Below are 230,686 nucleotides of genomic sequence, written 5' to 3'. Positions count from 1 at the left end.
CCGGCCACCAAGCCCGAGACCTTCGGCGACGCCGTCGCGTCGGGAGTCGATGCCGTCATCCTCGACATCGAGGACGCAGTCGCTCCGGCCAAGAAGCCGGCCGCGCGCGAGGCCGTCGTGCAGTGGCTCGGCGAGGGAAACTCTGCGTGGGTGCGCATCAACGATGCAACGACCCCGTATTGGGCCGATGACCTCGCCGCGTTGTCCGGTCTGCCCGGACTGGTCGGCGTCATGCTCGCGAAGACCGAGAGTGGCGGTCAGGTCGAGGCCACAGCTGCTCGCCTGGCACCAGGCACTCCGATCCTGGCACTGGTCGAGTCCGCGATGGGCCTCGAAGCCGCGACGGAGATCGCCCGTGCGGAGTCGACCTTCCGTCTCGCTTTCGGCAGTGGCGACTTCCGCCGCGACACGGGTATGAGTGACGACCCGCTGGCTATGGCGTACCCCCGTTCGCGCCTCGTCGTCTCCTCACGCGCAGCGCGCATTCCGGGACCGATCGACGGACCGACGCTGACCGCCAACGACAGCATCCTCGGGCGCGACGCAGCTCTGACCCTGTCGATGGGCATGACGGGCAAGTTGTGCATGCACTCGGAGCAGGCTGCCATCGTCAACCGCGAGCTCGCCCCGTCACCGACGGATGTGTCGTGGGCCCGTGACGTCATCGATGCCCTCGGTGCCGACGGAGCGCACGTCAAGGACGGAAGCGACCTGCCTCGCCTGGCGAAGGCGCTCAAGATCAACGAGCTGGCCGAGATCTTCGGGATTTCCGCCGCCTCCTGAAACCACCTGCGGTCGAGGTGCGTTCGGCGAAAGGCCCATCGGCTCGCTAACGCAGCTCGATTCCGGTCGGTTTGTACCGGACGTGGACTCGATACCGCACGTCGAACGAGACACCGTCCACCGACTTCACGGCATCACGTGCGACGCGTGGGCCGAACTCGATTCCCAGCACATCGCGCAGCATGCGTCGATTCGGAAACGACCATCTCGTGTCCACGCGGGTGAGTGCGAAACCCTGTGCCTCGAAGAACGCCTCGACTGTTGCCGGGTCGTAATACGGTAGATCGGCCCGCATCCAATCCCCGTACGGCGACGCGGTCGCGTCCAGATCCACGACGACCAACGCCCCTCCCGGCCCGAGCACGCGCATGGCGTCGACGATTCCCGGCCCGCAGCCCGGTCCGAAGAAGTACGCGGTGCGCGCATGGACGATGTCCACGGTGCCGTCGTCGATCGGGAGGGAATCCGCCTGCGCGGTCTTCACCTCGACATTCGGTAGGTTCGCGACTCGCAGTCTCGCCGCAGCAGCGAGTGGTTCGTGCGGCTCGACGCCTATCACCCGGTCCGCGTCGGCCGCGAACACCGGAAGATGAAAGCCGCTTCCGCAACCGACGTCGACGACCGTCTTGGCCGTCCAGTCCGCCACCGAACGGATCGCGTCGAACAGAGCACCGTCGACGTCCTGAGCACGGTTCTCCGCCTCGTACAGGTGTGGCCAGTTCCAGATGTTGGGGCTGGGAATCACCCCGGTGACTTCGCTGCGCACGCCCGAGAGCAGTCTGCTCAGAGGAGAACGGTGAAGACGAGCCATGCCACGAAAGCCGAGGGCAGCAGCGAGTCGAGCCTGTCCATGATGCCGCCGTGGCCGGGCAGCAGGGTGCCCATGTCCTTGATGCGGAGATCACGCTTGACCTGCGACTCGATCAGATCGCCCAACGTGCCGGTCACCACCAGCACCACGCCGAGAAGGATGCCGATCATCGAGTTGGCCTCGAGGATGAGTGTGACCGTCAGCAGACATCCGATGATGCAGAAGATGAGTGACCCGGCGAGCCCCTCCCAGGACTTCTTCGGGCTGATGGCAGGTGCCATCGGGTGCTTTCCGAACAACACACCCGCGATGTAGCCGCCGATGTCCGAGCACACGACGCCGATGACGAACACGAGGATCCGGCCTGCGCCGTTGTCCTGCAGCACCATCAGGACGGTGAACGAGGCCAGCAGCGGCAACCAACATGCCACGAGGACGGTGACGGAAAGTTCTTCGAGGTAGTTCTTCGGAGCGGTGCCGAATCCCTGCCGCAGCAGCAGCCACACCATGCACACCAGGACGGTGCCCACGGCAGCGCTGAGCACACCGACCGCCCCGAACGGCCAGCCGAGCCAGATCATCGCCTGACCGCCGAGGATCAGGGGGATGCGGGGCACGAGGACCCCACCCTCGCGCAGGCGCTTGGACACCTCGTAGGTGGCAACGGCCAGCGCGACGGCCACCACCCCGATCCACACCAGCGGCACGAAGACGAGGACGAGAATCAGGCCGATGCCCAACGAGCCGCCGACTCCGATCGCGGCGGGCAGATTACGGCCTGCCTTGCCCGTCGACTTCGCTGCGGCGACCCCGGACGAGGCAGCGGGCGTACCGCTGCCCTCCTGCCGATCCGGTCCCACCACTGTCGTCATCTCCTCGAATTTCATCGTCGTCCGTCGTGAAAAGCAGCTGTCGAGGTCGGGTCAGACCTCCATCAGCTCGCCCTCTTTGCGCTTGACGAGTTCGTCGACGGAGGCGGTGTACTTGGCAGTGGTCTTGTCGAGATCGTTCTCGGCGCGGACGACCTCGTCCTCGCCTGCTTCGCCGTCCTTCTGGATTCGCTTGAGCTCTTCCATCGTCTTGCGGCGGACGTTGCGAATCGACACCTTCGCGTCCTCGCCCTTGCCCTTGGCCTGCTTGACGAATTCGCGGCGCCGTTCCTCGGTGAGCTGCGGAACTCCGATTCGAATGAGGTTGCCGTCGTTGGTGGGATTGACACCGAGATCGGAGTTGCGAATGGCGGTTTCGATCGGTCCGAGCTGATTGGACTCGTACGGCTTGATGACCACGAGGCGCGCTTCGGGGACGCTGATACTGGCGAGCTGGGTGATCGGTGTCGGGGCACCGTAGTACTCGATGACGATGCGGGAGAACATTCCGGGGTTGGCACGTCCGGTGCGAATCGAGGACAGATCGTCACGTGCAACCGATACGGCCTTTTCCATCTTCTCTTCGGCATCGAAGAGAGCTTCGTCAATCACGATCTGTCCTCCATCGTCTTCGTCTTCGATTCGCTCACGTCACTGTCGGCGACGATCACGACGTGACCAGCGTGCCGATGTTCTCACCGGAAACGGCGCGAGCGATATTTCCCTGAATCAGCAAATTGAACACCAGCATCGGCATCTGATTGTCCATGCACAGGCTGAAGGCCGTCGCGTCGGCAACCTTGAGTCCCTGTTCGATGGCTTCGCGGTGCGTGATGGTGTCGAACATCGTGGCATCGGGGTCGAGGCGCGGATCGGCCGAGTACACGCCGTCGACTGCCTTCGCCATCAACAACACCTCGGCACCGATTTCCAGCGCGCGCTGCGCAGCCGTGGTGTCGGTGGAGAAGTACGGCATGCCCATGCCGGCTCCGAAGATGACGACGCGCCCCTTCTCCAGGTGCCGTCGCGCACGCAGCGGGAGGTACGGCTCTGCGACCTGACCCATCGTGATCGCGGTCTGCACCCTGGTGGCAACGCCTTGCTTCTCCAGAAAGTCTTGCAGCGCAAGACAGTTCATCACGGTACCGAGCATGCCCATGTAGTCCGAGCGAGACCTGTCCATGCCGCGCTGCTGCAGTTCGGCACCACGGAAGAAATTGCCACCGCCGATCACCACCGCGACCTGAACCCCGGTGGCCACCACCTCGGCGATCTGTTCGGCAACGTTGTTCACGACGTCCGGATCGAGACCGACCTGGCCGCCTCCGAACATCTCCCCACCCAGTTTGAGCATCACGCGTCGGAACCCGGGACGGTCAGGGGCCGGATCGGTCATAGCTCTCCTCGGTACTCGTCGAACACTACGGTTTCTTCTTGGATCATCCTGCCCTATCGATGCCCGGGTGGTGGACAGGGCTCCGTCCTGCACACCCACCTGCCCCGCGCACGAGCGATGCCGCCCACTCGATGGAATCGAATGAACGGCATCGCCTCGACCGAACCGGTGCGCAGACTAGCTGGCGCCGACCTCGAACCGTGAGAAGCGGGTGATGGTGACGCCGGCCTCGTCGAGAATGGCCTTGACGGTCTTGTTGCCGTCCTGCACCGACTTCTGTTCGGTGAGAACGACGTCCTTGAAGAATCCGTTGACGCGACCTTCGACGATCTTCGGCAGTGCCTGTTCCGGCTTGCCTTCTTCGCGAGCGGTCTCCTCGGCGATGCGACGCTCGGCGGCCACGAGGTCCTCGGGGACCTCGTCGCGCGTGACGTACTTGGCCTTGAGGGCTGCGATCTGCATCGCAGCTGCGCGTGCGGCATCTCCTGCGGCGTCGCCGTCACCGGTGTACTCGACCAGCACGCCGACGGCAGGCGGCAGGTCCGCGCTGCGCTTGTGCAGGTACGTGGCGGTGTTGCCGTCGTAGGACACGACGCGACGCAGTTCGAGCTTCTCGCCGATCTTCGCCGACAGCTCGTTCAGAGCCGTTTCGACCGTCTTGCCGTTCAGGTCGAGCGCCTTGAGGGCATCGACGTCGGCCGGCTTGCCTGCTGCAGCCGTCGCCGCGACGGACGCGGCGAACGTCTGGAACTCGTCGTTCTTGGCCACGAAGTCGGTTTCGGAGTTGATCTCCACGAGCACTCCACCCTCGGCGACGACGAGGCCTTCGGCGGTGTTGCGCTCGGCGCGCTTGCCGACGTCCTTGGCACCCTTGATACGCAGGTACTCGACGGCCTTGTCGTAGTCTCCGTCGTTCTCGGCGAGCGCGTTCTTGCAGTCCATCATTCCGGAGCCGGTGAGCTCACGGAGCCGCTTGACGTCGGCGGCAGTGTAGTTCGCCATCGTGGGCGAGCCTCCTCAAAAGTCTGGGTACGGGCGTTGACGAAAAATGCTGTTCACAGGGCGGGATCGACGGGCTCACTGCGGAGCCGTTACGACCACAACCCTGACATACCGAAGCGGCCCCGGCCCACCCCTGAGGGTGAACCGGGACCGAATTCGATCAAGCCTGAGCGGCCGGTGCTTCTTCTGCTGCCGGAGCGTCCGCCGCGGGGGCCTCTGCTGCCGGAGCGTCCGCCGCGGGGGCCTCTGCTGCGGGAGCCTCTGCTGCCGGTGAAGCCTGAGCGAGCTGCTCGAGCTCCCACTCGGCGAGGGGCTCGCCTGCGCCGACCTCGGGCTTGGCGTCGGATGCAGTGTTCTGACCTGCTCGCGCCTGCACGCCCTCGGCGACTGCGGATGCGACGACCTTGGTCAGCAGCGCAGCGGAACGGATCGCGTCGTCGTTACCCGGGATCGGGTAGTCGACCACGTCGGGATCGCAGTTGGTGTCGAGGATCGCGATGACCGGGATGTTCAGCTTGCGAGCCTCGGCAACCGCGAGGTGCTCCTTGTTGGTGTCGACGATCCAGATGGCCGACGGAACCTTGGACATGTCCCGGATGCCACCGAGGGTGCGGTCGAGCTTGGTCATCTCACGCGTGAGCATGAGGATTTCCTTCTTGGTGCGTCCCTCGAAGCCACCGGTCTGCTCCATGGCCTCGAGCTCCTTGAGGCGGAGCAGACGCTTGTGCACCGTCTGGAAGTTGGTGAGCATGCCACCGAGCCAGCGCTGGTTCACGTAGGGCATGCCCACGCGGGTTGCCTCAGCGGCGATGGACTCCTGCGCCTGCTTCTTGGTGCCGACGAACAGAACCGTGCCATTGTGGGCAACGGTCTCCTTGACGAACTCGTAGGCCCTGTCGATGAAGGTCAGAGTCTGCTGCAAGTCGATGATGTAGATGCCGTTGCGGTCGGTGAAGATGAATCGCTTCATCTTCGGGTTCCAGCGACGGGTCTGGTGTCCGAAGTGTGTGCCGCTGTCGAGCAGCTGCTTCATTGTTACTACAGCCATGGCTGAAGAACTCTCTTTCGATGGTGCGGTTGACGCAGAGTGTCGGTGACCTCTGCCCTGGCGCCCGCTGAAGTTGCCGGACCTGACATCACGAAGATCTCAGGACCGCCGACAACCGGTTCTCGTATCGGTGATTCTGCTCGAAGCAGACGATGCGATGACGCGGACGCGCGAAGTCGACCCGTGCACGCACAGGCCGCAAGTGACGAGTGTAGACCTGCCACCGCCCCCGTCATAACCAGGCCCGACTGTCAAGAGATTCCGGGGCCTGTGGACAAAGAAATCACTTGTCCACAAATCACCCTCGGGTCCGTTCGATCGCTCCGATCCAGGAGATGGTCGACGGGTGAACACCTCTCCCATGCGCCGCACACTCGCCGTGTGCCTCGCGATGGCGGTAGCTCTCTCGACGCCGGTCGCATCGGCGCAGCCAGGCACGTTCGTCTGGCCGCTGCAGCCGCGGCCGCCGGTCGTCACCCCGTTCGACCGTCCCGAGCAGAACTGGCTGCCCGGCCACCGTGGTGTGGACCTCGCCGCACAGGAGGGCCAGTCGGTTCTGGCCGTCGCCGACGGCACCGTGGTGTTCGCCGGGTCGGTCGCGGGAAAGCCCGTCGTATCGGTGGATCATCCGGGCGGACTGAGATCGACGTACGAACCGGTGCTGGCTTCGGTTGCCGCCGGCGCGCGAGTTCGTCGAGGGACCGTGCTGGGTTCGTTGACCTCGGGGCACGAGAGCTGCACGTCAACGTGCCTGCACTGGGGCATCAGACGTGGCCGCGACTATCTCGATCCCACGGCGTCGGTGCGCGCGACTCCGATCAGGTTGAAACCCCTCGACGAAGACGGCAGATGATCGTCAGCGCTGTGGGCCGGAGTGTCTGCCGGACGCCGCGGGAAAATCGTCGGCGACCATCGCCGCGAGTTCGACGAACGCACTTCGAGTCTGGGGACGCAACAGGTCGAGATCGACCACGGCACCCTCGGCGAGGTGCTCGTCGAACGGAACCACCAGCACGGCGCGACAGCGCTCGAGGAAGTGCTGTTGCAGCAAGTTCATGTCCACCGCCGACGAACCCGGGCGAACCGAACTGATCACCACGACGGTCCGCTCCACCAGGTGTCCGTAGCCGTGCAGTTCCAGCCAGTCCAGCGTCGCCGCAGCACTGCGCGCACCGTCGACTGCCGGCGAGCTGACCAGAACCAGTGCGTTCGCCAGTTGCAGCACCCCGTTCATCGCCGAGTGCATGATCCCGGTGCCGCAGTCGGTCAGGATCAGGTTGTAGTACACCTGCAGCATGTCGATGACGGCGCGGTAGTCCTCTTCGCCGAACATCTCCGACGCGGCGGGGTCGCGCTCGCCGGCCAACACTTCGAGTCGACTCGGTGCCTGCGAGGTGTGCTCGCGGATGTCGGAGTAGCGACGAATGTTGGGTGCGGCGGCCAGCAGATCGCGCACGGTCGACGCCGTCTGACGCGGAACTCGCTCCCCCAGGGTGCCGAAGTCGGGATTTGCGTCCACCGCGATGACGCAATCTCCGCGCAGCGATGCGAAAGTCGAACCGAGGCCCAGCGTGGTCGTCGTCTTACCGACGCCACCCTTGAGCGACAGGAAGGCGATCCGGTAGTCGCCGAGCACCGGCTGCCGAATGCGTTCGACCTGGTTTCGGTACCGCTCTTCGGCCGTCGATTCGCCTGGGTTGATGACGCCGCCGGTGAGCCGGTGCACGCCTCGCCGCCAGCCCGAGTTCGACGCTCGCTTGGGACGCTTGAGCAGCGAGTCCGCGCCCAGATCCTGACTGTTGGGTCGATAGGCGTTGGGTGCCCCCGACCAGGGTTGTGGCGACCATCGATCGGGGTGCGTCCGAGAATCCTCGGTGTGCGGCGGCACCGGCAGGTATCGGTCCGGCTGGTATCGGTCCGGCTGCACGGCCGGAGGCCCGGGCTCGACCGGCACCGGCGGGTTGTACCGCGGCGGCATCGGCTGTCGGTCGCCCGAGTCGGGTGTCTGCCAGGGTGGCGGCTGGCGAGGCGTCGAGCGGGGAGTGGACATCGAATTCGACGATACGGGCCCACTGCCGTTGTCGCGTGCGCTGTCCGACCGACCAGGGGGATTCCGATGATCGGCGGCGGAGCCGTTACGGACATGCATGGACCACGTCTCCGAAGTACCTTGCGGTCGGTCGCGGTCCACGGTCCCCCGTATTCGGTGTTGTCAGTCGGTACACGACGCTACCAAACGTTGTGCTGCCGACGCTCGGCTCACGCTCGGGGATGAGCCTGATCGTGCACGGCACGCAGCCGTTCCACCGACACGTGTGTGTAGATCTGGGTGGTCGCCAGAGAGGCGTGGCCGAGCAACTCCTGCACCACCCTCAGATCGGCTCCACCTTCGAGCAAGTGAGTTGCCGCTGTGTGGCGCAGGCCGTGTGGGCCGAGGCTGGGACCACCGGGGACGGTGTCGAGTACGGCGTGTACCGCCGTTCTGGCCTGCCGTTGGTCGAGCCGTCCACCTCGACGTCCCAGCAGCAATGCGGCACCGGATCGATCCGAGGCCAGTTCGGGTCTGCCGCTGACCAGCCAGTTCTCGACCGCATGCGCTGCCGGCGCACCGTACGGAGCCGAGCGTTCCTTGTTGCCCTTGCCGATGACGCGGACCAGGCGGCGCTCGGTGTCCACGTCGTCGATGTCGAGTCCACACAACTCCCCCACGCGCACCCCGGTCGCGTACAGCAACTCGACGATGAGCCTGTCCCGCAGCGCGATGGGGTCGAGCTCGGCGGCACCCGATTCGGCAGCGGCCAACGCCTGTGCCGCCTGGCTGTGGCGAAGAACACCGGGCAGCGTGCGGTGGCCGGCCGGACCGGCCAGGCGTTCTGCCGGTGCCGCCGTCACTGCTCCCACCCGCTCGAGCCACTTCCCGAACGTCCTCGCCGACGAGGTTCGCCTCGCCATCGACGTTCTGGCCGATCCGGCGGCCGAGTGCGTGGCCAACCACGAACGCACTGCCCGGAGGTCGAGGTCGGCGATGGTCGCATCCGGCGAGGACTCGGCGAAGTGCGCGAGCAGCGAACGAGCGTCGGAGACGTAGGCCCGGATGGTGTGCTCGGATCGCTCTCGACCGAGTCGAAGATGTTCGGCGAACTCCTCGACGTGAATGCCGAGGTGAGGCGGCAGCGAATCGGTCATCGGCTCAGCTTGAGCTTTGGCCGGCCGTGCGACAACCGGACACGCCGTCCGAGCTGGGTTGTCGCGGGATCAGGCGTCGACTCCGGATTCGGCCTGTGCGAGTTCGCGCTTCCACACGCGGAACGTCTCCTCGGTTCGGCCGCGACGCCAGTAGCCCGAGATCGAGGCCCACTCGGCACCGACCCCGCGCTCCTTGCGGATGTAGGGCCGGATGTTGTGCATGACGGCCTGCGCTTCTCCGTGCACGAAGACCTGCGCTTGCCCCGGCAGCCATTCGGTTCCCTTCACCGCTGCGATCAACGGCGCGTTGTCTCCCGCCCGGTCGTCTCCCACCTCGTTCGAGGACGCGCCCCGGTGAATCCAGGTCACATCGACGACGGCGAGCGTCTCCATGTAGATCTCGTCGTGCCGGTCGGCGACTTCGATGAAGACCTTGGCGATGGCATCTTCCGGGAGCGCCTCGACGGCAGCCGAGATCGCCGGAATCGCCGATTCGTCGCCGGCGAACAGGTGCCAGTCGGCGTCGGGGCGCGGGGCGTACCCACCGGAGGGGCCGAAGAACGACATCTCGTCTCCCGGCTTCGCGCGGGTGGCCCACGGCCCGGCTACTCCCTCGTCTCCGTGCACCACGAAGTCGATGGCTATCTCCCGAGCGCGAGTGTCGACCGAGCGAACGGTGTACGTGCGCATGATCGGTTCGTCCTCGGTACCGAGGAACAACTTGACGTAGGCGTCGGTCTCGTCGATCGCATCGAAGTCGTCGAAGTTGGCCCCACCCAGGTAGACCCGGTGCATGTGCGGGGTGAGCGCTTCGGTGCGCAGGACGGACAGGGTGGTTTTCTTGCGTGGCACTTCGGACCCCTCTTCGAGCGAACGACGCCGATACCCGATGCATCGACTAAGCATTACCTAACACCCTACCGTTCGGGCTCTCGAATCGTGGTGCGCTCAGCCGCGCACGACGCGGAACCATCCGGTTTCGTCGCTGGCGACGAATCCGTCCATCTCCATTACCGGCAGGGATGCGCGCACCTTGTTCAGCGGAACACCGGAGTGCTCGGACAGCTCTCTACTCGACACCGAACCGGTTGCCGGCAACGCGTCGTAGATCAACAGGGCGGTGTCCGACAGCGCATCGGTCTCCCGAAAGAGGTCGGGTCGAGGCTCCTCCGGGGACCCGAGTGCACCCGCCTCGGCGACGACATCGTGAGAGTTCGACACCAGCACGGCCTCGCCGTCCCGGATCATGCGGTGGCAGCCCGTGGACGTCGGCGAGGTGACCGGCCCAGGGACCGCGAGCACGGGCCGACCCAGTTTCGCTGCCCACGCCGCTGTGTTGCGAGCACCACTGCGCCACCCGGCCTCGACGACCACCACAGCCGATCCGAGTGCCGCGACGAGCCTGTTGCGAGCGAGGAAACGATGCTTCGCCGGTGTCGTGCCCGGCGCGTATTCACTGAGAACCAGCCCGTGAGCAGCGATCTGCCGCAGTAACCGCGAATGGCCCGCTGGATATGCGCGATCGACGCCACAGGCGAGTACCGCCATCGTCGTACCCTCGACTCCGAGGGCCGCCCGGTGCGCCGCGGCGTCGATGCCGAAAGCCGCTCCCGAGATGATGGTCCAGCCGTCGAGGGCCAGATCGGCGGATATCTCCGCCGTCACATGATCACCGTAGGGACTCGATGCGCGTGTCCCGACGATGGACACCGATCGCTCGGTGATCGTTGCCACCGGCCGAGTTCCCAGCGCCCACAACGCAATCGGCGGACAGGTGTCCACCCCTGCGGTCATTCCCGGTCCGTCGAATCCGAGGAAGCGCCACGCCGGCCATTCGTCGTCGTCCGGCGTGATCAACCGGCCACCGAGCGCAGCGATATGATCGAGATCTGCTGCCGCGGTGTCGATGTGGGCGCGGACCGCGAGCCTCTCCCCCAATCTGCCCGCCCGCACGGCTTGTGCCGTCGATTCGGGACCGTGAGCTGCAGCATGATCGACCACCGGACGATGCGGACCCTGCGCCACGCGAGAGAGATACGCCCAGGCGAGTCGGCGCGCGTCGTGCGTCATGCCACTCCCCTGTCACGGAAATCGAGCGCCGCTCCGACCTCGTCGGCACCGGGGACCGAACCACCGGCGAGATCGTTCAGCGTCCACGCCACCCGAATGGCTCGGTCTGCGCCGCGCGCGGTCAGCGATCCGTTGCGCAACGCGCGCTCGACCGGAGCGAGCGTCGAGCGCGCCAATCGAAATCGTTGGCGCAGTGCGGGTCCGGGAACCTCCGCATTGGTCCTCCAGCCGAACTCTCGCCACCGCTGCGCGGCGGCGTCCCTGGCCCCGGTCACACGTGCGCGAATTTCGCTCGTACCCTCCCCCACCTCGTCGACCAGTGCACCTGTCGCGACACCCATCATCTGAATGCGCAGATCGACGCGGTCCAGCAACGGCCCGGACAGCTTGCCGAGATATTTGCGTCGCGCTGTGGGCGGGCAGACGCAGTCGACCTGCCGCGCGGGTGCACACGGGCACGGATTGGCTGCGAGAACCAACTGAAATCTGGCCGGATACCTGGCCACTCCGTCACGACGGGCAATGCGAATCTCGCCGTCCTCCAACGGAGTACGCAACGCCTCGAGTACCCGAACGCTCATCTCGGCGCACTCGTCCAGAAACAGGACTCCTCGATGTGCGCGGCTGACCGCTCCCGGTTTGGCCATTCCGGTTCCGCCCCCGACCAAGGCACTCACCGAGGTCGAGTGATGTGGAGCGATGAACGGCGGTGACGTGATGAGCGGCCGCGCGGTGGTCAACAGGCCCGCCACCGAGTGGATGGCTGTCACTTCGAGCGCTTCGGATTCGGTCAGCGGGGGCAGAATTCCCGGAAGGCGTTGCGCGAGCATCGTTTTTCCGATGCCCGGTGGCCCGGTCAGCATGATGTGATGTGCGCCTGCGGCGGCGACCTCCAGTGCCCATCGCGCATCCGCCTGTCCGGCGACATCACTGAGGTCCGGGTAGATCTCCTCGTGCCATTCGGTCGGGATGGGTGATTCGAGGGCCTGCTCACCGCGAAGCCAGGCCACCACGTCCCCGAGCGAACCCGCACCCAGCACCTCGATCCCGTCCACCAGACCTGCCTCGGGCAAACACTGCAGCGGAACGACCACTCGCTGCCAGCCCGCACTCTTGACCGCGAGCACCCCGGGCAGGACCCCACGGACTGCGCGCAGCCTCCCATCGAGTGCCAATTCACCCAGAAACACGGTGTCGGACAGGCATCCGCGCGGAATGGCCTTCGCGGCATCGAGAACCGACAAAGCGAGTGCAAGGTCGTACACAGATCCGCCCTTCGGCAACGTCGCGGGCGACAGAGCGAGAATCACCCGACTGTCCGGCCAGGTACCGCCCGAGTTCTTCACCGCGGCTTTGACCCGGTCACGCGATTCGTTCAGCGCAGTATCGGGAAGACCGACAAGATGCGTACCGGGTAGGCCCTGCCCGATATCGGCTTCGATTTCCACCAGCACACCGTCGACCCCGTTGACCGCAACCGAATGCGCTCTCCCGAGTGGCATCAGAACGCGGCCCGAACGTGCGTGATGACCGGTTCCTCGTTGCGACCGACCACGATCGCGATCACGTCGAATCTGATCTGCACCCACGGTCCCTGCTGCAGCGAAAGCCATCGCAGCGCCAGCCCTCTGATTCGAGTCTGTTTCGTGTACGTCACCGCTTCGGCGGGTGTTCCGTATCCGATTCCCGATCGAGTCTTCACTTCGACGAACACCACCGTCTCGCCCTCGCGCGCAATGATGTCGAGTTCTCCGGAACGATGCCGCCAGTTCCGCTCGATCACCTCGAGACCGATGTCCTCGAGATGGCGCACCGCGAGTTCCTCACCGCGCGCACCGAGTTCCTGGTTGGTTGCCATGTCCGCCATTCCTCCACTCTCCGACCGTGCATTGCGGCCGATTCGGTCGTCTCGACGGTGGCACGATCCGAAGGAGGAGAAGCGAAGAAAGTGCAGGTGGGAAATTGCCCTGTGGACAACTGCTCGACTGTGGACGAACGGTCCGATTGTCGGCGGCGATCAGTCCACTGTGTCGGACCGCCGTGCTACGGCTCGTAGCGTGTCCGAGCCGCCGGGTGAAAGCGGACTCGATACGCAAAAAGCTCCGTCCTGATTCAGAGAATCGGACGGAGCTGATGCGGTGTGTCGATACCGGCATCGAAAGTGCCGATACGCAAAACGTGCTGCCGAGACACCGAGCCTCGGTTCGCGAAGGACGGTCAGTGAGCAGCCTCGTAGGCCGCCTGGACATCCTGACTTATACGGCCGCGGGCACTGACCTCGTGGCCGTTCTCGCGGGCCCATGCTCGAATGTCCTGCAGATCCACCTTGCCGCGAGCCGGTGCAGATGCAGCGCCGCCCTTACGGGTGCGGCGTCCGGAAATCTTCTCGGCGTGCTCGATCCAGAATGCCAACTGTTCGTGCAATTCGTTGGCATGTTTGAGGTTCAAATCGATGCGGTACTGGTTTCCACCGATGCCGAATTCGATGGATTCACCTTGGCCGTCTTTGATGACCGATCCGTCTACATCGTCGATCATCTGCACAAGCGTCTTGCGTGCCATCTCGTACCTCTTACACGTCTGGGGGATGTGATATTCAAGTTCTACCACCCATTCTCGTATCCACGCAAAGAACTGCAGGCGTTTCGTGACGTGTCGAATCGACGAATATCGGTGCAGAAATTGTTCAGCATTTCGAGCGACTAATCGACCAATTCGAATAGCTTTGTTGCGCAATCGATTTCACACGGGAAACCCGATCTCTACCGCCGTGCACCATTGGACGGGGAACAACTTTCCGTGACACCGAACACGGAAACAGGACATGCGGACCGATTTGGCCGGGCGTCCAATTTTTCGGGTGGCAAAACGATCGGTACAGCACGACCGCACCGCATCGGGTGGTTCGCAGCACGGTGCTCCGACATCCGACGCTCAGGGCGACTCCGTCACGCTCCAGCGTCGGACGAGGAGCTATTCCGGCAGACGCAGATCTGGTTTGTCCAGCTCTTCGATGTTGACGTCCTTGAAGGTGATCACCCGGACATGCTTGACGAAACGGGCGGGGCGATACATGTCCCACACCCACGAGTCGGACATTCGCAATTCGAAGTAGATTTCACCGTCGGCGTTGTGCGGAATGAGTTCGACGGAGTTCGCCAGATAGAACCGCCGCTCGGTTTCGACGACGTAGTTGAACTGACCCACGATGTCCCGATACTCGCGATACAGCGAGAGCTCCATCTCGGTTTCGTACTTTTCGAGATCTTCGGCACTCATCGGTCTCTTTCATCCTCCAGTCGGGCGTGAACAGCAATCATCGCGTACCGGCGTCGCGGCAGTCCATTCGCCCCAGGGCGTCGACGGCGTCCGGAGAGAGCCCCGCGGCGGCCGCTGCGACATTCGCGTAGGACATTCGATGCTCGCGGCTGGGCCCGAGAGCGGTCATGGCGGCCGAGTGAGCACGGGTGCTGTACCCCTTGTGCACGGCGAATCCGTAGCCGGGAATCGTGTCGTCCAACTGCACCATCAATCGGTCCCGGGAGACCTTCGCGAGCACGCTCGCCGCGGCGATGCACGCTGCGGTGGCGTCACCGCCGATCACCGGTAGCGACGGAACCGGAAGGCCGGGTACTCGAAAGCCGTCGGTGAGTACGTAGCCCGGCGTCATGCCGAGCCCGGCAACCGCGCGTCGCATTCCTTCGATGTTCGCCACGTGGACCCCGATGCGGTCGACCTCGGCCGCATCGATCGACACCACGCTCCATGCCAGTGCCAGCCTCTGGATCTTGGGAAAGAGCTCTTCGCGTCGTCGCTCGGTCAACTTCTTCGAGTCGTCCAGATCCGCCAGGGCGGCATGTGCTCGCGCCCCGAGAACACACGCCGCGACCGTCAACGGACCGGCACAGGCCCCTCTTCCCGCTTCGTCGACTCCTGCGACCGGACCCAGTCCGCCCCGCTCCAACGCCGACTCCATCGTCCGCAATCCGGCCGCCCGTCGGATGATCGGACGCGGCGGCCACGACGAGCGAGTCAGAGTTGCGCGCGCACGCGGCGCACGTCGGGGGGTTGCCGTCATCGACCCTGGATGTCGGGAGAATCCAGGATGCCGGTTCGTGACGGCGGCAGCGCGATGAACACGGCCTTCCCGATCACGTTGTCGAGGGGAACGGTTCCGGTGAACTCGTCGGTGACGTGATACCGGGAATCTCGCGAGTTGCTCCGGTTGTCACCCATGACCCAGACGTTGCCCTCCGGCACGGTGACGGGGTCGAAGCATCGTCCGGACTCAAGTTCGGTGTCGCACGTCATCGTTCCCGGGGTGAACGGGAAATCCATCTGAATGTACGGCTCGTCCAACGGCTGTCCGTCGACGAGCACCCGCCCCTGGTCGTCACAGCATTCGACGGTCTGACCACCGGTGGCGATGACGCGCTTGACCAGATCGTTTTCGTCGGGCGCGACGACGCCGATCAACGAGCCGACTTCCTGTGCGCCACGAATCACCGAGTTGTCGGACCGCTGTGACACGAATTCGTCGTTCCACGAATCCGGGCCACGGAAGACGACGATGTCGCCGGGCTTCGGGTCGCCGAACCGGTATCCGATCTTCTCCACCACGATGCGGTCACCGGTGCAGCCGGTGCAGCCGTGCAAGGTCGGCTCCATCGATTCGGACGGGATCAGATACACCCGTGCGACGAATGTCTGGAGCAGAAAACTCAGTACCAGCGCTACCAGAACCAGAATGGGGAGCTCACGCCAGAACGATCGGGGCTTGCGTTCCCGACGCTTCTTCCGTGAAGACTCGTCGTCGGGCTCGTCGGTTGGATCCTGTGGGGACTGCGTCACGTGATCAGGTTAGCCGGAACCGTCGCCCGCACGGCCGGACGGTCTGCGCATGGGCGGTTCGCGGCTCTCGATCCGCCCGTCGGCAGGGTGGAACGCGGGTCGATCACGGGCAGAACGCACCATGCCGCGTCGCCCTGACGGGCAACGCGGCATGGTGTGAACTGATGTGTCCGGGCGGAACCGGTCAGCGCTTTTCCTTGATCTTGGCGGCCTTGCCACGCAGATCGCGGAGGTAGTAGAGCTTGGCGCGACGGACGTCACCGCGGGTGAGGACCTCGAACTGCGCGATGTTGGGGCTGTGCACCGGGAAGGTGCGCTCGACGCCGACGCCGAACGAGACCTTGCGGACCGTGAACGTTTCGCGAACGCCACCGCCCTGGCGTCGGATGACGACGCCCTTGAAGATCTGAATGCGCTCCTTCGAGCCTTCGATGACCTTGACGTGCACGTTCAGCGTGTCGCCGGGGCGGAAATCGGGGATGTCGCTTCGCAGCGACTGATTGTCGAGAAAGTCCAGAGTGTTCATCGGTTGTGCCATCCTTGCGTTCTGCGCATGAGTAGAGGAACCGAGCGGCTCGCTGACACAGCGGCTCGACTGGTTCGTACTCCGAGTGAGGTCCGTGCCTGCTAGAGGCAACCCGACCATTGTGCCAGACCGTCAGGCGTTCGACGAAATCGGCGCTTCTCGGCTCGCGGCCGTCCCGCTCGGCATCGGCGCAGGCAATACCGTCCGCGCCAGTTCTTGCTCGGTGGCCTCACGTGCATGCACGATGCTCGGTTTGCCTGCGATCGCGTCCTGAAGATAGATCTTGGCCCGGATGATCGGCCGTCGCCACCGCTTCTCCCGGCGCAGTGCGCGTTCCATTTTCTTCGGCCTGGTGGTGTAGCGCCACCTCGCCCACGGGGCACTCGGCCTGCTCAACCGCACCGCGGCCAGAACGAGGATCGGCAGGACGAACAGCCCGAGCAGTCCGGTCCAGATCTTTCCTTTGAGAAGTACCACGACACCAAGCGCGAGATTGGCCAGGGCCAACACCGCCAGGGTGCCGCGCACCCACGGGTCGGGATCGGCCCGGAAGCCGGCCGGGCTGAGCAGCTCCAGAGGGTGCAAGCCGAGCAGCAGCAGGCCGGTGAATCCCACTGCCGCGAACACGGCGTCCACCGATGTGCGCCCTTGTTCGGACCAGTAGACATCGCGGAGATAGAAGATCAACGCGAACTCGTCGAGGACGAGAGCAGCCCCGATACCGAAGACCGCTGCCAGCACCGCCCCCACCGACTCGGAACCGTCGACGTACACCGCGATCAAGCCGATCCCCGCGAGCAGCATCAGCACGATCCCGAATACGACATGGTGGATGTGCTGACCGCCGGGCGTGATGTTTCCCGGCCACCACTTCACATCTGCGCGAATCATCCTGACGCTGAGTCGGATCAGCAGAAACCCCACCAACAGCCCCAGTAGGAAACACAGCAGCGGCAGGCGGCCGTGATCGATGACCCCGTGTTGCAACCACCTCACGTGTGGCTCACGTCCTTCCTGCCGAACGGCCGAACGACCGGTGAATCACCTTTCACACTATTCGTGTTCGGGACCGCCCAGGGCAGCATCGACCCGAGGATCCGCCCGCTATTTTCCGAATCCCGCCTTCCGTAGCGCATCGGCCATGGAGCCGGCCGCCGGTGCTGCCGACTGGCCGCCGCCGCGCTGTGGGCGCGCGTCTCGACTGCGGTTGCTCTGGCCGCTGCCCGCAGCTCGGCCCTGGCCTCGGGGCCGGTCAGGCTGCTGTCCGCGAGAGGCGTCCTTGCCGCCACCGGCACCGGGCTCGTCGTCCAACCGCAGACTCAGGCCGATGCGCTGCCGCGGGAGGTCGACCTCCATGACCTTGACGCGCACCACGTCACCGGACTTGACGACCTCGCGGGGGTCCTTGACGAAGTTGTGCGACATCGCCGAGACGTGCACCAGCCCGTCCTGGTGCACACCGACGTCGACGAACGCGCCGAACGCTGCCACGTTGGTCACGACACCTTCGAGCGTCATACCCGGCTTCAGATCGGCGACCTTCTCGATACCGGCGGCGAAGGTGGCGGTCTTGAACTCGGGGCGAGGGTCGCGTCCCGGCTTCTCGAGTTCGGAAATGATGTCGGTGACGGTGGGCAGACCGAATCGCTCGTCCACGAATTCGGCAGGGTCGAGACCTCTCAGCAGAGCCGTGTTACCGACTACCTCGCGCACACCCAGGCCTGCCTTGCCGACGATGCGCCGCACGACGGGATATGCCTCCGGGTGAACACTCGACCGGTCCAGGGGATCCGCTCCCCCGGAGATACGAAGGAATCCGGCGCACTGCTCGAAAGCCTTGGGGCCCAAACGCGGTACATCTTTGAGCGTGCTGCGGCTGGAGAACGGACCGTTCTGGTCGCGGTGCGCCACGATGCTCTCGGCGAGAGAGCCGGCGATACCGGAGACCCGCGAGAGCAACGGAACCGAAGCGGTGTTGACGTCGACGCCGACGGCGTTCACCGCGTCCTCGACTACGGCCCCGAGGGAACGGGCCAGCAGGGTTTCGGAGATGTCGTGCTGGTACTGCCCGACGCCGATGGACTTGGGATCGATCTTGACCAACTCGGCCAGCGGATCCTGCAACCTGCGGGCGATCGAGACGGCACCGCGGATCGATACGTCGAGTTCGGGCAGCTCGCTCGAGGCGTACGCGGAAGCGGAGTACACCGACGCTCCGGCCTCGGACACCACCACCTTGGTCAGGTTGGCGGCGGGGAACTTGGCGATCAATTCTGCTGCCAGCGAGTCGGTTTCACGCGATGCGGTGCCGTTGCCGATGGCGATCAGTTCGACCTTGTGTTTGGCGGCCAGGCCGGCGAGGGTGGCCACCGCCTGATCCCACTTGCCCTGCGGCTTGTGCGGGTAGATGGTGTCGTGGTCGACGACCTTGCCGGTGGCGTCGACGATGGCGACCTTGGTGCCGGTACGGAAGCCCGGGTCCAGGCCCATGGTGGTGCGGTTGCCGGCCGGTGCGGCGAGCAGCAGATCCTTGAGGTTGCTCGCGAAGACGTCGACGGCGTCCTTCTCGGCCGACTGACGCAGTCGCATACGAGTGTCGAGGGAGACGGTCACCAGCATCTTGGTGCGCCACGCCCATCGGACGGTATCGAGCAGCCACTTGTCGGCAGGCCGTCCTCGATTCTCGATCCCGAACTTGGTCGCGATCCGACCTTCGTAGACGCTCGGCACCCCGGGGGTCGGTTCGTCGCGCTCGGGCTCGAAACCGAGGGAAAGTATTTCTTCCTTCTCGCCTCTGAGCGTGGCGAGGATTCGGTGCGAGGGCAGGCTCGTGAACGGTTCCGAGAACTCGAAGTAATCGGAGAACTTGGCACCCTCCTCCTCCTTGCCCTTGCGAACCGACGCGACGAGCTTGCCGGATGTCCACATCAGTTCGCGCAGCTCGCCCACCAGGTCCGCGTCCTCGGCGAAGCGCTCGACGAGAATCGCCCGTGCGCCGTCGAGTTGCTCCTGATCGAACTGGGCCGGGTCGGTGGTGGGGTCGGAGAACAGAGCGTCGGCGACGGGCTCGTGCCCGGCCTCACGTGCGATCTGCGCCTTGGTTCGACGCTTTGGCTTGAACGGCAGATAGATGTCCTCGACGCGCGCCTTGGTATCGGCCAGCATCAGCGACTGCTCCAGCGCGTCGTCGAGCTTGCCCTGCGAGCGGATGGACTCGATCACGGCGTCTCTGCGCTCGTCGAGCTCGCGCAGATACCGAAGTCGCTCATCGAGCTGACGCAGTTGCGTGTCGTCGAGGGTGCCGGTGACTTCCTTGCGGTAGCGCGCGATGAACGGGACCGTCGACCCGCCGTCGAGCAGTTCCACGGCGGCACGAACCTGTTCTTCACGAACGTCGAGTTCTTCGGCTATGCGCTTGTTCACAGATTTCAGAGCAGTGGTCACGGCGATGGACCCTACCGCTACTGTGGGACAAGTCGGTCAGCGGTTCAACGTGTGGGAGAGATACGCGGATGGTCAGGGGGTCTCGGTTCCTGGCTGCAGCCTGCGCCTCCCTGATACTGGCCGGATGCTCGGCTCCTCCCGACGACCAGGTCGGTGACTCCGCCTCGAAGGACACCGCCGAGACGTCGGCGTCGCCCTTTCCCGATATGAAAAAGGTCGACGGCGTAGCCCTCGAAGCTCGTATCCCGATGGCGATCGCGTCGGCCCAGGCCCGCGGTGCCGATGTCGATTTCGCACTGTTGGATCGTCAGACGGGCTCCTACTACAGCAGCAATGCCGATATCCAGGTCGAAACCGCGTCGGTATCCAAGCTCTTCATCGCCGACGAGGTGTTGTTCCGAGCGCAATCGGAGAACCGTCCGGTCTCTGCCGACGACCTGACCACCATGACCAGCATGCTCGAGTTGTCCGACGACAACGCCGCGTACACGCTCTGGTATCGCTACGGCTCGTCGGAGATCGTGCGCACGGTTGCGGCTCGCTACGGCTTGACGAGCACCACTCCGCCCGGGGACGACGAGTGGTACAACACCGAGACCACGCCCAGCGACCTGGTCGGTTACTACGCGGGGTTGCTCAACGGCAGCGGCGGTCTGACCACGGCATCCACGGACATCGTGATCGGAATGCTGCGCCGTTCGGCACCGATCGCCGCGGACGGCTACAAGCAGCATTTCGGGATCGTCGACGGTTTGCCCGGCGAGAGTGTGCACGCTGTGAAACAGGGCTGGATGTGCTGCGTGTCCGATCGGTGGGTACACCTGTCGACGGGCACCATCGGTGTCGACAACCGCTACGTTCTGGCTCTGTCGTCACGCGAGGACATCTTCTACGCCGACGACATGGAAAGTTACCCGGACACCGCGGTGGTCGACGTCAGTGACGACGCCAGCGCGCTGCATGCCAGGGACACTCTCACCGGATTCGTCTCGATGCTCTTCCCCGACGGCACCGTCAGCTGAATTCGTCAGTCCTGCAACAGGTCCGGACGACGCTCGGCGGTCCTGTCCAGTGACTGCTGTCGGCGCCACGCAGCGATCTTGGCGTGATCACCCGAGAGCAGTACCTGCGGAACGTCGAGATCACGCCACTGTGCGGGACGCGTGTAACTCGGCCCCTCGAGCAGACCGTCGGAGAACGAATCCTCCTGGTGCGACTGCTGATTGCCGAGAACCCCCGGCATCAGTCGCACCACGGCCTCGGCCATGACGAGAACAGCCGCTTCGCCGCCGATGAGCACGTAGTCGCCGATGCTGACTTCCTCGACACGGACCCGACGTGCGGCGTCGTCGAACACTCGTTGATCGATGCCTTCGTATCGGCCGCAGGCGAATACGAGATGCTGCTCGGCGGACCATCGCTCGGCTGTCCGCTGGGTGAACGGCACACCGGCAGGCGTCGGGACGACGAGGAGAGAATCGTCGGTCAGCACGTCGTCGAGTGCGTCTCCCCAGACGGTCGGCTTCATGACCATTCCCGGTCCGCCGCCGTAGGGCGAATCGTCGACGGCCTTGTGCACGTCATGAGTCCACGACCGCAGATCGTGGACCTCGACCGAGACGAGGCCGCGGTCGATTGCTTTGCCCAGCAACGCGGTTCGGAGCGGCGTGAGGTACTCGGGAAAGATGGTCACGACATCGAGGCGCACGATCTACTCCGGATCCAGCAGACCCTCGGGCGGATCGATCTCGATCGTCTTGTCTGCCAACGACACCGTAGTCACGATGGCCGCTACGAACGGCACGAGGATTTCGGCACGTGCTGCTTCGCCGGAACTCGGATCCGGCGTGATGGAGAGCAGCTCCCCCGCTGCGGAGTGGAGAACTTCGCGGACCGTTCCCACGACGGTGCTGTCGGTGAGGATCACCGTGAGGCCTTCGAGTTCGTGGTCGTAGAACTCGTCCGGGTCGTCGGACGGCGGAAGATCGGTGGATTCGACGACGAACAGAATGCCCCTGAGTTGGTCGGCGGCCGTCTTGTCGTCGATACCGTTCAGACGCAGCAGAAGCCGCCCGGAGTGTTCCCGGACGGCGTCCACTGTGTACGAGGCTGGCTCGGCGTTCGATCGAGGCTTGCGGCCCGAGAGAACGGTTCCTTCGGCGAAGCGGTCGTCGGGGTTGTCGGTGCGAACCTCGACGACGACTTCGCCTTTGATGCCGTGCGACTTCGCGACACGGCCGATGACCAGCTCCATGATGGGTACGTGACCTACTGGTCCGTGTCGACCACGTCGACGCGGATGCCGCGACCACCGATTCCCGAGACGAGAGTGCGCAGTGCTGTAGCGGTACGACCGCCACGGCCGATGACCTTGCCCAGATCGTCGGGGTGCACGTGGACCTCCACGGTGCGGCCACGACGGCCGGTGATCATCTCGACGCGAACGTCATCGGGATTGGCGACGATGCCGCGAACGAGGTGTTCGACGGCATCGGCGACAACGGCACTCACTTCTCAGCAGCCTCGGCGGCCGGCGCGTCTGCCGTCTCGGTTGCTGCAGCGTCGGTGGTCTCCGCAGCGGCGTCGTCGGCCTTGGGAGCCTTCTTCTTCTTGGCGGTGGTGGCCTCGCCCTGGGGCTCGGAGTCGGCCTGCGCCAGTGCGGCGTTGAACAGGTCGAGCTTGGACGGCTTGGGCTCGGCGAGGCGGAGGGTTCCCTCGGCACCGGGGAGGCCCTTGAACTTCTGCCAGTCGCCGGTGATCTTGAGCAGAGCCTCGACAGGCTCGGTCGGCTGTGCGCCCACGCTCAGCCAGTACTGCGCCCGCTCGGAGTTGATCTCGATGATGCTGGGGTCCTGCTTGGGCTCGTACGTGCCGATGGTCTCGATCGCACGGCCGTTACGACGGGTGCGGGCATCGGAGATGACGACGCGGTAGTGCGGGGTGCGGATCTTGCCGATACGCATGAGCTTGATCTTGACAGCCATGTTCTGGTGGAGCCTTTCGAAAGTTGGTCACGGCGCAATTCAGCGGTCCGCACGGCATGCGAACCCGGTTTTGCGTTGAAGGGTGTTGTGACCGCCGCTCGGTACGTAACCGGATGACGGGCGAACAGCTGTTCATTGTGCCAGACGGGTCGCACTATCGGTGAATCGGGCCCGCAGAACCACTCCCGTCAGGCGAGCAGGACCACCAGGGCAGGAAGGGTGTTGTTCAACGAGTGTGCCGTGATCGACGCGACGATCGAACCGGAACGCATTCGAGCGATTCCGATTGCGAATCCTCCCCACAGCAGCACCACCAGGCGCCACCACTCTCGGTGCCACACCGCGAACAACACCGCGGTGATCGCCAGGACCACCCATCGGTTGCCCAACCAGGCCATCGGCATCGGGCGGGTGCGTTTCTCGAGCGCTCCCCACAGCATGCCGCGGAACATCGTTTCCTCACAGATCGGTGCACCGAGCCAAATCCACAGGGCCAGAACGATTTTCAAGCCGACTGCCGTATCCGTGACAGTGCCGAGGGGCGTCGGGTCGCCGACTTCGATACGGGACAACAGAATCAGAGCCAGCACTATGCCGCCGACCACGGCGACGCCACCCCACGCCAACCCGGATCGGAGGTGCCCGAGAAATTCGGGGATGGATCTGGGGAGGCCGAAGTCGACGACGGGGCCGTTGCCCCGCGACTTCGAGATGGCCACCGCCACTCCCGTGGCGAGCAGGCTCGGGATCATGATGCCCACCACGAAGACGGCCGAGGCGTCCGACGTCACGACGAGGCCGAGCACCAGGAATCCGGCCAGATTGAGCCCCAGCACCAGCGCCGCGGCCGGCAGTCCCCACCGTTGGCCGCGTCTGCGTTCGAGCGCGGCCTGCTCGGCGCGCCAGTAGGTTTCGGACAGTCCCGATCCTTGCTGATGAACGTGATTCATCGGAGCCAGACCGGCCCAGCTGGTGCGGTCGGGATCGGCTCGTCCTGCGCCGTCACCCGGGTCGGTCACCCCGGGACCGTCGATGCACTCGTCGTGCGGCCGCGCCGGTCGGTCACTCGTCCGCGAAGGATCACCAGATCCGGGTTGGACAGCACATCCGGTCCTCCGCGCGGATCTTCGGAGTAGACGACGAGATCGGCGGGCGCGCCATGTTCGAGGCCCCGTCGACCCAGCCACGACCGGGCGTCCCAGCAGGCGGCACCGAGTGCGTCGGTCGGTGAGAGTCCGACGGCCGCGAGTGCGGCGACCTCGTCGGCGATACGACCGTGCGCGATCGAACCGCCTGCGTCGGTGCCTGCGTAGATCGGAATGCCTGCGTCGTGAGCTCGTCCGACGGTATCGGCGACGCGTTCGTGCAGCGCCCGCATGTGCCGGGCGTAGACGGGATACCGGGTAGCGGAGTCGGCGATGCCGGGGAACGTCTCGATGTTGATCAGCGTCGGTACCAGTGCGGTGCCGTGATCGACCATCATCTCGACGGTCTCGTCGGTCAGGCCGGTGCCGTGTTCTATGCAATCGATTCCCGCCGCGATCAATCCGGGCAGGGCATCTTCACCGAAGACGTGTGCGGTCACCCGCGCGCCCTCGGCGTGGGCAGCGGCGATGGCGTCGACGAGGATCGAGTCGTTCCACAGCGGTCGGAGATCTCCCACCGAACGATCGATCCAGTCGCCGACGAGCTTGACCCAGCCATCGCCGAATCGTGCCTGTTGGGCCACCGCCTCGGGCAGCTGCGATTCGTCCTCGATGTCGATTGCCAGACCCGGGATGTAGCGCTTGGGTGATGCGATGTGACGGCCCGCTCGGATGATGCGGGGAAGGTCCTCGTGTTCGTCCAGCTCGCGCGTGTCGACCGGAGACCCGGCGTCGCGCAACAGCAGAGCGCCGACGCCTCGCTCGGTCTCGGCCTGGCGGATCGACCCGATCAGGTCGGTGTGTCCCCCGCCGTACTCGATTCCCACATGGCAGTGGGCGTCCACCAGACCGGGCAGAATCCAGCCGCCGTCGTGAACGAGATCGGCATCCGCGATCGGCTCCGTGGACAGGACGCCACCCTCGATCCACAGATCGATCTCGGACCCGTCCGGCAGTCCGCGGCCCCGCACCCGCATCGCCGACACGTGCGCGCTTACTTCTTGGGTAGTTTCAGCTGCGACAGATCGATGCCTTCGAGCCCCGGTGGCAACTGGTCGAGGCCCTTGGGCATGGACGACAGGTCGGGCATTCCGGCAGGCATTCCGCCCGGCATGCCCGGGAATCCACCGCGGATCTTCGGCTGCGTCGGGCCGCGTGCACCCTTCTTGCCCTTCTTGCCCTTCTTGTTGTTCCGCACCTGCTTGCGCGCGCCCGGCATTCCCATCCGACCGGCCATCGCAGACATCATCTTGCGCGCCTCGAAGAATCGGTCGACCAGCTGATTGACGTCGGAGACCTTCACGCCCGAGCCGTTCGCGATACGGAGTCGACGCGACGCGTTGATGATCTTCGGGTCGTTCCGCTCCTGTGGCGTCATGCCGCGGATGATCGCTTGCACGCGGTCGAGTTGTTTCTCGTCGACGTTGGCGAGCTCTTTCATCTGCCCGGCACCGGGCAGCATGCCCAGCAGGTTTCCGATGGGTCCCATCTTGCGGACGGCCATCATCTGCTCGAGGAAGTCGTCGAGCGTGAGTTGCCCCGAGCCGATCTTGTTGGCCGTCGCCTCGGCCTGCTCGGCATCGAAGTGCTGCTCGGCCTGCTCGATGAGGCTCAGCACGTCGCCCATGCCGAGGATGCGGCTGGCCATGCGATCGGGGTGGAAGACGTCGAAGTCCTCGAGCTTCTCACCGGTCGACGCGAACATGATCGGCTGGCCGGTGACCTCGCGGACACTCAGCGCGGCACCGCCGCGAGCATCGCCGTCGAGCTTGGTGAGAACGACACCGGTGAACCCGACGCCGTCACGGAACGCCTCGGCGGTACTGACGGCATCCTGGCCGACCATCGCGTCGAGAACGAACAGAGTCTCGTGCGGCTGGACCGCGTCACGAATTCCCGCGGCCTGACTCATCAGCTCGGTGTCGATGCCGAGGCGACCAGCGGTGTCGACGATGACCACGTCGTACTGCTTGCTTCGAGCCTCGGCGATGCCGGCCCGGGCGACCTCGACGGGATCCGCGGCCGAGACTCCGAGTGCATTGTCGCCGCCACCGATGGACGTGCCCGGATGCGGCGCGAAGACGGCGGCACCGGCGCGCTCGCCCACGATCTGCAGCTGGCTCACGGCACCGGGACGCTGGAGGTCGCACGCGACGAGCAGTGGCGTGTGGCCCTGGCCCTTGAGCCATTTCGCGAGCTTGCCCGCCAGCGTCGTCTTACCCGAACCCTGCAGACCGGCGAGCATGATCACCGTTGGCGGGTTCTTGGCGAACACGAGCCTGCGAGTCTCGCCGCCGAGGATGCCGACCAGTTCCTCGTTGACGACCTTGACTACCTGCTGGGCGGGGTTGAGCGCGCCCGAGACCTCGGCACCCTTGGCCCGGGCCTTGATGCGGCTGATGAACTCACGTACGACGGGCAGTGCCACGTCCGCTTCGAGCAGGGCAAGACGGATCTCACGGGCGGTGGCGTCGATATCCGCGTCGGACAGTCGACCTTTGCCACGCAGGTCCTTGAGAGTCCCGGTCAACCTGTCGGAAAGGGATTCGAACACCGATTGCACTCCTGAGCTAGCCGATCACCGAAAACGAGCCGAATCCGGCACGGTCACCACACTAGCGGCAGCACGCCGCGTCGTCTCTTGGGCGTTCGACTGTCGTGTCGAACGTGGCGATGTCGAGTCAGGCCAGGCGCGCGGAATCGTTCCACGTCACTGCAACTCCCCGCGTCGCGAGCCACTGCGCGGGGTCGACCTTGACGCCGGAGGGATCGTGGACCTCGAAGTGCAGATGCGGGCCCGTCGACTGGCCGCGGTTGCCCACGGTTGCGATCTGCTCACCGGCCGCCACGCGCTGGCCGGGCTGAACCGAGAAGTCGTTGACGTGTCCGTAGACCGTCTCGGTGCCGTCGTCGTGCCGCACCTTGACCCAGAGACCGAAGCCGGATGCAGGTCCTGCGTCGGACACGGTGCCGTCAGCGGCGGCGTAGATGGGCGTTCCGATGGGTGCCGCGATGTCGAGGCCACTGTGCTGGGTTCCCCACCGCGAGCCGAAGTTGGACGTCAACACTCCTGCCACGGGCTGCACTGTGCCCTTCTTCAGCGAGCGCAGGCTGTCGAGAGGAGACTCCGTACCCAACTGCCCCAGGCCGACGTCGTCGAGCCATTGCTGGGCGGCGGCACCGGGATCGGCGACTCCGAACGAAGCCAGGGGGTCCGCGGTCGGAGCCGGTTCCGCAGCAGGCGCGGGTGCGGCAGGCGCGGCCTCGGGCGGTGCCGGCTGCGACGGTGCGGGCGGTGGCGCGAACTGTGGGGGAAGGAACTGCGGGAGTTCGAACTGGGGCAGCTCGAATCCCGCGGGCAGCAGACCCTCCGGTACGGCGAACGGCAGTCCTGCTGCGGGTGGCTCGGGGATCGGCGCGGCACCTGCGGTACCGGCACCCATCGTCGTGGCGCCGACGACGATCGCGCCCGTCGCGGCGACGATGGTTGCCGCCCGTCGCCCGAGGTCGGGTGTGTCCTGTACGGCGCGGTGTCTGCCGCTCGTCGGACGTGCCGCGATGTCGGTCGGTGTGTGGACGGTCGACCGTCGGTGGGATCCCACAGTTGGTGCCTCTCGAAAGATCAGGAGTGGAGCCTGCAGGAACGACGCGGTTCGAGCAGTGTGGAGCCTGCAGGAACGACGTGGTTCGAGCAGTGTGGAGCCTGCAGGAACGACGTGGTTCGAGCAGTGTGGAGGTCGCTCGAACGGTCGAGAGTGTCGTTTCTGCGTCTGGGACGAATGTAACAAATCGGCATCGGCGGCAGGCCCGGTGGCCGGAAGTTCGTGAATAGTCACCAGCGCGAGTCGGTCTGCTCTCGCATTCCGACCCGCGGTCAGGTGCCTTCGGGCTTTTCCGGGGGCTTGGGTGGTTCCGGGGCAGGTACCACCGCGAGGATCGCGCGCTCGAGGTCCTCGCGAACCGCCCTGCTGTCGGCTCCCGCAAGGTCGATGCAGAAGGAGTCGACCACCGAGCTACCCAGGGTCGAGACGCGGGCCCACCGGATGTCCGATCCTTGCTGTTCGATCGCACTGGCCAGTCGGCAGAGCAGACCGAGCCGGTCCTCTGCTCGTAGCTCGAGCACCACCTGACCCGGTTCGTTGTCGTCGAACCACAGCACCCGAGGCGGGGCTTGGGCGTAGAGAACCGGGACTGCAGAATCCTCGGAATCGTCGTCGACGGTTTCGGCTCTGGCGTCGCGTTCCTTGGCGTCGAGCACGGCGACGAGGTCGAGTTCGCCGGCCTGGGCTCGGATGATTTCCTGCCGCAGCAGACCGGCCTGTGGCGGGGATCCGAAGAGCGGCGCGACGTCGAACGAGTTGATCGCCGATCCCTCGTGACTTCCGAGGGAGGCCGAAAGAACGCGAAGCGAATGCAGTGCGAGAACTCCCGCGGCGTCGGAGAGCAGCCCGGGCGTGTCGGGGGCGATGACGGTGACGACGAAGGTGTGCAGCCCGTCGGTCGGCGCGATGTCGACATGGACGCCTCCCCGCGCTGCGAGTTCGACGTGCGCAGGGTCGAGTGGATCCGGAGAGGGCAGACTCTCCCCCGCCATCACCAATCGGCAACGGCGCACGAGCTCGCGGATGAGCGAGGCCTTCCAATCGCCCCACACCCCCGGTCCGGTGGCGAGCGAATCCGCCTCGGCCAGTGCGTGGAGCAGCTCGAGCAGGATGGTGTCGGCACCGAGTGCGTCGACGACGGCTTGCACGGTTGCGGGGTCGTCGAGGTCGCGTCTGGTGGCGGTCTCCGGCAGCAGCAGGTGGTATCTCACCATCGACGTCAGCAGTGCCACGTCGGACGGCCACAGTCCGAGCCTGTTGCCTATCTGGATGGCCAGATCGGCTCCGACGACGCTGTGGTCGCCGCCGCGTCCCTTGCCGATGTCGTGGATCAGCGCGCCGAGCACCAACAGGTCCGGACGCGCAACTCGGGTGGTCAATGCGCTTGCGTAGGCGGCAGTTTCGACCAGGTGCCGGTCGACTGTCCACGTGTGCACGGCATCTCGCGGTGGCAGATCGCGTACCGCGCCCCACTCCGGAATGAGTCTGCCCCACAGTCCGGTTCGATCGAGAGCTTCGATGGCCGCGATGGCTTTGCGACCCGATCCGAGCAACACGAGCAGATCGTTGAGGGCTTCCTTCGGCCAGGGTTCGCGGAGCTCGGGAGCACTGTCGGACAGTCGGTTCAGGGTCGAGGCCGACATCGGCATTCCGGTCTGCGCCGAGGCGGCGGCGACGCGCATGATCAGGCCGGGGTCCTTGTTGGGTCGAGCGTCGCGGGCGAGAACGACTTCGCCGGCATGTTCGACGACCCCCTCGTCGAGCGGCCGCCGGACCGGAACTCGACGGAGGCGTGAAAGACCCTTTCGAGGAAGCGAATTGCCGGCAGTGCGCAGTCCGACGTCGACCGAGTAGCTGATGGTGCGGGCCGAATCGCTCAGTACGCGAGCGAGATCGAAGCGGTCACCGATCCGCAGTGCGGCACCGATCTCGTCGGCATCCTGGGCGCGCAGTTGATCCCGTGCCCGACCGGCGACGCGGTGCAGTTCGGTGCGCACGTCCAACAGGCGTCCGTGTGCGAAAGCCAAACCGCCACCGGGCGATTCGGGTCCGAGACCGGGCATGCCGTCGGTCAATTGTGCGATGGAGAGGGCGTCGAGCAACTGAACATCACGCAGCCCTCCGCGGCCGCTCTTGAGATCGGGTTCGGCGCGGTGTGCAATCTCACCGCTGCGCGACCACCGCCCGCGGGTCTGCTCGATCAGCTCGTCGAAGCGCCCTCGAATACCGTTGCGCCACTGGCGACGTACGCCGCCGATGAGGAGGTTGCTCAATTCGACGTCGCCGGCGATGTGCCGCGCCTCGAGCATTCCGAGAGATGCCGTCATGTCGGCTGCGGCGACCTGCAGCGCCTGTGGCACCGTTCGCACGCTGTGGTCGAGCTTGATGTGTGCGTCCCACAACGGGTACCAGAGCTTGTCGGCGACATCGGAGACGATGCGTGGTTCGAGATCGTCGTGCAGCAGTATCAGGTCCAGATCCGAATACGGCAGCAGTTCGCGTCGAGCAAGACCGCCCACGGCGACGATCGCGAAACCGGAGTCCGGTTTGATCCCGAGCTCTGCACCTTTGGTGGTCAGCCAGAACTCGTGGAGATCGACCAGAGCCTGCCGAAGCGAGGGTGCATCGAGTCGACGATTGCGTGTTCCGCCGTCGAGCAATTGTTTTCTGGCCCGAGCGAGATCTGCTGCAGCATCGCTCGTGCCCTTCGATGCGGAGCCCATGGAGACCGAAGGCCCCGATCCTGACGCTTTCGCGCCAGAACCGGGGCCCACGGCCCGAGACCCTTTGGGGTCAGAGTGCATCAGCGCCACGTTCTCCGGTGCGGACTCGGATGACCGAGTCGACCGGGGAAACCCAGACCTTGCCGTCACCGATCTTGCCGGTGCGTGCAGCCTCGACGATGACCTCGACGACCTTCTCCACAGCGGCGTCGTCGACGACTACCTCGACACGGACCTTCGGGACGAAGTCGACGGAGTACTCCGCACCTCGGTACACCTCGGTGTGGCCCTTCTGGCGGCCGTATCCCTGAACTTCACTGACTGTCATTCCGAGTACGCCGGCCTGCTCCAGCCCCGTCTTGACGTCCTCCAGGGTGAACGGTTTGACGATTGCCGTGATCAGCTTCATTTTTGCTTCCCTTCACAAGACCTCGAGTGCCCGTTGTCGTACGGTGCAGCGTTCACGTCTATCTCTACCTTGTCAGGCGAAATCATATGCAGTCTCAGCGTGCTCGGCTTCGTCGATGCCGTTCGCCTCCTCTTCGTCGGAGACGCGCCAGCCGAGGGGCTTGAGCGCGAACGCGATGACGGCGGTGACGATGGCGGTGAAGACCAGCGCGAACAGTGCGATGACGATCTGCACGACGAGCTGCTTGTAGTCGCCGCCGTAGAACAGGCCGGTCTCGGATGCGAGGAAGCCGATTCCGATCGTTCCCCAGAGTCCTGCGACGAGGTGAACGCCCACGACGTCGAGCGAGTCGTCGTAGCCGAATTTGAACTTCAGTCCGACAGCGAGTGCGGAGAGCACACCGGCGATGACACCGAGGATCATGGCACCGACCGGCGTCAGTGCGCCTGCGGCCGGGGTGATGGCGACCAGACCGGCGACGATGCCCGAGGCAGCGCCGAGGCTGGTGGCATGGCCGTCGCGGATACGCTCGGTGATGAGCCAGCCCACGATCGCCGCTGCCGTGGCGGCGGTGGTGTTGACCCAGGCCACGCCGGCGATGCCGTCGGCGGCGAAGGCGGATCCTGCGTTGAATCCGAACCAGCCGAACCACAGCAGTGCTGCGCCGAGCATGACGAACGGAAGGTTGTGCGGGCGGTAGGCGACCTTGCCGAAGCCTGCGCGTTTGCCGATGATGATCGCCAGAATCAGGCCGGCGATACCGGCGTTGATGTGCACGACCGTGCCACCGGCGAAGTCGATCGGAGCGACGTTGGCGACGAGCCCGCCCTCACCGTCGTCGGTGGTTCCGAAGATCATCGCCGCCAGACCGTTCTCGGATCCGGAGAGCAGTCCGCCGCCCCAGACCATGTGGGCCAGCGGGAAGTACGCGAGGGTGACCCAGATGCCGGCGAAGGCGAGCCAGGTGCCGTACTTGACGCGACCGGCGATCGAGCCGCTGATCAGTGCGACCGTGATGATGGCGAAGGTGACCTGGAATGCCACGTCGATGACGTTGGCGTAGCCCCATGCGCCGGCGATGTAGTTACCGTCGGCATCGGTGATCGAATCCTTGAGTCCGAAGAACTCGAACGGGTTGGCGAAGACACCGCCGATGTCCTGGGTTCCGTAGGACATCGACCATCCCCACAGGAAGTAGATGATCGAGACGACGGCCATTGCTCCGAACGACATCATCATCATGTTCAACACGGACTTCGACTGCGACATACCGCCGTAGAAGAACGCCAAGCCCGGCGTCATCAGCAGTACCAGCGATGCTGCCATCAGCATCCACGCGGCGTTGCCGGAGTTGGCCAACATATCCTCGGGACTCACGTACACCCTCCATTCTCCTGCACACCGGTTGGCGCGCCGTTACGCAAGAAGAGTGGTTTCACGAAGTTTCATCCGTGACACTCGGGTGTTTCGGGCATGTGAACGCATGACCGAATTCTGTTGCAAAAAGGTTTCGTGCTGGCGTTTGTGCTTTTGCCCCGGTTCGGGAACTACCCCCGAGTCGAGATCAGCCCAGCAACGCGTCGACGAAGGCACCCGGCTCGAACGGTGCCAGATCGTCGGCACCCTCGCCGAGACCGACGAGCTTGACGGGCACTCCGAGTTCACGCTGCACTTGAAAAACGATGCCACCCTTCGCGGTTCCGTCGAGCTTGGTCAGCACGACTCCCGTGATGTTCACGATTTCGGCGAAGACACGGGCCTGCGTCAGTCCGTTCTGGCCCACGGTTGCGTCGAGAACGAGCAGAACGTCGTCCACGTGGGCCCGCTTCTCGACGACTCGCTTGACCTTGCTCAGTTCGTCCATCAGACCCGATTTGGTGTGCAATCGTCCCGCGGTGTCGATCAGAACCACATCGACGCCGTTCTCGATCCCCTTGCTCACCGCGTCGAACGCGACAGCGGCCGGATCCGCGGCCTCCTTGCCGCGAACCACCTCTGCACCCACTCGCTCGGCCCAGGTCTGCAGCTGATCGGCCGCAGCTGCGCGGAACGTGTCGGCGGCACCGAGCAACACCCGCCGCCCGTCCGCGACCAGCACGCGAGCCAGTTTGCCGGTGGTCGTGGTCTTGCCGGTTCCGTTGACCCCCACCACCAGCAACACCGCGGGCGCGCCGTCGTGCGGCAGCGCGCGAATCGAACGATCGAACTCGGGGTGCAGCTGCGCAACGAGGATCTCGCGCAGCAGAGCCCTGGCGTCGGCTTCGGTGCGAATACTGCGCGCCGCCATCTGCTCACGCAGCGTCCGCATGAGCTCCGCGGTGGTGGCAGAACCTATATCGGCGATCAGGAGGGTGTCCTCGACCTCTTCCCACGAGTCCTCGTCCAGATCGCCGCCGCCGAGAAGGCCGAGCAGGCTCTTGCCCACAGCCGACTGAGATCGTGCCAGCCGGCCACGGAGACGGTCGAGTCGTCCCTCGGTCGGTTCGATGGTGTCCAAGCGGCGAGGCGCGGGAGCAACGGTGTCGGCCACCGAGGGCTCGGGCGCTACGGGATCTTCGACGGTGGCATCGGTTGCCGGGGCCTCCGGCTCGGACACCTCCGGTTCGATCCAGACGGTCTCCGATTCGACCGGTTCAGGCGTCGGTACCACCGGCGGCCGCTCGACCGGCGTGGACTCGACGGGGATGTTCTCGACCGGCTTCGGCTCGGCAGGCTTCGGCACGACCGGCTTCGGCTCGGGCTCGGGGGCCTTCGGGGCAACAGGCTCGGCTGTCGCCGTTCCCTGACTGAACGAGAAGCCGCTGCCCGCGGTGTACCCACCGGATTTGTCCTTGGTGGCCGCGCCCTCGATTCGCGCTGCCTCGTCCGACTTGAGGGACACTCTCCGGCGACGGGAGAGAACCAGCCCGACGACGAGGACGACGAGCAGGACGGCAGCGATCGCCGCGACGATGATCCACGCTTGGTTACTCACGTGGAACATCCTCTCAGGCGATCGCGTTCGTTCGTCACCGGTGGTGCACCGACCGTGAAAATGCGCTTCCCGCCCGCAAGTCCGTGTCGATAGCATTCACGGTCATGGAGTGGACCACGGTGCGCGACGCCGCCGAACTGACCGAGATGTTCGGAGAGCCGAGCTTCCGAGCCGCCAACAAGGACCGGCGCACGCTGCACCCTCTGGACGTGCAGTGGCTCGCTGCCTCACCGTTCTGCCTCATCGGGACCTCGGACGCGAGCGGGCGATGCGACGTTTCGCCCAAGGGTGATCCGCCCGGCAGCCTGGTGCACGTCCTCGACGACGCCACGATCGCTCTCGCCGAACGGCCGGGCAACCGCCGGATGGACGGCTATCGCAACATCGTCGAGAACCCGTTCGTCGGGCTGAACTTCTTCGTCCCCGGTCGCGGTGACACCCTCCGCGTCAACGGTCGCGCTTCCCTGGTCACCGACGCCCCGTTCTTCGACGAACTGCAGGTCAAGGGCCACCGCCCGATCATGTGTCTGGTCGTCGACATCGAGCAGGTGTTCCATCACTGCGCGAAGGCGTTCATGCGGTCAAAGCTGTGGCAGCCCGAGACCTGGGATGCCGACGCCATCCCCGACGTCGCGACGCTGACGAAAGCGTTGATTCCTCAGGCTCCCGAAACGGTGGAGGAACTGCGGGAGTACTACGGTCCGTCCTACGCCGAACAGCTCTACCCGAAGCAGTAGCCACGGAGGACGCTGCTCAGGAGACGGTGTCGGATTCAGCGACCGCATCCGGCTCGGTGGGGTCCGGCTGTACTGCGTCCACTGCGACGCGTTCTCGGTTCAACCGCTGCGAGATGACCGTGGTGATTCCGTCGCCGCGCATGCTGACGCCGTACAGCGCGTCGGCCACTTCCATCGTCGGTTTCTGGTGCGTGATGACGATCAACTGCGACTTCTCGCGGAGCTGCTCGAACAGTCCGATCAGTCGACGCAGGTTGGTGTCGTCCAGTGCTGCCTCGACCTCGTCCATGACGTAGAACGGTGACGGTCGGGCGCGGAAGATGGCCACCAGCATGGCCACCGCGGTCAGTGATTTCTCGCCACCGGAGAGCAGCGAGAGCCGCTTGACCTTCTTGCCGGGTGGGCGGGCCTCGACCTCGATTCCGGTGGTGAGCATGTCCGACGGGTCGGTCAGGATCAGTCGTCCTTCGCCGCCGGGGAAAAGCTTGGCGAACACCCCGGTGAATTCTCGTTCGACGTCGAGCCAGGCCTCCGTGAAGACCTGCAGAATCCGTTCGTCGACGTCGGCGACCACGCCGAGCAGGTCCTTGCGCGCGGACTTGACGTCTTCGAGCTGGGTGGACAGGAAGTTGTAGCGTTCCTCGAGGGCGGCGAACTCCTCGAGAGCGAGCGGGTTCACCTTGCCGAGTGTCGCGAGGTCACGCTCGGCGCGTTTGGCGCGCTGCTCCTGAGTGGCGCGGTCGAACGGCATCGGGGCAGGTGCCACCACCTGCTCGCCCCGCTCCTTGGCTGCCTCGTACTCGGCCATCTCGAGTTCGGTGGGTGGCAGGGCCACGTCGGGCCCGTACTCGGCCACCAGATCGTCGAGGCCGATGCCGTGTTGCTCGAGAATCGTCGTCTCGAGTTGTTCGATCCGCAGCGCGGCCTGGGCGCGGGCCACCTCGTCCCGGTGCACGGCGTCGGTGATCGACGCCAGCTGCCCCTGCAGGGCTCGAACCTGCTCCTTCACCTTGTCGAGTTCGATTGTGCGCGTTGCACGTTCGGCTGAGAGCTCGTCTCGCCTCCGTGCAGCGGCTGCCACGACCGTGGCCAACCGCGCGGCGACTTCCTCGCCGGATTCTCCGACCGCCGCCGCCACTGCGGCCGCATGCCGACGCGCCGCGCTCTCACGCTCGGCTCGCGCCCTGGCCTCACGCTCGGCTCGCGCCGCCCGTCGAAGCGAATCCGCCTTGCCGCGCACGGACTGTGCGCGCTCTTCGGCGGTCCGCACGTTCAACCGAGCTTCGACCTCGACGGCACGCACTTCGGTCAGTGCCGCTGCCGCCATCTCCCGTTCCATCGTGGTGGCTGCGTCACTGCTCTCGCCGTCTCCCGCGAAACCCGACTGTTCGTCCTCGGCCGTCCGCAGACTTTCCTCGAGCTCGGCCAGCCGCGCAATCGCTTCTTCTCGGCTGGCCTCGGCAGAGCTACGCTGCGTCGTCAATCGCGCCGACTCGGCATGCGCCGAACGCGCCAGTTGACCCAATCGGCCCAACTGCTCGTACACCGCTGCCATGGCAGCATCGGATTCGTTGAGCGCCGCGAGCGCTTGCTCGGCCGATTCGCGCCGGTCCCGTTGTTCGTCCAACGCTCCCGACAGCGCTGCGTCGAGTTCCTCCGCGCGGCGGACTGCCGCCGCCAACTCCACGGTGGACGTGTCGATGGCCGACTGCACCTCGAGGGTGCTCGGACGACGATCCGAGCCGCCGGTGACCCAGCCGGGTTCGACGACGTCGCCGTCCTTGGTGACCGCACGCAGATCACCGGAATCGGAGACGAGACTGTGTGCAGCGTCGAGCGATTCGACGGCGACCACACCGTCGAGCAGGGCCGCCATGGCTCCGGCCAACCGGTCCGGATACTCGATCAGGTCCAGCACCCATCGAGCGCCGTCCGGCAGTTCCGGACGTGAAAACGACTGCGCTGCAGCGACACTGCCGTGCACGATGGACGCGCGCCCGCCGTCGGCCGCACGCAGCGCCAGCACGGCATCCCGCGCGGCGTCGAACGATTCGGCGTGTGCGGCATCGGCGGCCGGACCCATGGCCACTGCCACCGCGACCTCGTATCCAGGCTCGACCGTGAGATGGCCGGCGAGCAGGCCGGACAGGCCGTCCTGCTGGTTCTCCACCAGCCACCCGGCACCGTCCTTGCGTTCGAGGCCCATCGTGAGCGCCTCGATCCTGGCCTCGAACGACGCGACCCTCTTGCCCGCGATGCGTTCTTCTGCCTGCAGCTCCGTCACTCGGGCGTCGGCATGTCGCAGCGCGGCAACGGCGCGTTCGTAATGGGTGTCGAGGCTCAGTTCACTCGCGTCGAGCGTGCCGATCTGATCCTGCACGCTCTCGAACTCACGCTGAGCCGATTCGCCGCGCTCTCGGGCCTCGTCGATGGCCACCGACAAGCGCGCCACCTCCGAGTCGATCGACTCGACCTTGGTTCGGAAGGTGTCGACTCGGCCGGACAGGCGAGCGAACCCTTCGCGCCGGTCGGCCACCGCGCGTACAGCGGCGAGGTGGGCGCGCTCGGCGGCCGCAGCGGCAGCTTCGCGCTCGGCCAGCTGCTCGCGTGCCGCCTCGAGGGTTTCACGTGCCATCTCGACTGCTTCGACGAGTTCCATCTCTTCTTCGGCGACCCGCTCGGCCTGCGCTTCGAGCTCGTCCGGGTCCTGCCCTCGACCGGTGGATCGAACGGCGTCGAGATGCCGAGCCCGTTCGTGTGCGATGCGCACCGTCGCGTTGACGCGCTCGGCCAGGGCCGACAGGCGGAACCACGTCTGCCCGGCCGCTTCGGCACTGGGGGTCAGCCGGGCGACGGCCTGCTCGTGTTCGCCGAGTGCCACCGAGCCGGCTTCGAGGGCGTCCTGCACCATCGCGTACTGCTCGCGTGCCGCTTCCTCGTCTTGGGTCTGGTTCGCGAATTCCTCGCGCCTGGCCACCAGATCGTCGGCCACCAGTCGCAATCGGGCATCGCGTAGGTCGGCCTGGACGGTCTGCGCGCGGCGCGCAACCTCGGCCTGCCTGCCGAGAGGCTTGAGTTGGCGGCGCAATTCGGTCGTCAGGTCGGTCAACCGCGCCAGGTTGGCCTGCATCGCGTCGAGCTTGCGGACGGCCTTTTCCTTGCGCTTGCGGTGCTTGAGTACCCCGGCTGCTTCTTCGATGAAGGCTCGCCGGTCCTCGGGCCGCGATTCCAGGATCGCTGCGAGCCGACCCTGCCCCACGATCACGTGCATCTCGCGGCCGATACCGGAGTCGCTGAGCAGTTCCTGGACGTCCATCAAACGGCACGAACTGCCGTTGATCTCGTACTCGCCCGCGCCGTCGCGGAACATACGCCGAGTGATGGAGACCTCGGAGTAATCGATCGGAAGTGCGCCATCGGAATTGTCGATCGTCAGAGTGACCTCTGCGCGGCCCAGCGGGGCCCGCCCCGAGGTGCCCGCGAAGATGACATCTTCCATCTTCCCGCCGCGCAACGCCTTGGCACCCTGTTCACCCATCACCCAGGTCAGGGCATCCACGACATTGGATTTACCCGAGCCGTTGGGGCCGACGACACAGGTGATTCCCGGCTCGAAACGCAGAGTCGTCGCCGAAGCAAAGGACTTGAAGCCCTTCAGCGTCAGACTCTTGAGATACATAGCGTCCGTACTTTACCGGTAGTACGCAGCGATGTGCGCCGAGCCGTCCGCAACGGGCGATCAGCGTTCGACGAAGCCCGTCAGATCTCCGCGGGCGGTGTCCCAACTCTCCACGACGAGCGTGACCGTGCCCGGCGTCCGATCGCCTCGGAGCAAGGCCAGCAGTGCCTCGAGACGCTCACGTGGGCCCTCCGCTATCACCAGGACCCGTCCGTCCGCGTGGTTGGTCGCGTGACCGACCAGTCCGAGTTCGAGGGCGCGCGAGCGCGTCCACCACCGGAACCCGACGCCCTGAACGAGCCCGTGCACCCACGCCGTCAGCCGTTCTTCGCTCACGAGCGAGCCAACTTTCGGACGGTTCCGTCGAAACTGGTGGCGTACAAAGCCGTCTCGTCGAATCCGACCCCGCCGAAGGCTACCGACGAGGTCAGCGGAACACCGGTGGCTATCACGCAGGACGCTCCGGATTCGGGATCGATACGAACTACCCTGCCGGCGAGATTCTGTGCGAGATAGACCGTTCCGTCGTCGCCGACGGTCAGGTCGTCCGACATCGTGAGCGGTCCGACGCCGTCGATGCGAATGCGCTCGGAGGGTCCGGACGGATTGTTCTCGTCGAGCACGGTGAGCGTCGTCTCGAGATCGAACGTGTTGGCCACGTACATCTTTCCGCCGCCGATGCCGACTCCGTTGGCCGTTCCCACGTCCGTACGTACCGTCGACACGGTGCGATCGGTCGCGATCCGGGTCAGTCCTGCAGCGGCACCCAGGTTCCGGGTGGTGAACAGATCGCCGGCCTCCGATCGCGTCAGCCCGTTGGGCATCGCCAGACCCGACGCGTACGTCGACCGAACCCCGGTACCGAGATCGATCGTGTCGACGGTGCCGGTTCGCATATCGAAAAGTCCTGCGGCAGCGCTGTTTCCGGTCGTGAAGTACAGCGTGTCACCGTCGGCGCTTAGTCCGCCCGGCGAATCGACGTCGGCAACGAGTGTGCCCCGGTCACCGTTCGGAGCCACGGTACGCAGAGCGCCGGGTCCGATGGGAGAGGTCTCGGAGACGATCATCGAACCGCGGCCGTCGAACTCCAGATTCTCTAGCATCCCGAATCCCGACGCCACCGTGCTCACCGACCACGGACTGCAGGTGCTCGACGCCTCCGAGGTGGGAGCCAGGGCGGTCGCCGCGCCGAGGAGCAGACCCGTGACGACCACGGCTGCTCTGGCTTTCATCAGGCGTCCACGTCGATGTCCAGGGTGACAGTCGTGCCGGCCTTCAGGGTCCGGCCTACCGTGCACACCTTGTCGATGGCGCGCTGGACGACCGTGAGCAGACGCTCCTGTGCCTCGGGGTCCATTTCGCTGAGGTCGACCCGAAGAATTTCGTTCAGTTCCGGGTACAGCTCGTTCTCCCGATCTGCGGCACCCGACACCTCGACGGTGGCGGAGTAGTCGTCTCCCAGTCGACGCGAGAGCGGTAGGTCCGAGCTCATCCCGGTGCACGCTGCGAGGGCGATCTTGAGCAGCTCGCCGGGGGTGAAGACGCCCTCGACCGACTCGGACCCGATGAGCACTTCGGCTCCTCGCGAGCTGCGGCCGGTGTAACGACGTGTGCCTGTGCGCTCGACCCAGAGGTTGGTCGGCGTGCTCTGTTCTGCCATGACCGAAATACTAGGCGGGCCGCTCAGGAGTGGAGCCTGCGGAATGACCTATTCGGACAGGAGTGGAGCCTGCGGAATGACCTATTCGGACAGGAGTGGAGCCCGCGGAATGACCTGCGTCCGGTCAGCCGCGCACGTGTCGGGGTCGCGGCTGGCACGTGGGGCAGCTGAACGACGAGCGGTTCATGAACTTCTCGCGTCTGATCGGGGCTCCGCATCGCGAGCAGGGCAGGCCCTCCTGCCCGTAGGCGTCGAGGGATCGATCGAAGTAGCCGGATTGACCGTTGACGTTCACGTACAGCGCGTCGAACGAGGTTCCGCCCTGTGCCAAGGCCTCGCCCATCACCGCGTGCACCGCTGTGAGAAGGCGCCGCAGCGCCGGCCGTGTCAGAGTCTCCGCGATTCGATTGCCGTGGATCTTCGCACGCCACAGCGCCTCGTCGGCATAGATGTTGCCAACGCCCGACAGCACGGTCTGATCGAGGAGTGCCCGCTTGATCTCGGTGTGCTTGCCGCGCAACACGTTCACCACCGATTCGGCGTCGAACAGTGGATCGATCGGGTCGCGGGCAATGTGTGCGACCGGTTCGGGTACCTCTGTGCCGTCCACGGTGACGATCGGGGCGAGTGCCCAGCCGCCGAACGTGCGCTGATCCACGAAGCGCAGATCGGTGCCGTCGTCGAGTCGAGCACGAATCCGCAGGTGCTTCTCGTCCGGGGCGGACGGCGGCTGCACCAGCATCTGGCCGCTCATACCCAGATGCACGACGGTCGCGAAATCGCCGGGTTCCATCACCAGCCAGAGGTATTTTCCGCGCCGTCGAGCGGAGGAGATGCGTTGACCGCGCAACTGGCCGATCAGATCGAGACCACCGAGATCGTGACGCCGCACGGCGCGGGGGTGCAATACCTCCACCGACCGCATCGTTCTGCCGACGACATGAGATTCCAGACCGAGTCTGACGACCTCGACCTCGGGTAGTTCCGGCATCAGGAAGGGTCTGGGGCCGACTCGGCCGGAATCGCAGTGTCGTTGTCCGACAACGCATTCCACGCCAGACTGGCAGCCTTCTGTTCGGCTTCCTTCTTCGATCGGCCGATACCGACGCCGCGGGGGAATCCACCGACCAGCACGGTCGCGGTGAATTCCTTGTCGTGATCGGGCCCTGTGGACGAGATTTCGTACGCGGGAACGCCGAGTGCACGTTCGGCGGTCAATTCCTGCAGGCTCGTCTTCCAGTCCAGTCCTGCACCGAGCTTGGGAGCCCGGTCGAGGAGGCCTGCGAACAACGTCAGAACGACGGTGCGCGCAACGTCGATGCCGTGCTGCAGGTGGATTGCACCGAGCAACGATTCCATGCCGTCGGCAAGGATGCTCGGCTTGTCGCGTCCACCGGTCTGCTCCTCACCTTTGCCCAACAGCAGGTGGCGACCCAGCCCGCCGTCGCCGAGTCCACGCGCGACCTCGGCCAGGGCATGCATGTTGACCACGCTCGCCCTGATCTTGGCCAGTTGACCTTCGGACTTCGCGGGGTGCACCGCGTAGAGATGCTCGGTCACAGCAAGACCGAGGACGGAGTCCCCCAGGAACTCGAGACGCTCGTTGGTGGGCAGACCACCGTGCTCGTACGCGAACGATCGGTGCGTCAGAGCCAAAGTCAACAACGGTTCCGACAGAGAGACACCGATAGCGGCGAGGAGCGACTCTCGGTCGTCCCCGCCGCTGGCGGCAGTGGAGCTATTCTTCTGTGAACCGCTGTTGTGCCGATCCACTACTTCGTGTGTCACGTAAGCGGAGATCAGACCGCTGCGACGACCTGGCGGCCCTTGTAGGTGCCGCACGAGGGGCACGCGATGTGGGGCAGAGTCTTCTCGCCACAACCGCGGTTGGGGCACGTCACGAGGGTGGGCGCAGTGGTTTTCCACTGTGCACGACGCGACCTCGTGTTGGAACGCGACATTTTGCGCTTCGGGACAGCCACTTACTTCTCCTCGGCTTCGTTGTTCACAAGTTCTGTGCTCGGTTCTGGATCCACGCCAAATTTGGCTGCAAGACCAGCCCAGCGAGGATCAATTGTATCGTGAGAGTGGCCGGATTCAGCAATCGCCAGGCGAACGCCGCATTCTGGGCACAATCCCTCGCACTCGTCACTGCAGACGGGGTGGAGTGGAAGCTCCAGACCGACCGCGTCGACGATGACGGGTTCGAGGTCTATCAGGTCGTCGGCGATGCGGTGAATCTCGTCCGCATCGGTGGTCTCCTCGGTGATGCTGTTCGGGTAAGCGAACAACTCGGTCAGGTAGACGTCGACGTTGCCACTGACCGGGTCGAGGCACCGTGTGCACTCTCCGGCCGTGGCTGCTCGTACGGAGCCGGTGACGAGAACGCCCTCCGAGACCGCCTGCAACTGCAGATCGAGCGAGACCGGTACACCGGCTTCGATGGCAATGGCATCGAGGCCGATTCGGGAAGGAGCCGGAACCGTCCGCTCGATGGCCTTCGTCGACCCGGGTCGACGACCGAGGTTGAGAATGTCCAGAACGAATCCGTCGTCCAATTCCGGACGGGTCGTTCTCTTGGGCGGGGGCACGGCTGATCTTCCTTACTGTCGGTATGCCTACTGTCGGTAAGCAACCTCACAACGATACGCATACACGCATACGAGGGCAAATTGCTGCCGTTCAGTGGCGGCTGCGACGCCCCTGCTCCGGGCTTCCGTACGCCGATTCGCCGTACGGCTCGCTGCCGTATTCCGGTACACCCGAGCCGGTTCGCAGTTGCTGACGCCCACGGCCGACCGAACGGATGGTGCCGCTGAGGAACTCCTCGAACTCTGCCAGTTTGGTGTCGACGTAGACGTCGCACTCGCTGCGCATCCGATCGGATTCGGCGTGCGCGCTGTCGATCACCCGAGCCGACTCGGCGTGGGCCGCCTGAACGACCTCGGTTTCCGACACGAGACGGTTCTGTTCGGCGGTGCCGTCTGCGACCGACCGCTCGTACGACGCCGTACCGGACTCGATCATCCGATCGGCTTCGGTGCGGGCGCGAACGGTCAGTGCCTCGTACTCACGCTGGCCTTCCAGCACCGTGCGCTCTGCTTCTGCCTCGGCATCGGCCACGAGCTGGTCGGCGTGCGCCGACGCCTCGGACACCATGCGATCCGCCTGAGCCTTGGCGTCGGCGAGAATGCGATCGGCCGAATCCCTGGCGTTCTCGACGGTGTCCTGGGCCTCGGCATTGGCGGTGCTCACCGTCTTCTCTGCAGTGGCCCTGGCATCGCCGACGAGCTTGTCGCGATGATCCAGTACGTCCTGGGCGTCGTCCAGCTCGCCGGGGATGGCGTCTCGGACGTCGTCGAGCAGTTCCAGGACGTCGCCGCGAGGGACGACACACCCGGCAGTCATCGGAACGCCGCGCGCCTCCTCGACAATGGCGACGAGCTCGTCGAGCGCCTCGAATACGCGGTACACCGGTTACCCCAATCGTCGAATCTGCCACTGCGCGGTCTTCACTCGCAGTGCTGCGCTACCCAGTCTGCCCGCCGACGCGCGCGTCTGCGCTATACCGGCCCGGTGTGTCGCTCTTGGAACTAGTCTGCCGCCCGCTCGGCGATACGGGCCAGCAGTCGGTCCTGAACGAACGGCGGCAGCATGCCGGTGACGTCTCCCCCGAAGGTCGCGACCTCCTTGATCAACGAACTCGACAGGAAGCTGTGCGCAGGATTCGCCGGAAGAAACAGCGTGTCCACACCGGTCAACGTTCTGTTCATCTGCGCCATCTGCAATTCGTAATCGAAGTCGTTGGCACTGCGCAGACCTTTGACGATCGCCGAAAAGCCTTCTTGCCGAGCATAATCGACCAACAAGCCGTACCACGAACCGATTCTGACGTTGGGCAGATGCTCCGTGGCGACCTCGAGCATCTCGATCCGCTCGTCGATGCTGAACATGCCCTTCTTGCTCTTGTTCACCATCACCGTGACCACCACCTCGTCGAAGGCGGCCGCTGCGCGCTCGAAGATGTCGAGGTGACCGTTGGTCACCGGGTCGAAGGATCCAGGGCAGAGTGCGCCAGTCATGCCCGCGAACCTATCAGCCGATCCCGGGCTCACCCGTCACGCGCGTGCCGCGATCTCGATTCGACTCTCGCCGTACTTCTTCGACTTCTCCGGAACGAGTCCGGTCGGCCATCGGGTCTCCGGCGACCGCGACGAGCGCTCGAGGACGACGACCGCGTCGGGGGTGAGCCATCCCCCGGTGACGAGCCTGTCCAACAGACCGGCGACGGCAGTGTCGGTGACCGCATACGGCGGGTCGGCCAACACCAGGTCGTACGCCGCGTCCGCTGTCCCGGCCAGTACCGAGGCCACCGGGGCACACCGGACCGACGCACCGGGCAGACCCACGGATTCGATGTTCTTTCGCACCACCGCTGCCGCTCGGGCGTCCGACTCGACCAACACCGCCGACGACGCGCCGCGCGAGAGTGCCTCGAGCCCCAGTGCCCCCGATCCCGCGAACAGATCCAGCACCGCGGCACCACCCAGTTCCATCCGACTCTCCAGGGAGCTGAACAGCGCCTCGCGCACTCGCTCGGAGGTGGGACGGGTGCCCTGGCCGGGTACCGACAGACGTCGACCGCCCGCGACACCCGCCACGATCCGCGTCATTCGCTGCCGGCCTCTTCGCCCGTCGACCCCCCACCGATGACGACGAGCAGATCGCCGCCCTCCACCTGCTGCACGCCCGAGATCGCCAGACGGGTCACGGTGCCGCCGCGAGGTGCGGTGATCGCGGCCTCCATCTTCATGGCCTCGATCGTGGCGACGGTGTCACCGGCCGAGATCTTCTGTCCCTCTTCGACGGAGAGCGTCACGACACCGGCGAACGGTGCCGGGATATGACCGGAATTCGACCGGTCCGCCTTCTCGACAGTGGGTGCCTCACTCGAAATGGACCGGTCACGCACCGAGACAGGACGCAACTGTCCGTTGAGAATGCACATCACGGTACGCATCCCGCGCTCGTCGGGGTCGGAGATCGCCTCGAGCCCGATGAGCAGTTCGACGCCCTTCTCCAGTGCCACCCGATGCTCCTCGCCCTGCCGCAGGCCGTAGAAGAACTGATTGGCCGACAGCCGCGTCGTATCGCCGTACTTCTCGCGATGAGCAGCGAGTTCGGCTGTGGGACCGGGGAACAGCAGACGGTTGAGAGTCTCGCGGCGCTGAGCCGACGTTCCGTCGAGGCTCTTCTCGTCCTCCTCGGTGAGTGGTGTCACCGGCTTGCCCTCACCGCGCCCCTCCAGCGCCTTCGTCCGCAACGGTTCCGGCCATCCGCCCGCGGGCGTACCCAGATCACCGCGCAGGAAGCCGATCACCGAATCGGGGATGTCGTAACGACCGGGGTTCTCGGCGAACTCCTCGGCGGACGCGCCTGCACCGACCAGAGCCAGAGCCAGGTCGCCGACGACCTTCGAGCTCGGGGTCACCTTGGTCAGGCGGCCCAACATACGGTCGGCTGCAGCGTAATTGGCCTCGACGGTCTCGAACCGATCACCGAGCCCGAGCGAAATCGCCTGCTGCCGTAGATTCGAGAGCTGTCCACCGGGAATCTCGTGGGTGTAGACGCGACCCGTCGGTGCAGGCAGCCCGGACTCGAACGGCGCGTACACCTTTCGCACGGCTTCCCAGTACGGCTCCAGGTCGCAGACGGCCTGCAGATTCAGACCGGTGTCGCGCTCGGTGTGTGCCGCCGCCGCAACGATCGCGGACAACGCGGGCTGACTGGTGGTGCCTGCCATCGCCGCACTGGCACCGTCGACGGCGTCCGCCCCGGCCTCCCAGGCCGCCAGGTATGTCGCGAGCTGCCCACCGGGGGTGTCGTGCGTGTGGACGTGCACGGGTAGATCGAAATTCGAGCGCAGCGCCGTCACCAGGGTCTTGGCTGCAGGTGCGCGAAGCAGTCCTGCCATGTCCTTGATCGCGAGCACGTGCGCGCCCGCGTCGACGATCTGCTCGGCCAACTTCAGGTAGTAGTCGAGGGTGTAGAGGTTCTCGTTCGGGTTCGACAGATCACCGGTGTAGCTCAGTGCCACCTCGGCGAGCGCCGTGCCGGTCTCGCGCACGGCATCGATGGCCGGACGCATCTGATCGACATTGTTGAGCGCGTCGAAGATTCGGAAGATGTCGATGCCGGTGTCGGTGGCCTCGGCAACGAAGCTGCGGGTCACCTTCTCCGGATACGGGGTGTAGCCGACGGTGTTCCTGCCGCGCAGCAACATCTGAATTGCGATGTTGGGCACGGCCTCTCGCAGGCTCGCCAGTCGCTCCCACGGATCCTCGTGCAGGAATCGCAGTGCCACGTCGTAGGTGGCACCGCCCCACGCCTCGATCGAGAGCAACTGCGGCGTCGTGCGCGCCACGTACGGGGCGACGCCGAGCAGTCCGCTCGTCCGCACTCGCGTCGCCAGCAACGACTGATGTGCGTCACGGAACGTGGTGTCGGTGACGCCGAGAGCCTTCTGGTTCCGCAGATCGCGAGCGAAGCCCTCGGGTCCGAGCGCCAGCAGACGCTGCCTCGAACCATCGGGAATCGGAGCCTCGAAATCGACCGCGGGGAGCTTGTCGTGCGGGTACACCGGAGACGGACGCTCACCGTGCGGCTTGTTGACCGTCACATCGGCGAGGTAGGCGAGGATCTTCGTGCCGCGGTCGCCCGAGGATCGCGAGGTGAGCAGTTCGGGGCGCTCCTCGATGAACGAGGTGGTGACGCGACCGGCCGTGAAGTCGGGATCGACCAGAACCGCTTGCAGGAACGGAATGTTCGTGGCCACACCGCGAATCCTGAACTCCGCCAACGCTCGTCGAGCACGGGCCACAGCGGTGTCGAAATCACGGCCACGGCAGGTGAGCTTGACGAGCATGGAGTCGAAATAGGCCCCGACCTCGGCACCCAACGTGGTTCCGCCGTCGAGACGTACTCCGGCACCGCCGGGCGTGCGGTATGCCGTGATGCGTCCGACGTCCGGGCGGAATCCGTTCGCCGGATCCTCGGTGGTGATGCGGCACTGCAGCGCCGCACCGCGCAACACGATGTTCTCCTGCTGCAGACCCAGATCCGCGAGCGTCTCTCCCGAGGCGATCCGCAGCTGGGACTGCACCAGATCCACATCGGTCACCTCTTCGGTGACGGTGTGCTCCACCTGGATTCGAGGGTTCATCTCGATGAAGACGTGATTGCCGCGGGTGTCGAGCAGGAACTCGACGGTACCGGCACACGAGTACTCGATCTGCTTCGCGAACGCCACGGCATCGGCGCAGATCTTCTCTCGCAATCCTTCGGGCAGATTGGGAGCCGGAGCGAGCTCGATGACCTTCTGATGCCGACGCTGCACACTGCAGTCGCGCTCGAACAGGTGCACCACGTTGCCCTGGCCGTCGGCGAGGATCTGAACCTCGATGTGCCGAGGATCGATCACGGCCTGCTCGAGGAACACCGTCGCATCACCGAAGGCCGATTCCGCCTCGCGCGCAGCAGCTTCGATGGATTCGCGTAGCTGCTCGGGCTCGGCCACCCGGCGCATCCCGCGACCACCGCCACCGGCGACCGCCTTGACGAACAACGGGAACGTCATGGTCTCGGACGCCGCGACCAGCTCGTCCACGTCGGACGACGGTTCCGACGACGCCAGCACCGGCAGTCCTGCGGCCTTGGCTGCCGCGATGGCCCGCGCCTTGTTGCCGGTCAGTTCGAGCACGTCGGCGGACGGGCCGACGAAGGTGATGCCGGCCTCGGCGCACGCTGCGGCCAGATCCGGGTTCTCGGAAAGGAATCCGTACCCGGGGTAGACCGCGTCCGCACCGCTGCGCTTGGCAGCGGCGACGATCTCGTCGACCGAGAGATACGCGCGAACGGGATGACCCTTCTCCCCGATCTGATACGCCTCGTCGGCCTTCGTCCGGTGCACCGAGTTCCGGTCCTCGAACGGGAACACCGCAACGGTCGAGGCCCCGAGTTCGTAGGAGGCGCGGAAGGCGCGGATGGCGATTTCGCCGCGGTTGGCAACCAAAACTTTGGAGAACATTGGCTCAACTTACCCGGCAGAGTGAGCCACCGAGGTGTACTGATCTCACCATTCGAGACGAATTGCTCGAATCGGCCGACTGAAACGGTGCAGTGCATCCCGACGGCCGTTCCTGATCGTTCCCGGTCGTTCCTGCAGGCTCCACTCCTGACTTCCCCTGTCGTTCCTGCAGGCTCCACTCCCGCCTTCCCCTGTCGTTCCTGCAGGCTCCACTCCTGCCTTCCCTGGTCGTTGCTGCGGGCTCCACTCCTGCCCCGTCAGGACTTCTGCAGGTAGTCGACTCGATCCGATCTCCAGGCCGACCGCATCATCGACGCGATGCCGGGATCGTTCGCCAGCGACGGGTCCCGCGCGAACAGCGATCGTGCGCAGTCCTGCGCGTCGGCGATGATGTCCTCGTCGTCGATGAACGAGAGCAGTCGCAACCCGCTGACCGTGCCCGACTGTGCGGCACCGAGAACGTCGCCCTCGCGACGAGTGGCCAGATCCAGCTTGGCCAACTCGAAGCCGTCGTTGGTCGCTGCCACCGCCTCGAGCCGGGCGAAGGAGCCGCCCGCGGGGCTGAGATAGCTGATCATGATGCACAGGCCCTGGTGCCCGCCTCGGCCGATTCGGCCTCGCAACTGATGCAGTTGGCTCACGCCGAATCGGTCCGCGTCCATGATGACCATGACCGTGGCATTGGGAACGTCCACTCCCACTTCGACCACCGTGGTGCAGACCAGGACGTCGATCTCGCCGGAGTTGAACTCGGACATGGTGATGTCCTTGTCGTCCCCCGACAATCGTCCGTGCAGCAGCCCCACGCGCAGATCGTGCATCGGTCCGGTGGAGAGGGTCTCGTACAGGTCCACCGCTGCAGTCGTCTCGGGGCCGTCATCCGCGCTCGCGCTCTTCTTCTTCGCAGCGCTCTTCTTCCCGGTCTCGGTGTCCTCGTCGTCGCCGATGCGGGAGCACACCACGTACGCCTGCCGACCTGCTGCCACTTCCTCGCGAATACGCTGCCACGCTCGATCGACCCAGCCCGGTTTGCTCCTGGCGGGCACCACGTTGCTGACGATGGGCGATCTGCCGCGGGGCAGTTCGGTGAGCACCGACGTCTCGAGGTCGCCGAGGGTCGACATCGCGATGGTGCGCGGGATGGGGGTGGCGGTCATCACCAGCAAGTGCGGACTGGTGTTGTCGCGAGCCTTCGCGCGCAACGCATCTCGTTGCTCGACGCCGAACCTGTGCTGCTCGTCGACGACGACCATCGCGAGATCGAGGAACTCCACTCGGTCCTCGATCAGGGCGTGGGTACCGATCACGATGCCTGCATCACCGGTGACCGCATCGAGCAACGCGGACCGCTTGGCCGCAGTGGACATCGAGCCGGTCAACAAGGCGACCTTGGTCGCCAGCTCGTGCGATCCGAGTTCCCCACCGGCTGCGAGGCTTCCGAGCATCGAGCGAATCGAGCGCGCATGTTGGGAGGCGAGAACCTCCGTCGGTGCCAGCAACGCGCACTGGTGTCCGGCGTCGATGACCTGCAGCATCGCCCGCAACGCGACGATCGTCTTACCCGAGCCGACCTCACCCTGCAGCAGCCGCGACATCGGGTGCGGTGCCGACAGATCGTGGGCGATCTCGGCCGCGACCTGGTGCTGACCGGCCGTCAACTCGAACGGCAGACGCCGATCGAACTCCGCCGCGATACCGTCGGTGATCGGTGGGCATCGCGCTGCCACCCGGGTGGATGCGTCGCGTCGGCGGTCGGCGAGAACGAGTTGAACGGCGAGCGCCTCGTCGAACTTGAGCCGCTCGCGCGCGGAGTCCTTGTCCTGTGCGGTGTCCGGGAAATGGATCGACCGCAGTGCGGTGTCGATGTCGACGAGACCGCGCTGCGCACGTACCGACTCGGGCAGCGGATCGACCACTGCGTCGAGTTGGTCGAGTACCTGCCGCACGCAGCGCATGAACGTCCAGCTCTCGACGTCCTTCGCGGCCGGGTAGATGGGCACGAATGCTCGATCGAACACCGACATGTCGACCGCTCCGGAGGAATCGACCGAGCCACGAGCGAGTCCGGCCAGGGTGCCGCCGCCGACGATTCGACCTGCGGGCACGACGGCACCGTCGTTGTCGTCGCCACCGAGAATCACGTAGCTGGGGTGCGTGAGATTCCACCGCTTGCCGAAGTACTTGACCTTGCCGGAGAACATCCCGCGTCGACCCGGCACCACCACATGCTTGAGCTTGTGCGGACTGAAGAAGGTGGCTTCGATGCGCTGTCCGTCGGCGGCGAGTGTCACCGCGAGGAACTGGCCGTTGCGGTTCTTCATCGACCGCAGAGTCGCGGACTCGACCGTCGCGACGATGGTGATGTGCTCGCCCTCGGGCGGCTCCTTCTCCCCCAGCTCCGAACCGTGCGTCATGTAGCGGTGCGGATAGTGCCGAAGCAGATCCTCGACAGTGTGAATACCGAAGACGTCGGCCAGCGGCGTCGCCGCCGCGGCTCCGAGAACGTGATTGAGCCGGTCCACCAACGTTGCCATTGTCCGAGATTCCCTATTCCACTCCGAATTGCACGAGATCCCCCGGCTGCCCACCTGTATAGACCACCACGTCGACTCCGGGGTGTGCGCCCGCCACATACTCGGCCAACTGATCGCCGAAATCCTCCGACGCCTCGGCACCGACGAGCACTGTCACCATCTCCCCGCCCGTCGCCAGGAGCTGATCGATCAACCGACACCCCGCATCGAGCGGACGGGCGGCGACGATCACCACTTCCTGCCCCGCGAGCCCGATGCAGTCGCCCGGCTCACACGTGCCGACCCACGTCAGCGATCGCTCCCGCGCGATACGCAGAGATCCCCATCTCGTGCCCGCCGCCGCCTCGGACATCGTGAATGCATCGTCGACCGCAGCCCTGGCTGCATCGTGCACCGCGAGCGCGGCCAAACCCTGCACCATGGCCGAGCACGGCAACATCACCACGTCTTTGCCGTCCGCTCGGGCAGCTGCGCCGACGGCAACCAGTTCCTGCGCGGACAACGCGCCGTTCGGCAACACCAACACCTCGCGGTGCTTCATCCCGACGATCGCACGATGCAGCACCGAGGAGTCGATCGCCTCGTCGCACCGCACCACCGTCGCGCCTTCCTGAACGTAGAGATCCGCGGCACCCTCACCGGCCACCAGCGCCAAAATATCGCGACCCACCGACAACGCTGCTCCGTCGTGCGCTCGGGGGCTCACCGCCCCGTCGAACTCGGCGAATCCGAAACACGAGATGCGCACTCCGCGAACGTCTCCGGCTGCAATACCGAGATCGACGGCACTGCCGGGGTCGGTGGTGTGCACATGCGCGGACCATGCCCCGGAACCGTCACCGGCGACCACGACGGAATCTCCGATGTCGGCCAGATCCCGTCGAAGTTCCGCCGCCCTCGCGTCGTTCGGGCCGTGCACGACGTAGACCACCTCGTACCCGAGAGGGCGACTCGACCCGTGCCCCGACACACTCTCGGGTGCACCGCCGCACTCCGACGAAACGTTCGACGCACCGCTCACCGCCCGGCGTTCGTGCTCGTGTGGGCGACGGTAACGCCGGCGCGGCGGGGTGCGGCCGATCACCACCTCCACGAGGGCATCCATGATCACCGAGAGACCGAGAGCGCCTGCGTCCACCACTCCCGCCTCGCGGAGTTCGGCGAGTTGATCGGTCGTGCTGTCGACAGCCCGAGCGGTGGCCTCGGCGATGTCGACCACCAGCGTCGAGAGGCCGACGTTGGCTTCGTGGGCGGAGGCCTCCCGATCGGCGGCGTCCAGAACGGTGAGCATCGTGCCCTCGACGGGAACGCTCACTGCCGCTGCGACCAGGACTTTCGCGCGTCGCAACATCGCCTGGATCGACACCGTGTCGAGCGGGCCGTCCGCTGAGGCCTCGGCAACAGCGCGCAACAACTGCGACACGATCACTCCCGAGTTGCCCCGCGCGCCCGCGACCGCCCCCACGGCCAGTGCCCGCCCGATGGCGCGGGCGTCCGCAGTGGGCCCGGCTGCGCGCATCGACTCCACCGCGGCACGGAAGGTGAACATGAGATTGGTGCCGGTGTCCGAGTCTGGAATGGGGAAGACGTTGAGTGCATCGATCTCGTCGCACCGCGCGGTCAGAGAATCGACACAGCGGTAGGCCCACCGTCGGAGGGCCGCCGCATCGATCGATTCGAGAACGTCGACCACGTCGAGCAGCCTCCCCCCGCGTCACATCCGCTACCTGGTCCGAACTCCCTCGCGGACAGTGCCCGAAGCTTAGTCGGGCATGATCGGTGGCGCGCCGTCCGTGAGCCCTCACGCAGCGTCTGCCGTGGCGGTTTGGTGATTGCGGGCCGCGCCGCTATTCTTGCAGGGTTGCCTCGAGGCGATCTTCACGCATTGCAATCCTTGCATCTGCTCGTAGTTCGTTTCGATGTCTTCGACCACATGTATCGATCAACATCTATCAAGGAGTTCGCGACTATGGCTGCCGTCTGCGACGTATGCGCCAAGGGGCCCGGCTTCGGTAAGTCGGTCTCGCACTCGCACCGACGGACCAACCGTCGTTGGAACCCGAATATCCAGACCGTTCACGCTCAGGTTGCGCCTGGTAACTCCAAGCGCATGAACGTGTGCACCTCCTGCTTGAAGGCAGGCAAGGTGGTCCGGGGCTGATTTCGGCCTCGCTCTTCGATTTCCTCCACGGCCTCGACTGCGTGCGAGCACTGTGCCCCGCCCCCGATTTTCGGAGGCGGGGCACAGTCGTTCGTGCATCCGTTCCGTTCCGTTCTGTTACACAGCCGATGAGGACCGTGCCGACCGAGTTCAGCGTCCGGCTACCCCGCCTTCGACCCGGGTAGCGGTCCCGGAAGCGGGATCGTGCATCCGTACCGAGGCACCGCGGCCCCACGACGGAATCACGACGTCGGTTAGAGTCCGGAACGTGACTTATTCGGACGCCGACATTTCCAGCAAGGTCCGCATCGAGGACGGTGTACTTCGCATCGTCGTCGCCACCGACGCCGGCGGTGCGTCGCTCGATCTGGAGGGTATCGCCGACGGCACCGCGGCTCTGCGCTCCGCCAACGACGGCAGCACCGCGATCGGAAGCGTCCTGCTCATCGGTCGAGGGCCGAATTTCTGCGCAGGTGGCAATGTTCGCGACTTCGCCGGTGCGGCCGATCGCGGTGCCTTCGTGGGTTCTGTCGCCGACACGTTCCACGCCTTCGTTCGTGAATTGGCCGCCGTCACCGTCCCGGTCGTGGCCGGTGTGCACGGTTGGGCTGCCGGTGCAGGAATGAGCCTGGTCTGCCTCACCGACATCGCCATCGGCGGGCCGTCGACCAAGCTTCGCCCCGCGTATCCCTCGATCGGTTTCACTCCGGACGGTGGCATGTCGTGGACACTCCCCCGAATAGTCGGTTCGGGCCGCGCGATGGACATTCTCCTGAACGACTCGATCATCAATGGAGAGGAGGCCGTTCGTCTCGGGATTCTCAGCCGACTGGTGGGCGACGACATCGTCGACAGCGAGGCCGAGCGCCTGGCGCGAACCCTTGCCGTCGGGCCGACATCGGCGTACCAGGGAATCAAGACTCTGCTGCGGGCCGCCGAATCGGTCACGCTGACACAGCAGTTGGACGCCGAAGCCTCCTCGATCTCCGCAGCCGCGTCGTCACCTGCCGGACGTGAAGGCGTCGACGCGTTCGTCGAGAAGCGTCGGCCCGACTTCTCCTGATTCGATCACGGCAGCGTCCAGTCGATCGGTTCGTCTCCCCCCTCGACCAACAATTCGTTGACACGGCTGAAAGGCTTGGATCCGAAGAATCCGCGTGACGCGGACAACGGAGACGGGTGCGCGGATTCGATGTAGGGCACCGATCCGAGCATCGGCTTCAGGCCAGCCGCGTCGCGTCCCCACAGAACGGCGACCAGTCCGGGCGCGTCGGGATTCTCGGCCCGGGCGACGAGTGCACGAATTGCTTGCTCGGTCACCGCTTCCCACCCCTTCTTCCGGTGCGACGCAGCCTGACCCGGCTCTACGGTGAGCACCCTGTTGAGCAACATCACCCCGCGGTCCGCCCAGGGTGTCAGATCACCGTTGCTGGGCGTGGGCAACCCCAGATCGTCCGAGTACTCCTTGAAGATGTTGCTCAGACTGCGCGGCACGGGTCGCACATCCGGGGCAACGGAAAAGCTCAGCCCCACTGCGTGTCCCGGCGTCGGATACGGATCCTGACCGACGATGAGAACGCGAACTCCATCGAAGGGGTGGCGAAAAGCGCGCAGTACGTTCTCGCCGGCGGGGAGGTAATGACGTCCTGCGGCGAGTTCTGCCCGTAGGAAGTCGCCCATGGCAGCAACATTCGACTCGACCGGCGCGAGGGCTGCCGCCCACCCCGATTCGACGCTCTCGGCGAGCGGACGCGGCGTCACCGATCGATCCGGCGCAGCGCGTCGCGGTAGTACGCGGCGTTGGCCGAGTACATCTGCACGTTGATGTCGACATGCCCTTCGGGAACCTGGTACCCCTCGCGAATTTTCGCCGGAACCCCCAGTGCCATGGAGCGTTCGGGAACGACGAACTTGAACGGCACCACTGCGCCTGCTCCCACGATCGAGCCGGCACCGATCTTCGAACCGTTCAGTACCACCGAGCCCGAGGCGATGAGACAGTTGTTCCCGATGGTCGCACCCTCGACGTGCGCGTTGTGGCCCAGTACGCACCCGGAACCGATGACCGTTGCGTCGATCGGGGTGCAGTGCACCACGGTCCCGTCCTGCACGTTGGTGCCCTCGCCGATCGAAATGGTGCCGTAATCGGCCCGCAGAACGGCAGTGGGCCACACCGACGATCCGGCCGCCAGAGTCACCGCTCCGATGACGACGGCGTCGGGATGGACGTAGGCGTCTGGGTGGATGTCGGGTTCGCGATCACCGAGTGCGTAGATAGCCATCTCTGCAACTTAGCCGACCCGATGGACCCGACCGCGTTCACTCGCCCTCGAAACTCGACCATCCCGATCTACCCGAATGGGGGCGTCCGCCGACCGTCACTCGCGGGCCCTGTTCGTCACCGCCGTGCTGGACACGTCCGATCACCGTCCATCCCCGGGGAACGCCTGCGGTATCGGGGAAGGTGCCGACGAGAGCGTGATCCTCGCCTCCGGTGAGCACCCAGTCCAGCGGATCGTGACCCATCAGAGTTGCGGCCGAACGCACTTCGACCGGGATGTCCAGCAGGTCGGGATCGACGTCCAGCCGAACGCCCGATGCGTCGGCGATGTGGCCGAGATCGGCCAACAAGCCGTCGGAAACGTCGGTGAGAGAGGTCGCTCCCGCCTCTGCCGCGTCGATCCCGGCGCGATACGGAGGGACGGGCACTCGGTGCGCGTCCACCACGGCGTCGTGGCCGGTTCTGTCCCTGTTGCCGAGCAGGAGGGCGAGTCCAGCCGCCGACCAGCCGAGCCGTCCCGCGTACGCGATCACGTCACCGGCACGCGCCCCCGATCGAAGAACCGGGGCCCGGCCCTGAAGGTCGCCGAGCGCGGTGATCGAGATCACCAGCTCCGGCGACTGCACCACATCGCCGCCGACGATGGCCGATCCAGCCGCGACCGCCTCGAGCCACATGCCCTCGTTGAGGCCGTCGGTCACGCTCACCGGCGTGTCGGCCGGGCACCCGAGCGAGACGAGAAAACCCGAGCACTGCGCGCCCATTGCGGCAATGTCCGCGCCGTTCTGCGCGATCGACTTGCGGCCGATCTGTATCGGACTCGACCAGTCGAGCCGAAAGTGCCTGCCGTGCACCAACATATCGGTGGACGCAGCGATCCGCCCGTCGGAGGCGGCGACGACGGCTGCGTCGTCACCCGGCCCGACGATGGTCGACGGTGGCTGCACACGGTCTGCCACGGCGCGGGCGATCACGTCGAATTCACCGACCTGCGCGACGGTGCGCTCGCTGCCGGTGGACGAGTCGGTGACGGTGTCGTCGATGATGTTCCTCCCTGAGAACGCGGTGCGTGCGCGACGGTCTCACGCGGAGCGCGCGCCGAGCCTGCGGTACCTTTTAGCGGCGGTCGGGACAGTACCGATGCAGCAGGTTACGTGCGAAGAGAACGTAGTCGAACCAACCTACAGTCGAGAAGTCCGGCAGGGGAAAGGGACCACCGATGGTGCAAGCATTCGTTCTCGTTCAGACCGAGGTGGGCCGTGCGACGGCCGTCGCACAGCAGATCGAGGCCGTCGACGGTGTCGTGTCGGCGGAGGCCGTCGTCGGGCCCTACGACGTGATCGCGCGCGCCGACGGTGCCTCCGACGCCGAGATCGCCGAGATCGTCTCCCGCATCCAGAAGGTCGATGCCATCACTCGCACCCTCACCTGCCCCGTGGCCCCGCAGTCGACGACGTCCGTCGGATAGCTCGTGAATTCACCCGACACCGGCAACGACGCCGGCACCGAAGACAGCCCGGCCGAGACCGAGAGCACTCGCGAGCAGCGCCATCCCGCAGTCATCGCCACCGCGATCGCGTTGCCGGTCGCGCTGGTCGTCGGGGTTTTGGTTGCCGCCATCGCGGTCAACCGCTCACCCGTCCGCGATCCGGTCGCACTGGGCCCGGTCGACTCCCCCGATGCCGCGAGCGCGCAGTGCACGTCCCTGCTCGACGCCTTGCCCGAGAACCTCGGCGACTACACCGGAGCCGAGTTGGCCGACCCGGCCCCGGTCGGAGTCCGTGCGTGGGCCTCGGACCAGGAGAACGCCGAGCCGGTCGTGTTGCGGTGCGGCCTGCCCCGGCCCATCGGGTTCGATGTGGCCGCACCGCTGCAGGTGATCAACGGCGTTCAGTGGTTCGAGGTGTCCGGGGAAGACGACGGGATCGATGCCAGCACATGGTTCGTCGTCGATCGCGGCGTCTATGTTGCCCTGACGATTCCAGGAGACTCGGGCCCCACCCCGTTGCAGGACGCGTCCTCGGCCGTGTCGGACGCGCTGCCCCAGCAACCTCTCGACCCGGCTCCGTTGCAGTAGCGCTGGGCCGCAACGGCTCTAGCGCAAACCGGTGCCGCGGGCGAGGGCGGTGTCGATCAGAGTCGCGATGAGCGTCGGGTAGTCGACGCCCGATTCCGCCCACATCTTGGGGTACATCGAGATCGACGTGAACCCGGGCATCGTGTTGATCTCGTTGATGACCGGACCGTTCTCGGTGACGAAGAAATCCACCCGCGCCAGGCCCTGGCAGTCCAACGCTCGGAAGGCCGCGACGGCGAGTTCACGTATGCGGTCGCTCGTGGCGTCGTCGAGTGCCGCCGGGATGTCGAACTCACTGACATCGTCGAGGTACTTGGTGTCGAAGTCGTAGAAAGCATGATCGTCGATGTCCGCGTCGGGAATTCGGATCTCGGCGACGGCGCTCGCGCGCACGGTGCCGTCGGGAAATTCCAGCACCCCGCACTCGACCTCGCGGCCGTGGATCATGCCCTCGACGATCACCTTGGGGTCGTGTTCGCGTGCGATGGCGATCGCGGTGGGTAGTTGGTCCCACGCGGTGATGCGCGAGATTCCGATGGACGATCCACCTCGGGCCGGTTTGACGAATGCGGGCAGGCCGATTCGGTCACGCTCGGCAGCCGTCAGGTCGTCGACCGCGCGTCGGAGTACGACCTGGCGACCGATCGGCAGTCCTTCGGCACCGAGCAGCTTCTTGGTGAATTCCTTGTCCATGCCCGCAGCGCTGGCCAGCACGCCCGGCCCGACGTACGGAACGCCTGCCAGTTCGAGCAGACCCTGCAGCGTGCCGTCCTCGCCGTACGGTCCGTGCAGAACGGGGAACACGACGTCGACGGATGCAAGCACCGTCCCGCCTTCCCCCTCGCCGAGCGCGAGCAGAGCACCGGCGTGGCCGGGGTCGGTACTGAGAGCAAGCGCGGCTCCCGTCTTGTCGACGGTCGGCAGCACCCTGTCGTGAATCGCCAGCGCATCGATGTCGGAGGAGCCGAGTACCCAGGCACCGTCCGCGGTGATCCCCACCGGGACAACCTCGTACTTGGCCGGATCGAGGTTCTGCAGCACGCTACCTGCCGATACACAGGACACGGCATGCTCGCTGCTGCGGCCACCGAAGACGACGGCAACTTTGATGCGGGGAGTACTCACGATGAGAAACCGTACCGTCGCGGCTCATCGAACGCGGATTCGCCCTGTTCGTCGCGAGACCGCGATCACTGCCTCACTCGGGCTTGATACGACGTCCCAGCAGGTGCCCGACCGCATCCGGAACGGACATGCCGCCGTGACACACCCGATGCACCGCGTCGGTCAGTGGCATCTCGACGTCGTAACTCTCGGCGAGCGCTCGCACCGAGGTGCAGGATTTGACGCCCTCGGCCACCTGCCCGTGCGCTGCCTCCTGCGCACTCTCGAGGGAGCCACCCGAACCCAGTCGCTCTCCGAACGTGCGATTGCGCGAGAGAGGCGACGAGCAGGTGGCGACCAGGTCGCCCACGCCGGCCAGGCCCGACAGCGTCGACGGCTTGGCACCGAGCGCCACTCCGAGTCGGATGATCTCGGCCAGACCCCTGGTCATGATCGACGCGAGGGTGTTCTCGCCGTATCCGACGCCTGCGGCCATCCCGCAGGCGAGGGCGATGACGTTCTTGCAGGCACCACCGATCTCGGCACCGATTACGTCACTGTTGGTGTAAGGCCTGAAATATCCGGTCGCGCAGGACTTCTGAATCTCGAGGGCTCGCTGGGAGTCGGAGCAGGCGATGACGGTGGCTGCGGGCTGCCCCTCGGCGATCGGGCGCGCAAGATTCGGCCCGGACAGGCACGCCACCCGGCTGGGATCGGCACCGGTGACCTGAGAGATCACCTGACTCATCCGCATGAGCGTTCCGGTCTCGATTCCCTTCGCCAGGGAGAGCAGCGTTGCCTGCGGCGGGATCGAGTCGGTCCACGCCCCCAGATTGGCCCGCAGACTCTGCGATGGCACGGCGAGAACCACGATGTCGGCTCCGTCGAGGGCACGCACCGGATCACTCGTCGCGCGGATGGACGACGGTAGCTCGATTCCCGGAAGGTAGTCCTTGTTCTCGTGGTCGTCGGTGATGGATGCAGCGAGTTCCTCGCGGCGGGCCCACATGGTGACGTCCGTTCCGGCATCGGCCAACACCTTGGCGAATGCGGTCCCCCACGAACCTGACCCCAATACCGCTGCTCTGCTCATTCCGCCAACCCCTCGCCTACTTCGCCGATGCCCTGTCCACGCGCGCATCACCCTAACTCGCAGACCTGCTCGGGCGGTCGGAGTCGGCACAGATCGGTGACGCTGGCAGGATCGAGCACCATGGGTGCATCACGAGACGACGACGGCGACCGTGTCGTCAGGGTTCTCATCGCGGTGAAAGATCTCACCGCAGCGAAGTCGCGCTTGGCGGCGGAGTTCTCGGCACCCGATCGGACTCGATTGGTGCTCGCGATGCTCAGCGACACCGTTGCGGCCGCCGACGCCGTCTCGGTGGTCGATTCGGTCACGGTGGTCACCCCCGATCCTCTCGTCGCAGAGACGGCCCGAAGGATCGGTGCACTGGTGTTCGACGAACCGGTCCGCGATCCTGCGCTGCAACCGGACCAACGCCTGAACCACGCGTTCGCGGCCGCAGCGCACGTACTGCGTCACTGTGAAGTCGGTGTGGACGACCGTGGGGACGTCCGTGGGGGCGAGGCCGTCGCGCGCCGCGTCGACATCATCGCGTTGCAAGCAGACCTGCCTGCGATGCGTTCGGCAGAACTCGCGCAGGCCTACGCCAGTGCCCGCCGGGGAGGCAGATCGCTCGTGATCGACCATCACGGCACGGGGACCGCCGCCCTGATCCTCAAGGACTCCCCCGACGAGTTGGCACCACTGTTCGGACGGGACTCCGCGCGTCGCCACACCGTCTCGGGCGCACTGGAACTCGACGGCACCTGGCCGGGTCTTCGACTGGACGTGGACACCGCCGACGACGTCCGCGGAGCGCACCGTCTGGGAGTCGGACCGGCGACGGCGGCCGTCCTACACTCGCTCGGGTGGAGTGACGAAGCATCGGCGACGACTGCCTGACGGCGCGTACCGCCGTGGGAGTCGAGTGAACGGAGACTCGAGTTCTGCCATCGGAGTTTCACCGACGCCCGGTATGGGGGATGATCGTGCGGTGAGCAAAGACGACGCGCAGTCAGCGAACCAGGATCCTCCGATCGATACCGGAAAGGCCACCGGTTCGGACCCGGCATGGAGCGCCCCGATCGCGGCGACGATGCCGAGTATTCCCTCCGCGCTTCCGGCCGCCACACCGGAATCCGTCGACGCTGCCACCGTGCTCCCCGAAAATCGCTATCTCAACCGGGAATTGAGCTGGCTCGATTTCAACTCGCGCGTTCTCGCGCTCGCGGAGGACTCGTCGCTCCCCTTGCTCGAACGGGCGAAGTTCCTCGCGATCTACGCGTCGAATCTCGACGAGTTCTACATGGTTCGGGTTGCGGGCCTCAAGCGCCGTGACGAAACCGGACTGTCGGTCCGCTCCGCCGACGGCATGACCCCACGCGAGCAGCTCGCGGTGATCGGTCAACGCACCCAGGAGCTCGCGCTCAAACATGCGCGAGTGCTGCTGGATTCGATTCTGCCCGAGCTCACCGCCGAGGGCATCGCGATCATCCGGTGGTCCGACCTGGACAGCGACGAGCGCTCCCGGCTGTCGGAGTACTTCACCGAGCAGGTCTTCCCGGTTCTCACACCGCTGGCCGTCGACCCGGCCCACCCCTTCCCGTACATCAGCGGGCTGAGCCTGAATCTCGCTGTGACAGTGAAGGATTACTCCACCACCGGTGAGCACTTCGCCCGCGTGAAGGTGCCCGACAACGTCGATCGCTTCGTGCGGGTCAAGCGCGGCGAGGGCAACCACCGCATCGACGCCTTCCTGTCGATGGAGGAGTTGATCTCGGCTCATCTGGACGTGCTCTTCCCCGGGATGGAGGTCGTCGAGTCTCACGCGTTCCGGATCACGCGCAACGCCGATTTCGAGGTCGAGGAAGACCGCGACGAGGATCTCCTCCAGGCACTGGAGCGAGAGCTTGCCCGTAGGCGTTTCGGCTCTCCGGTCCGCCTCGAGATCGCCGACGACATGACCGAGCACATGCTCGAATTGTTGCTTCGCGAACTCGATGTCGATCCAGGCGATGTCATCCAGGTTCCCGGACTGCTCGACCTGTCGTGCCTGTGGCAGGTCTACAGCGTCGACCGCCCCAACCTCAAGGACGCACCCTTCGTTCCGGCCACCCACCCGGCGTTCGGTGAGCGCGAGACCCCCAAGAGTGTCTTCTCCACCCTGCGCGACGGCGATGTCCTGGTCCATCATCCGTACGATTCCTTCTCCACCAGCGTTCAACGCTTCATCGAGCAGGCCGCGGCCGACCCGCAGGTGCTCGCCATCAAGCAGACGCTCTATCGGACCTCCGGAGATTCCCCGATCGTCAACGCGCTCGTCGATGCCGCAGGCGCGGGCAAGCAGGTGGTTGCGCTGGTCGAGATCAAGGCGCGTTTCGACGAACAGGCGAACATCGAGTGGGCACGCAAGCTCGAAAAGGCGGGCGTACACGTGGTGTACGGCCTCGTCGGGCTCAAGACGCACTGCAAGACGTGCCTCGTGGTGCGCCGAGAGGGATCCGTCATTCGCCGGTACTGCCACATCGGTACCGGCAACTACAACCCCAAGACAGCGCGAATCTACGAGGACGTGGGCCTGCTGACGTCGTCGCCCGAAATCGGGGCCGACCTCACCGATCTGTTCAACTCGCTGACCGGATACTCGCGAAAGTCCAAGTACCGCAACCTTCTCGTCGCACCGTACGGAGTTCGGCGCGGCATCGTCGAGCGCATCGAGGCGGAGGTCGAGCACCTCAAGGAGGGCCGCAGCGCCGGAATTCGCCTCAAGGCCAACGCCTTGGTGGACGAGCAGGTCATCGACGCGCTCTACCGAGCATCGATGGCAGGAGTGCCGGTGAAGGTGGTGGTGCGCGGAATCTGTGCACTCAAGCCAGGCGTTCCCGGTCTGTCGGAGAACATCGAAGTGCGTTCCATCCTCGGCCGATTCCTCGAACACTCGCGTGTTCTGCACTTCCAGGGTGCGGACGAATTCTGGATCGGCAGCGCAGACATGATGCACCGCAACCTCGATCGCCGAGTCGAGGTGATGGCTCAGGTCAAGGATCCTCGGTTGGCGAACCAGCTCAGCGACATCTTCGATTCTGCACTCGACCCCACCACTCGATGCTGGGAGCTGGGACCTGACGGCGGCTGGGTCGCGTCACCGGCTCGGGGTGAGAAAGTTCGTGAGCATCAGGTGGACCTGATGCGCAGTCGGAGGAATCAGGGCTCCTGATGGGCACTTCCGACGGCTCCCCCCGCGCCAACATCTTCGCGGCGGGCTCGATCCTGTGGCGACGCTCACCGAGCGGCGGCTCGGGCGTCGAGGTCGCCTTGGTGCACAGGCCGAAATACGACGACTGGTCGTTCCCCAAGGGAAAGCTCGATCCCGGTGAAACAGCTGTCGACGCAGCAGTCCGAGAGGTAAAGGAGGAGACCGGATTCGACTCGAGACTCGGACGGTCTCTGTCCTACGTCACGTACCCGATTCCGGGGCACCGTCGGGTCAAGAAAGTTCTGTACTGGGCAGCGGAGGTCACCGGGGGCGAGTTCGTCCCCAACGTCGAGGTGGACGAACTGCGCTGGGTAGCGCCCGAGGACGTCGGCCGCGAACTCTCTTATCCCATGGACCACAAGATCCTTCGCCGGTTCGTGGCCAAGCCTGCCGACACCTCCACAGTGCTGTTGGTTCGGCACGGCAGTGCCGGGTCGCGCTCACGGTTCAAGGGTAACGACGTCGACCGTCCACTCGACAGGATCGGACGCCGACAGGCCGAATCCTTGGTGTCGTTGCTTCGGGCCTTCGGCGGCGATGCCGTATACGCAGCCGACCGTGCTCGATGTGTGCAGACCGTTGCTCCGTTCGCGGAATCGTTGGGGGTGGACATCACTCCCGAGCACCTCTTGTCCGAGGAAGGGTATGCCGACGACCCGCGCAAGGGCCGCCATCGCGCTCGCGACATCGCCGAACTTCCCGGCACCCCCGTTGTCTGCAGCCAGGGAAAAGTGATCCCGGACTTGATGCGTTGGTGGGCCGAGAAGGACGGAATCACGTTGCCGGCCAACAGAAATCGCAAGGGCAGCGTATGGGTGCTCTCACGCCGCGACGGCAGGCTCATCTCGGCCGATCACATCGCCAGTCCGTTGCCCACCCTCGCCGCCGACGGCTGAGCGGCCACACGAAAAACAGAAGGCCCCCGACTCGATCTTCGAGTCGGGGGCCTTCTGCCGTCCACAGTCTGTCTCACTCACGCTGCCGCTTCAGCGGCTGCGCCTGACGAGTGAAAACCTGCAGGCTCTACTTCTTCGCTGCGCGCTTCGCGGGTGCCTTCTTGGCCGGAGCCTTCTTGGCCGGGGCCTTCTTGGCCGGGGCCTTCTTGGCGACGGTCTTCTTGGCCGCTGTCTTGGCCGGAGCCTTCTTGGCAGGAGCCGTCGTGGTCGCGGCCTTGCGTGCGGTCGTCTTGGCCGGAGCCTTCTTGGCAGCAGCCGTCGTGGTCTTGCGCGCGGTGGTCTTCGCGGGAGCTGCCTTCTTGGCGGCCGTCTTTGCGGGAGCTGCCTTCTTGGCGGCGGTCTTTGCCGGAGCTGCCTTCTTGGCTGCCGCGGTGGTGGCCTTGCGGGCGGTCGTCTTCACCGCTGTCTTCTTGGCGGCCGTCTTCTTCGCTGCCGCAGTCTTCTTGGCCGGAGCTGCAGCCGAACCGCGCTTGACGGCAGGTCCGGTTGCGGGCAACTTCTGTCCACCGGCGATGACGGCCTTGAACTGCGCGCCCGGACGGAATGCCGGAACGTTGGTCGGCTTCACGCGAACGGTCTCACCGGTGCGGGGGTTGCGGGCGACACGCGCTGCGCGACGACGCTGCTCGAACACGCCGAAGCCCGTGATCGTGACACTCTCGCCGCGGTGGACCGCGCGCACGATGGTGTCGACGATGTTCTCGACAGCCTCTGTGGCGCTCCGCCTATCAGACCCCAACTTCTCGGTCAGGGCGTCAATCAGCTCTGCCTTGTTCATGGATTTCCTCCGCTATATGGTGGTCCATCGTCGGACCGACTACTACAACGGTAAACCCCAAGTCGTCAAGAGTCTATGCGCCACGCCAATTTTCATTCCGGTGTCGCGGAATGGTTCACGGCCCCAAAGCGTGTCGGACCGGTGCCAGGTCAGCTTTCGGAGGGTGTCTCGATCCGCGCCGGGAGGGTCAGGGGTTTGTATGAAGGCCTTGACTTTTCGTACTCCGTAATGGCCTCTACCTGGCGTAACGTCAATCCGATGTCGTCGAGACCCTCCAGCAGACGCCACCGCGTGTAGTCGTCAATCGCGAAGCGCACCACCAACGTTCCAGCCGTTACGGTCTTGTCGACGAGGTCGACAATTAATTCCAGACCGGGCTGTTCTTCTAAGGCTTTCCACAGCAATTCGACGTCCGACTGATCGACTTCGGCGGCCAACAGCCCGGCTTTGCCCGAGTTTCCGCGAAAGATGTCGGCGAAGCGAGAGGCGATCACAACCCGAAATCCGAAGTCCGAGAGTGCCCAGACGGCATGTTCGCGTGATGATCCCGTACCGAAATCGGGCCCGGCAACGAGCACCGAACCTCGGTTGTAGGGCTCGAGATTCAAGATGAAGTTCGGGTCCGAGCGCCAGGCCGCGAACAACCCGTCCTCGAATCCGGTGCGCGTGACGCGCTTGAGGTAGACCGCGGGGATTATCTGGTCGGTGTCGACGTTGGACCGCCGTAGCGGAACTCCGATACCGGTGTGTCGAGTGAAAGCTTCCATCGAATGTGCTCCTATGCGTTCGATCGATCCGAGCGAGGACGCGCGTTACGCGAGATCCGCCGGAGAGGACAGGGTTCCGCGGATTGCGGTAGCGGCGGCAACCAGAGGCGACACGAGATGAGTGCGACCGCCCTTGCCCTGCCTACCCTCGAAATTCCGGTTGGACGTCGACGCCGATCGCTCGCCCGCCGCCAGCTGATCCGGATTCATTCCCAGGCACATCGAGCAACCGGCCTGACGCCACTCCGCTCCTGCGGCCGTGAAGATCTCACCCAGGCCTTCCTCCTCCGCCTGCGCTCGCACCCGCATGGACCCGGGTACCACCAGCATTCGCACTCCGTCGGCAACCCGATGCCCTTCGAGAACGGACGCGACGGCCCGCAGATCCTCGATTCGACCGTTGGTGCACGAGCCCACGAACACGGTGTCGACAGCGATCTCGCGGATGGGTGTACCCGCTTCCAGGCCCATGTACTGCAAAGCCTTCTGGGCTGCCGCCCGCTCGCTCTCGTCGACCATCGCCTCCGGATCGGGCACCGTATCGCCCAGTGGCGCACCCTGACCCGGATTCGTTCCCCAGGTGACGAACGGCGTCAACGTGCTGGCATCGATGTGGACCTCGTTGTCGAACACTGCATCCGGATCGGTCGCCAGTTCGTCCCACGCCGCCACCGCCGCGTCCCAGTCGGCTCCTCGAGGAGCGTGCGGGCGTCCCTTCAGGTACTCGTACGTGATCTCGTCGGGTGCGATCATGCCTGCCCGTGCACCGGCCTCGATCGACATGTTGCAGATGGTCATTCGCGCTTCCATCGACAGCTTGCGAATGGCCTCACCGCGGTACTCGAGGACGTAGCCCTGGCCACCGCCGGTGCCGATCTGTGCGATGACGGCAAGGATCAGGTCCTTGCTCGTCACACCGGGGGCGAGCTCACCGTCGACGTTGATCGCCATCGTCTTGAAAGGACGCAGCGACAGAGTCTGCGTCGCCATGACGTGCTCGACCTCGCTGGTACCGATGCCCATTGCGATCGAGCCGAAGGCACCGTGCGTCGAGGTGTGGCTGTCTCCGCACACCACGGTCATGCCGGGCTGGGTCAGACCCAACTGCGGCCCGATGATGTGCACGATGCCCTGATCGAGATCGCCCATCGGGTAGAGCCGAACACCGAATTCCTCGCAGTTGCGGCGAAGAGTGTCGACCTGTGTGCGCGAGACCAGATCTGCGATGGGCGCGAAGATGTCGGCCGTCGGGACGTTGTGGTCCTCGGTCGCGATCGTCAGATCCGGACGTCGGAGTCCGCGGCCGGCCAGCCGAAGGCCGTCGAACGCCTGCGGGCTGGTGACCTCGTGCACCAGATGGAGATCGATGTAGATCAGATCCGGCTCACGCGCTCCGCCTTCTCCGCCGCCTCGGACCACCACGTGCTGGTCCCATACCTTCTCCGCCAAAGTCTTCGGTGTTTCGGACATCGCTGTCGCGGACCTCGTCTTCCCTGTCGTCGTCGCGCCGATGAACGGGCTGGTCCACCTCGCGTGATCGTCTCGACATCATGCCCCCGGCACGCACTGAAGATCTCGTAGTTGTGCAATCTCAGCATTCGGGAGGCTAATATCGTTCTATGAGACAGCATAGCCCCAATGGCCTCGTCGACAAATCGAGCGGTATCGGTGTCCTCGACAAGGCGATGACGGTGCTGCACGCGGTGGCGGAGACGCCCTGCAATCTCAACGACCTGTGCGCTCGAACGAGCCTGCCCCGGGCAACGGCCCACCGCCTCGCGGTAGGACTGGAGACCCACCGCCTTCTCGTACGGGATGCCGACGGCCTGTGGCGGACCGGCCCGGGATTGGGAGAGCTTGCGGCGAGCGCATCGGACACCCTGCTCGACGCTGCTGCCTCGGTCCTCCCACGCCTGCGCGAAATCACCGGTGAGAGTGTGCAGATCTATCGGCGCGAAGGGACAGTGCGGGTGTGCGTGGCATCCATGGAGCCGCCGACCGGACTTCGAGACACCGTACTCGTCGGCGCACGTCTGCCGATGACGGCTGGATCGGGTGCCAAAGTCCTTCTCGCATGGGCAGATTCGCAGACCCAACGAACAGTTCTGCCGGATGCAGAATTCAGCGAGCGTGTTCTGCTCGAAGTTCGGCGGCGCGGATGGGCACAGAGTGCCGGCGAGCGCGAACCGGGCGTCGCGAGCGTCGCCGCGCCCGTGCGAGACGGCAACGACACTGTGGTGGCGGCGATCTCGGTATCCGGACCGATCGATCGAATCGGACGCAAGCCCGGAGCGCGGTGGGCCGCGGATCTTCTTGCCGCCGCGGACGCTCTGCACAAGCGACTCTGAGTTAAACCGCAGCCCCGTCGGCCCGAGTAAAACGAGCTGATCGAGCTGCGAGAGTGGGGTACCTTCGTCTCGAGCGGCCTACCCGGTCGGTCGACGACTGCGAGGAGTCACCCCATGCCCGAATCCGGCAGTGAAGAACTGAAGAAGAAGTTCCGCGAGGTTCTGGAACAGAAGAACAGCAAGTCCCACAATTCCGTCGAACACAAGGACGGTGGACCGAAGGTCAACAACGTCCACGGTCCGGCCGACCATCAGAAGATGTTCCGCCGCAAGAGCGTCTGAGACGCACGCACCGAAACGACAACACCCTCCCAATCCGCGGATCGAGAGGGTGTTGTCAGTTGTAGCCCCGACGGGATTCGAACCCGCGCTACCGCCTTGAGAGGGCGGCGTCCTAGGCCGCTAGACGACGGGGCCAGGAACTTCACCTGCATTGTGTTCGAGCTTGTACGTGCTGAGCCAGCTTAACTGCCTCGGCCTCGGCGACAAAATCGCCTTCACCTGCTCGCTGGGGTACCAGGACTCGAACCTAGAATGGCGGTACCAGAAACCGCTGTGTTGCCAATTACACCATACCCCAATGGACTTGAATCGAATTGCTCATCACGATCGATGTGCACTGCGTTTCGAGCCGGGATAGAGACTATCAAAGGTGACTACCCATTCTCCAAATCGGCTGCTCAGAGCCACCGAAACCGCGCCGTGGACGCGTCGGGGGCGGCCGAGGCACCGTCGAGTGGAGACCGGAAGAGCCCCCTACACACCTCGGCCGACGAGTGGAGCAGACTTGTTCTCCGTGACCGATCGCAGACCCGGCCGAGTCCGATGAAGGTTCTGCTCGTCCCTCAGGGCGAGCAGGCCGTGCTGACCCACCTCGCCGACGACGGCTCGATGCTGAGCGATCCCACCGTGGCCGAGGATCTCATCGCGGCCGTAGCCGAGCTCGAGCGCGACGAACGGCCGAGGTGGGTGTGGGAAGACACGAGCCGGATCTACCCTCGGCTGCTCGAACGAGGAGTGCGCGTACGCCGCTGTCACGATCTCGCACTGGTCGGTGCCATTCTGTCGATGCGGGCCGGCTCGGCGACTGTCCCGTCGGCTCCCGCCGACCTGAGGCCGGGTCTGTTCGACGCGAACCCGAACTCCGATCCGGCGGCGGTTCTCGCCGAGTATCGGCGTCAGCTCCGCGGCGTCGGTGACGATCGCGCACTGCACCTGCTGGCAGCGGCCGAGTCGGCCGGAGGACTGGCCGCAGCGGAGATGACCTTCGACGGGTTGCCGTTCTCGGCGTCGGCGCATCGCCGTCATCTCGAGACGATGCTCGGTACCCGGCCGCTCGATGGATCCCCTCCCCCGGCCCTCGTAGAGCTCGAGAATCAAATCTCCTCGGCGTTCGGCCGACGCGTCAATCCTGCCTCGCCCGTGGAGTTGGTCGCCGCGTTCGCGCGCGTCGGTATCGAACTGACATCGACTCGCGCGCATACCATCCGCGACATCGACCACCCGGCGGTTCCGCTACTGCTGCGGCACCGTGACCTCTCGAAGCTGCATGCCGCGAACGGGTGGGCGTGGCTCGACGCGTGGGTCCGCGACGATCGTTTCCGGCCTGTCTACGTTCCCGGCGCTGTCGTGTCGGGTCGGTGGGCCAGTCGCGGCGGGGGCGGCCTTCAGATCCCGAAACCCCTGCGCGCCAGTGTGATCGCCGATCCCGGCCACACCTTTGTGGCCGCCGACGCCGGCCAGCTCGAACCACGCATCCTCGCGGCGATGTCCGGCGATCCCCGTATGGTCGCCGCGGCAGGCACCGCGGATCTGTACGCACCGGTGGCCGCAGAATCGTTCGACGGCGATCGCAGCCACGCCAAGGTCGCCGTTCTCGGGGTGCTGTACGGCGCAACCTCGGGTGACGCGCGCGCTCTGCTGACGCGACTACGGGCCAAGTTCCCCGGTGCCGTTGCACTGGTGGAGGAGGCCGCCCGCGCCGGTGAACGGGGCGAGGTCGTTCGTTCCTGGCTGGGACGGGCCTGCCCACCGCCCTCGGCGCAGTGGTGGTCCACCGGTGACGCCCATGCGCGTGGCCGGTTCACTCGCAATTTCGTCGTGCAGGCCACCGCCGCCGAGTGGGCGTTGTGTTTGTTGGCCGATCTGCGTGGTCGGTTGGCCGGGAGCGGAGCCCGCAGGAGCGACCAGAATTCCGGAAGCGGCAGCGAGTTGGTGTTCTTTCAGCACGACGAAGTGGTGGTGCATTGTGCGATCGCCGAGTCGGGTCGTGTCGCCGAAGCGATTGCAGGATCGGCGTTGTCGGCCACTCGGCTGGTGTTCGGTGACACGGCCGTCCGGTTTCCGATGGAGACCAGAGTCGACCGCTTCTACGGTGCCTCGGCTGCCGGTTCCGAGCTGGATTCGGACTGAGCTCGCGGCGGGTCGACGAACGTCACGTCGATGTCCTCGAACGGCTTGCTGCGTTGCGCTTCTGCCTGTCCGGTGTACGTGAGCTTGTCGCCCTGGGTCAGTTCGACGTCGTCGGTGAACGGGGCCAGCAGCGCGCGCGGGAAGAGCCGATCGACGCGAACCACGTTGATCTCGATGCACATCACGATCGACACCGACGTCACGTACAGAAACGCCAGCAGTCCCAGAACGACAGCGAACACACCGTTGGTGACGGTCGCGTTGCTGACGACATACTTCACGTACACACTGCCGAAGGTCTGCAGCAGCTGCCAGATCAGACCGGCAACGACGGCCCCGGGAAGAACCTGTGGGATCGACACCGACCTCGCGGTGGCGAGCCTGAACGCCACGACGAACACACCGACGTAGAAGAACGTGCCGACCACGAACACGACGAGGCCCGATTCCGGACCGAAATATCCTGCGGCACTGAGCACATTGAGTGCTGTGATGGCCAGGACGGCCAGACCCACCGTGCTCAGCAGACCCAAGCCGCGCACCCGGGCGCGGATGGGATCGGGCCGTAGGTTCTTCGGCACCGTCCACGCAGTGTTCATCGCGTTCTGGAGCGCCACGGCCACCCCGAGCCCGCCGTACAGGGAACCCAGGACACCCACCACCAGACCCACGGTGCCTCCACCGATGCGGTCGGGCCTGCCCAGTTCGTCCCCGATCACCGGGATCTGACCGAGTGCCGAGTTCAGGATCTGTTGCTGCAGTTCCGGACTACCGGCCAATACGATTCCCAGCACCGTCGAGAACAGCAACAGTGCGGGAAACAGCGAGACGAAGGCGTAGTAGGTGATCAGGGCAGCGAGGTAGCCACCCTGATCGTCGACGAACTTGTACACCACCGCAATGGGGTATCCGAGAACCGGCCGCCTGCGCTGGAGTCGATCCAGTCGATCGGAAAAACTCATTCGAGGCTCTCCCCGAGGACCGGGGTGCGCCGGCGGCCGTGCGCCCTCACGCCACCTGGGCGCGTGCCGCAGCCAGGCGCGCCAAGGTCTTCTCGCGTCCGAGCAATTCCATGGACTCGTACAGCGGTGGGCTGATGTGCGACCCGGTCACTCCCACCCGGATCGGGGCGAAAGCCTTGCGCGGCTTGAGCTCCAGCTTCTCGATCAACACGTCCTTGAGAGTCGCCTCCAGGTCGGCCGTGGTCCAGGTCTGCAACGCCGTCAGTGCCTCGACAGTGGCGTCGAGAACGGGTGCGGCATCGGCACCGAGGTTCTTGGCCGCGGCTGCGGGGTCGATCTCGAAGTCCGCCTCGTCGACGAACAGGAACTTCAACAGTCCCCATGCGTCCGACAGGACGACGATGCGGGTCTGCACCAGATCGGCCGCGACAGCGAAGACCTTCTCGTCGACCGGCTCGGTGAGATGGCCCTGTGCGACGAGGTATTCGCGCAAACGCGCCGCGAAATCCTCCGCTGCCAGCATCCTGATGTGCTCGGCGTTGATCGCGTCGGCTTTCTTCTGATCGAAGCGCGCCGGATTGGAATTGACGGACGAGATCTCGAACGCCGCCACCATCTCGTCGAGCGTGAACACGTCGTGATCGTCCGAGATACCCCATCCGAGAAGCGCGAGGTAGTTCAGCAATCCCTCCGGCACGAAACCACGATCACGGTGGATGAAAAGGTTGGACTCGGGGTCACGCTTGGACAGCTTCTTGTTGCCCTGGCCCATGACGAACGGCAGGTGCCCGAACTCGGGGGTGCGTTCTGCGACACCGATCCGGATCAATGCCTCGTAGAGAGCGAGCTGACGAGGCGTCGACGACAGCAGATCCTCGCCGCGCAGGACGTGGGTGATCTTCATCAGTGCGTCGTCGACCGGATTGACCAACGTGTACAACGGAACTCCGTTACCGCGGGTCAAAGCGAAGTCCGGCACCGTCCCCGCCTTGAACGTGGTCTCCCCGCGCACGAGGTCGTTCCATGTCAGATCATGATCGGGCATCCGCAGTCGCACGACGGCGCCGCGCCCCTCGTCGAGAAATCCCTGTCGCTGCTCCGGCGTCAGATCGCGGTCGAAGTTGTCGTAGCCGAGTTTGGGGTCGCGTCCGGCTGCCTTGTGTCGGGCTTCCACTTCCTCCGGCGTGGAGAAGGACTCGTAGGCCTCCCCGGCGTCGAGCAACTGCTGCACGACGGCGAGGTGCTGGTCGCGACGCAACGACTGACGGTACGGCTCGTACGGGCCACCCACTTCGGGACCCTCGTCCCATTCGAGGCCGAGCCAGCGCAACGCGTCGAGCAGGGCGGCGTAGGACTCCTCGGAGTCGCGTGCGGCGTCGGTGTCCTCGATGCGAAAGACGAAGGTGCCGCCGTGATGCCTGGCGAACGCCCAGTTGAACAGTGCGGTGCGGACCAGGCCGACGTGCGGGGTACCGGTGGGCGACGGGCAGAACCGAACGCGGACATCTGTTGGTGTGGTCATGTTCGCCCTACTTCTTCGCTGCGACGGGGTTGGTGAGGGTACCGATTCCCTCGACGGTGATCGACACGCTGTCTCCGTCGGTGATGGGTCCGACTCCCTCGGGGGTTCCGGTGAGGATGACATCTCCGGGGAGCAGCGTCATCACCGCGGACACCCACTCGATGATCTTCGGAATGTCATGCAGCAGAAGCGAAGTGCGGCTCCGTTGTTTGACCACGCCGTCGACCTCGGTCTTGATCTCGAGATCGGTCGGGTCGAGCGAGGTCTCGATCCACGGCCCGAGCGGACAGAAGGTGTCGTGTCCCTTGGCGCGCGTCCACTGCCCGTCGTGCTTCTGGTGATCGCGGGCCGAGACGTCGTTGGCGACGGTGTATCCCAGCACCACCTCGTACGCCTTGGCGGCGGGGACGTCCTTGCACGGACGGCCGATGACGATCGCCAGTTCTCCTTCGAAGTGCACTTCGTTCGAGGACGGCGGCAACACGATGGACGCACCGGGGCCGACGATGGAGGTGTTCGGCTTGATGAAGATCACGGGGTCCTTCGGTGCTTCACCGCCCATCTCGGCCACGTGCGCGGCGTAGTTCTTACCGATGGCGATGACCTTGCTGGCGAGGATGGGCGCGAGCAGTCGCACGTCGGCCAGTGGCCACGACCGACCCGTGAACGTGGGTGTGCCGAAAGGATGTTCGGCGATTTCCTTCGCAGTCTGCGAGTCACCCTCACCTTCGATACTCACGAATGCCACACCATCAGGACTTGCAATTCGACCGAGACGCATGTCGGAAGTCTATCGACAAGCGTGGTGTGCACTCCGCCACCGTCCGTTCAGCGCGGTTCGGGCCGATGTAGGGTCGAACTTTGGTTCCATATTGCAAGAAGCCACGTCCATATATTGAGATGGAGAATCGATGGACGCCACCGCGCAGCTGTCCGACATCGGCGAGTTCAGGCGATGGTTCATGCTTGCCCTCGGCATGCTCGCGCAGACCGCAGGCGCGGTGTTCATCAACGGCGCAGCGTTTCTCATTCCCGCCCTGCACGACGACCGCGGCCTGAGCCTGCCCGCCGCCGGACTCGTCGTCGCCATGCCCACCGTCGGCATCATGTTCACCCTGATCGCCTGGGGTGTGTTGGTCGATCGGATAGGCGAAAGACTGGTTCTCGCAGTCGGGCTCGGCCTGACGGCGCTCGCCGCTGTAGCCGCCGTGTTCACCACGTCCGTTGCTCTGCTGGCAATCCTGCTCCTGCTCGGCGGGATGGCAGCGGCGAGTGCGAACAGCGCCAGCGGACGTGTGGTGGTGGGCTGGTTTCCGCCGCAGCGTCGTGGATTGGCCATGGGAATCAGACAGATGTCGGTCCCTCTGGGCGTCGCCATCGCAGCCCTGACCATCCCACCCATCGCCCGGGACCACGGCGTCGGAGCGGCACTGCTCGTACCCGCGGCCGTGTGCGCAACAGCCGCAGTGATGTGTCTGGCGGTCGTCGACCCTCCGCGTCCCAATCGCATCGATGCCGCGGAGCAGGGTCTGCTCGACAATCCGTACCGGGGCAGCAGGCAGCTGTGGCGCATTCACGCCACCTCGATCCTGTTGGTGGTGCCGCAGTACGTGGTCTGGACGTATGCGCTCGTATGGCTGATGACCGACCGAGGATGGACGGCAGCGGCGGCGGGCGTCCTCGTCACGGTGACGCAGATTCTCGGCGCACTGGGCCGGATGAGCGTCGGCGCGTTGTCCGATCGGGTCGGCAGCCGCATGCGGCCCCTCCGGTGGGTCGCGGTGACCGCCGCCGTCAGCATGCTCGGACTCGGAGTGGCCGACTGGTTCGACTCCCCCGTCGCGATCGTCATGCTCGTCGTCGCGTCGGTCGCCACGGTTGCCCCGAACGGTCTTGCCTTCACCGCTGTTGCCGAGATATCAGGACCGTATTGGAGCGGACGCGCCCTCGGCGTGCAGAACACGAGTCAATACGTGTTCGCGTCGGCCGTGCCGCCGGTGTTCGGGGCCCTCGCGGCGGTCAGCTTTCCCGTCGCATTCCTGGTGTCGGCGGTCTTCCCCGCACTCTCCGTGCCGATCGTCCCCGACGATCCACGTCCCGAGAGTCCCGACGAGAAGGCCGACAGTCCCGAAAAGAATTCCGACCGCGCCGGCTGATCCAGCACGGTGGGGATGTCCGGAAACACGAAATGCCACGGTGGCCGGTCGGCCTACCGTGGCATTCGTGTCGGGCCTACCGTGGCATTCGTGTCGGTTCGGCTAGAGGCGAGCGGCGATTCGTGCGCCGATCTCTTTCGTCGACGCAGTCGTGGTTCCACGCTGCGCGAGGTCCGCTGCGACAGCGGCTTCCACTCGCGCCGCTCCCGCCGCATCGCCGAGATGATCGAGTAGCAACGACACCGACAGGATGGCCGCCGTCGGATCGGCCTTCTGCTGCCCTGCGATGTCGGGAGCGCTGCCGTGCACGGGCTCGAACATGCTCGGATTGGTACCGGTCGCATCGATGTTTCCGCTTGCGGCCAAACCGATTCCACCGGTCACCGCTGCCGAGAGGTCGGTCACGATGTCGCCGAACAGATTGTCGGTGACGATGACATCGAACCGGCCCGGGTCGGTCACGAGGTGAATCATCGCGGCATCGATGTGCTGGTACGCGACCTCGACGTCCGGGAACTCCGTCGCGACCTCGTTCACAGTCCGAGCCCAGAGGCTGCCGGCGAACGTGAGCACGTTGGTCTTGTGCAGCAGCGTCAGGTGCTTGCGCCGTGTCAGAGCCCGCTCGAACCCGTTGCGCACCACCCGCTCGACGCCGTAGCGGGTGTTGACACTGACCTCGGTGGCCACCTCGTGCGGCGTGCCGACGCGAAGCGCTCCACCGTTTCCGGTGTACGGACCTTCGGTGCCCTCACGCACGACCACGACGTCGATCTGCTTGTCACCGGCCAAAGGCCCGACCACACCGGGGTACAGCTTGGCCGGGCGCAGATTGATGTGGTGATCGAGCTCGAACCGAGCTCGCAACAACAGTCCACGCTCGAGCACGCCGCTGGGCACCGACGGATCTCCGATGGCTCCCAACAGAATTGCGTCGTGCTCACGTAGTTCCGCCAACACCGAGTCCGGCAGCAGTTCTCCGGTGGCGTTGTAGCGACGAGCACCGAGGTCGTACTCGGTCTTCTCGGCACCGGGCGCAACCACGTCGAGCACGGCGAGCGCCTCGGTGACGACCTCGGGTCCGATTCCGTCCCCGGCGATGACGGCCAGCTTCATCTCACTCCTCGTGATTGTTCGACTTCGTTCGATCGACTGCGAGCGATGCTCAGGACAGGTCGACCAGCTCGATGGTGGACGCGCCGACCGCCGATGCGATGCTCGCGCTCAGCTCCTCCGGAACGTCCTTGTCGACGCGCAGCAGAATCGTTGCACCGTCGCCCTCGGAGTCCTGGCTCAGGGCGGCGGCCTGGATGTCGATGCCGGCGTCGCCGAGCAGGGTGCCGATCCGGCCGAGGCTGCCGGGCTGATCCGCGTAGTTGACGATGAGGTTCTTGCCCTCGGCACGGAGGTCGAAGTTGCGACCGTTGATGTTGACGATCTTCTCGACCTGCGTGGTACCGGTCAGCGTGCCCGCGACGTTGAGCACCGAACCGTCACCGTAGACGGCGCGGATGTCGACGACACTGCGGTGGTTCTCGCTCTCGGAGGCTGTGGTGACCTCGGCGGTGACGCCACGCTCCTCGGCCAGCGAGGGGGCGTTGACGAACGTGACCGCGTCCTCGATGACGGCGGAGAAGAGTCCGCGCAGCGCCGAGAGCTTGAGGATCTCGACGTCCTCGGTGGCGAGTTCGCCGCGAACGTCGACCGACAGCGAGGTGGGAAGTTCGGTGGACAGAGCGCCGAGCAGCACACCCTGCTTGCGCACGATCTCGAGCCACGGGGAGACCTCCTCGCCCACGGCACCACCCTTGACGTTGACGGCGTCGGGCACGAATTCGCCTGCGAGAGCAAGCAATACGGACTTGGCGACGTCGGTGCCCGCGCGGTCCTGGGCCTCGGTCGTCGACGCGCCGAGGTGCGGGGTGACGACGACCTGAGGCAGCTCGAACAGCGGGCTGTCGGTGCACGGCTCGGAGGCGTACACGTCGATTCCCGCGGCGAAGACGTGGCCACTGGTGATGGCGTCGGCCAGGGCCTGCTCGTCGACCAGTCCACCGCGAGCGGCGTTGACGACGATGACACCGGGCTTGGTCTTGGCGAGGGCTTCCTTGCCGATGATTCCCTTGGTCTCCGGGGTCTTCGGCAGGTGAACCGAGAACATGTCGGCGCGCTCGAGCAGCTCGTCCAGGCTCACCAGTTCGATGCCGAGCTGGGCGGCACGCGCGGCCGAGACGTAGGGGTCGTAGGCGATGATGTGGGTCTCGAATGCGGCGAGACGCTGCGCGAACAGCTGACCGATGCGGCCGAGTCCGACGACGCCGACGGTCTTACCGAAGATCTCGACACCGTTGAACTTGCTGCGCTTCCACTCGTGCTGACGCAGGGTGGCGTCGGCAGCGGGAATCTGGCGCGCGGCCGACAGCAACAGCGTCACCGCATGCTCGGCAGCGGTGTGGATGTTGGAGGTCGGGGCGTTGACGACGAGGACACCGCGCTCGGTGGCTGCAGGTACGTCGACGTTGTCCAGGCCGACACCGGCGCGGGCGACGATCTTGAGCTTGGTTCCGGCGGCCAGAACCTCGGCGTCGACCGTGGTCGCGGAACGCACCAGGATCGCGTCGGCCTCGGGAACCGCGGCGAGCAGCGCGGGGCGATCCGGGCCGTCGACCCAACGGACCTCGACGCCGTCGCCCAATGCCTCGACGGTGGACGGCGCAAGTTTGTCGGCGATCAGAACGACAGGACGGCCTGGCTGGCTCACGTGAAAAACTCCCTATGTCGGTTCGAGACTGTTGTCGGTGAAATTCGGAGCTGGTGCAGCAGAAACAGTTTAGAGGCCGGAGACGTCGAGCTGCGACGCCACCTGGTGCACGCACCGAAGGGCACCCCTACCGATGCAGGGGTGCCCTTCGATCAGCATGCGTGCGAACGTGATTCGATGAGAATCAAGCCGTTTCGGTGATCGGGCGATCGACCCAGCTCATCAGGTCGCGCAGCTTCTTGCCGGTGACCTCGATGGGGTGCTCGGCGTTGGCCTTGCGCAGGCCTTCGAGCTCGGTGTTGCCGTTCTCGACGTTGGCGACCAGGCGACGGGTGAACTCACCCGACTGGATGTCGGCCAGGATGGCCTTCATGCGCTCCTTGGTGCCTGCGTCGATCACGCGCGGGCCCGAGAGGTAGCCACCGAACTCCGCGGTGTCGGACACCGAGTAGTTCATCCGAGCGATGCCGCCCTCGTACATGAGGTCGACGATGAGCTTGAGCTCGTGCAGCACCTCGAAGTACGCCATCTCGGGCGCGTAGCCGGCCTCGACCATGACCTCGAAGCCCGTCTTGACGAGCTCCTCGGTGCCACCGCACAGCACGGCCTGCTCGCCGAAGAGGTCGGTCTCGGTCTCTTCCTTGAACGTGGTCTTGATGACGCCTGCGCGCGTTCCACCGATGCCCTTGGCCCAGGACAGGGCCAGTGCCTGACCTTCGCCCTTGGGGTCCTGGTCGATGGCGATGAGCGCGGGAACACCCTTGCCGTCGACGAACTGGCGACGCACGAGGTGGCCGGGGCCCTTGGGTGCGACCATGCCGACGGTGACGAACTCCGGAGCCTTGATCAGGTCGAAGTGGATGTTGAGACCGTGGCCGAAGAACAGCGCGTCGCCGTCCTTCAGGTTGGGCTCGATCTCCTCGGAGAAGATCTTGGCCTGTGCGGTGTCCGGTGCGAGCACCATGATCACGTCGGCCCATTCGGACACCTCGGCGGGAGTGCCGACCTCGAGGCCCTGCTCCTCCGCCTTGGCGCGGGACTTCGAGCCCGCTGCCAGGCCGATGCGCACATCGACACCGGAGTCGCGCAGGCTCAGCGAGTGCGCGTGGCCCTGGCTTCCGTAACCGATCACAGCGACCTTGCGGCCCTGGATGATCGACAGATCAGCATCGTCGTCGTAGAACATCTCGACTGCCACTGTTTGTAACCTTTCCTCTTCGATTTCGCTGAAAATCACGTCCGCCGCTCAGCGCGACGCTGTGATCGATTTCGGTCCACGTCCGACGGCAACGACTCCCGACTGAACTATTTCTCGAATTCCATAGGGGTCCAACATCTTCAACAACGCATCGAGCTTCGAGCGGGTGCCCGTCGCCTCGACCGTCACGGCCTCGGGAGACACGTCGATCACCTTGGCGCGGAACAGGTTCACCGTTTCGATGACCTCACTGCGCACACTGGCGTCGGCGCGGACCTTGATCAGCACCAACTCGCGAGCCACCGAGGAGTCGTCGTCCTGCTCGACGATCTTGATGACGTTGATGAGCTTGTTGAGCTGCTTGGTCACCTGTTCGAGCGGGAATTCGTCGACGGTCACCACGATCGTCATTCGCGAGATCTCGGGAATCTCGGTGCCGCCGACGGCAAGCGAGGAGATGTTGAATCCACGGCGCGAGAACAGCGCGGCGACGCGGGCCAGCACACCTGGCTTGTCCTCGACGAGGACGCTGAGGGTATGGCTCGTGCTCACTTGTCGGTGCCTTTCACGTCGTCGATCTGCGGGTGCGGGGCCTGCTCGCGCTCCATGGCCTCGTCGAGGCCGGGCTCGCTGCCCACGGTCTCGTCCTCGTCGAACAGCGGACGGATTCCGCGGGCGGCCATGATCTCGTCGTTGCCCGTTCCGGCAGCGACCATCGGCCACACCTGCGCGTCGGCTCCGACGATGAAGTCGATGACGACCGGACGATCGTTGATCGCTCGTGCCTGCGCGATCACCGCATCGACGTCCTCTTCCCGCTCGCACCGCAGCCCGACGCAACCGAGCGCCTCGGCGAGCTTCACGAAATCGGGGATGCGGACGGCACCGTGGGTACCGAGGTTGGTGTTGGAGTAGCGCTCCTCGTAGAACAGGGTCTGCCACTGGCGGACCATGCCGAGGTTGCCGTTGTTGATGAGGGCGACCTTGATCGGGATGCCCTCGACCGCACAGGTCGCGAGTTCCTGGTTGGTCATCTGGAAGCATCCGTCACCGTCGATGGCCCACACCTCGGCGTCGGGGAGGCCCCTCTTGGCACCCATTGCGGCCGGGACCGCGTACCCCATCGTTCCGAGGCCACCCGAGTTGAGCCACGTGCGCGGCTTCTCGTAGTTGATGAACTGCGCGGCCCACATCTGGTGCTGACCGACGCCGGCGCAGTAGATCGCGTCGGGTCCGGCGAACTTGCCGACCGAGCTGATGACGAACTCCGGGGACATCGATCCGTCGGCAGGGCGGTCGTAGCTCAGCGGGTAGGTCTTGCGGATGCCGTTCAGGTAGACCCACCACTGCTCGAGGTCGAGCGTGGTTCCGGTCGCGCGGTCCGCCCGCAGCGCCTCGATGAGCTCGGTGATGACCTCACGGCAGTCGCCGACGATCGGCACGTCCGCGTAGCGGTTCTTGCCGATCTCGGCCGGGTCGATGTCGGCGTGAATGACCTTGGCATCGGGGGCGAAGGACGAGAGCTGACCGGTGACGCGGTCGTCGAACCGGGCACCGAGCGTGATCAGCAGATCGCTCCGCTGCAACGCGGCCACCGCGGCGACGGTCCCGTGCATACCCGGCATTCCCAGGTTCTGATTGTGCGAGTCGGGGAACGCGCCGCGAGCCATCAGAGTGGTCACGACCGGAATTCCGGTCAGCTCGGCGAGCTCGAGCAGTTCCGCCGAGGCGTCGGCCTTGATGACGCCGCCGCCCACGTACAGCACCGGCTGCTTGGCGTCGGCGATGTAGCGGGCTGCTTCGCGGACCTGCTTGCCGTGCGGCTTGGTGACCGGACGGTATCCGGGCAGACGCATCTCCGGCGGCCACGAGAACGTGGTCTGCGCCTGCAGCACGTCCTTGGGGATGTCGACGAGCACGGCACCGGGACGGCCGGAGGAGGCGATGTAGAACGCCTCGGCCATGATGCGCGGGATGTCGGCACCGTCGGTGATGAGGAAGTTGTGCTTGGTGACCGGCATCGTGATACCCGAGATGTCGGCTTCCTGGAAGCCGTCCGTCCCGATCAGACTGCGGGCGACCTGACCGGTGATCGCGACGACCGGAACCGAATCCATCTGAGCGTCGGCCAATGGGGTCACGAGGTTGGTCGCGCCGGGACCGGACGTCGCCATGCAGACGCCGACCTTGCCGGTCGCCTGGGCGTAGCCCGTCGCGGCGTGGCCCGCACCCTGCTCGTGGCGCACCAGAATGTGGCGCACCTTCACGGAGTCGAAGAGCGGGTCGTAGACCGGGAGAACCGCGCCACCGGGAATGCCGAATACGGTGTCGACGTCGAGTTCTTCGAGGGCCCGGACGACCGACTGTGCGCCGGTGACCTTCTCCGGTGCGACGTGGCGTCGCGAACCGTTGGTCGCCGCTTCTGCGGACGGGCTGGTCGACGGGCTGGAGGCTGTCCCCGACTTACGGGTCGTAGGCCCTGGGCGTGCGGTTGGTGCGCTCACTGATTGCTTCCTCAGGAATGTGAAATTGCTGGGCGATCTCTGGGCAAGAAAAAACCCCCGTCAGCGTGAGCTGTACGAGGGTGGCGCGTCGATGCGAGTTTGAACAACCGGCTCAGGCGTTGACGCGCCGGCCGATTACGAGTATCCAATTCCGCTTCACGCGCTCGACGGTAGGCGCGCGCACAGGGAAGAGTCAAACTCGTCACGACGCAATCCCATTATGTGAGATCGCGTAGATGCAATGCGAAGATGAATGGGTGTCGTCTTCGCAGCAGTCCGAACCACCTCGGCCATCATCCCACACCGCACCCGAGTCACCGAACGGTGCCGAGGGAGCGCAACCATCGAGAACCCAGGTCATTCGAGTCCCGCGCCTCGCGCTCCTCGGCGTCGGCCTGCTGTTGTTCGGCACCGGACTGACTGCCGCCAGCTGGCCCGCGGCCATGGGTTGGCTGCTGATCCTGCCGATCGTCGCGGGCATCTGGGTGTTTCGAGTGCGTACGGTCATCTCTCCCGAGGCGATCACGGCTCGACGGTTCGTGGGTTCGGATGTGATCGCGTGGGAATCGGTGGCGGGTCTGCACTTCCCGGATCGCCGCTGGGCGCGGGTGGTCCTGACCGACAAGAGCGAGAAGTCGTTGCCGCTGGTGCGATTCGATCTGCTCCCCCAACTCGCCGTGGCCAGCGGCGGCCGGATCACCGACCCCTATGCCGCTGCAGCAGCCGCGGCCGAAGCCGAAGCCGAGGCCGAAGCCGAAGCCGAGGCCGAGGCTCGAGACCTCAAGGACGGCGAGGACGGCGACGAACAGGCAGCGAAGGAGCAGTAGTCGGCGGCGAGTAACCTCGTCGCTGCGAGAAACCGCCGCAACGAACGAGGACAACGCACTATGCCGCCGCTACGCTCACGGGTCACCACTGTCGGACGCAATGCCGCGGGCGCGCGCTCGCTGTGGCGCGCCACCGGAATGACCGATTCGGATTTCGGAAAGCCCATCGTCGCCATCGCGAACTCGTACACTCAGTTCGTCCCCGGCCACGTGCACCTGAAGAACGTCGGCGAGATCGTCGCCGACGCCGTCCGAGCGGCAGGCGGAGTTCCCCGGGAGTTCCACACCATCGCCGTCGACGACGGGATCGCCATGGGCCACGGCGGCATGCTGTACTCGCTGCCCAGCCGCGAGATCATCGCCGACTCCGTCGAGTACATGGCCAATGCGCACACCGCCGACGCGCTCGTCTGCATATCCAACTGCGACAAGATCACTCCCGGAATGCTCAATGCGGCGATGCGCCTGAACATCCCGGCCGTGTTCGTCTCCGGTGGACCGATGGAGGCGGGCAAGGCCGTGGTCGTCGACGGCGTCGCTCAGGCACCGACCGACCTGATCACCGCGATCTCCGCCAGTGCCAACGACGCCGTGTCCGAGGCAGGGCTCGACGAGGTCGAGCGCAGCGCGTGCCCCACGTGCGGCTCGTGCTCGGGCATGTTCACGGCGAACTCGATGAACTGCCTCACCGAGGCGCTAGGCCTGGCACTGCCCGGCAACGGCTCCACCCTGGCCACTCACCAGGCCCGTCGAGCACTGTTCACGCGTGCCGGCACCACCATCGTCGAGGCCGCTCTGAAGTACTACCGCGACGAGGACGAATCCGTACTCCCTCGCAACATCGCCACTCCGGCCGCGTTCCGCAACGCGATGGCTCTCGACGTGGCGATGGGAGGGTCAACCAACACGGTGCTGCACACCCTCGCCGCCGCACAGGAGGGCGAGGTCGACTTCGACCTGGACACCATCGACGCCATCAGCCGCAAGGTTCCGTGCCTGTCGAAGGTCTCCCCCAACTCCGATTACCACATGGAAGACGTGCACCGCGCAGGCGGAATCCCGGCTCTCCTCGGTGAACTGCGGCGCGCGAACCTCCTCGAAACCGACGTCTCGACCGTGCACACGAAGAGCTTCGACGAATGGCTCGACACGTGGGACATTCGATCCGGCAAGGCGTCCGCCGAGGCCGTCGAGTTGTTCCACGCCGCCCCGGGCGGTGTCCGCACCGTCGAACCGTTCTCCACGGGAAACCGCTGGTCCTCGCTCGACACCGACGCCGCAGGCGGCTGCATCCGCGATCTCGAACATGCCTACACGGTCGAGGGTGGCCTGGTGGTACTCCGCGGCAACATCGCCGTCGACGGTGCGATCCTCAAGACCGCAGGCATCGACGAGGACCTGTTCTCCTTCCAGGGTCCGGCACTGGTCGTCGAGTCGCAGGAAGAAGCCGTCTCGGCCATCCTGCAGAAGAAGATTCAGCCCGGTGACGTGCTGGTCGTTCGCTACGAGGGACCCAAGGGCGGTCCGGGCATGCAGGAGATGCTGCACCCGACGGCCTTCCTCAAGGGTGCCGGTCTGGGCAAGGTCTGCGCACTGATCACCGATGGCCGCTTCTCCGGCGGAACGTCGGGACTGTCCATCGGACACATTTCCCCCGAGGCCGCTGCCGGCGGTGTGATCGGACTCGTGGAGAACGGCGACCAGGTCCGGATCGACGTCGCGACCCGCACCCTCGAGATCCTCGTCGACGAGGAGACCCTCGAGACGCGACGCGCGAAGATGAACGCGTCCGAGCGACCGTGGCAGCCGGTCGACCGTCAGCGCACGGTGACCACCGCTCTGCGCGCCTACGCCGCGTTGGCGACATCGGCGGACAAGGGTGCAGTTCGCTACGTCCCCTGAGGGTGAAACGCACGTGAGCGGAACGTCGTAGCAGGCTACGAGGTTCCGCTCACGTGGTCTGGACGGTATCCGGAGTCAGCGGACGACGGGGTTGGCCCCGTTGAGGAAGATCCAGATGCACACGCCCGCGGCGATACCGACGACGAGTGCGAGGAACGAACCGATCCGCGGACGGGTGGCCCATCCGCGTCGGCCGTCGAATGCGATCTTGCCCGGGCCCGTGAGAATGATCGCGGCAGCGGCGAAGCCGAGAACCGTCTCGTACTCCACGCCGCCGGTGCCCGAGAACTGCAGTCCGGGCTCGACGGCTTGCTTGAAGCACCAGGCGTTGATGATCGTGGCGAGCACAGCGGCACCTGCCAGTGGTGTTGCCAGACCCAGGATCAGCAGCGCGCCGCCGAGGGTTTCGCCTGCCGCGGCCGCGATCGCGAGGATCTCCGAGTAGCGGAATCCGGAAGTCTCCAGCAGGTTCTGAAATCCGTCGAGGCCGGGGCCGTTCCACAGTCCCACGAGCTTCTGCAGTCCGTGACCGAGAAACACCGCGCCGATGGTGACGCGAAGGATGAACAGGCCCAGGTCGGTGCTGCCGCGGCGCGCGGGAACCTCGACGGTCTCCGTACGAATCTCCGGCTCGGACGCGACTGCTGCTGCCGGAGCCGCGGCAGCGGTGGTGCCCAGATACTCGGTGGAGCGATCGGAATAGGCACTCGACGACGTGTTGTCGGAGGCCGACGGACGGTCGGTCGACGAATCGGCGAAGGCGGACGGGCGATATGCCTGCATCTTCTCCGTCGGCTGTGCGTCGGCCGAGCGTGCATCGGACGAGGACGAGTGCGGAAAGTCGAGTTCGTCGTCGGTACGCGGCAGTCGGTCCGAACGCTGAGCGCCGAACGCCGTGGTCGGCGCAGCCGAGGTGTCGGTGCGGTCGGACGCCGGCGTCTCGGAGGTGGAACGCGAGGGTGGAATCTTCTCCGTGGGGTTGTCGTACGGGCTCTCGGCCGGTTCGTACGGCCGGTTGGGGTCGCGCGGTGTATCGGTCACCTCTCCACACTAGAGCCGATGAGTGCTCGTCACCGACGTTGACGCTCACGGCCGCGTGGCGAGTCTTCCCCGGCGTTCCGTACCGTTCGAAGTATGAAGCCGGTCGGAGCGTCGCCACGAACTGCAACCGCTGCCGTCGTCGCCCTGTCGATGACCGCTGCCCTGCTCGCCGGGTGCGCCCGATTCGACGACTCGAATGCGTCGCCGTTCACTCCTGCGCCGGAGGTGGGCGCGGCCGAACTGGAGCCGACGACCCCCAGCGAGACGACGCCGCCGTCCGATCCCGATGCACCGCCACCGCCGTCCGGTCCGTGTGTCGACCCCGATCCGGCGGTCATCGCGACGTGCCTGGACACCACGGGCGGGCTGGTAGCGCTCCCCGACGGGCAGTCGGCGCTGGTTGCCGAGCGTCGCACCGGCCGCATCATGGAGGTCGCCGCCGGCCGGACGCCGGTCGAGGTGGCTCGAATCGATGTCGACGGCACCGGCGACGGCGGCCTTCTCGACATCGCGTTGTCTCCGACGTACATCGAGGACGGGTTGCTCTACGCCCTCATCACCACATCCGCGGACACCAGGGTGGTCCGCCTGGCTCAGGGCGATGTACCCAAGGACATCCTGACCGGTATCCCCCGCGGCTCGACGGGCAATCGCGGGGCGATCGACTTCTACACGCCGAACGAACTGCTCGTCCTCACCGGCGACAACGGCGATCCGGGTGCGGCTGCCAGCCCGAACTCGCTGTCCGGCAAGTTGTTACGGGTGACCTCACTGTCCCCGACAACGAACCCGCCGCGACCGCAGATCGCGCTCAGCGGTATCGGTACGGCGGGCGACGTCTGCACCGACGGCACCGGAAACATCTACGTCACCGACCGCACCGCGCTCGAGGATCGCCTGCAGCGCATCGACTCACTGGGCGCAGTGTTCAACCCGGTGTGGACGTGGCCGGACCGTCCGGGTGTTGCCGGATGCGCAGCGGGAGAAGGTGGCGTGGCGGTTGCACTCACAACGGCCAAAGCTGTTGCAGCACTGACCACGGACGCGAACACCGGAGCTGTCTCGGCCGAACCGACACTGCTGATCCAGGACGAGTACGGCCAGTTGAACGGCGCGACGAGCTCGGCCGATGGACAGATTCTGGTGGGCACCGTCAACAAGAACGGTGCGGAGCCCGGACCCACCGACGACCGCGTCGTCAAAGTGCCGTTCCCCGGCGGCGGCGGAGGCGGCTTCGACTGAACGAGAAACGACCGAGGCCGAGCGCTCGATTGCGCTCGGCCTCGGTCGTTCTCCGTCGTGATCAGGGCTGGCCGCAGGCCTCTAGTACGAGTTCCTTGACGCGAGCGGCATCGGCTTGGCCGCGTGTCGCCTTCATCACCGCACCGACGATGGCCCCGGAGGCCTGAACCTTGCCGCTGCGGATCTTCTCGACCACACCGGGATTCGCTGCGAGCGCCTCGTCCACGGCGGCCTGCAACTTGGTGTCGTCCTTCTCCAGTACGAGATTGCGCGCAGCCATGACCTCTGCAGGCTCACCCTCGCCCGCCAGCACCCCGTCCACGACCTGACGGGCACCGTTGTTGTTGAGCTTGCCGTCCGCGACCAACGCCGCCACCTCGGCGACCTGAACCGGGGAGATGGACAGATCGGTCAGTTCGACGCCGGCGATGTTGGCCTGCTGCGCCAGGTACGACACCCACCACGACCGCGCCGCCTGCGCCGACGCACCCGCCTCGACCGTCGCCGCGACCAGCTCGAGCGCACCGGAATTCACCAGATCGCGCATCTCCTCGTCGGAGACACCCCACTCCTTCTGAATCCGACCGCGGCGCAACCACGGCAGCTCGGGCAACGTCGTCCGAAGCTCCTCGATCCAGGCCGCGTCGGGAGCGACGGGCGCAAGATCGGGCTCGGGGAAGTAGCGGTAGTCCTCGGCGGTCTCCTTCTTGCGGCCGGCGGTGGTGGTTCCGTCAGACTCCTGGAAGTGCCGAGTCTCCTGCGTCACCTCTCCGCCCGATTCGAGAACCGCTGCCTGACGCCGCATCTCGTACCGAACGGCAACCTCGACGCTCTTGAGCGAGTTGACGTTCTTCGTCTCGGTGCGCGTGCCGAATTCGGTTGCCGTCTTCTCCATCAGAGACACGTTGGCATCGCAGCGCAACGAGCCCTGATCCATCCGCACATCGGACACGTTCAGCGACTTCAACAGGTCGCGCAACGCGGTGACGTACGCCCGTGCGACCTCGGGCGCACGGGCACCGGTTCCGGTGATGGTCTTGGTCACGATCTCCACCAACGGAACCCCGGCACGGTTGTAATCGAGCAGCGAATGCGACGCCCCCTCGATACGGCCGGTCGCACCGCCCACGTGCGTCGACTTACCGGTGTCCTCCTCCATGTGCGCGCGCTCGATCTCGACTCGAAACGTACTGCCGTCGTCGAGCAGCACATCGAGGTAGCCCTCGGTGGCGATGGGCTCGTCGTACTGCGAGATCTGATAGTTCTTCGGCTGATCCGGGTAGAAGTAGTTCTTGCGAGCGAACCGTCCCCACGGGGTGATCGAGCAATTGAGCGCCAGCCCGATCCGAATCGCCGACTCCACCGCAGCCGAATTCACCACCGGAAGCGCGCCGGGAAGGCTCAGGCACACCGGGCACACCTGGGTGTTCGGCTCGGCACCGAATTCGGTGGGGCAGCCGCAGAACATCTTGGTCGCCGTGCCCAACTCCACGTGGACCTCCATGCCCAACACGGGGTCGAACTTGGCGAGCACATCGTCGTAATCGATCAGATCGACGGTTGCAGCAGTCATGGTCAGTAGTTTATGCATTGCACACGACGCGCGAGTAACCACGTGCACTCGTTACCGTGCACGGGTGACTCCCCCAGAGAAGCAGACACTGTCCATGACCGTGCTGATGACACCCGACATGGCCAACTTCTCGGGCAACGTCCACGGCGGCACGATCCTCAAGTTCCTGGACCAGGTGGCGTACGCCTGCGCCAGCCGCTACGCGGGGGCCTATGTCGTGACTCTGTCGGTCGATCGCGTCGTGTTTCGCGAACCCATCCACGTCGGAGAACTGGTCACGTTCTCTGCGTCGGTCAACTACACCGGCCGCACCTCCATGGAGGTCGGTATCCGCGTGGAAACCGAGAACATTCAGCGCGGTGAATTGCGCCACACCAACAGCTGCTACTTCACCATGGTCGCGATCGGCGACGACGGCAAGCCGAAGACATTGCCCCAGTTGACGCCGACCACCGAGGTCGGTGCTCAGCGCTTCGAGGCAGCGCGGCGACGGCGCGAACTACGCCGCGAGACCGAGGAACGCGAGGCCGAAATCCAGGAGGCTGCCGGTCGCATCTGACGGCTCACGCCGCCACACCGAATTCAGCCGAAGAACGCGGCGGCGTCGTCGTATCGGGTCTGCGGTACCCGCTTGAGTTGCTTGGTGGCCTCGGCCAGAGACACCAGGCCGATCTCGGTGCCGCGCAACGAGACCATCTTGCCGAAGTCTCCCGAATGCGCCGCATCGGTCGCGTTGACGCCGAATCGTGTTGCGAGAACACGGTCGTACGGCGTCGGCGTTCCACCGCGCTGGACATGGCCCAGCACCGTGGTGCGTACTTCCTTGTTGATACGGCGCTCGATCTCGACGCCGAGCTGGTGGGCAACTCCGGTGAATCGAACGTGGCCGAACTCGTCGATTCCGCCGTCGAGAAGCTGCATCGAGCCCTCGATCGGCTTGGCACCCTCGGCGACGACACAGATGAAGTGCGAGTCTCCGCGCTGAAAACGCTTGCGCACCAACGTGCACACCTCTTCGACGTCGAACGGCTGCTCGGGAATGAGCGTCATGTGCGAACCGGACGCCAGGCCGGCGTGCAGAGCGATCCACCCCGCGTGCCGACCCATCACCTCGACGAGCATCACGCGCTGATGGGATTCCGCGGTGCTGTGCAGTCGGTCGATCGCATCGGTGGCGATGGTCAGCGCCGTGTCGAAGCCGAATGTGACGTCGGTGCAATCGATGTCGTTGTCGATCGTCTTGGGCACGCCGACCACCGGCACACCCTCTTCCGACAACCACGCGGCAGCGGTGAGGGTTCCTTCGCCGCCGATCGGGATCAACACGTCGATGCCGTTGTCCTCGAGAGTCTGCTTGACCCGATCGAGTCCGGCGCGCAACACATCCGGATTGGTGCGTGCGGTGCCGAGCATCGTGCCGCCCTTGGTGAGCAACCGGTCGTTGCGGTCGTCGTTACGCAGTTGCACTCGACGGTCTTCGAGAAGACCTCGCCATCCGTCCTGGAAACCGACGACGGTGGAGCCGTACCGGGCGTCCGCGGTGCGTACGACTGCGCGGATCACCGCATTGAGACCTGGGCAATCGCCGCCTCCGGTCAGAACTCCGATGCGCATCGATTTTCGCCTCTCTGCTCGCAGGTCCGTGAAGCGGACCCGGTGACGGACGTCAGCCTAATCGGGCGTGGGATGCTGCGCGCGTCGGTACCGTTCGGTGCTCACTTCGTCGAGGCGAGGCCGTGCGTCAGTCGAGCAGACCCACACGCTCGCCGAGCCAGTCCATCTCCTGTTCCAGCGCCGGAGCCCAGACCTGCATCGAGTGTCCACCGGGCAGCTCGCTGTAGTGCGCGTCCACACCGGATGCCACTGCAGCCTCGAACGCACGCTCGGTCTGCGGCCGGAACTCTTCGTCGTCGGCACCCACGACGAAGGCACCGGCCGAATCGGGAAAGCTGTTGCGCGAGAGTATGTTCAGCGGCGTCGTGCGCTCGAAACACGCCTCGTTCGCCGGGGTGTCCGCGCCGTATGCCGCTGTAACGGACTCGCTTCTCGTGCCCCGACGTTGCTCGTCCTCACCCGAGATGTCGAGAAAGGTGGGGTACACCGACGGTGCTGTCACCGCCAGCTGCAGCGCGCACGTTCCCCCGTAGGAATACCCGCCGACCGCCCAGGCCCTCGGATCCGAGGACACCCGAAAATTCGACCGAATCCAGTGCGGCACATCGACCGACAAGTACGTCGCGGCATTTCCGAGATCCGAATCCATACACATCGGATTCGCCTCGGTGTCACCCAGACCGTCGGCCACCACGACGATCGGGGCCGCACCGCCGTGCCGCGCCGCGAAGGCGTCCATCGTCTGGGCCAGACGACCACCCTCGATCCAGTCGACGACGTGGCCGGGTTGGCCGGTGAGCAGCACCAGCACCGGTAGATCGCTCGCTCCGGCGTCGTACGACGCCGGAACGTAGACGGTGGCGGGCCGCGCGGCGAAGTGCGACACAGTGCCGGGCACGTCCACATCGACCAACCTGCCGGTGCCCTCGGTCACGGCCGGACGGTGGCCCAGCGCCACGGCCACCGTCGGGTATCGAGTGACGGTCAGATTGGTGAGCACCGTCGCCGCCAACAGAAGCGACGCCACGAGACCGAGAGCGCTCAGCGGGCCGAACACCGATCCCAGTGCTCGGCCTCGCCGGACCCGCAGGACGACAGCGACGGCCAGGACCGACGTCACGACAACGGCCGCCGTCGACGCGAGCACGGGCACTGCACCGGAGAGCAAGGGCAGATGAGCCAGATCGGCAGCCCACCGATGCAGCACCTCGAACTACCTCAGATCGCCGCGAGCGGCCTCGTATGCGGCACCGACGCGGTAGAGCCGCTCGTCCGCGAACGCCGGAGCCATGATCTGCAGACCCACGGGTAGTCCGTCCTCGGAGGCAAGACCCGACGGAACCGACATCGCGCAGTGACCGGCAAGGTTGGTCGGCAGCGTGCAGAGGTCGTTGAGGTACATCGCCATCGGGTCGCCGACCTTGTCCCCCAACGGGAATGCCGTCGTCGGGGTCGTCGGCGACACCAGCACGTCGACCTTCTCGTATGCGGCATCGAAGTCACGTGCGATGAGCGTGCGCACCTTCAGAGCAGAGCCGTAGTAGGCGTCGTAATATCCCGCGGAGAGGGCGTACGTCCCGATCATGATGCGACGCTTGACTTCCGGCCCGAACCCCTGCGCGCGCGTGGTGGCCATGACCTGCTCGGCGCTGTGCTTGCCGTCGTCCCCCGCACGCAATCCGTACCGCATGCCGTCGAACCGAGCCAGGTTGGACGACACCTCCGACGGAAGGATCAGGTAGTAAGCGGCCAGTGCATGCACGAAGTTGGGGCACGACACCTCGACCACCTCGGCACCGAGTTCGGTGAGTGCGGCGACCGCAGCATCGAACGACGAGATCACACCGGGCTGGTACTTGTCCGAGTGCAATTCCTTCACCACACCGACGCGCACGCCCGTCAGGTCACCGCGAGCACCCTCTCGTGCCGCTGCGACCACCGGTCGAACAGCCGTGTCGACCGATGTGGAGTCCCGCGCGTCGTATCCGGCGATGACCTCGTGCAGCAACGCGGTGTCGAGCACGGTCCGACCACACGGGCCACCCTGATCGAGTGACGAGGCACAGGCGATCAGTCCGTAGCGCGAGACGCTGCCGTAGGTCGGCTTGGTTCCCACGGTGCCGGTCAGAGCCGCCGGCTGACGGATCGATCCACCGGTGTCGGTGCCGATGGCCAGCGGGGCCTGGTACGACGCGAGCGCCGCAGCACTGCCGCCGCCGGAGCCGCCGGGGATGCGAGTGGTGTCCCAGGGGTTCTTGGTCGGTCCGTACGCCGAGTTCTCGGTGGACGAGCCCATCGCGAACTCGTCCATGTTCGTCTTGCCCAGCACCGGAATGCCCGCGGCCCGCAGCTTCGTGGTCAGCGTCGCGTCGTAGGGCGACATCCACCCGTCGAGAATCTTCGATCCGGCCGTCGTCGGCATGTCGGTCGTGGTGAACACGTCCTTGAGAGCAAGCGGCACGCCGGCCAGAGCCGAGGCAGGTGCGTGTCCCGCCGACAGTCCCGCATCGACGTCGGTCGCTGCTGCGAGTGCCTCGGCTCCTGCGACGTGCAGAAATGCGTGCAGGTCACCATCGACCTCGGAGATCCGGTCGAGATGCGCCTGGGTCACCTCGACGGCGCTGATCTCACGCGCGTGGATGCGGGTGGCGAGCTCGGACGCGTCGAGCTTCGTCAGGTCGGTCATTCGCTCTCTCCCAGAATCTGCGGCACCGCGAAACGGCCCTCCTCGGCGTTCGGTGCACCGGACAGCGATTGCTCCGGCGTCAGGCCTGGAACGATCACGTCGGGACGCGTCACGTTCACGATGTCACTGGGGTTGGCCGTCGGCGGAACGTCGTCCGTCGCCACTTCGGCCACTGCCTTGACGTGATGAAGAATCGAGTCCAACTGGCCGGCGAACTCGTCGAGTTCGGCGTCGCTGAGAGCCAAGCGCGACAGCCGGGCGAGGTGAGCGACCTCGTCGCGGGAGATGTCTGGCACCGCGTAGACCCCTTTCAGACGGTAGGAGCGGAGCCTGCAGAAGCGGCCCCGTATTCGTGCAGAGCGAACCTCACGGGTTCGCGAACGCGGTCCAGCCTAGTGCGTAGTGTTACGCGGGCTTCGCGCACTCCTCGTGGGCACAGCGGGTGTCGGAATTGTCACGGCCCGCGTTGCGCGACGTACCGGACAGGTCGAAGATGCAAGGATTGCTCGCGCCGGGGTGCACAGTGTTCCCTTCTGCCAGCCAGCAACGACCGCTGACGCTGGGGTGGCCGCAGTACGCCAGAAGTCGAAAGGGAGCGTGACATGTCCTACCTGCTCCGCGTCCAACTGCCGGATCGTCCGGGCAGCCTCGGATCGTTGGCCGTCGCGCTCGGTTCGGTCGGGGCGGACATCCTCTCCCTCGACGTCATCGAACGCGGCGACGGTTATGCGGTCGACGATCTGGTGGTCGACGTTGCTCCGGGTTCGCTTCCGGACACGCTGATCACGGCTGCCGAGAACCTCACCGATGTCCGGGTCGACTCCATCCGCCCATACACCGGCGTCCTCGACACGCATCGTGAACTGGAATTGATCGATCGCGTCGCCGCGGCGTCCGACGATCGACTTCAGGTGCTCGTCGACGGAGCTCCCCGCGTCCTCCGAGTGGGGTGGAGCACCGTCGTCGCCACCAACGCGCACGGCCCGTTCCGTCTGGTGGGCAGCTCGGGGGCTCCCGAGACTCACGCCGCCGAGCTGCCGTGGTTCCCGCTGAGCGCCCCCGCTGCTCTGGATTCCGACGCCGAGTGGGTGCCCCAGGTATGGCGCGACATGGACACCAAGATCGCCGCTGCTCCCCTCGGCACCACCGGCACCGTGCTGATGCTGGGCAGGCCTGGCGGCCCGGAGTTCAGACCCTCCGAGGTTGCCCGACTCGGTTATCTCGCCGGCATCGTCGCGACGGTACTGAACTGACGCGACTGAACTGACGCGACCGAACCGACGCGACCGAACGGACGCGTCCCGACCCGATCAATCCGCCGAATCGGGTTCTGATTCGGTCGGAGCCACCGCATCGGGTCCCTCGGTCAACAGCAGGGTGAAACCCGCTTCGTCGAGTACCGGCACGCCGAGCTCGATTGCCTTGTCGTGCTTGGACCCCGGAGCTTCGCCGACGACCACGAACGCCGTCTTCTTGGACACCGAACCTGCAGCCTTGCCACCTCGCAGCAGAATCGCTTCCTTGGCCTCGTCACGTGAGTAGGACGTCAGCGACCCGGTGACCACGATCGATAGCCCCTCCAGGTTCCGCTCGATCGACGCATCACGCTCGTCTTCCATCCGCACGCCCGCTGCCTGCCACTTGTCGACGATGGCGCGGTGCCAGTCGACCTCGAACCACTCGGAGACTGCGGCCGCGATGGTGCCACCCACCCCGTCGACCGCCGAGAGCTCCTCGACCGACGCCGCGCGTATCCGCTCGAGGCTGCCGAACTCCCCTGCCAGTGCTCGGGCTGCCGACGGCCCCACGTGCCGAATGGACAGACTGACCAGCACCCGCCACAGCGGCTGATTCCGTGCGGTGGCCAAGTTGTCGAGCAACTTTCGACCGGTGGCGGACAACGACCCGGATTTGGTGCGAAAGATCGCCGTCTTCATCAGGTCGTCCTCGGTGAGCGAGAACAGATCGCCCTCGTCCTCGATGGCGCCGGTGGCCAACAGGTCGGATGCGGCCTCGTACCCGAGGCCCTCGATGTCGAATCGCTGCCGCTCGGCGACGAAGAACACTCGCTCGCGGCGCTGCGCCGGGCAGAACTGCGAGTTGGGGCACCGCAGGTCGGCGTCACCCTCCTTGGCCGGGGCCAGTGGCGTCGAACACTCCGGGCACTCGGTGGGCATGACGAACTCGGTCTCATCGCCGGTCCTGGCGTCGACGACCGGGCCGAGAACCTCCGGAATGACCTCTCCCGCTTTGCGAATGGTCACGGTGTCACCGATCAGAACGCCCTTGCGCTTGACCTCCGAACCGTTGTGCAGCGTCGCCAGCGACACTGTGGACCCGGCCACGAGCACCGGCGTCATGTACGCGAACGGCGTCACTCGGCCCGTCCGGCCCACGCTGACGCGGATGTCGAGCAGCGTCGTGGTGACTTCCTCGGGTGGGTACTTGTACGCGATGGCCCACCGCGGCGCGCGAGACGTCGTCCCCAGTCGACGATGCAGCGACATGTCGTCGATCTTGACGACCAGGCCGTCGATTTCGTGTTCGACGTCGTGTCGGTGCTGGTCCCAGTAGACAACTTTCTCGACGACGGCGTCGACGCCCCGTACTCGGGTCGTGTGGGTGGAGATGGGCAGCCCCCAGGCGCGAAGCGCCTCGTACGCGTGCCACTGCGACTCCGGGGTGAAACCCACCATGCGACCGAAGCCGTGGCAGATCATTCCCAGACGTCGCTTGGAGGTGACCGCCGGATTCTTCTGTCGCAGCGACCCCGCCGCAGAGTTTCGTGGATTCGCGAACGGGGGCTTGCCCTCTGCCACGAGCGAGGCGTTGAGCGCCTGGAAATCCTCGAGCCGGAAGAAAACCTCGCCGCGCACTTCCAACAACTCCGGCACGGGGTACTGCTCGCTACCCGTCAGAGTGTCCGGGATGTCGTCGATCGTGCGTGCGTTGAGCGTCACGTCCTCACCGGTCCGCCCGTCACCTCGGGTGGCACCGCGCACGAGCGCCCCGTTCTCGTACACCAGATTCAGTGCAACGCCGTCGATCTTGACCTCGCACAGATACTCCAGATCAGGCCCTGCCTCGGTCTCGACTCTTTTGGCCCAGGCACGTAGCTCGTCGTGATCGAACACGTTGTCCAAGCTCAACATTCGCTCGAGATGGTCCACGGCGGTGAATTCCGTCGCGAAGCCACCCCCGACGAGTTGCGTCGGTGAATCCGCGGTGCGCAGATCCGGGTGTGCTTCTTCCAGCTCGTTCAGCTCACGCAGCAACGCGTCGAACTCGCCGTCGGACACGATCGGCGCGTCGCGCACGTAGTAGCGGAACTGATGACCGCGCACTTCCTCGGCCAGCATCTGCCATCGCTCACGATCGGCCGACGACGCGGCATCGAGTTCGACACCGACGGTCCCTGCGGTCTCGTCGTTTCCTGCGGGCGGTTCGGTCGCTTCGGGCACGTGTCGAAGATTATCCGAACCCACCGACAGAGAAGCACGGGCTGCAGCCCAGCGACTACCGCCCCAGCAGACCCAGCAACAGCGTCGCGGCGATGATCGCCACCGCGCAGACACCGGCGGTCAAGGCGAATCCGGTCACGAAGGAGTCGGCGTAGATTCCGCCGAGCACGGAGGCCATCACCGACAGCAGCACTCCGGCAGGCAGTCCACGTCGCTGAGCATCCGATAGCCGATACATCGCACGATCATCGCAGAGGTCCCACCCAGGCACACCGGCGCATCGAGCGACGTCGGTTCGAGGGCTCAGATCTCGTCGATGACCAAGCTGTTTCCCCCGGACTGCTTGGACCGGTACATCGCCGCGTCCGCCGTACGGGCTGCTCTGCCGACCACGGACTTCCCCACGTCCCACAGAGCCGAATCCTCGCGCAACAACGCCATTCCCACGCTGACGGTGACGGGGATGTCGTCGCGGTGGTCGCAGAGCACCCGAACCGCGTCGAAGCCGAGATCGACCATCCCCCGCGCATCACCGACCATGGCGACGAGGAACTCTTCTCCACCGGTTCGGGCGAGCACTCCGCCCTGATGCCGGACCAAGCGGCGCAGCCGATCGGCGACGCGCACGATCACTTCGTCGCCGCGGCTGTGCCCGAATCGGTCGTTGACGGACTTGAACTTGTCGATGTCGACAACCAGGAAGGCCATGGACATACCCCGCTTGCTGGCCTGATGCCACAGGTCCAGCAGTTCGCTGTCGATGCCGCGCCGGTTGTACACCCCGGTCAGCGGATCGAGAACCGATCGCTTGGCGTCGTTGGACAGCGTCGTCCACGCCACCTGAGCGAACACCGGTACACCGACGGTGGCGAGAAGGAGAACCACAGTGGCCGTCGCCACCGAAGGCCCGTCGATGTATTCGACCTCCCCGTTCATCACTGCCAGGAACACGCGGACGCCGAACCCGATGATGAACGTCGCGGTCCATACCAGGTGCGCCACCAGCAGTCGCGGACTGAGGAAGTAAGTGCAGAACGCCCCCGTGACGGCGAACAACACGGTTCCGATCAAGGACGCGACGGGTGCGTACAGAATCAACACCGAGGTCGTGAGAATGTCCCCGAAGGCCAGAAACGCGACGAAGAACTTCTTCCCGGGCAGCGGCCCGAACACACACCGCGCGGCGACGAACACCTGGGTGATGAGAACGAAGAGAACCCAGCCGATCGCCACACTGCCCTGAGGACCGAGATCGCTGAACAGCATCAGTATCGACGTGACGGCGTACAGCATCGTGGCGGTGCCGAACACGGCACGAATGATCCCGGTCAGCGGACGGGTCGATCTGTGATTGAGGATCCACTCGAAATCGTGCGGAGCCCGATACCAGTCGGAGGTGGCCGCGGCCAGTTTCGCCAGGAGACCTCGGCGGTGCCTGCCGGAACGCCGCAGGGAGGCAACCTCGTCGAAGTCGCGACCACCTGATGCCATTTCCGAACTCCCACGTATTCAACAGACCCCCAACGGCCATGTGAATAGTGTCACACCTGTTCGACGTACTAATAGTAGTGGGCTCGATCGTCCGGAGTCCGCGGTGTTTCACTCCGTCCGGCTGTGTGATCTCATAACGAATCGGGTGAATCTCCGAACGCGGCGGCCACGTCGCGGGCGAGTCCTGTTGCGCGACGGGCCCACTCCGGTGTGCTGCCCGCCAATCCACATGCAGGCGTCACAGAAATCCGGGAGGCCAGAACCGACCTGTCGAAACCGAGTCGGTCGATCAATGTGACACCCGGCTCGGCCAGTTCCCGCCATTGAGGCGGCCGCGCGGGGGCTTCGGACGGAATCAACCCGAGCATCAGTGTCTTGCCGGATTGCAGCAGCTCGCCGACTCCGTCGAAGTCGCTGCGGCGCAGCGCAGTCGCGTCGACGGAAACCGCAACGGCACGCGAACGGCGAAGAAGATCGAAGGGAACGTCGCCGTCGCAGCAATGCACCGCAACGGAAAGGTCGATCGTCTCGATCAGTGAATCCAGCAGGTCCAGAACGTCCGGTTCCGGGACTGCCCGCACCGAATCGAGGCCGGTGATGCCCGTCAGGCTACCGGCCAGAACGGCTGCGAGACTGGGTTCGTCGAGCTGAACGACGACCTCGACCCCGAGCCGACGCGTCATCTCCGCACAATGCAGACGCAGTCCTTCGCCGAGAGATTCGGCGAAATGCCGCAGCGCCCCGCGATCGGTCAGGGCCCGATGCCCGTGCCGAAGTTCGACCTGCGCTGCCATCGTGAACGGACCGGCGGCCTGGACCTTGATGGTGCGGCCACTACCGCGAAGGCCCGAGACCTCCCACAATTCCTCGAGCACATCGAGGTCCTCGGCCAGGAAATCGGTCGCCCGACGGCCGGCGAGCATAGGACGTGGCACGACGCGATAGCCGGAGGTGCGTACGTCGAGTTCGACGTCGACCATGATGGCGCCGGTGCGCCCGATCATGTCCGCGCCCAGACCGCGGGCCGGAAGTTCGACGATGTGCGGAAGCTCGGTGAACTCCCCTACGACGACCGCCGCGGCCTCACGGATGTCGGTGCCCGGCCACGAACCGATACCGGTCGCGAGCCCCGCGAAAACGCTCGGGGTCACTCGCGCTCGGATCGAGTGCCCGAGATGGTCGAGCTGCCGATGACGATGTCTCCGTGAATGTCCTTGCGGTACAGCACCGCTGCCTGCCCCTTGGCCACACCGGTCAGAGGAGCCCGCAGTTGGATCTCCATGCCGTCGCCCGCTGCCTCGGCGACGGCCTCGGTCAGTCCACCGTGCGCGCGAACCTGCACGACGCACTCGATGGGGCCGGTCGGGGCGGTGCCTTCGGTCCACACTGCGCGGTCACCGCTGATCGCCCAGACGTCGAGCTTCTGCGCGGAGCCGACCATGACCGTGCCACTGTCGGGTTCGATCGACGTCACGTAACGGGGACGGCCGTCGGCGGCCGGTCCTTCCACACCGAGACCCTTGCGTTGCCCGATGGTGAAGCCGTGCACGCCCTCGTGATCGGCCAGTTCGGCTCCGGTCTCGGAGTCGACGACCTTGCCCGGGCGCACGCCGATGCGCGCGCCCAGGAATGCCCGAGTGTCGCCAGAGGGGATGAAGCAGATGTCGTGACTGTCGGGCTTGTCGGCAACGGCCAACCCTCGCTCGGCAGCTTCCTCGCGAATCTCGGACTTCGGTGTGTCGCCGATGGGGAACATCGCACGCGAGAGCTGTGCCTGGTTCAGTACCGCCAACACGTACGACTGGTCCTTGTCCGCGTCCACGGCGCGTCGCAGGACGCCGTCGTGCAGTTGCGCGTAGTGCCCGGTCGCCACGGCGTCGAAGCCCAGCGCGAGAGCGCGGTCCGCCAGAGCGGAGAACTTGATCTTCTCGTTGCAGCGCAGGCACGGATTCGGGGTCTCGCCCGCGGCATAGGACGCGACGAAATCGTCGATGACGTCCTCTTTGAAGCGATCGGCGAAATCCCATACGTAGAAGGGGATTCCGAGTACGTCGGCAGCCCGACGAGCATCACCCGCGTCTTCCTTGGAACAGCAACCACGCGAACCGGTGCGCAGAGCTCCCGGAGCGGTCGACAGAGCCAGGTGCACGCCGACGACGTCGTGGCCCTCGTCCACGGCACGGGCCGCGGCCACGGCCGAGTCGACTCCCCCGCTCATAGCAGCCAGAACACGCATCAGCGATTTCCTCCTCGAGCTCCGACGCCGGCCAGTCCGGCGGCACGAGCACGTTCGACGACCTGCGGCAGAGCCGCAAGCACAGTGGTGACGTCCGATTCGGACGAGCCGGCTCCCAGCGAGAACCGCAGTGATCCACGGGCGACGGCCGGATCGCACCCGAGCGCAATCAGTACATGGCTGGCGCTGGCGACGCCTGCGGTGCACGCCGAGCCCGTCGAGCATTCTATGCCCGCCGCGTCGAGCAACATCAACAGCGAATCACCCTCGCACCCGGGAAAGGTGAAATGCACGTTCCCGGCCAGCCGGTCGTCGCCTTCCGGACCGTTGAGGATCGCGTCGGGAACGGCGTCTCGGATTCCGGCGATCAACCGATCTCGTAGTGCTCCGAGTTCTGCTCGGTGCCGCGCGGAGTCCTCGACGGTCGAACGCAGCGCAGCCGCCATCGCGACGACGCCTGCAGTGTCCGGAGTGCCCGATCGAACGTCTCGCTCGTGCCCCCCGCCGTGGAAGAGCGGAACACACGGGACCTGGCGGCCGAGCAACAACGCTCCGACGCCCTGGGGTCCGCCGAACTTGTGCGCGGCGATGCTGAGAGCGGACAGGCCGCTCTCGGAGAACCCGACGGGCAGATGCGGAACGGCCTGGACCGCATCGCTGTGCATCGGAACCCCGTATTCGGCGGCCACGGCTGCGAGCTCGGCGATCGGCATGACGGTGCCGATTTCGTTGTTGGCCCACATGATCGTCACCAACGCGGTCTCGTCGGCATGCAGGGCCAGCTCGGCGCGCAGGGCATCCGGGGTGACCCGCCCCTCGGCGTCGACCGGGAGCCACGTGACACTCGCACCGTCGTGTGCGACGAGCCACTCCACTGCGTCGAGCACCGCGTGATGTTCAACCGAGCTGGCGATGATCCTGATCAACGCCGCATCGGAGTCTCGACGGGCCGCGAAGATGCCCTTGACGGCGAGGTTGTCACTCTCGGTACCGCCTGAGGTGAAGATCACCTCGGACGGTCGCGCGCCCAGGTCCGCAGCAATCGACTCGCGGGATTCCTCCACCCGACGTCGAGCGGACCGACCGGAGGTGTGCAGCGAGGACGCGTTGCCCACCGTGGCGAACACAGATGTCATCGCCTCGATCGCGCTCGGCAACATCGGGGTCGTCGCTGCGTGATCGAGGTACACCGGTGGCCGCGGCGGGACGGGAGCAGTCGTACTGCGCACAGAAGGCATAACAGGCTAGACGATACCCGCTGCCGTGACCGCGGACCTACCTGCGCGAGGTGGGTCCGCGGTCACGGTGATCGATGCTCGGTCAGGCCGCCGCGACCTTCGGCGGCACCGGGCTGCGTTCGGCCTCGGCCACGACCTCGTGCACAGCGGGGTCGTAGACGTCGTCCCGGCGAATCGCCACCTCGCACCGCCGGGCGAGGTCGCGTCGATCGCCGCCGGGTGCCTCCGGGGCCGTGAACTCCACCTCGGCGCGCAGTCCTCGCAGTCGGAAGATCCGGCCGATCGACGCACCGATCGTTTCGTCTCCCACGAAGCACGTGGCGGTGGTCTGCTCGCCGGTCCGGTCGACGTAGCGCAGCCGAATCGGTTGTACCCAGGTCTCCGAATCGATCGCGGCCTGCAGCAGCGCCGGCCGTAGCGAGCCGTATGCACGACCACACCAGGTGGTGGCCTCGGGGAAGACGACGACCGACCCGCCTGCGCGCACACGATCGGCAACCTGATCGACGACGCCGGGGAGCTGATGCAGTCGAGCTCGATCGATCGGAAGTACCTTCATGGCCCGCGCCAGGCGACCGAGCAGCGGCCAGTCGATCAGGTCGGCACGCGCCACGAAGGTCGACGGCTGTACTGCCGTGAGCACGACGACGTCGGTCCAGGAGATGTGACCGGCGACGTGCAGTGCACCTGCGGCGGTGCGGGAGCGTTCGCGGTCGGAGCGAGCGTCGAGCACGGTCAGATCGATTCCGATGGCGAACAGCAGAGTGCGAGCACCGATCCGCGTCAGCGAGCGGCGAACCCGCGGGAACGGAACCCCGAGGACGACCAACACCGGCAGCAACCCGAAGGCCACCATCGCCAGTGCGATTCGGAGCGCGAGGACGATTCGTCCCACCGTCGGTGGGTTCTTCGGCAGACAGCCGTCACTGCACGGCGACGACGGCATCCACGCGTGCACGATCGGTCGTGTCACCGGACACCCGACTCGAACGTCGTTGCTGCCGAACGCAACCGGTCGAGATAGCGAGTGTTGGCCTCGTGCAGCCCGAGCAATGCGACGAAATCGGCGACACCGAATTCCGGATCATGAGCCGGCTCACCGCAGATGGAGGCACCGAGCCGGAGGTAGCCGTTCATCAACGGCGGCATCGACGTTCGCTTCGCGGGTTCGACGTCGATCAGATCCACCCCGTCGACGACGACCGGAGCGTACGGCCGGACCCGACGGTCGGGCGGCGTGGCGTGCTTGTCCAACAGGCGGTCTCGAACACCGCGAACGTTGGCCCCGATCGGATCCCCTGGTGCCGACTGCATGGGCACCGACACGCACCCCATGACCCACTCGTATCCCGTCACATCGAGGTAGTGCAGGATTCCGGCCCACATCAGCCCGAGCACGGACCCGGACCGGTGATCAGGATGAACTGCAGCCCTTCCCATTTCGACGATGTTCATGCCGACTGGATCGAGCGCGGAGATATCGAATTCGGTTGCCGTGTAGTACCCGCCGGCGGACACGGCGGCCTGCGGAGGCAACATGCGGTAGCAGCCGACGAACGTGTCGGTCCACTGGTCACGAACGAGCAGGTGATCACAGAATTCGTCGAACCGATCGGCGTCGAGGCCGTCGGTGTCGGTGGGAATGGAAAACCCCGGCTCGGAAGCGAACACCTCGTAGCGCAGACGCTGCGCGGCGAGTCGGTGCTCCGGGTCGGTGGACAACACCAGCGAATAACGGTCGGTGGCCGGGACGATCGATGCAGTCGAGCTCATGACGGAAGTGGTCATGAGGCGTGTCTAACGAGCGGGGAAGGCCACCGGGCATCGTCGGGGAAACGTGTCGGAAGAGTTTGTGTGAACAAGGTTGCGCTGCCCGAGACGACAGGCCCCCACCGCGCGAGCGGTGAGGGCCTGTCGTCGAACAGCGCTGAAGGCTATCCCTTGTGCTTCTTGACTGCCTCGGTCAGCTGCGGTGCGACGTTGAAGAGGTCACCGACGATGCCGTAGTCGGCGATCTCGAAGATGGGCGCTTCCTCGTCCTTGTTGACCGCGACGATCGTCTTCGAGGTCTGCATGCCTGCACGGTGCTGGATGGCTCCGGAGATACCCAGCGCGACGTACAGCTGCGGGGAGACGGTCTTGCCCGTCTGACCCACCTGGAACTGGCCGGGGTAGTAGCCGGAGTCGACAGCGGCGCGCGAGGCACCGACTGCGGCACCGAGCGAGTCGGCCAGACTCTCGACGACGGAGAACTTGTCGGCGCTGCCGACACCACGTCCACCGGACACGACGACCGATGCCTCGGTGAGCTCCGGACGGTCGCCGCCGACGATCGGGTCACGCGAGGTGACCTTGACGGCCCCTTCTTCCTGCGCGGGAACCTCGACGGTTTCGCGGGTGCCCGCTCCGGCCTTCGGCTCGGCCTCGACTGCACCGGGGCGCAGCGAGATGACCGGAACGTCGCCGTTGGCCTTGGCCTCGACGGTGAACGCGCCACCGAAGATGGAGTAGACGGCACTGCCGTCGCCGTTGATTGCGACGACGTCGTTGTGGTAGCCCGAGCCGAGGCGTGCTGCGAGTCGTCCCGCAACTTCCTTGCCCTCGATCGTGGCAGCGGTGATGATCGCTGCCGGCGAGACCGACTCCGCCAGTGCCGACAGCACGTCGACCTTCGGGGTGACGAGGAATCCGTCGACCGCGTCGGATTCGGCGGCGTAGATCTTCTCGGCACCGGCTTCGGTCAGTGCGTCGGCGACCTTGTCGGTGGTGCCGACCGGGCCGGTGACGACCGCGGACGGCTCACCCAGCGCACGAGCGGCGGTGATCAGCTCGGTGCTGACCTTCTTCAGTGTTCCCTCGACGTGCTCCACGAGCACGAGTACTTCTGCCATGACTTGCTCCTCGTTTGTCTTCGATTGCTCGGTGGGGCGGGATCAGATGATCTTCTGGCCGACGAGGTAGGTGGCGATCTTGTCGCCGCCGTCGCCCTCGTCGGTGAGCCGCTCGCCTGCAGTCTTGGGAGGCTTGGGGGTGGACGACGTGACGGTCGTTCCCGCGTTGTCGACGCCGACGATGCCGTCCTCGACACCGATGTCGGCGAGCGTGATGGTCTGCACCGTCTTCTTCTTGGCGGCCATGATGCCCTTGAAGGACGGGAAGCGCGGTTCGTTGATCTTCTCGGTGACGCTCACGATGGCGGGCAACGCGGCTTCGAGGCCGAAGATGCCTTCGTCGGTCTCCCGCTCGCCGGTGACCTTGCCGTCGGCTACGACGAGCTTGCGCATCTGCGTCAGGGCCGGGATCTGCAGGTATTCGGCGATGATCGCGGGAACGGCACCGGTGCGGCCGTCGGTGGCCTCGTTGCCGGCGATGATGAGATCGGCCGGCTCGTCGTTCTCGAATGCGACGTTGCCGAGCGCTGCGGCCAGCGCGTATCCGGTCTGGATCGCGTCGGAGCCGTGCAGGGTCGGGTCGTTGAGGTGCACTGCGCTGTCTGCACCCATCGACAAGGCCTTGCGAATGGCGTCGGTGGCGCGGTCGGGGCCTGCGGACAGAACCTTCACCTCACCGCCCTGGGCTTCCTTGATGAGCAGTGCTTCTTCGACGGCCCGCTCGTTGATCTCGTCGAGGACGGCGTCGGCAGCCTCGCGATCGAGGGTGTAGTCACCGTCGGTGAGCTTGCGCTCGGACCACGTGTCTGGAACCTGCTTGATCAAAACAACGATGTTCGTCATGGGTCTGCGTCGACCTCCTGGTCATGTTCTGCTGATCGTGAGTGTTCTAACGGTTGGTGCAGTACTGATTGGTGCAGTTCTACGGTCTGGGACGAGGTTACCTCACCGTAGTTACTCGTGGGTAACTTACCTCCCTGCCTGTCCGACCATACATCTGCACCCCGACTGTTATGGAGACCACGTTGGCTTACCTCCCGCGCGCCTCCACTAACCTTTCGGCGGTGAACGATTCATCGGCTCAGGCACCGGCACCGGAACCACTCCCCCTCACCGGAGAACGCACCGTGCCCGGCATCGCCGAGGAGAACTACTGGTTCCGCCGCCACGAGGTGGTCTACCGCGCACTCGTCGAGCGCTGCCGCGACCGAACGGTGCTCGAAGCAGGATCCGGAGAAGGCTACGGAGCCAACATGATTGCCGATGTCGCGTCGAACGTTCTCGGTCTCGACTACGACGCGTCGGCCGCCGCACACGTGCATGCCCGCTACCCGAAGGTGACCATGCTGCGTGGCAACCTCGACCGCCTGCCGTTGGCCGATTCCTCGATCGATGTCGTCGTCAATTTCCAGGTGATCGAGCACCTCTGGGACCAAGGTGCGTTCCTTGCCGAGGTGCACCGGGTACTCGCGCCCGGGGGCATTCTGTTGATCAGCACACCGAACCGCATCACGTTCTCGCCCGGCCGTGACACCCCGCTCAATCCCTTCCACACCCGCGAACTCGACGCGGCCGAACTCACCGAACTACTCGTGGACGCTCGGCTCGAGGTCGACGAACTCACCGGGGTCAGGCACGGACGCACTCTGGCCGCCCTCGATGCCAAGCACGGCGGCTCGTTCATCGACGCTCAGATCGAACGAGCACTGGCCGGCGAACCCTGGCCTGCCGAACTCACCGAGGACGTCGCGGCTGTCTCGATCGAGGATTTCGACATCACCGCCGACCGCATCGACGACAGCCTCGACCTGGTCGCCGTTGCCCGCAAGATCTCGAGCACGGTGATCGGGTGACATCCGGTGCCACCGTGCCGGGCATGTTCTCTCTCGTTCTGCACTCCCACCTTCCGTGGTTGGCCAATCACGGCAGGTGGCCGGTAGGCGAAGAGTGGCTGTATCAGTCCTGGGCCGACTGCTACCTGCCACTCACCGCGATGCTCGAGCAACTGGCCGAGGACGGTCACACCGACGTGCTGTCGCTGGGGATCACCCCGGTTCTGGCCGCTCAACTCGACGATCCACACTGCCTGTCCGGAATGCACCACTGGCTCGGGAACTGGCAGCTCAGGGCCCACGAGGCGACAGATCGCGACCTGTCCGTTCGTGAGCACCGAGGTTCTGCCGCCGCGCTCGATCGATTCGAGGCCCGGTGGCGACACGGCGGTTCGGCGGTACTCCGGCCGCTGGTCGACAACGGAACCGTCGAACTGCTGGGTGGGCCGCTGGCGCATCCGTTCCAGCCGCTGCTCGATCCGCGGCTTCGGCAGTTCTCACTGAGCGAAGGCCTGCTCGACGCCCGCTCCCGGTGGGGCACCGCGCCCCGAGGCATCTGGGCACCGGAATGCGGATTCACCCCCGGCATGGAAACCGAATACGCCGCCGCCGGGGTCTCGCACTTCATGGTCGACGGGCCCGCGATGCGTGGAGACACCTCCCTCGGCAGGCCGGTCTGGGACTCCGACGTCGTCGCGTTCGGACGCGACCTGCCGGTCAGCTACCGCGTCTGGTCACCGAAGTCCGGTTATCCCGGCCACGGTTCCTACCGGGATTTCCACACCTACGATCACGCGACCGGTCTCAAACCGGCACGGGTCACCGGCCGCTCGGTCGCGTCGAACGACAAGGCTCCCTACGATCCCGAGCGGGCGGCGGCGACGGTGGACCGTCACGTGGCCGACTTCGTCGATGTGGTTCGTCGGCGCCTGATCTCGGAGTCCGAGCGGATCGGTCGCGACGCCCTCGTCGTCGCGGCCTTCGACACCGAGCTGTTCGGGCACTGGTGGCACGAGGGTCCGCAGTGGCTCGGCAAGCTCATGCGCGCGCTACCCGCCGCGGGCATCACCGTCGGCACGCTCGGCGACGCCCGCGAGCAGGGATACGTCGGAGCGCCACTGGAACTGCAGGATTCGTCGTGGGGATCGGGTAAGGACTGGCGGGTGTGGGCGGGCGACGACGTCGCGGACCTGGTCGCGCTCAATGCCGAGGTCTCTCGGACCGCTCTCGACGCCGTCGATACCGCCCGAGCTGCACAGCGTCGCGCCGGTGGACCCGAACTCCGCAATCGCGTCAACGATCAGATACTGCGTGAGACACTGATGGCCGTGGCCAGCGACTGGGCATTCATGGTCAGCAAGGACTCCGCCGCAGGCTACGCGCGGGAACGGGCACACGTTCACGCACATGCGTTGCGTGAGATCGCGGCCGCGGCCGCAGGTGGGTCACCTGTCCGAGCGAACGAATTGGCTCGGCAGTGGAACCGCGCGGACGGGCTGTTTCCTGCGCTGGACGCACGCCGACTGCCCGGTGCACACGTCGGCGACGAGCGAGAAGATGCAGGGGGGCGTCGATGAAGATTCTGATGGTGTCGTGGGAGTACCCACCCGTGGTGGTGGGCGGCCTCGGTCGGCACGTTCATCACCTGGCAACCGAACTGGTCCGGTGCGGCCACGAGGTCGTGGTGCTGTCGCGTCGACCCACCGGAACCGACGCCGCCACCCACCCGACGTCTCACCACATCGAGGACGGGGTGCTCGTCGTCGCGGTGGCCGAGGACCCCGCTCACTTCGTCTTCGGGGAGGACATGCTCGCATGGACCCTCGCGATGGGGCACGCGATGGTGCGTGCCGGCGTCGCGCTGGGAAAGCCGGGACTGGGCGACGGCTGGCAACCCGACGTCGTTCATGCGCACGACTGGCTCGTCGCGCACCCGTCGATCGCACTCGCCGAGTTCTACGACGTACCGCTCGTCTCGACCATCCACGCCACCGAGGCCGGCCGCCACAGCGGCTGGATCTCCGGCCCCGTCAACCGTCAGGTGCACTCCGTCGAGTGGTGGCTCGCCAACGATTCCGATGCAGTGATCACCTGTTCGGGGTCGATGAAGGACGAGGTCACCACCCTGTTCGGAGTATCCGAGTCGGCGGTGACGGTGATTCGCAACGGAATCGACCGATCCACCTGGCACTTTCGTCGACGAGAGCCTCGATCGGAGCCGGCGAAGCTGCTCTACGTCGGCCGACTCGAGTACGAGAAGGGCATCCAGGATGCCATCGCCGCCCTGCCCCGCATCCGACGAAGCCACCCGGGTACCACCTTGCACATCGCCGGCGAGGGAACACAGTTCGCCTGGTTGGCAGGGCTGACGCGCACCCACCGGGTTGCGCGCGCAGTGTCGTTTCTGGGCAATCTGGACCACACCGAACTGCTCGGCTGGCTGCACGGAGCCGACGCCATCGTTCTACCCAGTCGATACGAACCGTTCGGCATCATCGCGCTGGAGGCTGCGGCTGCGGGTACCCCACTGGTCGCGTCCACCGCAGGCGGTCTGGGTGAAGCCATCGTCGACGGCGTGACCGGCCTGTCCTTCGAGCCCGGCGACGTCGGTGGGCTCGCTGCCGCCGTGCGGCGCGTTCTCGACAACGCGGACGCCGCGCAGGAACGAGCCGTGGCCGCCCGCGACCGGCTCACCGTGGATTTCGACTGGAAACACGTCGCCGAGTCGACGGCCCAGGTCTACCTGGAAGCCAAACGTAAGGTTCGGCATCCGCTGGCCCGCCCGCACATCGCCGAGCGCGCGCTCCCCGGCCGTACCTGAGCACACCGGGGTCAGATCTCCCGCGCCGCCTCGGCCTGTCCGAGCGCCTTCTTGCGGGCGATATCCTCCAGCGCAGCAATGTATTTCGCGCGGTCGGCGGCACCGGCCTCCCACGCGTCCTTGCGATTGCGGACGACCTTGGCCGGGGCCCCGACCGCGATGCTGTAATCCGGGATCTCACCCTTGACGACGGCGTGGGCTCCGAGCACGCAGCCCCGCCCGATCCTGGTCTCGCGGAGGATCGTCACCTTGGCGGCGATCCACGTGTCCGGCCCGATCCGCACCGGGCCCTTGACGATTCCCTGATCCTTGATGGGCATGTTCACATCGTCCATCCGATGATCGAAATCGCAGATGTAGCACCAGTCGGCCACCAGCGTCGATGCGCCGATCTCGATGTCGAGGTAGGTGTTGACGACGTTGTCCTTACCGAACACCACCTTGTCGCCGATCCGCAGCGAGCCCTCGTGGCAGCGAATGGCATTACCGTCGCCGATGTGGACCCAGCGCCCGATCTCGAGACGAGAGAGTTCGGGGGTCGAATGTATCTCCACGTTCTTGCCGAGAAACACCATGCCCCTCAGGATCACGTGCGGATTGGCGAGCTTGAACTTCGCGAGGCGGTAGTACCGCACGAGGTACCACGGCGTGTACGCCTTGTTCGCGAGCACCCAGTCGAGAGACGCACGCGTGAGGAACCGCGCCTGCTCGGTGTCGCGTCGTCTCGACCCGCGCCAGCGTGTCCGCAGCGGCGCGTTCCACATACTCGTCATGGACGTTCACCCTAGTTTCTCGTTCGCCCGCTCTCTGCCGGCACCCTTGCGCGGGCTAGGGTTGCCTGTCGACTGTTGCTCGTCGACGAGACGAACACAGACGCCCCGGCACCACGTCGGGCACGGAAATCAAGACACGGGGAGCGATCGATGCGCGGCGTCACGGCCAAGGGCAGGACCGGCAGAAAGGTCACTGCGGTCGCTGCGGCGATAGTCGTGGTGACCGTGAGCGGTTGCAGCGCCGACACCTCGGCCATCGAACCGCTCTCCCCCGATTCGTGGCCCGCAGCGCATGCGAACTCGCACAACAGCGGTTCGACGGCCGTGTCGGTGTCGACACCTCTGTCCCTGGACTGGACGCGCCCCACGGGCGGCACGGTGACCTCTCCGGTGTCCATCGGATCGACGGGCCAGATGTTCGTCACTGCCGCCACCGAATCCGGCTGCAACCTCTTCTCGTTCGAGATCGACTCCGCCCGCAAGCGCTGGTGCAATCGAGTCGGGCCGTCCGTCGTCACTGCCACGCCGACCGTCGATTCGGCCATCAACGTCTACATCGGCGACGACGGCGGCATGAACTCGTACAACGACCACGGACAACTGCGTTGGCGCACACCGGTGTACGGAGTGCCCAAGTCCGCCCAGTTCCTCGGGGACGGCAGCCTGCTCTCGATCACCCAGATGGGCCAGGTCAGCGTTCTCGATTCGCAGAACGGGCAACTCCGAGTGCCCATTCTGGATCTGGTTCCGACGCCGGATTTCCTGACCGAGCCGAACTCCGATTTTCAGCCGATGGACACCGGACTCGCCCAGTGCAGCTCGGGTGGATCCGAATGCCCCGTACCCGCAGCACCCGCGGTGGACAGTGCGACCGGAACGATGTACCTGACACTGTGGCGTCCGGGTTCGATTGCACCACAACTCGTTTCGGTGCAGTACGACCGGGACGGCTCTCCCGGACTCGTCGAACGCTGGTCCTCGGACCTGCTGCCCGCCGGAGTCGCGTCGAGTCCGGTGCTGTCCGAGGACGGGTCGACGGTCTACCTGGCCGACGTCGACGGCAGGTTGACCGCGTTCGACACCGCCGACGGGCGACAGAAGTGGACCGAGGGCACCGGGCTCGGCATCGGTGCCAGTCCCTCGATCGCTTCCGACGGCACGATCGTGCCGTCGGGCGGGGACGGCACCCTCATGGGCGTGCGCGACAACGGAGATTCGGCCGAGCGAGTGTGGGTCCGCGACGACATCGAACAGGCAGGCAGCGCAGCCCAATCCGCAGACGGACGCGGCCATACCGTCGTACGCGAGGACGACGGGCTGGCCCTGCTCACGTTCGACGCGGCCACCGGAGAAACGGTGGACGTGCAACCGGTTCCCGACGTCGTCGGCACCACCGTCGGCACGTCCATCGGCCCGGACGGCCAGGTCGTCACCGCGAGCTACCTCGGCGAGATCTTCACCTACACGGGCTGAGCGACAGCGCCCGGAGCGCAGACGAACGCCACCGCGGACCGTTCGACTCGGGCGATCACCACAGACAACGCCACGGAGCCGCGCAGTTTGAGCCTGGGCCGCAGTATCGCCGGATCCACGTCGACCCCGCGGACGAGAATCTCCACCGAGCCGCAATCCATCCGATTCAGTTGTTGCCGAAGCACTTTCTCCGAGAACTTGGACTGCTCGAGAATTCGAAAGCCGCGCACCCCGGCCGGGACGGTGTCGCCGGTCAGATACGCAATTCTCGGATCGAGTTGCCACAGACCGAATCTGGCTCCGTAGTGCCGAACCAAACCGGCTCTGACCACCGCCCCGTCCGGATCGACCAGATAGCGGCCGGGGGGCCGAACCGGAATCTCGTCCGACTCGGCATCGGTGAATTCCAGAACACTGCCGTCGGATCGAAGAACCGCTGCCCGACGCCGAACACCGCGCTCGCTCAACCCCTCCGACCACAGGCACGCTTCTCTCACTCCTCCGTCGAGCGAGACCACCTCGATCTCGCCGGCCCAGTCGAGCGCATCGAAATCCAGGCCGGGCGCACACTTGACGACCAGGTCTCGGCCTCGATAGGCGTCGAACAGATCCGGGAGCGGCGGCTGCAGAGCCGCCGGGTCATGGCGTCGCCGCCCACCTGCTCGGCGGCCGGGATCGGCGACGACGACGGTCTCACGCGTCGTCGGGGTCAGTGCGTCGGCGCGCAGCAGAGTGGCCTCAGGAACGTTGTGTGCGGCCATCCGAAGCCGAATCGGGTCGAGATCGCTGCCCACCGCCAACTCCGCCGTAGCGACGAGGACGGACAGTTCACTGCCGATCGAACACGTGACATCGTGCACCCGTCGCCCCGCGAGTCGAGCGGCCCGCCTCCGCGCGACGAGCGTCGGCGTGGCCTGCTGGACCGCCTCGTCGGTCACCAGCCACCGATCGGAGTCGACCAACTTCACTCGGGCCTTGCGGCGGACCGTGACCGTTTCGATCAGTGCACTCGCGTGGTCCGGGAAGCGAGTGCGCACCGAGGCCGTGTCGCGCACCGACGTTCGAGCGCTGAGCTCGAGATCGTCGACCGCAGCAAGAGCTCCGGCACCGGCCTCGCTTGAAAAGAAGTCGAGGTCGGTGCCGGTGAATTCGTAGCCCACTAGCGGACTCGAGCGCAGAGCCTGCGGCGGTCCGAGCCGATCAAGCGCGAGGGGCGGGCTTGATGCCGGTGATCATCACGTTGTAGAACAGTCCGCGCGGAACCACGTGCTGCAGCACGTTCTCGTCCACCCAGCTCAGTGTCTTCCAACCGCCGAAGGCGAATTTCGCCCAGTTCCATCCCAGCTTGCCCTCGGGTACTGCGGCCTCGAAGGTCCGCACCGGCCAACCGAGCAGAGCGGCGGCGAACTCCTCGGTGTTCGCCTGCACGGACTCGGCACCGGCCGAGAGCGCGATGTGCTCGAGATCGGTGGGATCGAACGTGTGCAGGTCGACGACGGCCTCCAGTGCCGCCGCTCGCGAGGATTCGTCGAGCTCTTCCTGCGGCTTGCGCCAGCTCGCCAGGAACGGAAGTTTGGTCGCGCGGGTGGTCGCCTCCCACGTGATGCGTCCGAGCCACCGTGCGTAGAAGTTGCCGACCGTGGTGGGTTCGCCCGCGAAAACGAAGCGGCCGCCCGGCTTGAGTACCCGCAGCACCTCTCGCAGGGACTGTTCGACGTCCGGGATGTGATGGAGGACGGCGTGCCCGACGACGAGATCGAACGTGTTGTCGTCGTACGGAATCGTCTCCGCATCGGCGACCCGGCCGTCGACGTCCAGGCCGAGGTGCTCGGCGTTGCGAAGAGCGACCTTGACCATGCCGGGCGAGAGGTCGGTGACCGAGCCCTTGTCTGCGATGCCGGCCTGCATCAGGTTGAGCAGGAAGAACCCGGTACCGCAGCCCAGCTCGAGGGCGCGGCCGTACGGAAGTGCGGATTGCGCCGACGCGTCACCGGAGACCGCCTGATCGAATCTGCCGCGCGCGTAGTCGATGCATCGCTCGTCGTAGGAGATCGACCACTTGTCGTCGTAGGTTTCGGCTTCCCAGTCGTGATAGAGCACCTGAGCCAGTTTGGTGTCCGACCGTGCGGCCTCTACCTGCTCGGCAGTGGCGTGCGGGTTCGGGGCTGGATCGACCTGGCGGTCATCGGTCTCGGACGACGCCGAAGGCACCGAGTTCGAGATCGATCGATTGACACCGTCGTGGGGGCTTGCAGTCATCAGGCGAGCCTACTATCCGGTAGCTGTGGAACAACTCTGCTCTGCGGGACCGTTGCTTCACCGCCCGGTGAAGGTCGCTTTACCAGGGCCGTCGGCCACGAACGACGTCATGCCGATCGTGCGATCCTCGGTGGCGAACAGCGCCGCGAACTGCTGAGCCTCGATCCGAAGACCGGTGGTGAGATCGACGTCGAGCCCCTGATCGATCGACGCCTTCGCCGCTGCGAGCGCTCGCGATGCACCCGTGGTGAACTGCATGGCCCAGGCGCGCGCTGCGTTGTACACCTCGTCCGGTGCCACCACCTCGTCCACCAATCCGATACGCAACGCTTCCTCGGCACCGACGAAGCGGCCGGTGAAGACCATGTCCTTTGCACGGCTCGGGCCGATCAGCCGAGCCAGCCGCTGCGTTCCGCCGCCGCCGGGGATGACACCGAGCAGCACCTCGGGGACACCGAACTTGGCGTTGTCGCCGGCGATCCGACGGTCCGCACCCAGTGCAACCTCCAGCCCACCACCGAGTGCGTACCCGGTCACGGCCGCGACCACGGGCTTGGGAATAGTACTGAGCGAGCCGAGGGCCGACTGCAGATCTCCGGCGATCGCGGCCATCTCCGACGCGGACAGCGCCACCATCTCCTTGATGTCGGCACCGGCGGCGAAGACCTTCTCGCCGCCGTAGACGACGACGGCCTTGACGTCGGCATTCACCGTGGCCTCGCGAGCCGCCGCTCGGATCTCGTCCTGCATCTGCCGATCGAGCGCATTCATCGGCGGACGGTCGAGGCGGATGGTGCCGATGCCGTCGGACACTTCGAGATTCACGAACTCAGCCATGGGCCGAAAGGCTACCGGGCCGAGGACTAGCGATCCGACCAGGGATGGCGCGTTCCGGCGTAGTACGCGTCGTCGCCGTCGAAGAGCACCCGGACAGTCCCCTCGTCGCGGGTGAGGATCGGCAGAACCGGGGCGATCTCGCGGTCGTGGTCGACGACCTGTGCGACGGTGTCGAACCGAGACAGTGCGTCGAGTTGGCTCCAGGTGGGCGGAAGGAGGATGGTGTTCCCCGACCGCCAGTCCGCCAGTGCGTCACCGGTGGAGCGCCAGCTCACCGACGCCGCCTCGCTGGTCTCGCCGTCCGCATTCTGCCCCTCGGGCAGCACTGCGACGAAAAACCGGGTGTCGTACCGTCGCGCTTCGCCCACCGGGGTGATCCAGTGCGACCACGGCCGGAGCAGATCCGATCGCAGAACGAGGTCGTGGGCGGTGAGGAATTCGGCGAACGACACCTCACGGCGCTCGAGCCGACCCCGCTCTCCCGCGAACGGAGCGGTGTCGGCAACGATCGAATCCGGTGTCGAGCCGGCCAGCAGCACACCGCACTCCTCGAACGTCTCGCGCGCCGCGGCACACACCAGGGCCTGCGCCTTGCCCTCGTCGGTTCCGAAGCGCTCGGCCCACCACGACGGCGGCGGTCCTGCCCAGCGGACGTCAGCTGCCGCGTCCGAGGGGTCGACGCCGCCACCGGGAAACACCGTCATGCCACCCGCGAAGGCCATGCCACCGACACGTTCGAGCAGGAACACCTCGATGTCGGGTCGTGACAGGCCGTCACGAATCAAGATGACCGTCGAGGCGTCCCGGGCCTGTACGTGATCGGCAGCACTGTTCGAGCTCATGAAAGGGAACGTACCGCTGCATTGCGCAGCGGAGTCGATCGGTCCGCTCTATCGGCGGTGCGCCCCGGCAGCGCGGGTCCGCCGCGCGAAGAAGCGACCGTCGACGCGATCGAGTGCGATCGACTGACTGAACGCCTCGGTCAGATTCTCTGCGGTGATGACGTCGTCGACCAGTCCCTGCGCCACCACCCCGCCTTCCTTGAGCAGCAACGCGTGACTGAATCCCGGCGGAATCTCTTCCACGTGATGGGTGATCAGCACGGTCGCGGGGGCGTCTGGATCGGCAGCGAGGTCGGTCAGCCGCGCCACCAGTTCCTCGCGTCCACCGAGGTCGAGCCCTGCCGCAGGCTCGTCCAGCAACAGCAGTTCGGGATCGGTCATCAGAGCGCGGGCGATGAGAACGCGCTTTCGTTCGCCTTCCGACAGCGTGCCGTAGGTGCGGGTGGCGAGATGCTCGGCACCGAGGCTCTCGAGCATTTCCACTGCACGCTCGGTGTCGACCGCGTCGTATTTCTCACGCCAGCGCCCCAACACCGAGTAGCCGGCGGACACCACCAGATCGGATACAAGTTCGTCGGCCGGAATGCGCTGCGCCAGCGAGGAGGACGACAGACCGATCCGCGGTCGGAGTTCGGAGACGTCGGCCTTGCCCATGACCTCGCCGAGAACGTGGGCGACACCGGACGTGGGATGGATTTCGGCCGCAGCGATGCGCAGCAGAGACGTCTTTCCGGCACCGTTCGGGCCGAGGACCACCCACCGTTCGTCCAGTTCCACCTTCCAGGTGACGGGTCCCACCAGGGTCGCACCGCCGCGGCGGACGACTACGTCGGTGAAATCTACGAGCAGGTCGGGATCCGGTTCAGACACGACGCCTATCTTCCCGCACATCGACCGCGCATTCACGGCAGGATGTGCACGCGTGTCGCCCAATGACGATCTGCCTCGTAGCTCCCACCGGACCACCGGCGACGAGTCCGCCTCGAACCCGCCCGGATCACCGTTCCCACTGGGTGCCACCGCGTTGCCGACTGGCACGCAATTTGCAGTCCATGCGCCCGAGGCCGATGGAGTCGAGGTGTGTCTGATCGATCCGGACGGCGGTGAACGACGGGTGGAACTGACCACCCGCACGTTCGGAATTCGGCATGCCTTCGTCCCGGGAGTGCAGCCCGGTGATCGATACGGCTTCCGTGCCCACGGGAGGTGGGATCCGCACTCCGGCCGCCGGTTCAACGGTGCGAAGATTCTGCTCGATCCCGCGGCACGCCAGGTGATCGGCGCATTCGGAGACCCGTCGGCGTTGCTCGCCTACGAGGACGACCCGTTCGGCGCGCCCAGTTCTCGCGACTCGCTCGGGCACCTCCCGCTCGGCGTCGTCCGCGCAGCTGCCGATCGCGTCGGCCGTCCCGCGCGCCCCGAGGTACCGTGGGACCGAACCGTCCTGTACGAGCTGCACGTGGGGTCGTTCACTGCCCGCAATCCTGCTGTGCCCCAGCATCTTCGCGGTACATACCTGGGGCTGGCCGAGCCCGCGGTCCTCGAACATCTCGCACGCATCGGCATCACGTCGGTCGAATTGTTGCCCGTACACACCACATTCACCGAACCCGGCGTCCGCGCCCGAGGTATGCGAAACCACTGGGGGTACTCGACGGGTGCGTACTTCGCACCGGATCCGCGTTTCGCCGCTGTTCCCGGTGAGGAGGTGGACGAATTTCGCACCATGGTCGACGCGCTGCACGCTGCCGGGATCGAGGTGATCCTCGACGTCGTCTACAACCACACGTGCGAATCCGCGGTCGACGGCCCCTCGATCAGCTGGCGTGGGCTCGATGCGCCCGGCTACTACCTGCTGGACGGACGCGGATCGGACGTCGATCTCACCGGCTGCGGCAACACTCTCGATTCCGCGTCCCCCGCGGTCGTGAGGATGGTGTGCGACAGCCTTCGGTACTGGGTCGAGGACATGGGTGTGGACGGGTTCCGATTCGATCTCGCCAGCACTCTCGGTCGGCCCGGCGGTTGGCGATTCGATTCTCGCGCACCGTTGTTGACCGCCATTGCCACCGACCCGGTCCTGGCTCGGGTCAAATTGATCGCCGAGCCGTGGGACGCCACCGGTGCCGGCTATCAGGTCGGCAACTTCGGGGTGGCGTGGTCGGAATGGAACGATCGCTACCGCGACACGGTGCGATGCTTCTGGGCGGGCCAGCACGGCGTCCGCGAATTGGCCTCGCGTCTGGCCGGTTCGGAGGACCTCTTCGCGGGCGGCGGACGCCTACCGTGGGCGTCGATCAACTTCGTCACCGCGCACGACGGGTTCACCGCCCGAGATCTGGTGTCGTACGAGCACAAACACAACGAGGCCAACGGCGAAGAGAACAGGGACGGTACCGACAACAACTCGTCGGTCAACCACGGCGTCGAGGGGCCGAGCGACGACCCATCCGTCGTCGAGGCTCGGGGACGCCATGTCCGAGCACTACTGGCGACCCTGACGCTCTCCACCGGTACACCGATGCTGCTCGCCGGCGACGAACTGGGACACAGCCAGGGAGGCAACAACAACGCGTACTGCATCGCCGAGGATGCACCGGCGGCGGACGCCTGGGCCATCGACTGGGACAGTGCGGATCAGAACATGATTCGCTTCGTGGGTCGACTGCTCCGCGTCCGAGCGAGCGCTCCGACACTGCGTCAACAGGAGTTCTTCACCGGCCGCGCGACACCGACCGGCCGACCCGATCTGGTGTGGTTCGATTCCGCCGGAGTCGAATTCGACACGGACCGATGGAACGACGACTCGGTCCGCACCATTCAGGCCTGGGTGGACGGTTCCGACGTCCGCTCCTATGCCTCCGACGGCGGGCAGGTCGACGACGCCAGCTCGCTCCTCGTCCTCCATTCCGGCGGCCCCGCCGACATCACTCTGGCGTGCCCGAGTTGGTCGTCGTCGCGGTTCGTTCCGGTCCTCGATTCCTCGTGCGTGGACGGCGTGCCCGCGGATACCACTGCGCTGGAACCGGGTTCGACGATATCGGTGACCGGATCGACAGTCCTGGTACTGCGCAGCGCAGGCAGATGAGTCATGAACAATTGCACGAGCGGACCGACTCCGAGCGCATAGAGAACCGTCCCGACGCCCAGCGTCCCACCGAGCAACCAACCGGTGAGCACCACCGTCAACTCGATTCCGGTGCGGGTGAGGCGAATCGACCATCCGGTCCTGGCCACCAGACCGGTCATCAGTCCGTCTCGCGGCCCCGGACCCATCCCGGCACCGATGTACAGCGCGGTTGCGAACGCGTTGACCACGATGCCCGACACCATGGCCAGGGTCCTGATCGGGAGCCCGTCGAGATGCGGCAACACCGCCGACGTCGCGTCCACCGCAACGGCGATCACCACCACGTTGCTCACGGTGCCCAGACCGGGGCGTTGCCGCAGCGGGATCCACATCAGCAGGACGGCCACGCCGGTGATGGCGGTGATGGTTCCGAAGCTGAGCGAGAGGTGACTCTCGAGACCCTGGTGAAAGACATCCCAGGGGTTGACGCCCAGTCCACCGGCGATCATCAGCGACATCGACGCCCCGTACAGCCACAGCCCCACGTAGAGGGCGGCCAACCGAGAAGGAAGCCGGCGACCGGCGACAACACGACGTGGTGAGGTGAACATGCTTCCAGTCTCGGGGCTACTGGATATGTTCGGCATAGCCACTTGTGCGACAGTGGACCCCAGATCTAGGGAACGGCAATCACGGTCGTCGAACCCGGTGCCACTTCGGTGAAACCTGCATCCCGCACCGCGACGGCACGTCCAGCGTGAACCTCGCCCAGCGCGCGCGTCCATTGTTCCGGATTCGCGGATCTGACCGAACATTCGAAGCCCGCCGTAGCCCACTCACGGCACTGTGCAGTGCTCATCGCACCCGCCAGCAGCATCGACGCGTGCCCCACCTGAGCCGCTGCCTTGCCGACCGTCATCGACAGGGAGGCGTCGATCCACAGCACCGGGCCGGGCGAGACCGACGGTTCGTCTTCGGCCGGCACGTCGGTCCCACCGATCTGCAGCCGCTTGATCCGCGGATCCAGCTCTCCGACCCGACCGGGCACGAATGCGCGTGCCGACGCTCCCCCGACGTCGACCGTCACACCCGGAACATCCTGCGCCGCACGCCACTGCGCACCGCGTGCACGTCGGGCAACTTTTCGGATGCGTGCCGACGTCCACTCGGTGAAGGCCTCGTTCCACGACGCGCCCACGCCCACTCGTGGGTCCAGGCACAGCGCAACGGTTGCTCGCGCAGCCGCCTCGAGCAACTCACTACGGAGAGGCGGATCGATTTTGGGGATGTGCAGCACCAACGGCATGGCCAGAACCTGTGACGGATCTGCCGGGTCCTCCGCTCCGCCGTACCCACGAGCGAGCTCGGCGTGGCGCGAGACGAACGTGTTCTCCGGTGAGAATTCCTCGACCACAGTCTCGGCCACCACGTCATCCGATGTGTCGCCGGGAGTGGGATCGCCGGTCACGGGATCGCCGGTCACGGGATCGGGACGCGGCGGACTCCCCCGTCCACTGCGTCCGCGGCTTCGATCTCGTTGCGGGTGACGCCGAGGATGAACAGGACCGCATCGAGGTACGGATGGGAGATAGCGGTGTCGGCGATCTCTCGCAACGCAGGCTTGGCGTTGAAGGCAACCCCGAGGCCTGCTGCGGTGAGCATGTCGATGTCGTTGGCTCCGTCGCCCACGGCGACGGTCTGCTCCATCGGCACTCCCGACTGCGCCGCGAATTCACGCAGTGCGGTCGCTTTCGCAGCACGATCGACCACTTCTCCGATGACTCGTCCGGTGAGCTTGCCGTCGACGATCTCGAGGGTGTTCGCCTTGACGTAATCGAGTTCGAGTTCGTGAGCGAGGCCCTCGATGACCTGTCGGAATCCCCCGGACACGACGCCGCAGGCGAAGCCGAGACGCCGCAGGGTGCGGATGGTGGTTCTGGCCCCCGCGGTCAGTTCCAGGCTTTCGCCCACTTCGTCGATGACGGATTCGTCGAGTCCCGCCAACACGGCGACCCGCTGTTCGAGCGACTCCGCGAAGTCGATCTCACCGCGCATGGCAGCTTCGGTGACCGCACGTACCTCGTCCTCGCGTCCCGCGCGGGCAGCCAACATTTCGATGACCTCACCCTGGACGAGCGTGGAGTCGACGTCGAACACGATCAGTCGCTTGGATCGCCGTGCGATTCCGCCGCGCTGCACCGCGATGTCGACGCCGATTCCGGCGGCGATGGCCGCGAGCCCCGTGCGCAACTGCAGGTCGGCATCCGGCGACGTGTCGGTCGCGGTCACCTGCAGTTCGAGGCCGGTGACGGGATAGTCGGCAATTCCGCGTATGGAATCGATGTTCGCGCCCTGGCGGGCGAGTTCACGGGAGATGGTGCTGAAAGCGCGCGCTGTCACGGGTCGTCCCAGAACGACGACGACGTGGGTGGCCAAGCTCTGACCACCGCCCCGCGCGGTGTCGATCTCGACATCGACGTGAACACCGACCGTCGCCATCGCGTCCTCGAGCTCCTCCTGGAGCGCCTCGGGATCGCGCGGGCAGGACAGGAGAACGCCCAGTGTCAATCTGCCGCGGATGACCACCTGCTCGACGTCGAGCAGACTGACGTTGTGCCGTGACAGTGCTGCGAACAGCACCGATGTGACGCCCGGCTTGTCGGGTCCCGTCACCGTCACCAGCACTGCGGTGTCACTCGAAGTCACCGAATCTCCCTTTCGTGCACGGCCCCAGCGGCCGGATAGGTCTTCGTGTCACCTGTCGTGGACGAGCGAGCCCGAACACGCCACGAGATTGTCGCAAGCGAAGAGCCCCACCCGGTAGCCGGGAGGGGCTCTCGCTGCGCTGTGGACTACTTGGGGTCCGGGTCTCCTGACCCTTCGTGATCGCTGGTGGCGATCGGGGCCCGGCGGGCCTGTTCGAGCACTGCGGTGGTCTTACCGCCGTGCGCTCCCGGCCCGACGTGCGCTTCCGCGCGCATCCGCTCGACCATGTGCGGGTAGTGCAACTCGAACGCCGGACGCTCGGAACGGATCCGAGGCAGTTCGGTGAAGTTGTGTCGCGGCGGCGGGCACGAGGTGGCCCATTCCAACGAGTTGCCGTAGCCCCACGGATCGTCGACTGTGACGACCTCGCCGTATCGGTAGGACTTGAACACGTTCCACACGAACGGCAGTGTCGAGGCACCGAGGATGAAAGCACCGACCGTGGAGATGACGTTCAACTCGGTGAACCCGTCCGAGGGAAGGTAATCGGCGTACCGACGCGGCATGCCCTCGTTTCCGAGCCAGTGCTGCACCAGGAACGTGGCGTGGAATCCGAAGAACGTCAGCCAGAAATGCCACTTGCCCAGAGCCTCGTCCATCATCCGGCCCGTCATCTTCGGGAACCAGAAGTAGATGCCGGCGTACGTCGCGAACACCACGGTGCCGAACACCACGTAGTGGAAGTGGGCGACCACGAAGTACGTGTCGGTGACCTGGAAGTCGATGGGCGGCGATGCCAGCAGAACACCGGTCAGACCACCGAAGACGAAGGTGATCAGGAACCCGATCGAGAACAGCATCGGCGTTTCCAGTGTCACCTGGCCTCGCCACATCGTGCCGACCCAGTTGAAGATCTTCACACCGGTGGGCACAGCGATGAGGAACGTCATGAAGGAGAAGAACGGCAGCAGCACAGCGCCGGTGGCGTACATGTGGTGCGCCCACACGGCGATGGAGAGAGCGGCGATCGCGATCGTCGCGTAGATCAGACCCGAGTAGCCGAAGATCGGCTTACGCGAGAAGACGGGGAACACCTCGGAGACGATTCCGAAGAACGGCAGCGCGATGATGTACACCTCGGGGTGGCCGAAGAACCAGAACAGGTGCTGCCACAGCAACACGCCACCGGTGGCCGGATCGAACAGGTGCGCGCCCAGGTGACGGTCGGCCGCCAGGCCGAGCAGCGCCGCCGTCAGCAGCGGGAAGGCCAGCAGAATCAGGATCGACGTCACCAGGATGTTCCAGGTGAAGATCGGCATGCGGAACATCGTCATACCGGGGGCGCGCAGGCAGATCACCGTGGTGATCATGTTGACGCCACCGAGGATGGTGCCGAGACCGGCAACGGCCAGGCCCATGATCCACAGGTCCGCGCCGACGCCCGGCGAGTGCAGAGCCGACGTCAGTGGGGTGTACGCGGTCCAACCGAAGTCCGCTGCGCCACCGGGAGTGATGAACCCGGCCGTGGTGATCAGGGCACCGAACAGGTAGAGCCAGTACGAGAACGCGTTCAACCGTGGGAACGCGACATCGGGGGCACCGATCTGCAGCGGCAGGATGTAGTTGGCGAATCCGAACACGATCGGCGTCGCGTACAGCAGCAGCATGATGGTGCCGTGCATGGTGAACAGCTGGTTGTACTGCTCGTTGGACAGGAACTGCATTCCCGGTATGGCCAACTCGGCGCGCATCAGCAGCGCCATGAGTCCACCGACCAGGAAGAACGCGAACGATGTCGCGATGTACATGATTCCCAACACCTTGGGATCGGTTGTCGTCACCGCTTTGTGCAGGAACGACCCCTTCGGTCCCGTCCGCGGCGGGAACGGCCGAGCAGCATCCACCGCAGGTGCGGGCCTAGGCGCTAGGGCAGTCACAGATCCTCCTGATTGCGCGTCGGACCTCGAACCACGAGGCGACGTCATCTAGTCGTGCGCTCCTCGAATCGTAGACCTTCGGACCGACGCTTGCCGAACCGGTCCTACCGTGTGTCGTATTGGGCCCGATCGGCCGTGCCCGGATCGCGCGATCTGCCTGCGCTGTCGGCCTTTCCGGCGCAGTCGGGGACGCCGCGGGAGTTGCCGATTCCGCACGCTCCGCGGTGCCCGTTCGGGTGTTCTGCGACGGCCGCCTTCCGATACTGTGTGAGACCACCCGACCCGTCGAAGGAAGTCCCGCGTTGCCACTCCATCCACGAGTCCCCCGTTCGTGTGCGCCGCGCAGGATCGGTGCCGTCGCCTCCGTGTGCCTCGCCGCCGCCTTGGCGCTGGTCGGTTGTTCCGACTCCGAGTCGCAGGACGACGCATCCACCATCGTTCGCACCACCACGAACATCGCCGGTGCCGGAGTGGTCGGCAACAACCGGGACACCGCGGGTCTGTGCCCCGCCCTCGCACCACTCGATCCGACCGGCATCGAGGGTGACACCAGACCCGTCGGACATGCCGAGGGCATCAGCGTCCTTCCGGCCGACCCCCAGCGCATCGTCGTGCTCGATGCCGCAGGCCTGGACGCGAGCTGCGCGGTCGGCATCTGGGAGCGCGTCGTCGGGGCGGCCACGATCGACCCCGATTTCCGGGGCGACGGAGACCAACCGCTGTACCTGGGCACCGGATTGGCGTCCGTTCCGTCCGTCGGGCCGGTGGGTTCACCCGACATCGATGCCATCGCCGCCCTCGACCCCGATCTGATCCTCGGTGCCGAGTCGCTCGGATCGACTATGTACGACGAGCTGACAGCCATCGCCCCGACCGTCTTCACCGCAACGGGGCAGGGTTGGAAAGACACCTTTCTGCAGTCCGCGGCGGCGCTCGGTCGCGGCCAAGCGGCATTCGAGGCACTCGCATCGTTCTCCGCCGACGCCGAACGAGTCGGTCGTGAGATCGACGCCACCCAGACTCAGGCGTCCGTCGTCCGATTCGCTGCGGATTCCATCGAGGTGGACGGACCGAACTCGTTCGCGGGCCAGATACTCGACGAGGTCGGAGTCGGCCGGCCCCAGAGCCAGCGCGACGCCACGTTCTCGGTCGAGTCGGACAACCTCACGCCGGTCGAGGGAGACATCGTCTACGTGCGATTCGCGGGCCCCGACGGCGAGAGCTTCGGGCGCGAGGTGATGGACTCCGATGCGTGGCACGCTCTCGGTTCTGTCACCGACGGTCGGGTCTTCGCCGTCGACGACACGGTGTGGTCGGGCAGCGGCGTCGTCGCGGCACGGGCCGTTCTGGACGACCTGTCCGCCTCCCTGAACGCCTACGTCTCCTGACGCGATGCCGATTCCCGAATTCGTCCGCGCTCTGCGCAGTGTCGTCGGAACGTCGCCGTTGTGGTTGTCCGGTGTCAGCGCAGTCGTTCTCGACGACGACCGGCGCGTGCTGCTGACTCTGCGAGCGGACAACAACACCTGGGCCGTGGTCTCGGGAATTCTCGAACCGGGCGAGGAACCCGCCCCGGCAGCGCTGCGTGAGATCGGCGAGGAAACCGGGGTGGACGCCTCGATCGAGCGCTTGACGAGCGTCGACGTGACGGAGCCGATCACCTACCCCAACGGCGACGTCGCGCAGTATCTGGACATCACGTTCCTCGCTCGATACACCGGCGGCATCCCGCATGTGGCCGACGACGAGAATCTCGACGTTGCCTGGTTCGCACTCGACGCGCTCCCCGAAAACCTCACGGCCACTTCGCGATTGCGAATCGAGAAGGCCATCGCCGACGAACCGTCGGCGTGGTTCCGGCGCTGACTCCCGACCGCACCGAGGACACAGTTCGACCGAACCTTCCCCCTTTCGATTCGTAATGTGATATCACTTTAATATCACCATCGAGAGGGAGGTTCTCATGTCCGCACCTGCAACCGTCGCCGAGAAGCCGACGGGTACTCCGACCACCACCATCGCCGAGCGCCCGGGATGGGATCTACCCGGCTGGTCGATGCTCGGCATCGGCCTCGCGCTGCTTCTCGGCGGAATCGTTGCGTTCACGGTCGGACTGGTCTTCTCCGTCGTCGGACTGATCGTGACCGGGGTCGTACTGTTCGTCCTCTCACTTCCGGCACTCATGGGCCTGACGCTGGTGCAACCGAATCAGGCTCGCGTTCTTCAGCTCCTCGGGAGTTCGTACAGCGGCACCCTGCGGACGCCGGGGCTGCGCTGGACAAATCCGTTGACGTATCGCAGGGCCATCTCGACCCGAATCCGCAACCACGAAACCGGACAATCCAAGGTCAACGACGCCGACGGCAACCCGATCGAAATCTCCGCCATCGTCGTCTGGCAGGTCGCCGATACTGCACTGGCGTCGTTCCAGGTCGATGACTACGAGGAGTTCGTCGCCGTCCAGACCGAGTCCGCCGTCCGGCACATCGCCGGCAGCTACCCGTACGACGCCGAAGGGCGAATGTCGTTGCGGGAGAACGCCGACGAGATCACTGCCGCCATGTCGGAGGAGGTGCACGCACGGGTACGTTCGGCCGGTGTCGAGGTGATCGAAACCCGAATCAACCGGTTGGCCTACTCCCCGGAGATCGCTCAGGCAATGTTGCGGCGGCAGCAGGCAGGCGCGGTCATCGCCGCCCGTCAGCAGATCGTCGAAGGTGCCGTCGGAATGGTGGAGATGGCGCTCGGGAAGCTGGAGGAAAAGCACGTCGTCGAGCTCGACGAGGAGCGCAAGGCCACGATGGTGTCGAATTTGCTCGTGGTCCTGTGCAGCGACCGAGACACGCAACCGGTCGTCAACACCGGATCGCTGTACCAGTGAGCCATGGCCGTCGAGCGTAAGAAGATTCTGCTGCGGTTGGACCCAGCGGTGCACGACGCTCTCGCCCGTTGGGCCTCCGACGAGTTGCGGAGCACCAATGCTCAGATCGAGTTCCTATTGCGCCGCGCTCTGAGCGAGAAGGGCCGAATGCCCAAGGACGCCGAGGACATTCGCCCGCCGGGACGCCCACCGAATTCGTGAGCGTCCCGGCGTGGCGAACGGGCTCAGAAGTCCCAGTCCTCGTCTTCGGTGTTGACGGCCTTGCCGATGACGTACGAGGAACCCGAACCGGAGAAGAAGTCATGGTTCTCGTCGGCGTTGGGTGAGAGCGCCGACAGGATCGCCGGGTTGACGTCCGTCTCGTCCTTGGGGAACAGGCCCTCGTAGCCGAGATTGTTCAGTGCTTTGTTGGCGTTGTAGCGCAGGAACTTCTTGACGTCCTCGGTCAGGCCGATCTCGTCGTAGAGGTCCTGGGTGTACTCGACCTCGTTGTCGTACAACTCGAACAGCAACTCGAAGGTGTAGTTCTTGAGTTCCTCGCGCTGCGCCTCGCTGACCTTCTCGAGACCCTTCTGGTACTTGTACCCGATGTAGTACCCGTGCACGGCCTCGTCGCGGATGATCAGACGGATCAGGTCAGCGGTGTTGGTGAGCTTGGCCCGTGAGGACCAGTACATCGGCAGGTAGAAGCCGGAGTAGAACAGGAACGATTCGAGCAGCGTCGACGCGACCTTGCGCTTGAGCGGATCGTCACCGTGGTAGAAGTTCAGGACGATCTCGGCCTTGCGCTGGAGGTTGACATTCTCCTCGGACCAGCGGAATGCGTCGTCGATGTCGCGGGTGGAGCTGAGGGTGGAGAAGATGGAACTGTAGCTCTTGGCGTGCACCGACTCCATGAACGCGATGTTGGTGTACACCGCCTCCTCGTGGGGAGTGATGGCATCCGGAATGAGGCTGACAGCGCCGACGGTGCCCTGAATGGTGTCGAGCAGTGTCAATCCGGTGAACACACGCATCGTCAACTGCTTCTCGACGGCGGTCAGCGTTGCCCACGACGGAATGTCGTTTGACACCGGCACCTTCTCCGGCAGCCAGAAATTACTGGTGAGGCGCTCCCACACTTCGGAGTCCTTGTCGTCCTGGACCCGATTCCAGTTGATCGCGGAGACGCGATCGATGAGCTTTACCATGGGTGCCTACCTACAGGTCGATGAGCGAGAACTGGGACGGAACTGCGTGAAAAGTCGCTGACACGAACACTACCCGTTGTGTCCGACAAGTCCGGTAGGCACTACAAAGTGTGCCGCGAGTGTCGCCCGCAGCGACGACCCCTACGCCTGCTTCGGTCTGTCACCACCCCACCGAGCACGGGACGGTTCCGGCTTCGATGGCCTCGACCAACTGCGCATGATCGCGCTCGTTCTGATCGGCGTAGGCGTGGGCGAAAGCCACCATCGCCCGACCGACCTTGTCTCCTCGTCCGAGGTAGTCGGCGATCGCCTCCGCGTCACCACTTCGGGCGTGCGCTCGTGCAAGCACCTCACCGCATGCGGTTGCGAATTCGGTGAGGTACGGCCCGATGATCTCGCCGTCGGGAATGACCTTCATGTCACGAAACTGCCGAACGTAGAAGTTCATGTCCCCCACTGCAGTCCATCCCACGAACATATCGGTGGCACTCTGCAGCATTCGCTGTCCGCTGACCACGCGCGCACCGTGATTGTCGTACCTGCTCGGTTCGAGAAACCGCTCGAACACCGACGGCCCCGCCTGCTTGATCTGCAGGAAGAACGGGTCGCCCGTCCGCCGTTCTTCCAGCAGCGCCAGATACACCCGCATCCCTACGCTCCCGACGCCGACCACCTGCCGAACCACGTCGAGAACTCGGAACCTGGACAGCAGACTCCAGATATGGTCGTCGACCGACTCGCTGTAACCGGCGATGACCGCCTGCACGAGCTCGATCTGGGAATCACCCACGTGGGTGCGAAAAGGCGCGTCCTCGCGAATTCGTCTACGCCCGTCCCTCGTCTCGGTGAACTTGCGGGACGCCCCACGGCTGGTACGACGCTCGGCTTTCGTTTCGATCAGTTTCTCGGCGTGGCGGGCGATGCCCGACGAGAAGTGACCGAGCAATCCCGCGACGTCGATGCGGTCGTACCAGATGTCGATCTCCGGGGTCTTCGCGTACGCCCTCATCTTTCTGCAGTACGCCGCTGTCATCGCTGCGACCGCCCGATCGGAGCGCCGCGCATCGACCCCGTTCTCGCGACCGAGAACCACCAGAGACGTCGCCAGCCTCTCGAGATCCCACTCGAACGGGCCCGGCAGCGTCTCGTCGAAGTCGCGGAGATCGAAGTACAGGTTCCGTTCGGGGGTGGCCCACAATCCGAAGTTCAACACGTGGGCATCGCCACACAACTGGACCTCGATGCCGGTGTGCGGAGTCGACGCGAGATCGGCCGCCATCACGGCCGCGGCCCCACGGAAGTAGGTCCACGGCGACGCGGACATACGGGCGTAGCGGATCGGTAATAGCTCCGGCACCCGAATGGTGTTCTGCGCCAGCACCGTTTCGAGCGCATCATGGCCACGTGAGGCTGGATCCCACTCGCCCAACCCGCTGCGGGGTACGCGCCGTCGGGCGTGTCGACCACGCGACAATTGCTCGGAAGGACGTGCGTCCTTCCGAGCAATTGTCACATCGATATCGGATTCGACCTCGTCGCCCGCTTCGGTGTCCATGCCTGATTATGCTCCGCGGCGCACCGCGATATCGCGGTATTCGCCACAGGCCGACCGACCGAGTCGACTACAGCATGCAGGACACGCAACCCTCCACTTCGGTGCCTTCGAGGGCCAACTGGCGCAGGCGGATGTAGTAGAGCGTCTTGATGCCCTTACGCCATGCGTAGATCTGCGCGCGGTTGATGTCACGAGTGGTGGCCGTGTCCTTGAAGAACAGCGTCAGAGACAGGCCCTGATCGACGTGTTGCGTTGCAGCAGCGTAGGTGTCGATGATCTTCTCGTACCCGATCTCGTACGCGTCCTGGTAGAAATCCAGGTTGTCGTTGTCGAGATACGGTGCCGGGTAGTAGACGCGGCCGATCTTGCCTTCCTTGCGAATCTCGATCTTCGACGCCACCGGGTGAATCGACGAGGTGGAGTTGTTGATGTACGAGATGGAACCGGTCGGCGGGACGGCCTGCAGGTTCTGATTGTAGATCCCGTGCTCCTGCACCGACGCCTTCAACGTCGTCCAATCCGCCTGAGTGGGAACGGATACGCCCGCATCGGCGAACAACTTCGCAACCTTGGGTGTGGCCGGCTCCCAGACCTGATCGGTGTACTTGTCGAAGAATTCACCCGACGCGTACTTGGAGTCCGGGAACCCCTTGAAGTACTGCCCACGAGCCTTGGCCAGCTGATTCGATGCCTGGAGAGCGTGGAACAGCACCGTGTAGAAGTAGATGTTGGTGAAGTCGATGCCCTCGGTCGAGCCGTAGTGAATGCGCTCCCGGGCGAGGTAGCCGTGCAGATTCATCTGCCCGAGGCCGATTGCGTGAGAATCGTTGTTGCCCTGCTCGATCGACGGCACGGAGAAGATGTGCGTCTGATCGGACACTGCGGTGAGTCCGCGAATGGCCACGGCGATGGTCTTGCCGAAATCGGGCGAGTCCATCGTCTTGGCGATGTTCAGCGAACCGAGGTTGCACGAGATGTCCTTGCCGACATGACTGTACGAAAGGTCGTCGTTGAACGTGGACGGCGTGGAGACCTGAAGGATCTCCGAGCACAGGTTGGAGTGAGTGATCTTGCCCTTCACCGGGTTCGCGCGATTGACGGTGTCCTCGTACATGATGTACGGGTAGCCGGACTCGAACTGCAACTCGGCGAGAGTCTGAAAGAACTCGCGCGACTTGATCTTTGTCTTGCGGATCCGCTTGTCGTCGACCATCTCGTAGTACTTCTCGGAGACGTCGATGTCTGCGAACGGGACTCCGTAGATGCGCTCGACGTCGTACGGCGAGAACAGGTACATGTCCTCGTTCTTCTTGGCCAGCTCGAACGTGATGTCCGGGATGACGATTCCGAGCGAGAGCGTCTTGATCCTGATCTTCTCGTCCGCGTTCTCACGCTTGGTGTCGAGAAACTTGTAGACGTCGGGGTGGTGAGCATGCAGGTAGACCGCGCCCGCGCCCTGACGCGCACCCAGCTGGTTGGCATAGGAGAACGAATCCTCTAGCAGCTTCATGATCGGGATGACACCCGAGGACTGATTCTCGATGCGCTTGATGGGCGCGCCGGCCTCGCGAATGTTGCTCAGCAGCAACGCAACTCCGCCACCACGCTTGGACAGCTGCAGGGCCGAGTTGATGGAGCGACCGATGGACTCCATGTTGTCCTCGATACGCAGCAGGAAGCACGATACGGGCTCGCCGCGCTGCTTCTTGCCGGAGTTGAGGAAGGTGGGCGTCGCGGGCTGGAAGCGGCCTGCGATGATCTCGTCGACCAGATCGGTGGCCAGGGCCTCGTCGCCTGCGGCCAGCGTCAGCGCCACCATGCACACCCGGTCCTCGAACCGCTCGAGGTAACGCTTGCCGTCGAACGTCTTGAGCGTGTACGAGGTGTAGTACTTGAACGCCCCGAGGAACGTGGGGAACCGGAACTTCTTCGAGTACGCGTGGTTGATCAGGAACTTCACGAACTCGCGAGAGTACTGGTCCAGAACCTCGGGCTCGTAGTAGTTCTCCTCGACGAGGTAGTCCAGCTTCTCGTCCAGATCGTGGAAGAACACGGTGTTCTGATTGACGTGCTGCAGGAAGTACTGATTGGCAGCCTCGCGATCCTTCTCGAACTGGATCTCACCGTTGGGGCCGTACAGATTGAGCATCGCGTTGAGCGCGTGGTAGTCCATGTCGCCGTCGCCGCGGACGGTGCTGGGTACGGGTCCTGCGTCGGTGATGGTCGGTGCCACGGCGATGCTCCTACTGGGTATGTGGTGGGTGGTGCTCTAGTGCGTGTGGGCGGCGCGTCGGACTTCACGTTCCCAGAAGTCCTCCAGCCCCTCGCGGACCCGCACTACATCCTCGGGGGTGCCCATCAATTCGAATCGGTAGAGATACGGAACTGCACACTTCTGCGATATGACATCTCCCGCGAAGCAGAACGAGTCACCGAAGTTCGTGTTTCCGGCAGCGATGACAGCTCGGATCAACGACCGATTGTGCTTGTCGTTGAGAAACTTGATCACACGCTTGGGGACGTAGTTGGTGTCGCGCCCGGAGTACGTGACCCCTCCCCCGTACGTCGGCACGATGAGGACGTAGGGAGTGTCGACACGAAAGGTGCCGTCCGGATCACGAAGTGGAATGCGTGTCGCGGGAATGTCCAGCTTCGAGACGAAGCGGTGAGTGTTCTCGGACGCGCTGGAGAAATAGACCAGTGAGTGGGTGGACTGCGGTTGGAAACTCACCGCTCACTCACTTCCTCGTTCTGTTCAAGCAGCGTTCGCTGCAAGGCTCTTGATGCGGTCCGGACGGAAGCCGGACCAGTGATCGTCACCGGCAACGACGACCGGAGCCTGCAGGTAGCCGAGAGCCATGACGTAGTCGCGCGCTTCGGGGTCCTGCGAGATGTCGATGACGGAGTACTCGATACCGGCCTTGTCGAGGGCGCGGTAGGTGGCATTGCACTGAACGCAGGCGGGCTTGGTGTAAACGGTGATGCTCATGGTGTCCCTCTTTCCGTTGTCGCCATCGGGTGAACCGACGCGACCGATGTGCTCTGCGTGTGGCACCGAGAACATCTCCCGCTCAGGGCGACTTCGACCTGCTCGAACCCATGTGTGCAGGCTCTTCGAGTTGTGGTCTCTCGGTTGGTCAAACACTACACCTAGTGTTCGACATCTGCCTAGAACACGAGATGTTGCGAACAACATGCTTGGTATTCGCTGGTCACGGCGTTGTCGAGCCGCGAGAATCGGCCGATATCGGCGTGTCGCACGTCACATTGCTTGCATGTTGTTCGTCACAGGGAGACCGGGCCGGGGCCATGACGTGTACCGAGAACCGCCGACCCTCCCCACGACACGCCGAAGGGCCCTCGAACTTCTCCGAGGGCCCTTCGGCGATCACGCAGTGGTCAGCGCTGGCGCGCCTTGAACCGCGGTTCCTTCTTGTTGATCACGAACACCGTGCCACGGCGTCGAACCACCTGTGCGCCGGGCTTGTTCTTGAGCGATTTCAACGAGTTTCTCACCTTCATGCCGCAACCCTACATGAAAATGATTCCCATAACCGAACGGGTCAGGCACTCACGAGTTCGTCGGCGGCCTTCACCAGTTCGGCAACGACGTGGCCGATCTCACCGAAGACCTCGGCGTTCTCACGCGGGTGGGCCGAGCCGAACTTGTCGACGGTGCCACCGATGGAGAGCCGAACATCCTCGAGAACCGTTCCGCCGGCGATGCGGACGGCCTTGCTGGTGTCCTCGTGCGCCCACTTCGCTCCGTTGCCGCTGGGGGAAGCGCTGATGACGACGACCGGCTTGCCCACCATGGCACCCGCACCGTAGGGGCGCGAAAGCCAGTCGATGGCGTTCTTCAGCACGGCCGGAATGGTGCCGTTGTATTCGGGCGTGACCAGCAACAACGCCGTGGCCTTCTCGGCAGCGGCCCGCAGAGCGAGTGCACCCTCGGGCACCGATCCCTCGACGTCGATGTCCTCGTTGTAGAAGGGGACATCTCCGAGTCCGTCGTAGACCACTACCTCGGCACCGGCGGGTGCCACGATGACAGCAGTCTCGGCGATCCGCTTGTTCACCGACTCGGCGCGCAAGCTTCCGACGAGAACGAGTACATGAGCGTCTGACATGAGGTTATTCCTTCGCGAGTTCGGATGACGTGATCGTCGTGTCAATTCCTACCATCCAAACGGACCGTGGTCCATTTATGTTCCCGGCAAGGTAGGCTTCGTCTGTGACCGGCCCCATGCTGCCCATAGCGGGCGAGGAATCCGAACGGTGCGACGCAGCACGCAACCGTCGCCTTCTCCTCGATGCCGCAACGGATCTGGTGGCGGCCGTCGGAGCCGACGCCATCACCATGGACGCGGTGGCCACCAAGGCCGGAGTGGGCAAGGGCACCGTGTTCCGTCGCTTCGGGAACCGGGCCGGGTTGATGCGTGCGTTGCTCGACCACACCGAGAAGAAACTGCAACACTCGTTCATGTTCGGCGATCCGCCGCTGGGCCCGGGAGCCGACCCGATCGATCGTCTCGTCGCCTTCGGCCGAGCGCGACTGGAATTCGTCAACGTTCAAGGGGAAGTGCTCCGCGCCGCGGAGAGCGCCGACGACGCGCGGTATTCCGCCCCGGCGCACATGGTCAACTTCACCCACGTGCTGTCGCTGCTCCGCGCCGCCGAGGTGGACGGGGATCTCGAATTGCTCGCGTACTGGCTGCTCACACCACTCGAAGCCACCCTGGTCCTCCATCAGTACCGCGATCTGGGAATGCCGATGGATCGCCTTGCCGACGGTTGGGAAGACCTGGTACGCAGGGCAACTCGAGTCCGATAGCCATCGGGGCAACTCGCACTCGGTAGCTCCTGCGTTCAAAGACGGACGACGGCGGCGGCCGCCGCGTGCAGCGCGGTGCCGTACGAGCGGCCGTGACCGGCTGCGTGAACGGCGAGTGGATGCAGCTGATGCAGTGCTGTGCGTTCGCGCCACCCTGCTCGCAACGGCTGCACCGTCTCGTAGCCGCCGACGACGACGTCGAGGTGGGGGCAACCGAACAGCGCCAGCATCGCCAGATCGGTTTCGCGGTGCCCACCGTGCGCCGCCGGATCGATCAGCACCACTCCCGCGTCGGTCCAGAACACGTTGCCGTTCCAGAGATCGCCGTGAATACGACTCGGCGGCTCTGCATCGTCGAAGTCGCCGTCCGCGATGCGTCCACACGCCGATTCGACGATCGACGCCTCCTCCGACGTCACGGTTCCGGCGTCGACCGCGATTCGGAGAAACGGCAACACTCGTTCGGCCGCGTAGAAGGCTCCCCAGGATCGGTGCACCGTACTGCTCATGGGCCGGGATCCGATGAACAGCTGACCCGAGAAGGCGACGCCGTCGGTATCCACGGGTGGCGCACCGAACCCGGCGGCTCCGGCCGAGTGTGTCGCGGCGAGCGCGCGACCGAACCGTTCGGCTCCGGCAGGCGTGGGACGGGTCGCAACCAGCCGCTCGAGTTCGATGTACGCCCGGCCGTGCCCGACGACCCCGACGACCGGGGCCCCGGCCTCGCCGAGCCACCCGAGCCCGGTGGCCTCGGCGGCGTAGAAGTCGGGGTGTGCCTGGGGGTTTCGCTTGACGAAGGTATCGGAGGTTGCACTCACGACCACCGACACTACGCACGGCGCGAGATCTGCCCCGGCATTCGTCATTAGGATGACGTGATGGGACACATCAACTCGGAATTGCGCACGGGGATCATGCGCGAGCTGGCCGTGCAGTCGACCATCGACCCGATCACGGAGGTCCGCAGGCGAGTCGACTTCCTCAAGGACTACCTGGCGTCGACGCCTGCCTCGGGGTTCGTGCTCGGCATCAGTGGCGGACAGGACAGCACGCTCACCGGCAAGCTCGCCCAACAGGCTGCGACGGAGCTCCGAGCAGACGGACACGAGGCCGAGTTCGTCGCCGTTCGCCTCCCCTACGGCGTGCAGGCCGACGAGGACGACGCCTCGATCGCGCTGAAGTTCATCGATCCCGACCGCACGGTGACGGTGAACATCAAGGACGCCGCCGACGCCGCAGCGGCCGCGACGGCGGAAGCACTCGGTAGTGCCGGAATCCGAGACTTCGTCCGCGGCAACATCAAGGCTCGCCAGCGCATGGTGGCGCAGTACGCCCTTGCAGGCGAACTCGGCTACGTCGTCGTGGGCACCGATCATGCCGCCGAGGCGATCACCGGCTTCTTCACCAAGTTCGGTGACGGCGGCGTCGATCTGACCCCACTGACCGGCTTGAGCAAGCGCCAGGGTGCGGCACTGCTGCGCGAGCTGGGCGCACCCGAGAGCACTTGGCGCAAGGTTCCCACCGCAGATCTCGAAGACGATCGACCTGCGCTACCCGACGAGGAAGCGCTCGGTGTCACGTACGAGCAGATCGACGACTACCTGGAGGGCAAGGACGTCACCGACGAGGTCGCCGACAAGCTGGAGAAGATGTTCCTCGCAACCCGTCACAAGCGCACGGTGCCCGTGACGCCGTTCGACGATTGGTGGAAGAGAAGCAGCTGAATCGGGCAGCCACGGGTCGGCGGCGGGGTGTACTCAGCCGCCGGCGAAGGGCGGCAGCACGTCGACCCTGCCGCCGATCACGCGCCCCAGATCGCGGGTGAGATCTTCTCCCACCAGGTACGCCGACACCCGCAGAATCGGCTCCATCGGCGCGCCGTGCCGGGACAGAATCAGCTCTCTCAGATCTGCGAGGGTGGCACCGACCGGCACGGTGAGGTACTCGGACTCGCAGTGCGACGCGTCGACCGCTGCAGCGAAATACCGCACCTCCACCTGGGTGTCACCCACCGATGGCTCCCATGCTGCGGGTGGGAGGTACGAAGCCGTCGGCGTCGATGCCGTGTCCAGCCCACTTGTTCCACATGGCCCCGCGCCACACCGCTGCCAGTTCCTCGTCGGTGGCACCGCCGCGCAGAGCGGCCCGCAGATCGGTTTCGTCGTCGCTGAACAGACAGGACCGAATCGTTCCTTCTGCAGTGATCCTGGTGCGGTCGCAATCACCGCAGAACGAGCGTGTCACCGACGCGATGATGCCGACGGTGGCGTCGGTGCCGTCGACGCTCCACTCCTCGGCCGGGGCCGAGGGGTCGGCACGCCCCACCTCACGCAGATCGAATTCGGTGGACAGCTCGTCGAGCAAGGTCTGGGCGTCGATCATGTTCGCGCGGGCCCACTCGTGATCGGCGTCGAGCGGCATCTGCTCGATGAATCGAAGTGCCACCCCCTCGTCGAGACACCAGCGCAGCAGATCGACGGCACCGGACAGCGTGTCGCGCATCAGAACGGCATTGACCTTGACCGGTCCGATCCCGGCTCGCTGCGCTGCCCTGATCCCGGCGAGCACGGACGGCAATCGGTCTCGTCGGGTCAGACGAGCGAAATCTTCGCGGTCGACGGAATCCAACGAGACGTTCACTCGGGTCAACCCGGCGTCGGCCAAGGACCGAGCCCGGTGTTCGAGACCGACGGCGTTGGTGGTCATCGACAGCGGCACACCCTCCGCGGCATCGCGGCACAACCGCAGAATGTCGTCGAGGTCGCGGCGCATCAGCGGTTCGCCTCCGGTGAAACGCACATCCCGAATCCCCAGCAGCCGCACGGACACCGAGACCACGCGGGCAATCTCGGCGGGTGTCAGCAACGCTGCCGCCGGGATAGCCGGAAGGCCCTCCTCCGGCATGCAGTACGTGCAGCGCAGCGAGCATTTCTCGGTGATCGAGATACGCAGGTCGCGGGCCACCCGGCCGAATCGATCGATCAGGTGTGGCACGTCCGGCCGATCGGACACGGAGTTCACCCCGCCTGCCGCAGAACCCGTGGTGGTGCCGAACCTTGGAATGCCGAGCGAGGTGACACTGTCCACCGTCACCTCGTACCTCGTCTCTGTCGGGAATCACGCCTGTCGTAGATGTGTCTACCCATTATGCCGCAGCCCACACCGAGCGGACGGATCGGCGTGCCTAGGATTGGCAACCATGACGATTGAGCAGACGCACGCGATCACTGGATCCGCACGGTGACCGCAGTATCGGTCGAGGAACACGCCGCCGCGGTCGAGACTCTGCTCGCGGCGCTGACAGCGAGAACCGCTCAGCGAATTCCTCTCGACGACGCGTTGGGCCGCGTCTCGTTCGAAGACGTTCGATCTCCGGTCGATCTGCCACTGTTCCGCAACTCGCACATGGACGGCTACGCCGTGGATTCTCGATCCGTGGCGACGACCCCGGTGACGCTTCCGGTCTCGACGATCATCGCCGCAGGCCCGACGCTGTCGGCAGTTCTCGCGCCGGACAGCGCCGCGAAGATCATGACCGGTGCCCCCATTCCGGACGGAGCGGACACCATCGTCCCCGTCGAGGACACCTCCGTACCGACGGCCGGTTCCGTGACGATCGAAAGAAGCCGCGCAGCAGGCGAATTCGTACGCGAACAAGGAAGCGACGTACGCGTCGGGACAATCCTGGTCGAGTCGGGCCGAGTGCTCGAACCCCGCCACATCTCCGTTCTCGCCGCCGTCGGCTTCGGCGAAGTGGACGTTCGTTCGCGCCCTCGGGTGGCCGTGGTGACCACCGGTGCCGAACTGGTCGACGCCGGTTCGACGCTGACGCCCGGTCAGATCTACGACTCGAACGGCATCACCCTCGCCGCACACCTTCGCGCCAGCGGCGCAGAGGTGGTCTCCGTCTCGCGCAGCTCCGACGAGCCGAGCCGCTTTCGCGAAATCCTCGACGCCGCAACCGAATCGGCCGAGCTGATCATCACGTCCGGCGGAGTGTCGATGGGCGACTTCGAGGTGGTCAAGGACGTACTCCGCCCGCTCGGCGGCAACTTCGGATCGGTTCGTATGCAGCCGGGCGGACCGCAGGGCATCACGATGTTCGACGGCGTCCCCGTGCTGAGCTTTCCCGGCAATCCCGTCAGTACGGTCGTCTCGTACATCATGTTCGCGCGCAACATCGTTCGGCGAGCGGCCGGTCTACCGCCGGTGCTCTCGACCACCGCGGCCCTGCACGAACCGATCGTGTCACCGCCCGGTCGCAGACAACTACTTCGTGGCCGATTACGCGACGACGGACGGGTCGAGCTCGTCGCCGGCCCCGGCTCGCACCTGGTGGCCGCACTGGCATGGGCCGATGTGCTGATCGATATCGACTCCGAGACAACCGAACTCGCCGCAGGAACCGACGTGGAGGTGTGGCCGCTGTGACCACCGACGCCCAGCCACCCCAGCTGTCTCATCTCGACGATCAGGGCCGCGCCCGCATGGTCGATGTGGTGCACAAGAAGGAAACCTCGCGCACGGCCGTCGCCGCCGGTGAATTCCTCACCACGGCCGAGGTCATCGCGCTCGTGCGCGCGGACGACATGCCCAAGGCCGACGTTCTCGCCACCGCCCGCATCGCCGGCATCTCGGCAGCGAAGCGGACGTCGGAACTGATCCCGCTGTGCCATCAGCTCGCCCTCTCCTCGGTGAAGATCTCGTTCGGATTCACCGAGTCGTCCATCACGGTCGAGGCAACCGCCCGCACCACCGGACGCACCGGGGTGGAGATGGAAGCACTGACCGCGGTCGCCGTCGCCGGCCTGACCCTCCACGACATGGTCAAGGCCGTCGATCCCGGTGCCACCATGAACGGCGTCCGGTTGCTCACCAAAGACGGCGGCAAGCACGGACATTGGCAGCGGGACGACGCAGAGGTTTCCCCCGAGGCTGCGGCTGCGCCGATCTTCGAGTCCTCACGGTCCGCGGCGGTACTGGTGGCCTCCACCGGCGGCGCGAACGGAACTCGACCGGACACCACCGGCCCCACCATCGCGTCCTGGTTGACCGATCGAGGCTTCGCCGTGCGCGGCCCACTGGTGTACGCCGATGCCGAGATCGCTGCGGGGCTGCAGGACGCCCTGCTCGGCGAACCGTCGCTGATCGTCAGCACCGGCGGCACCGGCGTATCCCCCACCGATGCGACCCCCGAGGCGACAGCAGCCCTCCTCGACATCGACATGCCGGGCATCGCCGATGCCATCCGAACCCGCGGAACGTCTGCGACGCCTCACGCGGTGCTCAGCCGCGGCGTCTCGGGTCTGATCGGACGCACACTGATAGTCAACCTGCCGGGCTCACCGGGTGGCGTGAAGGACGGACTCTCCGTTCTCGACCCGCTCCTCGACCATGTGCTCGCCCAGATCGCCGGAGGAGGCCCCCACGATGAGTGAGCTCGTCGCCCGTATCTCGAACGAACCGCTGAGCACTGCCGAAGTAGAGGCAGCAGTGCAGGATTCGCGTCACGGTGCCGTCGTACTGTTCAGCGGAATCGTGCGCGATCACGACGGCGGACATGCGGTGGAGACTCTGGAATACCGCGCCCACCCCGATGCAGAACGGTTCCTGAGCCGCTGCTGCTCGGAGGTATCGGCAGAGACCGGATTGGCGGTGGCCGCATTACATCGCGTCGGCGATCTGCGCGTCGGCGACCTCGCACTCGTAGCGGCCGTCGGCTCGGCTCATCGCGCCGAAGCGTTCGAGGCCTGTGCCAGGCTCGTCGAGCGCATCAAGGCCGAGGTCCCGATCTGGAAGCGTCAGGGATTCGAGGGCGGACGTACCGAGTGGGTCGGGCTCTAGGGAACTAGCCGGTCTCGAGGTAGCGATGGACCGGAAGCATCGCGGAGGCGTCGGCGGCGTCGTCCGGTCCTCGCACACAGGCACGCAACCGCTGCTCGACGGCCGACGCATCGAGTTCGGTACCGATCAGCACCAGTGAGGTCTGCTCGGGCTCGCCTCGGGCCCAGGACGCAGCCTCGAATCGAATGTGTCGGCCCACCGTGTGCACGACGAACTTCTGCGGGTAGCCGGCGATGCCGAAATGCACGAATCCCTTGATGCGATAGAGGTTCCCGGAAGGATTCTCCAAGAACTCGATCAACCGACGCGGTTCGACGGGCTCCGCCGTGACGAATTCGGTGTGTGAGTACTGCGCGTGCAAGTGTCGGTCGTGGTCGTGGTCGTGGTCATGGTTCTCCCGGAGTAGTTCGTCGAACGACAGCTGCACCGCCATTGCCGAATTCACCGAGTGATCCTCGCGTCGGTCGAACAGCAGCAGCGGGTCGACGCGACCGAAGGCCACGGGTACGACGGGGACGTCTCCTACGACCGACTGCACCGTCGACACCACCGCGGAGCGTTCGGACTCGCTCACCGCGTCGGACTTGTTCAACACCACCAGGTCGGCCAATTGCAGGTGCTGGTCGATCTCGGGATGCCGCACGCGGGTCTGCGGGAATTCCACGGCGTCGACGACCCCGACGAGCCCGCCGTAGACGATGAATTCGTTCTCGCTGCCCCGGACCATTCTGATGAGATTGCGGGGTTCGGCCAAGCCGCTGGCCTCCACCACGATCACGTCGATGGCGGACCGACGGTGTGCGAGGGCGTCGAACATCGCGTCCATATCGCTGATGTCGACGGCGCAACAGATGCAACCGTTGCCGAGCGAGACCATCGAATCGACCTGGCCGGCCACGAGCATCGAGTCGATGTTGATCGCCCCGAAGTCGTTGACCACAACACCTATTCGGATACCGGAATCATTGCGCAACAGGTGGTTCAGCAGCGTGGTTTTACCTGCGCCGAGAAAACCCGCAACTATCACCACCGGAATTCGTCGACGCGCCACGGCGTCCGAGACTACCGGTCGGCGAGAATCTGCTTCAGCAGGCCTCGAGCGAACGTCGACACACTGCTCACGTTGTCCGGGGTCGCGAGTGCTTCCAGGCCGTCGACGCCCAACGCATTCACGTACGGGGACACGCTCTCGAGCAACCTGGACAACGCGCTGCGCCCCTCGTCCGCGGGGCCCGCGCCGCTGGGTGCTGCCGGAGACGCGGCGGTATCGGTGGTCGCAGTCGCGGCGGGGGCAGCCGCAGGGGTGGTCGCGGCGTCCGTTGGGGTCGAGGGGGTTTCGGCCCCGAGGAGGTAGTCGATGATCCCCGTCGAGATGGCGATCGCATGCTCGAGCTGACCGTCCGAGCTCTCCAGCAGAGCTGCGTCGTCAGGGTTGGATCCGTTGCCCATCTCCACGAACACGAGGGGCACCGTGGTCAGCGCAGGACCGGCGACATCGGATCGCTCCTGTATCCCGTTCTCGACCCCCGCGTAGTTCGCCGGCTCGAAGCCTGCGCGCACGTAGGAGTCTCGCATCAGCGTCGACGCCGAACGTCCCCCCTCGGACTGGGCAGCGTCGGCAGCGGCGCTCGGAATCGGCAGAGTGGGCACGATCAGATGGAACCCGTGCCTGTCGGCGTCGGTCGTCGTACTCGTGGAGTCCGCATGGATGCTCACGGCCACGTCGGCTCCGGACTCACTGGCTGCCCTCGCCCTGTCGTCGACGCAGCCGCCCCAGCCGGTGTCGTCTGCTCGACTCGTCTTCACCGTCGCACCCAGACTTTCGAGGCTCGATCGGACGAGCTCGCTGACCTTCCAGTTGATCGTGTGCTCGGGCACGCCGTCCAGGGTGGTCATGCCGGTGGTCTGGCAGTCCTTGGTGCCGCCACGTCCGTCGTTCACCTGCCGCTGCAGATTCTCCGAGTGTGCGGTGCCCTGATGACCCGGATCGAGGAAGACCGTCTTCCCCGACAACTCCGTGCCTGCGGCGGGTGCCGTGCCGTCCGGTGCTGCCATGGCAGGTGCGGACACGAGCACCCCGGCACCGAGAATCCCGACGCACATCAGCGCCGTCACTACCGATCTGGTCATCGGTGCAGATTTCATAGCGTCTGGCGCAACGGTGGAACTCGCTGCGCAACTCCCCTTTCGACCCCTCGGACACCGCTGATCCGAGCGGGCCACCGCACCGCGGGGCACCACACGTCACAACAGACACTTGCGCCTCAAGTGAAGCAGATATTGCCGTCGACGCGTATCGGGTGATTTTTCGTTAGTGAAACGAGTGCGTTTCGTGACCGATTCGTTGCCGGAAACATCGAAGCGGAGTGCGCCGGCCGATCGCATTCGATCGAACTCGAACCGACTCGAGGATGGCACTACGTATTCAAACCGGACAGTTCGTCTTTCTCACGGATAACGATGAACAGGATCGCCGAGACAATGCTTCTCACAATCACCTCGTCGGTTTCCCGAGCTGCCGAGGTGATTGTGAGAATTCTGCGAATCGAGTAACAATTCCCCGACCCACATGGATAAACACATTGTTCAGCCGTATAGTCGCTTCAGTTCGATCTGGACATCCCCGCATCATCCCCTGCATCATTGGAGAGCTTCAGCATGGCCAGAAAAGTCTATGTGCAACTAGTCGACGACATCGACGAAAAACCGATCGAATCCGGTGGCGAACACATAACCTATTCGGTCAACGGAGTCAGCTACGAAATCGACCTGAGCGACAAGAACGCGAAGGAATTTCACCGCAAGCTCGACTATTACATCGAGCACTCCACCAAGGTCGGTGGAAAGCGAACGAAGAAGTCGAGCACCCCGGCAACCGGTGCCAAGCGCGACGCCAATCAGACCAAAGCCATCAGAGAATGGGCCAAGGCGAACGGCCACAACATCTCGGCGCGAGGCAGAATCCCCGCTGAGGTCGAGCAGGCATTCGACGCCGCTCACTGAGCCACCACAGCCGAATCGGGCTCCGGTCCGACACCCGAAAGCCGATTCGGCGGTCTCGACACCGAAACACGAAAAAAGCGTCGCCCGAGGGCGACGCTTTTTTCATTGACCATCTCGGTGAAGCTTGCTTCTCGGTGGAGCTAAGGGGACTCGAACCCCTGACCCCCACACTGCCAGTGTGGTGCGCTACCAGCTGCGCCATAGCCCCGAGTTACTGCGTGCTCCCGCTCATGCGGTTGCTCGAACGAAGTTACACCATCGGCCGCAGCAGCAACAAATCACCTGGTGCGACCGGTACCGAATCCTCCACGACCGATCGCACCCACGCCCGAGATCAGTTGATCGACGCAAGCCATTCCGAGTCACCGAGCGCATCGACAACCTCACCGTCCACGAGGACCCCCGGCGTTCCCCGGGCACCCGACGCCGCCAGTGCGTCCCGTCCGGTGTTCGCATCCGCTACTGCTGCGTCGCGCTGCGCACCGCTGGTGATGCACTCCGTTGCCAGCTCGCTCGCTCCCGCAGATCCGGCGAGTTCGGCGAGTTCGGCATCGGTTCGGTCGGAGTCACCGCCTTCTTCGGGGCGAAATTCCGGGTCGAACAACCCGGCGTGAAATGCCGAGTAGACCCGCGCGTTCTCGGTCGCTGCCACGCAGTGCGACGCCGCGACGGCACGCGTCGAATAGTCACCGGACGCCGACTGTGGATCCAGGAAATTGACCAGGTGGTAATTCACCGAGACGACACCGTCGTCGATTTTCTGAGCCAACTCCTGGCCGTGTTTCACTTCGAGGTCGCCGCAGAACGGGCACATCGGATCCTCGAAGACATCGATGAGCCGCTGCGCTTCCGGACGCGACAGCTGCACCACCCCGTCACCCGGCAACGACAATTCGACCGCCGGATTCTTGACCGTTCCGTAGCCGTCGTTGCGTGGAGCGTCGCTTCCGCTCTGCCACATGATCGCCACCACGATGACGATCACCACTACGACGAATGCGATGCCGCCCAATACGTACGTCATCGTGTTGGAGGTCGCCTCGGGTGTGTGTTTCGTACTCGATATCTTCTTCTGGCTCACACATCGAATACTACGGTTGCGTGCGTCAGGTGCGCTCGCGCCCGAGCGTGTCCGGAACTCGCGACCACCAGAGTCCGGCCAGGAGAAGCAACGCTCCTGTCACCGCGAAAGCCGGACCGAACGAGACCTGCTCGACGATCATCCCGGCCACGATCGGGCCGATGACCGCACCGACATCGGAGGCCATCTGGAATGCAGCCAGCACGGGCCCTCCGCGCGCCTTCGATCCGATCACGTCGGCAACCGAGGCCTGCTGGGCGGGGCTCATCAGTCCCGATCCGATTCCGGCGATCAACGACACCACGAGAAACAGCACGGGATCGTGCACGTAGCCCATAACGACGGTTCCCAGGCCGCACACCGCCAACCCACCCACCATGAAGGGCTTACGACCGCGCACATCGGACAGGCGACCGGCAGTGGTGAGCACCAGTGCATTTCCCACTGCGAACACGGTCAGCGCGATACCGACGAACACCTCGGATCGCTGCATCGCCTCGACGACGAACAACGGCACCAAGGCCACCCGAACACCGAACACTGCCCACCCGTTGGCGAAATTCGACGCCAGCGCGGCTTGATACGACGGAATCCGCAGGGCGGCGAGCAACGACATCGTGGGCGGTGCCGAGCCCTTCTCCGGCTTGACGAGGTCGGAATTGCCCAGGGTGAAATACACGACGGCCGCGGCGATCACGAGAGCCACGGCGTAGATGACGAACGGCACCCGCAAACCGAATCCGACGAGCGCGCCGCCGACGAGAGGACCGCCGATGGTTCCCAACAGGAAGGCTGTCGCATACAGGCCGGAGATGCGGCCACGACTGGTCGGAGGACTGATCCTGATCAGCAGTCCCAATGCCGACACCGAGAACATCGTCGAGCCGATGCCGCCCAGTCCGCGAAAGAGCAGCAGCTGCCAGTACGTCTGGGCCAGAGCGCACGCACCGGTGGACACCGCAACGATCAGCAGTCCGATCAGGTACACGGGCCGCTCGCCGAGCCGCTGCACCAGAGCGCCACTGGCGGGCGCGAACAGCAACCGCATGAGAGCGAATGCACTGATGACCGCCGACGCCGCGGTGTAGCCGACGCCGAATTCCCGGGCGAACTGTGGCAGAGCGGGCGCGACGATGCCGAATCCGAGCGCGATGACGAACGCCGCGGATACCAGAACCCAGATCTCCGGCGGGAGCTTGCCTCCGGGTTGGAACGCCGGCTCGGGCGTCGAACTGTCGTGATCGGGTGGAGGTGAGTCGGTCACGAGCTCTCGAGTGCGGACGACACCAGTTCACGTGCTGCGGCTTGAACCCGGGCGAGATGCTCCTCGCCCTGGAACGACTCCGCATAAATCTTGTACACGTCCTCGGTTCCGGACGGGCGCGCAGCGAACCAAGCGCTCTCCGTCGTCACCTTCAGTCCACCGAGGGCAGCCCCGTTACCCGGCGCCTCGGTCAGCGTTGCCGTGATCGGTTCCCCGGCAAGCTCGGTGGCGGTGATCTGGCTCGGTGAGAGCTTGGCGAGAACGGCCTTCTGCTCGCGGGTGGCCGGCGCGTCGACGCGGGCATACGTCGGATTACCGAACTTCGCGGTGAACTCGCCGTAGCGCTGCGATGGCGTGGACCCGGTGACGGCGGTGATCTCGGACGCCAGCAGCGCGAGGATGATGCCGTCCTTGTCGGAGGTCCAGACTCGGCCGTTGTGACGGAGGAACGACGCGCCTGCGCTCTCCTCGCCGCCGAAACCGAGCTCACCTGCGAGCAGACCCGGAACGAACCACTTGAACCCGACCGGCACCTCGAGGAGTCGACGACCGAGACCTCCGACGACCCGGTCGATCATCGACGAGCTCACCAACGTCTTGCCCACTGCCGCCGTGGGCGACCAATCGGGTCGGTGCGTGAACAAGTAGTCGATGGCGACGGCGAGGAAGTGATTGGGATTCATCAGGCCACCGTCGGGAGTGACGATGCCGTGCCGATCGGAGTCGGCGTCGTTACCCGTCGAGATGTCGAAGCGATCGCGGGCAGCGATGAGCGACGCCATCGCGTTCGGCGACGAGCAGTCCATCCTGATCTTGCCGTCGGTGTCCAGAGTCATGAAGCGGAATGTGCCGTCCACCAACGGGTTCACCACGGTCAGGTCCAGATTGTGCCGCTCGGCGATGGCATCCCAGTAATCGACACTCGCACCACCCAACGGATCTGCTCCGATGCGCACCCCGGCCGCGCGAACGGCGTCGAGATCGAGCACGTTCGGCAGGTCGTCCACATAGTTGCCGAGGAAGTCGTAGCGCGAGACGCTCCCCGCGAACGCCTGTGCGAGGGTCACCCGCTTGATGCCCGAAATGCCATCGCGCAGAAGCTCGTTCGCTCGAGCGGCGATGACCGATGTGGCATCGCTGTCGGCCGGACCGCCGTGCGGAGGGTTGTACTTGAAGCCGCCGTCCCGGGGCGGATTGTGCGACGGAGTCACCACGATGCCGTCGGCCTGCGCCGACGGGCCTGATTCGTTGTACCGAAGGATGGCGTGACTGACGGCGGGGGTCGGTGTGTATCGGTCCCCCGAATCGACCAGGACGTCGACGTCGTTGGCTGCCAACACTTCCAGAGCCGTCGTCCAGGCGGGCTCGGACAACGCGTGGGTGTCCCGGCCGATGAACAACGGCCCGGTGATGCCTTGTGCCGCGCGGTACTCCACGATCGCCTGCGTCGTCGCCACGATGTGTGCCTCGTTGAACGCCGAATCCAGACTGGACCCTCGATGCCCCGACGTGCCGAACACCACCTGCTGACTGGGTTCCGACACGTCGGGAACCCGCGAGTAGTACGCCGTCACGAGCTGCGAAAGATCGACCAGATCCTCCGGCAGTGCAGTGGTTCCAGCTCTCTCGTGCGCCACGATGCGCCTCCTCGTTGATCGACGAACCGAAATCCTCGACCAACCCTAGCGCCGCTGCCCCACCCGCGAGCTACTTGCCGGCTCGTTTCGGCGGCCGTGGGAGGAAATAGCTGGTCCGCTGCTGGTATTCGCGATAACCCGGACGCTTTTCCATGCTGCGCTCGAGCAACCGCGCACCGGTGGCGAACACCAGGAAGTACGTCATCGCGATGGGCGACAGCAACGTGAACACTCCGGGCCACGCCGACGCCGAGACGAGGAACAGTCCCCACCAGACCGCCGAATCGCCGAAGTAGTTGGGGTGCCGCGTCCAGGACCACAGACCACGATCCATGATCTTGCCCTTGTTCGACGCATCGGCCTTGAAGGCTGTCAACTGCGCATCGCCCACTGCCTCGAACGTCCATCCGAGAATCCAGACCAGTACGCCGAGTACGACCACCGGCAGAACGGATCCGTGGGCGACAGCGGATACCTGCAGCGGTAGGGACACGAACCACAGTGCAACCGCCTGCGTCAGGTAGATCTTCCGCAGGGCGTACAGGGTTTCGTTACCGGTGGCCTTGGCGAGCAGTTCGGTGTAGCGCGGATCCTCACCGTGCCCGCGCGAACGTCGAAACACGTGCAGCGCAAGACGAAGCCCCCACACACCGACGAGCACGAGCAGAAGTATTCGACGCCACAATTCGCCTGTTCCGGTCGCAGCCGAAATCAGCGCGATCAGAACGAACCCGCCGCCCCACGTCACGTCCACGACGTTGTGGCGTCCGATGCGCGCGCCGATGAGAGCGGTGACGATCATCAGAAGGGCGGTACCGCCGAGGCTCGCCAGCGATACGGTGAGGAAATCGGACCAGTTCACCGCGGGCACACCCACACCGGCCGCACCGGTTCCATCTCGGACGATCCGTTCTCGGACCGAACCGCCAGAATCTGGTCGACGCCCATCCGGTTGTCCCGGAACGCCATTCCGCCGCCGATCAGGTACAGCCGCCACACGCGCGCGACCTCTTCCCCGACCATCGCCACCACATCTTCGAAGCGCGCCTCGAAACGCTCCGTCCAGACGTCGACGGTCCGCACGTAGTGCTCCCGAAGAGCGTGGACGTCGCGAACCTCGAGTCCTGCCTCCTCGATCATCGCGACGGTCCGCCCGACCGGGCGCATGTACATGTCCGGCGCTATGAACGATTCGATGAATGCTCCGCCGCCGGGGTTGTCCCCTTCTCTTCGCGACATCTGCTGAATCAGCACGCGTCCACCCGGCTTGACGTTGGAGTGCAGTGCGGCGGTGTAGGTGGGGTAATTGGCCTCCCCCACATGCTCACCCATCTCGATCGACGCCACCGCGTCGAAGGGCCCGTCCGGAATCTCTCGATAGTCCTGAATTCGAATCTCGACGTTGTCCTGCAGTCCTCGGTCGGCGATTCGCTTGTCGATGAAGGCTTTCTGTTCGCGCGAGATGGTCACTCCGACGACCTGCGCTCCGTACTCCTGAGCGGCGTGCAGGCTCAGGGACCCCCAGCCGCAGCCGACGTCGAGAAAGCGTTGCCCTGCACGCTTGTCGAGGCCGATCTTTCGACAGACGAGGTCGAGTTTGTCGCGCTGGGCATCGTCGAGGGTGTAGTTCGGCGAATCCGAGGTCCAGTACGCCGACGAGTACGCCATATGCGAATCGAGCACCAATTCGTAGAAGTCGTTCGACAGGTCGTAATGGTGGCTGATCGCAGCGCGGTCACGGAGCATCGAATGCAACCGACCCTTCACCGAGGCCTGCGACACGGGCGGAGGTAGTGGGCGACCGAACACTCCGAGGTCCTTGGCCAGTTTCGCCAACCGCACCAGCGACGCCGGCCCCGGTCGGATCGCCGAGAGTCGGCGCGCACGCACCACTCCCCAGACGTGATCCAGGGCCGCGGCGAGATCACCGTCGACGTCCAGCTCCCCGGTGACGTATGCCTGCGCAGCGCCGAGTTCGCCCGGGCTCCACAGCAATCGACGAAGGGCGCTCGGGCTCCGCAACAGCACTCGCGGTGCCGACGCATCTCCTGCTACGGATCCGTCCCACGCCTGCAGCCGAACGGGAAGCGGACCACCCACGAGGGGTTCGATCAATTCGGCAATCCGATGTGCGACACCGACACTGCGATCGGTCCGGTCCACGGAAAGTGTCGAGGCGGTCATCGGTTGTCCCTTCGGTCGAGCACGATCTGCTGAACATCGAGGTACCCGGATCGAAATCCGGCCTCCGAGTAGCACAGGTAGAAGTGCCACATTCGCGCGAACACCTCGTCGAAACCGAGCTCCTCTGCCTCGCTGCGGTATTCACGGAAACGCCTGTCCCACTGAGCGAGGGTGCGCGCGTAGTGATCGCCCATCGACAGACGCTCGCGAACCCTGAGCGAGGTGCGCTGCTCGGTCACCTCCTCGATGGCCCGCACGGACGGCAGGAACCCGCCGGGAAATATGTACTTGTGTACCCAGGTGTACGTGTTTCGGGTGGCCAGCATTCGGTCGTGCGGCATCGTGATGGCTTGGAGGGCAACCCGCCCACCCGGCGCGAGCAGCGCGTCGATCGTCTCGAAGTACGTCGCCCAGTACTGATGCCCGACGGCCTCGATCATCTCGACCGACACGATCGCGTCGTACTCGCCGTCGACGAGCCGGTAGTCCAGTAGGTCGATCTGGACCCGTTCACCGTATCCGGCTGCGGCACATCGTTTCTGTGCCAATTCCTGTTGCTCGACCGACAAGGTCACCGAGCGAACGATTGCTCCTCGCGCAGCCGCGCGGATGGCCAGTTCGCCCCACCCGGTGCCGATCTCGAGCACCCTGGTTCCCTCGCCGACGCCCGCCCGGTCCAGTAGCCGGTCGATCTTCCGGCGCTGAGCATCGGCGAGCTCTTCGCTGTCGTCGTCGCTTCCCGATGCGGCGAACAACGCACTCGAGTAGGTCATCGTCTCGTCGAGGAAGAGCTCGAAGAGCTCGTTCGACAGGTCGTAGTGGCGCGAGATGTTCGATCGCGTGTTCGTGGTCGTATTCCGCTCGCTCCGTGGAGGTTTGGGGACATAGATCCCTCGCAGGCGCTGCAGGGACTTCGGAATCAGGGACGCCATGCGCCGGGCGAAGACCTCGAGCACGGCAGTGAGGTCCTCGGCCTCCCAGTCTCCGGCCATGTATGCCTCACCGAATCCGATGAGTCCGCTGTCGCCGACCCGTGCTGCGAAGTCGTGTGGTCGACGGACGGTCATCAACGGTGCATCGGCCGAGCCGGCCCCGATCACCTCACCGTCGGGCATCGCGACCCGGACCTCCAATCGCGCGACCGCGCGGCGAAAGAGGAAGTCGGCGACGGGTGCGGCAGCCGCAACCTTGACGCCACCGGGGACATGGGCGATCTGAGGCCAGACCCGCGGATCCACCGATGGACGCGGACCGACAGCGGAAGCACGGTACGGGTTCGACACAGAATCGGCCTTCGACACAGTTGTCATCTGCGGGCCCCTTCCTTCTGGAATTCTCGTGCCCCGGGAGGGGCAGGTTTCTGCGCGATCTTCAGCCCCCGAGCCCAGAGCCGAATGCCCTGCCAGCGGATCTGTATCACCACACGCAGCGGCGCACAGGGGATCTCGAGTGCGGTGCGAAGAATCGACCGCGTCGTCACCTCTCGTCGACGGCCGTCCACGCTCGCCACGAACGGCGGCTGACCGGGCCGCTCGAGGACGATCGACAGCCGGAGTGCCGCGTCCGGCTCGGGTAGCCGCATGGAGTATTCGCCGTCGACGTCGTTGAACGGCGAGACGTAGAACTCCTTGGAGGTGCGGGCCGCGCCGCGATGATCGGTGTGCAGCAGATACCGGTATCGCTCGCCGTAGGTGTTGTGGACCTCCGCCACCACGCAGCGGAGGTCTCCGTCGCGATCGTGACACCAGTACACACTCAGTGGGTTGAACGTGTGCCCGAACACCCGCGCGCTGGCCAACATCGTGATCCGTCCGCCGCCCAGGTCGATACCGTTCTCCGCCAGGAACCCGTCCACGTTCTCCCGAATGGTGGCGTCGGGGTCACCGAGATGGTCACGGGCGTCGAACGAGGCCAGCGGTCGCAGCATCCGGGGCAGTTCGGGGAGTGCGTCGAGGTCGACGAACCAGCTGTAGCTCTTGTACGAGAACGTGTTTCGGATCGGCGCGCGTCGAACGTGGTCGATTCGAGTGCGATACAACGCCGCCCCGTGTGCGCGGGTGCTCGGCAGAACGGATGTCAGAGCCACGTGGCCCCCACCCGTTGTGCGGCGCGCGCTCCCGACAACGCACCGTCCTCGTGAAATCCCCAGCCGTGGTACGCACCGGCGAAGGCCACTGTGTCGGTATCCAATTCAGGGAGTCGACGCTGCGCTGCAACCGATTCGGGGGTGTACTGCGGGTGTTCGTAGGTCATCTCGTCGAGTACCGCATTCGGGTCGATGCGATCCGCTCCGCCGAGGGTGACCAGCATCCTGCGATCGGTGTCGCCCAGACGCTGCAACCTGGTCAGGTCGTAGCTGACGAGCACCCGGTCGGGTTTGGCGGCGCAGGACGGCAGGTGGTAGTTCCACGACGCCCGAGCCCTCGTGCTCTTCGGCAACACCGACGAGTCGGTGTGCAGTTGCGTGTGATTGGTCGAGTACGGCATCGCGCCCAGGATGCTGTGCTCGAGCGCCGTCGGTTCTGCGAGCATCTTCAGCGCGGCACCGGGATGCGCGGCGATCACGGCCGCGTCGAACGTGCGCAGGCGGTCGTGGCCGTCGCGGATCTGCACGGAGTCCTCGGACCTGTACACCGCGCGCACCGGGGTATCGAGCATCACCTCGTCGATGTGCTTCGCAACTCGGCGAACGTATTCGATGGACCCGCCGGTGACGGTGCGCCAGGTGGGAGATCCTGTGACGGTGAGCATTCCGTGGTGGCGGAGAAACGTGAACAGGTAGCGAGCCGGGTAGGCGAGAGCAGTGTCCGGATCGCACGACCACACCGCGGACACCAACGGCGTCATGAAGTGGGATTCGAAGTACGCGGAGAACGAATGATCTGCGAGGAACTGCGCGAGGGTCGTCTCGGACTCCACCGGTTCGGCACTGTCCAGCAGTTCGTTGGCCAGGCGATGAAAACGCTTGACATCGAGCAACATCGAGACGAATCGTGGCTTGAACACCGCGATGCGCTGCGCGAGGATCCCGCGCATGCCCTGGCCGCCCGAGTATTCGAGTCCGCACCCGTCGCAGCGCACGGACATGCTCATGTCCGAATCCTGCGTCGGGACGTTCAGTTCGTCGAACAGGCGCAGCAGAGTCGGATAGGTCCGGTCGTTGTGCACGATGAACCCGGTGTCGACGCCTACCGGACCGTCCGGGCCGTCCACGTAATGGGTGTCCGCATGGCCCCCGAGCCTAGAGTCCGCCTCGTACAACGTCACCGACGAGTTCTTCGACAGCGCGTATGCGGCCGTCAGGCCGGCGATACCGCTCCCGACCACCGCGATACGACGGCGCGTCACGACGGTGTTCCCATGCAGTCGGCCCGCGCATCGGCGATGCCGAGAACGAAGTCACGCGTCGCCCGCGACCAGACCCGCGGATTGCGCAGCATGAAGTGCCCACCCGGAACGGAGAGGTAGCGGGCGTCCGCCCCTCGGGATGCTGCTCGCTCGGTCGCCCGACGCGAGGTTCGCGGATCGGTCCACTTGTCGGCCGTCCCGTGTACGACGAGCAACGCATGCTGCGCGCCGAATCCGTCGGCCTCCGTACCCTCCGGCCACCACGGAGCCAACGCGACGACACCCACGATAAAAGGGTCGTCGATCAGAGCAGCAGCAGTGCGGCCACCCATCGAATGGCCGACGACCACCACGTGAACGTCGGGATACTCGGCGTGAATGCGATCGAGCGCCCACCGCGCATCCTCGACCGGAGACCGCTGGGGGGCGTTCCAACCACGAAACCGATACTGCAGCTGTTGGACCGAAATGCCGCGTGCTCGGCCCGCGCGACGAAGCATCCACGTGAACGGCCACATGCGCAGACCGGCCAGGTGCCAGGGCCTACTGCGCGCCCGGCTCACGTCCTTGCCGCCGCCGAGGACCAACACGACCAGTGCAGGCTCGGAGACTCTTTTCCCGGTCCGCAGAAGTGGAGTCGGCTCGTTGCTCATGACCACTATTCGGCACTGCGGCCGCTTCGGGTGGGATGGGTCGAGTCGAGTCGATTGTGACCTGGCCGACAGAGAAAGAAGACCGGGCCGAGAGTGTGTCTCTCGGCCCGGTCTTCTGCGGTGGAGCTGCCGGGAATCGAACCCGGGTCCTCTGCTGCATTGCCAGGGCTTCTCCGTGTGCAGTCCGCTATGCCTCTACTTGGATCTCCCGATCTCGCGAACAAGTCAGGATGACGATCCCAGCCACTGTTTGATGTTCCTCATCATCCCGCGGCCGGATGAATCGGTGAGCCCTCTAGCTGATGCCAGTACCCGGACCGAGGGCAAGCCCGGACTGACAGACACGCAGTCGCTACTTAGGCAGCGAGTGCGTAGTCGCGCTGATTGGAATCGGCGCTTATAAGGTTGCGATGACGCTTACGGTGGTCTCTCGCCTGCACCGACACGCTTCCCCTGACTCAACATACAAAGTCGAAACCGTTCAGCCCCGTATGTTCCCGAACACCGTGTCCGGGCTGTTCAGTGTAACGCCTCTCCCGAGCACATTCATTCCATTAACGGCCGACCCGGCGATCCGTCGTGTTCGACGCGGCATCGTCGTCCACTCGCTGCACGACTGTGCGCAACATTCGACGGGTCATGACCAGGCGTGCCGGCAGCGAGGCGTACCAGACAGCCCGACCGGCAAGACCGCGAGGAAAGAACACCAGCCGCTGCTCGATGGTCGGCTGCTTTGCAGTTCCTCCCACCGTCAGGTCGAGCCAGGCCTCCCCGGGAAGTCGAGTCGAGGACTTGAGCCGAGTGGTGTGTTCGGTGCCCGACGCGGATGCGTCTGGTCCGGTGACGTCGCGACGCCAACCGGTGAGAACGTCGGCGTCGGCCAATCGTTCGAGAGCGGGCCTGATCGCGGTCGACGGTGCCGCGCTTCGGGCGACCCTGGTGTCGGTGTAGACGACCTCCCCTGCCCATGTCGGATCCGAGGGCAACGGATCCGACGGTGCCGCGGTACCGGTGGCGTCGGTCCACCGCGTCTCGACCTCACCGTCGTCGATCTTGCGCAGTGCCAATCGCACGGAGTCGCGGTAGCCGGTCAGGCCGCCGTCCGGACGCGGTACGACGGCGTCGATGTCCATCTCGTGGCCTACGGCGTCGTACTGCAGAGATTCGATGAGCGGCATCGCCAGGCCGCGCGGAATGGGAGTCACCAAACCGATCCAGTGGCCGGCCAGTCGAGGAGTCAGCACCGGGAGAACGATGATTCGACGCTGCCGCAGGCCCGCGACGTCGGCGTAGATGTTCATCATCTCGCCGTACTGCATGACGTCGGGACCACCGATGTCGAACGTCCTTGATTCGGTGATCGGCGCACTCGCGGCCCCGATCAGGTAGTGCAACACGTCGCGAACGGCGATCGGTTGGATGCGGTTGTGTACCCACCGCGGTGTGGTCATCACCGGTAGCCGATTGGTGAGGTGCCGAATCATCTCGAACGACGCCGAACCGGATCCGATCACGACGCCTGCCTGCAGCACGATCGTCGGCACACCCGAGTCGATCAGGATGCGTCCCACCTCGGCTCTCGACTTCAGGTGTGGTGAGAGCTCACCGGTCGGCGGGTGCAGCCCGCCGAGGTAGACGATCCGCCCCACGCCGCATTCCGCTGCTACGGCTGCGACGTTCTCGGCGCTGTCGCGTTCGGTGTCGGCGAAATCCGAGTGACCTGCAGTGCCCATCGAGTGCACCAGGTAGTACATGATGTCGACTCCGCTGAGCGCTGCCTTCAACGATTCCCGATCGCTCAGATCGCCCTGAGCGATCTCGACATCGGCCGCCCACGGCACGGAGTCGAGCTTGGCGGGGGTGCGTGCCAGCACGCGGACCGTGTACCCCTCTTCCAGGAGTCGCGGAGCCAGTCGTCCACCCAGGTATCCCGTGGCACCGGTCACCAGAACGCGGGTAGGCCGAGCGTCGTCCTGAACTGCGGGATCGTGGGAAGGCGAATCGTAACCTGTCATAAGCGGAGTCATTACCCCCGCGCGGTGCGGTTCAACCGGAGAGCGCGATCATCGCGATGGCGCCGAGCGCCAACGCCATACCGATCTTCTGCAGAGTGCCGACGCGCTCGCCGAGCATCACCATCGCCAGCAACACCGTGGCCGCGGGATACAGCGAGGCGATGACGCTCACCAGCGACAGCAGACCACCCTGGTAGGCGTAGATCATCGCAGCGTTGGCCACGACGTCGAGCACGCTGACGAAGGCGGCGAGTTTGAGCACGCTGCCGTGCGGGAGTGAGAAGTGCCCGGAGGCAAGGGCCACGATCCAGACGACCGCGGTCGCCGATGCGCGCGACGCCGCCAGCGGCCACAGCCCACTGCCGTCCCCGATCCGGTGCAGAAAGATGAAGGCGAACGCGAACGTCACCCCCGAACCGACCGTCAACCAGGCGACCGTTCGGGTGAACTTCATCTCTCGACCACCGGCAACCTCACCGGTCACCTTGTCCGGTGATTCTCTGCTGACCAGCACCACGGCCACCAGTGCGACGGCGATACCGACGAACGCGATCACGCCGGGCCGCTCGCCCATCGACAATCCGACCAGCACCGGGATACCGGCGACCAGCACCGCGGTGACCGGCGAGACCACGGCCATCGGTCCGGCGGCGAGGGCCAGGTAGAACCACCACACGGCAACTCCGCCTGCGACACCCGAGGCCAGTCCCCAGAGCATCGCCGGGAGCTCGATGGTGCCGCCGACGAACGGAGCGACGAGCAGAACGATCACCAGCGAGAGCGGGTAGGACACGATGACCACCCGGAGGGCGGCGACCCGGCGGGATGCGACACCGCCGACGAAATCGCTCACCCCGTAGCCGACGGCAGCTACCAGAGCGAGCAGAACAGCGGTCAGCGCATTCCCTTCACGCGACGGCCCAACTCGCGGGTGACCTCGCGTTCGGCGGTGCGCTTGGCCAGCGACTGTCGTTTGTCGTAGTCCTGCTTGCCCTTGGCCAGTGCCAGCTCGACCTTGACCTTGCCGTCGGAGAAGTACATCGACAGCGGCACCAACGTCAGGTTGCCCTCTTTTACCTTGCCTGCGAGTCGGTCGATCTCGCGGCGGTGCAACAGGAGTTTGCGGTTGCGCCGCGGCGCGTGGTTGGTCCAGCTACCGAGCGTGTATTCCGCGATGTGCAGTCCGCGTAGCCAGATCTCTCCGTCGTCGACGGTCGCGAAGGCGTCGACCAGCGAGGCCTTGCCGTCACGCAGACTCTTGACCTCGGTTCCGACGAGGGCAACTCCGGCCTCGACGACGTCGAGTATGGAGTAGTTGTGCCGCGCCTTGCGATTGGTCGCGATGGCCTTGCGGCCCTTCTCTCTCACTGCAGGGCCCTTTCTCGAGCGTTCGTCGCGCAGACCGGTTCCACGGGCAACCGCTCCAGCATAGAACCGAACGGCAAGCGAATTTATTCGCGCACGTACAGGCGCAACGTGATGTAGGCCGTCACCGCAGCCATGCCGACTCCCACCAGCGCCAGGAACGGCGAGACGAGCAGCACGTCACTGTTCGATATCCGGGCCAGGATGTTGGCCTGATACACATCCGAGAGAACGTCGTCGATGAACATGTTCTTGGCCGTGAACAAGCCGGCAATGGCAAGCGCGGAGCCGATCAAGGCCGCCACCACCGCCTCGAGCAGGAACGGCAGCTGGGTGTACCAGCGAGTGGCACCGACCAAGCGCATGATGCCCACCTCGGTCCGTCTGGTGAACGCCGCGATCTGAACCATGTTGGCGATCAACAGGATTGCGGCGATCGCCTGCACCGTGGCGATGGCGAATGCAGCGTTGCGCACGCCGTTGAGCACGCTGAACAAGCGTTCGACCAGGTCGCGTTGGTTCAGCACGCTCTGCACGCCGGGTCGATTCTCGAAGTTGTCGTTGATCACCCCGAACCGCTCCGGGTCACTCAGACGAACCTTGAACGACGCGGGAAAGCTGTCGGCACTGACCAGTTCGGCCAGCTCGGGCTGGTCCTTGAACACTCGCTCGGTGGCGTCCTTCACCGCATCCTCACGATTGAGGTACTGCACCGACACCACCGACGGCGTGCTCTCCAGATCCGAGCGCAGGGTGGCGCAGGTGTCCTCGGCGCAATCGGGATCGGTTGCCGAGATATCGTCGGTGAGGAAGATCTGCACTTCGACCCGATCGAGAAAAATCTGCTGGGTCTTGCCCGCCATCTGCACCACGAGCAGTCCCCCGCCGAACAGGCCGAGAGAAATAGCGGTCGTCAAGATCATGGCGATCGTCATGGTGATGTTGCGGCGAAGTCCGGTGAAGACCTCGCTGAAGATGAAACTTGCGCGCATCGCGGAATCCGAGCCCTTCGATTCGTTCGGTCGTGAAGTCCGATAGGTCCTGGTCGTGTGTCGTCAGCGACCGACGCCGTAGACCCCGCGGGCCTCGTCACGAACGACTCGTCCGTTGTCGAGCTCGACGACGCGTCGGCGCATCGAATCGACGATGTGGTTGTCGTGGGTGGCCATCAGCACCGTGGTTCCGGTGCGGTTGATGCGCTCGAGCAACAGCATGATGTCCTGACTGGTATCCGGATCGAGGTTTCCGGTTGGCTCGTCCGCGAGCAACACGAGCGGACGATTGACGAACGCCCGAGCGATGGCGACTCGCTGCTGTTCACCACCGGACAGCTCGTTGGGCAGACGATCCGACTTGCCGCCGAGTCCCACGAGGTCGAGCACTTCGGGGACGGTGCGCTTGATCATCGAGCGCGGCTTGCCGATCACCTCGAGAGCGAACGCCACGTTCTCCACGACGGTCTTCTGCTGCAGCAGACGGAAGTCCTGGAACACGCAGCCCATGCTCTGCCGCAACCGCGGGACACGACGGGCCGCCAACCTGTTGACATGGAAGTCGGCAACATGGATGTCGCCGGAGGTGGGCGTCTCCTCCTTGAGCAGCAGCCGCATGAACGTCGACTTCCCCGAACCCGACGGGCCGATCAGGAACACGAACTCGCCTTTGTCGATGGAGACCGTCACCTTGTCCAGGGCGGGCCTGGTGGAGGTCTTGTAGGACTTGGAGACATTCGAGGTGCTGATCACGGGTCGCCAGTGTAGTCCTTACTCGCCGGTAGCTGCCGGAACCGCTCGGGCGTCGCGGCGAGTCCCGAGAGACGGTAAAGGCCGACTCAGCGCGCGGATGTCGGCGCAGGTTGGCTGGGTATCAGCGACTGGATTGCCGGCGGAATCGGCACGCCGAACGGCGCGGTCGTCGTCGGTGGCACAGTCGTCGTGGTCGCCGGCTGACCGGATCCGTCGACGCTGTCCGATCCATCCGGATCGGTGGTGGCCGTCGGCCTGGGTGTCACCGTGGTGCTCGTGAAACTCGGCTCCGAGGTTTGCGGCTGGATGTACGGGGTGAGCTCGCCCGGATCGACAGCAATCGGTCCCTGAATCTGTTCGCTGTCCCTTTCGGCGATCTCGGCGCTGACCTGGCCGTACCACAGACCTGTGAGCACGAAGCAGATGCCGAAGGCCACGGTGGACGTCCGGACGCGACCGTTGATCTTGGCCGGTATGCGCCACTGTCGCCAGTTCCGTCGCGGGTGATCGGTTCCGGTCTCCGTCGTGCTCACTGATCCTCCCTCCGGTCTCGTCCCGACGCATCCGGTGCGACCCCGGCCGTACTGACATCGGGAGCAACACTGATGCCCTCGGGGCGTAGTGCGGCAGCCACCCGGACACGAAGTTCTCGTCCCACCTGGAACTGCTTGCCGGGCAATGTTCGCGCCACGAGACGAACGTTGACCTGGCCCACCTCGATGCTCTCCACGCCCATCACGGTCGGTTCGTCGAGCAACAGTGGACGAAGCCGGGTGTCCGCGAACGCGTCGCGGCCGACTGTGCGCAGCAGTGCGTTGACCTGGGTGAGATCCGCGGTGCTCGGCACGGGAACGTCGACGACGGCGCGCGCCCAGTCCTTCGACAGGTTGATCGCCTTGACGATCTGCCCGTTCGGCACGGTGATCACCTCGCCGTCGACGCTGCGCACTCGTGTCACGCGCAGCGTCACATCCTCGACCGTGCCCTCGGCGTCCTCGGCCGAACCGTTGACGGCAATCTGCACGACGTCACCGAATCCGTACTGACGTTCGGTGATGATGAAGAACCCGGCCAGAATGTCCTGCACCACGCGCTGAGCGCCGAAACCGAGTGCCGCGCCGATGACCGTTGCGGGTGCCACCAGCCCGCCGACGCCGAATCCGAAACGCCTCAGCACCTCGATGGTGACCAGGATGTAGATGAGGGTGACCACGACCCAGGTGATGACCTGGGCAAGGGCGTGCCGATGCTTGGCGGCCTCGGACCGCACGAGCGCATCGCTGTGCTGGTAGTTCTGGTCGATGCGGGCAGTGATCCGCGACCCGGTCCAGGTGACGAAGCGCGCCGCCAGAAGCCCGCCGAGGATGTACAGCAGTATGCCGAGGGCATTCTGCTTCAGGTCGAGCGTCGGGTTCAACCAGCTCGTCATCGGATCGTCTGAGTGGAGCCTGCGCAATGACCGGTCATCTAATGCTCCCCCCGCATTCGCCATCGAATTCCCGATTCCAGGAATCCGTCGATGTCTCCGTCGAGAACAGTAGACGGATTGTTCACCTCGTACTCGGTACGCAAATCTTTGACCATCTGGTACGGGTGCAGTACGTACGAGCGCATCTGATTGCCCCAGGAGCTGCCGCCGTCTCCCTTGAGGGCGTCCATCTCGGCGCGTTCTTCCTTGCGCTTGACCTCGAGCAGCTTGGCCTGCAGCACTCGCATGGCCGACACCTTGTTCTGCAGCTGCGACTTCTCGTTCTGGCAGGTCACCACGATCCCCGTCGGGATGTGCGTCAACCGAACGGCGGAGTCGGTGGTGTTGACCGACTGCCCACCCGGTCCGGACGAGCGGTACACGTCCACACGAATGTCGTTCTCGGGGATCTCGATGTGGTCGGTGGTCTCTACGACCGGGAGAACCTCGACCTCGGCGAAGGACGTCTGGCGTCGACCCTGGTTGTCGAACGGACTGATGCGCACGAGCCGGTGTGTGCCCTGCTCCACCGACAACGTGCCGTACGTGTACGGAGCCTTGACCGCGAACGTCGCGCTCTTGATGCCGGCTTCTTCCGCATAGGACGTGTCGTAGACCTCGACACCGTAGCCGTGCTTCTCGGCCCAGCGGATGTACATGCGCATCAGCATCTCGGCCCAGTCGGCGGCGTCGATTCCGCCTGCACCGGACCGGATGTTGACCAGCGCGTCACGTGCGTCGTACTCACCGGACAGCAGGGTCCGTACTTCCATGGCTGCGATGTCCTCACGGAGCGACGCGCGTTCGGCGTCGGCATCGGCGGTGGCGGATGCGGCGTCGTCACCTTCCTCACCCTCGGCGAGCTCGTACAGCACCGGCATGTCCTCGAGGCGCTGTCGGAGCTCTTCGACGCGGCGCAGCTCGGCCTGCGCGTGGGACAGCTGGCTGGTGACCTGCTGAGCGTGTTCCTGGTCGTTCCACAGGTCCGGTGAGGCCGCCTGATGTTCGAGTTCGTCGATGCGTCGCCGCAGTTCCTCGACGTCGAGAACGGACTCGACGGTGGAGAGAGTGGTGTCGAGCTCGGCGAGGTCTGCAGAAACGTCGGGATGCACGAGAGTCAAGGTTACCGGCACGCGAACCCGAACCCGACCGCCCCCGAATCCGACGACGAAGACGGGTGGTCGGCCAGGGTTCGAACCGTGCTGATTCGAACCCTGTCCGGGCACCTCGTCCGCTGTTAGCTTCGACGCGTCGACATATGCGCACATCGACATGCCTGCCACCGCCCGGTGCCGGCCACACCCCGCAGGACACAGGAGCGTCGTATGACCGTCACCGACCAGTACCTCGAGAACAACAAGGCGTACGCCGCGACGTTCGGCGGTCCCCTGCCACTGCCGCCGTCGAAGCACGTGGCAGTGGTGGCGTGCATGGACGCTCGACTGGACGTGTATCGAATCCTCGGTTTGGCCGACGGTGAAGCCCACGTCATCCGGAATGCGGGCGGTGTGATCACCGACGACGAGATCCGATCTCTGGCCATCAGCCAACGGCTACTCGGCACGAAGGAGATCATCCTCATTCACCACACCGACTGCGGCATGCTCACGTTCACCGACGACCAATTCAAGAACGATCTTCAGGACGAGACCGGTATCAAGCCGAACTGGGCGGCCGAGTCGTTCACCGATCTGGACCGTGATGTTCGCCAATCGCTGGCACGCATCGAGCAGAGCCCGTTCGTCACGAAGCACGAATCCATTCGAGGCTTCGTCTTCGACGTGGCAAGCGGAAAGCTGAACGAAGTCACCGGATAGGCCGAAACGCACATATCGCCACATGCGAGACGCCGTGTGCGCGGCGATAGTCTTCTCCGGTGACCGACTACGCCGCTGATCTTTCTCTCGCCCTCCGACTCGCCGACGAGGCCGACGCCATCACCCGGCGGCGATTTCTCGCCATGGACCTCGCGGTGGATTCCAAGCCGGATCTGACACCGGTGTCGGACGCGGATCTGGCCGTCGAGACGACGATCCGCGGCGTGCTCGGAGCGCAGCGCCCTGCAGACGCGTTGCTGGGCGAGGAATTCGGCGGCACTGCAACGTTCAGCGGACGCCAGTGGGTCGTCGATCCCATCGACGGCACCAAGAACTTCGTCCGTGGCGTTCCGGTGTGGGCGACGTTGATCGCGCTGCTCGACGACGGAATACCCCGTGTCGGCGTGGTGAGCGCACCCGCCTTGGGCCGACGGTGGTGGGCCGCACTCGATCTGGGAGCCTGGACGGCATCGGACGGGGGTACCCCGCGCCGGATCGAGGTCTCGAAGGTCGATTCGCTGGCGTCGTCGAGCTTGAGTTTCTCGAGCCTGAGTGGGTGGGCGGAACTCGGCATCAGGGATCGGTTCCTCGATCTGACCGACGCCGTGTGGCGGGTTCGCGGGTACGGCGACTTCTTCTCCTACTGCCTCGTCGCAGAGGGGGCGGTCGACATAGCCGCAGAACCCGAGGTCTCGCTGTGGGACCTGGCCGCACTCGATGTCCTCGTGCGTGAAGCCGGAGGCGATTTCACCGCACTCGACGCCACCGCAGGCCCGCACGGTGGCAGCGCCGTGGCCACCAACGGTCTACTGCAACACCAGGTCCTCGCGTCCCTGTCCCCCAGCGCCTGACTCACGCCTGGAGAACTGCAGCCAGAATCAGCGCGATCAGCGGTGTGATGCCCTGGACGAATGCGGCCCGGAAATACTTCGCACCGCCGGTCGCCAGAACGATCGCTGCGCCGACGATGCTCGCGCACGCGAAGTAGACGACTGCGTCGCCTGCGGACCCGCCCAACACGAGGCCCACCACGATGCCGACGGCCAGGAACAGGTTGTAGAAGCCCTGATTGAACGCCATCGGCTTCACGACATCGGCTTCGTTCTGACTCGCGACGCCGAACTTGGCCCAGATGGCCGGCTTCGACCACAAGACACTTTCCATGACGAAGATGACGACGTGAAGGGCCGCGGCGATGGCGGCGAAGACCTGGGCGATCGGATGCACGGACGTAGCGTGCCATACCCCTCGTCGCCGGAGGCGACGTTCGGTTCGCCGGCCTCCCGGAAAGGTCAACTTACTCGACAGTAGACAGCTATCTTACTCGGGAGTAAGATCTGTGGAGTCCGTGCCCGACGCCGAGGAACTGGTGATCATGAGCAAGCAAGACAGTGTGGTCGACGCGAAGGCCCCGAAGGTGCCCCGCGATACTTCTGCGGTTGGCCTCAACCCGTTCAAGAGAGATGCGATCGGAACCGCCATGCGCGTTCTGACCGCCATCACCGGATCGGAACTGGCGGAGAAGTACAACCTCCGCCAGACCATCGACCGGGTGACGTACGAGAGCACCAAGACCGGGTTCAAGACCCTCGGCGCTGCCAATCGCACGTTCGCCAAGGTCACCGGTGGCGGCAAGCCCAAGCGTCTCGACGACGGTGCCGCCAAGAACCTCAGCTACTTCGACCTGACGCCCGACGACGAACAGCGCATGATCGTCGAGACGGTCAAGGAGTTCGCCGAGGAGATCCTCCGCCCGGCCGCCTTCGACGCAGACCACAGCGCCTCGTCGCCCGAGGATCTGGTTCGTCGTTCCGCCGAGCTCGGCATCACGCTCATCAACGTTCCCGAGGAACTCGACGGTGCCGCCAGCGAGCGTGGCGCGGTCACCAATTCTCTCGTCGCCGAGGCACTCGCCCACGGCGACATGGGCTTGGCACTGCCCATCCTCGCGCCCAGCGGTGTCGCCGTCGCGCTCACCCAGTGGGGCACCGACGCACAGCAGAAGACCTACCTCCCCGCATTCGTCGGCGAGAAGGTGCCGAACGCAGCAGTGGTCGTCAACGAGCCCCGCGCACTGTTCGATCCGTACGCGTTGCAGACCAAGGCCGTTCGCTCCCCCAGCGGCTACAAGCTCAACGGAGTCAAGAGTCTCGTACCCGCTGCCGGCAGCTCCGAGCTGTTCGTCATCGCCGCAGAACTCGAAGGCCGTCCGGCATTCTTCATCGTCGAGTCCGACTCCAAGGGCCTTGTCGTCGAAGCCGACCCGAGCATGGGCCTGCGCGCAGCAGGCCTGGGTCGCCTGATCCTGACCGACGTCGCAGTTCCCGAGTCGGCACTGCTCGGTGACGGTGACGCAGATCAGCGGGCCGCCGAGTACAGCGCCGCCATCGGACTGGCGCGCCTCGGCTGGGCATCACTGGCCGTCGGCACCAGCCAGGCCGTACTCGACTACGTCGTTCCGTACGTCAACGACCGTGTTGCCTTCGGTGAGCCGATCAGCAACCGTCAGGCCGTGGCCTTCATGGTCGCCAACATCGCCATCGAGCTCGATGGCATGCGGTTGGTCACGCTGCGCGGTGCGTCTCGCGCCGAGCAGGGACTGTCGTTCACTCGTGAGTCCGCGCTGGCTCGTCGACTCGCATCCGAGAAGGGCATGCAGATCGGTTCCGACGGCGTGCAGCTGCTCGGCGGTCACGGTTTCACCAAGGAGCACCCGGTCGAGCGTTGGTACCGCGATCTGCGGTCCGTCGGCGTCGCCGAGGGCATCGTTCTCATCTAGCTCGCCGCCCCGAATTCCATGGCACTCACCCAAGGACATACACGATGATCAATCTTGAACTTCCCAAGAAGCTTCGGGCGCAGGCGAATCAGGCTCACCAGGTCGCTGCCGAGATCTTCCGCCCGATTTCCCGCAAGTACGACCTCGCCGAGCACGAGTACCCGGTGGAGCTCGACACCATGGCGTCGATGGTCGAAGGCATGTCCGACGCCGGTGGCGAAATCGGCGGAGCCGCCGGTGGCCGCGAGAAGGACAGCGAGTCGGCCAAGCCCAGCAAGACCGCGAATGCCAACGGCGGCAACATGTCCGCTCTGGTGAACGTGATCGAGACCTGCTGGGGCGATGTCGGCCTCACGCTGTCGATCCCCTACCAGGGACTCGGCAACTCGGCTATCGCGGCGGTGTCCACCGACGAGCAGCTCGAGCGCTTCGGCAAGGTATGGGCGTCGATGGCCATCACCGAGCCCAGCTTCGGATCGGACTCTGCGGCCGTCACCACCACCGCTGTCCTCGACGGCGACGAATGGGTGCTCAACGGCGAAAAGATCTACGTCACCGCCGGCGAGCGTTCCACCCACATCGTGGTGTGGGCAACGGTGGACAAGTCTCTCGGCCGCGCGGCCATCAAATCGTTCGTCGTCCCGCGTGACGCTCCGGGCCTCTCGGTCGCCCGCCTCGAGCACAAGCTGGGCATCAAGGCGTCCGACACCGCAGCCCTGCTGCTCGAGGACTGCCGCATCCCGAAGGACAACCTGCTCGGCACCGCCGAAGTGAACGTCGAGAAGGGCTTCGCCGGCGTCATGCAGACGTTCGACAACACCCGTCCTCTGGTGGCAGGCATGGCGATCGGCGTCGCACGTGCGGCTCTCGAAGAATTGCGTTCCATCCTGGTGGACGCCGGAGTCGACATCTCCTACGAGACGCCCGCCTACAACCAGCACGCGGCGGCCGCGGAGTTCCTGCGCCTCGAAGCGGACTGGGAGGCAGCACATCTGCTCGCACTGCGTGCGGCGTGGATGGCCGACAACAAGGAGCCGAACTCCCTCCAGGCCTCGATGTCCAAGGCCAAGGCCGGTCGCTCGGCAGTCGACATCACCCTCAAGGCAGTCGAATTGGCCGGCACGTACGGCTACTCGGAGCGCCCGCTGCTCGAGAAGTGGAGCCGCGACTCCAAGATTCTCGACATCTTCGAGGGAACGCAGCAGATTCAGCAGCTGATCGTTGCTCGCCGTGTACTCGGAAAGTCGTCGGCAGAACTGAAGTGACACCTGGCTCGTCGTCGAGCCGAGGAGTAACCGCTGAACGGCACCGGACTTTGCGTCCGGTGCCGTTTTTCGTGTGTGAGAAAGAAAAATCGGGAGGCGGTGTCGATATCGTGGTCTGTCGAACGTCGTCATCGTGTACGGCGACTCGCGCCGCGACACCGAGGTACCGAACCCAGGAGCGCACCATGAAATACATCCTCTTGATCAACGCAGACACCGCACCCGGAGCAGCACCGGGCTGCAGCAGTGTCGAGGACTGGATGACCTACGAGAAGGAGATGAAGGAGGCGGGCGTTCACGTCTCCGGTCACGCGATGGCCGACCTCACCACGGCCACGGCTGTTCGCGTCGACGCCGCCACCGGAGAACGCAGCGTCACCGACGGCCCGTATGCCGAATCTCATGAGGTTCTCGGTGGCTACGACGTCATCGACGTTCCCGACCTGGACGCTGCACTCGAATGGGCAGCCCGATGCCCGGGCTCCAAGGACGGCGGCACGGTGATCGTACGTCCCCTTGCCGAGTCCTGAACCGCCGAAGCCCGACGTACTCGGTTCTTCGGTGACCGATGCCGAGGTTGGTCGAGCGCTCGACTCGGTCTTCCGAGCCGAGCGCTCGATACTGCTCGCCTCGCTGGTGCAGCGGTATCGCGACCTCGACCTCGCCGAAGAAGTGACCTCGGACGCCATCGAATCGGCCCTGAAACACTGGCCGGTCGATGGTGTCCCGGCCAAGCCCGGCGCCTGGTTGCTCACCACTGCCCGACGGAAGGCAGTCGATCGCTTGCGGCGCGACCAGACCCTGGCCGCGAAAGTCGGGGTGCTGCAGGCGGATACGGATCGTAGCGAACCGAGTCGCTTGAATTCGCTCGACGAGACCCTGCCCGACGACCGACTGCAGTTGTTCTTCACCTGCGCGCACCCTGCCCTTGCCGCCGGTGACCGGCTCGCACTGACTCTTCGATGCCTGGCCGGTCTCACCACCGGCGAGGTCGCCCGGGCGCTGCTGATCCCCCCGGCGACAGCAGCGCAGCGAATAGTGCGAGCCAAGAACAAGATTCGGGCCGCACGGATACCGTTCCGTCTCCCGGGCCCGGACGAGTTGGCAGGCAGGGTCCCGATGGTGCTCGAGGTGATCTATTCGATCTTCACCGAGGGCTATTCGGCGACGTCGGGTGATCACGTCGGACGAATCGATCTCACCGACGAGGCCCTCGGGATGGGCCGACTCCTGTACGCCGCTTTGCCGACGGAGTCCGAGGTGATCGGTCTACTGGCGCTGATGTTGCTCGTCGATGCCAGACGCGACGCGCGAACCGGACCGGACGGTGAGATCGTCTTGTCGGCCGACCAAGACCGTCGACTCTGGAATGCCGAATTCATCGCCGAGGGTACGGAACTCGTGGTCGAGGCTCTCGGCGGCGGCGGGAGCGGTCCTTACGCTCTACAGGCTGCCATTGCTGCACTGCACGACGAATCACTCGACGCCGACAGCACGGACTGGCCTCAGATAGTTGCCCTGTACGACGTACTCATGACGCGGGCACCGAGCCCCATCGTCGCGCTGAACCGGGCGGTTGCGCTGGCGATGCGCGACGGTCCCGCAGCCGGTCTGCACGAATTGGACCTGCTTGCCGACGAGCCGTCCCTACGCCGCTATCACCCGTATCCCATGGCGAGAGCAGATCTGCTGCAACGACTCGGCAGGTTCGACGAGGCGGCAATCGACTATCGACGAGCGTTGGATTTCGCCCGAACCGCACCGGAGAAACGCCTGCTTCGCGGTCGGCTCGCGGAGGTGCGCGCGTACCCCGGTCAGGCCGACAGCACCACGTCCACCTGATCTGCAGTCAACGAGCGGTCTGCGTACACCAGGCGTACTGCGTCGACATCGGGATTGCCGACGTCGGGTCCACGGGCGATCAACTGCAAGCCCGCGCGCTCGGCCACTCGGGCCGACGCGACGTTGTGTTCGAGGAGGTACGCCACGATCGGCAATTCGGGCTCGGTTCGGTGCGCACACTCGGCTGCGATCTCACACATCTCCGCGGCATACCCGTTGCCCTGTGCGTCGGGATGGAGGCGATACCCGAGATTCCAGAAGGTGTTCCGCCGCTTCGAGCATCCGCCGTAGCCACTGATCGTGCGGCTGCCGCGCTCACGAATAATCCACGTGGACAGTCCATCCCGCCGCCACTGCTCCGCCCAGCTCTGCAACATTCGTTCGGTTGCAGCGGGATCGGTGTGTCGCAGGCTCGGGAAGTGCGTCCACGACTGCGGGTCGCTGCAGATCGCGTACAGCTCATCGAGATCCGTGCCGACCGGCTCGTCGAGATCGAGACGCGAGGTTCGTGTTCGCACACCATGGATCCTAGGGGTGACGAAGTCTGGTAGACCGGTGGTACACGATCGAGCGAAGGGTGTCACCGTCATGGCCGAGTGGATCAAGAAGATGGAAGAGAATGCGAAAGGCCTCATCGCCGAGGCAGAGCAGGAACTGACCGCACTCGAAGGTGTGGACACCGTCGACCTCACTGCCGATGATGCAGACGACGAAGGAGGCCCCGCCCCTTCCGAAGCAGTCACCAGTGACGATGCCCGCGAGCAGATCACGGACTGAACTCCCGATGCCCAGTCGCCACACGTGGTCCACGACCACACACGACTGGTCGGTGGACGTCGATCTGGATCATCTGTCGCACATCAGATCTCGACCCGGCGAATACGCGCCCGGCGGAGTTCTGCACCTGGTTCTCGAGGTACTCGCCTACGCGGTGGACGAAGCAGAACATCAGGGCGGTGGTCACGCGACAGTCGTGTTGGGCGCGGACGGGACTGTCGAGGTGTCCGACGCAGGTCGAGGCACCGACACCAGGCTCGACGACGGAGTAGCCATCCGTAAGCCCGTCGTCAGCACGAAAGATGTCCGCTTCTTCGACGAATCACAGCCCGTCATGCTCGACGACGGACACGCTCGACGTGGGATGTCCACAGTGGCTGCTCTCTCGCGGATGCTCGAACACACCAACCGGCGGGTCGATGGTTCGTGGACCAGACGGTACGAGCACGGAGTTCCCGTCACCGAGCTGAGCTCGGCTGCGTCGACCGGCAGCACCGGCACCACCGTTCGCTTCCTGCCCGACGTATCTCTGGTGCCAGGAACACTGCTGACGCCGACCGATCTGCGGTCGGTGATCGTCCCGCGCGAGCTTCTGACGGTATCGGTCACCTGGACGTAATCAGGCGAACAAAGACCAACAGATACTGTTCCTTCTCTCCTGGTCTTCCAGCACCAGTTTTCGCACACTGTTCGGGAGCCGGTCGCGCTGCCATTCGAGTTCCTTTCGACCTGCACTCGGCTCCAGGCCGTCACGCGCGGCCGCCCGAGCTGCCTTGATGGCATAGGCGGCCGCTCCGAGGTCGTGTTCGGGTACGTGTGCCACACAGGCTGCCTGCCCCGCGGCGTATGCGGCGAAGCGAGCGCAACCGTGCAGCGGCCGTGCCGCACCCATGGCGTGCCCGCCGAGAGCGCGGGTTGCCATCATCGCGAGCTCGCCGCGCGTCCACGCACGGATACCGTCGATTGCCTCACGCGGCCGCGAGTCGGAAGGTTCGAGCTCCTCGAACAGGTGGAGAACATGTTCCGCACACTCGGCCGCCCAGAGCGCAAGGCTCCGATGGTCGTCATCGGACAGAAGGCCGCCGCGATGCACGGTGATGAGGCGCGGATCTCTGACGGCGGGGAGAATCATGCGAGGCGAACCTTCCGGTATCGAACGTGCAGACTGCGGCCGAGAGTCCGTTCCGGACCCATCAGAGCACGAAAAAAGACCCAGGACATATGTCCTGGGTCTTCTTCAGTGGTAGCGGGGACAGGATTTGAACCTGCGACCTCTGGGTTATGAGCCCAGCGAGCTACCGAGCTGCTCCACCCCGCGTTGCGTCTACGAAGTTACTCCCGTGCGTACAACCAATGCAAATCACGTGACTTCTCCGCGTCCTCGCGCACCCCGACGAGTGCACCGCGACGCGTCACGGCACGCGCTTATCACGCCGAACACCGCAGAAAATAGTGCTCCGCGTCTCTTTTGGGGCGTGTTTCGAGTCACATAACGTTCGGGTTACGAAGTAGAAACATTAGCGCCACGAGCTGGTCTGAGCTGCGGAAACACCCCCCATCGTCCCAATATGTGGACATCAACCATCCCATTACGGCTCAGTGACGGTGAGCAGATCCTCGACTACCTTCACGGACGGCCCTAAACCGCTGGGCCTGCACCACCCCGCCGCTCCTTTCGCTCTGCCCCGCGGGTGTGGTCCCCAAGACGTACGGGGGCAGAGCCGCGACGATACGAAGCGCCTGGTCGCCAACGCCATCCACACCGGCGAGGTGATTGCAGGCCAGTCGCGCCAGTCGAGCGCGGAGAGGATTCACCCCGAATGACCACACTGAACAATGTCGGCAAGCGCGCACTCGGAATGGCCGTCATCGCAGGTGCCGCTGTAGCAATCCCCCTCGGTATCTCTGCCGGAACCGCCAACGCAGCCCCGAACAACTGGGACGCGGTCGCGCAGTGCGAGAGCGGTGGCAACTGGAGCATCAACACCGGAAACGGCTACTACGGTGGCCTGCAGTTCTCTCAGAGCACCTGGACGGCCAACGGCGGATCCGGATCACCGGCCAACGCATCCAAGGCCGAGCAGATCCGCGTCGCGGAGAACACCCTTCAGACCCAGGGACCGGGCGCATGGCCCGTGTGCGGTCAGCAGCTGAGCAAGGGTGCCTCCGCTCCCGAGCCCGAGGCAGCTCCCGCACCGGCACCGCAGCCGGCTCCCGCACCGGCACCGGCACCGGCACCGGCCGTGGCTCCCGAGGCCGCAGCGGCCACGCAGGCTGCACAGGGCGCGTTCGACGCAGCGTCCAAGCTTGCCGACCAGTACGGCTTGAGCACGCAGTTCCAGCACTTCGTTGCTGCCAACGCCCCGGTGCTCGCGCCCATCGGACGCTGATCGCCCGGCAGTTCGTCGAGCTGCCACTCACCTCGGAGTTGCACTGCTGCACAGCGTGAACGAGCCAGGTGACGAACGACGAAAGAGCCGCCTCACCATTCGGTGAGGCGGCTCTTTCGCTCGGTCAGCAGGCCGTGGCCTCAGCGATCAGTTACCTGCCTGGTTGTAGGTATCGACGGCGGTCTGCAGATCCTCCAACGCAGTACCGAGCTCCGCGAGATTTCCACTCTGCTGTGCAGTGCGCACGGCCGCGAGTGCCGAATTCAATTCGGACACGGCCGCATCCCTGGTCGTCGAACCACCGGTGGCCGGCGCCGGAGTTGCCGCAGGCGTACCTCCGTCGGACGGCGCGGTTTCGGGAACAGCGCCGGGCTGCGTGGTTCCGTCGGTCTCACCGGGTGCGGTGACTGTGCGTCCGGCACCCGCTCCGAACACCTGCTCGATGGCTTCGGGCAGTGTCGCGGCGTACCCGACGCGGCCCTCGTACGAGACCAACACCCGAATCAACTGCGGATAGGCCGACGCCTCGTTGGTACGAGAGGCGTACACCGGTTCCACGTAGATCAATCCGCCGTCGCCGACCGGGAGTGTCAGCAGGTTTCCGAACTCCACGGTGTTCTCACGGCGCACGATACCGAGACTCTCGGACACGTCGGTCGTGGTCGTCATCTGGTTCTGCACCTGATTCGGACCCTGCGTGGATGTATCCGTCGGCAATCTCAACACGGTGATCTTGCCGTAGTTCTCCGGATCGGAATCCGCACTGACGTACGCGCCCAACACCTCTCGGCGGTAACCGACCAACGCACTGGTCAGCTGGAACGACGCCTGATTCTCCTGGTTCGAGATATCGGATGCGACGACGTAGTACGGGGGCTGCTTGGCCGCGGTGTTCTCTGCGGTCGGGTCGGTGGGAACCTCCCAGAACGCGTTGTTGGTGAAGAACTCTCGCGGATCGTTGACGTGGTACTTGGTCAGCAGTTCACGCTGGACCTTGAACAGGTCTTCCGGGTAGCGGAAGTGATCGCGCAGCTCGTCGGACACCTGGTCCTTCGGAATGACGGTTCCCGGGAACACGCCTTCCCATGCCTTGAGCACCGGATCGTTCTCGTCCTGCTCGTAGAGCTTGACGGTGCCGTCGTATGCATCGACGGTGGCCTTGACCGAATTTCGGATGTACGAGACCTCTCGGCTCGGCAACGCACGTGTCGTCGTCGACTCGATGCTGTCGGCAGTGGCGTCCTCGAGCGACATCCGCTGGGCGTACGGGAAGTTGTCCAACGTGGTGTACCCGTCGATGATCCAGACGAGCTTGCCCTCGACGATCGCCGGGTAGGTCGATCCATCCGTGGTCAACCACGGTGCGACCTTCTGTACGCGGTCGCGGGGGTCACGGTTGAACAGGATCTTCGACTCGTCCCCGATCACGCTCGAGAACAAGATGTTGCGCTCGGCGTACTTGCTGGCGAACACGAGTCGATTGAAGAAGTTACCGACGTCGACGCCTGCGGCACCGGTGTAGGTGTAACTCTTGCTGTCGGTGTCGTACTCGCGGGGCTCGCCGGTGGAACCGACGATCGAGTAGTCCGCGTCGGAGTTGGCGATGACCGGGCCGAAGTAGATGCGCGGCTGATCCAGGTCGCCGGGTCCGTCCTTGCGGATGGTGCCCTCGGAATCGTTCTCGATCCAGTTGACCTGGTAGTTCGGGTAACCACCGCGTCCACCGCTTGATTCGTCTGCGACGGCCTCGTCGACGGAGTTGGCCGGCGCTGCGACGAAGCCGTTTCCGTGTGTGAACACGGTGTGGCGGTTGATCCAGTCACGCTGGTTCGCGTCGAGCGTCTGCGGTGAGATCTCGCGGGCTGCAACGACGTAGTCGCGCAGGTTGCCGTCCGCATCCGGGTATCGGTCGACGGCCAGCGTGTCGGGGAACCCGTAGAAGTTACGGATCTGACGCTGCTGGGTGAAGGTGGGCGCGAGGATGTTGGGGTCGAGCAAGCGAATGTTGGACATCGTGGCCGACTCGGACGCCACCTCGCCGGGGCTCAATGCTGCTTCACCGGAATAGTCCCGATAGGTGACCACGTCGTCGTTCAAGCCGTACGCGTCTCGGGTTGCTGCGATGTTCCGCTCGATGTACGTGCTCTCCTTGTCCGCCGCGTTCGGGCGCACCGAGAACTGTTCCATCACCAGCGGCCAGACGGCGCCGATGAGGATCGACGACAGCACCAACAAAGCCGTGGCCAACGCCGGGATACGGAGATCACGCAGGAATATCGCTGCGAAGAAGGCGATTGCACAGATGACGGCGATTGCCAGCAGGATCAGTTTGGCCGGCAACACCGCGTTGATGTCGGTGAAGCTGGCACCGGTGAACGTCGGCTCCTTGCGACTGCTCGACAGCAGCGTGTACCGATCGAACCAGTACGCGATGGCCTTCAGCAGGACGAAAGTACCGGCCAGAACCGCGAGTTGAATCCGCGCTGCGCGAGTGAGTGCACCCTCGCGCCCGGCGAGACGAATTCCACCGAACACGTACTGCGTGACCAGGTTCGCGAAGAAGGCAACCAGGATGGCGACGAACAGCCAATTGAGGATGAACCGGTAGAACGGGAGGTCGAACGAGTAGAAACCGACATCCAGATTGAACTGCGGGTCGGTTATGCCGAAGTCGCCGCCGTGGATGAACAACTGCACGGTCGCCCAATTGGTCTGGGCGATCATGCCGGACAAGAACCCGAACACCACAGGAATTCCGATGCCGAACAGGCGCAGTCGGCTCATCACCGTGGTGCGGTATCGCGCGATCGGATCGTTGGGCCCGGCGACGGGCACGAACACCGGACGGTTGCGGTACGCCACCGCCAGAGCTGCGAACACGATGAGTCCGACAACCAGGGCGACGACGAAGAAGATCACCAACCGCGTCAGCAGAGTGGTGGTGTACACGCCGCGGAAGTCGACTTCGCCGAACCACAGCCAGTTCGTGTACACGTCGATCAGACGGGGACCGATGAGTAGCAAACCTGCTGCTACCAAGGCCAATACGAGCAAGATCCGGCTGCGCCGCGACAAGGACGGCATACCGGTGGGGGGCCTCATGCCCACGAGCCACACTCCAACTTCGGGCGACGCCGACCGGCGCCGCAGATGACTTCGGCGGCGCACTCGCCGTGCGCCGCATGTCCGTTTCGCCCTACTGTACGTACGTTGATCCTACGGCTGCGACGCCCGTACCGCGGCCACAGCCGACCGCAGGTCAGGAGCCTCGCATCCGAGGAACCATCCGAATGCGAGGATAGTGCGGTGAGCAACGACAGCGACGGAGTGCCCGGCCGAGACGATTTCGGTGTCGAGTTCGACCCCGAGACGGGTGGACAGGATGTGGCCGACGCCTTGGCGCGGTGTGCGCGGGAGGTGGCGGACTTCGTCGATGCCGGCGGATGGCACCAGGCACCCCAGATGTTCGCTTTGGTGCCCACAGCCGCACTCGCCGCGGCCGAGCCGGGACTGCTCGACGATTTGGCCGACGGCGCTGCCCTGACTCCGATCCAACAGCATTCGCTACCCGAGGACATCACCGGCGGCTCCCCCGCCCTGGACGAGTTCCTGGCCACCTCCACGTGGCCCGAGGGTGTCGTCGGATGCGCCTTGGTCCAAGAGATCGTGGTTCTTCCCCCAGCAGCCGAATCGACCCTCGACGATGCCTTGATCCCACTACTCGCCGATCCCGATGCCGCCGACCAGGCCGCTCGCTCGGCCGCCGAGAACCATCCCGAGAAACGAGATGCTCGGTTGATCGTCGCGGTTCTCAAGGACGGTCCGTCCCTGACTCTTCTGCAGTTGCACCCGGACGAGGACGCCGATCCCTTCGCACCCATCGACCTTCGCGTCGCGGAGGACCTGGCCCCCAACGTCGTGCACGGTCTCTACGCCACGTTCGATACCGTCGACGACGACTAGCGATTGGGCTGGGTCAGCTGCAGGACGGCACGTCGCCGCCGGAGCCGATCGCCTGCAGCGAGTCGATTGCACCGTCCAACGATTCGACACGCACCAGCCTGAGGCCGTCGGGGACGTTCTGTTGCGCCTCACCGCAGTTCGCGTCCGGCACCAGGAACGTGGTGGCTCCGGCTTCACGGGCGGCGATCAGCTTGTACGGAATGCCGCCGATGGGGCCGACCGTGCCTTCGGCGTCGATGGTCCCCGTCCCCGCGACGAACTCTCCGTTGCTCAGCTCACCGGGACTGAGCTTGTCGACCACGGCCAGGCTGAACATCAGTCCGGCCGACGGTCCACCGACGTCGGCGAGGTTGAACGTCACGTCGAACGGCACGTCCGGCTGCTCCTCGGGCGTGACGCCGAGGTACCCCAATGCTTCGTCGTCGGGCCGGGCTTCGAGCACCACCGAATCCGTCCGCGTCGTGCCGTCCCGGACGTACTCGATATCGATGGAATCACCCGGGGCCCTGGAGCTGACCGCCTCGCGAACCGCGGACGCCGTGGACACCGGGGCTCCGTCGACCGAGACGAGCGTGTCCCCCACGTTCAGCACGCCGGCAGCGGGCCCGTCATCGGCCACACTCGCCACCGCGAGCGTCACCGGCAGATCCAGATGATGCAGCGCAGCGAGTTCGGCGCTGGACTCCGACTCCTCGAAGTCCGCCTGATTACCCTCCTGCACTTCTTCCTTCGACATGTCCGGCGGATAGACCTCCTCGCGCGGAACGAGTCCCTGCCTGCCGCTGGCCCAGAAGCCGAGTGCCTCGAACAGATTGAGCTGATCGCGCACGGCCACGGTCGTCATGTTCAAGTGGCCCGCGGTTGGGTCGACCTCGGTTCCGTCGATCTGCACCACGGGTACCCCGTCGACGTCACCGAGAGTGTTGTACGTCGGGCCGGGGCCGAGAGCGGCGAACGGAACGGTGACGACCGAGCCCGTGACGCCCAGCACCACCACAGGTACCAGCGCAGCGACAAGAGTGGCGATCCTTCGGTTCACTCCGTAGACACTAGATCCGAATACGGTCGGCGGTGCAGACCGCCCCTGCCGAGTACGTCCGTACCGGCTTCTCACGGCTCGGACTGTTCGCCGTCAGCGTGACGATCCACCACTCTCTCCGTTCGTCGGGCTTGTACCGTTGAGTCATGAGCAATTTTGGTTTCGGTGCCTCCGACGACGACCCGGACAAGAAGAAGGATCCGGACGGCTCGGGCAACCCTGCCGGTTTCGGCTTCGGCGGCGAGGGATTCGACCCCGCACAGCTGGGCCAGATGCTCACCCAGTTCGGCCAGATGCTCAGCGGTATGGGAGCTGCGGGCGGAACCGGTTCGGGGCCGGTGAACTACGACCTGGCCAAACAGCTCGCACGTCAGCAGATGGGCGATTTCAGCCCGGTGTCGGCAGGCGAACGAGAGGCCATCACCGACGCCGCACACCTGGCCGAGCTGTGGCTGGACGGGGCGACGACATTGCCGGCCGGTGCTACGATGACCGTTGCATGGACGCCGGTCGACTGGCTCGACAACACGATCGACACCTGGAAGCGCTTGTGCGACCCGGTCGCCGAGCAGATCTCGGGCATGTGGACCTCCGGCCTGCCCGCCGAGGCGCAGCAAATGGCAGGTCCGATGATGGGCATGCTGACGCAGATGGGCGGGATGGCGTTCGGCTCGCAGCTCGGTCAGGCACTCGGCCAGCTGTCCAAGGAGGTGCTGACGTCCACCGACATCGGCCTGCCCCTCGGACCGTCGGGAACAGCGGCACTGCTGCCGTCGGCCATCTCGTCGTTCAGTGAGGGACTCGAGCAGCCCGACCGTGAGGTATTGGTGTTCCTCGCCGCGCGTGAAGCCGCCCACCAGCGGCTGTACAGCCACATTCCGTGGTTGCGGCAGCGGGTTCTGGCCACCGTCGAGGAGTACGCGCGCGGCATCCGGATGGACTTCTCGGCCATCGAGGAGGCCGCCGCAGGACTCGACCCGTCCGCGTTGACCGACCCGTCGAAGATCGAGGCGATCCTGCAGCAGGGTGCTTTCGAGCCACAGACGACGCCGGAGCAGAAGCACGCACTCGAGCGTCTCGAGACGCTGCTCGCCTTGGTCGAAGGATGGGTCGAGACGGTGGTTGCGGCCGCTCTGGGCGACCGCCTGCCCGGTGCCGTCGCGCTCGGCGAAACGATCCGGCGCCGCCGAGCGTCGGGAGGCCCTGCCGAACAGACATTCGCGACGCTGGTCGGCCTCGAACTACGACCCCGCAAGGTCCGCGAAGCAGCCGATCTGTGGCGTCAGCTCCTCGCCGCAGCCGACATCGAGGGACGGGACGGTGTGTGGGCACACCCCGACCTGCTGCCCGACTCGTCGGACCTCGACAACCCCGCGGCCTTCATCGACCGAGTCGTCGGCGGTGGAACGTCGAGCTTCGACGACCCGATCGCGCAGCTCGAAGCCATGGAGGCAGCCGAGGCCGCCGAACGTGCCGCCGAAAACGACGACAAGGGCACCGACGGTGATCCCGAGAAGGGTTCATCCACAACCTGACCCGGTCGGTTTCGCACCACTTCGATCGAGCTCGTCGAACGCCTGCTCGGAGGCACTTCCACCCTGTGGATAACGTGCCTCGAGCGGGCGTTCCTCGCTGTCGGCGCTGTCAGAGTGTGTTCCATGATCACACCGACCGTTCGACTCGATCCTGCGGTGGCAATTCTGCCGCGTCGAGACGGCACCGTTCAGTTGGGCTGGAATCCTGAGACCAGCGTCGTCGTCACTCCACCTCCCGGTGCCGAGCCGGGCTCGATACTCGAGATTCTCCGACTCCTCGCCGCGGGCCATTCCAGACCTCACATCGTCTGTCACGCAATGACATTGGGACTGTCCGCCAATCGGACATCGGCGATGCTCGGCGAACTGGAGGATTCCGGTTTGCTGATGCACGGCACGAGCGAACCGGTGGTGCCCGACGCCTCACTGCAGGCCTCGCAGGCCGGACCGGGCGCGGTGAAAACCGTCCACCTCGTGGGGCGGGGCCCGATCTCGGACGCATTGGCCTCAGGTCTGAGTCGAACCGGTGTCACGGTGAGCCGAACGAGTCTGACTCCGACGCGCTACCCGCACTCGGCGGTGAGGTCGTGGAACTACGACGTCGTGGTACTCGCCGACGATCTGGTTGCCGAACCTCGACTGGTGACCGATCTGGTGCGTCTGCGCATCCCACATCTACAGGTGCGGCTACGAGACGGGAAGGGCATCGTCGGGCCTTTCGTGGTGCCCGGTCGGACGAGTTGCCTGCGGTGCGCGGATCTGACGCGCTGCGATTTCGAGCCGGAGTGGCCGCATCTGTCCGCCCAACTGCTCGGTTCGGTCGGCCAAGCCAGCAGCGCGACGGTGTTGGCCACGGCAGCGTTCGCGTTCGCTCAGTTGGAGAACCTCATCGGCCGTTCCGACGCCGCTCTTCCCGAGACCGCCGACTGCACCATGGAACTGGACTTCGCAGCAGCCGGAACCACCGTGCACAAACGGCTGTGGTCCAAGCATCCGCACTGCGATTGCTGGCACTGACGAAACGCACCGACAGTGAGTTCACCTCGACCGATAGGGGTCGGTGCGGGGCGGTCCGAGCAATTGTCGGAAGGTTCAGCCATGATGGAGCTGTGTCTGACATACCGCGCCGTGGATCGACTCGTACTGCAAAACTGGCCAGCATTCCCCTCGGAATGGCCGGTCGTGCTGCCGTAGGGTTCGGCAAGAAGCTCGCCGGCGGCAATCGCGACGAAATCGATGCGGATATGGCCGCCAAAGCAGCAGAACAGCTCTTCTCCGTTCTCGGGGAACTCAAGGGCGGAGCGATGAAGCTCGGGCAGATGCTCTCGGTGATGGAGGCGGCCGTTCCGGAGGAGTATTCGGAGCCGTACCGCGAGGCTCTGACCAAGCTGCAGGCGCAGGGACCGCCCATGCCGGCGAAGACCGTGCATCGAGTGTTGGACCAGCAACTCGGAACTGCCTGGCGGTCACGTTTTCTCGATTTCGACGACACTGCGATCGCCTCGGCGAGCATCGGACAGGTGCACCGCGCAACCTGGTCGGACGGACGCGATGTCGCGGTCAAGATCCAGTACCCCGGCGCGGACGACGCATTGCGCTCCGACCTCAAGACACTGTCGCGATTCGCGAACCTGTTCTCCACGGTGCTCGCGGGCACGGACGTCAAGCCGGTGCTCGAAGAATTGACGGCCCGCACCGAGGACGAGCTCGACTACCGCATCGAGGCAGCGAATCAGCGTGCCTTCAGCAAGGAATTCGCAGGCGATCCACAGTTCGCCATTCCCAAGATCGTCGCCAGCGCACCCAAAGTGGTTGTCAGCGAATGGATGACGGGTCGGCCGCTGGCCGATGTGATCGCGAACGGAACGGCCGAGGAACGTAACCAGGCGGGCGAACTGCTCGCGTTGTTCGCTTTCGTGTCTCCGGCGCGTGCGAAGCTGCTGCACGCCGATCCTCATCCGGGCAATTTCATGATGCTCGACGACGGACGCATGGGCGTCATCGATTTCGGTGCCTGCGCTCCGATGCCCGACGGTCTTCCGCCCGTCCTGGGTCGGATGGTCTCGCTCGCACGCGACGAAAAGTTCGACGAACTGGTCGAGCTGTGCAGCGAGAGCGGTTTCGTGGTTCCCGGGCGCACCGTCACGGAGAAGGAGATCGAAGATTATCTGCGACCCTTCACCGACCCGATCCACACCGAATCGTTCCACTTCACCCGGGCCTGGCTGCAGAAAGCCGCGGGCACCGCTACAGATTTCAACAGTGCGCAGTTCCGCACCGTTCGCGCGCTGAACATGCCTGCCGAGTACGTGATGATCTTCCGAGTGCTCGGTGGGCTGGTAGGAATCTGCGCGCAATTGGACGCCTACGCGCCGTACATGGCCATCCTCACCGAGTGGCTGCCCGGCTTCACCGACTGATTCGTTCGGCGAAACCGGGCACCGGTCTCGGAGGTCATGCTGCGTTCTTCCGTGGCCGTCCTCGGGGACGCTTGCGGGCGATGACGACACCCTGCTCGAGGATCTCACCGCCCCACACGCCCCACGGCTCGGCGCGGTCGAGGGCCGCGCTCAGGCAGGTACGCCGGATGGGGCATTCGGCGCACAGCGCCTTGGCCTGCTCGAGTTCGGCGGGGGTGTCGGCGAACCACATGTCGGGGTTCGCCGCTCGGCAGGGCACCGACAGTGCCAGCTCGACCGATTCGGTCGAATACTGTGCAGCGTAGGCACTCTCGGACTCTGGTCGGCATGTCGTCCGGATCGTGGCGGTTGACACGTCGGTCTCCTCTACTTTTCGTGCGGCGTCGTTATCGGTTCGAGGGGTGATGCGAACCTGTCGGCCTCACGCTCGGATAGAGGAACTACCTGAACGAGAAAGGCCACGGTCCGCGAGTGCGGGTCCGTGGCCTGGTGGGGCTTGTCGAAGCGTCTACCGACAGTGAAGTCGGTGTCTGCTGTCGATCACGGACGCACGTGGTGCGCGGTGACGTCGGGCTGCCTGAGCAACGGCTTTCGCTCCTGGTGCCAGGGCGACCTGGGCGGAATTCGACCCCGAGGCCGCATATGCGGACTCCTGGATGGGGCCGAAAGCAGAGGAACGAATCCACGTCTGCGCAACAGAGCCTGCGGCGGCGGCATGAGTGCCGAGGGGGGCAACTCCGAAGGGTGCCGTGCCGAGGACAGGGCTGAACGCGACGGTTGCGTGGGCAACGGCGGCGTGCAATGTGTTGATCATTTTCTTCAGCTCCTGTTCTGGTCTCGTCGGCGGATTGGACAGTGCGCGATCTCCCGCGGCACGTGAAACAGACTAAGCCCCCTGCCGATATCTGCACAAGTTATTTTCTACCTGCGGTTTTGCATAGATTTCAGATCTCCGTGTCACGTGTCCGAGGCCCGCACCACGGTGAGGACTTCTTCGCCGAACCGCTCCAGTTTCTTGGCCCCGATTCCCGGAATCGCCACCAGCCCACGCTCGTCCTGCGGTTGCTGCTCCGCGATGGCCGTCAGCGTGTTGTCGCTGAACACCACGTACGCGGGCACCTTCAGTTCGCGGGACTTGTCCAGTCGCCACGACTTCAGCGCGTCGAGCAGGGCGATGTCGACGTTCGACGGACAGCTGTCGCATCGACCGAGCATGGTCGCGGACGTGCCGATCAACGGCTTACCGCACAACCGGCACTTGGGACCGGACTTCTTGGCAGCAGGCGCGGCGATACGCGAGGCGGGTGAGTCCTCGGGGATCAGACCGTTGAGAAACCTCGATCGGCGCCGCGATTTACGTCCGCCCTCGTTGCGGGCGAGTGCCCAGGACAGATGCAGGTGGACTCGGGCGCGCGTGACACCGACGTAGAGCAGCCTGCGTTCCTCCTCGACGGCCGCCTCGTTGTTGGCACTGGGGTCGTTTCCGATCGCGTGCGAGATCGGCAGAGTGCCGTCGGCGAGACCGACGATGAACACCGCGTCCCACTCGAGTCCCTTCGCCGCGTGCAGCGAGGCAAGGGTGACGCCCTGGACCGTCGGTGGATGCCGCGCCTCGGCCCGTGCGGCGAGCTCCCCCAACAACTTCTCGAGGGTCAGTTCCGGCTCGTGCACCAGAAGCTCTTCGGTCAGCTGCACCAAACCGCCGAGAGATGCCCACTTCTCGCGGGCCTGGGCACCCGTCGGCTCGGTTGCCGTCAGGCCGAGCGGAGCCAGCACCGCTCGCACCAGAGCCGGTAGTCCCTCGCCCGCCTGGGCGCCGTCGGGCAGATCGTCGCGACTGCCTGCCTGCCGCAGCGCGTTGACGCCCTGCCGCACCTCCGGCCTGGTGAAGAACCCCTCACCGCCGCGCACCTGATAGGGGATCTTCAGCTCGGTCAACGCCTGCTCGTGTGCCTCCGACTGTGCGTTGATGCGGTAGAGGATCGCGATCTCGGCTGGCTCGACGCCCTTCGAGATCAACCTCTTGATTGCACGCGCCACTCCGTCGGCTTCCGCAGGCTCGTCGTCGTACTCGAAGAATTCCGGCTCCGGTCCCGGCTCGCGTTGACCGATCAACTGCAGTCGGGTGCCGGCGATGCGACCGCGGGCGGCTCCGATGACTCGGTTCGCCAGCGACACCACCTCGGGCGTCGAACGGTAGTCGCGCTCGAGCCGAACCACGGTGGCCTCGGGGTACTTCCGTGAGAAGTCGAGGAGATACCGCGGAGATGCGCCGGTGAAGGAGTAGATGGTCTGGTTCGCGTCGCCGACGACGGTGAGATCGTCACGCTCGCCCACCCAGGCGTCGAGTACCCGTTGCTGCAACGGCGTCACGTCCTGGTACTCGTCGACGACGAAGCAGCGGTAGCGCTCGCGGAACTCGTCGGCCACCGACGAATGTTCTTCGAGGGCAGCGGCCGTGTGCAGTAGGAGGTCGTCGAAATCGAGCAACATCGAGTCGCCGCCGCGGGACTTGAGCTCCTCGTAACCGGCGTACACGGCGGCGACCTTGGTCGCGTCCATCGGAACGTCGCGGCGGTTGCTCGCCGCGATGCGCGGATAGTCCTCGGGTGCGATCAACGATCCCTTGGCCCATTCGATCTCTCCTGCGAGATCTCGGATGGCGTCCGTCGACGTCGACACTCCGGCTCGGTTGGCCGCCTGCGAGACGACGGTGAACTTGCGATCGAGAAGCTGCCATCCGGTGTCGCCGACCACCTGCGGCCAGAAGTACTTGAGCTGGCGCATGGCCGCGGCGTGAAACGTGCGAGCCTGCACCGGAGGACCGTCTCCCCCGACGCCGAGCTCACGCAGGCGGCCGCGCATCTCACCGGCCGCGCGCGCCGTGAACGTCACCGCCAGCACCTGCCCCGAGGATACGTGCCCGGCAGAGACGAGGTGGGCGATGCGTCGGGTGATCGTGCGGGTCTTACCCGTGCCCGCACCGGCCAGGACGCAGACCGGGCCGCGGGGAGCCAGTACCGCCGCGGATTGCTCCGGATCGAGTCCGGCGGTCATCGCGTCGTCAGCCATGAGGTCCATTGTGTCAGTGCGTACCGACAGTTCCACCCGGGGCCGAACCGGCCGGTGAACGGCCGATGCAGGTGTCGGCCGGAACAATCGCGTCGGCGCTCCTGTTGACTGTTGCTGTGACCACTACCGAGAACACCCCGCAGACCCCGGCCGCGTTGACCGTCTACTCCACCACGTGGTGCGGCTACTGCCGCCGACTCAAGACCCAGCTCGACCAGGCCGGAATCGAGTACGCCGAAATCGACATCGAGCAGAACCCGGAATCGGCAGACTTCGTCGGCAGCGTCAACAACGGCAACCATGTGGTGCCGACCGTGCTGTTCGCCGACGGCTCGACGGCCACGAACCCCACTCTCGCCGAGGTCAAGCGCGCGCTGTCGCTCTGATCGGGCGTCAGGCCGTCGCCGCCCACGCCTCGAGCATTCCACGGGCGATGGAGATCGAGCCGGGAAGAAGCAACCGGGAGGTCGAATCCGATCCCCAGTCGCCCAGCTCGAGTGCGGCAACAACTTCTGCTCGATCGAACCAATGGGCCTCGGCGATCTCGCCGTCCTGAAAATGCAGCGGTTGCTCCGGGTCGGCGACGGCGGAGAACCCGATCATCACCGAACGCGGAAACGGCCAGGGCTGGCTCCCCAGATATTCGATATCGGAGACGTCGAGGCCCACTTCTTCTCTGATCTCCCGTGTCACACAGGTTTCCAGCGACTCACCGGCCTCGACGAAACCCGCCAGCACCGAGAACCGACGCTCGGGCCACGCAGGAGCTCGGGCCAGCAGCACTCGGTCGCCACCGTCGTGAACCAGACAGATCACCGCCGGATCGGTTCGCGGGAATTCCTCGTGCCCGGTGGACGTGCTCGTCCGCGACCACCCCGCGCTCGACGGAACCGACGGCGCACCGTCGAGTGAGCTGAACTGCGCGCTTGCATGCCAGTTGAGGATGGCCAGGGCACCGGTCACCATCGACAGCCCGTCGCTGTCCAATCGATCACCGTCGGTACGCAAGTCGCCGACCGTGCCTGCCACGACCTCCACCCGGCGGGCCCACAGGTGTCGATCGCCGTGGATTCCGAGAAAGACCGCATCGGCCGTCGGCTCGGCAGCGACGTCCGCGGCGGGGCCGAGCACCAGGCCGTTCTCGTCCACCGCGAATCTGCCTCTGCCGTCCACGTTCAGGATGCGGGCAGTCGGCCAACCCGCCGCCAATGCTGCGGTGTCTCGGCGCAGTTCTTCTGCCCTGTTCAGTGGCGATCGGGACAGTCGAGGTGGGTGGGCGAGTTGGAAGTTCGGCACGCGCACGACCCTACTTGGCCTCGCCTAGTCACCCACGCGACGGATGTAGAGCAGTCGATCGGATGCCTCGACTGCGTCGACCTCAGGAGTGCCGACTCGGAACAGCTTGCCGCCCCGCACCACTCCGAGAACGATGTCGGTCAGGTGCCGCGGAGATCCGCCCACCTCGTCGCGTTCGACTTCGCGCTCGGCGATGGCGAAGCCTGCCTCCGGGGTCAACAGATCTTCGATCATCTCCACCACGGACGGAGTCGACGTGGCGATCCCGAGCAAACGGCCCGCGGTCTCCGAGGAAACAACCACCGAGTCGGCGCCGGACTGACGAAGCAGGTGCGTGTTCTCCGCTTCTCTGATGGCCGCGACGATCTTCGCCTTCGGAGCGATCTCACGGGCGGTCAGAGTCACCAGCACCGCGGTGTCGTCCCGGTTGGTCGCCACGATGATGGCCGCCGCATGCTGAGCTCCGGTGAGTCTGAGCACGTCGGACTTGGTCGCCGAACCGTGAACGGTGACCAAGCCCAGGGCCGATGCGGCATCGAGAACCGTCTGATCGGTGTCGACGACGACGATATCGGACGCCGACACGCCGTCCCCGAGCATCGCGTCGACTGCGGTACGGCCCTTGGTGCCGAAACCGATGACCACGGTGTGATTGCGCACGCTGCGTCTCCATCGCTGAATTTTGAATGCCTGCCGGGACCGCTCGGTGAGAACCGACAGCGTGGTACCGACCAACAGAATGAGGAATAGGACCCGGAGGGGTGTGATGACCAGGATGTTGACCAGTCGCGCCGACGGACTCATCGGTGCGATGTCACCGTATCCCGTCGTCGACAGCGACACGGTTGCGTAGTAGAAGGCGTCCAGGAAGGACAATTCGCCGTTCTGGTTGTCGCTGTACCCGTCGCGATCGAGGTACACCACGAACGCAGCCAGGAACAGAATTCCCAACGCCATCAGCACCCGCTTGTAGATGGCGCGCCACGGACTCGATTCCAGTTCCGGAACCCGGAGCACTCCGACGAGTGCGAAGTCGGGCTTGTCGGTCAGCGCGCCACTGTCACTCAGGCGCGCTCGCAACCTACCTGCCACGTCGCCCGCCGAGGTACTCACCGAAGTCGAGATCATTCACGGCACGCAGCGTAACCCCATGCCAGGCTTCTGTGCCGACGACGCTGGGTGTGGCACGGTATGCGTATGACACAGAGATCGAGTCAGGCAGCCGCGTTGCGTCTCGCGGGACTGCTCGCGGGAGCCGGAGTCCTCCACTTCGTCACTCCGAAATTCTTCGATGCACAGGTGCCGACGGCATTGCCGGGTTCGGCACGGACCTACACGCAGGTCTCGGGGGTCGCCGAACTCGCCGTGGCCGCGACGCTGGCCGCACCGCGGACCCGTCGGCTGGGCGGTGCACTCGCGGCTGCCCTGTTCGTCGTGGTGTTCCCCGCCAACATCAACCTGGCGTACAAGTACGTGCAGAGCCCGAAGACCTCGCCGGCTCTCAAAGCAGCGATGATCGCCCGACTGCCGTTGCAGATTCCATTGGTCACCGAGGCTCTGAAGGCTCGTCGGAACGCACCGTAGCCTCCGGCTGCTCGGTCCCGGCCGGCCCTTCCAGGAGCTGGGCCAATTCTGTTGCGTCCGGCAGGTTCTCGGGCGAAATGGTGTGACCGCTGCGCACGTAGTGGAACGCTGCGCGTACTCGGTCGAGCGGTACCGGTTCGGTGCGCCCGATCGACATCAGCTCGGCCCACGCCAATCGGTAGGCCGCGAGCTGCATCGCTACCGCCCGCTGTTCCGACGCCGTCGGCTCTGCGCCCGTCTTCCAGTCGACGACGGTCCAGCCGCCGTCCGGGTCCGCGAACACCGCGTCGATGCGTCCTCGCAGTACCGTTCCCGCCACAGAGGTCTCGAACGGCACCTCCACTTCGACGGGGCTGCGGAGAGACCACTCCGATTCGAGAAACGCCTGCTGGAGGGTTTCGAGGTCCACATCGGCCGAGGCCCCGGTGTCGGCCGAGCCCGGCAGTTCGTCGAGGTCGAGCAGTCGAGTCGCGCCGAACCTCCGTTCGATCCAGGCGTGAAAAGCAGTTCCTCTGCGTGCCAACGGGTTCGGCGGGAACGGCAGCGGCCTCCGCAGGCGTGACGCCAACGCATCGGGGTCGGCCGCGAGGTCGACCAACTGCGTCACCGACAGGTTGCCGGGAAGAGCCACGTCGACTCCTGCGACCGATCTCGCAGCCCGCTCGGCCAGCAGAGTGTCTACGTCCGCGGCCCAGTTCTCGGGGTCCTCCTGGGTTCGATCCTGGACGCCGTCACGCTCGTCGCTCGGTGTGGCCGAGAGGTCCGCCAGCGCGCGCAGCACGTCCTGCGCTCCGCTCTCGATCGCTCCTCGTCTCGGACCGAGTGGATCGCGCGGCCAGGACGCGGTGTGCGGCACGGCTCCGAGTGGGTTCGACGCCCCCTCCTCCGGTGCCGGTGCCCATTGTTCGATCACCGCGATCTCGCCGAATTCCTCGATATGCGTGTGCAACTCGTCGAGAAATTCCGACGGCCCACGCGGCTTCGTGGCGGTCTCGTCCCAGTGATGCGCGGATACCAGCAGCACCCGTTCGGTTCGGGTGAGTGCCACGTAGAACAGTCGGCGATCTTCGGCGAGTCGACGCCTCGCCAGCGCATCCTTGTGACCCTTGACGGCGTCCTCGAGGTCCTTGCGATTGTGGAGCCGGTCGAGTTCGAGGACCGGAACCCCTTCCGAGCCTTCGCCGTCGAGTGCACGGTCACCGCGCAACGACGGCGGCAGCTCGGCCATCGCCCCGAGCCAGGTCGAGGATGCGTTCGAGGACGGGAACACACCCTTCGCCACGTGCGGGACCGCCACCACCTCCCATTCGAGGCCTTTCGCGGAATGGACGGTGAGCACCTGAACGCGATGGGGGGCGACGTCGACCTCACCGGGGGCGAGGCCGTCCTCGACCGTCTCCGCGGCGGCGAGGAACGACAGGAATCCGGTGACCGTGGCAGTCGGATTGTCGGCGTAATCGGCCACCACATGGGCGAATTCGTCGAGATGTTCACGACCGACCGCGCCGTCGGTGCTGATCGGTGTGCGGGCCTGAGCTTCGACACCGATGCCCATGATCCGCTCGATGTCGCCGACCAATTCCGTCAGCGGCTGACCGATTCGATCGCGCAGCAGGTGCAGCTCGCCCGCCAGGGCGACGATCCGGCGATGCCCCACCTCCGAGTACCGCTCGGCCGGACCGGGATCGGCTATCGCATCGGCCAGACCGGCCTGCTCCGACTGCTCACCGGGCAGGGCGCTACCGAGCGCAGCATCGAGTGCCTGCGGGTCGTCGACGCGACCCGCGGTGCCGTACCCGCCGCGGATCTCGAGTTCTCGGGCGCGCTGCGAGAGTGCCCGCAGATCCGTCGGCCCGATCTGCCACCGAGAGCCGGTGAGGATGCGCATCGCCGAGCTACCGGCAGTTGGGTCGGCCACCAGCCGCAGCATCGCGATGATGTCGGCCACCTCGGGAACGTGCAGCAATCCACCGAGCCCGACGACCTCCACCGGCAACCCGCGGCTGCGCAGCACCTCAGCGATCGGCTCGGCGTCGGCGTTGCGGCGCACCAGAACCGCGGCGGTGGGCGGGGTGCGATCCTGCTCGAGGGCAGCGCGGTACTCCCCCGCGATCCGGTCGGCGATCCACTCTCGTTCGCCTAGAACGGTGTCGGTGACGGCCAGTCGGACATCACCGGGAACCGCACCCGGGCGGGCCCGCAGAGTCGGTACCGGCACGCCGACGCGGCGCAATGGGTCGGTGATCAGGTTGGCCAGCGTCAATGCCTCGGGCGGATTTCGCCAGCTGGTGAGCAATTCGAGCCGCGGCGCGGGGCTTCCGTCCGCCTTCGGAAAATCGGTGGCGAACCGAGGCAGATTCGCTGCCGATGCGCCGCGCCAGCCGTAGATCGATTGCATCGGGTCGCCGACGGCTGTCAGGGCCAACTGCGGGTCGCTGCCGGAACCGAACAGAGACGACAGCAGGACTCGTTGGGCATGACCGGTGTCCTGGTACTCGTCGAGCAACACGAGCCGGAAGCGTTGCCGCTCTGCGATTCCCACCTCGGCATGCTCGGCAGCGACCCGCGCCGCCATCGACATCTGCGAGCCGAAATCCAGTGCGCCCTCGCGCCGCAGAGTTTGCGCCAGCCGTTCCACCAACGGCAGCAACCCGATTCGTTGATGCTGTGCGTCGAGGATGTTCAGCAACTCCTTGGTGGGGCCACCGCGTTGTCGCGGCCCCGGCCCGAGCGTGTGCACCAATTTCTCCAGCTCCACGTGCGCGTGCCGCAGATCCTCGGGATCGACCAGATGCTCGGCCAACTGACCGGAGAGCGCGAGTACCGCCTCGGTCACCGACGTGGGGTTGCGGTCGGTGTCCAGGTCGCCGTCCCAGGTACTGACGACACGGTGGGCCAGCTGCCACAGTTCGGTTTCCGAGAGCAGTGTCGCGGACGGTTCGATCGGCAACAGCAAGCCGTGCTCGGTGAGCAGTCGGCCTGCGTAGGAGTGATAGGTACTCACTTCCGGCTCGGCACCGAGAATCCGCACGCGCAGTGCCAGACTGGGATCGAGCGCGCGCACCAGATCGGATCCGGCCAGCCGAGCCAGTCGAGCTCTGATCCGAGAGGTCAACTGCTGTGCGGCTTTTCGAGTGAAGGTCAGACCCAGAACCTGGTCGGGGTCGACGAAACCGTTGGCCACCATCCACACCACGCGGGCAGCCATGGTCTCCGTCTTGCCCGCACCTGCCCCGGCGACGACGAGCGTCGGGCCGGGCGGCGCTGCGATCACCGCGGCCTGTTCGTCGGTCGGTGGATGCTTCTGCCCGAGCGCCCGGGCGAGCTCGACCGGCGACACTCGCACCGAACCGGTCCGTGTCTTCGTCGCTGTCGTCATTGTTCGGTCACCTGCCTACCCGTCTCGTGTGCCGGGCAGCTGGACTTGACCGGGCAGTGCCTGCAACCGTCGTTGATCCGCGCCTCGAACGTGGGTCCCTGCGTTGCCGATGCGGCCTGGTGCACGGTGTCTCGCCACTCCTCGAGTTTCTCCGGTGTCGGCACTTCCTGGACACGCTGCGTCGCGCCGTCCTTGTTGTGGGGTTTGGCCACGAACACCAGCCGCGCTCCGCCGGGTTCGCCCGCGGGCTCGCCCTCGATCGCACCGGCTGCCGCCGCAACCTGGTAGGTGGCCAGCTGATGGTGGTTACGTGCGTCCTCCTTGGACATGACGGTCTTCGCTGTCTTGACGTCGATGATCACCGGCCGACCGTCCGGATCGTGCTCGAGTCGGTCGATGCGGCCGCGCAACGCCACCGCAGGCTCGTTCTCCGACCGAGCGTCGAGTATGCCGTCGACGCGCACTTCGACTCCGGCCTCGGTGAGCTCGCCTCGACTCCCCTGCAGCCAGGACTCGAAGGTCCCGAGCATCGCCCCGGTTCGGTCGAGCTCGTGCCGCGAGTACCACTGTGATCCGAGATCCACTGCATCCCATGCCGTTTCGAGCGCACGCCGGAGTTGCTCCGGTGGTATGCGGCCGGCCACCGCCTGGACGAGAGTGTGCACGAGCGTGCCGGTGACCGCATGGGTGTTGGTGCCGTCGTTGCCGCCGTGACGTTCGAGCATCCACCGCAGCGGACAGGTGGTCAATTGTTCCACCGTGGACGGCGACAGCGGCACCGGACCGTCGCCGAGCTGCCACAGCGGCGCGTCGGTGCTCGGCCCTGCCACCCCGAACCACTCGTCGGGATGCGCGCCTCGGACACCGGCGTCTGCGAGAGTGGCCAGATGCCGCGCCGCTCGGGCACGCTTGTCCGGATCCTGTTCGGCGACAACCGGATCGCACACCACACTGCGCAGTTCGGCCACCAGCATGGGCAGCGCCAACACTCGGTGCGCGGTCTCCGGCACGGGGGTCCCGGGTGCGAGATCCGACTCGCCTCCGCCGTCGACGCCGCGTAGTTCGTCCACGAATCGCGACCGGACCAGATCCGCATCTCCGGTACTGGAATCGACGGCTGTCACGAGCAAGGTCGATCGAGCGCGACTGCACGCCACCAGAAACAACGTGCGCTCCTCGGCCAGCAACGGCGCCGACTTCGACAGTCGCCCGTCGAGCGCCGCTGCTGCATCGACCTTGCCGGACGTGAGGTCGACCAGAGTGTCGGTCCCCAGCAGGCTGCCACGTGACCGCAGACTCGGCCACAGCCCTTCCTGCACCCCGGCAACCGCGACGAGCTCCCATTCCCGACCCGCGGCAGAATGCGCACTCAGCAGCGTCACCGCGTCGGCTCGAACCGTGGCGCGGTGTGAGTTCAGAGTAGGAATCTCCTGCTGCGCAATGTAATCGAGGAATCCACCGATCTGAGCCCGCGGCAACCTGTCGACGTATGCTGCCGCCGCGTCGAACAGCGCCACCACCGCATCCAGGTCGCGGTCGGCCTGGGCACCGGCCGAACCACCCCAGGCGGACGCGGCGGCCCAACGCCGCTCGAGCCCCGAAGCCTGCCACGCCGCCCACAACACGTCCTCGACACCGCGGCCCGTGCGGGCGAGCGCCCGTGCCTTCCGAATGACACCGAGGGCTCGACGCAACGGGGCGGACTCCACATCCGAGAGTCCGTTCGTCCACCCGGCACTCCCCCGAGCGTCGTCGGTGAGTACGACTCTGAGCAACTCGGCCGAGTCGCGCTCGCCGCCCGATGCGAGCTCGAGCCTGCGCACGCCCCGGCGCAATCGCCGCAGACCCACCGGATCGGCCCCGCCGATCGGCCCGGAGAGCAACGCGAGTGCATCTTCACCGTCGAAGCTCGGGTCGGAGATCGCCCGCAGCACCAGCAGGAGACCCACGGCCCCGTGCTGGCGATGCAGCGGCAGCTCCGAGGTCGGAGTGATCATCGGAACCCCTGCGCCGTGCAGCGCCCGACGCAACGGTGCGAGGGTGCGCGGCACGGACCGCACCACGATCGCCATCTCGGACCACGGCATGCCGTCGATCAGGTGGGCACGACGCATGGCGTCGGCGATGATCGCCGCCTCTTTGGCAGGCGAGGACACGACGTGCACTCGCGCTGCCGGTGCACCGAATCGGGCGGTGCCCACAGGTTCGGGACAACGGTGCCGACCGAACCCGGGCAACCGTCCGGCGATGATGTCGGTCAGCTCTGCGACCTCGGGCACGGACCGGTGATTGCGAGTGAGCAGCACGCGACGCGGCGAATCCACCTCGACCAGGTCGGCCACGAAAGAGGGGTCGGCACCGCGAAAGGTGAACACGGCTTGATCGGGATCCCCGGCGACGACGGTGGATTCGGTGTCGGTGCCGATCAGCCGAACCAGCTGTGCCGCTTGCGGATCGAGGTGCTGCGCGTCGTCGACGACGAGGTGCCGGATACGGGCGCGTTCGCTGCGCAGCAATTCGGGATCGGTGGCGAACGCCATGAGCGCGGCACCGATCAGCTCGGCGGCGTCCAGACCAGGTGCCGTGGCTCCCGCCGCTTCCACTCCGACGGCACCGCGCAACAACATGGCCTGCTCGTATCCGGCAGCGAACCTCCCGACGGCAACCCACTCGGGTCGGCCGTGCTTGCGACCCAGTTTGACGAGGTCTTCCGGTCCGATCCCGCGTTCGGCGGACCTGAGCATCATGTCTCGCACCGCAGTCACGAATCCCGCGGTGCCCAGTGCCGGACGCAGCCGCTCCGGCCAGTCGACCGCCCCGTCCTCGAGCTCGCCGCGCAGCATCTCGCGCACCACGGCGTCCTGCTCGGCACCGGTCAGCAATCGCGGCGGCGGATTGCCGTACAGCGAGGCCTGCAGCCGCAGCACCGCGAAGGCGTAGGAGTGCACCGTGCGCACCAACGGTTCACGGGTCGCCCGCAGTGCATGATCGCCACTGAAGAGACCCGAAGTGATGACCTCGCGCACCGCGGTTGCCGCCCGTTTGGACTGCGTGAGCACCAGAACCGACTCAGGATCACCGGTTACGATGCGCGAGACAGCGTAGTCCGCAACGAGCGAGGTCTTTCCCGTGCCGGGGCCACCCAGGATCTGCCATGGATTCCATCGTGGAGCGCCTTTCGCAGCCTCGGCTGCCGCGTCGGGTGTCGAGCACAGCAGCCGAGCTGCCGGACCGGTCCACTCACGTGCCGGGCGAGCAACCTTGGGTGCACGGACGAGAGTGACCGTCGCGCCGTGTCTGCCGTCCGAGCTCATGACACAGATGCAATCACGAGCCACCGACACATCGACCGTCGCCCGGACGGAGCCCTGGACACGGTCAGTCGAGCAGCCCGTCGCGCAGCGCACGCAGAACTGCGCTCGTTCTGTCGTTCGCACCCAGTTTGAGAATGACCGACGACATGTGGTTCTTGACGGTTCCCTCGGCCAGATGCAGTGCGTCGGCAATCGATCTGTTGGTGTACCCGCTTGCGACGAGCCGTAGGACGTCGATCTCGCGGGCTGTGAGTGTGTCGGCGACTCCGACGTCGCTCGGGCCGTGCTTCCCGGTCCGAAAAGCGTCCAGCAATCTCTCGGTGATGGCAGGTTGTGCCAAGGTGCCCCCGGCAGCGAGTTCACGTACGGCGCCGCCGAGCCGCTCGAAGGTCACGTCCTTGAGCAGGTAGCCCTTGGCGCCCGCACGAAGCGCCCCGAGCACCAACTCGTCGTCGTCGAACGTCGTCAGCACCAGGACCGGAACACTGATTCCTCTGTCCTGCAATGCCCGCAGCGTCCACAGTCCGTCGAACCGCGGCATGCGTAGATCGAGCAACACCACATCGGGAGGATCGAGTTCGATCGACGCGACCGCAGCAGCGCCGTCGTCCGCCTCACCGGTCACCTCGATGTCGGGGTCCAGTTCGAGCAGGCTGCGGATACCCTGCCGAACCAGAGTGTGGTCGTCGACGATCAAGACCGTGATCACGGTGCGGGCACCGTCGCTTGGACCGCGAAACCGCGATCGACCGAAAACGTGACCGTGCCGCCCAGTCCTTCGATGCGCTCTCGGATTCCTTGCAGCCCGTGCCCCGGCTCGAAATCGGCCGTCGCCCGGCCGTCGTCGCGCACCGAGACCGACAGCGCACCGGTCGAATCCGCGCGTACCTCGATCCACATCTCGTCGGCATTCGCATGACGAATGGTGTTGGTGATCATCTCCTGCACGCAGCGGACCACAGCCACCGCGCGAGCCTCGTCGACCCTGATCTCGGGGTCGACCGTCAGATGCACAACGGGTTCGGGTAGCTGCGCAACCAGACGATCGAGCGACTCCCCCAGCACCGGAGTCCTGGCGCGCACCTCGCCGACCGTCGACCGAACGTCGCCGAGCAGGTCGCGTGCGATGGATTGCGCCCGAAGGACGTGCTCGCGCGCAGGCTCGGAGACCCTGTGAGACGCCACCTCGAGTTCGAGGCTCAGTGCGGTGAGCTGATGACCGAGCACGTCGTGCAACTCTCGTGCGATGCGCAATCGCTCGTCGGCACGGGAGGAATCGTCCAACAACGCACTGGCAGTTCGTAGTTCGGCGTGCGCGACCGCCAGTTCCCGACGCAGCCGAGCCTGTCGCAGCTGTGCGGTCACCGACAACGCACTGGCCACCTGCAGCGCCCCGTAGATCGACGTGATCAGCGCGATCTCCGAGATCCGTCCACCCCGGATCGCAACCGACACCCCCACGCAGCAGGTGTAGACCGCAACGATGACCGCCACCGAGAGACCGGTCACCCGATACACGGCGAACGTCGAGGTGAACACCAGCAGGATGGGCAACCAGCTTGCCGTCGGGGCGGTCAGCACCAGAATCGGTGCCAGTACCACCTGTGCGCCGAAGCACGCGCGCACGAGACGATCCGGCAACCGGTCTTCCCACCACATGCCTGCGGTCTGCACGAGCAGAAAGACCACGAACAGCGCAGCCCAGACCCAGCGGGGAACCGCGAGACCGTCGGCGATCGACCGATCGAAGACGACGAGAGCGCCCATCGCGACCGCGAGCGCAGACACGAACGCACCGGCCAGAACGTCGGGTCCGAGGCGTCTCATTCTGTCGACTTTATCGCCCATTTCGTCCGCACACCCCTGCCGAAAGTCACGATCACCATCGGTGACCATCGGCACCTGTGCGCAGGCCACGGCCGATCTAGCGTCGAGATCGAGACCATCGAGAAGGGAGCATCGGATGGCAGCGATCGACGTTCGAGACATCACCCAGCGGTATCGGGGACGGACCGCCGTGGCAGGCGTGCGCCTCACGGTCGCCGAAGGCGAGACGCACGGCCTGCTCGGGCGCAACGGTGCCGGCAAGACGACCCTGGTCGAAACCGTTGCAGGCCTTCGCAGGCCGAGCTCCGGTGCCGTACGAGTTCTGGGACTCGACCCCTTCACCGACCGCGATCGAGTGCGCTCCGTGCTGGGAGTACAGCTGCAGTCCAACGACCTGCACACCGCGCTCACCGTTGCCGAACTGGTCGATCTGTTCGCCTCCTTCCACCGTCGACCTGCCGATGGAGACGCTCTCGTCCGTGCCGTCGGCCTGCACGAGCACCGCCGGGTGCGCTACGAACGGTTGTCGGGAGGCCAGCAACAACGGTTGTCGGTCGTCCTCGCGCTGATCGGTTCCCCTCGGGTGGTCCTGCTCGACGAGCTCACCACCGGACTCGACCCGGATGCACGACGCACCGTGTGGCGACTGATCGAGGACCTCCGCGCAGACGGTGTCACCATCCTGCTGATCAGCCATCACATGGACGAGGTACACCGCCTGTGCGATCGAGTCACCGTCCTCGATCGAGGCTCCGTGGTGGCCACCGGAACACCGGATTCTCTGATCGCCGACGCCGGCCTCGGGGGCGACCACCGAGCCACCCTGGAGGACGCATTCCTGACGCTGACCGAACGGAGCTAGGCATGACCGCACACGAGATCGACGCTGTACCTCGTCCGGGCCTGCGCGCCACCGGCGCACTCGTCCGGGCCGAAATGCGCATGGTCACCCGGGACACGGCAGGTCTGATCGTTCCCATCGCCCTCCCGGTTCTCGTACTGGTGATGAACGGCTCGGGTACTTCGGCGGAGATCGTCGGGCCCGGCACGATCACCGCATTCGATCGGTTCGTACTGCCGCTTGCCCTGACCATGATCATCGCCGTCGTCGGAATCGTGAACATGCCGAGCTTTCTTGCGCTCTATCGCAAGTCCGGCGTACTGAAGCGACTGTCGACGACACCGATCCGACCGACGCAGGTGCTGGCTGCGCAGGTGATCACCAGCGTCGTCCAAGCGACACTCGGAATCGGCATCGCTCTGTCCACGGCCGCGCTGCTCTTCGGAATCACGCCCCCACACAACCCGATCCTGGTTGCGACCGTTCTGGTGCTCGGTGCCGCGGCGATGTACTCGCTGGGGATCGTCGTGGCTGCCGTCGCACCCACAGCGAACTCGGCCGTCGCGATCGGCCTGACCCTGTTCCTCGTTCTCGGTGCAGTCGGCGGGCTGTTCGGACCGGTCGCGGATCTGCCCGGTCCGGTTGCGGCCATCGGTGAGGTACTTCCTTTCGGTGCCACCGTCAGTGCGCTGGGATCTGCCTGGGCCGGAACGCCTGTCGACATCGGCGGACCCATCGGACTCGTGGTCGCGGTGATCGCCGGAACCGCCTGCGCGATCCGGTTGTTTCGCTGGTCCTAGCGCGATACGGCATAGTGGTCGACGTGACCGAGTTGAATCTGCACACGTTCGGACCCGCAGACGGTCCCGAAATCCTCGCCGTCCACGGTGTCACCGGACACGGTGCCCGGTGGTGGGACCTCGCCGAGAACCACCTTCCGGAGGCCAGAATTCTGGCACCCGACCTCATCGGCCACGGGCATTCCCCGTCCACACCGCCCTGGGACATCGACGCGCAGGTCACTGCGCTCAAAGCCGTGCTCGACGCCCATGCGCGTGGACCGGTCGTGGTCCTCGGCCACTCGTACGGCGGCGCGTTGGCCGTGCATCTCGCGCAGAGGTTTCCCGAGGCTGTGCGGGCGCTGATTCTGCTCGATCCCGCGATCGCTCTGCCGCCGGAGGAGCTTCTCGAGGTGGCCGAGGCGACCGCGAAATCCCCCGACTACACCGACGTCGACGAGGCGCGCTCGGAGAAGATCCACGGGGCGTGGGCGGACGTGCCCACCGAATTGCTCGACCGTGAGGTCGCCGATCACCTCATCCCCGCCGACGACGGAAAAGTCGCGTGGCGAATGTCGATTCCGGCGATCGTCGCAACGTGGGGAGAGCTCGCACGTCCGATCGTGGTTCCCACCGAGAGTGTCCCGACGATCGTGGTGCGGGCCATGCGCGTCGAACCCCCCTATGTCACAGAGGAATTCCTCTCGGCGCTGCGAGACAAGCTCGGTGACAACCTACGAACGGTCGAACTGGACTGCGATCACATGGTCGGCCAGGCCAAACCGGTCGAGGTCGCCGAGCTGGTGCGATCCCTGCTGTAGATGGCCCCGATCACCGAAGCCCAGGTCGAGAGAGTTCGCGCGTTGGTCGCGTCGATCCCCCCTGGATTCGTGGCCACCTACGGAGACATCGCGGCCGCCGCCGACCTGTCGAGTCCTCGCATCGTCGGATGGATCATGCGCACCGATTCCGCCGACCTGCCCTGGCATCGAGTCCTCGGCGCGAGTGGAAGGCCCGCCCCGCACCTGGCCTCGAGACAGCTCGAGACTCTGCGCAGCGAAGGCGTCCCGAACCACGACGGGCGCGTGCCATTGAGCTCGATTCGATTCGACTTCGGGGCGCTCCCACCGCCACCGCCGCCGACCACTAATCTCGGAGAATGAACATCAGGGACGCACTCGAGCAGTTCGATCCACGCCCCACGGCGAAGTTCGCGCTGTCGAAGGCGAGCAGCTTCGTGGCCTGCGCCGGTCTCGTCGTCGACGAGGCCTCGGGCACCAGGGTGGCCGGGCACATCGAGTTGACGGACGAGCACTTCACGCCCTGGGGGGTCGTCCACGGCGGCGTCTACACCACTGCCGTCGAGAGCGCAGCGAGCATCGGTGCCAGCGAGGCGGTCAAGGATCGCGGCGAATTCGCAGTCGGCGTACACAACGGCACCGACTTTCTCCGCGCCAGCAAGGGCGGCCGCGTCGACGTTGTCGCAGAACCGTTGCAGCAGGGCCGTGTTCAACAACTGTGGCTGGTCACGATCACCGCCTCCGACAGCGGAAAAGTCATAGCACGCGGGCAGGTTCGCCTGCAGAACGTGCCGCTGCCGACATGACGGAGCTCGCAACGTGACGCAACCGGTCTGCGACGCGATCGTCCTCGCCGGCGGTCGAGGGTCGAGGATGGCAGATCCCGAGAACCCCGCTGCGCCGCACGAGGTCGACAAACCTGCCATGACCGTCGGCGGGCGCCGTATGGTCGACATCGCCGTGGACGCGGTAACGAGTTGTCGCACAACGATTCTGGTGGGTCCGACCCGTACCGGAGTGCCCGATCACGTGGTGCAGACTCGCGAGTCCCCCGTGGGCGGCGGCCCGGTCGCTGCACTCGCCGCGGGCCTGCGATCACTCGACGACTGTGCGGAAGGCACCGCAGATCTGGTGGTGGTCATCGCGTCGGATCTGCCCTTTCTCGACGCCGCGACGGTCGAGTCGCTGATCGGTGCCGTATCGCGCTCGCACACCGACGCCGTCTTCGCCCGCGACAGTGCCGGTCGTACGCAATTCCTGCTGGGAGTGTGGCGGCACGCCGCGTTGCGTTCCGCGCTGGCACAGCTGGATTCGGTGGAGGGCGCGCCGATGCGCACGATCCTTCCTGCCGATCATCTGGTGATCGCGGTGTCCGGTGTCGACGACTGCGACACCCCCGCCGATCTTCTCGCCGCCCGTCTGGCCGCACAACAGCCGGAGACGCTCGAGGTGAGCGACGCACTCGAACGCGTTCGGAGCCGACTCCCCGCGTTGCCGATCCGTCGAATTTCCCTGCAGGACAGTGCCGGAACCGTGCTCGCGGAACCCCTCATCTCCCGAACCGCGCTGCCGGCAGTAGACATCTCCGCGATGGACGGCTACGCCGTGTGCGGCACCGATCCGTGGACCCTCCGGTCCGACATCGCGTACGCCGGTACCTCCGACATCGCCCCACTCATCGAAGGAACGGCCGTGCGCATCGCGACGGGCGCAGCGCTTCCGCGCGGAGCGACATCGGTGGTGCGCGACGAGCACATCACCCGCGAGTCCGACGGTTCGGCTCGACGCATGCCGACGGCACCGCAGTCCGACGACACGCGTCGACGCGGCGAGGACTGGCTGCCCGGTACCGAACTGGTCGCAGCCGGCACCCCGATCGATGCGGCCGTACGATCGCTCGCTGCCAGTGCAGAGGTGTTCGAGGTGGCGGTGCGCGGTCCGGTACGCGGACGAGTAATCATCAGCGGCAACGAGATTCGATCCACCGGGCCACTCGCCCCTGGCGAGACCAGGGACGTGCTCGGGTCGGTGTTGCCGGAGTACCTGGCGCACTGCGGCATCACCGTCGTCGACGTGACGCTGCTCGAGGATTCTGCGACGGGGTTTCGAGACGTGCTGACCCGCACTCGGGACGTGGACGTGATCATCGTCGTCGGGGCAACCGGAGGCGGGGCAGCCGATCAGCTCCGCGCGACCCTCGCCGGCATCGATGCCGAGACCGTCGTCGGGCGAATGCGCATGCGTCCCGGCGGTTCTCAGATCACCGCGGCATTGCCCGACGGCACAGTGGTACTCGGCCTACCGGGTAATCCGCTGGCGGCCGTCGGTACCGCGATGCTCGCCGCGCCCGCCATCGTCGATGCCCTGACCGGGAGAACGGTGCGCCCATCGCGGATCGGCCTGTTGTCCAATGCTGCCGAGGTTCGATCCTCGACGCCTCGCATCGTCCCGGTCACCGCGGACGGCACACGGTGGCGGGCAGATACCCGAGTCCGCACGGCGCACCTGGCGCACCTCGTCGGCCGCGACGCACTGGCTGTGATCCCGGCCGAGGTCAGCGCCGACGAGCCGGTGACAATTCTTCCGTTGCCGCACCACTAGTTTCACCGAGAGATCGAACACCCTCGCGGTAACGCGCGACCACGAGATCGACGATCGCGGCATGCACTCCGAGCGGCTCACCGACGCCGTCGGCTCCGGCGTCGGCCAGACGGTTGTGAAAGAGGCCGCGCGCCAACAGATACGACGCCACGAACACCCGAGTGTGCCCGGTTTCTCGCAGAGTCGACACCGCGTCGGACACGGTGGGGGTACTGGTGGCGACGTAGCCGATACGTACCGGGACTCGGGCGACATCGGCCAACATCGCCGCCGCGCGCCGGTGTTCTTCCAACGCACGAGCATCGGACGATCCTGCGGCAGCGAGCACGATCGGATCACCCGAGCGCCACCCGGCGTCACGGAGTCGATCGACCATGACTTCCGCCAGTACCGGATCGGGTCCGAGAGCGCGGGTGACGGCGACGGACGTGTGAGCGCTGTCGGCGATCTCTCGCGGCACATCGGTGTGCACGTGGTAGCCCGACGCGAGGAAGGCGGGAACCACGACAGCCGAGCCGGCAGTGTCGCGCAGCACCTCGGCCGGTGACGGCCCGAGTACGTCGACGAATGCCACGCGCGTGGTACCGATCTGCGTCGACACGGCATCGGCGAGTGCGGCGACCATCTCGACACCACGGGGGTTTCGGGTGCCGTGTGCGACCAGAACAAGAGTCGGTGTCATCAGTACTTTCCCCCTTCTACGACGGCCACTCGATCAGCCGGTTCTTCGGAATCGCAGTCCGTCTCGGTCTCGATGTGATCGAGTGCGATGCGATAGCCACGCTTGACCACGGTCTGGATAGCTTTCGGCGCGCCCAGCGAGGACCTGAGTCTGGTCATCGCCGTCTCCACCGCGTGGGTGTCGCCCCCTCCGCCGGGCAGCGACGCCAACAGGTCCTCGCGGGAGACGACGCGTCCTGGATTGCGCGCCAATGTCTTCATCAACGCCATGCCTGCTGGGGACACCGGTCGAACTTCACCGTCGACCACCACGCACTTACCGCGGACACTGACCACGTGTCCGCCCGCATGCAGCCGACCGGTGCGCCTCGGTAGTTCTTCGGCGATGTGCCGCGCGAGTGCCCCCAGACGCGCCCGTGTCGGCTGTGTGGTGGCCACGTTCAGCTGTTCGAGGGGCGCGGCCGTCACCGGCCCGACGCACACCGGCAGCACCCTCGATCGCATCGACTGCAGCAAGGGTTCGAGCACGCCGTTCTCATCGGCGCGCATCAGCATCGATGCCACCGCCGGCGCCGAGGTGAAGCTGAGGGCATCGAGATCACCGACGATGACGGCTTCGATCATGCGGTCCATCGGGCTCTGGTCGTCGGGCGCTGTCCAGCGATACACCGGCACCGGCACCACCTCGGCTCCCGCGCAGCGCAACACCTCGCAGAAATCGGGGACCGGCTCCCATTCGGTGGTCGCGCCGTGCAGCTGCACGGCAATGCGTTTGCCCTCCACCCCTTCGGCCAACAGATGTTCGAGTACCTCCGCCGAGGACTCCGAGGCGGGCGACCACTCCTCGCGTAGATCGGCCGCTCGAATGGCTCCTTTCGCCTTCGGACCGCGAGCGAGCAGCCGGGACGCACCGAGTGCGCGCCCCAGTTCTTCTGCCTGCCCCCACCCGTCCGCCGCCTCGACCCAGCCACGAAACCCGATTCCTGTTGTGGCTACAGTTATTTCGGGTGGATCCGCGATGACGGCGGCAGTGACGCGTTCGAGCTCGGCGTCGTCGGCCAGCGGGATGATGCGAATAGCGGGGGCATGCATCACGGTGGCCCCGCGCCGCTCGAGCAGAGTCGCGAACTCCTCGGCTCGACGCGAAGCGGTGATCCCGACGGTGAACCCGACCAGAGGCATTGCAGCCCCTGCAATTTCGCTCACGTAGATCCGCCGCGGACGAGCACGACGCCCTCGACGCAGGAGACCTCGAACGATCCAAGGGTGACCTGCGGGTCATCGAGGCAGCGCCCGTCGGCCAGCGAGAAAACCTGCTTGAGCAGCGGCGATGCGACGGTGGGTTCGCCCCCTCGGTCTCCCACCAGTCCGCGTGACATCACTGCTGCACGCCCGTACGGATCGATGTTGCCCACCGCGAACAGTCGTCCGTCGTCGAGCAGAAACAGCGCCGCCTGGGTGCCGCCTCGCAGGAGCACCGCTACCCCGCGCCCCGGAATCAGCGCGTCGAGCGTGCAGGCCGGGGTCCAATCACGAGCGATGTCGTTCGGTACCGCTGATGGTGACTTCACTGCTGACGAATCGATGACAGTCATGGCGTACCTCCTGATCAGCTATTCCACGTTGCTTGTGTTTCTTGGCCGTTAAGTCGCGATTACTCGTCTGTGCACATGCACTCAGTCTCGTGACCTGCCGGTTGTCAGCTCCCGTATCGGCTCACGCGCCCACACGTGGCATTCCCATCAGCACGGGCACCTTGCGCGCGCCGGACTCGTCGAACGCGATCGTGGGGTCGGACTCGTCCGGAGCATTGACGAAGGAGACGAACCGACCGAGCTTCTCGTCGTCTTCGAGCACGCCGGCCCACTCGTCCTTGTATCCGGCGACGTGGCGTTCCATGTCGGATTCGAGCTCGGCACCGATCCCGAGACTGTCCTCGCACACGACGGCTCTGAGGTGGTCGAGTCCCCCGTCGAGCGATTCGAGCCACGGCGCCGTGCGCTGCAGCCGGTCGGCTGTACGCACGTAGAACATGAGGTAACGGTCGATGTAGCTGACCAGGGTGGCATCGTCGAGATTGGACGCGAGCAACTGCGCGTGCTTGGGCGACTGACCTCCGTTACCGCCTACGTAGAGGTTCCAACCACCCTCGGTCGCGATGATCCCGACGTCCTTGCCGCGGGCCTCGGCGCATTCGCGAGCGCAGCCCGAGACGCCGAACTTGATCTTGTGCGGCGACCGCAGACCTCGATAGCGGTTCTCCAGATCGACGGCCATCCCCACCGAATCCTGGACGCCGTAACGGCACCAACTCGATCCGACGCAGCTCTTGACCGTCCGTAGCGACTTCCCGTACGCCTGACCCGACTCCATCCCGGCGTCGACGAGGCGCTTCCAGATCGCCGGCAACTGCTCGACGCGGGCACCGAACATGTCGATGCGCTGCCCTCCGGTCACCTTCGTGTAGAGCCCGAAATCGCGAGCGACCTCGCCGATGACGATGAGCTGTTCCGCAGTGCACTCGCCGCCGGGCATACGCGGCACAACCGAGTAGGTGCCGTTCTTCTGGATGTTGGCCAGAAAGTGATCGTTGGTGTCCTGCAACGACGCCTGCTCGCCGTCGAGAATGTGATCGGAGGACGTAGACGCGAGAATCGACGCGACGACAGGCTTGCAGATGTCGCAGCCGGTTCCCGAGCCGTACTTGGCGATCAGCGACGAGAAGGTGCGGGTGTTCGTGGCCCGAACGATCTCGTACAGCTCGGCCCTGGACTGAGCGAAGTGCTCGCACAACGACTTCGAGAGGACCACACCGGACGCGGCGAGCAACGACTTGATCGAGGGCAGGCATCCGCCACAGGTGGTACCCGCGGTGGTGCAGCTCTTCACGGCCGCCAGGTCGCAGGCTCCGTCGGCTATCGCCGAGCAGATGGCACCCTTGCTCACACCGTTGCACGAGCAGATCTCGGCGTCGTCGGGCAGTGCACCGATGCCGACCTGCTCGGCGGCAGGTGAGATCAGAGCGCCCGGATCGCCGGGCAACTCGCGACCGACCAGTGGCCGCAACAGCGAGTACGCGGAGGCGTCGCCGACGAGGATGCCGCCGAGCAGCGTCTTCGCGTCGTCGGTGACGACCAGCTTGGCGTACGTGCCTTTGGGGGCATCGCTGAACACCACTTCGAGTGCGCCCGGCGTTGCCGCCATCGCGTCGCCGAAGCTCGCGACGTCGACGCCCATCAGCTTGAGCTTGGTGGACATGTCGGCACCCGGGAATTGCGCTGCGCCGCCGAGCAATCGGTCGGCCACGACCTCCGCCGTCGAATACCCGGGAGCGACCAGTCCGTAGCACCGACCCTCGACCGCAGCACATTCGCCGATCGCGTAGACGGCAGGGTCGGAGGTACTGCAGCCGATGTCGACCATGATGCCGCCGCGCTCACCCACCTCGAGGCCACTCTCGCGTGCCAGCCGATCCTGGGGACGCACACCGGCGGAGAACACCAGCAGCGCGGCGTCGATGGTGCTGCCGTCGCTCAGTTCGACCGTCAGACCGGCGCTGTCGTTCTCGGAGATCGACGACGTGCCCACTCCCGCATGGACGTTCAACCCGAGTTCGGTGACCAGGCGCGCCAACAGCGCGCCGCCACCCTCGTCCACCTGCAGCGGCATCAATCGTGGAGCGAACTCGATGACGTGCGGGGTCATGCCCATCTTCTTCAGCGCATTCGCCGCTTCGAGACCGAGGAGGCCACCGCCGACCACCACACCGACGGCACCCGGGCCTGCGGCGTCGGCGCGGGCACGGATCTTGTCCAGGTCGTCGAGGGTTCGGTAGACGAAGCACGCGGGCAGGTCGTGTCCGGTGATCGGCGGCACGAACGGGTAGGAGCCGGTGGCGAGGACGAGAGCGTCGTACTCGACCGTGTCCCCCGCCGAGGTCACGACGGTGCGGTGGTCGCGGTCGATGCGATCGGCACGTACTCCGGTGCGCATCTCGACGAGGGTGTCACCGGGATAGTCGTTGCCCGCCAGAGCGAGTTCCTTGTGGTCCCAGGCACCGACGTAGGACGACAGTCCCACCCTGTCGTACGCCGCCAGTGCTTCCTCGCACAGCACAGTGACCTTCCACTCGGCCGCCTCGTCGCGCGCACGCAACGCTTCGACGAATCGGTGTCCGACCATCCCGTGACCTACCACTACCGCGTTCTTCATTGCGGGTCCTTCCGATCTACGTTGCCGTGCAGTGTGTTTCGTTCTTGGCGGTGATGGATCCTCAGACTGCTACCGGCGCGTCGGCGTCGGCGGAGTTGGTCTTGCGCAGGTAGATCGCCCAGGTGACGATCGCGCAGACGATGTAGAAGGCGAGGAACACCCAGAACGCGGTGGTCGCGGATTTCGCGGTGCCCGAATACGACGCCCGCAGCACCAGGTTGATTCCCACGCCGCCGAGAGCGCCGATCGCGCCGGCGATTCCGATGAGGGCACCGGACATCTTGCGCGACCAGTGCTGCTGCTCGTCGACGGTCATGCCCTGAAGCTGAGCGGATTTCGCAGCGAAGATGGCGGGGATCATCTTGTACACCGATCCGTTGCCGAGGCCCGAGAGCAGGAACAGTGCGATGAATCCGACGACGAAGAGCACCATCACGGTGCCGCTGGCCGCGCCGGGAGTCGAATCGTCCCAGGTACTGGCCGCAACCAGAATCCCGGTGGCAAACGTCATGGCCACGAACGTGTACAGGGTGATCTTGCCGCCACCGATCTTGTCGGCGAGCTTGCCGCCGAACGGACGCGACAGCGATCCCAGCAACGGTCCGATGAACGCGATCTGAGCGGCCTGCAGCGATGCCTGCGCCTGTTGAGCGGGAGTCGCCGGTGCTCCGTCGGTGAGACCGGCGAGGAAGTTGATCTGCAGGACCTGCCCGAACGCGAAGCTGAAGCCGATGAACGACCCGAACGTGCCGATGTACAGGAAGGCGATCCACCACGAGTCCGAGAACTTCAGCACGTCGATCATGGAGCGTCCGTTGGTCTTCTGGTTGTCCAGGTTGTCCATGTACAGCGCGGCACCGACGGCGGCAAGCGCGATGAAGACGAGATAGACGGCGCACACGATCTCGGGGGCGGTGTTACCGATGGTGGCGATGACCAACAGGCCGATGAGCTGGATGACGGGCACACCGATGTTGCCGCCGCCCGCATTCAAGCCGAGCGCCCACCCCTTCTCGCGTTGCGGATAGAACGCGTTGATGTTCGTCATCGAGGATGCGAAGTTACCGCCGCCGAGTCCGGCGAACGCCGCAACGATGATGTAGGTGGTGTACGACGCCGGGTTGAGCATGAAGTACATGGTCAGCACGGTGGGGATCAGGAGCACCAGAGCACTGAAGATGGTCCAGTTACGGCCACCGAACTTCGCCGTGGCGAAGGTGTACGGAATGCGCAGGATCGCGCCGACGAGCGTGGGCACGGCCACCAGGAAGAACTTGCCCGCCGCGTCGATGCCGTAGACCGACAACGGCATGAACAGCACCATCACCGACCAGATCGACCAGATCGAGAATCCGACGTGCTCGGCGATGACCGACCAGATCAGATTGCGCTTGGCGATCTGCTTGCCGCCGGCCTCCCAGGCCTCGACGTCCTCGGAATTCCAGTGCGCGATGTGATGGTTGACGGAGACGGGAACTGTTCCGGGTGGAACAGTCGCCGTGGTGGCTGAGCCGGCATCTGCCGAAGCGCTGCGAGAAAGGCTGGTCACGTGTGGCCTCCTGATCGGTGTGTGAACCGAACATAGGAAAGCCATGTTGCCGCGGCGCTGCGCGCGATGACTCGTTGATTAACTTGGTCTCACGTGCCGTCGAGCACCGACGTGAGCTGAAGCGTCAACGTGCACCGAACGTCACCAGGTGTCTTCGAGCATCCTCGGTCGGCAGCACAGGAATCCTCCGACCAGCAGAACCGCCACACATCCGGTCAACAGAACCAACGGGAGTCCCCAGCCCCCGGACTCGGTGTGCAGCAGCCCGAACAGAATCGGACCGGTCGAGGACACCACGTAACCCAGCCCCTGGGTGAATCCCGAGAGTGAGGACGAGCCAACGGCCGTGCGCGTCCTGAGGTTGATCAGCGTCAGTGACATCGGGAACGTCATCGTGCCCAGCCCGACCAGGCACACCCACGCGACCGTACCGGCAGTCGGAGACCAGTGCAGGCCCGCGAACCCGCCGAGGTAGCACGCCGCGGCAACCATCACGATGCCGTACGGATTGCGCACGCGCGCACAGAGCGTCGGCGCGGCCAGCGACGTGATCAGTCCCATCGCGCCGAACGCCGCCACCGACGCACCGGCCAAGCCTTCTCCGATCCCCGCATCGATCAGGAGCGTCGGCAACCAGGTGAGCATGGAGTAGGTGATCAGGGAAGTCATTGCGAACATCATCACCATCCCCCACGCCAGCGAGGACCGGTGGATTCGGCCGCTCGGCGATGCGTGGACCGACGCCGACCCGGCTTCACCCGAGACGTCCTTCTCGTCGCGGCCGCGTCGGGCGATGACCACACCGAGCCACGGCAGCGCGGCGGCCAGGCCGACGACGGCCCAGATCCCGATGGAGATGCGCCAACCGTGCGCGTCGGCGACGGGGACGGCCAGCAACGGCGGAACCATGGTGCTGACCTGCATGGCGCAGATGTAGATGGTGCTGACGACGGCGAGTCGCTCGGAGAAATACCGCTTGACCAACGGCGGGATGACGACGTTTCCGATGCCCATGCCCGCAAGAGCGATCGCGGACAGCGCGAGCAGAGACGCGGTGTTCGGCGCGAACGCACGAGTGGCCATACCGATCGTGGTCAGCGCCATCGCCAGCAGAGCTGCCCGCTCCAGGCCGGTGCGCTTGGCGAGAAACGGGGTGGCCAGGCCGAAAACGGCGAACATCGCCGGAGGCAACATGCCGACGATGCCGATGACGGTGGTGCCGAACTGGAGGTCGGTGCCGATTCTGCCGAACAGCGGGCTGATCGAGGTGACGGCGGCGCGCAGAGTCAACGCGGACACGACGATCGCGGAGAAGACGAGTACTCGACCACGCACGAGCGAGGTGCCGACGAGGCGGGTATCGGGGGCGGTGGGCGCACTCACCGCGTAATCATAGGATGACCGGATCATCGGGTGCAAAGCATTACTATCGACGCTGCAACGTCCACGGCATGAGGAGTCCACGTGCGGCAGGTCCAGCGATCGAGCCTGATCTCCCAGGTCACCGCTCAGCTGCGCGAAGAGATCACGTCGCAGCGATGGCCGGTGGGTACCCGCATCCCCACCGAACCCGAACTGTGCGAGATGACCGGCACCGGGCGCAACACCGTGCGCGAGGCCGTGCAGGCACTCGTGCACGCCGGCATGGTCGAACGCAGGCAGGGTTCGGGCACCTTCGTCATGACGTGCTCCGATCTCGGCGGAACCCTGGGAAAGTATTTCTCGGACGCCCGGCACCGCGATGTCACCGAGCTACGCGAAACCTTGGAAGTCACTGCGGCGGCTCTTGCGGCCGACCGGCGCGACGACGACGACATCCGTGCCATGCTCGGCGCGCTGGCCGATCGCAACGCGGCGTGGTCCGACGAGACTCCGCTGGCCGATGCAGTTCGGATCGACGCACGCCTGCACCGCGCCATCGTCGCGGCCAGCCACAACGCCATCTATCTGGAGTTCTACGATTCGCTGCTGCCGGTGATCCACGACGCCATGCGCCACCATGCCATCGAGCACGACGACGATTACATCGACGAACACACGGCGCTCGTGGGGGCGGTGATCGCGGGTGACGCGGCCCGCGCGATGCAGGCCGCTCGATCACTGTTCCACGAACTTTCCGAATCACCGGCTCGCACAGCGGAAGTCACAGAATGAGGCGCACCAGATCTGCCGTTCGCGCCAAGCCGGGGAACGCCTCGGACGTCGAACGCGGATGAAGCGCATGCACTGCGAGACGAAACATCAACGCGCGCAGCAACATCTGCGGCCATTCCGGTAGATCGTCCCAGCGGTTGACCAGACCGTCGTCCGCGTCACCCCAGGAAAGGGCGTCCACCACGGCCACCCCGGCAGCCCAGGGCGCAGGACGCCAGTACGGGGTGATGTCGCTGATTCCTGGCGCCTCGCTACCCGAGAACAAGACCGTTCCGAACAGATCACCGTGCACCAACTGGTCCGGCGACTCGACGGGCTTGCGTAGTGTCGCAAGCTGTTTGACCAATTCCAGGCTGCTCTTGCCATCACTGGACGACGGCTCAGGTGCGCCGGCACCGCGAGCAGAGCGCAGCGGGACCGCTTCCCATGCAGCTCTGTCGGCAGCAACGAACACGTCCACGTCGGCCCACGGGGCCACGGGGGGCTGAACCAGAAATCGCGGTCGCTCGAGTTGCGCGGTCGCCGCGTGCAACCGCATCGACAACGAGACCACCTCGTCGTGACGAGGCTCCGGTTCGCCGGCGACGAACGTGTCTGCGCGCCAGCCCGACACGACGTATCGGCCGTCGGTCGACCGCACCGGTCGGGCGAGACGGACCCCGTCCACGGTCAGCGTCTCGCGCACTTTGGCCGACCATGCGGCGCGGGCATGGTCTGCCACCGGGGACAGGACGACATCGCCCAGACGCCATCCACCGTCCCAGTCCGCACCGAGAGGTGCAGGCTCGACATCGCGCAGCCCGAACGTAGAGATCACGTGCTGAGGAGGTTCGACAGAGCTCACGAGCGCCACGCTACCGCCGATCGCGGTGCCGCTGCGGACGACGCGCACACGCGACACATCAGTACATGGGCAAACCAGGATCGATCTGCTCGGCCCACTCCACTATTCCGCCGTGCAGATGGGCGGCGTCCGAGAAACCGGCTGCCACGAGGGCGGAGAGCACCTCGGCGGACCTGATGCCGGTTTTGCAGTAGAGCACGATGGGGATGTGCTGCGGTAGATCCGACATCGCCGCCCCCGACAGGATTCGACCCTTGGGAATCGAGCGCGCACCGTCGATGCGCACGATGTCCCACTCCACCGGCTCACGCACGTCGATGAGGGCGATCTCGCGACCGGACTGCATCATTGCGTGCAGCTCCGCCGGAGTGACCGATTCGCCGGTGGAGTCGGCGGCCGGCACCACTCCGCAGAATGCCTCGTAGTCGATCAGCTCGGTGAGCGGCGTGCGGGACGGGTCACGAGTCAGACCGACGGTTCGATAGCTCATCGCCAGTGCGTCGTAGATCATCAACCGACCCAGCAACGTCTCGCCGATTCCGGTGATCAGCTTGATCGCCTCGGTGACCATGATCGACCCGATCGACGCGCACAGCACCCCCAGCACCCCACCCTCTGCACACGAGGGCACCATGCCGGGCGGTGGAGCCTCGGGGTACAGGTCGCGATAGTTGATACCTGCGTCGCCGGGGGCTCGGTCCCAGAACACCGACACCTGCCCCTCGAACCGGTAGATCGAACCCCATACATAGGGGATTCCGACCAGCGCGGCCGCGTCGTTGACGAGGTATCGGGTGGCGAAGTTGTCGGTCCCGTCGAGCACGAGATCGTACTGCCGAAAGAGCTCGAGCGCGTTCGACGAGTCGAGTCGAACACGGTGCAGCGTCACCTCGACGCCGTCGTTGAGTTCGAGAATCGAGTCTCTCGCGCTGTCGGCCTTCGGGCGACCCACGTCGGACCGGCCGTGGATGATCTGCCGTTGCAGGTTCGAAAGTTCGACGTCGTCGAATTCCACGATGCCCAGAGTCCCGACACCGGCGGCCGCGAGGTACAGCAGTGCGGGTGAGCCCAGTCCCCCGGCACCGACGACGAGCACGCGGGCGTTGCGCAGTCGCTTCTGACCGTCGGTTCCCACACTGGGAATGATCAGGTGCCGGCTGTACCGGGCGACGTCCTCGGGCGACAGTTCGCCTGCGGGTTCGACCAGCGGGGGTAGGTGGACCACGACGCAGCGACGCTCCTCGACTCGACACGGCGGCCGGTGACCCGGCGCGACACGTTCGAATCTAATCCCCCGGCCTGTCGGAAACCCAGCCGATCAGCCTCGCGGGTAGGGCCACGGATTGAATCGGCAGGTCTTGCCGTCCATCGGAACGACGCCCGCTGGGTCCAGTCGCGCGATGTCGTCGTTGTTCGTTCCGAATGTCTGCTGCATCATCACCGGAGCGAGCCCACCGTCGGTCTCGCACGGTTGGTGCTGCTGGTAGCCGATCGCGTGGCCGACCTCGTGATTGATCTGGTACTGGCGGTACGAGCCGATGTCGCCCTGGAACGAGATCGCCCCACGCACCCACCTCGGCTCGTTGAGCACCACTCGCTCGATGCCGGGGTTGTAGCAGGAGACCTCGAGCTGAATGTCGTAACCGCAGGCCTGCCGGATCGACATCTGCGACGTCAGCGAGATCCTGAAGTCGGGATCGCCCTGATCGATGCGACGGAATCCGAACCGTGGATCGTTGGTCCAACTCTTGGGGTTGGTAAGGGTCTGATCCACCAATCGGCCGAACGACTCGTCGCCGCCGAACCCGACCGTGTCCACGCCGTCCTCGACCTCGACCGTGTAGGTGAACACCCGCTCGGTCCCCTGCCCCACCTGCTCCGTTGTCCCCGGCACGGTGTGCCACGTTCCGGCCCCCTCCACCGCGAACGGACCACCGTCGGGCAGTTCACCCGACGATATCGACGCTGCGAAGTTACCGTCGGCCTGCGGCGGAACGCCGATGATTCCGGTACCCGACGTCGTATCCGAACTCAAGGTGCCGAATCCAGGATCGGCGTTGGTCGACTGCGCTGCGGTGCCGGTGACGGGGTCGCCGGTCCGCACGGCATCGAATACGACGAGCGCGGTCACCACGATCAGAATCGGCACCGCGTACGCCCGCCAGCCGTACGTGGACGCGAACTTTCCGAGCTTGCTCTGCTTCCTGATATCGCGATCCGGTCGACGACTGCGCAGCTTGACCTCGCGTTGCGTCGGATCCCACTGCGCGCGGAGCGGTTGATGCGACCCGCGACTGCCCACACTGCGTGGGAAATCGTCCGCGCGATCGTCGTAACCGTCGTCGACGCCGTCCGACTGCACACCACCGCGGATACGCGGCCCGCCTCGGTCAGTCACTCGAACACGATCTCACAATCCTCACCGCCCGCTGCTCGGCACGCCGAGACCGGGAATGGAACTATCGGGTTTTCGGTACGAAAACATCGTACGAACAAACCGCTCGACATGTTCCGGTATCGCCCACTTTCCGCAACGGTCCCCCAGGATCCCGTGGGTGCCGGCCGCCACGAGTATCGTTGCCCGTGATCTGCGCTACGAGCGGTCCGAACCGACGGCTACCCGCCGGAAGTTCATGCCGGACCGTTCGTTGTCGAACCAAGACGAGCGCAGCTGTCGACGCGGATGGGAACATAATTGATGACAGATCTCGACGACCGGAGGTCTTCGGACCGGCCGGCCACCACCGGCAATCGGCGCGGCGCACGGCTGCCTCGCGATGCCCGTCGGGCGCAACTGCTCGCTGCGGCGAGCGAGATATTCGTGACCCGTGGGTACCACGCATCCGGAATGGACGAGATCGCCGAATGCGCGGGCGTCAGCAAGCCGGTCCTGTATCAGCACTTCCCCGGAAAACTCGAGCTCTATCTGGCGGTGCTGCAAAGTTACGTCGACACCCTGATCGCAGGAGTACGCCAGGCTCTACGCTCGACCACGGACAACAAGCAACGAGTTCGTGCCGCGGTGCTGGCGTTCTACGACTTCGTCGACACCGACACACAGGGATTCCGCCTGGTCTTCGAATCCGATCTGATGGGCGACCCGCAGGTCAATGCACGCGTCGAGCAGGCAACCGAAGCGTGCGTCGACGCCGTCTTCGACCTCGTTGCCCACGATTCCGGACTCGATCCCTATCGAGCTCGCGTACTGGCCGTAGGCCTGGTCGGTGCCAGTCAGTTCACCGCTCGGTACTGGCTCGAAGCCGACCGGCCGATCTCGAAGGAAGACGCCGTCGACACCACGGTCTCGCTGGCCTGGGGCGGTCTGTCGCACGTTCCCCTGCAGGCGCCGTAGCCTCGCAACCCGCAAACTCGACACGCCCCTCACTCGATGCGAGTGAGGGGCGTGTTCTGCGTTCCGAGCAGTCTCAGGCGGTCGCGAATCCGACCTTCCGAGAATCGGACGGACCGATCTCGACGTACGACACCTTGGAAGCCTGGATCAAGAACTTGCGTCCCTTCTCGTCCTCCAACGCCAGCACTCCGTCCTTACCGGCAAAGGCGGTCGATACGAGCGCTTCGACCTCGGCCGGGGACTGCGTGCTGTTCACGACGAGCTCACGGGAACTCTCCGAAACACCGATCTTGACCTCCACGGTCAACCTCCGAACTCTCGACAACTCTGCTCACGCCAGGCTAGTGCAGCGGCGTCGAGCCAGACGCCCGACGCCCTGTGCTGTCAGCGAACACAGTCCTGTGCGGTCAGTCGAGGCCGAGTGAGGACATCCGTTCCGCGTGTTGTTCCTGCATGCGATCGAACAGTGCGACGACACCGTTGAGGTCTCCCGATGCGGTGATGACGAGATCGGTCAGCGACTCACGGCGAGCGAGCACGAACTGCGCCTGGGTGATGGCCTCACCGAGCAGACGACGACCCCACAGCATCAATCGCGCCTTCTCCTGCGAGCTCGCACGAACCCGATCGGACACCTCGTGCACCACGAATTCCGAGTGCCCGGTCTCGGCCAGCACGTCGCGGACGATCTCGGCCACGTCGGGGGCGAGACTGTGCGCGATCTGCCGGTAGAAATCGGCCGCGATGCCGTCACCCACGTACGCCTTGACCAACGACTCCAACCACGTCGACGGCGTCGTCGACTCGTGGTATTCGTCCAGGGCGCGAACGAACGGGTCCATCGAGGCGTAGACGTCGAGACCACGATCGGACAAGGCTCTCTGCAACGTCTCGAAGTGGCTCATCTCCGCAGCCGCCATGCTCGCGAGCGCGACGCGACCCTCCATCGACGGAGCCATTCGAGCGTCGTCCGCCAGGCGATAGAACGCGGAAATCTCGCCGTACGCGAGCACCGCGAACAGATCCGGAATACCGGGGTGATCGTGCGCGATCGACGGCTCGACTCGATCCGACTCGGGCGACTCGACGACAGTGGTGGGTGAAACTGCGGACGACGGCTCCGACGAATGGGCTCCCATGGCTGGCAATCGTAGTCCGGTGCCCGACGCCTCGTCGCGGCGCGCGCTGGACCTATCGTGACCTGCCGACAATGGAGAATTCCGTTCGGCAAGCTACCATGGTGCTCGATCGTCACTCGCGGACCGATGAAACGGACCGAAGAAGCACACGACGGTCATCGATAATGTGTGCGCACCTGATCCGGGTCGCCTCGACAGCTTCGCCGCAGCGAACATCGCAGTTCGCGGCCGCGCTGAGGCTGACGGCGACATCACATCGGATCGAGGGCATCGACTTCGGCCGGCAATAGGCCTATGCCCTTCCTCGTGCGCACGTTCGACCACGAGGAAGGCCAGTCCCCTGAGCAAGATAGTCATCGACCAAGAATCCGACACCGGCGACACCACGCTGTCGGCGCAGCTGGACGACACGCACGTACCCCCCACGTTCGCCGAGCTGAACGTTGACCCCACCATCGTTCGCGCGCTCTCCGAGATGGGAATCGAGCGCACGTTCGCCATCCAGGAGTTGACGCTGCCGCTCGCCATCGCGGGCGACGACCTCATCGGTCAGGCACGCACCGGAATGGGCAAGACGTTCGGCTTCGGGGTGCCCCTGCTGCACCGACTCGCCACGGACAACTCCGGTACCTCCCCGCTCGACGGCACTCCCCGCGCCCTGGTGATCGTGCCGACCCGTGAACTGTGCGTTCAGGTCAGCTCCGACCTCGAGAACGCGTCCAAGTACCTCAGCGGCGCGAACGGCCCCGTCAAGGTGCTCTCCATCTACGGTGGCCGTCCGTACGAGGCGCAGATCAGCGCGTTGCAGAACGGCGTCGACGTCGTCGTCGGCACCCCGGGCCGACTGCTCGACCTCGCCAAGCAGAACCACCTGATCCTCGGCAAGGTCGGAGTCCTGGTCCTCGACGAGGCCGACGAGATGCTCGACCTCGGGTTCCTCCCCGACATCGAGCGCATCCTCGGCATGGTTCCCGACAAGCGTCAGACGATGCTGTTCTCGGCGACGATGCCCGGCCCCATCATCACTCTGGCCCGGACGTTCCTGACTCAGCCGACGCACATCCGCGCCGAAGAGGCGGAGTCCTCGGCCGTCCACGACCGCACCGCCCAGCACGTCTACCGGGCCCACGCCCTCGACAAGGTCGAGATGGTCGCCAAGGTTCTCAAGGCCGAGGGTCGCGGCGCGACCATGGTGTTCACCCGCACCAAGCGCACCGCCCAGAAGGTCGCCGACGAGCTGGCCGAGCGCGGATACTCGGTCGGTGCCGTGCACGGTGACCTCGGCCAGGTCCAGCGCGAGAAGGCCCTCAAGTCGTTCCGGACGGGCAAGATCGACGTTCTGGTGGCGACCGACGTCGCGGCCCGCGGTATCGACATCGACGACGTCACCCACGTCATCAACTACCAGTGCCCCGAGGACGAGAAGACCTACGTGCACCGCATCGGCCGCACCGGCCGTGCCGGGCGCACCGGCATCGCGGTCACCCTGGTCGACTGGGACGACATCCCCCGTTGGCAGCTGATCGACAAGGCGCTCGATCTCGGCATGCCGGATCCGGTCGAGACCTACTCGAGCTCGCCGCACCTGTTCACCGACCTCGGTATCGCCACCGACGCCACCGGCACGGTACGCAAGGCACCCTCGCGCGCCCCGGAGAAGGCGGACGACGGCGAGGCGACGGCAGCGCCTGCGGCCGACGCGTCTTCGGCTACCAAGCCGCGCCGCTCGCGCAGTCGGCGTCGCACCCGCGCAGGGCAGGACGGCGACAACACCGCCGCAACCAGCGTTGCGCAGAACGATTCCGCACCAACAACGAAATCGGTTGCCGAACAGTCGGATACGTCCGATGCGGCGTCCGCAGACACGGTCACCAAGACTGCGCCGCGCCGCCGCAGGCGTCGGCGCCCCAGTGGATCGTCCGCAGACGCCGGATCCTCGACTGCGAGCGCGTCGGAGTAATCTCCCGCCGTGCTGGCTCCAGAACGAAGGACGAGAACCGACCTCGTCGTCGCCGCCGTCATCGCGGTGGTGGTAGTGGTTGCCGCGAGCATCGCCTGGTTCACCGGTGACGCTCGCGGAACCACATCGATCCCGGCCGAGGAGCCGCTGGCTCAGGCCGAGCCCGCGCTCGCGGTGCCCACTGCGCTCACCGAACTGTGGCGTGCGCCGAGTGCAGCGACGGATTCGACGCGAACCCCGCTCCCTGTCGTCACCGGGTCCACGGTGGTGACGGCGGACGGGGGCTCCGTCCTCGGCCGCGATCCACGGTCAGGAGAGCAATCCTGGTCGTACTCGAGAGATCTCCCGCTCTGCTCGGTGGTCTCGTCGTGGAACACCGCGGTCGCGGTCTACCGCGACGATCGCGGTTGCTCTCAGGTGACGGAACTCGACGGGCCGACCGGAGAGCGCAAGGCACAACGCACTTCCGACGCCGACGATGCGGTCCGCCTGTCCTCCGACGGCACCTACGTGACGTCGAGGGGCGACACTCGCATGGAGCTGTGGCGGTCGGACATGGTGCGCACACTCGAATACGGTCGAGTCGATGCCCCGGTCAATCCGGGTAGTCAGCCGCGAACCGGGTGCACGCTGCTGTCCTCGGCGTCGACGAACTCGCGGACGGCTGTGCTCGAACAGTGCCCGGGAGAGACCGCTGCCCGATTGTCGCTGATGAATCCTGCACCCAAGGACGCCGGTAAACCTGAGGAGTACGGGTCGACGGTGGTACCGGAACTCGTTCCCCGATCCGACGCACCCACTGCCGGGCAGATCATCGCGATCACGGGCAGCGTTGTCGCGCTGTACATTCCAGCGGAGAACGGCGCGCCCGACCGGGTAGGACTCTACGACGACGCGGCCGCGAAACTGTCCGAATTCACTCTCCCGGCCGGCTCCTCCCCTACCCCGAATCTTCCTGCGACGAAGGCAGGTTCGGCTCTCACCTGGTTCACCGGCACGGGGGTCCAGGCGTTCGATTCCAACAACCTGAGCCCTCTCTGGACCGTCCCCGGAGCCCTCGGAAGTGGAGCGGTCATGGCAGGCCGACTCCTGCTGCCGGTGCCCGACGGCATCTCGGTGGTCGATCTCTCCACCGGAGTCTCGACGGCCGACATTCCGGTCGACCGAGGCGATTACGACGGCCCGATACAGATGTCGGTGATCGGCGATGTGATCGTCGAGCAACGCGGTTCCGACGTGGTCGCTCTCGGCTGACCCGCCGGCACGGGCTTCGTTCTACTCCGCCGGATCGTATGTCTTCAGATCGGCTTTACCGTCCCAGTACGCCAGCAGATTCTCGGCAAGTTCTCGATAAGCCTGTGCGCCCTTGTTCTTTCGTCCCGAGAGTACCGTCGCGCCCGAGGCACTGGCCTCGGCGAAGCGTACGGTCCGCGGAATCGGCGGTGCGAGAACCGGCAACGAGTAGCGGTCCGAGACGTCGCCGAGCACATCCCTGCTGTGCGTGGTGCGGGCGTCGAACAGTGTGGGAAGGGCACCGAGCAGCGTCAGATCGGGGTTGGTGATCTGCTGCACCTCGGACACCGTTCGCAACAACTGCCCGACCCCGCGATGAGCGAGGGTCTCGCACTGCAGGGGCACGAGCACCGACTGTGCGGCAGTGAGGCCGTTGAGGGTCAGCACCCCCAACGACGGCGGACAATCGATGACGACGACATCGAAGTCCTCGAGGATCGGCGCGAGTGCTCGCTTGAGCGCGAACTCGCGACCCGCGCGCATCAGCAGCAGGGCTTCCGCACCTGCGAGATCGATCGTCGCCGGAAGCAGAACGATTCCTTCCGCAGTCTCGATCAGCACGTCCTCGACCTTCGCATCCCCGGTCAGCACCTCGTGCACCGAGGAATCGAGCTTGTCGGGATTGTGTCCGAGGGAGAACGTCAGACAGCCCTGCGGGTCGAGGTCGACCACCAGGACTCGTCGATCGAGAGCATGCAGCGCAGCCGCGAGCGAAGCCACCGTGGTGGTCTTGGCGACGCCGCCCTTCTGATTCGCAACCGCGAGAATTGTCGTCACGGCCCTGATCCTTGCTTACATCGAGCCGATGAGCGAGGGTTCGGCATCTCTCGGGCGCGTCAGTGCAGCGAGATCGGTGCCGCGGACCGCTCGGTCACGTGCTTCGTCCGGGGCAGGAAGAAGGCGGGAACGAACGTGACGACGATCAGAACCAACGCGACCATGAAGGTGGTCCCGAAGGCCCTGGCCGAGATGTCGAAGGCCTCGACCTGGCTGGTTGCGGTCAGTGCGGGCTTCTGCTGAGCGGTCAGCACCACCGACATCAGTGCGGTACCTATCGACCCGGCCGCTTGCTGGACGATGTTCATCAACGTCGAGCCGCGCGCAACCGTCTCGTCGGTCAACGTCTGCAGCGCAGCCGTCATGATGGGCATCATCGTCGAACCGAGTCCGAGTCCCATGACGAACAATGCGCCGATGAGCACGGTGTACGAGGTGTCGGTGCCGACCCGAGTGAACACCGCCATCCCTGCGGTGATGAGCACCATCCCCACCAGCACGATCCTGCCGGGACCGAACTTGTCGGCGATCACTCCGGCGATCGGCATCGCGAGCATCGCACCGATGCCCTGGGGTGCGAGCAGCAGCCCGGCGGTCAGCGTCGTTTCGCCACGAAGCAGGAAATAGCTCGGGAACAGCAGACCCGCGCCCATGAGGGCCACCATGAAGAGCGTCGTGGTGATCACGGCCACGGTGAGCGACCTGTTCCGGAACAGCCGTAGATCGATCAGCGGATGCTGCACGCGCAGTGCATGGAACACGAACAGGACGATCAACACGAGCCCGACGATGACCGGGACCAGCACCTTCACCGCGAGAACGGTTTCGGTTTCGACCACCGAGGACGCGCCGTAGAGGAACAGTGCGAGGCCGGGCGAGAGCATCAGCATGCCGCGGAAATCGAAGGACTCGGACGGAGTCGGGTTGTCCTTGGGGAAGATCAGCACGGCCGCGATCAGAGCGAGGATGCCGATCGGCAGATTGATGAGGAAGATCCAGTGCCAACTCGCCGCATCGATCAGCCAGCCTCCGAGGATCGGCCCCGCGATGGGCCCGATGAGCATCGGGACACCGAGCACGGCCATCACGCGCCCGATCCGCTCCGGGCCTGCGGCCCGAGTCATGATCGTCATGCCCAGTGGCATCAGCATGCCTCCGCCGAGGCCCTGCAGCACTCGAAAGACGATGAGCGAGGTGATGTCCCACGCGAAGCTGCACAGCACCGAACCGAGGACGAACAGCACCAGTGCCGTGATGTAGAGGCGCTTGGTTCCGAATCGATCGGCAGCCCACCCCGTCAGCGGTATGACGGTGGCCAGGGCAAGCGTGTAGCCCGTCATCGTCCACGCGGCATTGGCGTAAGTGGTCTCGAAGACGTCGGTGAAGGTCCGGAGCGCGACGCTGACGACGGTGACGTCGAGTATCGACATGATGGCCCCGAGCACGACGACCCCGGCGATCTTCAGCAACGCGCCGTCGAGCTTCTCCGGAGAATCAGGCGACACGGGCTTCTGCAGGTCGGTCATGGTTCTCCAAGTCGATGAGAAGGAGCTGTGCGGCACGACGGACAGAGCTGCGTCGCCCATGGCAGTGACGATTCGGAACGAGAGTAACCGGCCGGTAGGTCTGTACTCAATCGACAAATCGGACACATCCGCAGGTCGACTACGACAAGGGCCACATCGCGAGGGCAGGCATGATCGTTCCATGACCACACACGGCGGCGTCGAGGCAGGCAGAGTCGTTCTACTCCGGCACGGCGAGACCGAATGGGCGCTTGCCGGCAAGCACACCGGTAACACCGATGTCCCCCTCACCAGCGTCGGCGAGCAACAGGCCGTCGAGGCCGGATCGCTGCTCCGATTACTGAACCTGCGCGATCCTCTGGTGATCACGAGCCCGCGAGAGCGCGCACGTCGAACCGCCGAGCTCGCAGGCCTGGAGGTCGATCGGACGTGGGATGCGTTGTCGGAGTGGGACTACGGAGACTACGAAGGCATCACGTCGACGCAGATCCACGAAACTGTGCCGCACTGGACCGTCTGGACGCATCCATGTCCGGGTGGTGAGTCCATCGGCGACATCGCCGTGCGCGTCGACATGGTGCTCCCGGTCGTCCTGCCGCTGTTGAGCGGCCGCGACGTCGTGTTGGTCGGTCACGGCCACTTCTCGCGCGCACTGATCGCCGGCTGGACCGAGGCCCCCATCACCGAGGGCAAACGCTTCGCCCTCTCGCCCGCCGCGTACTCGTTGCTCGGCTTCGAGCATTCGTTCCGCCAGCTCGTCGCACACAACGTGCACCCGTCGATCCTCACCGCCGCCACGGCACCGAAAGGAAACCCAGGATGATTCGCCGCGCCACCGAGGCCGATGTTCCCGCCGTCACCGCTCTCGTGCACGAACTCGCCGCATACGAGAAGTCGTCCTCGCTGTGCACCGTTCGAGACGAGCAGCTTCGCTCCGCTCTGTTCGGAGCGCAGCCGTCGGTGTTCGCGCACGTCGCCGAGCACGAGGGGACGGTGGTGGGGTGCGCGCTGTGGTTGCACAAATGTCAAATACCCCGTGTGTTGCGGTACGCTCCCCCACGTGCGCGCAATCATCTACACCCGAGTATCGGCAGACCAGGCAGGCAATCAGCGGTCTGTGACAGAGCAGGAACGGGAGTGCCGCGCGCTGTGCGAGCGTGAAGGCTGGGAGGTCGCGGACGTACTCACCGATAACGATATAGGCGCGTCCCGTTGGTCGGGCAAGGATCGGCCCGCTTACGCCCGCCTGACTGAGGTTCTGAAACCGGGCGACGTACTGGTCACCTGGGAGGCGTCTCGCGCCCAACGTGACCTCTCTGCATATGTGCAGTTGCGTGACCTGTGCGCGGAGCGTGGCGTGCTTTGGTCCTACTCGGGTCGAACGTACGACCTGACGAAGGGTGAGGATCGGTTCGGCACCGGACTGGATGCACTGATGGCCGAACGCGAGGCTGACGACATTCGCAAGCGAGTAAAGCGGGCGATGACGCAGAACCTCGCGGACGGCAAGCCACACGGGCGGACGCCCTACGGGTATCGGGCGGTACGAAACGATGCCGGCAAGTTCCAAGGCTGGGTCATCAACGAGGAGACGGCCACGCATGTTCGGGAGGCAGCGCGGCGCGTACTCGCGGGTGACACGATCCGGTCAATCAGCCGGGATTTCGACAGTCGCGGCATTCCAACACCGGGCGGCAAGGTGGCAGAACCGGGCGACAAACGCGGCGCATGGAACTCACCATCGCTACGCCGGATGATTCTGAACCCGACCATCGCGGGCCTGCGGGTCCATGACGGCAAGGTGGCTGGGCCTGGCACCTGGGAGGCGTTGATATCCGAGGACGATCACTACAAGCTGACTGCGCTGCTGAACGACAAGACGCGGCTTACCCACCGGGGCACCCGTCCCGCTTCCCTGCTGACGGGGATTGCGCTATGTGGGGTGTGCGCTACCACTGTCGCGAAGAAGCGGTCACGTAGCGAGTCGTACTACATATGCCCTGCGAAGGGCTGTGTGGCCCGCACGGTGCGGTTGGTGGACCCTTTGGTCGAGGAACTGGTGGTGTCGTGGCTTGAGCGGGTCGACGTGTTGTCGTTCGCGGCTGAGGACGATCCTGCGGCGGCGACCAAGCTGGCCGAACTGCAAGGGTTGCGGGCACGATTGGAAACGTTCACTGATTCGGCGGCGCAGGGCGAAATTACGCCGGCAGCTCTGGGCCGGATTGAGTCGCAGCTACTCCCCCAGATCGAGGCGGCAGAGGCTCAGTTGAGTTCGAGGCCGGTCGTGTTGGCGGTTGAGGACGTAGCGGGGGTGGATGCTCGGGAGGCTTGGGAGGGGTTGCCTATTGAGCGGAAGCGTCAGGTGATTTACGAAATCCTGACCGTGAGAATCGATCCGACAGGCAGTGGTCGCGGTTTCAAGCCTGACGCTCTGCGGTTCGAGTGGCGGTATGCGTGACGGTTTCGTGGTTCGTAAACCGACTATTGGCCGATTTCAAGGCCTCGCACACAACGATTTGGTAACGAATTATCACAGAGCAGTAACGGTGATCTTGCCCTGACGGCCTGACCAGCAGAAACGCAAAACGGCGCGAAAAGCCGTTTGATACTCTTAAAGGGCTATAAAAAAAGCCCCCGCCATGAGTGCACGAACACTCGTACCGGGGGCTACTTTGCGTGCTTCAAACCCGAGGAGAAACCATGCCCGATCAAAAGCTAGTCACCATCAAGTCAGCAGCCACACAGCTATCCACAACACCAAGGACGGTACACCGTCTCATTCGTGAAGGCAAGCTCGCCAGCGTGCGGCTGTCTGAGCGAATCCTGCGTATCCCCCAGGCGTCAATCGACGCACTAGCCGAGGAGTGAAGCCGTGGCCGCAATCAGCGTCCGTAGAAAAGTCGTGAAGCGGGCGGGTCACGCCCCCGACACCAAGTTTGTCCTACTGAGAGTGGCCGGTAACGGACGCCCTCACACCTGGGAACTTTCCCGTAAGGCACTGCGCGCCCTGGCCGACCAGATTGAAGACGCGCTCAACAACGAAGAGGATCACCGTACAAATGACGGGAACAACCAGAGTCAGTAACACCGTCGACAAATTCGCATGGCACAAGGCGTACAGCCGTCAGCATGACGTGAAGATCGAAGAGCGCCACGTCGGCTACATCATGTTCGATCACGCGCACAAAGACGGAACCGAGGCCCGACCCGGCATCGACCTGATTGTCGAATACACCGGGCTCAGCGAGCGAACCGTCAGCCGTCACCTAGCGGCCAACGTTGCGGCGGGTTGGCTGGTGTTGGTTTCCAGCGGCTCGAACTCGGGACGACTGGCAAAGAAGAGCGTTTACCGGCTGGCGTACCCCGCGAATCACCGGACACCCATGACCACTGATCGGGAGGAACACCAGACACCCATGACGGCTGATCGACCAGGAACACCAGACACGGGTGACGGGAACACCGGACACCCACGACCAGGAACACCAGACACGGGTGTCTACCTAACAGATCCTTTAACAAATCCAATAACAAACCCACTACCTACAGTAAGAGAGCCTGAGGTCGTGTCAGAAGATTGTTCCCCGTCCCAAGATCAGTCACCAGTGATCGAAGCAACTGTCGCTGACGCGACGGCTGGGGACGTGTCGGACGGCTACGAGTTCGATGCGCTGATGGAACGGGCGAGAACCGAAGAGTGGACCGCCCACGATTTTGACGAGTGGCGTGGTCCGGCTTATCTGACGCTCCCCCTCCCCGAGTACCGGCGACTGGCACAAGGCCTTTCGCGTGTGGTCGAAAGCACCCGAATGCGGAAAGCTACCGAAGAGGCATGGAGGCCTCGAATTGAGGCAGCTCGGCAGAAGATTCGTGCGTGTGAGTGGCTGAATGATTCTCAGCGGCAGGAGGTGATCGAGTTGTGCCAACAGCGCGAAAGTATGAGGCTGACCGATTTAGCTGACCTGCTGCCTGCTGCGGAGCGTGACGCGAAGTGGTCTGAGTTCGGGACGCTCAAATCGAAGATCGGGTCATGGACTCTCGGTAACCGGATCGTCGGCGGCGGGCTGTACCAGGTATGACGGTCTGGCTTGATCGGTACGACGCGGAACGGTTGACGGGGCGGTCTAGTCGCACGCTCCGTGACTGGTCCCGTCTAGGCATGGTCCGTACAGGCAAGCGCGGTGGGCGGGTCGTGTACGAACGTGGATCGTTGAAGATTGCTCAGCGTGTGGCGGCTGCCCGTTATCGGGATCGTCCCGTCATTGCTGGCCCCGGCAGGGGTCGTGTCGCTGGTGATCCGGTAACCGACTTGACGTTGTTCTGACGATAAAGATCACTGCCGAATGCGTTGGTAATCTTTATTTCGTGGGGTTGTCAGAACTACTACTATCGCGCCGATGACTGGGCACTGGCAGCCTCACCCTAAATTTTGGCTCAATAATCACTGCGCTGAACGCAACGAAAGGAGGGGCGATGGATTTACGAGAATGGCTGACCGAGCGTCAGGCCGCCGATCACGTCGGGCGTAGCCGGCGCACTCTCCAAGCGTGGCGGCAATCCGGCGAAGTCACGGCGTACAGGCAAGCACGTTCGCTGATTCTCTATGACCGCGAAAGCCTCGAACAGTGCGCGTCCGTTCAGGCGATGCGGTATCGCAAGAAGGTTGGACGGCCCGCAACAACTCAATAGTAAACACTAGTTAGACACCCCTGGCGGCAACGCTGGGGGATTTTTTATGCCCAAGTGAGGAACTAATGCCGACTGCCACCCTTGAACGCCCCACGGACGACATAGCCGACTACATCAAACGAATCGTTGACACGGCACCACCCCTCACAGAGGAACGGAAAAGCCGAATCGTCGCCCTGTTCCGAGCTGGTAGCTGAATGATCCTCCAATACTCGATGTGGGCAATCGTGCAAACCATCCCTGAATCCATCGCGTATTTGCGGGGCGGACTGTACCGACTGCCCAAGGCGGCACCCGAGGGCGCTAGCGAAACGAAACGAACTGACAGGCCAGGACCGAAAGCGCCGATGAACCTGAGTTGCGTGGACGCGGCAGACCTGCAACTAGACAACCTCGCATTCTGGGCTGAGGAATGCGGCGTTGATATGACCAACCTGGGTCGAACCTGGCGGTACGCCATCGGTCACCCCAGAGCCGGCGACGTGCGCGGAATCCTCTACGACGACTCACGCCCTGCTGACCGCCTGAGCCGTCGCCTACTGGACCGGATGGGCGACCTCGACTACCAGGAACCGGCAGGGATGCACGGCCACCTACACACCCTGATGGCACGTCACGCGACGACCTGGCCCGTAATCCACGACCTACTCAACCATTTCAGCGGGATCGGAACGAAAGCAGGCGCGGCGTGAGAACACTTCCCGGCCTGGGTGGCGACACAGACGATGCCCAGGCAAACGCCCCGGTCGCTTTCCCGAAACGCTGGGTGGACGAACACGAAGCCCTGCGAATCACCGGACGCTCACCACGCACATTGCGGCGATGGGCCACAAACCGAGACGTGCGACGACGGGTACGAGCGGGCGAACACGTCTACGAGGTCAGTGACTTAGTCGCAGCGGTAGCCGAAACGAACCGGCGCTACACAACGACCAGGCGGGAATGCGGCCAGATGGGCGGCAGACCCCGAAGCCCTAAACGGGAACGCATCGCCGAACTGCTCAAACGAAACAAGCCAGTCAGGCAAATTGCCCGCGAATGCGAATGCAGCCGCAGCCTTGTTAAGTCAGTGGAACAGGAAATGGTAAATGAGAATCAGTGACACCGACCGGCAACGCGCCACGACCGCAGTCCATGCCGTCAAGCGCGGCGACACAGCCGGATTCAACAGTGAAATGGACGATGCCATTCGTGACGGTGGGTGGATGCGCTTCGCCTACGCGCTTGCCGAACTCGGTGAAGTCATCGACCCATGATGTTGACGTGGAACGTTGGTAAACGTTACAACAAGCCAGGCCAAACACGTCGGGAATATTCACTCACCTTGACCGATAGATTCGGGTCCAGCCACTACACCAAGGGCTTTACAGTCACGGCTTTACGCAAATTCTGCGATGCCCTACAGGATGCGGTGGACGGCAACTATGGATCAACTCACGAATGGTACTCAACCCCGTGCCGAAGATATCGAAGACAGGTAGTTGTCGAGAAGGGGCGGACCCAGATTTCCGCCGAACCAAAAGAACTCGCTCGCTTAGTCGAACAGATTGACTACCTGTTAGGGGATATCTGAATGGGCACACCTGCTGATATGCCGAAGGTGATGCGGCCACGTAAATACGGCGGCGCAATCCTGCTGAACGGCGTAAACCACTACCGCTCAGAAACCAGCGTCACCGACGCACCCACCAACCCGAAGGACAAAGACAATGACCGACCTTACTGAACTCACCACCGCCGAGCTGGCCGCAAAGGTGACCGTTCTCGAATCCCGCCTCGAACTGCTGCTGAGCTGCTACCAGGAACTGGCCGAAGACCTCGACAGCAATGTCGAAGACGTGGACACCCTGACCGACCGCCTGGCCGCTGCGGCATACGTCCTGATCGGCGGTGACGAAAGTGAGTGAACCAACCGGAACCGAAACCGAGGATGAGCCGGTGGTGACCGAACCTGACGAACAGGTCACCGACCCCGAGGTCAATCCCGAAATGGAAACGCTGCGGCGTGACCTCGAAGCCGCACGCGTCGAACTCGAAACCACCCGCAACACCCTGACTGCGATAACCACCGAGCGCGACGGACTGCAACTCGCGCAGCTCAAAGCCGATGTAGCGCGAGAGAACGGACTGCCTGCCGGGGTGTTGGCCGGCAAGGATCGCGCCGAACTCGAAGCCCACGCGGAGACATTGAAGGAATGGCAGAAGGCGCAGCCGACACGAACCGGACCCGCGCGCCAATCCCGAAGCGGACTCTCAGGCGGCTACATGCCGACCCTGAACGGCAGAGAACGCGCCGCCCAAGCTCTCCGAAACTCCTGACACGAAAGAACCACGATGACCGAACCAGAATCCACCAGCGCCCGCCTCGCAGCGGACTACGCACCGTACGTCGATATGGCTGGTGTGGCCGCGCTCAAGGCATCCCACCTCGAAGCAATCAGCGATATCGAAGCCGATACACGCCTGAGCGATGAGGGTAAGAAGATCGAACTGGCGAAAGCGTACGAGGCGAATCAGGCCGCGATGGACGGCTACCGCGCCAAGTTCGAGGCGGAAACCGACAAGGCGAGCGTGACCGCCGGCAAACGACTGTTCGGGCCTGCGGCCACCGATCCCGCGTCATTGCTCTCTCACCGTGACGCCCTCGACCGTGCCGAGAAGATCACCACCGAGGATGACGCCCGCGCTCAGATCGACCGCGCACGCTACAGCGGTGACGAATCAATGGTCCGTGCCCTCACCATGCAGGCCCACCGCAAGGGCTGGGACTCAGTACTGGGCGAGGTCGAGAAGTTCTCACCGGGCACCGGGGCCAAGCTGGACGCCTACCGGGCAATACCGGGCCGCAACAAACTGTCCGTCAAATCAATGTTTAGCGTGTCCGTCCCGAATCAGTTCCGCTCAGGCTTGGACGGTGCAACCAACACGGCAAGCCTGCGCATGTGGGCAAGCAAGGGCTGACGCTGAATGGCAACCAAGACAGCGCCACTCGACCTAGTAGAGGCCACAGCATCCGGTGACACCACCGCAACCCTGATCGCACTCCGTGACCTACTTGCACGGACCATCGCAGACACAGGGTCAGCCCGCGAAATAGCGTCACTCACGCGCCAATTCGTGGACGTGCTGGGCGAACTCGACGGCCGCAAACCAGCGAAGCCCACCAAGCAATCACCGATGGACGAACTCGCAGAGATACGCAAGGCACGCGGCAACACAGGACCACGAATCAAACCGCGCCAAATGGACGACCACGGCAACACCGCTGTGGACAAGGGGTAAGCAATGTCCGCACGAACGGGGCATCGAACCTACCGAGCAAGACGGGCAAGGCTCAAACGAACCAACACCGTCTGCGCACTCTGCGGCAGAGAGATCGATCCTGAACTCAAGTGGCCTGACCCTGGCTCATTCAGTGCCGACCACATCACCCCAGTGAGCAAGGGCGGGCACAACCTAGGCCCACTGCAAGCGGCACACCTGGGATGCAACTCAGCCAGAGGCAACCGGACAGTCCAACAACCATCCAAAGCACTACGCGAGTGGTAACAAACCAGGGCACAAAGAAGCCCTCAGATCCATTCTAAGAACACCCACACACCGACCATCCAAGAGGTAGGGAACGCACTCACAGGCGCTCCACGGAGCAGCTAGAGGGGTGGGCGGGTACTCCCCTTCGGACTCGGGGCAGCACCTCTGGCTTTGCTTTCGAGACCCCTCCGAGCTCTCATTTCCTCCAAGGGGTGATGGTTCGCCGGGTAGTCCGTTGTCCGCTCTCTGTGCCGTTCAGGTGTGTTCCTGAGCCTGGTCGGACCCTGTTTACCAATCAAGCGCGTTAGGCCCTCAGTCATTCGGCTGGGGGCCTTTTTCGTGCACCCATTTACTTACGAATTGAGGCCACATTGGCTGAGTTAGACCCGTCACCGCTAGTCCGAGTTGAGGCCGCAAATTTGTGGGTCGCTCTGACTGAGTGTGGTGGCGATCCGAAGAAAGTTATGGCCGCGCTCGAACGGGCGGCTGAGAAGGGTGACGTGGACCTGTTCCCGTCGATTCTGTCGTTTGCCCTCATTGGGTTTTTCACGAGCAGTTGGCCGGCTGTCCTGGCGCAACTCGAAGCGCATGGCGTGACGGGTGACGCGGTGCAGACAGGTATCGGAACCGTGATGGCGGGCCAGCTTTCGGACTACCTACGCGCTGACGTGACGGTGAAGGAGGCGACGACCGATGGCCGTTGAACTCGCAACAGCTTACGTCTCGCTGGTCGTAGACACCCGGCGCATACCGGGCCAGATCAACGGGGCGATGAATGCCGCGCAGGGCCAGGCGTCTGCTGCCGGTAAGGGCATGGGCGACAAGCTCGCCTCAGGCATGGCAACCACGTTCAAGGTTGGCGCGGCGGCGGCTATGGCTACCGCTGGCGGCGTTGCTGCGGCTGCGTTCACCAAGGGGTTCGGTCGCCTCAAAGCGATTGACGACGCGCAGGGCAAGCTCAAAGCTTTGGGTAACGACACTGCTGGCGTCGCGGCGATCATGGACTCAGCCCTGGCGTCCGTGAAGGGCACCAGCTACGGGCTGGGTGACGCTGCGAACATTGCGGCCAGTGCGGTCGCTGCCGGGGTGAAGCCCGGTAAGGACTTGACTCGCTATCTCGGGTTGACGGCGGATGCTGCGTCTATCGCGGGTACGTCGCTGGCCGAAATGGGCCAGATCATCAACAAGGTGCAGACTTCCGGCACTGCGTACACGATGGAAATTACGCAGCTTGCCGACCGTGGTCTACCTATCTGGCAGTGGCTTGCCGCCGAAATGGGCGTCACCGCAGGCGAAATGAAGGGCCTCGTAGCTGAGGGCAAGGTCGACTCAGCTACCTACCTCGCGGCAATCGAGAAGAACATCGGCGGCGCGGCCACCGCTGCCACCACCGTTTCGAGCGCCTACAGCAACATGAACGCGGCGCTAGGTCGTGTCGGTGCCGAAGCCTTGAAGCCCACGTTTGCACGCCTCATCGGCGGCCTGACAGGCGTTACCGGGGCACTCGATACCGTCACCCCGAAGGTCACCGACCTCGCGGAATCGTTCGATCAAAAGGTGTTCGAGGAATGGGCACCGAAGATGATCGAAGCGGGTGGCGCAGTCAAGCGTGCGCTGGCCGATTTCGCGGAAACCGATATGGCTCGCGATTCGCTACGCCGGGTCACGAACGTCATCACGGAACTACTGGACGCAGGGCGGGACGCACGGCCCGCAATCCAGTCCATTGTCACCAGCCTCGCGCAAGCGTCGGGCGCATTGGGTGTCTCATCGTGGCAGGTGCTACTTGCCATCCTCGAATCGACTGCGGCTATTGCTAATTCGGTTCTGGTGCCGGCGTTGGACACCACCGCGTCACTGATGGCAGACAATCAGACGGCAGTGACGGCGCTTATCGGCGCGTTCCTGTTGTTCAAGACCATTCCGGCGATGGTTGGCCGGATCGCACCACCGTTGGACAAGTTGCGGACTACGGCGGCGGCTACGGCTGCCGGTACCGCTGCGGCGGGTAGCGGCCTGACTGCCTACCAGCGCGGCATTCTGGGCACGGCGAACGCAGCAACCACCGCACGCACGGGCCTGAGCAATTTCGGTCGTGAGGTTCGGCTGACGCAGGACTATGCGCGGGCCGCTGGCCGGCCACTGGGCACGATGAGCGCAAGCCTGTTGACGTTGCAGTCGAGTGCGGTGGGCGCAACGGGTGCGATGGGGCGGCTCAAGTCGGGTGCGTCGGCTGCGGTCGGTGCATTGGGTGGCCCGGTGGGCGTTGGCGTCACGGCGGCGTTGATCGCGGTACCTCAGTTGATTTCGGCGGCAAAGAACTGGGACGAGCAAGCGAAGATTTCTTCTAAAGCGTCCGATGACGTTGCGGAGTCTCAGACGAAGATGGCCGACGCGTTCTTCAAATCGGCTGGCAGTGTTGACGATTCGGTCATGGCTCAGATCACGGGCCAGACGGATACGTTGCTGGGCAAGCTCAGGGACACGTCGGAGTCTGCCCCCGGTTTCTGGGAGAAGGAACTGGCCCCGTTTAAGAACGTGTGGTCACGGGTGCAGGGCGGTTCCGGCTCTATCGGGTCCGAACAGCTTGCAGAACGCGCCGAAATGGCCGAGGCCGCAAAAACAACGCTCGAAGAACTGTCGAACCTGAAAATCGGCAATGACCAGTTGTCGCAGGCCCTCGCGGGAAGCGACGGCGGGTGGCGTTCGTTCATTGATCGGATCACCGCTACCGGCCAGGTCAGTGCGGACACCCTGGACGACCTCAACGGCATGCGTGAGGCGGTCGAGAAGCAACGCGCAGCGGCGCAGTCGGTCACCCCCGGCATTGTCGAGTTGGCCTCGCAGATTGGCGTTCTGGCCGATGAAGCGTCGTCGGCTGATGACAAGTCGAGTGCGCTCAAGCGGACGTTGGAGATTCTGGCCGGCGTACCGGCTGAGGCGTCGGCGGCTATGTCGGACTACAACAAGGTGGTTCGGGAGCTGAAAGATTCTCTGTCGGAGCCGGTCGATTCCACGTTGGGTATCGGTGAAGGGTTGGGCGGTGTCGAAGGCATCCTCAACGGTGCCACCGAGAACGGCGCGGCTATCCGTTCGGAGCTTGAGAAGATGCTGGACGCCACGGTGGCGGCTGGTGTGGCCGGCAACGATCTAGGCCCGATTTTCGAGAACAATCGGGGCATCATCGACAGCCTGGCGGAGCGTTTTCAGGTGCTCCCCGAGGTTATCGACGCGGTTGCCGAGAGGGCCGGATACCTGCCTGAGGCAATCGACATGCTGGTGCGGGTCGAAGGCGCAACGGGTGTCACAGCCGAGTTGGGCAAACTGTCACTGGCAGCAAATCATCTGGTCGACGGTGAAAAGGTTGTCGAGGTCAACGCGCTCACTGAGGATGCGCAGAAGAAGCTCGACGCGGCGAATGTGGCCTGGGAGAAGGTAGGCGAAGGCGATTCGGCTTACTACACAATCGACCTGAACGATGCTGATGCACGGTCGAAGCTGGACGGTTTCGTGCAGGCCGGTTTGACGCTCGCGGATATGGAGTTCGAGACTGGCGTCAAGCTCGATACCACCGAGTTCGAGAACGGCACCAGGGAAACCAGGGGTCTGATCGAGGCTCTGAGCGCATTGGATGCCGAACCGGGCGCACGGTTACTGCTGGACGAATTGAAGGTCGGTAAGTCCATTGCGGTAGAGGATTTGCTGAACCTGTCGAACCAGGTCGCGGACCCGAAAGCCGTGCTGGACATTGCGAAGCTACTGACCGACAAGGCAGAGGCTGAGCGGCTGCTGGACCAGATCGCGAATGTTCGCCGTGTGGCGCAGATCGTTGTCGAGGTTCAGGAGTTGAACCCGAACGGGTACGGCCCGAACAACCGGAACTTTGGCGAGGCACTGGCCGAACGGTTCCCGGTGCAACGTCGCGCGAACGGCGGCATTGACCGGCTACCCGAACAGGCAACGATCAAGCAAGGTGCCGGCGCGGGAGTGGTCAACTGGGCTGAGGGCGAGACGGGCGGTGAGGCGTTCATTCCGCTTCACCCCTCGAAGCGCATGCGGTCTGCGGGCATCCTCGCGGACGTGGCGGGACGGTTCGGCTACAAGCTGGACAAGTTCGCTGACGGCGGTATCCGTGCGGCACTGTCGGCGGGTCGTTCGGTTGAGGGCAACAAGTATGTGTGGGGCGGTACGGGGCCGACTGGTTTCGATTGCTCGGGGTTTGTTGGCTGGTTGCAGCAGATCGCAATGGGCATTGTGGATTCCACGAAGCGGCTCTACACGACTCACACGCTGATCGGCGGCGATACTGCCGGGTTGGTGCAGGGGCTTGGCCCCGCTGGCACGTTGTTTCAGGTGGGCGTCTCTGACGATCACATGGCGGCGACAATCGACGGTCTCGCGGCAGAGTCGGGCGGCGCGCATGGCACGTCGGGTATCGGTGGCGGTCGCGCGAGTGCGCAAGACTCGCAGTTTCCGTACAAGTTCCATTTGCCGAACAGCATGGTTGCCGACATTGCCGAGGGTGTCTACAACACCACGGGCGGTCAGGATCGCAGCTCTAGCAGTCGGTCGAAGTCTGCCCCTAAGTGGAATGACACGGATGAGGAGAAGCTGACCTCTGCGCAGATTGCGGTGACGCAGGCTGAGGAAGCCCGAGACAAGTTGTACGCCAACGATAAGAAGTCGGCGGCGGATCGGGAGCAGGCGGACAGCAAGGTTCGGCAGGCGCAGAACAAGGTTGTCGACTTGCAGGCGAAGAAGGATGACGCGGCGAACTATGTCGCGGAAGGTCCAGCGCCTCAGGCACCCGCGTTGGAGAAGGCTTACACGGAACAGGAATTGACGCTGATCGACGCGCAGCTAGCGGTCGACAGTGCCAACGAACGCCGTAATGAGGTCTACGACAACATGGATTCCACGGCGACGGAGCTTGCGAAGGCGGACGCTGACCTGTCTATGGCTCAGCAGAAGCTTGACGATGTTCTGTCGGGTAAGGATTCGGCCAGTGGCTCGGGTGGCGGATTCAATGTCAAGACTCGCTTACGTGACTACGTGACCGACATTGCCGGTATCGGGTTCGATGCGATGATGGCGCAGGTTCCGTTCGGTATCGGTGAGTCGCGGTGGTGGGACGTGGGCGCTGAGGTTGCCGGCCTGGCCGGTGAAGCGTCCAAGAACAGCATGACGCCTGTGACGCCGAAGTTCTCTAATGAGGACGTTGATTCGCAGCTCGGGTTCAACCCCGAGGACGGAATGCCTGAGTGGTTCGAGCAGCTACGGAAGATGGCACCGAAGGTGTACGACACGGGCGGCTGGTTGATGCCGGGTGAGACCGCCATCAACCTGTCGGACAAGCCTGAGCCGATCTTCAACAGTCCGAAGCAGTTGGCGCAGTTCGCAGGCGGGCTACTGCCTGCGGCTGCCACGGGCGGCGCGGATTACTCGATCAACATGGGTGACGTGACGGTTGCCGATCCACGCCAGTTCGAGGCGATGTTGAAGCAGAAGCAGATGGAGCAGCGCGCGCGGACCAGTTCGCGGCGGTAGAGATACGAGAGCGCCCCACCAATCCCTCAGCGGGACGGTGGGGCGCTTTTCTGCGTTTGTGGGCTATCGAGGTTCGATGGTGAGTCGGTAGACGCTCACGCCGTCCTCAACGGCAATCAAGCCGCCTGCCGGGTCGGGTTCGGCGGTCCAGCTCTCAGCTATGAGCCAGTTGACCATTTCGGCCAGGGCTTCCGATTCGGTGGCGTAGTTCTCCCCCTCTGTCTGCACGCCGTCTGCGGTCAGTGGGTGGGCAAGCACTGTGTACATGAGCGGGTCCGTTCTGGTGGCTGTACGGGCAACTGAGGGGCGGGCCGATCACCCGCCCCCGGTGGGTTACTTGATGACTGCGGCGAAGACCTGAACGCCGTCTGAGTGAACCGTCCTGGGACTGGTGGAGACTGTGATCTCACCAGGAGAATGCAGATATGGGTGCACCAAGGAAGTTCGATGCCGAGACGCGTGAGCGCG

General features: G+C 65.2%; 217 protein-coding genes, 4 tRNA genes, 1 other RNA gene and 2 pseudogenes (1 of these 224 cut by a window edge). 76 read left to right on the top strand and 148 right to left on the bottom strand.

Features of this window, described 5'->3' with window-relative positions; translation table 11 throughout:
* Positions 1 to 783: the 3' portion of a CoA ester lyase gene (locus AB0362_RS01120; RefSeq protein ID WP_176460479.1), read on the top strand. It extends 72 nt beyond the left edge of the window; the window shows 783 of its 855 coding nt (coding positions 73–855); its start codon lies off the left edge, out of view; it ends in the stop codon at positions 781 to 783.
* A gap of 46 nt (positions 784 to 829) precedes the next feature.
* Here the strand turns inward: AB0362_RS01120 and AB0362_RS01115 are convergent, their stop codons facing one another.
* The 6 genes from AB0362_RS01115 to rpsB all read right to left on the bottom strand — a co-directional run bounded on the left by AB0362_RS01115 (position 830) and on the right by rpsB (position 5,909).
* Positions 830 to 1,528 (bottom strand): methyltransferase domain-containing protein, encoded by a 699-nt coding sequence (locus AB0362_RS01115; RefSeq protein ID WP_317809472.1) that lies wholly within the window; start codon positions 1,526 to 1,528, stop codon positions 830 to 832.
* Positions 1,529 to 1,566: 38 nt separating this feature from the next.
* Entirely contained in the window at positions 1,567 to 2,481 is a 915-nt protein-coding gene (locus AB0362_RS01110) for a phosphatidate cytidylyltransferase (RefSeq protein ID WP_037189635.1), read from the bottom strand.
* Between the two features lie 36 nt (positions 2,482 to 2,517).
* Entirely contained in the window at positions 2,518 to 3,075 is a 558-nt protein-coding gene (gene frr / locus AB0362_RS01105; protein ID WP_094642199.1) for a ribosome recycling factor, read from the bottom strand.
* Positions 3,076 to 3,130: 55 nt separating this feature from the next.
* Positions 3,131 to 3,859 (bottom strand): UMP kinase, encoded by a 729-nt coding sequence (gene pyrH, locus AB0362_RS01100; RefSeq protein WP_269593623.1) that lies wholly within the window; start codon positions 3,857 to 3,859, stop codon positions 3,131 to 3,133.
* Between the two features lie 177 nt (positions 3,860 to 4,036).
* Positions 4,037 to 4,861: a translation elongation factor Ts gene (gene tsf, locus AB0362_RS01095; RefSeq protein WP_037189637.1), complete on the bottom strand. Its 825-nt coding sequence runs from the start codon at positions 4,859 to 4,861 to the stop codon at positions 4,037 to 4,039.
* Positions 4,862 to 5,021: 160 nt separating this feature from the next.
* A complete protein-coding gene (gene rpsB / locus AB0362_RS01090) occupies positions 5,022 to 5,909 on the bottom strand; it encodes a 30S ribosomal protein S2 (RefSeq protein ID WP_037189638.1) in 888 nt (295 codons plus the stop codon).
* 391 nt (positions 5,910 to 6,300) lie between these two features.
* Here rpsB and AB0362_RS01085 point away from each other — a divergent pair, with 391 nt between their 5' ends.
* On the top strand, positions 6,301 to 6,762 hold the full coding sequence (locus AB0362_RS01085) for a peptidoglycan DD-metalloendopeptidase family protein (protein WP_317809470.1): 462 nt from the start codon (positions 6,301 to 6,303) through the stop codon (positions 6,760 to 6,762).
* 3 nt (positions 6,763 to 6,765) lie between these two features.
* Here the strand turns inward: AB0362_RS01085 and AB0362_RS01080 are convergent, their stop codons facing one another.
* The 13 genes from AB0362_RS01080 to AB0362_RS01020 form a co-directional block, all read right to left on the bottom strand.
* The gene (locus tag AB0362_RS01080; RefSeq protein ID WP_317809380.1) at positions 6,766 to 7,959 is read right to left on the bottom strand and encodes a MinD/ParA family protein; all 1,194 of its coding nucleotides are present in this window, start codon (positions 7,957 to 7,959) and stop codon (positions 6,766 to 6,768) included.
* 209 nt (positions 7,960 to 8,168) lie between these two features.
* Positions 8,169 to 9,095, bottom strand: coding sequence for a tyrosine recombinase XerC (locus tag AB0362_RS01075; protein ID WP_317809379.1), 927 nt, complete (start codon positions 9,093 to 9,095; stop codon positions 8,169 to 8,171).
* A 69-nt stretch (positions 9,096 to 9,164) separates the two neighbouring features.
* Positions 9,165 to 9,947, bottom strand: coding sequence for a siderophore-interacting protein (locus AB0362_RS01070; RefSeq protein ID WP_317809378.1), 783 nt, complete (start codon positions 9,945 to 9,947; stop codon positions 9,165 to 9,167).
* Between the two features lie 96 nt (positions 9,948 to 10,043).
* Positions 10,044 to 11,165, bottom strand: coding sequence for a DNA-processing protein DprA (dprA, locus tag AB0362_RS01065; protein WP_317809377.1), 1,122 nt, complete (start codon positions 11,163 to 11,165; stop codon positions 10,044 to 10,046).
* On the bottom strand, positions 11,162 to 12,667 hold the full coding sequence (locus tag AB0362_RS01060; RefSeq protein ID WP_317809376.1) for a YifB family Mg chelatase-like AAA ATPase: 1,506 nt from the start codon (positions 12,665 to 12,667) through the stop codon (positions 11,162 to 11,164). The genes dprA and AB0362_RS01060 overlap by 4 nt, the downstream gene beginning before the upstream one ends.
* Positions 12,667 to 13,023, bottom strand: coding sequence for a YraN family protein (locus AB0362_RS01055; RefSeq protein ID WP_149405567.1), 357 nt, complete (start codon positions 13,021 to 13,023; stop codon positions 12,667 to 12,669). Before AB0362_RS01055 ends, AB0362_RS01060 begins: the two co-directional genes overlap by 1 nt.
* 359 nt (positions 13,024 to 13,382) lie before the next feature.
* Positions 13,383 to 13,727 (bottom strand): Lsr2 family protein, encoded by a 345-nt coding sequence (locus tag AB0362_RS01050; RefSeq protein WP_068049609.1) that lies wholly within the window; start codon positions 13,725 to 13,727, stop codon positions 13,383 to 13,385.
* 411 nt (positions 13,728 to 14,138) lie between these two features.
* Positions 14,139 to 14,444: a DUF2469 domain-containing protein gene (locus AB0362_RS01045; protein WP_008717288.1), complete on the bottom strand. Its 306-nt coding sequence runs from the start codon at positions 14,442 to 14,444 to the stop codon at positions 14,139 to 14,141.
* A gap of 37 nt (positions 14,445 to 14,481) precedes the next feature.
* Positions 14,482 to 15,243: a ribonuclease HII gene (locus tag AB0362_RS01040; RefSeq protein WP_269593619.1), complete on the bottom strand. Its 762-nt coding sequence runs from the start codon at positions 15,241 to 15,243 to the stop codon at positions 14,482 to 14,484.
* A complete protein-coding gene (lepB, locus tag AB0362_RS01035; RefSeq protein WP_317809375.1) occupies positions 15,240 to 16,016 on the bottom strand; it encodes a signal peptidase I in 777 nt (258 codons plus the stop codon). Before lepB ends, AB0362_RS01040 begins: the two co-directional genes overlap by 4 nt.
* A 184-nt stretch (positions 16,017 to 16,200) precedes the next feature.
* Positions 16,201 to 16,542 carry a 50S ribosomal protein L19 gene (gene rplS, locus AB0362_RS01030; RefSeq protein ID WP_027496692.1) on the bottom strand — a complete coding sequence of 114 codons (342 nt, stop codon included), beginning with the start codon at positions 16,540 to 16,542 and terminating at the stop codon, positions 16,201 to 16,203.
* A gap of 132 nt (positions 16,543 to 16,674) precedes the next feature.
* The gene (locus AB0362_RS01025; protein ID WP_149405660.1) at positions 16,675 to 17,529 is read right to left on the bottom strand and encodes a hypothetical protein; all 855 of its coding nucleotides are present in this window, start codon (positions 17,527 to 17,529) and stop codon (positions 16,675 to 16,677) included.
* 117 nt (positions 17,530 to 17,646) lie between these two features.
* Positions 17,647 to 19,986 (bottom strand): Tex family protein, encoded by a 2,340-nt coding sequence (locus AB0362_RS01020; protein WP_149405566.1) that lies wholly within the window; start codon positions 19,984 to 19,986, stop codon positions 17,647 to 17,649.
* A gap of 68 nt (positions 19,987 to 20,054) precedes the next feature.
* On the opposite strand from AB0362_RS01020, the gene AB0362_RS01015 reads away from it, so the two are divergent.
* Positions 20,055 to 21,008 (top strand): serine hydrolase, encoded by a 954-nt coding sequence (locus AB0362_RS01015; protein ID WP_300523306.1) that lies wholly within the window; start codon positions 20,055 to 20,057, stop codon positions 21,006 to 21,008.
* Between the two features lie 5 nt (positions 21,009 to 21,013).
* On the opposite strand, the gene trmD is transcribed toward AB0362_RS01015, so the two are convergent.
* The 12 genes from trmD to ftsY all read right to left on the bottom strand — a co-directional run bounded on the left by trmD (position 21,014) and on the right by ftsY (position 33,832).
* Positions 21,014 to 21,694, bottom strand: coding sequence for a tRNA (guanosine(37)-N1)-methyltransferase TrmD (trmD, locus tag AB0362_RS01010; protein WP_149405564.1), 681 nt, complete (start codon positions 21,692 to 21,694; stop codon positions 21,014 to 21,016).
* 3 nt (positions 21,695 to 21,697) lie between these two features.
* Positions 21,698 to 22,240: a ribosome maturation factor RimM gene (gene rimM, locus AB0362_RS01005; RefSeq protein ID WP_317784157.1), complete on the bottom strand. Its 543-nt coding sequence runs from the start codon at positions 22,238 to 22,240 to the stop codon at positions 21,698 to 21,700.
* 14 nt (positions 22,241 to 22,254) lie between these two features.
* Positions 22,255 to 22,497: an RNA-binding protein gene (locus AB0362_RS01000; protein WP_027496687.1), complete on the bottom strand. Its 243-nt coding sequence runs from the start codon at positions 22,495 to 22,497 to the stop codon at positions 22,255 to 22,257.
* Entirely contained in the window at positions 22,494 to 22,970 is a 477-nt protein-coding gene (rpsP, locus tag AB0362_RS00995) for a 30S ribosomal protein S16 (RefSeq protein ID WP_037189654.1), read from the bottom strand. Before rpsP ends, AB0362_RS01000 begins: the two co-directional genes overlap by 4 nt.
* 188 nt (positions 22,971 to 23,158) lie before the next feature.
* Positions 23,159 to 23,989, bottom strand: a complete 831-nt coding sequence (locus tag AB0362_RS00990; RefSeq protein WP_317809373.1) for a type II CAAX endopeptidase family protein — start codon at positions 23,987 to 23,989, stop codon at positions 23,159 to 23,161.
* Entirely contained in the window at positions 23,986 to 25,092 is a 1,107-nt protein-coding gene (locus AB0362_RS00985) for an amidohydrolase family protein (RefSeq protein WP_317809468.1), read from the bottom strand. The genes AB0362_RS00990 and AB0362_RS00985 overlap by 4 nt, the downstream gene beginning before the upstream one ends.
* A 17-nt stretch (positions 25,093 to 25,109) precedes the next feature.
* Entirely contained in the window at positions 25,110 to 26,669 is a 1,560-nt protein-coding gene (gene ffh, locus AB0362_RS00980) for a signal recognition particle protein (RefSeq protein WP_317809371.1), read from the bottom strand.
* 127 nt (positions 26,670 to 26,796) lie between these two features.
* Complete coding sequence (locus AB0362_RS00975; protein WP_317809370.1) at positions 26,797 to 27,717, bottom strand: M23 family metallopeptidase; 921 nt, start codon at positions 27,715 to 27,717, stop codon at positions 26,797 to 26,799.
* 272 nt (positions 27,718 to 27,989) lie between these two features.
* Positions 27,990 to 30,521, bottom strand: a complete 2,532-nt coding sequence (locus tag AB0362_RS00970) for a [protein-PII] uridylyltransferase (RefSeq protein ID WP_317809369.1) — start codon at positions 30,519 to 30,521, stop codon at positions 27,990 to 27,992.
* Positions 30,511 to 30,849: a P-II family nitrogen regulator gene (locus tag AB0362_RS00965; protein ID WP_019664269.1), complete on the bottom strand. Its 339-nt coding sequence runs from the start codon at positions 30,847 to 30,849 to the stop codon at positions 30,511 to 30,513. Before AB0362_RS00965 ends, AB0362_RS00970 begins: the two co-directional genes overlap by 11 nt.
* A gap of 72 nt (positions 30,850 to 30,921) precedes the next feature.
* Positions 30,922 to 32,211: an ammonium transporter gene (locus tag AB0362_RS00960; RefSeq protein WP_188078600.1), complete on the bottom strand. Its 1,290-nt coding sequence runs from the start codon at positions 32,209 to 32,211 to the stop codon at positions 30,922 to 30,924.
* A gap of 202 nt (positions 32,212 to 32,413) precedes the next feature.
* Positions 32,414 to 33,832: a signal recognition particle-docking protein FtsY gene (gene ftsY, locus AB0362_RS00955; protein WP_317809368.1), complete on the bottom strand. Its 1,419-nt coding sequence runs from the start codon at positions 33,830 to 33,832 to the stop codon at positions 32,414 to 32,416.
* A gap of 95 nt (positions 33,833 to 33,927) precedes the next feature.
* Between ftsY and AB0362_RS00950 the strand changes: the two genes are divergently transcribed.
* Positions 33,928 to 34,560: a pyridoxamine 5'-phosphate oxidase family protein gene (locus AB0362_RS00950; RefSeq protein WP_317784154.1), complete on the top strand. Its 633-nt coding sequence runs from the start codon at positions 33,928 to 33,930 to the stop codon at positions 34,558 to 34,560.
* Between the two features lie 16 nt (positions 34,561 to 34,576).
* Here the strand turns inward: AB0362_RS00950 and smc are convergent, their stop codons facing one another.
* The 14 genes from smc to AB0362_RS00880 form a co-directional block, all read right to left on the bottom strand.
* Positions 34,577 to 38,239, bottom strand: a complete 3,663-nt coding sequence (gene smc / locus AB0362_RS00945; protein ID WP_317809366.1) for a chromosome segregation protein SMC — start codon at positions 38,237 to 38,239, stop codon at positions 34,577 to 34,579.
* A gap of 60 nt (positions 38,240 to 38,299) precedes the next feature.
* Positions 38,300 to 38,575, bottom strand: coding sequence for an acylphosphatase (locus AB0362_RS00940; RefSeq protein WP_149405555.1), 276 nt, complete (start codon positions 38,573 to 38,575; stop codon positions 38,300 to 38,302).
* Entirely contained in the window at positions 38,572 to 39,471 is a 900-nt protein-coding gene (locus tag AB0362_RS00935; RefSeq protein WP_317809364.1) for an SMP-30/gluconolactonase/LRE family protein, read from the bottom strand. Before AB0362_RS00935 ends, AB0362_RS00940 begins: the two co-directional genes overlap by 4 nt.
* Positions 39,471 to 39,899, bottom strand: a complete 429-nt coding sequence (locus AB0362_RS00930; RefSeq protein ID WP_094642218.1) for an OsmC family protein — start codon at positions 39,897 to 39,899, stop codon at positions 39,471 to 39,473. The genes AB0362_RS00935 and AB0362_RS00930 overlap by 1 nt, the downstream gene beginning before the upstream one ends.
* Positions 39,900 to 40,023: 124 nt before the next feature.
* Complete coding sequence (gene mutM, locus AB0362_RS00925) at positions 40,024 to 40,890, bottom strand: bifunctional DNA-formamidopyrimidine glycosylase/DNA-(apurinic or apyrimidinic site) lyase (RefSeq protein ID WP_317809363.1); 867 nt, start codon at positions 40,888 to 40,890, stop codon at positions 40,024 to 40,026.
* Entirely contained in the window at positions 40,890 to 41,687 is a 798-nt protein-coding gene (rnc, locus tag AB0362_RS00920; protein WP_269593610.1) for a ribonuclease III, read from the bottom strand. Before rnc ends, mutM begins: the two co-directional genes overlap by 1 nt.
* Positions 41,688 to 41,698: 11 nt before the next feature.
* Positions 41,699 to 41,881 (bottom strand): 50S ribosomal protein L32, encoded by a 183-nt coding sequence (gene rpmF, locus AB0362_RS00915; RefSeq protein ID WP_032397784.1) that lies wholly within the window; start codon positions 41,879 to 41,881, stop codon positions 41,699 to 41,701.
* Positions 41,882 to 42,490, bottom strand: coding sequence for a DUF177 domain-containing protein (locus tag AB0362_RS00910; protein WP_176460482.1), 609 nt, complete (start codon positions 42,488 to 42,490; stop codon positions 41,882 to 41,884).
* A 91-nt stretch (positions 42,491 to 42,581) separates the two neighbouring features.
* On the bottom strand, positions 42,582 to 43,373 hold the full coding sequence (locus AB0362_RS00905) for a DivIVA domain-containing protein (protein ID WP_094642222.1): 792 nt from the start codon (positions 43,371 to 43,373) through the stop codon (positions 42,582 to 42,584).
* 119 nt (positions 43,374 to 43,492) lie between these two features.
* Positions 43,493 to 43,981, bottom strand: a complete 489-nt coding sequence (coaD, locus tag AB0362_RS00900) for a pantetheine-phosphate adenylyltransferase (protein WP_094642224.1) — start codon at positions 43,979 to 43,981, stop codon at positions 43,493 to 43,495.
* Between the two features lie 36 nt (positions 43,982 to 44,017).
* On the bottom strand, positions 44,018 to 44,572 hold the full coding sequence (gene rsmD / locus AB0362_RS00895) for a 16S rRNA (guanine(966)-N(2))-methyltransferase RsmD (RefSeq protein WP_149405552.1): 555 nt from the start codon (positions 44,570 to 44,572) through the stop codon (positions 44,018 to 44,020).
* A complete protein-coding gene (locus AB0362_RS00890; protein ID WP_317809361.1) occupies positions 44,569 to 47,985 on the bottom strand; it encodes a pyruvate carboxylase in 3,417 nt (1,138 codons plus the stop codon). The genes rsmD and AB0362_RS00890 overlap by 4 nt, the downstream gene beginning before the upstream one ends.
* Positions 47,986 to 48,242: 257 nt before the next feature.
* The gene (gene recG, locus AB0362_RS00885) at positions 48,243 to 50,519 is read right to left on the bottom strand and encodes an ATP-dependent DNA helicase RecG (protein ID WP_317809360.1); all 2,277 of its coding nucleotides are present in this window, start codon (positions 50,517 to 50,519) and stop codon (positions 48,243 to 48,245) included.
* Between the two features lie 13 nt (positions 50,520 to 50,532).
* Positions 50,533 to 52,212 carry a DAK2 domain-containing protein gene (locus AB0362_RS00880; protein ID WP_317809359.1) on the bottom strand — a complete coding sequence of 560 codons (1,680 nt, stop codon included), beginning with the start codon at positions 52,210 to 52,212 and terminating at the stop codon, positions 50,533 to 50,535.
* A gap of 276 nt (positions 52,213 to 52,488) precedes the next feature.
* Between AB0362_RS00880 and rpmB the strand changes: the two genes are divergently transcribed.
* Positions 52,489 to 52,680, top strand: coding sequence for a 50S ribosomal protein L28 (gene rpmB / locus AB0362_RS00875; RefSeq protein WP_008717389.1), 192 nt, complete (start codon positions 52,489 to 52,491; stop codon positions 52,678 to 52,680).
* A gap of 268 nt (positions 52,681 to 52,948) precedes the next feature.
* Positions 52,949 to 53,743: an enoyl-CoA hydratase-related protein gene (locus AB0362_RS00870; RefSeq protein ID WP_300520726.1), complete on the top strand. Its 795-nt coding sequence runs from the start codon at positions 52,949 to 52,951 to the stop codon at positions 53,741 to 53,743.
* A gap of 5 nt (positions 53,744 to 53,748) precedes the next feature.
* Here the strand turns inward: AB0362_RS00870 and AB0362_RS00865 are convergent, their stop codons facing one another.
* The 3 genes from AB0362_RS00865 to AB0362_RS00855 are packed head-to-tail and all read right to left on the bottom strand — an operon-like array spanning position 53,749 to position 56,004.
* A complete protein-coding gene (locus AB0362_RS00865; protein WP_317809357.1) occupies positions 53,749 to 54,441 on the bottom strand; it encodes a uracil-DNA glycosylase in 693 nt (230 codons plus the stop codon).
* On the bottom strand, positions 54,438 to 54,962 hold the full coding sequence (locus AB0362_RS00860) for a gamma carbonic anhydrase family protein (RefSeq protein ID WP_094669801.1): 525 nt from the start codon (positions 54,960 to 54,962) through the stop codon (positions 54,438 to 54,440). The genes AB0362_RS00865 and AB0362_RS00860 overlap by 4 nt, the downstream gene beginning before the upstream one ends.
* Before the next feature lie 37 nt (positions 54,963 to 54,999).
* On the bottom strand, positions 55,000 to 56,004 hold the full coding sequence (locus AB0362_RS00855; protein WP_317809466.1) for a thiamine-phosphate kinase: 1,005 nt from the start codon (positions 56,002 to 56,004) through the stop codon (positions 55,000 to 55,002).
* A gap of 176 nt (positions 56,005 to 56,180) precedes the next feature.
* On the opposite strand from AB0362_RS00855, the gene AB0362_RS00850 reads away from it, so the two are divergent.
* On the top strand, positions 56,181 to 56,429 hold the full coding sequence (locus tag AB0362_RS00850; protein WP_037189711.1) for an Lrp/AsnC ligand binding domain-containing protein: 249 nt from the start codon (positions 56,181 to 56,183) through the stop codon (positions 56,427 to 56,429).
* Between the two features lie 3 nt (positions 56,430 to 56,432).
* Complete coding sequence (locus AB0362_RS00845) at positions 56,433 to 57,038, top strand: DUF3515 domain-containing protein (protein ID WP_317809356.1); 606 nt, start codon at positions 56,433 to 56,435, stop codon at positions 57,036 to 57,038.
* An 18-nt stretch (positions 57,039 to 57,056) separates the two neighbouring features.
* On the opposite strand, the gene AB0362_RS00840 is transcribed toward AB0362_RS00845, so the two are convergent.
* The gene (locus AB0362_RS00840; RefSeq protein ID WP_269593603.1) at positions 57,057 to 58,163 is read right to left on the bottom strand and encodes a D-alanine--D-alanine ligase family protein; all 1,107 of its coding nucleotides are present in this window, start codon (positions 58,161 to 58,163) and stop codon (positions 57,057 to 57,059) included.
* Positions 58,164 to 58,236: 73 nt separating this feature from the next.
* Positions 58,237 to 59,235: an NAD(P)H-dependent glycerol-3-phosphate dehydrogenase gene (locus AB0362_RS00835; protein ID WP_094642242.1), complete on the bottom strand. Its 999-nt coding sequence runs from the start codon at positions 59,233 to 59,235 to the stop codon at positions 58,237 to 58,239.
* Positions 59,236 to 59,355: 120 nt separating this feature from the next.
* On the opposite strand from AB0362_RS00835, the gene cofC reads away from it, so the two are divergent.
* From cofC to AB0362_RS00820, 3 genes are all read left to right on the top strand, one after another.
* Positions 59,356 to 60,111, top strand: a complete 756-nt coding sequence (gene cofC / locus AB0362_RS00830) for a 2-phospho-L-lactate guanylyltransferase (RefSeq protein WP_317547168.1) — start codon at positions 59,356 to 59,358, stop codon at positions 60,109 to 60,111.
* Between the two features lie 193 nt (positions 60,112 to 60,304).
* Positions 60,305 to 62,425, top strand: a complete 2,121-nt coding sequence (locus AB0362_RS00825) for an RNA degradosome polyphosphate kinase (protein WP_255183299.1) — start codon at positions 60,305 to 60,307, stop codon at positions 62,423 to 62,425.
* Positions 62,425 to 63,360 carry an NUDIX hydrolase gene (locus AB0362_RS00820; protein WP_149405544.1) on the top strand — a complete coding sequence of 312 codons (936 nt, stop codon included), beginning with the start codon at positions 62,425 to 62,427 and terminating at the stop codon, positions 63,358 to 63,360. The genes AB0362_RS00825 and AB0362_RS00820 overlap by 1 nt, the downstream gene beginning before the upstream one ends.
* Positions 63,361 to 63,487: 127 nt before the next feature.
* Here the strand turns inward: AB0362_RS00820 and AB0362_RS00815 are convergent, their stop codons facing one another.
* From AB0362_RS00815 to leuC, 3 genes are all read right to left on the bottom strand, one after another.
* A complete protein-coding gene (locus AB0362_RS00815; RefSeq protein ID WP_317809354.1) occupies positions 63,488 to 64,198 on the bottom strand; it encodes an HU family DNA-binding protein in 711 nt (236 codons plus the stop codon).
* Positions 64,199 to 64,347: 149 nt separating this feature from the next.
* Complete coding sequence (gene leuD / locus AB0362_RS00810) at positions 64,348 to 64,965, bottom strand: 3-isopropylmalate dehydratase small subunit (RefSeq protein ID WP_269593600.1); 618 nt, start codon at positions 64,963 to 64,965, stop codon at positions 64,348 to 64,350.
* A 45-nt stretch (positions 64,966 to 65,010) separates the two neighbouring features.
* Positions 65,011 to 66,435 carry a 3-isopropylmalate dehydratase large subunit gene (gene leuC, locus AB0362_RS00805; protein WP_149405541.1) on the bottom strand — a complete coding sequence of 475 codons (1,425 nt, stop codon included), beginning with the start codon at positions 66,433 to 66,435 and terminating at the stop codon, positions 65,011 to 65,013.
* Between the two features lie 149 nt (positions 66,436 to 66,584).
* On the opposite strand from leuC, the gene AB0362_RS00800 reads away from it, so the two are divergent.
* Together AB0362_RS00800 and AB0362_RS00795 are read left to right on the top strand one after the other, a co-directional pair.
* Positions 66,585 to 67,313 (top strand): IclR family transcriptional regulator, encoded by a 729-nt coding sequence (locus tag AB0362_RS00800; RefSeq protein ID WP_094688811.1) that lies wholly within the window; start codon positions 66,585 to 66,587, stop codon positions 67,311 to 67,313.
* Positions 67,314 to 67,427: 114 nt separating this feature from the next.
* Positions 67,428 to 67,595 carry a DUF5302 domain-containing protein gene (locus AB0362_RS00795; protein WP_176460484.1) on the top strand — a complete coding sequence of 56 codons (168 nt, stop codon included), beginning with the start codon at positions 67,428 to 67,430 and terminating at the stop codon, positions 67,593 to 67,595.
* A 62-nt stretch (positions 67,596 to 67,657) separates the two neighbouring features.
* Here AB0362_RS00795 and AB0362_RS00790 read toward each other — a convergent pair.
* Both AB0362_RS00790 and AB0362_RS00785 read right to left on the bottom strand, forming a co-directional pair.
* Positions 67,658 to 67,730, bottom strand: a tRNA-Glu gene (locus tag AB0362_RS00790).
* Positions 67,731 to 67,821: 91 nt separating this feature from the next.
* Positions 67,822 to 67,893, bottom strand: a tRNA-Gln gene (locus AB0362_RS00785).
* A gap of 245 nt (positions 67,894 to 68,138) precedes the next feature.
* Here AB0362_RS00785 and AB0362_RS00780 point away from each other — a divergent pair.
* Positions 68,139 to 69,725: a bifunctional 3'-5' exonuclease/DNA polymerase gene (locus AB0362_RS00780; RefSeq protein WP_317809353.1), complete on the top strand. Its 1,587-nt coding sequence runs from the start codon at positions 68,139 to 68,141 to the stop codon at positions 69,723 to 69,725.
* Here AB0362_RS00780 and AB0362_RS00775 read toward each other — a convergent pair.
* From AB0362_RS00775 to AB0362_RS00765, 3 genes are read right to left on the bottom strand one after another with little or no spacing between them, the layout of a single operon-like run.
* Complete coding sequence (locus tag AB0362_RS00775; protein ID WP_188078580.1) at positions 69,683 to 70,687, bottom strand: YihY/virulence factor BrkB family protein; 1,005 nt, start codon at positions 70,685 to 70,687, stop codon at positions 69,683 to 69,685. The two genes, AB0362_RS00780 and AB0362_RS00775, sit on opposite strands and share 43 nt — an antisense overlap.
* 46 nt (positions 70,688 to 70,733) lie before the next feature.
* Positions 70,734 to 72,209, bottom strand: a complete 1,476-nt coding sequence (gene gltX / locus AB0362_RS00770) for a glutamate--tRNA ligase (protein WP_269593597.1) — start codon at positions 72,207 to 72,209, stop codon at positions 70,734 to 70,736.
* Between the two features lie 7 nt (positions 72,210 to 72,216).
* Complete coding sequence (locus AB0362_RS00765) at positions 72,217 to 72,990, bottom strand: fumarylacetoacetate hydrolase family protein (RefSeq protein ID WP_094642252.1); 774 nt, start codon at positions 72,988 to 72,990, stop codon at positions 72,217 to 72,219.
* Between the two features lie 130 nt (positions 72,991 to 73,120).
* Here AB0362_RS00765 and AB0362_RS00760 point away from each other — a divergent pair, with 130 nt between their 5' ends.
* Positions 73,121 to 74,365, top strand: coding sequence for an MFS transporter (locus tag AB0362_RS00760; protein ID WP_188078579.1), 1,245 nt, complete (start codon positions 73,121 to 73,123; stop codon positions 74,363 to 74,365).
* Positions 74,366 to 74,467: 102 nt separating this feature from the next.
* Here AB0362_RS00760 and AB0362_RS00755 read toward each other — a convergent pair whose 3' ends face one another.
* The 5 genes from AB0362_RS00755 to AB0362_RS00735 all read right to left on the bottom strand — a co-directional run bounded on the left by AB0362_RS00755 (position 74,468) and on the right by AB0362_RS00735 (position 80,825).
* Positions 74,468 to 75,478: a 3-isopropylmalate dehydrogenase gene (locus tag AB0362_RS00755; RefSeq protein WP_149405538.1), complete on the bottom strand. Its 1,011-nt coding sequence runs from the start codon at positions 75,476 to 75,478 to the stop codon at positions 74,468 to 74,470.
* Positions 75,479 to 75,527: 49 nt separating this feature from the next.
* Complete coding sequence (serA, locus tag AB0362_RS00750) at positions 75,528 to 77,123, bottom strand: phosphoglycerate dehydrogenase (RefSeq protein ID WP_317547162.1); 1,596 nt, start codon at positions 77,121 to 77,123, stop codon at positions 75,528 to 75,530.
* A 184-nt stretch (positions 77,124 to 77,307) separates the two neighbouring features.
* Entirely contained in the window at positions 77,308 to 78,309 is a 1,002-nt protein-coding gene (ilvC, locus tag AB0362_RS00745; protein ID WP_317547317.1) for a ketol-acid reductoisomerase, read from the bottom strand.
* Between the two features lie 60 nt (positions 78,310 to 78,369).
* Positions 78,370 to 78,873: an acetolactate synthase small subunit gene (ilvN, locus tag AB0362_RS00740; RefSeq protein ID WP_032397758.1), complete on the bottom strand. Its 504-nt coding sequence runs from the start codon at positions 78,871 to 78,873 to the stop codon at positions 78,370 to 78,372.
* Entirely contained in the window at positions 78,870 to 80,825 is a 1,956-nt protein-coding gene (locus tag AB0362_RS00735) for an acetolactate synthase large subunit (RefSeq protein ID WP_068049511.1), read from the bottom strand. Before AB0362_RS00735 ends, ilvN begins: the two co-directional genes overlap by 4 nt.
* Positions 80,826 to 81,082: 257 nt before the next feature.
* On the opposite strand from AB0362_RS00735, the gene AB0362_RS00730 reads away from it, so the two are divergent.
* Together AB0362_RS00730 and ilvD are read left to right on the top strand one after the other, a co-directional pair.
* Positions 81,083 to 81,652 carry a PH domain-containing protein gene (locus AB0362_RS00730; protein ID WP_317809351.1) on the top strand — a complete coding sequence of 190 codons (570 nt, stop codon included), beginning with the start codon at positions 81,083 to 81,085 and terminating at the stop codon, positions 81,650 to 81,652.
* A gap of 60 nt (positions 81,653 to 81,712) precedes the next feature.
* The gene (ilvD, locus tag AB0362_RS00725) at positions 81,713 to 83,554 is read left to right on the top strand and encodes a dihydroxy-acid dehydratase (RefSeq protein ID WP_094642255.1); all 1,842 of its coding nucleotides are present in this window, start codon (positions 81,713 to 81,715) and stop codon (positions 83,552 to 83,554) included.
* Between the two features lie 75 nt (positions 83,555 to 83,629).
* On the opposite strand, the gene AB0362_RS00720 is transcribed toward ilvD, so the two are convergent.
* The gene (locus AB0362_RS00720) at positions 83,630 to 84,595 is read right to left on the bottom strand and encodes a DoxX family protein (RefSeq protein ID WP_317809349.1); all 966 of its coding nucleotides are present in this window, start codon (positions 84,593 to 84,595) and stop codon (positions 83,630 to 83,632) included.
* A 93-nt stretch (positions 84,596 to 84,688) separates the two neighbouring features.
* Between AB0362_RS00720 and AB0362_RS00715 the strand changes: the two genes are divergently transcribed.
* Positions 84,689 to 85,837 (top strand): PQQ-dependent sugar dehydrogenase, encoded by a 1,149-nt coding sequence (locus tag AB0362_RS00715; protein WP_317809348.1) that lies wholly within the window; start codon positions 84,689 to 84,691, stop codon positions 85,835 to 85,837.
* A gap of 61 nt (positions 85,838 to 85,898) precedes the next feature.
* On the opposite strand, the gene gatB is transcribed toward AB0362_RS00715, so the two are convergent.
* Positions 85,899 to 87,410 (bottom strand): Asp-tRNA(Asn)/Glu-tRNA(Gln) amidotransferase subunit GatB, encoded by a 1,512-nt coding sequence (gatB, locus tag AB0362_RS00710; RefSeq protein ID WP_317809346.1) that lies wholly within the window; start codon positions 87,408 to 87,410, stop codon positions 85,899 to 85,901.
* A 94-nt stretch (positions 87,411 to 87,504) separates the two neighbouring features.
* On the opposite strand from gatB, the gene AB0362_RS00705 reads away from it, so the two are divergent.
* Positions 87,505 to 87,969 (top strand): acyl-CoA thioesterase, encoded by a 465-nt coding sequence (locus tag AB0362_RS00705; protein ID WP_255183300.1) that lies wholly within the window; start codon positions 87,505 to 87,507, stop codon positions 87,967 to 87,969.
* Positions 87,970 to 87,992: 23 nt separating this feature from the next.
* On the opposite strand, the gene AB0362_RS00700 is transcribed toward AB0362_RS00705, so the two are convergent.
* The 4 genes from AB0362_RS00700 to gatC form a co-directional block, all read right to left on the bottom strand.
* Positions 87,993 to 89,024 (bottom strand): ATP-dependent 6-phosphofructokinase, encoded by a 1,032-nt coding sequence (locus AB0362_RS00700; RefSeq protein ID WP_094642260.1) that lies wholly within the window; start codon positions 89,022 to 89,024, stop codon positions 87,993 to 87,995.
* Between the two features lie 127 nt (positions 89,025 to 89,151).
* Complete coding sequence (locus tag AB0362_RS00695; protein WP_317809345.1) at positions 89,152 to 90,231, bottom strand: alpha/beta hydrolase-fold protein; 1,080 nt, start codon at positions 90,229 to 90,231, stop codon at positions 89,152 to 89,154.
* A gap of 6 nt (positions 90,232 to 90,237) precedes the next feature.
* On the bottom strand, positions 90,238 to 91,710 hold the full coding sequence (gene gatA, locus AB0362_RS00690; RefSeq protein WP_317784139.1) for an Asp-tRNA(Asn)/Glu-tRNA(Gln) amidotransferase subunit GatA: 1,473 nt from the start codon (positions 91,708 to 91,710) through the stop codon (positions 90,238 to 90,240).
* Positions 91,707 to 92,006 (bottom strand): Asp-tRNA(Asn)/Glu-tRNA(Gln) amidotransferase subunit GatC, encoded by a 300-nt coding sequence (gene gatC / locus AB0362_RS00685; protein ID WP_068045762.1) that lies wholly within the window; start codon positions 92,004 to 92,006, stop codon positions 91,707 to 91,709. Before gatC ends, gatA begins: the two co-directional genes overlap by 4 nt.
* Positions 92,007 to 92,312: 306 nt before the next feature.
* On the opposite strand from gatC, the gene AB0362_RS00680 reads away from it, so the two are divergent.
* Complete coding sequence (locus AB0362_RS00680; protein ID WP_149405531.1) at positions 92,313 to 92,963, top strand: amino acid-binding protein; 651 nt, start codon at positions 92,313 to 92,315, stop codon at positions 92,961 to 92,963.
* Positions 92,964 to 93,020: 57 nt separating this feature from the next.
* Here AB0362_RS00680 and ligA read toward each other — a convergent pair whose 3' ends face one another.
* The 10 genes from ligA to AB0362_RS00630 all read right to left on the bottom strand — a co-directional run bounded on the left by ligA (position 93,021) and on the right by AB0362_RS00630 (position 103,870).
* Entirely contained in the window at positions 93,021 to 95,171 is a 2,151-nt protein-coding gene (gene ligA, locus AB0362_RS00675) for an NAD-dependent DNA ligase LigA (protein WP_317809344.1), read from the bottom strand.
* A 55-nt stretch (positions 95,172 to 95,226) separates the two neighbouring features.
* Positions 95,227 to 95,409 carry a hypothetical protein gene (locus AB0362_RS00670; protein WP_068045768.1) on the bottom strand — a complete coding sequence of 61 codons (183 nt, stop codon included), beginning with the start codon at positions 95,407 to 95,409 and terminating at the stop codon, positions 95,227 to 95,229.
* Positions 95,410 to 95,474: 65 nt separating this feature from the next.
* Complete coding sequence (locus AB0362_RS00665) at positions 95,475 to 96,662, bottom strand: GGDEF domain-containing protein (protein ID WP_317809342.1); 1,188 nt, start codon at positions 96,660 to 96,662, stop codon at positions 95,475 to 95,477.
* 131 nt (positions 96,663 to 96,793) lie between these two features.
* On the bottom strand, positions 96,794 to 97,813 hold the full coding sequence (locus AB0362_RS00660; RefSeq protein WP_366234668.1) for a methionine synthase: 1,020 nt from the start codon (positions 97,811 to 97,813) through the stop codon (positions 96,794 to 96,796).
* The gene (gene mnmA, locus AB0362_RS00655; RefSeq protein ID WP_121870206.1) at positions 97,810 to 98,898 is read right to left on the bottom strand and encodes a tRNA 2-thiouridine(34) synthase MnmA; all 1,089 of its coding nucleotides are present in this window, start codon (positions 98,896 to 98,898) and stop codon (positions 97,810 to 97,812) included. The genes AB0362_RS00660 and mnmA overlap by 4 nt, the downstream gene beginning before the upstream one ends.
* Positions 98,898 to 100,136, bottom strand: a complete 1,239-nt coding sequence (locus AB0362_RS00650; protein WP_317532357.1) for a cysteine desulfurase family protein — start codon at positions 100,134 to 100,136, stop codon at positions 98,898 to 98,900. The genes mnmA and AB0362_RS00650 overlap by 1 nt, the downstream gene beginning before the upstream one ends.
* Positions 100,137 to 100,218: 82 nt before the next feature.
* Positions 100,219 to 101,109, bottom strand: coding sequence for a lysophospholipid acyltransferase family protein (locus tag AB0362_RS00645; protein ID WP_255183285.1), 891 nt, complete (start codon positions 101,107 to 101,109; stop codon positions 100,219 to 100,221).
* A complete protein-coding gene (locus AB0362_RS00640; RefSeq protein WP_317532356.1) occupies positions 101,106 to 101,924 on the bottom strand; it encodes a GNAT family N-acyltransferase in 819 nt (272 codons plus the stop codon). Before AB0362_RS00640 ends, AB0362_RS00645 begins: the two co-directional genes overlap by 4 nt.
* Positions 101,925 to 102,070: 146 nt before the next feature.
* On the bottom strand, positions 102,071 to 103,027 hold the full coding sequence (locus tag AB0362_RS00635) for an electron transfer flavoprotein subunit alpha/FixB family protein (protein WP_149405527.1): 957 nt from the start codon (positions 103,025 to 103,027) through the stop codon (positions 102,071 to 102,073).
* Between the two features lie 42 nt (positions 103,028 to 103,069).
* Positions 103,070 to 103,870, bottom strand: a complete 801-nt coding sequence (locus AB0362_RS00630; protein ID WP_068045787.1) for an electron transfer flavoprotein subunit beta/FixA family protein — start codon at positions 103,868 to 103,870, stop codon at positions 103,070 to 103,072.
* Between the two features lie 170 nt (positions 103,871 to 104,040).
* On the opposite strand from AB0362_RS00630, the gene AB0362_RS00625 reads away from it, so the two are divergent.
* From AB0362_RS00625 to AB0362_RS00615, 3 genes are read left to right on the top strand one after another with little or no spacing between them, the layout of a single operon-like run.
* Entirely contained in the window at positions 104,041 to 104,880 is an 840-nt protein-coding gene (locus AB0362_RS00625; RefSeq protein ID WP_317532355.1) for a class I SAM-dependent methyltransferase, read from the top strand.
* Positions 104,881 to 104,903: 23 nt separating this feature from the next.
* On the top strand, positions 104,904 to 106,436 hold the full coding sequence (locus AB0362_RS00620) for a glycoside hydrolase family 57 protein (RefSeq protein WP_317532481.1): 1,533 nt from the start codon (positions 104,904 to 104,906) through the stop codon (positions 106,434 to 106,436).
* The gene (locus AB0362_RS00615; RefSeq protein WP_317532354.1) at positions 106,433 to 107,680 is read left to right on the top strand and encodes a glycosyltransferase family 4 protein; all 1,248 of its coding nucleotides are present in this window, start codon (positions 106,433 to 106,435) and stop codon (positions 107,678 to 107,680) included. Before AB0362_RS00620 ends, AB0362_RS00615 begins: the two co-directional genes overlap by 4 nt.
* Positions 107,681 to 107,691: 11 nt before the next feature.
* Here AB0362_RS00615 and AB0362_RS00610 read toward each other — a convergent pair whose 3' ends face one another.
* Entirely contained in the window at positions 107,692 to 108,453 is a 762-nt protein-coding gene (locus AB0362_RS00610) for an acyltransferase (protein WP_068045796.1), read from the bottom strand.
* 150 nt (positions 108,454 to 108,603) lie between these two features.
* Between AB0362_RS00610 and AB0362_RS00605 the strand changes: the two genes are divergently transcribed.
* The gene (locus tag AB0362_RS00605; RefSeq protein WP_317532353.1) at positions 108,604 to 109,926 is read left to right on the top strand and encodes a PQQ-binding-like beta-propeller repeat protein; all 1,323 of its coding nucleotides are present in this window, start codon (positions 108,604 to 108,606) and stop codon (positions 109,924 to 109,926) included.
* Here the strand turns inward: AB0362_RS00605 and AB0362_RS00600 are convergent.
* From AB0362_RS00600 to AB0362_RS00580, 5 genes are read right to left on the bottom strand one after another with little or no spacing between them, the layout of a single operon-like run.
* The gene (locus tag AB0362_RS00600; protein WP_149405522.1) at positions 109,914 to 111,086 is read right to left on the bottom strand and encodes a class I SAM-dependent methyltransferase; all 1,173 of its coding nucleotides are present in this window, start codon (positions 111,084 to 111,086) and stop codon (positions 109,914 to 109,916) included. The two genes, AB0362_RS00605 and AB0362_RS00600, sit on opposite strands and share 13 nt — an antisense overlap.
* Before the next feature lie 40 nt (positions 111,087 to 111,126).
* Positions 111,127 to 112,185: a class I SAM-dependent methyltransferase gene (locus tag AB0362_RS00595; protein ID WP_269593579.1), complete on the bottom strand. Its 1,059-nt coding sequence runs from the start codon at positions 112,183 to 112,185 to the stop codon at positions 111,127 to 111,129.
* Between the two features lie 57 nt (positions 112,186 to 112,242).
* The gene (locus tag AB0362_RS00590) at positions 112,243 to 113,022 is read right to left on the bottom strand and encodes an enoyl-CoA hydratase-related protein (RefSeq protein ID WP_068045804.1); all 780 of its coding nucleotides are present in this window, start codon (positions 113,020 to 113,022) and stop codon (positions 112,243 to 112,245) included.
* 26 nt (positions 113,023 to 113,048) lie between these two features.
* On the bottom strand, positions 113,049 to 113,864 hold the full coding sequence (locus AB0362_RS00585; protein WP_283346999.1) for an NUDIX hydrolase: 816 nt from the start codon (positions 113,862 to 113,864) through the stop codon (positions 113,049 to 113,051).
* A 48-nt stretch (positions 113,865 to 113,912) separates the two neighbouring features.
* The gene (locus tag AB0362_RS00580; protein ID WP_068045832.1) at positions 113,913 to 114,755 is read right to left on the bottom strand and encodes an ABC transporter ATP-binding protein; all 843 of its coding nucleotides are present in this window, start codon (positions 114,753 to 114,755) and stop codon (positions 113,913 to 113,915) included.
* A 49-nt stretch (positions 114,756 to 114,804) separates the two neighbouring features.
* On the opposite strand from AB0362_RS00580, the gene glgX reads away from it, so the two are divergent.
* A complete protein-coding gene (glgX, locus tag AB0362_RS00575) occupies positions 114,805 to 116,952 on the top strand; it encodes a glycogen debranching protein GlgX (RefSeq protein WP_317532480.1) in 2,148 nt (715 codons plus the stop codon).
* On the opposite strand, the pseudogene AB0362_RS00570 reads toward glgX, so the two are convergent.
* The 4 genes and pseudogenes from AB0362_RS00570 to ctaD form a co-directional block, all read right to left on the bottom strand.
* Positions 116,895 to 117,545, bottom strand: a pseudogene (locus AB0362_RS00570) (membrane protein); the annotation flags it as partial. The gene glgX and the pseudogene AB0362_RS00570 overlap by 58 nt on opposite strands.
* Before the next feature lie 65 nt (positions 117,546 to 117,610).
* Entirely contained in the window at positions 117,611 to 118,417 is an 807-nt protein-coding gene (locus tag AB0362_RS00565; protein WP_317532352.1) for a peptidyl-tRNA hydrolase, read from the bottom strand.
* The gene (serB, locus tag AB0362_RS00560) at positions 118,414 to 119,640 is read right to left on the bottom strand and encodes a phosphoserine phosphatase SerB (protein ID WP_068045812.1); all 1,227 of its coding nucleotides are present in this window, start codon (positions 119,638 to 119,640) and stop codon (positions 118,414 to 118,416) included. Before serB ends, AB0362_RS00565 begins: the two co-directional genes overlap by 4 nt.
* 146 nt (positions 119,641 to 119,786) lie before the next feature.
* Positions 119,787 to 121,577: a cytochrome c oxidase subunit I gene (gene ctaD / locus AB0362_RS00555; RefSeq protein ID WP_068045815.1), complete on the bottom strand. Its 1,791-nt coding sequence runs from the start codon at positions 121,575 to 121,577 to the stop codon at positions 119,787 to 119,789.
* A gap of 347 nt (positions 121,578 to 121,924) precedes the next feature.
* Between ctaD and AB0362_RS00550 the strand changes: the two genes are divergently transcribed.
* The 4 genes from AB0362_RS00550 to AB0362_RS00535 all read left to right on the top strand — a co-directional run bounded on the left by AB0362_RS00550 (position 121,925) and on the right by AB0362_RS00535 (position 124,659).
* Positions 121,925 to 122,965 (top strand): iron-siderophore ABC transporter substrate-binding protein, encoded by a 1,041-nt coding sequence (locus tag AB0362_RS00550; protein ID WP_317532479.1) that lies wholly within the window; start codon positions 121,925 to 121,927, stop codon positions 122,963 to 122,965.
* Between the two features lie 4 nt (positions 122,966 to 122,969).
* Positions 122,970 to 123,443, top strand: coding sequence for an NUDIX domain-containing protein (locus tag AB0362_RS00545; protein WP_149405518.1), 474 nt, complete (start codon positions 122,970 to 122,972; stop codon positions 123,441 to 123,443).
* 97 nt (positions 123,444 to 123,540) lie between these two features.
* A complete protein-coding gene (locus tag AB0362_RS00540) occupies positions 123,541 to 124,458 on the top strand; it encodes an SPFH domain-containing protein (protein ID WP_188078574.1) in 918 nt (305 codons plus the stop codon).
* Between the two features lie 3 nt (positions 124,459 to 124,461).
* Positions 124,462 to 124,659, top strand: coding sequence for a hypothetical protein (locus tag AB0362_RS00535; RefSeq protein WP_037189794.1), 198 nt, complete (start codon positions 124,462 to 124,464; stop codon positions 124,657 to 124,659).
* A gap of 23 nt (positions 124,660 to 124,682) precedes the next feature.
* On the opposite strand, the gene nrdF is transcribed toward AB0362_RS00535, so the two are convergent.
* The 7 genes from nrdF to AB0362_RS00500 form a co-directional block, all read right to left on the bottom strand.
* Positions 124,683 to 125,648, bottom strand: a complete 966-nt coding sequence (nrdF, locus tag AB0362_RS00530; protein WP_008717549.1) for a class 1b ribonucleoside-diphosphate reductase subunit beta — start codon at positions 125,646 to 125,648, stop codon at positions 124,683 to 124,685.
* 160 nt (positions 125,649 to 125,808) lie between these two features.
* Positions 125,809 to 127,203: a DUF2252 domain-containing protein gene (locus AB0362_RS00525; protein WP_317532351.1), complete on the bottom strand. Its 1,395-nt coding sequence runs from the start codon at positions 127,201 to 127,203 to the stop codon at positions 125,809 to 125,811.
* Between the two features lie 67 nt (positions 127,204 to 127,270).
* Positions 127,271 to 129,436, bottom strand: a complete 2,166-nt coding sequence (gene nrdE / locus AB0362_RS00520) for a class 1b ribonucleoside-diphosphate reductase subunit alpha (RefSeq protein ID WP_094670108.1) — start codon at positions 129,434 to 129,436, stop codon at positions 127,271 to 127,273.
* A 36-nt stretch (positions 129,437 to 129,472) separates the two neighbouring features.
* Positions 129,473 to 129,934, bottom strand: a complete 462-nt coding sequence (gene nrdI / locus AB0362_RS00515; protein WP_149405515.1) for a class Ib ribonucleoside-diphosphate reductase assembly flavoprotein NrdI — start codon at positions 129,932 to 129,934, stop codon at positions 129,473 to 129,475.
* A 24-nt stretch (positions 129,935 to 129,958) separates the two neighbouring features.
* Complete coding sequence (locus AB0362_RS00510; RefSeq protein WP_068045912.1) at positions 129,959 to 130,192, bottom strand: redoxin NrdH; 234 nt, start codon at positions 130,190 to 130,192, stop codon at positions 129,959 to 129,961.
* 410 nt (positions 130,193 to 130,602) lie between these two features.
* Entirely contained in the window at positions 130,603 to 130,725 is a 123-nt protein-coding gene (gene ykgO, locus AB0362_RS00505) for a type B 50S ribosomal protein L36 (RefSeq protein ID WP_037189801.1), read from the bottom strand.
* Between the two features lie 41 nt (positions 130,726 to 130,766).
* Positions 130,767 to 131,333 (bottom strand): NAD(P)H-dependent oxidoreductase, encoded by a 567-nt coding sequence (locus tag AB0362_RS00500; protein ID WP_317532350.1) that lies wholly within the window; start codon positions 131,331 to 131,333, stop codon positions 130,767 to 130,769.
* A 104-nt stretch (positions 131,334 to 131,437) separates the two neighbouring features.
* Here AB0362_RS00500 and AB0362_RS00495 point away from each other — a divergent pair, with 104 nt between their 5' ends.
* Positions 131,438 to 132,037 (top strand): TetR/AcrR family transcriptional regulator, encoded by a 600-nt coding sequence (locus AB0362_RS00495; RefSeq protein WP_094688826.1) that lies wholly within the window; start codon positions 131,438 to 131,440, stop codon positions 132,035 to 132,037.
* 35 nt (positions 132,038 to 132,072) lie between these two features.
* Here the strand turns inward: AB0362_RS00495 and AB0362_RS00490 are convergent, their stop codons facing one another.
* Positions 132,073 to 132,861: a fructosamine kinase family protein gene (locus AB0362_RS00490; protein WP_317532349.1), complete on the bottom strand. Its 789-nt coding sequence runs from the start codon at positions 132,859 to 132,861 to the stop codon at positions 132,073 to 132,075.
* Between the two features lie 54 nt (positions 132,862 to 132,915).
* On the opposite strand from AB0362_RS00490, the gene nadE reads away from it, so the two are divergent.
* Positions 132,916 to 133,761: an ammonia-dependent NAD(+) synthetase gene (nadE, locus tag AB0362_RS00485; protein ID WP_149405511.1), complete on the top strand. Its 846-nt coding sequence runs from the start codon at positions 132,916 to 132,918 to the stop codon at positions 133,759 to 133,761.
* Between the two features lie 33 nt (positions 133,762 to 133,794).
* Here the strand turns inward: nadE and AB0362_RS00480 are convergent, their stop codons facing one another.
* Together AB0362_RS00480 and moaA are read right to left on the bottom strand one after the other, a co-directional pair.
* Positions 133,795 to 134,049: a MoaD/ThiS family protein gene (locus tag AB0362_RS00480; RefSeq protein ID WP_300521490.1), complete on the bottom strand. Its 255-nt coding sequence runs from the start codon at positions 134,047 to 134,049 to the stop codon at positions 133,795 to 133,797.
* Complete coding sequence (gene moaA / locus AB0362_RS00475) at positions 134,042 to 135,100, bottom strand: GTP 3',8-cyclase MoaA (RefSeq protein ID WP_149405648.1); 1,059 nt, start codon at positions 135,098 to 135,100, stop codon at positions 134,042 to 134,044. The genes AB0362_RS00480 and moaA overlap by 8 nt, the downstream gene beginning before the upstream one ends.
* Positions 135,101 to 135,277: 177 nt before the next feature.
* Between moaA and glp the strand changes: the two genes are divergently transcribed.
* The 3 genes from glp to AB0362_RS00460 are packed head-to-tail and all read left to right on the top strand — an operon-like array spanning position 135,278 to position 137,881.
* Entirely contained in the window at positions 135,278 to 136,468 is a 1,191-nt protein-coding gene (gene glp / locus AB0362_RS00470) for a gephyrin-like molybdotransferase Glp (protein WP_317532348.1), read from the top strand.
* Positions 136,465 to 137,475, top strand: coding sequence for a bifunctional molybdenum cofactor biosynthesis protein MoaC/MoaB (gene moaCB, locus AB0362_RS00465; RefSeq protein WP_317532347.1), 1,011 nt, complete (start codon positions 136,465 to 136,467; stop codon positions 137,473 to 137,475). The genes glp and moaCB overlap by 4 nt, the downstream gene beginning before the upstream one ends.
* On the top strand, positions 137,468 to 137,881 hold the full coding sequence (locus AB0362_RS00460; RefSeq protein WP_317532346.1) for a molybdenum cofactor biosynthesis protein MoaE: 414 nt from the start codon (positions 137,468 to 137,470) through the stop codon (positions 137,879 to 137,881). The genes moaCB and AB0362_RS00460 overlap by 8 nt, the downstream gene beginning before the upstream one ends.
* Before the next feature lie 4 nt (positions 137,882 to 137,885).
* On the opposite strand, the gene AB0362_RS00455 is transcribed toward AB0362_RS00460, so the two are convergent.
* Positions 137,886 to 138,932: a GTP-binding protein gene (locus tag AB0362_RS00455; protein ID WP_317532345.1), complete on the bottom strand. Its 1,047-nt coding sequence runs from the start codon at positions 138,930 to 138,932 to the stop codon at positions 137,886 to 137,888.
* Positions 138,933 to 138,943: 11 nt separating this feature from the next.
* On the bottom strand, positions 138,944 to 140,011 hold the full coding sequence (locus AB0362_RS00450; RefSeq protein WP_317532344.1) for an N-acetylmuramoyl-L-alanine amidase: 1,068 nt from the start codon (positions 140,009 to 140,011) through the stop codon (positions 138,944 to 138,946).
* Positions 140,012 to 140,539: 528 nt separating this feature from the next.
* On the opposite strand from AB0362_RS00450, the gene AB0362_RS00445 reads away from it, so the two are divergent.
* Positions 140,540 to 140,884 carry an Lsr2 family protein gene (locus tag AB0362_RS00445; RefSeq protein WP_037190211.1) on the top strand — a complete coding sequence of 115 codons (345 nt, stop codon included), beginning with the start codon at positions 140,540 to 140,542 and terminating at the stop codon, positions 140,882 to 140,884.
* A gap of 135 nt (positions 140,885 to 141,019) precedes the next feature.
* Here AB0362_RS00445 and AB0362_RS00440 read toward each other — a convergent pair.
* The 19 genes from AB0362_RS00440 to prfB form a co-directional block, all read right to left on the bottom strand.
* Positions 141,020 to 141,092 (bottom strand) — tRNA-Ala (locus tag AB0362_RS00440).
* 126 nt (positions 141,093 to 141,218) lie between these two features.
* Positions 141,219 to 141,965 carry a DsbA family protein gene (locus AB0362_RS00435; RefSeq protein ID WP_317532343.1) on the bottom strand — a complete coding sequence of 249 codons (747 nt, stop codon included), beginning with the start codon at positions 141,963 to 141,965 and terminating at the stop codon, positions 141,219 to 141,221.
* A gap of 25 nt (positions 141,966 to 141,990) precedes the next feature.
* Positions 141,991 to 143,148 (bottom strand): MFS transporter, encoded by a 1,158-nt coding sequence (locus AB0362_RS00430; protein WP_094642463.1) that lies wholly within the window; start codon positions 143,146 to 143,148, stop codon positions 141,991 to 141,993.
* A gap of 77 nt (positions 143,149 to 143,225) precedes the next feature.
* Complete coding sequence (gene pgm / locus AB0362_RS00425) at positions 143,226 to 144,866, bottom strand: phosphoglucomutase (alpha-D-glucose-1,6-bisphosphate-dependent) (RefSeq protein ID WP_317532342.1); 1,641 nt, start codon at positions 144,864 to 144,866, stop codon at positions 143,226 to 143,228.
* A 70-nt stretch (positions 144,867 to 144,936) separates the two neighbouring features.
* Complete coding sequence (locus AB0362_RS00420; RefSeq protein WP_317532341.1) at positions 144,937 to 145,737, bottom strand: DUF1295 domain-containing protein; 801 nt, start codon at positions 145,735 to 145,737, stop codon at positions 144,937 to 144,939.
* On the bottom strand, positions 145,725 to 147,050 hold the full coding sequence (locus AB0362_RS00415; protein ID WP_317532340.1) for a cyclopropane-fatty-acyl-phospholipid synthase family protein: 1,326 nt from the start codon (positions 147,048 to 147,050) through the stop codon (positions 145,725 to 145,727). The genes AB0362_RS00420 and AB0362_RS00415 overlap by 13 nt, the downstream gene beginning before the upstream one ends.
* The gene (locus AB0362_RS00410) at positions 147,047 to 148,360 is read right to left on the bottom strand and encodes a cyclopropane-fatty-acyl-phospholipid synthase family protein (protein WP_317532339.1); all 1,314 of its coding nucleotides are present in this window, start codon (positions 148,358 to 148,360) and stop codon (positions 147,047 to 147,049) included. The genes AB0362_RS00415 and AB0362_RS00410 overlap by 4 nt, the downstream gene beginning before the upstream one ends.
* Positions 148,357 to 149,136: a DUF1365 domain-containing protein gene (locus tag AB0362_RS00405; RefSeq protein ID WP_317809335.1), complete on the bottom strand. Its 780-nt coding sequence runs from the start codon at positions 149,134 to 149,136 to the stop codon at positions 148,357 to 148,359. Before AB0362_RS00405 ends, AB0362_RS00410 begins: the two co-directional genes overlap by 4 nt.
* Entirely contained in the window at positions 149,127 to 150,398 is a 1,272-nt protein-coding gene (locus tag AB0362_RS00400; RefSeq protein ID WP_317532337.1) for an FAD-dependent oxidoreductase, read from the bottom strand. Before AB0362_RS00400 ends, AB0362_RS00405 begins: the two co-directional genes overlap by 10 nt.
* Complete coding sequence (locus AB0362_RS00395; RefSeq protein ID WP_317532336.1) at positions 150,395 to 151,051, bottom strand: alpha/beta fold hydrolase; 657 nt, start codon at positions 151,049 to 151,051, stop codon at positions 150,395 to 150,397. Before AB0362_RS00395 ends, AB0362_RS00400 begins: the two co-directional genes overlap by 4 nt.
* 118 nt (positions 151,052 to 151,169) lie before the next feature.
* Positions 151,170 to 151,540: a transfer-messenger RNA gene (gene ssrA / locus AB0362_RS00390) on the bottom strand.
* Positions 151,541 to 151,605: 65 nt separating this feature from the next.
* The gene (locus AB0362_RS00385) at positions 151,606 to 153,066 is read right to left on the bottom strand and encodes an SDR family NAD(P)-dependent oxidoreductase (RefSeq protein ID WP_262498301.1); all 1,461 of its coding nucleotides are present in this window, start codon (positions 153,064 to 153,066) and stop codon (positions 151,606 to 151,608) included.
* 31 nt (positions 153,067 to 153,097) lie between these two features.
* On the bottom strand, positions 153,098 to 153,952 hold the full coding sequence (locus AB0362_RS00380; RefSeq protein WP_317532478.1) for a DMT family transporter: 855 nt from the start codon (positions 153,950 to 153,952) through the stop codon (positions 153,098 to 153,100).
* Positions 153,953 to 153,960: 8 nt separating this feature from the next.
* Positions 153,961 to 154,434: an SsrA-binding protein SmpB gene (smpB, locus tag AB0362_RS00375; RefSeq protein ID WP_027496576.1), complete on the bottom strand. Its 474-nt coding sequence runs from the start codon at positions 154,432 to 154,434 to the stop codon at positions 153,961 to 153,963.
* A gap of 83 nt (positions 154,435 to 154,517) precedes the next feature.
* Positions 154,518 to 155,423 (bottom strand): permease-like cell division protein FtsX, encoded by a 906-nt coding sequence (ftsX, locus tag AB0362_RS00370; RefSeq protein WP_068045894.1) that lies wholly within the window; start codon positions 155,421 to 155,423, stop codon positions 154,518 to 154,520.
* Between the two features lie 63 nt (positions 155,424 to 155,486).
* The gene (gene ftsE, locus AB0362_RS00365; protein WP_027496574.1) at positions 155,487 to 156,176 is read right to left on the bottom strand and encodes a cell division ATP-binding protein FtsE; all 690 of its coding nucleotides are present in this window, start codon (positions 156,174 to 156,176) and stop codon (positions 155,487 to 155,489) included.
* An 86-nt stretch (positions 156,177 to 156,262) separates the two neighbouring features.
* Complete coding sequence (locus tag AB0362_RS00360) at positions 156,263 to 156,709, bottom strand: hypothetical protein (RefSeq protein ID WP_317809333.1); 447 nt, start codon at positions 156,707 to 156,709, stop codon at positions 156,263 to 156,265.
* Positions 156,706 to 157,605: a mechanosensitive ion channel family protein gene (locus AB0362_RS00355; protein ID WP_149405496.1), complete on the bottom strand. Its 900-nt coding sequence runs from the start codon at positions 157,603 to 157,605 to the stop codon at positions 156,706 to 156,708. The genes AB0362_RS00360 and AB0362_RS00355 overlap by 4 nt, the downstream gene beginning before the upstream one ends.
* Before the next feature lie 38 nt (positions 157,606 to 157,643).
* A complete protein-coding gene (gene prfB / locus AB0362_RS00350; RefSeq protein ID WP_317809332.1) occupies positions 157,644 to 158,756 on the bottom strand; it encodes a peptide chain release factor 2 in 1,113 nt (370 codons plus the stop codon).
* Positions 158,757 to 158,969: 213 nt separating this feature from the next.
* On the opposite strand from prfB, the gene AB0362_RS00345 reads away from it, so the two are divergent.
* Together AB0362_RS00345 and AB0362_RS00340 are read left to right on the top strand one after the other, a co-directional pair.
* Positions 158,970 to 159,461 (top strand): carbonic anhydrase, encoded by a 492-nt coding sequence (locus AB0362_RS00345; protein WP_317784113.1) that lies wholly within the window; start codon positions 158,970 to 158,972, stop codon positions 159,459 to 159,461.
* Positions 159,462 to 159,520: 59 nt separating this feature from the next.
* Positions 159,521 to 160,312 (top strand): inositol monophosphatase family protein, encoded by a 792-nt coding sequence (locus AB0362_RS00340; RefSeq protein WP_317809330.1) that lies wholly within the window; start codon positions 159,521 to 159,523, stop codon positions 160,310 to 160,312.
* A 1-nt stretch (position 160,313) separates the two neighbouring features.
* On the opposite strand, the gene AB0362_RS00335 is transcribed toward AB0362_RS00340, so the two are convergent.
* The gene (locus AB0362_RS00335) at positions 160,314 to 160,688 is read right to left on the bottom strand and encodes a DUF1304 domain-containing protein (protein WP_317809329.1); all 375 of its coding nucleotides are present in this window, start codon (positions 160,686 to 160,688) and stop codon (positions 160,314 to 160,316) included.
* 142 nt (positions 160,689 to 160,830) lie between these two features.
* Between AB0362_RS00335 and AB0362_RS00330 the strand changes: the two genes are divergently transcribed.
* The 4 genes from AB0362_RS00330 (at position 160,831) to AB0362_RS00315 (ending at position 165,347) form a co-directional block, all read left to right on the top strand.
* A complete protein-coding gene (locus AB0362_RS00330; RefSeq protein WP_037190220.1) occupies positions 160,831 to 162,240 on the top strand; it encodes an acyl-CoA dehydrogenase family protein in 1,410 nt (469 codons plus the stop codon).
* A 44-nt stretch (positions 162,241 to 162,284) separates the two neighbouring features.
* Entirely contained in the window at positions 162,285 to 163,505 is a 1,221-nt protein-coding gene (locus AB0362_RS00325; protein ID WP_032397698.1) for an acyl-CoA dehydrogenase family protein, read from the top strand.
* Between the two features lie 185 nt (positions 163,506 to 163,690).
* Positions 163,691 to 164,035, top strand: a complete 345-nt coding sequence (locus tag AB0362_RS00320) for a YciI family protein (protein WP_317809326.1) — start codon at positions 163,691 to 163,693, stop codon at positions 164,033 to 164,035.
* A 31-nt stretch (positions 164,036 to 164,066) separates the two neighbouring features.
* Positions 164,067 to 165,347: an RNA polymerase sigma factor gene (locus AB0362_RS00315; protein WP_317809462.1), complete on the top strand. Its 1,281-nt coding sequence runs from the start codon at positions 164,067 to 164,069 to the stop codon at positions 165,345 to 165,347.
* Here AB0362_RS00315 and AB0362_RS00310 read toward each other — a convergent pair.
* A complete protein-coding gene (locus AB0362_RS00310; RefSeq protein WP_262498300.1) occupies positions 165,320 to 165,865 on the bottom strand; it encodes a GNAT family N-acetyltransferase in 546 nt (181 codons plus the stop codon). The genes AB0362_RS00315 and AB0362_RS00310 overlap by 28 nt on opposite strands.
* 16 nt (positions 165,866 to 165,881) lie before the next feature.
* Between AB0362_RS00310 and AB0362_RS00305 the strand changes: the two genes are divergently transcribed.
* On the top strand, positions 165,882 to 166,124 hold the full coding sequence (locus AB0362_RS00305; protein WP_262498299.1) for a hypothetical protein: 243 nt from the start codon (positions 165,882 to 165,884) through the stop codon (positions 166,122 to 166,124).
* Between the two features lie 7 nt (positions 166,125 to 166,131).
* On the top strand, positions 166,132 to 166,743 hold the full coding sequence (locus AB0362_RS00300; protein WP_317547128.1) for a hypothetical protein: 612 nt from the start codon (positions 166,132 to 166,134) through the stop codon (positions 166,741 to 166,743).
* On the opposite strand, the gene AB0362_RS00295 is transcribed toward AB0362_RS00300, so the two are convergent.
* Positions 166,744 to 167,256, bottom strand: coding sequence for a putative immunity protein (locus tag AB0362_RS00295; protein ID WP_317809324.1), 513 nt, complete (start codon positions 167,254 to 167,256; stop codon positions 166,744 to 166,746).
* Positions 167,257 to 167,365: 109 nt separating this feature from the next.
* A tRNA-Met gene (locus AB0362_RS00290) sits at positions 167,366 to 167,442 on the bottom strand.
* A 502-nt stretch (positions 167,443 to 167,944) separates the two neighbouring features.
* Between AB0362_RS00290 and AB0362_RS00285 the strand changes: the two genes are divergently transcribed.
* Positions 167,945 to 168,514: a transglycosylase family protein gene (locus AB0362_RS00285; RefSeq protein ID WP_317809322.1), complete on the top strand. Its 570-nt coding sequence runs from the start codon at positions 167,945 to 167,947 to the stop codon at positions 168,512 to 168,514.
* A 147-nt stretch (positions 168,515 to 168,661) separates the two neighbouring features.
* On the opposite strand, the gene AB0362_RS00280 is transcribed toward AB0362_RS00285, so the two are convergent.
* Positions 168,662 to 171,622, bottom strand: a complete 2,961-nt coding sequence (locus AB0362_RS00280; protein WP_188078571.1) for a UPF0182 family protein — start codon at positions 171,620 to 171,622, stop codon at positions 168,662 to 168,664.
* Between the two features lie 276 nt (positions 171,623 to 171,898).
* Between AB0362_RS00280 and AB0362_RS00275 the strand changes: the two genes are divergently transcribed.
* Positions 171,899 to 172,477, top strand: a complete 579-nt coding sequence (locus tag AB0362_RS00275) for a PPA1309 family protein (RefSeq protein ID WP_317809461.1) — start codon at positions 171,899 to 171,901, stop codon at positions 172,475 to 172,477.
* Positions 172,478 to 172,490: 13 nt separating this feature from the next.
* Here AB0362_RS00275 and AB0362_RS00270 read toward each other — a convergent pair whose 3' ends face one another.
* Positions 172,491 to 173,516 (bottom strand): PDZ domain-containing protein, encoded by a 1,026-nt coding sequence (locus tag AB0362_RS00270; RefSeq protein ID WP_269593545.1) that lies wholly within the window; start codon positions 173,514 to 173,516, stop codon positions 172,491 to 172,493.
* A 146-nt stretch (positions 173,517 to 173,662) separates the two neighbouring features.
* Here AB0362_RS00270 and AB0362_RS00265 point away from each other — a divergent pair, with 146 nt between their 5' ends.
* The 3 genes from AB0362_RS00265 to AB0362_RS00255 all read left to right on the top strand — a co-directional run bounded on the left by AB0362_RS00265 (position 173,663) and on the right by AB0362_RS00255 (position 177,471).
* On the top strand, positions 173,663 to 175,051 hold the full coding sequence (locus tag AB0362_RS00265) for a zinc-dependent metalloprotease (RefSeq protein ID WP_317809321.1): 1,389 nt from the start codon (positions 173,663 to 173,665) through the stop codon (positions 175,049 to 175,051).
* A 123-nt stretch (positions 175,052 to 175,174) separates the two neighbouring features.
* Complete coding sequence (locus AB0362_RS00260; RefSeq protein ID WP_317809320.1) at positions 175,175 to 176,068, top strand: hypothetical protein; 894 nt, start codon at positions 175,175 to 175,177, stop codon at positions 176,066 to 176,068.
* 92 nt (positions 176,069 to 176,160) lie between these two features.
* The gene (locus AB0362_RS00255; protein ID WP_317809319.1) at positions 176,161 to 177,471 is read left to right on the top strand and encodes an AarF/UbiB family protein; all 1,311 of its coding nucleotides are present in this window, start codon (positions 176,161 to 176,163) and stop codon (positions 177,469 to 177,471) included.
* Between the two features lie 34 nt (positions 177,472 to 177,505).
* On the opposite strand, the gene AB0362_RS00250 is transcribed toward AB0362_RS00255, so the two are convergent.
* Together AB0362_RS00250 and AB0362_RS00245 are read right to left on the bottom strand one after the other, a co-directional pair.
* Positions 177,506 to 177,826 (bottom strand): WhiB family transcriptional regulator, encoded by a 321-nt coding sequence (locus AB0362_RS00250; protein ID WP_037189857.1) that lies wholly within the window; start codon positions 177,824 to 177,826, stop codon positions 177,506 to 177,508.
* Between the two features lie 602 nt (positions 177,827 to 178,428).
* A complete protein-coding gene (locus tag AB0362_RS00245; RefSeq protein ID WP_317809318.1) occupies positions 178,429 to 180,552 on the bottom strand; it encodes an ATP-dependent DNA helicase UvrD2 in 2,124 nt (707 codons plus the stop codon).
* A gap of 107 nt (positions 180,553 to 180,659) precedes the next feature.
* On the opposite strand from AB0362_RS00245, the gene AB0362_RS00240 reads away from it, so the two are divergent.
* Positions 180,660 to 180,929 (top strand): mycoredoxin, encoded by a 270-nt coding sequence (locus tag AB0362_RS00240; protein ID WP_032398313.1) that lies wholly within the window; start codon positions 180,660 to 180,662, stop codon positions 180,927 to 180,929.
* Between the two features lie 7 nt (positions 180,930 to 180,936).
* On the opposite strand, the gene nudC is transcribed toward AB0362_RS00240, so the two are convergent.
* Positions 180,937 to 181,839, bottom strand: coding sequence for an NAD(+) diphosphatase (gene nudC, locus AB0362_RS00235; RefSeq protein WP_317809317.1), 903 nt, complete (start codon positions 181,837 to 181,839; stop codon positions 180,937 to 180,939).
* Positions 181,840 to 181,863: 24 nt separating this feature from the next.
* Entirely contained in the window at positions 181,864 to 182,931 is a 1,068-nt protein-coding gene (locus AB0362_RS00230) for a TrkA family potassium uptake protein (protein ID WP_032398311.1), read from the bottom strand.
* 105 nt (positions 182,932 to 183,036) lie between these two features.
* Between AB0362_RS00230 and AB0362_RS00225 the strand changes: the two genes are divergently transcribed.
* A complete protein-coding gene (locus tag AB0362_RS00225; protein ID WP_317532332.1) occupies positions 183,037 to 183,423 on the top strand; it encodes a hypothetical protein in 387 nt (128 codons plus the stop codon).
* Here AB0362_RS00225 and AB0362_RS00220 read toward each other — a convergent pair.
* The 4 genes from AB0362_RS00220 to AB0362_RS00205 all read right to left on the bottom strand — a co-directional run bounded on the left by AB0362_RS00220 (position 183,386) and on the right by AB0362_RS00205 (position 191,943).
* Positions 183,386 to 186,802, bottom strand: a complete 3,417-nt coding sequence (locus tag AB0362_RS00220) for a UvrD-helicase domain-containing protein (RefSeq protein ID WP_317532331.1) — start codon at positions 186,800 to 186,802, stop codon at positions 183,386 to 183,388. The two genes, AB0362_RS00225 and AB0362_RS00220, sit on opposite strands and share 38 nt — an antisense overlap.
* The gene (locus AB0362_RS00215) at positions 186,799 to 190,116 is read right to left on the bottom strand and encodes an ATP-dependent DNA helicase (protein ID WP_317532330.1); all 3,318 of its coding nucleotides are present in this window, start codon (positions 190,114 to 190,116) and stop codon (positions 186,799 to 186,801) included. The genes AB0362_RS00220 and AB0362_RS00215 overlap by 4 nt, the downstream gene beginning before the upstream one ends.
* 64 nt (positions 190,117 to 190,180) lie before the next feature.
* Positions 190,181 to 190,825 (bottom strand): response regulator transcription factor, encoded by a 645-nt coding sequence (locus AB0362_RS00210; protein ID WP_317532329.1) that lies wholly within the window; start codon positions 190,823 to 190,825, stop codon positions 190,181 to 190,183.
* Positions 190,822 to 191,943, bottom strand: a complete 1,122-nt coding sequence (locus AB0362_RS00205) for a sensor histidine kinase (RefSeq protein WP_317532328.1) — start codon at positions 191,941 to 191,943, stop codon at positions 190,822 to 190,824. Before AB0362_RS00205 ends, AB0362_RS00210 begins: the two co-directional genes overlap by 4 nt.
* 136 nt (positions 191,944 to 192,079) lie before the next feature.
* On the opposite strand from AB0362_RS00205, the gene AB0362_RS00200 reads away from it, so the two are divergent.
* From AB0362_RS00200 to AB0362_RS00175, 6 genes are read left to right on the top strand one after another with little or no spacing between them, the layout of a single operon-like run.
* The gene (locus tag AB0362_RS00200; RefSeq protein WP_317532327.1) at positions 192,080 to 192,805 is read left to right on the top strand and encodes an ABC transporter ATP-binding protein; all 726 of its coding nucleotides are present in this window, start codon (positions 192,080 to 192,082) and stop codon (positions 192,803 to 192,805) included.
* A gap of 2 nt (positions 192,806 to 192,807) precedes the next feature.
* On the top strand, positions 192,808 to 193,584 hold the full coding sequence (locus tag AB0362_RS00195; RefSeq protein ID WP_317532326.1) for an ABC transporter permease: 777 nt from the start codon (positions 192,808 to 192,810) through the stop codon (positions 193,582 to 193,584).
* A 14-nt stretch (positions 193,585 to 193,598) separates the two neighbouring features.
* Positions 193,599 to 194,384: an alpha/beta fold hydrolase gene (locus AB0362_RS00190; RefSeq protein ID WP_317532325.1), complete on the top strand. Its 786-nt coding sequence runs from the start codon at positions 193,599 to 193,601 to the stop codon at positions 194,382 to 194,384.
* The gene (locus AB0362_RS00185; RefSeq protein WP_068046009.1) at positions 194,385 to 194,726 is read left to right on the top strand and encodes an MGMT family protein; all 342 of its coding nucleotides are present in this window, start codon (positions 194,385 to 194,387) and stop codon (positions 194,724 to 194,726) included. It begins immediately after the preceding gene.
* The gene (locus tag AB0362_RS00180) at positions 194,723 to 195,169 is read left to right on the top strand and encodes a PaaI family thioesterase (RefSeq protein ID WP_317532324.1); all 447 of its coding nucleotides are present in this window, start codon (positions 194,723 to 194,725) and stop codon (positions 195,167 to 195,169) included. Before AB0362_RS00185 ends, AB0362_RS00180 begins: the two co-directional genes overlap by 4 nt.
* 13 nt (positions 195,170 to 195,182) lie before the next feature.
* A complete protein-coding gene (locus AB0362_RS00175; RefSeq protein ID WP_317532323.1) occupies positions 195,183 to 196,964 on the top strand; it encodes an NTP transferase domain-containing protein in 1,782 nt (593 codons plus the stop codon).
* Here AB0362_RS00175 and AB0362_RS00170 read toward each other — a convergent pair.
* The 6 genes from AB0362_RS00170 to AB0362_RS00145 all read right to left on the bottom strand — a co-directional run bounded on the left by AB0362_RS00170 (position 196,918) and on the right by AB0362_RS00145 (position 204,789).
* Complete coding sequence (locus AB0362_RS00170; protein ID WP_149405474.1) at positions 196,918 to 197,646, bottom strand: sirohydrochlorin chelatase; 729 nt, start codon at positions 197,644 to 197,646, stop codon at positions 196,918 to 196,920. The genes AB0362_RS00175 and AB0362_RS00170 overlap by 47 nt on opposite strands.
* Entirely contained in the window at positions 197,646 to 198,827 is a 1,182-nt protein-coding gene (locus AB0362_RS00165; protein ID WP_255183303.1) for a uroporphyrinogen-III synthase, read from the bottom strand. Before AB0362_RS00165 ends, AB0362_RS00170 begins: the two co-directional genes overlap by 1 nt.
* A gap of 20 nt (positions 198,828 to 198,847) precedes the next feature.
* Positions 198,848 to 199,240, bottom strand: a complete 393-nt coding sequence (nirD, locus tag AB0362_RS00160) for a nitrite reductase small subunit NirD (protein ID WP_094642301.1) — start codon at positions 199,238 to 199,240, stop codon at positions 198,848 to 198,850.
* 121 nt (positions 199,241 to 199,361) lie between these two features.
* Positions 199,362 to 201,857 (bottom strand): nitrite reductase large subunit NirB, encoded by a 2,496-nt coding sequence (gene nirB, locus AB0362_RS00155; protein ID WP_317532322.1) that lies wholly within the window; start codon positions 201,855 to 201,857, stop codon positions 199,362 to 199,364.
* Positions 201,858 to 201,918: 61 nt separating this feature from the next.
* Positions 201,919 to 203,310, bottom strand: coding sequence for a nitrate/nitrite transporter (locus AB0362_RS00150; RefSeq protein WP_094642478.1), 1,392 nt, complete (start codon positions 203,308 to 203,310; stop codon positions 201,919 to 201,921).
* 237 nt (positions 203,311 to 203,547) lie between these two features.
* The gene (locus AB0362_RS00145) at positions 203,548 to 204,789 is read right to left on the bottom strand and encodes an MFS transporter (protein ID WP_317532321.1); all 1,242 of its coding nucleotides are present in this window, start codon (positions 204,787 to 204,789) and stop codon (positions 203,548 to 203,550) included.
* A gap of 81 nt (positions 204,790 to 204,870) precedes the next feature.
* Between AB0362_RS00145 and AB0362_RS00140 the strand changes: the two genes are divergently transcribed.
* Positions 204,871 to 205,560, top strand: a complete 690-nt coding sequence (locus tag AB0362_RS00140; protein ID WP_317532320.1) for an FCD domain-containing protein — start codon at positions 204,871 to 204,873, stop codon at positions 205,558 to 205,560.
* Here AB0362_RS00140 and AB0362_RS00135 read toward each other — a convergent pair.
* The 3 genes from AB0362_RS00135 to AB0362_RS00125 all read right to left on the bottom strand — a co-directional run bounded on the left by AB0362_RS00135 (position 205,550) and on the right by AB0362_RS00125 (position 208,706).
* Positions 205,550 to 206,404, bottom strand: a complete 855-nt coding sequence (locus AB0362_RS00135; RefSeq protein WP_068046053.1) for a TIGR02569 family protein — start codon at positions 206,402 to 206,404, stop codon at positions 205,550 to 205,552. The two genes, AB0362_RS00140 and AB0362_RS00135, sit on opposite strands and share 11 nt — an antisense overlap.
* Positions 206,405 to 206,462: 58 nt before the next feature.
* Positions 206,463 to 207,629, bottom strand: coding sequence for an adenylyltransferase/sulfurtransferase MoeZ (gene moeZ, locus AB0362_RS00130; RefSeq protein ID WP_317532319.1), 1,167 nt, complete (start codon positions 207,627 to 207,629; stop codon positions 206,463 to 206,465).
* Positions 207,630 to 207,722: 93 nt separating this feature from the next.
* Positions 207,723 to 208,706 carry a DUF3152 domain-containing protein gene (locus AB0362_RS00125; RefSeq protein WP_317532477.1) on the bottom strand — a complete coding sequence of 328 codons (984 nt, stop codon included), beginning with the start codon at positions 208,704 to 208,706 and terminating at the stop codon, positions 207,723 to 207,725.
* A gap of 396 nt (positions 208,707 to 209,102) precedes the next feature.
* Here AB0362_RS00125 and AB0362_RS00120 point away from each other — a divergent pair, with 396 nt between their 5' ends.
* Positions 209,103 to 209,756, top strand: a complete 654-nt coding sequence (locus AB0362_RS00120) for a TetR/AcrR family transcriptional regulator (protein WP_068046045.1) — start codon at positions 209,103 to 209,105, stop codon at positions 209,754 to 209,756.
* Positions 209,757 to 209,829: 73 nt separating this feature from the next.
* On the opposite strand, the gene AB0362_RS00115 is transcribed toward AB0362_RS00120, so the two are convergent.
* The gene (locus AB0362_RS00115; RefSeq protein ID WP_068046048.1) at positions 209,830 to 210,057 is read right to left on the bottom strand and encodes a DUF3107 domain-containing protein; all 228 of its coding nucleotides are present in this window, start codon (positions 210,055 to 210,057) and stop codon (positions 209,830 to 209,832) included.
* Between the two features lie 106 nt (positions 210,058 to 210,163).
* The gene (locus AB0362_RS00110; RefSeq protein WP_317532318.1) at positions 210,164 to 210,895 is read right to left on the bottom strand and encodes a ferritin-like fold-containing protein; all 732 of its coding nucleotides are present in this window, start codon (positions 210,893 to 210,895) and stop codon (positions 210,164 to 210,166) included.
* A 286-nt stretch (positions 210,896 to 211,181) separates the two neighbouring features.
* Between AB0362_RS00110 and AB0362_RS00105 the strand changes: the two genes are divergently transcribed.
* Both AB0362_RS00105 and AB0362_RS00100 read left to right on the top strand, forming a co-directional pair.
* Positions 211,182 to 212,855: a DEAD/DEAH box helicase gene (locus AB0362_RS00105; RefSeq protein ID WP_366234960.1), complete on the top strand. Its 1,674-nt coding sequence runs from the start codon at positions 211,182 to 211,184 to the stop codon at positions 212,853 to 212,855.
* A 9-nt stretch (positions 212,856 to 212,864) separates the two neighbouring features.
* The gene (locus AB0362_RS00100) at positions 212,865 to 214,109 is read left to right on the top strand and encodes a hypothetical protein (protein ID WP_317784095.1); all 1,245 of its coding nucleotides are present in this window, start codon (positions 212,865 to 212,867) and stop codon (positions 214,107 to 214,109) included.
* A 21-nt stretch (positions 214,110 to 214,130) separates the two neighbouring features.
* On the opposite strand, the gene AB0362_RS00095 is transcribed toward AB0362_RS00100, so the two are convergent.
* Together AB0362_RS00095 and AB0362_RS00090 are read right to left on the bottom strand one after the other, a co-directional pair.
* Positions 214,131 to 214,925: an AAA family ATPase gene (locus AB0362_RS00095; protein ID WP_269593524.1), complete on the bottom strand. Its 795-nt coding sequence runs from the start codon at positions 214,923 to 214,925 to the stop codon at positions 214,131 to 214,133.
* Positions 214,926 to 214,984: 59 nt separating this feature from the next.
* Positions 214,985 to 216,451, bottom strand: a complete 1,467-nt coding sequence (locus AB0362_RS00090; protein WP_317809316.1) for a DHA2 family efflux MFS transporter permease subunit — start codon at positions 216,449 to 216,451, stop codon at positions 214,985 to 214,987.
* Positions 216,452 to 216,632: 181 nt separating this feature from the next.
* Between AB0362_RS00090 and AB0362_RS00085 the strand changes: the two genes are divergently transcribed.
* The 16 genes and pseudogenes from AB0362_RS00085 (at position 216,633) to AB0362_RS00010 (ending at position 230,218) form a co-directional block, all read left to right on the top strand.
* Entirely contained in the window at positions 216,633 to 217,274 is a 642-nt protein-coding gene (locus tag AB0362_RS00085) for an acid phosphatase (RefSeq protein WP_317809314.1), read from the top strand.
* Positions 217,271 to 217,465, top strand: a pseudogene (locus AB0362_RS00080) (GNAT family N-acetyltransferase); the annotation flags it as partial. The gene AB0362_RS00085 and the pseudogene AB0362_RS00080, both read left to right, overlap by 4 nt.
* 46 nt (positions 217,466 to 217,511) lie before the next feature.
* Positions 217,512 to 218,909: a recombinase family protein gene (locus tag AB0362_RS00075; RefSeq protein WP_317809313.1), complete on the top strand. Its 1,398-nt coding sequence runs from the start codon at positions 217,512 to 217,514 to the stop codon at positions 218,907 to 218,909.
* A gap of 242 nt (positions 218,910 to 219,151) precedes the next feature.
* The gene (locus AB0362_RS00070) at positions 219,152 to 219,319 is read left to right on the top strand and encodes a helix-turn-helix domain-containing protein (RefSeq protein WP_366234662.1); all 168 of its coding nucleotides are present in this window, start codon (positions 219,152 to 219,154) and stop codon (positions 219,317 to 219,319) included.
* A 191-nt stretch (positions 219,320 to 219,510) separates the two neighbouring features.
* A complete protein-coding gene (locus tag AB0362_RS00065) occupies positions 219,511 to 220,530 on the top strand; it encodes a hypothetical protein (RefSeq protein ID WP_317809312.1) in 1,020 nt (339 codons plus the stop codon).
* A 394-nt stretch (positions 220,531 to 220,924) separates the two neighbouring features.
* Positions 220,925 to 221,140: a helix-turn-helix domain-containing protein gene (locus AB0362_RS00060; RefSeq protein ID WP_366234661.1), complete on the top strand. Its 216-nt coding sequence runs from the start codon at positions 220,925 to 220,927 to the stop codon at positions 221,138 to 221,140.
* A 425-nt stretch (positions 221,141 to 221,565) separates the two neighbouring features.
* Entirely contained in the window at positions 221,566 to 221,832 is a 267-nt protein-coding gene (locus tag AB0362_RS00055) for a hypothetical protein (RefSeq protein ID WP_317809311.1), read from the top strand.
* A gap of 396 nt (positions 221,833 to 222,228) precedes the next feature.
* Positions 222,229 to 222,396: a hypothetical protein gene (locus tag AB0362_RS00050; protein WP_317809310.1), complete on the top strand. Its 168-nt coding sequence runs from the start codon at positions 222,229 to 222,231 to the stop codon at positions 222,394 to 222,396.
* Between the two features lie 317 nt (positions 222,397 to 222,713).
* Positions 222,714 to 222,866 carry a hypothetical protein gene (locus AB0362_RS00045; protein ID WP_317809308.1) on the top strand — a complete coding sequence of 51 codons (153 nt, stop codon included), beginning with the start codon at positions 222,714 to 222,716 and terminating at the stop codon, positions 222,864 to 222,866.
* Positions 222,850 to 223,047 carry a hypothetical protein gene (locus AB0362_RS00040; RefSeq protein ID WP_317809307.1) on the top strand — a complete coding sequence of 66 codons (198 nt, stop codon included), beginning with the start codon at positions 222,850 to 222,852 and terminating at the stop codon, positions 223,045 to 223,047. The genes AB0362_RS00045 and AB0362_RS00040 overlap by 17 nt, the downstream gene beginning before the upstream one ends.
* Entirely contained in the window at positions 223,040 to 223,459 is a 420-nt protein-coding gene (locus AB0362_RS00035; protein WP_366234660.1) for a hypothetical protein, read from the top strand. Before AB0362_RS00040 ends, AB0362_RS00035 begins: the two co-directional genes overlap by 8 nt.
* Before the next feature lie 15 nt (positions 223,460 to 223,474).
* Positions 223,475 to 224,101 carry a hypothetical protein gene (locus AB0362_RS00030; RefSeq protein WP_317810954.1) on the top strand — a complete coding sequence of 209 codons (627 nt, stop codon included), beginning with the start codon at positions 223,475 to 223,477 and terminating at the stop codon, positions 224,099 to 224,101.
* A 6-nt stretch (positions 224,102 to 224,107) separates the two neighbouring features.
* On the top strand, positions 224,108 to 224,422 hold the full coding sequence (locus AB0362_RS00025) for a hypothetical protein (RefSeq protein ID WP_366234659.1): 315 nt from the start codon (positions 224,108 to 224,110) through the stop codon (positions 224,420 to 224,422).
* Positions 224,423 to 224,425: 3 nt separating this feature from the next.
* Positions 224,426 to 224,689 carry an HNH endonuclease gene (locus tag AB0362_RS00020; protein WP_317810951.1) on the top strand — a complete coding sequence of 88 codons (264 nt, stop codon included), beginning with the start codon at positions 224,426 to 224,428 and terminating at the stop codon, positions 224,687 to 224,689.
* A gap of 446 nt (positions 224,690 to 225,135) precedes the next feature.
* Complete coding sequence (locus AB0362_RS00015) at positions 225,136 to 225,375, top strand: hypothetical protein (protein ID WP_317810952.1); 240 nt, start codon at positions 225,136 to 225,138, stop codon at positions 225,373 to 225,375.
* Positions 225,365 to 230,218: a tape measure protein gene (locus tag AB0362_RS00010; protein WP_366234658.1), complete on the top strand. Its 4,854-nt coding sequence runs from the start codon at positions 225,365 to 225,367 to the stop codon at positions 230,216 to 230,218. The genes AB0362_RS00015 and AB0362_RS00010 overlap by 11 nt, the downstream gene beginning before the upstream one ends.
* Before the next feature lie 63 nt (positions 230,219 to 230,281).
* Here AB0362_RS00010 and AB0362_RS00005 read toward each other — a convergent pair whose 3' ends face one another.
* The gene (locus AB0362_RS00005) at positions 230,282 to 230,485 is read right to left on the bottom strand and encodes a hypothetical protein (protein WP_317808800.1); all 204 of its coding nucleotides are present in this window, start codon (positions 230,483 to 230,485) and stop codon (positions 230,282 to 230,284) included.
* Positions 230,486 to 230,686: the final 201 nt, after the last annotated feature.

Origin of the sequence: Rhodococcus sp. NPDC079359, assembly GCF_040702585.1 — a bacterium.
Taxonomy (GTDB): domain Bacteria; phylum Actinomycetota; class Actinomycetes; order Mycobacteriales; family Mycobacteriaceae; genus Rhodococcoides.
The sequence above is the reverse complement of the archived record's forward strand: the minus strand, read 5'-3'. Positions and strand labels throughout refer to the sequence as shown.

What these genes read in the sequence shown, in the direction of transcription:
- AB0362_RS00295 (WP_317809324.1), bottom strand. Translation starts at nt 167,256, where the DNA reads ATGATTCTCCCCGCCGTCAGAGATCCGCGCCTCATCACCGTGCATCGC.
- rimM (WP_317784157.1), bottom strand. Translation starts at nt 22,240, where the DNA reads ATGGAGCTGGTCATCGGCCGTGTCGCGAAGTCGCACGGCATCAAAGGC.
- rplS (WP_027496692.1), bottom strand. Translation starts at nt 16,542, where the DNA reads ATGAACACTCTGGACTTTCTCGACAATCAGTCGCTGCGAAGCGACATC.
- rpsP (WP_037189654.1), bottom strand. Translation starts at nt 22,970, where the DNA reads ATGGCTGTCAAGATCAAGCTCATGCGTATCGGCAAGATCCGCACCCCG.
- dprA (WP_317809377.1), bottom strand. Translation starts at nt 11,165, where the DNA reads ATGACGCACGACGCGCGCCGACTCGCCTGGGCGTATCTCTCTCGCGTG.
- AB0362_RS00715 (WP_317809348.1), top strand. Translation starts at nt 84,689, where the DNA reads ATGAAGCCGGTCGGAGCGTCGCCACGAACTGCAACCGCTGCCGTCGTC.
- AB0362_RS00780 (WP_317809353.1), top strand. Translation starts at nt 68,139, where the DNA reads ATGAAGGTTCTGCTCGTCCCTCAGGGCGAGCAGGCCGTGCTGACCCAC.
- AB0362_RS01040 (WP_269593619.1), bottom strand. Translation starts at nt 15,243, where the DNA reads ATGACGGCAACCCCCCGACGTGCGCCGCGTGCGCGCGCAACTCTGACT.
- AB0362_RS00460 (WP_317532346.1), top strand. Translation starts at nt 137,468, where the DNA reads ATGAGTGAGCTCGTCGCCCGTATCTCGAACGAACCGCTGAGCACTGCC.
- mutM (WP_317809363.1), bottom strand. Translation starts at nt 40,890, where the DNA reads ATGCCGGAACTACCCGAGGTCGAGGTCGTCAGACTCGGTCTGGAATCT.
- AB0362_RS00700 (WP_094642260.1), bottom strand. Translation starts at nt 89,024, where the DNA reads ATGCGCATCGGAGTTCTGACCGGAGGCGGCGATTGCCCAGGTCTCAAT.
- AB0362_RS00680 (WP_149405531.1), top strand. Translation starts at nt 92,313, where the DNA reads ATGTCCTACCTGCTCCGCGTCCAACTGCCGGATCGTCCGGGCAGCCTC.
- nadE (WP_149405511.1), top strand. Translation starts at nt 132,916, where the DNA reads ATGGGACACATCAACTCGGAATTGCGCACGGGGATCATGCGCGAGCTG.
- AB0362_RS00070 (WP_366234662.1), top strand. Translation starts at nt 219,152, where the DNA reads ATGCCCGATCAAAAGCTAGTCACCATCAAGTCAGCAGCCACACAGCTA.
- AB0362_RS00525 (WP_317532351.1), bottom strand. Translation starts at nt 127,203, where the DNA reads ATGGACACCGAAGCGGGCGACGAGGTCGAATCCGATATCGATGTGACA.
- AB0362_RS00705 (WP_255183300.1), top strand. Translation starts at nt 87,505, where the DNA reads ATGACCGTGCTGATGACACCCGACATGGCCAACTTCTCGGGCAACGTC.
- AB0362_RS00755 (WP_149405538.1), bottom strand. Translation starts at nt 75,478, where the DNA reads ATGAAGCTGGCCGTCATCGCCGGGGACGGAATCGGACCCGAGGTCGTC.
- AB0362_RS00510 (WP_068045912.1), bottom strand. Translation starts at nt 130,192, where the DNA reads ATGAGCATCACCGTTTACACCAAGCCCGCCTGCGTTCAGTGCAATGCC.
- smc (WP_317809366.1), bottom strand. Translation starts at nt 38,239, where the DNA reads ATGTATCTCAAGAGTCTGACGCTGAAGGGCTTCAAGTCCTTTGCTTCG.
- AB0362_RS00185 (WP_068046009.1), top strand. Translation starts at nt 194,385, where the DNA reads ATGGCCCCGATCACCGAAGCCCAGGTCGAGAGAGTTCGCGCGTTGGTC.
- AB0362_RS00545 (WP_149405518.1), top strand. Translation starts at nt 122,970, where the DNA reads ATGCCGATTCCCGAATTCGTCCGCGCTCTGCGCAGTGTCGTCGGAACG.
- rsmD (WP_149405552.1), bottom strand. Translation starts at nt 44,572, where the DNA reads ATGACGCGGATCGTGGCGGGTGTCGCGGGCGGTCGACGTCTGTCGGTA.
- AB0362_RS00065 (WP_317809312.1), top strand. Translation starts at nt 219,511, where the DNA reads ATGACGGGAACAACCAGAGTCAGTAACACCGTCGACAAATTCGCATGG.
- AB0362_RS00215 (WP_317532330.1), bottom strand. Translation starts at nt 190,116, where the DNA reads ATGAGCTCGGACGGCAGACACGGCGCGACGGTCACTCTCGTCCGTGCA.
- AB0362_RS00445 (WP_037190211.1), top strand. Translation starts at nt 140,540, where the DNA reads ATGGCCAGAAAAGTCTATGTGCAACTAGTCGACGACATCGACGAAAAA.
- AB0362_RS00450 (WP_317532344.1), bottom strand. Translation starts at nt 140,011, where the DNA reads ATGACCAGATCGGTAGTGACGGCGCTGATGTGCGTCGGGATTCTCGGT.
- AB0362_RS00050 (WP_317809310.1), top strand. Translation starts at nt 222,229, where the DNA reads ATGAGAATCAGTGACACCGACCGGCAACGCGCCACGACCGCAGTCCAT.
- AB0362_RS00005 (WP_317808800.1), bottom strand. Translation starts at nt 230,485, where the DNA reads ATGTACACAGTGCTTGCCCACCCACTGACCGCAGACGGCGTGCAGACA.
- AB0362_RS00580 (WP_068045832.1), bottom strand. Translation starts at nt 114,755, where the DNA reads ATGTGCGGGAAGATAGGCGTCGTGTCTGAACCGGATCCCGACCTGCTC.
- AB0362_RS00285 (WP_317809322.1), top strand. Translation starts at nt 167,945, where the DNA reads ATGACCACACTGAACAATGTCGGCAAGCGCGCACTCGGAATGGCCGTC.
- AB0362_RS00860 (WP_094669801.1), bottom strand. Translation starts at nt 54,962, where the DNA reads ATGGCTATCTACGCACTCGGTGATCGCGAACCCGACATCCACCCAGAC.
- AB0362_RS00800 (WP_094688811.1), top strand. Translation starts at nt 66,585, where the DNA reads ATGAGACAGCATAGCCCCAATGGCCTCGTCGACAAATCGAGCGGTATC.
- ftsY (WP_317809368.1), bottom strand. Translation starts at nt 33,832, where the DNA reads ATGTTCCACGTGAGTAACCAAGCGTGGATCATCGTCGCGGCGATCGCT.
- AB0362_RS00325 (WP_032397698.1), top strand. Translation starts at nt 162,285, where the DNA reads ATGATCAATCTTGAACTTCCCAAGAAGCTTCGGGCGCAGGCGAATCAG.
- AB0362_RS00890 (WP_317809361.1), bottom strand. Translation starts at nt 47,985, where the DNA reads ATGTTCTCCAAAGTTTTGGTTGCCAACCGCGGCGAAATCGCCATCCGC.
- AB0362_RS00195 (WP_317532326.1), top strand. Translation starts at nt 192,808, where the DNA reads ATGACCGCACACGAGATCGACGCTGTACCTCGTCCGGGCCTGCGCGCC.
- AB0362_RS00850 (WP_037189711.1), top strand. Translation starts at nt 56,181, where the DNA reads ATGGTGCAAGCATTCGTTCTCGTTCAGACCGAGGTGGGCCGTGCGACG.
- AB0362_RS00090 (WP_317809316.1), bottom strand. Translation starts at nt 216,451, where the DNA reads ATGACCGACCTGCAGAAGCCCGTGTCGCCTGATTCTCCGGAGAAGCTC.
- AB0362_RS00605 (WP_317532353.1), top strand. Translation starts at nt 108,604, where the DNA reads ATGCGCGGCGTCACGGCCAAGGGCAGGACCGGCAGAAAGGTCACTGCG.
- leuD (WP_269593600.1), bottom strand. Translation starts at nt 64,965, where the DNA reads ATGGAAGCTTTCACTCGACACACCGGTATCGGAGTTCCGCTACGGCGG.
- AB0362_RS00300 (WP_317547128.1), top strand. Translation starts at nt 166,132, where the DNA reads ATGCCCAGTCGCCACACGTGGTCCACGACCACACACGACTGGTCGGTG.
- AB0362_RS01085 (WP_317809470.1), top strand. Translation starts at nt 6,301, where the DNA reads ATGGCGGTAGCTCTCTCGACGCCGGTCGCATCGGCGCAGCCAGGCACG.
- leuC (WP_149405541.1), bottom strand. Translation starts at nt 66,435, where the DNA reads ATGTCCGAAACACCGAAGACTTTGGCGGAGAAGGTATGGGACCAGCAC.
- AB0362_RS00500 (WP_317532350.1), bottom strand. Translation starts at nt 131,333, where the DNA reads ATGTCAGACGCTCATGTACTCGTTCTCGTCGGAAGCTTGCGCGCCGAG.
- AB0362_RS00355 (WP_149405496.1), bottom strand. Translation starts at nt 157,605, where the DNA reads ATGACGAGCTGGTTGAACCCGACGCTCGACCTGAAGCAGAATGCCCTC.
- AB0362_RS01110 (WP_037189635.1), bottom strand. Translation starts at nt 2,481, where the DNA reads ATGAAATTCGAGGAGATGACGACAGTGGTGGGACCGGATCGGCAGGAG.
- AB0362_RS00650 (WP_317532357.1), bottom strand. Translation starts at nt 100,136, where the DNA reads ATGCCTTCTGTGCGCAGTACGACTGCTCCCGTCCCGCCGCGGCCACCG.
- AB0362_RS00180 (WP_317532324.1), top strand. Translation starts at nt 194,723, where the DNA reads ATGAACATCAGGGACGCACTCGAGCAGTTCGATCCACGCCCCACGGCG.
- AB0362_RS00970 (WP_317809369.1), bottom strand. Translation starts at nt 30,521, where the DNA reads ATGCACTCTGACCCCAAAGGGTCTCGGGCCGTGGGCCCCGGTTCTGGC.
- nrdF (WP_008717549.1), bottom strand. Translation starts at nt 125,648, where the DNA reads ATGGTAAAGCTCATCGATCGCGTCTCCGCGATCAACTGGAATCGGGTC.
- rpmB (WP_008717389.1), top strand. Translation starts at nt 52,489, where the DNA reads ATGGCTGCCGTCTGCGACGTATGCGCCAAGGGGCCCGGCTTCGGTAAG.
- recG (WP_317809360.1), bottom strand. Translation starts at nt 50,519, where the DNA reads ATGGCAACGTTGGTGGACCGGCTCAATCACGTTCTCGGAGCCGCGGCG.
- AB0362_RS00025 (WP_366234659.1), top strand. Translation starts at nt 224,108, where the DNA reads ATGGCAACCAAGACAGCGCCACTCGACCTAGTAGAGGCCACAGCATCC.
- coaD (WP_094642224.1), bottom strand. Translation starts at nt 43,981, where the DNA reads ATGACTGGCGCACTCTGCCCTGGATCCTTCGACCCGGTGACCAACGGT.
- AB0362_RS00165 (WP_255183303.1), bottom strand. Translation starts at nt 198,827, where the DNA reads ATGCCTCTGGTCGGGTTCACCGTCGGGATCACCGCTTCGCGTCGAGCC.
- AB0362_RS00110 (WP_317532318.1), bottom strand. Translation starts at nt 210,895, where the DNA reads ATGGGAGCCCATTCGTCGGAGCCGTCGTCCGCAGTTTCACCCACCACT.
- nirD (WP_094642301.1), bottom strand. Translation starts at nt 199,240, where the DNA reads ATGACTGTCATCGATTCGTCAGCAGTGAAGTCACCATCAGCGGTACCG.
- AB0362_RS00205 (WP_317532328.1), bottom strand. Translation starts at nt 191,943, where the DNA reads ATGAGACGCCTCGGACCCGACGTTCTGGCCGGTGCGTTCGTGTCTGCG.
- AB0362_RS00265 (WP_317809321.1), top strand. Translation starts at nt 173,663, where the DNA reads ATGAGCAATTTTGGTTTCGGTGCCTCCGACGACGACCCGGACAAGAAG.
- AB0362_RS00615 (WP_317532354.1), top strand. Translation starts at nt 106,433, where the DNA reads ATGAAGATTCTGATGGTGTCGTGGGAGTACCCACCCGTGGTGGTGGGC.
- AB0362_RS00020 (WP_317810951.1), top strand. Translation starts at nt 224,426, where the DNA reads ATGTCCGCACGAACGGGGCATCGAACCTACCGAGCAAGACGGGCAAGG.
- AB0362_RS00045 (WP_317809308.1), top strand. Translation starts at nt 222,714, where the DNA reads ATGGGCACACCTGCTGATATGCCGAAGGTGATGCGGCCACGTAAATAC.
- AB0362_RS00635 (WP_149405527.1), bottom strand. Translation starts at nt 103,027, where the DNA reads ATGGCAGAAGTACTCGTGCTCGTGGAGCACGTCGAGGGAACACTGAAG.
- AB0362_RS00670 (WP_068045768.1), bottom strand. Translation starts at nt 95,409, where the DNA reads ATGTATCGGCTATCGGATGCTCAGCGACGTGGACTGCCTGCCGGAGTG.
- AB0362_RS00795 (WP_176460484.1), top strand. Translation starts at nt 67,428, where the DNA reads ATGCCCGAATCCGGCAGTGAAGAACTGAAGAAGAAGTTCCGCGAGGTT.
- AB0362_RS00585 (WP_283346999.1), bottom strand. Translation starts at nt 113,864, where the DNA reads ATGAGCTCGAACAGTGCTGCCGATCACGTACAGGCCCGGGACGCCTCG.
- cofC (WP_317547168.1), top strand. Translation starts at nt 59,356, where the DNA reads ATGGGTGCATCACGAGACGACGACGGCGACCGTGTCGTCAGGGTTCTC.
- ilvC (WP_317547317.1), bottom strand. Translation starts at nt 78,309, where the DNA reads ATGTTCTACGACGACGATGCTGATCTGTCGATCATCCAGGGCCGCAAG.
- AB0362_RS00415 (WP_317532340.1), bottom strand. Translation starts at nt 147,050, where the DNA reads ATGACCGCCTCGACACTTTCCGTGGACCGGACCGATCGCAGTGTCGGT.
- ftsX (WP_068045894.1), bottom strand. Translation starts at nt 155,423, where the DNA reads ATGCGCGCAAGTTTCATCTTCAGCGAGGTCTTCACCGGACTTCGCCGC.
- AB0362_RS01060 (WP_317809376.1), bottom strand. Translation starts at nt 12,667, where the DNA reads ATGCCACTCGGGAGAGCGCATTCGGTTGCGGTCAACGGGGTCGACGGT.
- AB0362_RS00055 (WP_317809311.1), top strand. Translation starts at nt 221,566, where the DNA reads ATGACCAACCTGGGTCGAACCTGGCGGTACGCCATCGGTCACCCCAGA.
- AB0362_RS00245 (WP_317809318.1), bottom strand. Translation starts at nt 180,552, where the DNA reads ATGGACCTCATGGCTGACGACGCGATGACCGCCGGACTCGATCCGGAG.
- AB0362_RS01075 (WP_317809379.1), bottom strand. Translation starts at nt 9,095, where the DNA reads ATGACCGATTCGCTGCCGCCTCACCTCGGCATTCACGTCGAGGAGTTC.
- AB0362_RS00590 (WP_068045804.1), bottom strand. Translation starts at nt 113,022, where the DNA reads ATGGCTGAGTTCGTGAATCTCGAAGTGTCCGACGGCATCGGCACCATC.
- AB0362_RS00120 (WP_068046045.1), top strand. Translation starts at nt 209,103, where the DNA reads ATGACAGATCTCGACGACCGGAGGTCTTCGGACCGGCCGGCCACCACC.
- AB0362_RS00595 (WP_269593579.1), bottom strand. Translation starts at nt 112,185, where the DNA reads ATGACTGCAAGCCCCCACGACGGTGTCAATCGATCGATCTCGAACTCG.
- AB0362_RS00815 (WP_317809354.1), bottom strand. Translation starts at nt 64,198, where the DNA reads ATGAACAAGGCAGAGCTGATTGACGCCCTGACCGAGAAGTTGGGGTCT.
- nirB (WP_317532322.1), bottom strand. Translation starts at nt 201,857, where the DNA reads ATGAAGAACGCGGTAGTGGTAGGTCACGGGATGGTCGGACACCGATTC.
- AB0362_RS00345 (WP_317784113.1), top strand. Translation starts at nt 158,970, where the DNA reads ATGACCGTCACCGACCAGTACCTCGAGAACAACAAGGCGTACGCCGCG.
- ilvD (WP_094642255.1), top strand. Translation starts at nt 81,713, where the DNA reads ATGCCGCCGCTACGCTCACGGGTCACCACTGTCGGACGCAATGCCGCG.
- AB0362_RS00835 (WP_094642242.1), bottom strand. Translation starts at nt 59,235, where the DNA reads ATGAGCAGAGCAGCGGTATTGGGGTCAGGTTCGTGGGGGACCGCATTC.
- AB0362_RS00010 (WP_366234658.1), top strand. Translation starts at nt 225,365, where the DNA reads ATGGCCGTTGAACTCGCAACAGCTTACGTCTCGCTGGTCGTAGACACC.
- AB0362_RS00320 (WP_317809326.1), top strand. Translation starts at nt 163,691, where the DNA reads ATGAAATACATCCTCTTGATCAACGCAGACACCGCACCCGGAGCAGCA.
- AB0362_RS00085 (WP_317809314.1), top strand. Translation starts at nt 216,633, where the DNA reads ATGACCACACACGGCGGCGTCGAGGCAGGCAGAGTCGTTCTACTCCGG.
- AB0362_RS00960 (WP_188078600.1), bottom strand. Translation starts at nt 32,211, where the DNA reads ATGTTGGCCAACTCCGGCAACGCCGCGTGGATGCTGATGGCAGCATCG.
- AB0362_RS00535 (WP_037189794.1), top strand. Translation starts at nt 124,462, where the DNA reads ATGGCCGTCGAGCGTAAGAAGATTCTGCTGCGGTTGGACCCAGCGGTG.
- AB0362_RS00040 (WP_317809307.1), top strand. Translation starts at nt 222,850, where the DNA reads ATGACCGACCTTACTGAACTCACCACCGCCGAGCTGGCCGCAAAGGTG.
- AB0362_RS00030 (WP_317810954.1), top strand. Translation starts at nt 223,475, where the DNA reads ATGACCGAACCAGAATCCACCAGCGCCCGCCTCGCAGCGGACTACGCA.
- ykgO (WP_037189801.1), bottom strand. Translation starts at nt 130,725, where the DNA reads ATGAAGGTGAGAAACTCGTTGAAATCGCTCAAGAACAAGCCCGGCGCA.
- AB0362_RS00825 (WP_255183299.1), top strand. Translation starts at nt 60,305, where the DNA reads ATGCCGAGTATTCCCTCCGCGCTTCCGGCCGCCACACCGGAATCCGTC.
- AB0362_RS00930 (WP_094642218.1), bottom strand. Translation starts at nt 39,899, where the DNA reads ATGGCAGAACAGAGCACGCCGACCAACCTCTGGGTCGAGCGCACAGGC.
- AB0362_RS00015 (WP_317810952.1), top strand. Translation starts at nt 225,136, where the DNA reads ATGGCCGCGCTCGAACGGGCGGCTGAGAAGGGTGACGTGGACCTGTTC.
- AB0362_RS00395 (WP_317532336.1), bottom strand. Translation starts at nt 151,051, where the DNA reads ATGAGCAACGAGCCGACTCCACTTCTGCGGACCGGGAAAAGAGTCTCC.
- gatA (WP_317784139.1), bottom strand. Translation starts at nt 91,710, where the DNA reads ATGACCGACCTGACGAAGCTCGACGCGTCCGAGCTCGCCACCCGCATC.
- AB0362_RS00225 (WP_317532332.1), top strand. Translation starts at nt 183,037, where the DNA reads ATGACACAGAGATCGAGTCAGGCAGCCGCGTTGCGTCTCGCGGGACTG.
- AB0362_RS01050 (WP_068049609.1), bottom strand. Translation starts at nt 13,727, where the DNA reads ATGGCACGCAAGACGCTTGTGCAGATGATCGACGATGTAGACGGATCG.
- mnmA (WP_121870206.1), bottom strand. Translation starts at nt 98,898, where the DNA reads ATGCGTGTTCTGGCTGCTATGAGCGGGGGAGTCGACTCGGCCGTGGCC.
- AB0362_RS00385 (WP_262498301.1), bottom strand. Translation starts at nt 153,066, where the DNA reads ATGACAGGTTACGATTCGCCTTCCCACGATCCCGCAGTTCAGGACGAC.
- AB0362_RS00935 (WP_317809364.1), bottom strand. Translation starts at nt 39,471, where the DNA reads ATGAAAGCCAGAGCAGCCGTGGTCGTCACGGGTCTGCTCCTCGGCGCG.
- AB0362_RS00820 (WP_149405544.1), top strand. Translation starts at nt 62,425, where the DNA reads ATGGGCACTTCCGACGGCTCCCCCCGCGCCAACATCTTCGCGGCGGGC.
- AB0362_RS00260 (WP_317809320.1), top strand. Translation starts at nt 175,175, where the DNA reads ATGATCACACCGACCGTTCGACTCGATCCTGCGGTGGCAATTCTGCCG.
- pyrH (WP_269593623.1), bottom strand. Translation starts at nt 3,859, where the DNA reads ATGACCGATCCGGCCCCTGACCGTCCCGGGTTCCGACGCGTGATGCTC.
- AB0362_RS00665 (WP_317809342.1), bottom strand. Translation starts at nt 96,662, where the DNA reads ATGGCATCAGGTGGTCGCGACTTCGACGAGGTTGCCTCCCTGCGGCGT.
- AB0362_RS01015 (WP_300523306.1), top strand. Translation starts at nt 20,055, where the DNA reads ATGGTCAGGGGGTCTCGGTTCCTGGCTGCAGCCTGCGCCTCCCTGATA.
- AB0362_RS00775 (WP_188078580.1), bottom strand. Translation starts at nt 70,687, where the DNA reads ATGAGTTTTTCCGATCGACTGGATCGACTCCAGCGCAGGCGGCCGGTT.
- AB0362_RS00200 (WP_317532327.1), top strand. Translation starts at nt 192,080, where the DNA reads ATGGCAGCGATCGACGTTCGAGACATCACCCAGCGGTATCGGGGACGG.
- AB0362_RS00950 (WP_317784154.1), top strand. Translation starts at nt 33,928, where the DNA reads ATGGAGTGGACCACGGTGCGCGACGCCGCCGAACTGACCGAGATGTTC.
- AB0362_RS00765 (WP_094642252.1), bottom strand. Translation starts at nt 72,990, where the DNA reads ATGCGTCTCGGTCGAATTGCAAGTCCTGATGGTGTGGCATTCGTGAGT.
- AB0362_RS00170 (WP_149405474.1), bottom strand. Translation starts at nt 197,646, where the DNA reads ATGACACCGACTCTTGTTCTGGTCGCACACGGCACCCGAAACCCCCGT.
- AB0362_RS00620 (WP_317532481.1), top strand. Translation starts at nt 104,904, where the DNA reads ATGTTCTCTCTCGTTCTGCACTCCCACCTTCCGTGGTTGGCCAATCAC.
- AB0362_RS00610 (WP_068045796.1), bottom strand. Translation starts at nt 108,453, where the DNA reads ATGACGAGTATGTGGAACGCGCCGCTGCGGACACGCTGGCGCGGGTCG.
- AB0362_RS00640 (WP_317532356.1), bottom strand. Translation starts at nt 101,924, where the DNA reads ATGACCACTTCCGTCATGAGCTCGACTGCATCGATCGTCCCGGCCACC.
- AB0362_RS00760 (WP_188078579.1), top strand. Translation starts at nt 73,121, where the DNA reads ATGGACGCCACCGCGCAGCTGTCCGACATCGGCGAGTTCAGGCGATGG.
- AB0362_RS00630 (WP_068045787.1), bottom strand. Translation starts at nt 103,870, where the DNA reads ATGACGAACATCGTTGTTTTGATCAAGCAGGTTCCAGACACGTGGTCC.
- AB0362_RS01045 (WP_008717288.1), bottom strand. Translation starts at nt 14,444, where the DNA reads ATGAGTGCCGAAGATCTCGAAAAGTACGAAACCGAGATGGAGCTCTCG.
- AB0362_RS01055 (WP_149405567.1), bottom strand. Translation starts at nt 13,023, where the DNA reads ATGGCAACCAACCAGGAACTCGGTGCGCGCGGTGAGGAACTCGCGGTG.
- gatB (WP_317809346.1), bottom strand. Translation starts at nt 87,410, where the DNA reads ATGACTGCTGCAACCGTCGATCTGATCGATTACGACGATGTGCTCGCC.
- AB0362_RS00060 (WP_366234661.1), top strand. Translation starts at nt 220,925, where the DNA reads ATGGATTTACGAGAATGGCTGACCGAGCGTCAGGCCGCCGATCACGTC.
- tsf (WP_037189637.1), bottom strand. Translation starts at nt 4,861, where the DNA reads ATGGCGAACTACACTGCCGCCGACGTCAAGCGGCTCCGTGAGCTCACC.
- AB0362_RS01080 (WP_317809380.1), bottom strand. Translation starts at nt 7,959, where the DNA reads ATGTCCACTCCCCGCTCGACGCCTCGCCAGCCGCCACCCTGGCAGACA.
- AB0362_RS00220 (WP_317532331.1), bottom strand. Translation starts at nt 186,802, where the DNA reads ATGACGACAGCGACGAAGACACGGACCGGTTCGGTGCGAGTGTCGCCG.
- AB0362_RS00625 (WP_317532355.1), top strand. Translation starts at nt 104,041, where the DNA reads ATGGAGACCACGTTGGCTTACCTCCCGCGCGCCTCCACTAACCTTTCG.
- AB0362_RS00410 (WP_317532339.1), bottom strand. Translation starts at nt 148,360, where the DNA reads ATGACAACTGTGTCGAAGGCCGATTCTGTGTCGAACCCGTACCGTGCT.
- AB0362_RS00965 (WP_019664269.1), bottom strand. Translation starts at nt 30,849, where the DNA reads ATGAAGCTGATCACGGCAATCGTCAAACCGTTCACCCTGGAGGACGTC.
- gltX (WP_269593597.1), bottom strand. Translation starts at nt 72,209, where the DNA reads ATGACCACACCAACAGATGTCCGCGTTCGGTTCTGCCCGTCGCCCACC.
- AB0362_RS00985 (WP_317809468.1), bottom strand. Translation starts at nt 25,092, where the DNA reads ATGCGGGTGCGGGGCCGCGGACTGCCGGACGGGTCCGAGATCGATCTG.
- rpsB (WP_037189638.1), bottom strand. Translation starts at nt 5,909, where the DNA reads ATGGCTGTAGTAACAATGAAGCAGCTGCTCGACAGCGGCACACACTTC.
- AB0362_RS00540 (WP_188078574.1), top strand. Translation starts at nt 123,541, where the DNA reads ATGTCCGCACCTGCAACCGTCGCCGAGAAGCCGACGGGTACTCCGACC.